The sequence below is a fragment of the Roseateles terrae genome (assembly GCF_014192155.1).
Classification (GTDB): Bacteria; Pseudomonadota; Gammaproteobacteria; order Burkholderiales; family Burkholderiaceae_C; genus Roseateles; species Roseateles terrae.
In genome coordinates this window covers 56621-287306 of record NZ_JACHXO010000007.1, presented here as the reverse complement: position 1 = coordinate 287306, position 230686 = coordinate 56621, and the positions used below count along the sequence as shown (strand labels likewise).

At 65.8% G+C, this 230686-nt stretch carries 189 protein-coding genes and 9 tRNA genes (2 of these 198 cut by a window edge); 135 read left to right on the top strand and 63 right to left on the bottom strand.

The annotated features are described in order from the left end of the window. Together FHS28_RS19110 and FHS28_RS19105 are read right to left on the bottom strand one after the other, a co-directional pair. Positions 1-1169: the 5' portion of a hypothetical protein gene (locus FHS28_RS19110; RefSeq protein ID WP_184295204.1), read on the bottom strand. 31 nt of this gene lie to the left of the window's left edge; 1169 of the gene's 1200 nt are visible here — the first part of the coding sequence; it begins with the start codon at positions 1167-1169; its stop codon lies off the left edge, out of view. Between the two features lie 253 nt (positions 1170-1422). Further along, on the bottom strand, positions 1423-2604 hold the full coding sequence (locus tag FHS28_RS19105; protein WP_088454616.1) for a GNAT family N-acetyltransferase: 1182 nt from the start codon (positions 2602-2604) through the stop codon (positions 1423-1425). Between the two features lie 72 nt (positions 2605-2676). On the opposite strand from FHS28_RS19105, the gene FHS28_RS19100 reads away from it, so the two are divergent. After that, the gene (locus tag FHS28_RS19100; RefSeq protein ID WP_088454615.1) at positions 2677-4740 is read left to right on the top strand and encodes an NAD(+) synthase; all 2064 of its coding nucleotides are present in this window, start codon (positions 2677-2679) and stop codon (positions 4738-4740) included. 109 nt (positions 4741-4849) lie between these two features. Then, on the top strand, positions 4850-5188 hold the full coding sequence (locus FHS28_RS19095; RefSeq protein ID WP_058934292.1) for a P-II family nitrogen regulator: 339 nt from the start codon (positions 4850-4852) through the stop codon (positions 5186-5188). 37 nt (positions 5189-5225) lie between these two features. Here the strand turns inward: FHS28_RS19095 and FHS28_RS19090 are convergent, their stop codons facing one another. From FHS28_RS19090 to FHS28_RS19070, 5 genes are read right to left on the bottom strand one after another with little or no spacing between them, the layout of a single operon-like run. Beyond that, complete coding sequence (locus tag FHS28_RS19090; RefSeq protein WP_088454614.1) at positions 5226-5624, bottom strand: diacylglycerol kinase; 399 nt, start codon at positions 5622-5624, stop codon at positions 5226-5228. A gap of 17 nt (positions 5625-5641) precedes the next feature. After that, positions 5642-6187 carry an RDD family protein gene (locus tag FHS28_RS19085; RefSeq protein WP_088454613.1) on the bottom strand — a complete coding sequence of 182 codons (546 nt, stop codon included), beginning with the start codon at positions 6185-6187 and terminating at the stop codon, positions 5642-5644. Positions 6188-6196: 9 nt separating this feature from the next. Beyond that, the gene (locus FHS28_RS19080; protein WP_088454612.1) at positions 6197-7123 is read right to left on the bottom strand and encodes a DUF3106 domain-containing protein; all 927 of its coding nucleotides are present in this window, start codon (positions 7121-7123) and stop codon (positions 6197-6199) included. Then, complete coding sequence (locus tag FHS28_RS19075; protein ID WP_246410358.1) at positions 7120-7620, bottom strand: DUF3619 family protein; 501 nt, start codon at positions 7618-7620, stop codon at positions 7120-7122. The genes FHS28_RS19080 and FHS28_RS19075 overlap by 4 nt, the downstream gene beginning before the upstream one ends. Beyond that, positions 7617-8183 carry an RNA polymerase sigma factor gene (locus tag FHS28_RS19070; protein WP_088454611.1) on the bottom strand — a complete coding sequence of 189 codons (567 nt, stop codon included), beginning with the start codon at positions 8181-8183 and terminating at the stop codon, positions 7617-7619. The genes FHS28_RS19075 and FHS28_RS19070 overlap by 4 nt, the downstream gene beginning before the upstream one ends. 277 nt (positions 8184-8460) lie before the next feature. On the opposite strand from FHS28_RS19070, the gene FHS28_RS19065 reads away from it, so the two are divergent. The 8 genes from FHS28_RS19065 (at position 8461) to FHS28_RS19030 (ending at position 18097) form a co-directional block, all read left to right on the top strand. After that, positions 8461-10269, top strand: coding sequence for an acetolactate synthase 3 catalytic subunit (locus tag FHS28_RS19065; RefSeq protein WP_088454610.1), 1809 nt, complete (start codon positions 8461-8463; stop codon positions 10267-10269). 171 nt (positions 10270-10440) lie between these two features. After that, entirely contained in the window at positions 10441-10932 is a 492-nt protein-coding gene (gene ilvN, locus FHS28_RS19060) for an acetolactate synthase small subunit (RefSeq protein ID WP_088454609.1), read from the top strand. A 79-nt stretch (positions 10933-11011) separates the two neighbouring features. Next, entirely contained in the window at positions 11012-12028 is a 1017-nt protein-coding gene (gene ilvC, locus FHS28_RS19055) for a ketol-acid reductoisomerase (protein ID WP_088454608.1), read from the top strand. A gap of 105 nt (positions 12029-12133) precedes the next feature. Next, positions 12134-12988, top strand: a complete 855-nt coding sequence (gene pssA, locus FHS28_RS19050; protein WP_088454607.1) for a CDP-diacylglycerol--serine O-phosphatidyltransferase — start codon at positions 12134-12136, stop codon at positions 12986-12988. Between the two features lie 251 nt (positions 12989-13239). Beyond that, complete coding sequence (leuA, locus tag FHS28_RS19045) at positions 13240-14925, top strand: 2-isopropylmalate synthase (protein WP_088454606.1); 1686 nt, start codon at positions 13240-13242, stop codon at positions 14923-14925. 68 nt (positions 14926-14993) lie between these two features. Next, positions 14994-16538, top strand: coding sequence for a 2-isopropylmalate synthase (locus FHS28_RS19040; protein ID WP_088454605.1), 1545 nt, complete (start codon positions 14994-14996; stop codon positions 16536-16538). Between the two features lie 123 nt (positions 16539-16661). Next, positions 16662-17768 carry a D-alanyl-D-alanine endopeptidase gene (gene pbpG / locus FHS28_RS19035; RefSeq protein WP_375140785.1) on the top strand — a complete coding sequence of 369 codons (1107 nt, stop codon included), beginning with the start codon at positions 16662-16664 and terminating at the stop codon, positions 17766-17768. Positions 17769-17878: 110 nt separating this feature from the next. Continuing rightward, positions 17879-18097: a hypothetical protein gene (locus FHS28_RS19030; RefSeq protein WP_088454603.1), complete on the top strand. Its 219-nt coding sequence runs from the start codon at positions 17879-17881 to the stop codon at positions 18095-18097. A gap of 99 nt (positions 18098-18196) precedes the next feature. Here the strand turns inward: FHS28_RS19030 and FHS28_RS19025 are convergent, their stop codons facing one another. The 4 genes from FHS28_RS19025 to hpnC all read right to left on the bottom strand — a co-directional run bounded on the left by FHS28_RS19025 (position 18197) and on the right by hpnC (position 22135). Further along, positions 18197-18964, bottom strand: coding sequence for an IclR family transcriptional regulator (locus FHS28_RS19025; RefSeq protein ID WP_088454602.1), 768 nt, complete (start codon positions 18962-18964; stop codon positions 18197-18199). Positions 18965-19065: 101 nt separating this feature from the next. Further along, positions 19066-20370: a hydroxysqualene dehydroxylase HpnE gene (hpnE, locus tag FHS28_RS19020; protein WP_088454601.1), complete on the bottom strand. Its 1305-nt coding sequence runs from the start codon at positions 20368-20370 to the stop codon at positions 19066-19068. A gap of 29 nt (positions 20371-20399) precedes the next feature. Continuing rightward, positions 20400-21269, bottom strand: a complete 870-nt coding sequence (gene hpnD / locus FHS28_RS19015) for a presqualene diphosphate synthase HpnD (RefSeq protein ID WP_088454600.1) — start codon at positions 21267-21269, stop codon at positions 20400-20402. Beyond that, positions 21266-22135: a squalene synthase HpnC gene (gene hpnC / locus FHS28_RS19010; protein WP_088454599.1), complete on the bottom strand. Its 870-nt coding sequence runs from the start codon at positions 22133-22135 to the stop codon at positions 21266-21268. The genes hpnD and hpnC overlap by 4 nt, the downstream gene beginning before the upstream one ends. A gap of 166 nt (positions 22136-22301) precedes the next feature. On the opposite strand from hpnC, the gene FHS28_RS19005 reads away from it, so the two are divergent. The 13 genes from FHS28_RS19005 to FHS28_RS18945 all read left to right on the top strand — a co-directional run bounded on the left by FHS28_RS19005 (position 22302) and on the right by FHS28_RS18945 (position 35675). Beyond that, a complete protein-coding gene (locus tag FHS28_RS19005) occupies positions 22302-23495 on the top strand; it encodes an efflux RND transporter periplasmic adaptor subunit (RefSeq protein ID WP_088454598.1) in 1194 nt (397 codons plus the stop codon). 13 nt (positions 23496-23508) lie between these two features. After that, positions 23509-26637: an efflux RND transporter permease subunit gene (locus tag FHS28_RS19000; RefSeq protein WP_088454597.1), complete on the top strand. Its 3129-nt coding sequence runs from the start codon at positions 23509-23511 to the stop codon at positions 26635-26637. Between the two features lie 134 nt (positions 26638-26771). Beyond that, positions 26772-26858 (top strand) — tRNA-Leu (locus FHS28_RS18995). 23 nt (positions 26859-26881) lie between these two features. Further along, positions 26882-28192, top strand: a complete 1311-nt coding sequence (gene tig, locus FHS28_RS18990; RefSeq protein WP_088454596.1) for a trigger factor — start codon at positions 26882-26884, stop codon at positions 28190-28192. 162 nt (positions 28193-28354) lie between these two features. After that, the gene (gene clpP / locus FHS28_RS18985) at positions 28355-28963 is read left to right on the top strand and encodes an ATP-dependent Clp endopeptidase proteolytic subunit ClpP (RefSeq protein ID WP_058934312.1); all 609 of its coding nucleotides are present in this window, start codon (positions 28355-28357) and stop codon (positions 28961-28963) included. 256 nt (positions 28964-29219) lie between these two features. After that, a complete protein-coding gene (gene clpX / locus FHS28_RS18980; RefSeq protein ID WP_088454595.1) occupies positions 29220-30485 on the top strand; it encodes an ATP-dependent Clp protease ATP-binding subunit ClpX in 1266 nt (421 codons plus the stop codon). A gap of 160 nt (positions 30486-30645) precedes the next feature. Beyond that, entirely contained in the window at positions 30646-33072 is a 2427-nt protein-coding gene (lon, locus tag FHS28_RS18975) for an endopeptidase La (protein ID WP_088454594.1), read from the top strand. A 328-nt stretch (positions 33073-33400) separates the two neighbouring features. Beyond that, positions 33401-33476, top strand: a tRNA-Gly gene (locus FHS28_RS18970). A 76-nt stretch (positions 33477-33552) separates the two neighbouring features. Further along, a tRNA-Cys gene (locus FHS28_RS18965) sits at positions 33553-33626 on the top strand. Positions 33627-33648: 22 nt separating this feature from the next. Continuing rightward, positions 33649-33724: transfer RNA gene (locus FHS28_RS18960), tRNA-Gly, on the top strand. 61 nt (positions 33725-33785) lie between these two features. Further along, positions 33786-33861 (top strand) — tRNA-Gly (locus FHS28_RS18955). Between the two features lie 86 nt (positions 33862-33947). Beyond that, a tRNA-Leu gene (locus FHS28_RS18950) sits at positions 33948-34034 on the top strand. A gap of 354 nt (positions 34035-34388) precedes the next feature. Further along, positions 34389-35675, top strand: coding sequence for an MFS transporter (locus FHS28_RS18945; RefSeq protein ID WP_088454593.1), 1287 nt, complete (start codon positions 34389-34391; stop codon positions 35673-35675). 122 nt (positions 35676-35797) lie between these two features. Here FHS28_RS18945 and murI read toward each other — a convergent pair whose 3' ends face one another. Then, positions 35798-36613, bottom strand: a complete 816-nt coding sequence (gene murI, locus FHS28_RS18940; protein ID WP_310736817.1) for a glutamate racemase — start codon at positions 36611-36613, stop codon at positions 35798-35800. Positions 36614-36943: 330 nt separating this feature from the next. Here murI and FHS28_RS18935 point away from each other — a divergent pair, with 330 nt between their 5' ends. The 5 genes from FHS28_RS18935 (at position 36944) to FHS28_RS18915 (ending at position 48873) form a co-directional block, all read left to right on the top strand. After that, a complete protein-coding gene (locus tag FHS28_RS18935) occupies positions 36944-37693 on the top strand; it encodes an electron transfer flavoprotein subunit beta/FixA family protein (protein WP_088454592.1) in 750 nt (249 codons plus the stop codon). A 30-nt stretch (positions 37694-37723) separates the two neighbouring features. Next, complete coding sequence (locus FHS28_RS18930; protein WP_088454591.1) at positions 37724-38653, top strand: electron transfer flavoprotein subunit alpha/FixB family protein; 930 nt, start codon at positions 37724-37726, stop codon at positions 38651-38653. A gap of 150 nt (positions 38654-38803) precedes the next feature. After that, positions 38804-40597, top strand: a complete 1794-nt coding sequence (locus tag FHS28_RS18925) for an acyl-CoA dehydrogenase (RefSeq protein WP_088454590.1) — start codon at positions 38804-38806, stop codon at positions 40595-40597. Between the two features lie 36 nt (positions 40598-40633). Beyond that, positions 40634-41596, top strand: coding sequence for an NAD(P)H-dependent flavin oxidoreductase (locus tag FHS28_RS18920; RefSeq protein WP_088454589.1), 963 nt, complete (start codon positions 40634-40636; stop codon positions 41594-41596). A 446-nt stretch (positions 41597-42042) separates the two neighbouring features. Then, positions 42043-48873: an Ig-like domain-containing protein gene (locus FHS28_RS18915; RefSeq protein ID WP_184295198.1), complete on the top strand. Its 6831-nt coding sequence runs from the start codon at positions 42043-42045 to the stop codon at positions 48871-48873. A gap of 99 nt (positions 48874-48972) precedes the next feature. Here the strand turns inward: FHS28_RS18915 and FHS28_RS18910 are convergent, their stop codons facing one another. Together FHS28_RS18910 and FHS28_RS18905 are read right to left on the bottom strand one after the other, a co-directional pair. Next, positions 48973-50637, bottom strand: coding sequence for an ABC transporter substrate-binding protein (locus FHS28_RS18910; protein WP_088454172.1), 1665 nt, complete (start codon positions 50635-50637; stop codon positions 48973-48975). 646 nt (positions 50638-51283) lie between these two features. Further along, positions 51284-52126 (bottom strand): 2OG-Fe(II) oxygenase family protein, encoded by an 843-nt coding sequence (locus tag FHS28_RS18905; protein ID WP_088454173.1) that lies wholly within the window; start codon positions 52124-52126, stop codon positions 51284-51286. 595 nt (positions 52127-52721) lie between these two features. On the opposite strand from FHS28_RS18905, the gene FHS28_RS18900 reads away from it, so the two are divergent. From FHS28_RS18900 to FHS28_RS18880, 5 genes are all read left to right on the top strand, one after another. Beyond that, complete coding sequence (locus FHS28_RS18900; protein WP_088454174.1) at positions 52722-55574, top strand: 2-oxoglutarate dehydrogenase E1 component; 2853 nt, start codon at positions 52722-52724, stop codon at positions 55572-55574. A gap of 138 nt (positions 55575-55712) precedes the next feature. Then, positions 55713-56978, top strand: a complete 1266-nt coding sequence (gene odhB, locus FHS28_RS18895; protein ID WP_088454175.1) for a 2-oxoglutarate dehydrogenase complex dihydrolipoyllysine-residue succinyltransferase — start codon at positions 55713-55715, stop codon at positions 56976-56978. An 18-nt stretch (positions 56979-56996) separates the two neighbouring features. Next, positions 56997-58424 carry a dihydrolipoyl dehydrogenase gene (gene lpdA / locus FHS28_RS18890; protein WP_088454176.1) on the top strand — a complete coding sequence of 476 codons (1428 nt, stop codon included), beginning with the start codon at positions 56997-56999 and terminating at the stop codon, positions 58422-58424. Between the two features lie 96 nt (positions 58425-58520). Continuing rightward, the gene (gene zapE / locus FHS28_RS18885) at positions 58521-59621 is read left to right on the top strand and encodes a cell division protein ZapE (protein ID WP_088454177.1); all 1101 of its coding nucleotides are present in this window, start codon (positions 58521-58523) and stop codon (positions 59619-59621) included. A gap of 15 nt (positions 59622-59636) precedes the next feature. Next, the gene (locus tag FHS28_RS18880; RefSeq protein ID WP_088454178.1) at positions 59637-60395 is read left to right on the top strand and encodes a hypothetical protein; all 759 of its coding nucleotides are present in this window, start codon (positions 59637-59639) and stop codon (positions 60393-60395) included. 8 nt (positions 60396-60403) lie between these two features. On the opposite strand, the gene FHS28_RS18875 is transcribed toward FHS28_RS18880, so the two are convergent. Then, the gene (locus FHS28_RS18875; RefSeq protein ID WP_088454179.1) at positions 60404-61171 is read right to left on the bottom strand and encodes a PP2C family protein-serine/threonine phosphatase; all 768 of its coding nucleotides are present in this window, start codon (positions 61169-61171) and stop codon (positions 60404-60406) included. Between the two features lie 53 nt (positions 61172-61224). Here FHS28_RS18875 and FHS28_RS18870 point away from each other — a divergent pair, with 53 nt between their 5' ends. Both FHS28_RS18870 and yoaA read left to right on the top strand, forming a co-directional pair. Further along, positions 61225-61428 (top strand): YdcH family protein, encoded by a 204-nt coding sequence (locus FHS28_RS18870; protein WP_088454180.1) that lies wholly within the window; start codon positions 61225-61227, stop codon positions 61426-61428. A gap of 166 nt (positions 61429-61594) precedes the next feature. Next, positions 61595-63568, top strand: a complete 1974-nt coding sequence (gene yoaA, locus FHS28_RS18865) for a DNA repair helicase YoaA (protein WP_088454181.1) — start codon at positions 61595-61597, stop codon at positions 63566-63568. 125 nt (positions 63569-63693) lie between these two features. Here yoaA and FHS28_RS18860 read toward each other — a convergent pair whose 3' ends face one another. Continuing rightward, a complete protein-coding gene (locus FHS28_RS18860) occupies positions 63694-64506 on the bottom strand; it encodes an outer membrane protein assembly factor BamD (RefSeq protein WP_088454343.1) in 813 nt (270 codons plus the stop codon). A gap of 74 nt (positions 64507-64580) precedes the next feature. Here FHS28_RS18860 and FHS28_RS18855 point away from each other — a divergent pair, with 74 nt between their 5' ends. From FHS28_RS18855 to FHS28_RS18760, 20 genes are all read left to right on the top strand, one after another. Then, the gene (locus FHS28_RS18855) at positions 64581-65639 is read left to right on the top strand and encodes an RluA family pseudouridine synthase (RefSeq protein WP_088454182.1); all 1059 of its coding nucleotides are present in this window, start codon (positions 64581-64583) and stop codon (positions 65637-65639) included. A gap of 278 nt (positions 65640-65917) precedes the next feature. Continuing rightward, on the top strand, positions 65918-67150 hold the full coding sequence (gene scpB, locus FHS28_RS18850) for an SMC-Scp complex subunit ScpB (RefSeq protein WP_088454183.1): 1233 nt from the start codon (positions 65918-65920) through the stop codon (positions 67148-67150). Positions 67151-67188: 38 nt separating this feature from the next. Continuing rightward, positions 67189-69477 carry a pseudouridine synthase gene (locus FHS28_RS18845; RefSeq protein ID WP_088454184.1) on the top strand — a complete coding sequence of 763 codons (2289 nt, stop codon included), beginning with the start codon at positions 67189-67191 and terminating at the stop codon, positions 69475-69477. Between the two features lie 151 nt (positions 69478-69628). Continuing rightward, the gene (gene ndk, locus FHS28_RS18840; RefSeq protein ID WP_088454185.1) at positions 69629-70054 is read left to right on the top strand and encodes a nucleoside-diphosphate kinase; all 426 of its coding nucleotides are present in this window, start codon (positions 69629-69631) and stop codon (positions 70052-70054) included. 57 nt (positions 70055-70111) lie between these two features. Further along, complete coding sequence (rlmN, locus tag FHS28_RS18835; RefSeq protein WP_088454186.1) at positions 70112-71302, top strand: dual-specificity RNA methyltransferase RlmN; 1191 nt, start codon at positions 70112-70114, stop codon at positions 71300-71302. Beyond that, the gene (pilW, locus tag FHS28_RS18830) at positions 71299-72120 is read left to right on the top strand and encodes a type IV pilus biogenesis/stability protein PilW (RefSeq protein WP_088454187.1); all 822 of its coding nucleotides are present in this window, start codon (positions 71299-71301) and stop codon (positions 72118-72120) included. The genes rlmN and pilW overlap by 4 nt, the downstream gene beginning before the upstream one ends. Positions 72121-72130: 10 nt before the next feature. Continuing rightward, positions 72131-73249, top strand: coding sequence for a RodZ domain-containing protein (locus FHS28_RS18825; RefSeq protein WP_184295195.1), 1119 nt, complete (start codon positions 72131-72133; stop codon positions 73247-73249). Positions 73250-73302: 53 nt separating this feature from the next. Then, positions 73303-74601, top strand: coding sequence for a flavodoxin-dependent (E)-4-hydroxy-3-methylbut-2-enyl-diphosphate synthase (gene ispG / locus FHS28_RS18820; RefSeq protein ID WP_088454189.1), 1299 nt, complete (start codon positions 73303-73305; stop codon positions 74599-74601). Between the two features lie 13 nt (positions 74602-74614). Continuing rightward, entirely contained in the window at positions 74615-75925 is a 1311-nt protein-coding gene (gene hisS / locus FHS28_RS18815; RefSeq protein WP_088454190.1) for a histidine--tRNA ligase, read from the top strand. 38 nt (positions 75926-75963) lie between these two features. Further along, on the top strand, positions 75964-76629 hold the full coding sequence (locus tag FHS28_RS18810) for a YfgM family protein (RefSeq protein WP_088454191.1): 666 nt from the start codon (positions 75964-75966) through the stop codon (positions 76627-76629). Further along, the gene (gene bamB / locus FHS28_RS18805) at positions 76626-77765 is read left to right on the top strand and encodes an outer membrane protein assembly factor BamB (RefSeq protein WP_088454192.1); all 1140 of its coding nucleotides are present in this window, start codon (positions 76626-76628) and stop codon (positions 77763-77765) included. Before FHS28_RS18810 ends, bamB begins: the two co-directional genes overlap by 4 nt. A gap of 7 nt (positions 77766-77772) precedes the next feature. Next, on the top strand, positions 77773-79116 hold the full coding sequence (der, locus tag FHS28_RS18800) for a ribosome biogenesis GTPase Der (RefSeq protein WP_088454193.1): 1344 nt from the start codon (positions 77773-77775) through the stop codon (positions 79114-79116). A gap of 85 nt (positions 79117-79201) precedes the next feature. Next, positions 79202-79444, top strand: a complete 243-nt coding sequence (gene hfq, locus FHS28_RS18795; protein WP_058934340.1) for an RNA chaperone Hfq — start codon at positions 79202-79204, stop codon at positions 79442-79444. Between the two features lie 132 nt (positions 79445-79576). Beyond that, entirely contained in the window at positions 79577-80860 is a 1284-nt protein-coding gene (gene hflX, locus FHS28_RS18790) for a GTPase HflX (RefSeq protein WP_221194075.1), read from the top strand. Between the two features lie 145 nt (positions 80861-81005). After that, positions 81006-82202, top strand: coding sequence for an FtsH protease activity modulator HflK (hflK, locus tag FHS28_RS18785; RefSeq protein ID WP_375140784.1), 1197 nt, complete (start codon positions 81006-81008; stop codon positions 82200-82202). Between the two features lie 20 nt (positions 82203-82222). Beyond that, positions 82223-83122 (top strand): protease modulator HflC, encoded by a 900-nt coding sequence (gene hflC / locus FHS28_RS18780; RefSeq protein ID WP_088454195.1) that lies wholly within the window; start codon positions 82223-82225, stop codon positions 83120-83122. A gap of 39 nt (positions 83123-83161) precedes the next feature. Continuing rightward, entirely contained in the window at positions 83162-83353 is a 192-nt protein-coding gene (locus FHS28_RS18775) for a DUF2065 domain-containing protein (RefSeq protein WP_088454196.1), read from the top strand. Positions 83354-83496: 143 nt separating this feature from the next. Continuing rightward, complete coding sequence (locus FHS28_RS18770) at positions 83497-84660, top strand: ATP phosphoribosyltransferase regulatory subunit (RefSeq protein WP_088454197.1); 1164 nt, start codon at positions 83497-83499, stop codon at positions 84658-84660. A 32-nt stretch (positions 84661-84692) separates the two neighbouring features. Beyond that, entirely contained in the window at positions 84693-86039 is a 1347-nt protein-coding gene (locus tag FHS28_RS18765; RefSeq protein WP_375140783.1) for an adenylosuccinate synthase, read from the top strand. A gap of 49 nt (positions 86040-86088) precedes the next feature. After that, a complete protein-coding gene (locus tag FHS28_RS18760) occupies positions 86089-86610 on the top strand; it encodes a phosphoribosyltransferase (RefSeq protein ID WP_088454198.1) in 522 nt (173 codons plus the stop codon). A 445-nt stretch (positions 86611-87055) separates the two neighbouring features. Here FHS28_RS18760 and FHS28_RS18755 read toward each other — a convergent pair. Further along, positions 87056-87140: transfer RNA gene (locus tag FHS28_RS18755), tRNA-Leu, on the bottom strand. Between the two features lie 299 nt (positions 87141-87439). Here FHS28_RS18755 and rnr point away from each other — a divergent pair. Further along, positions 87440-89803 (top strand): ribonuclease R, encoded by a 2364-nt coding sequence (gene rnr, locus FHS28_RS18750; RefSeq protein WP_246410356.1) that lies wholly within the window; start codon positions 87440-87442, stop codon positions 89801-89803. A gap of 71 nt (positions 89804-89874) precedes the next feature. Here the strand turns inward: rnr and FHS28_RS18745 are convergent, their stop codons facing one another. After that, positions 89875-91590 carry an NAD(P)H-hydrate dehydratase gene (locus FHS28_RS18745; RefSeq protein ID WP_088454199.1) on the bottom strand — a complete coding sequence of 572 codons (1716 nt, stop codon included), beginning with the start codon at positions 91588-91590 and terminating at the stop codon, positions 89875-89877. Between the two features lie 9 nt (positions 91591-91599). Then, positions 91600-92811 (bottom strand): FAD-dependent oxidoreductase, encoded by a 1212-nt coding sequence (locus tag FHS28_RS18740; RefSeq protein WP_088454200.1) that lies wholly within the window; start codon positions 92809-92811, stop codon positions 91600-91602. 778 nt (positions 92812-93589) lie between these two features. On the opposite strand from FHS28_RS18740, the gene rpsB reads away from it, so the two are divergent. The 16 genes from rpsB to FHS28_RS18660 all read left to right on the top strand — a co-directional run bounded on the left by rpsB (position 93590) and on the right by FHS28_RS18660 (position 108845). Beyond that, positions 93590-94336 carry a 30S ribosomal protein S2 gene (gene rpsB, locus FHS28_RS18735; RefSeq protein ID WP_088454201.1) on the top strand — a complete coding sequence of 249 codons (747 nt, stop codon included), beginning with the start codon at positions 93590-93592 and terminating at the stop codon, positions 94334-94336. Between the two features lie 132 nt (positions 94337-94468). Beyond that, positions 94469-95368 (top strand): translation elongation factor Ts, encoded by a 900-nt coding sequence (gene tsf / locus FHS28_RS18730; RefSeq protein ID WP_088454202.1) that lies wholly within the window; start codon positions 94469-94471, stop codon positions 95366-95368. A 117-nt stretch (positions 95369-95485) separates the two neighbouring features. Next, the gene (gene pyrH / locus FHS28_RS18725) at positions 95486-96196 is read left to right on the top strand and encodes a UMP kinase (RefSeq protein WP_088454203.1); all 711 of its coding nucleotides are present in this window, start codon (positions 95486-95488) and stop codon (positions 96194-96196) included. 75 nt (positions 96197-96271) lie between these two features. Continuing rightward, a complete protein-coding gene (frr, locus tag FHS28_RS18720; RefSeq protein ID WP_058934354.1) occupies positions 96272-96832 on the top strand; it encodes a ribosome recycling factor in 561 nt (186 codons plus the stop codon). Between the two features lie 11 nt (positions 96833-96843). Further along, positions 96844-97584, top strand: coding sequence for a polyprenyl diphosphate synthase (uppS, locus tag FHS28_RS18715; RefSeq protein ID WP_088454204.1), 741 nt, complete (start codon positions 96844-96846; stop codon positions 97582-97584). A gap of 25 nt (positions 97585-97609) precedes the next feature. Next, complete coding sequence (locus FHS28_RS18710) at positions 97610-98443, top strand: phosphatidate cytidylyltransferase (protein WP_088454205.1); 834 nt, start codon at positions 97610-97612, stop codon at positions 98441-98443. 8 nt (positions 98444-98451) lie between these two features. Continuing rightward, entirely contained in the window at positions 98452-99660 is a 1209-nt protein-coding gene (gene ispC, locus FHS28_RS18705) for a 1-deoxy-D-xylulose-5-phosphate reductoisomerase (protein WP_088454347.1), read from the top strand. After that, on the top strand, positions 99660-101075 hold the full coding sequence (rseP, locus tag FHS28_RS18700) for an RIP metalloprotease RseP (protein WP_088454206.1): 1416 nt from the start codon (positions 99660-99662) through the stop codon (positions 101073-101075). The genes ispC and rseP overlap by 1 nt, the downstream gene beginning before the upstream one ends. Next, on the top strand, positions 101036-103339 hold the full coding sequence (bamA, locus tag FHS28_RS18695) for an outer membrane protein assembly factor BamA (protein WP_375140779.1): 2304 nt from the start codon (positions 101036-101038) through the stop codon (positions 103337-103339). The genes rseP and bamA overlap by 40 nt, the downstream gene beginning before the upstream one ends. Continuing rightward, on the top strand, positions 103339-103851 hold the full coding sequence (locus FHS28_RS18690; RefSeq protein ID WP_088454208.1) for an OmpH/Skp family outer membrane protein: 513 nt from the start codon (positions 103339-103341) through the stop codon (positions 103849-103851). The genes bamA and FHS28_RS18690 overlap by 1 nt, the downstream gene beginning before the upstream one ends. Positions 103852-103872: 21 nt before the next feature. Continuing rightward, the gene (lpxD, locus tag FHS28_RS18685) at positions 103873-104934 is read left to right on the top strand and encodes a UDP-3-O-(3-hydroxymyristoyl)glucosamine N-acyltransferase (RefSeq protein ID WP_088454209.1); all 1062 of its coding nucleotides are present in this window, start codon (positions 103873-103875) and stop codon (positions 104932-104934) included. Next, the gene (fabZ, locus tag FHS28_RS18680; RefSeq protein ID WP_058934361.1) at positions 104931-105389 is read left to right on the top strand and encodes a 3-hydroxyacyl-ACP dehydratase FabZ; all 459 of its coding nucleotides are present in this window, start codon (positions 104931-104933) and stop codon (positions 105387-105389) included. Before lpxD ends, fabZ begins: the two co-directional genes overlap by 4 nt. A gap of 11 nt (positions 105390-105400) precedes the next feature. After that, on the top strand, positions 105401-106198 hold the full coding sequence (lpxA, locus tag FHS28_RS18675; RefSeq protein WP_088454348.1) for an acyl-ACP--UDP-N-acetylglucosamine O-acyltransferase: 798 nt from the start codon (positions 105401-105403) through the stop codon (positions 106196-106198). 1 nt (position 106199) lies between these two features. After that, a complete protein-coding gene (gene lpxB / locus FHS28_RS18670; protein ID WP_088454210.1) occupies positions 106200-107348 on the top strand; it encodes a lipid-A-disaccharide synthase in 1149 nt (382 codons plus the stop codon). Then, entirely contained in the window at positions 107320-108057 is a 738-nt protein-coding gene (rnhB, locus tag FHS28_RS18665) for a ribonuclease HII (protein WP_088454211.1), read from the top strand. The genes lpxB and rnhB overlap by 29 nt, the downstream gene beginning before the upstream one ends. Next, positions 108054-108845 carry a TrmH family RNA methyltransferase gene (locus FHS28_RS18660; protein WP_088454212.1) on the top strand — a complete coding sequence of 264 codons (792 nt, stop codon included), beginning with the start codon at positions 108054-108056 and terminating at the stop codon, positions 108843-108845. The genes rnhB and FHS28_RS18660 overlap by 4 nt, the downstream gene beginning before the upstream one ends. A gap of 4 nt (positions 108846-108849) precedes the next feature. On the opposite strand, the gene ppsR is transcribed toward FHS28_RS18660, so the two are convergent. After that, complete coding sequence (gene ppsR / locus FHS28_RS18655; RefSeq protein ID WP_088454213.1) at positions 108850-109671, bottom strand: posphoenolpyruvate synthetase regulatory kinase/phosphorylase PpsR; 822 nt, start codon at positions 109669-109671, stop codon at positions 108850-108852. 350 nt (positions 109672-110021) lie between these two features. On the opposite strand from ppsR, the gene ppsA reads away from it, so the two are divergent. The 17 genes from ppsA to FHS28_RS18565 all read left to right on the top strand — a co-directional run bounded on the left by ppsA (position 110022) and on the right by FHS28_RS18565 (position 129597). After that, positions 110022-112433, top strand: a complete 2412-nt coding sequence (ppsA, locus tag FHS28_RS18650; RefSeq protein ID WP_088454214.1) for a phosphoenolpyruvate synthase — start codon at positions 110022-110024, stop codon at positions 112431-112433. Between the two features lie 231 nt (positions 112434-112664). Further along, complete coding sequence (locus tag FHS28_RS18645) at positions 112665-114752, top strand: sodium:solute symporter family protein (RefSeq protein ID WP_088454215.1); 2088 nt, start codon at positions 112665-112667, stop codon at positions 114750-114752. A 152-nt stretch (positions 114753-114904) separates the two neighbouring features. Further along, the gene (gene rpsF / locus FHS28_RS18640) at positions 114905-115267 is read left to right on the top strand and encodes a 30S ribosomal protein S6 (RefSeq protein WP_058934368.1); all 363 of its coding nucleotides are present in this window, start codon (positions 114905-114907) and stop codon (positions 115265-115267) included. 91 nt (positions 115268-115358) lie between these two features. Further along, complete coding sequence (gene priB, locus FHS28_RS18635; RefSeq protein WP_088454216.1) at positions 115359-115643, top strand: primosomal replication protein N; 285 nt, start codon at positions 115359-115361, stop codon at positions 115641-115643. Positions 115644-115715: 72 nt separating this feature from the next. Beyond that, on the top strand, positions 115716-116006 hold the full coding sequence (gene rpsR / locus FHS28_RS18630) for a 30S ribosomal protein S18 (RefSeq protein WP_058934370.1): 291 nt from the start codon (positions 115716-115718) through the stop codon (positions 116004-116006). Positions 116007-116016: 10 nt separating this feature from the next. After that, positions 116017-116469 (top strand): 50S ribosomal protein L9, encoded by a 453-nt coding sequence (gene rplI / locus FHS28_RS18625; protein ID WP_088454217.1) that lies wholly within the window; start codon positions 116017-116019, stop codon positions 116467-116469. 199 nt (positions 116470-116668) lie between these two features. Further along, complete coding sequence (gene dnaB, locus FHS28_RS18620) at positions 116669-118096, top strand: replicative DNA helicase (protein ID WP_088454218.1); 1428 nt, start codon at positions 116669-116671, stop codon at positions 118094-118096. 25 nt (positions 118097-118121) lie between these two features. Beyond that, complete coding sequence (locus FHS28_RS23895) at positions 118122-119474, top strand: BaiN/RdsA family NAD(P)/FAD-dependent oxidoreductase (protein ID WP_221194073.1); 1353 nt, start codon at positions 118122-118124, stop codon at positions 119472-119474. A gap of 392 nt (positions 119475-119866) precedes the next feature. Further along, the gene (locus tag FHS28_RS18605) at positions 119867-121141 is read left to right on the top strand and encodes an ABC transporter substrate-binding protein (protein ID WP_088454349.1); all 1275 of its coding nucleotides are present in this window, start codon (positions 119867-119869) and stop codon (positions 121139-121141) included. A 194-nt stretch (positions 121142-121335) separates the two neighbouring features. Next, positions 121336-122196, top strand: coding sequence for a carbohydrate ABC transporter permease (locus FHS28_RS18600; RefSeq protein WP_088454219.1), 861 nt, complete (start codon positions 121336-121338; stop codon positions 122194-122196). A 12-nt stretch (positions 122197-122208) separates the two neighbouring features. Continuing rightward, a complete protein-coding gene (locus FHS28_RS18595; protein ID WP_088454220.1) occupies positions 122209-123045 on the top strand; it encodes a carbohydrate ABC transporter permease in 837 nt (278 codons plus the stop codon). A gap of 59 nt (positions 123046-123104) precedes the next feature. Then, positions 123105-124148, top strand: coding sequence for an ABC transporter ATP-binding protein (locus FHS28_RS18590; RefSeq protein WP_088454221.1), 1044 nt, complete (start codon positions 123105-123107; stop codon positions 124146-124148). Between the two features lie 43 nt (positions 124149-124191). Continuing rightward, complete coding sequence (gene dalD / locus FHS28_RS18585) at positions 124192-125619, top strand: D-arabinitol 4-dehydrogenase (protein WP_088454350.1); 1428 nt, start codon at positions 124192-124194, stop codon at positions 125617-125619. 169 nt (positions 125620-125788) lie between these two features. Then, positions 125789-126718 carry a helix-turn-helix domain-containing protein gene (locus tag FHS28_RS18580; RefSeq protein WP_088454222.1) on the top strand — a complete coding sequence of 310 codons (930 nt, stop codon included), beginning with the start codon at positions 125789-125791 and terminating at the stop codon, positions 126716-126718. Between the two features lie 151 nt (positions 126719-126869). Beyond that, a complete protein-coding gene (locus FHS28_RS18575; protein ID WP_088454223.1) occupies positions 126870-127922 on the top strand; it encodes a PfkB family carbohydrate kinase in 1053 nt (350 codons plus the stop codon). Positions 127923-127994: 72 nt separating this feature from the next. Continuing rightward, entirely contained in the window at positions 127995-128336 is a 342-nt protein-coding gene (locus FHS28_RS18570) for a helix-turn-helix domain-containing protein (protein ID WP_088454224.1), read from the top strand. Next, on the top strand, positions 128326-129597 hold the full coding sequence (locus tag FHS28_RS18565) for a type II toxin-antitoxin system HipA family toxin (RefSeq protein ID WP_088454225.1): 1272 nt from the start codon (positions 128326-128328) through the stop codon (positions 129595-129597). Before FHS28_RS18570 ends, FHS28_RS18565 begins: the two co-directional genes overlap by 11 nt. A 10-nt stretch (positions 129598-129607) precedes the next feature. Here FHS28_RS18565 and maiA read toward each other — a convergent pair whose 3' ends face one another. Then, entirely contained in the window at positions 129608-130249 is a 642-nt protein-coding gene (gene maiA / locus FHS28_RS18560; protein ID WP_221194071.1) for a maleylacetoacetate isomerase, read from the bottom strand. Next, the gene (locus FHS28_RS18555) at positions 130243-131151 is read right to left on the bottom strand and encodes an IclR family transcriptional regulator (RefSeq protein WP_246410354.1); all 909 of its coding nucleotides are present in this window, start codon (positions 131149-131151) and stop codon (positions 130243-130245) included. The genes maiA and FHS28_RS18555 overlap by 7 nt, the downstream gene beginning before the upstream one ends. A 124-nt stretch (positions 131152-131275) precedes the next feature. On the opposite strand from FHS28_RS18555, the gene FHS28_RS18550 reads away from it, so the two are divergent. The 5 genes from FHS28_RS18550 (at position 131276) to fahA (ending at position 137309) form a co-directional block, all read left to right on the top strand. After that, positions 131276-132229 carry an MBL fold metallo-hydrolase gene (locus tag FHS28_RS18550; protein ID WP_088454226.1) on the top strand — a complete coding sequence of 318 codons (954 nt, stop codon included), beginning with the start codon at positions 131276-131278 and terminating at the stop codon, positions 132227-132229. A gap of 85 nt (positions 132230-132314) precedes the next feature. After that, complete coding sequence (locus tag FHS28_RS18545) at positions 132315-134375, top strand: FAD-dependent oxidoreductase (RefSeq protein ID WP_088454227.1); 2061 nt, start codon at positions 132315-132317, stop codon at positions 134373-134375. Next, positions 134366-134602 (top strand): DUF2783 domain-containing protein, encoded by a 237-nt coding sequence (locus FHS28_RS18540; RefSeq protein WP_088454228.1) that lies wholly within the window; start codon positions 134366-134368, stop codon positions 134600-134602. Before FHS28_RS18545 ends, FHS28_RS18540 begins: the two co-directional genes overlap by 10 nt. Further along, the gene (gene hmgA, locus FHS28_RS18535; protein ID WP_088454229.1) at positions 134599-135963 is read left to right on the top strand and encodes a homogentisate 1,2-dioxygenase; all 1365 of its coding nucleotides are present in this window, start codon (positions 134599-134601) and stop codon (positions 135961-135963) included. The genes FHS28_RS18540 and hmgA overlap by 4 nt, the downstream gene beginning before the upstream one ends. Before the next feature lie 2 nt (positions 135964-135965). Continuing rightward, positions 135966-137309 carry a fumarylacetoacetase gene (gene fahA / locus FHS28_RS18530; RefSeq protein ID WP_088454353.1) on the top strand — a complete coding sequence of 448 codons (1344 nt, stop codon included), beginning with the start codon at positions 135966-135968 and terminating at the stop codon, positions 137307-137309. Positions 137310-137311: 2 nt separating this feature from the next. Here fahA and FHS28_RS18525 read toward each other — a convergent pair whose 3' ends face one another. Continuing rightward, the gene (locus tag FHS28_RS18525; protein ID WP_088454230.1) at positions 137312-137764 is read right to left on the bottom strand and encodes a hypothetical protein; all 453 of its coding nucleotides are present in this window, start codon (positions 137762-137764) and stop codon (positions 137312-137314) included. 294 nt (positions 137765-138058) lie between these two features. On the opposite strand from FHS28_RS18525, the gene FHS28_RS18520 reads away from it, so the two are divergent. The 7 genes from FHS28_RS18520 to FHS28_RS18490 all read left to right on the top strand — a co-directional run bounded on the left by FHS28_RS18520 (position 138059) and on the right by FHS28_RS18490 (position 147136). Continuing rightward, positions 138059-139177, top strand: coding sequence for a PA0069 family radical SAM protein (locus tag FHS28_RS18520; protein WP_088454231.1), 1119 nt, complete (start codon positions 138059-138061; stop codon positions 139175-139177). 69 nt (positions 139178-139246) lie between these two features. Continuing rightward, on the top strand, positions 139247-139612 hold the full coding sequence (locus FHS28_RS18515) for a hypothetical protein (RefSeq protein WP_088454232.1): 366 nt from the start codon (positions 139247-139249) through the stop codon (positions 139610-139612). Between the two features lie 128 nt (positions 139613-139740). Continuing rightward, entirely contained in the window at positions 139741-142320 is a 2580-nt protein-coding gene (locus tag FHS28_RS18510; RefSeq protein WP_088454233.1) for a cation-translocating P-type ATPase, read from the top strand. Between the two features lie 137 nt (positions 142321-142457). Then, the gene (locus FHS28_RS18505; RefSeq protein WP_184295189.1) at positions 142458-142628 is read left to right on the top strand and encodes a hypothetical protein; all 171 of its coding nucleotides are present in this window, start codon (positions 142458-142460) and stop codon (positions 142626-142628) included. Positions 142629-142781: 153 nt separating this feature from the next. After that, positions 142782-143264, top strand: coding sequence for a GreA/GreB family elongation factor (locus FHS28_RS18500; protein WP_088454234.1), 483 nt, complete (start codon positions 142782-142784; stop codon positions 143262-143264). A 94-nt stretch (positions 143265-143358) separates the two neighbouring features. Then, positions 143359-144021, top strand: a complete 663-nt coding sequence (locus FHS28_RS18495) for a glutathione S-transferase (protein WP_088454235.1) — start codon at positions 143359-143361, stop codon at positions 144019-144021. 307 nt (positions 144022-144328) lie between these two features. After that, positions 144329-147136: a TonB-dependent receptor domain-containing protein gene (locus FHS28_RS18490; RefSeq protein ID WP_246410351.1), complete on the top strand. Its 2808-nt coding sequence runs from the start codon at positions 144329-144331 to the stop codon at positions 147134-147136. A 96-nt stretch (positions 147137-147232) separates the two neighbouring features. Here the strand turns inward: FHS28_RS18490 and FHS28_RS18485 are convergent, their stop codons facing one another. The 7 genes from FHS28_RS18485 to FHS28_RS18455 form a co-directional block, all read right to left on the bottom strand. Continuing rightward, positions 147233-148714 carry a SulP family inorganic anion transporter gene (locus FHS28_RS18485; protein ID WP_088454237.1) on the bottom strand — a complete coding sequence of 494 codons (1482 nt, stop codon included), beginning with the start codon at positions 148712-148714 and terminating at the stop codon, positions 147233-147235. A 387-nt stretch (positions 148715-149101) separates the two neighbouring features. Beyond that, on the bottom strand, positions 149102-149674 hold the full coding sequence (locus FHS28_RS18480; RefSeq protein ID WP_184295186.1) for a DUF2878 domain-containing protein: 573 nt from the start codon (positions 149672-149674) through the stop codon (positions 149102-149104). A 114-nt stretch (positions 149675-149788) separates the two neighbouring features. Then, a complete protein-coding gene (locus tag FHS28_RS18475) occupies positions 149789-150739 on the bottom strand; it encodes a fasciclin domain-containing protein (RefSeq protein ID WP_246410350.1) in 951 nt (316 codons plus the stop codon). A gap of 91 nt (positions 150740-150830) precedes the next feature. Next, positions 150831-152447 (bottom strand): cryptochrome/photolyase family protein, encoded by a 1617-nt coding sequence (locus tag FHS28_RS18470; RefSeq protein WP_088454239.1) that lies wholly within the window; start codon positions 152445-152447, stop codon positions 150831-150833. Beyond that, positions 152444-152629, bottom strand: a complete 186-nt coding sequence (locus FHS28_RS18465) for a DUF2256 domain-containing protein (RefSeq protein WP_088454355.1) — start codon at positions 152627-152629, stop codon at positions 152444-152446. The genes FHS28_RS18470 and FHS28_RS18465 overlap by 4 nt, the downstream gene beginning before the upstream one ends. A 41-nt stretch (positions 152630-152670) precedes the next feature. After that, complete coding sequence (locus FHS28_RS18460) at positions 152671-153309, bottom strand: lipocalin family protein (RefSeq protein WP_246410348.1); 639 nt, start codon at positions 153307-153309, stop codon at positions 152671-152673. 125 nt (positions 153310-153434) lie between these two features. Then, positions 153435-156134, bottom strand: coding sequence for a TonB-dependent receptor (locus FHS28_RS18455; RefSeq protein ID WP_088454240.1), 2700 nt, complete (start codon positions 156132-156134; stop codon positions 153435-153437). A 365-nt stretch (positions 156135-156499) separates the two neighbouring features. Between FHS28_RS18455 and FHS28_RS18450 the strand changes: the two genes are divergently transcribed. The 7 genes from FHS28_RS18450 to FHS28_RS18420 all read left to right on the top strand — a co-directional run bounded on the left by FHS28_RS18450 (position 156500) and on the right by FHS28_RS18420 (position 164131). Next, on the top strand, positions 156500-157726 hold the full coding sequence (locus tag FHS28_RS18450) for a cyanophycinase (protein WP_184295183.1): 1227 nt from the start codon (positions 156500-156502) through the stop codon (positions 157724-157726). A gap of 2 nt (positions 157727-157728) precedes the next feature. Next, the gene (locus FHS28_RS18445; RefSeq protein ID WP_088454242.1) at positions 157729-158847 is read left to right on the top strand and encodes a succinylglutamate desuccinylase/aspartoacylase family protein; all 1119 of its coding nucleotides are present in this window, start codon (positions 157729-157731) and stop codon (positions 158845-158847) included. Positions 158848-158856: 9 nt separating this feature from the next. Next, complete coding sequence (locus FHS28_RS18440; protein WP_088454243.1) at positions 158857-160353, top strand: YfcC family protein; 1497 nt, start codon at positions 158857-158859, stop codon at positions 160351-160353. Positions 160354-160395: 42 nt separating this feature from the next. Beyond that, complete coding sequence (locus FHS28_RS18435) at positions 160396-161541, top strand: GlxA family transcriptional regulator (protein ID WP_246410346.1); 1146 nt, start codon at positions 160396-160398, stop codon at positions 161539-161541. After that, positions 161538-162617, top strand: coding sequence for an arginine N-succinyltransferase (gene astA, locus FHS28_RS18430; RefSeq protein ID WP_088454244.1), 1080 nt, complete (start codon positions 161538-161540; stop codon positions 162615-162617). The genes FHS28_RS18435 and astA overlap by 4 nt, the downstream gene beginning before the upstream one ends. Then, positions 162607-163440 (top strand): arginine N-succinyltransferase, encoded by an 834-nt coding sequence (locus FHS28_RS18425; protein ID WP_184295180.1) that lies wholly within the window; start codon positions 162607-162609, stop codon positions 163438-163440. The genes astA and FHS28_RS18425 overlap by 11 nt, the downstream gene beginning before the upstream one ends. A 130-nt stretch (positions 163441-163570) precedes the next feature. Further along, positions 163571-164131, top strand: coding sequence for a VOC family protein (locus FHS28_RS18420; protein WP_088454246.1), 561 nt, complete (start codon positions 163571-163573; stop codon positions 164129-164131). A 72-nt stretch (positions 164132-164203) separates the two neighbouring features. On the opposite strand, the gene FHS28_RS18415 is transcribed toward FHS28_RS18420, so the two are convergent. The 8 genes from FHS28_RS18415 to FHS28_RS18380 form a co-directional block, all read right to left on the bottom strand. Next, on the bottom strand, positions 164204-164953 hold the full coding sequence (locus FHS28_RS18415; RefSeq protein ID WP_184295177.1) for a GAF domain-containing protein: 750 nt from the start codon (positions 164951-164953) through the stop codon (positions 164204-164206). 49 nt (positions 164954-165002) lie between these two features. Then, the gene (locus FHS28_RS18410; RefSeq protein ID WP_088454247.1) at positions 165003-165437 is read right to left on the bottom strand and encodes a response regulator; all 435 of its coding nucleotides are present in this window, start codon (positions 165435-165437) and stop codon (positions 165003-165005) included. Positions 165438-165481: 44 nt separating this feature from the next. Beyond that, positions 165482-167152 carry a phosphoethanolamine transferase gene (locus FHS28_RS18405; protein ID WP_088454248.1) on the bottom strand — a complete coding sequence of 557 codons (1671 nt, stop codon included), beginning with the start codon at positions 167150-167152 and terminating at the stop codon, positions 165482-165484. Positions 167153-167249: 97 nt separating this feature from the next. Further along, a complete protein-coding gene (locus FHS28_RS18400; RefSeq protein WP_088454249.1) occupies positions 167250-168869 on the bottom strand; it encodes a response regulator in 1620 nt (539 codons plus the stop codon). A 276-nt stretch (positions 168870-169145) separates the two neighbouring features. Beyond that, positions 169146-170300, bottom strand: coding sequence for a molecular chaperone DnaJ (gene dnaJ, locus FHS28_RS18395; protein ID WP_088454250.1), 1155 nt, complete (start codon positions 170298-170300; stop codon positions 169146-169148). Between the two features lie 110 nt (positions 170301-170410). Further along, the gene (gene dnaK, locus FHS28_RS18390; RefSeq protein WP_088454251.1) at positions 170411-172393 is read right to left on the bottom strand and encodes a molecular chaperone DnaK; all 1983 of its coding nucleotides are present in this window, start codon (positions 172391-172393) and stop codon (positions 170411-170413) included. A 174-nt stretch (positions 172394-172567) separates the two neighbouring features. Next, complete coding sequence (gene grpE, locus FHS28_RS18385; RefSeq protein ID WP_088454252.1) at positions 172568-173080, bottom strand: nucleotide exchange factor GrpE; 513 nt, start codon at positions 173078-173080, stop codon at positions 172568-172570. Between the two features lie 149 nt (positions 173081-173229). Further along, entirely contained in the window at positions 173230-173676 is a 447-nt protein-coding gene (locus tag FHS28_RS18380; protein ID WP_088454358.1) for an Hsp15 family ribosome-associated heat shock protein, read from the bottom strand. 371 nt (positions 173677-174047) lie between these two features. Here FHS28_RS18380 and FHS28_RS18375 point away from each other — a divergent pair, with 371 nt between their 5' ends. The 3 genes from FHS28_RS18375 (at position 174048) to FHS28_RS18365 (ending at position 177140) form a co-directional block, all read left to right on the top strand. Further along, a complete protein-coding gene (locus tag FHS28_RS18375; RefSeq protein WP_088454253.1) occupies positions 174048-175010 on the top strand; it encodes a tripartite tricarboxylate transporter substrate binding protein in 963 nt (320 codons plus the stop codon). Beyond that, positions 175007-175555, top strand: a complete 549-nt coding sequence (locus tag FHS28_RS18370; protein ID WP_088454254.1) for a tripartite tricarboxylate transporter TctB family protein — start codon at positions 175007-175009, stop codon at positions 175553-175555. Before FHS28_RS18375 ends, FHS28_RS18370 begins: the two co-directional genes overlap by 4 nt. 64 nt (positions 175556-175619) lie before the next feature. Further along, complete coding sequence (locus FHS28_RS18365) at positions 175620-177140, top strand: tripartite tricarboxylate transporter permease (protein WP_088454359.1); 1521 nt, start codon at positions 175620-175622, stop codon at positions 177138-177140. 42 nt (positions 177141-177182) lie between these two features. Here the strand turns inward: FHS28_RS18365 and hemH are convergent, their stop codons facing one another. From hemH to argA, 7 genes are all read right to left on the bottom strand, one after another. After that, complete coding sequence (gene hemH, locus FHS28_RS18360; RefSeq protein ID WP_088454255.1) at positions 177183-178274, bottom strand: ferrochelatase; 1092 nt, start codon at positions 178272-178274, stop codon at positions 177183-177185. A 94-nt stretch (positions 178275-178368) separates the two neighbouring features. Continuing rightward, a complete protein-coding gene (locus tag FHS28_RS18355; RefSeq protein ID WP_088454256.1) occupies positions 178369-179310 on the bottom strand; it encodes an adenylate/guanylate cyclase domain-containing protein in 942 nt (313 codons plus the stop codon). 263 nt (positions 179311-179573) lie between these two features. After that, entirely contained in the window at positions 179574-181790 is a 2217-nt protein-coding gene (gene rpoD, locus FHS28_RS18350; RefSeq protein ID WP_088454257.1) for an RNA polymerase sigma factor RpoD, read from the bottom strand. Positions 181791-182128: 338 nt separating this feature from the next. After that, complete coding sequence (gene dnaG / locus FHS28_RS18345) at positions 182129-184342, bottom strand: DNA primase (protein ID WP_445677841.1); 2214 nt, start codon at positions 184340-184342, stop codon at positions 182129-182131. Between the two features lie 169 nt (positions 184343-184511). Beyond that, positions 184512-184814: an H-NS histone family protein gene (locus FHS28_RS18340; protein WP_088454259.1), complete on the bottom strand. Its 303-nt coding sequence runs from the start codon at positions 184812-184814 to the stop codon at positions 184512-184514. 177 nt (positions 184815-184991) lie between these two features. Beyond that, the gene (locus FHS28_RS18335; RefSeq protein WP_088454260.1) at positions 184992-185264 is read right to left on the bottom strand and encodes an oxidative damage protection protein; all 273 of its coding nucleotides are present in this window, start codon (positions 185262-185264) and stop codon (positions 184992-184994) included. A 117-nt stretch (positions 185265-185381) separates the two neighbouring features. Further along, positions 185382-186722 carry an amino-acid N-acetyltransferase gene (gene argA / locus FHS28_RS18330; protein WP_088454261.1) on the bottom strand — a complete coding sequence of 447 codons (1341 nt, stop codon included), beginning with the start codon at positions 186720-186722 and terminating at the stop codon, positions 185382-185384. Positions 186723-186834: 112 nt separating this feature from the next. On the opposite strand from argA, the gene FHS28_RS18325 reads away from it, so the two are divergent. The 5 genes from FHS28_RS18325 (at position 186835) to FHS28_RS18305 (ending at position 196486) form a co-directional block, all read left to right on the top strand. Further along, a complete protein-coding gene (locus FHS28_RS18325; protein WP_088454262.1) occupies positions 186835-187233 on the top strand; it encodes a VOC family protein in 399 nt (132 codons plus the stop codon). A gap of 91 nt (positions 187234-187324) precedes the next feature. Next, a complete protein-coding gene (gene hrpA / locus FHS28_RS18320) occupies positions 187325-191698 on the top strand; it encodes an ATP-dependent RNA helicase HrpA (RefSeq protein ID WP_375140777.1) in 4374 nt (1457 codons plus the stop codon). A 109-nt stretch (positions 191699-191807) separates the two neighbouring features. Beyond that, a complete protein-coding gene (locus tag FHS28_RS18315; RefSeq protein ID WP_184295170.1) occupies positions 191808-193625 on the top strand; it encodes a serine/threonine protein kinase in 1818 nt (605 codons plus the stop codon). Then, complete coding sequence (locus FHS28_RS18310; RefSeq protein ID WP_088454264.1) at positions 193622-196021, top strand: serine/threonine protein kinase; 2400 nt, start codon at positions 193622-193624, stop codon at positions 196019-196021. The genes FHS28_RS18315 and FHS28_RS18310 overlap by 4 nt, the downstream gene beginning before the upstream one ends. Before the next feature lie 219 nt (positions 196022-196240). Beyond that, entirely contained in the window at positions 196241-196486 is a 246-nt protein-coding gene (locus FHS28_RS18305; protein WP_088454265.1) for a YXWGXW repeat-containing protein, read from the top strand. Between the two features lie 31 nt (positions 196487-196517). On the opposite strand, the gene FHS28_RS18300 is transcribed toward FHS28_RS18305, so the two are convergent. Further along, on the bottom strand, positions 196518-197120 hold the full coding sequence (locus FHS28_RS18300; protein ID WP_088454266.1) for a 2-hydroxychromene-2-carboxylate isomerase: 603 nt from the start codon (positions 197118-197120) through the stop codon (positions 196518-196520). Between the two features lie 240 nt (positions 197121-197360). On the opposite strand from FHS28_RS18300, the gene FHS28_RS18295 reads away from it, so the two are divergent. Beyond that, on the top strand, positions 197361-197837 hold the full coding sequence (locus tag FHS28_RS18295; RefSeq protein WP_184295167.1) for a hypothetical protein: 477 nt from the start codon (positions 197361-197363) through the stop codon (positions 197835-197837). Between the two features lie 89 nt (positions 197838-197926). On the opposite strand, the gene FHS28_RS18290 is transcribed toward FHS28_RS18295, so the two are convergent. Then, a tRNA-Ser gene (locus FHS28_RS18290) sits at positions 197927-198016 on the bottom strand. 48 nt (positions 198017-198064) lie between these two features. Continuing rightward, complete coding sequence (locus FHS28_RS18285) at positions 198065-198895, bottom strand: symmetrical bis(5'-nucleosyl)-tetraphosphatase (RefSeq protein WP_088454268.1); 831 nt, start codon at positions 198893-198895, stop codon at positions 198065-198067. A gap of 99 nt (positions 198896-198994) precedes the next feature. On the opposite strand from FHS28_RS18285, the gene FHS28_RS18280 reads away from it, so the two are divergent. The 4 genes from FHS28_RS18280 (at position 198995) to FHS28_RS18265 (ending at position 203832) form a co-directional block, all read left to right on the top strand. Further along, the gene (locus tag FHS28_RS18280) at positions 198995-200296 is read left to right on the top strand and encodes a hemolysin family protein (RefSeq protein ID WP_088454269.1); all 1302 of its coding nucleotides are present in this window, start codon (positions 198995-198997) and stop codon (positions 200294-200296) included. Then, positions 200293-201033, top strand: a complete 741-nt coding sequence (locus tag FHS28_RS18275; RefSeq protein ID WP_088454270.1) for a SapC family protein — start codon at positions 200293-200295, stop codon at positions 201031-201033. Before FHS28_RS18280 ends, FHS28_RS18275 begins: the two co-directional genes overlap by 4 nt. Before the next feature lie 218 nt (positions 201034-201251). Then, positions 201252-202631, top strand: a complete 1380-nt coding sequence (locus FHS28_RS18270; RefSeq protein ID WP_088454271.1) for a lyase family protein — start codon at positions 201252-201254, stop codon at positions 202629-202631. A gap of 439 nt (positions 202632-203070) precedes the next feature. Next, on the top strand, positions 203071-203832 hold the full coding sequence (locus FHS28_RS18265) for an N-acyl amino acid synthase FeeM domain-containing protein (RefSeq protein ID WP_088454272.1): 762 nt from the start codon (positions 203071-203073) through the stop codon (positions 203830-203832). Here FHS28_RS18265 and egtD read toward each other — a convergent pair whose 3' ends face one another. Beyond that, positions 203833-204747, bottom strand: a complete 915-nt coding sequence (gene egtD / locus FHS28_RS18260) for an L-histidine N(alpha)-methyltransferase (RefSeq protein WP_088454273.1) — start codon at positions 204745-204747, stop codon at positions 203833-203835. It lies immediately after the preceding gene. After that, positions 204744-206042: an ergothioneine biosynthesis protein EgtB gene (egtB, locus tag FHS28_RS18255; RefSeq protein WP_088454274.1), complete on the bottom strand. Its 1299-nt coding sequence runs from the start codon at positions 206040-206042 to the stop codon at positions 204744-204746. The genes egtD and egtB overlap by 4 nt, the downstream gene beginning before the upstream one ends. A gap of 253 nt (positions 206043-206295) precedes the next feature. Here egtB and FHS28_RS18250 point away from each other — a divergent pair, with 253 nt between their 5' ends. Continuing rightward, entirely contained in the window at positions 206296-207132 is an 837-nt protein-coding gene (locus tag FHS28_RS18250; RefSeq protein ID WP_088454275.1) for a helix-turn-helix transcriptional regulator, read from the top strand. A 33-nt stretch (positions 207133-207165) separates the two neighbouring features. Here FHS28_RS18250 and FHS28_RS18245 read toward each other — a convergent pair whose 3' ends face one another. Continuing rightward, on the bottom strand, positions 207166-207681 hold the full coding sequence (locus tag FHS28_RS18245) for a VanZ family protein (RefSeq protein WP_246410344.1): 516 nt from the start codon (positions 207679-207681) through the stop codon (positions 207166-207168). Between the two features lie 95 nt (positions 207682-207776). Next, a complete protein-coding gene (locus FHS28_RS18240) occupies positions 207777-208583 on the bottom strand; it encodes a siderophore-interacting protein (protein ID WP_088454277.1) in 807 nt (268 codons plus the stop codon). 57 nt (positions 208584-208640) lie between these two features. On the opposite strand from FHS28_RS18240, the gene FHS28_RS18235 reads away from it, so the two are divergent. Continuing rightward, entirely contained in the window at positions 208641-209108 is a 468-nt protein-coding gene (locus tag FHS28_RS18235) for a MarR family winged helix-turn-helix transcriptional regulator (RefSeq protein WP_088454278.1), read from the top strand. A 55-nt stretch (positions 209109-209163) separates the two neighbouring features. On the opposite strand, the gene FHS28_RS18230 is transcribed toward FHS28_RS18235, so the two are convergent. Next, positions 209164-210084, bottom strand: a complete 921-nt coding sequence (locus FHS28_RS18230) for a LysR family transcriptional regulator (RefSeq protein ID WP_088454279.1) — start codon at positions 210082-210084, stop codon at positions 209164-209166. Positions 210085-210237: 153 nt separating this feature from the next. Between FHS28_RS18230 and FHS28_RS18225 the strand changes: the two genes are divergently transcribed. From FHS28_RS18225 to FHS28_RS18215, 3 genes are all read left to right on the top strand, one after another. Continuing rightward, positions 210238-210909 (top strand): SDR family oxidoreductase, encoded by a 672-nt coding sequence (locus tag FHS28_RS18225; protein ID WP_088454280.1) that lies wholly within the window; start codon positions 210238-210240, stop codon positions 210907-210909. Between the two features lie 61 nt (positions 210910-210970). Beyond that, a complete protein-coding gene (locus tag FHS28_RS18220) occupies positions 210971-212074 on the top strand; it encodes an alkene reductase (protein ID WP_088454281.1) in 1104 nt (367 codons plus the stop codon). 243 nt (positions 212075-212317) lie between these two features. Further along, positions 212318-212393 (top strand) — tRNA-Thr (locus FHS28_RS18215). Positions 212394-212551: 158 nt separating this feature from the next. Here FHS28_RS18215 and FHS28_RS18210 read toward each other — a convergent pair. From FHS28_RS18210 to prfB, 3 genes are all read right to left on the bottom strand, one after another. After that, positions 212552-213568 (bottom strand): class 1 fructose-bisphosphatase, encoded by a 1017-nt coding sequence (locus FHS28_RS18210; protein WP_088454282.1) that lies wholly within the window; start codon positions 213566-213568, stop codon positions 212552-212554. Positions 213569-213656: 88 nt separating this feature from the next. Continuing rightward, on the bottom strand, positions 213657-216542 hold the full coding sequence (gene pepN, locus FHS28_RS18205) for an aminopeptidase N (RefSeq protein ID WP_184295164.1): 2886 nt from the start codon (positions 216540-216542) through the stop codon (positions 213657-213659). A 68-nt stretch (positions 216543-216610) separates the two neighbouring features. Beyond that, a protein-coding gene (gene prfB / locus FHS28_RS18200; RefSeq protein ID WP_184295159.1) for a peptide chain release factor 2 occupies positions 216611-217715 on the bottom strand; the annotation gives its coding sequence in 2 pieces (ribosomal slippage) (positions 216611-217633 and positions 217635-217715; 1104 coding nt in all). 303 nt (positions 217716-218018) lie between these two features. On the opposite strand from prfB, the gene FHS28_RS24305 reads away from it, so the two are divergent. Further along, positions 218019-218258 (top strand): DUF4212 domain-containing protein, encoded by a 240-nt coding sequence (locus FHS28_RS24305; protein WP_375140782.1) that lies wholly within the window; start codon positions 218019-218021, stop codon positions 218256-218258. Between the two features lie 27 nt (positions 218259-218285). Here FHS28_RS24305 and FHS28_RS18190 read toward each other — a convergent pair whose 3' ends face one another. Then, positions 218286-219176 carry a ParB N-terminal domain-containing protein gene (locus tag FHS28_RS18190; protein WP_088454285.1) on the bottom strand — a complete coding sequence of 297 codons (891 nt, stop codon included), beginning with the start codon at positions 219174-219176 and terminating at the stop codon, positions 218286-218288. A gap of 295 nt (positions 219177-219471) precedes the next feature. Between FHS28_RS18190 and FHS28_RS18185 the strand changes: the two genes are divergently transcribed. Next, entirely contained in the window at positions 219472-220101 is a 630-nt protein-coding gene (locus FHS28_RS18185; protein WP_184295156.1) for an acyl-CoA thioesterase, read from the top strand. Here the strand turns inward: FHS28_RS18185 and FHS28_RS18180 are convergent. Then, entirely contained in the window at positions 220041-221150 is a 1110-nt protein-coding gene (locus FHS28_RS18180) for an alpha/beta fold hydrolase (protein ID WP_088454286.1), read from the bottom strand. The two genes, FHS28_RS18185 and FHS28_RS18180, sit on opposite strands and share 61 nt — an antisense overlap. 57 nt (positions 221151-221207) lie before the next feature. Between FHS28_RS18180 and FHS28_RS18175 the strand changes: the two genes are divergently transcribed. The 4 genes from FHS28_RS18175 to FHS28_RS18160 all read left to right on the top strand — a co-directional run bounded on the left by FHS28_RS18175 (position 221208) and on the right by FHS28_RS18160 (position 224488). Then, on the top strand, positions 221208-221696 hold the full coding sequence (locus tag FHS28_RS18175) for a GNAT family N-acetyltransferase (protein WP_088454287.1): 489 nt from the start codon (positions 221208-221210) through the stop codon (positions 221694-221696). A gap of 225 nt (positions 221697-221921) precedes the next feature. Further along, positions 221922-223610, top strand: coding sequence for an acetate--CoA ligase (locus tag FHS28_RS18170; RefSeq protein WP_088454288.1), 1689 nt, complete (start codon positions 221922-221924; stop codon positions 223608-223610). 59 nt (positions 223611-223669) lie between these two features. Further along, entirely contained in the window at positions 223670-224086 is a 417-nt protein-coding gene (locus FHS28_RS18165) for a PilZ domain-containing protein (RefSeq protein WP_088454289.1), read from the top strand. A gap of 84 nt (positions 224087-224170) precedes the next feature. Further along, a complete protein-coding gene (locus FHS28_RS18160) occupies positions 224171-224488 on the top strand; it encodes a DMT family transporter (protein ID WP_088454290.1) in 318 nt (105 codons plus the stop codon). Between the two features lie 57 nt (positions 224489-224545). On the opposite strand, the gene FHS28_RS18155 is transcribed toward FHS28_RS18160, so the two are convergent. Then, positions 224546-225217 (bottom strand): hypothetical protein, encoded by a 672-nt coding sequence (locus FHS28_RS18155; RefSeq protein WP_088454291.1) that lies wholly within the window; start codon positions 225215-225217, stop codon positions 224546-224548. Positions 225218-225615: 398 nt separating this feature from the next. Then, positions 225616-226731 carry a DNA alkylation repair protein gene (locus FHS28_RS18150; protein WP_088454293.1) on the bottom strand — a complete coding sequence of 372 codons (1116 nt, stop codon included), beginning with the start codon at positions 226729-226731 and terminating at the stop codon, positions 225616-225618. Positions 226732-226833: 102 nt separating this feature from the next. Between FHS28_RS18150 and FHS28_RS18145 the strand changes: the two genes are divergently transcribed. From FHS28_RS18145 to FHS28_RS18135, 3 genes are read left to right on the top strand one after another with little or no spacing between them, the layout of a single operon-like run. After that, positions 226834-227337 carry an aminoacyl-tRNA deacylase gene (locus FHS28_RS18145; RefSeq protein WP_088454294.1) on the top strand — a complete coding sequence of 168 codons (504 nt, stop codon included), beginning with the start codon at positions 226834-226836 and terminating at the stop codon, positions 227335-227337. Between the two features lie 6 nt (positions 227338-227343). Next, positions 227344-228042 carry a glycerol-3-phosphate 1-O-acyltransferase PlsY gene (gene plsY, locus FHS28_RS18140; protein ID WP_088454295.1) on the top strand — a complete coding sequence of 233 codons (699 nt, stop codon included), beginning with the start codon at positions 227344-227346 and terminating at the stop codon, positions 228040-228042. After that, entirely contained in the window at positions 228039-228389 is a 351-nt protein-coding gene (locus tag FHS28_RS18135; RefSeq protein WP_088454296.1) for a RidA family protein, read from the top strand. Before plsY ends, FHS28_RS18135 begins: the two co-directional genes overlap by 4 nt. Positions 228390-228455: 66 nt before the next feature. On the opposite strand, the gene FHS28_RS18130 is transcribed toward FHS28_RS18135, so the two are convergent. The 3 genes from FHS28_RS18130 to FHS28_RS18120 all read right to left on the bottom strand — a co-directional run. Beyond that, complete coding sequence (locus tag FHS28_RS18130; RefSeq protein ID WP_088454297.1) at positions 228456-229097, bottom strand: L-threonylcarbamoyladenylate synthase; 642 nt, start codon at positions 229095-229097, stop codon at positions 228456-228458. A gap of 69 nt (positions 229098-229166) precedes the next feature. Further along, on the bottom strand, positions 229167-230051 hold the full coding sequence (locus FHS28_RS18125) for a 3',5'-nucleoside bisphosphate phosphatase (protein WP_375140776.1): 885 nt from the start codon (positions 230049-230051) through the stop codon (positions 229167-229169). After that, a protein-coding gene (locus FHS28_RS18120; RefSeq protein ID WP_088454298.1) for a bifunctional diguanylate cyclase/phosphodiesterase crosses the window boundary here: on the bottom strand, positions 230048-230686 show its end. The gene runs 1206 nt beyond the window's last position; 639 of the gene's 1845 nt are visible here — the last part of the coding sequence; its start codon lies off the right edge, out of view — the gene reads right to left on this strand; the stop codon is at positions 230048-230050. The genes FHS28_RS18125 and FHS28_RS18120 overlap by 4 nt, the downstream gene beginning before the upstream one ends.

Genomic DNA, 230686 nt, shown 5'->3' with positions numbered 1-230686 from the left:
AATGGCCCTTGCGACGTTTGGCGGTCTTCTGTTGGCGTTGCGGTCAGGGTCCCGACGAACTCTTCCCTTCGGAGTAAGAGCATAGCGAGAAGATTCAGGAACGGCCCTGCGAGAGGCGCAAACAATGTTGCACCATTATCGGCAAGTAGGCCAATGGCGCTGCTTTGCAGAACTAATACCGCCAAAGGGTGGGCCGCACGGCCTGACGCTCCCTCGTCGCTCCCTACCCCGGACAGCGTGAGGTCCATCACAGGAAGCGTCGCAAAGCTCCTGATCGAGCGTCCAGTGCCCTCGACAAAGTAACGTTGGATCGTACCCACGTGTGTTCTGTCCAGTGACGACTCTTTCAATCGTGCCAGGAAGTCGTCGATCGTGGCGAAGCTGTCGAACGTGCCCTTGACATAGGAAGTGGCTGCGCCAGGAATGAGGCTGGATCGAGTCCGGCCGAGATCAGCATCGAAGTAGTCCATGCCCTCCGCAGGAATGGGAAGATGGATCGTGACCAATGCTGCGTCAATCTCGCCTCGAGCGGTCAGGCTGGTCGATAGTTCGACGACCGTCTCAAGTGCCCCTGCGTATTCGAGATGCTGAGACGAAATTGTCGGAAGGCCCAACGAGTCGCTGACGAGGCTGCGCATCTCCCTGGGACGAAACAACATGAGATGGGCACGATAGACAGCGTCGTCCTCGCCGCCGTCGAAATCTCGGGCCGTATCCGCCAAAGCGGCCAAGACAGCTCGAATCGCCGCATCAACTTGTGCTGCACGAACCTCAGGAGAGGCGATGGCCAAAACCGCAACGGCGAAGGCCTCCCCATAGCTGTCCTGGAACGACGGCAAAAATGCCTCGTTCGGCAACGTGTTCAAGCGCCTCACAGCCGTATCCAGCTTCTTCAAGGAGTTATCTAGGTCGGCTCGTTCCTGGAGGGATGTACGCCTGAGAATCACCTGGTTCACCAAAAGCGCTCCCACGGCGACGATCGACAAGGACCAAAATAACCAGGCTCCGAGCGCACTGGTGCCATCCGGAATTGGCATGGGACTGTGAGACCGGATGCCTTCTGTAAAGAGCGAAGCGGCAGCGCCTGCCATCACCACCAGAAGCGTTACGACTGCGGCAAATGCCGGTGAACCGATTACCCAGGCCCAACCACGCGACGGTTCGGCCATCCATGTCGGCCGCCCGGAGCCAGTTCTATCCCGGCTGACCGAGCCCCCGGACATTGATGCTCGATCGTGAGGTTGATGCTTCGAACTCATGAGCGTTCTCACGGTCTTTGGCCTGCTGGTCGCACAAAACCTTCCGCTTTCACCTAGCCCTCAGGGACTCCGGTGAACGGTGTAGTCGCACTACGCAATGCTGCAGTTCCGCAGCATGCTCGCAAGCGCCAGTGAATGACTGCTAAGTGGCTCGTCCAGGCCCCTACGCTGTCCCAGCGCCACCCGCCTTGAACGGCTGATGCCGCTCCAGCTCGTCGATGTATTCCCCCATCGCATCGCCCTCCTGCGCCAGAAACTCCGCCACCGCCTCGCGGAACTGTGGGTGCGCCAGCCAGTGGGACGAGTGGGTAGACACCGGCAGCAGCCCCCGTGCCATCTTGTGCTCCCCTTGCGCGCCCCCTTCAAACCGCTGCCAGCCGTTCGCCAGGCACCAGGCCAGCGGCTGGTAGTAACACGCATCGAAATGCAGATTCGGGATGTAGCGCGTCGCGCCCCAGTAGCGCCCGTACGCGGCCCGCTGGCCTTCATCGATGGCCACGAGTGATGCAGCGACCCGCTCGCCCTGCTCGTCGCGCGCCACAAACATCAGCCACTGCTCCGGCAGGTCCGCGGCCATGCGGGCGAAGAAGTCGCGCTTCAGATAGGGCTTGTTGCGATGCGCCAGGTAGGTCAGCGTGTAGCACTCGTAGAAGAAGTCCCAGTCCTCCTGGGTGATGGCTCGGCCCCGCAGTGCCTCGAAGCGGATGCCCGCCTCCGCCACCTTGCGCTGCTCCTGCTGGATCTTCTTGCGCTTCTCCCGCTGCAGCGTCTGCAGATAGTCGGCAAAGCTGCGCGGCGTGCCGTCCCCGGTCCAGTGGAACTGCACCTGCTGGCGCGGCAGCCAGCCGTCCTCCGCCAGCGCGGCCTGATCCTTCGGGTCGCCGAACAGCACATGCACCGATGAGAGCTCCAGCCGCTGCGTCAGCGCGCGCAGCCCCTTCACCAGCCATGCCCGCGCCTCGTCATTCCGCGCCAGCAACCGGCTGCCGGGCACCGGCGTGAAAGGCACCGCCACCAGCAGCTTGGGGTAGTAGTCCAGGCCATGCCGCTGGTAGGCATCCGCCCAGGCCCAATCGAACACATATTCGCCGTAGGAGTGGCTCTTCAGGTAGGCCGGGCAGGCCGCGAGCAGCTCCTCGCCTTCCCACACGCTCAGGAACTGGGCTTGCCACCCCGTTTTGGCGACTGCCGACCCGGACGCCTGCATCGCCCGCAGATATTCCAGACGCATGAACGGGGAGGGCAGCGGCGAAGACGCCAGCAGGCCGTTCCAGGCCTCCTGCGGCAGCGCGGACAGGTCGTCATCGACGCGGATCAGGGGAGCGGCGGTGGAGGTGGTGGTCATGCAGCCAAGGTGAGTGTCCGGAAATCTTAGGGCCAACCCAAAACCCCGCGCTTTGATGGCAGGATGTGAATCATGCAAGCGACGTCTTCTTCCAGTTTCGACAACCTCTACCTGCACGATTTCGCCCGGCTCGCCGTAGGGGTCCCCGTCTGCCGCGTGGCAGACCCGGCCTACAACGCCGAGCAGACGGCCCAGCTCCTGATCCAGGCCGCGCAGGAAGGCGCCGCCCTGGTGGCCTTCCCCGAACTGGGCCTGGCCGCCTACACCAGCGACGACCTCTTCCATCAGCGCGCCCTGCTCGATGGCTGCGAGGCCGCCCTGGCGCATCTGCTGGCCGTCTCGCGGGATTTGCCCACCATCGCCATCGTCGGGGTGCCCCTGCGGGTGGAACACCGCCTGTTCAACTGCGCCGTCGCCCTGCATCGCGGCCGTCTGCTGGCCGTCTGGCCCAAGACCTATCTGCCCAACTACGGCGAGTTCTATGAAGCCCGCCAGTTCAACGCCGCCGACGAAGCGCTGAGCACCGAGATCGAGCTGCTCGGCCAGCAGGTGCCGTTCGGCACGCGGTTGGTGGTGCAGGCGCAGGACCTGCCATTGCTGCGGGTGCATGTGGAAATCTGCGAGGACGTGTGGACACCCATCCCGCCGTCTTCCTACGCCGCCATGGCTGGCGCCACCGTGCTGGTGAACCTCTCGGCCTCGAATGTGACGGTGGGCAAGGCCGGGTATCGCCATCAGCTGGTGTCGCAGCAATCGGCCCGCTGCCTCGCGGCCTATGTCTACACCTCGGCCGGGGCCGGCGAGTCCAGCACCGATCTGGCCTGGGACGGCCAGGCCCTGATCTACGAAAACGGCAGCCTGCTGAGCGAAGCCGAACGCTTCGTGCGCCGCGCCCAATTGCTGACCGCCGATGTCGACCTGGAGCGCCTCTCCCGCGAACGCATGCGGCAGACCAGCTTTGGCGATTCCGTCCGCCATCACGCGCCGCTGCTGAAGGAATTCCGCACGGTGCGGACCGCACTGGGCCTGGACCTGTCGGAGCCCTTGCCGCTGCGCCGTCGCATCGAGCGATTCCCCTATGTGCCGTCCGACCGCACCCGCCGCGACGAACGCTGCAACGAGGTCTTCAACATCCAGGTGCAGGCGCTGGTGCAGCGGCTGGTGTCCAGCGGCATCCACAAGCTGGTGCTGGGGATCTCCGGCGGGCTGGACTCCACCCATGCGCTGCTGGTGGCAGCCCGTGCCATGGACCTGATGGGTTGGCCTCGCACCAACATCCTGGGCGTGACCATGCCCGGCTTTGCCACCAGCACTCGCACCCGCGACCAGGCCATGCGCCTGATGGCCGCCATGGGCTGCGAAGCCCGCGAAATCGACATCCGCCCGAGCTGCACCCAGATGCTGGCGGATCTCGGTCACCCCTATGCCAAGGGGGAGGCGGTTTATGACGTGACCTTCGAGAATGTGCAGGCCGGCGAGCGCACCAGCCATCTGTTCCGATTGGCCAACCACACCGGCGCGCTGGTGCTGGGCACCGGTGACCTGAGTGAGCTGGCCCTGGGCTGGTGCACCTACGGGGTAGGGGACCACATGTCCCACTACAACGTGAATGCGTCGGTGCCCAAGACATTGATCCAGTATCTGGTGCGCTGGGTGGCGGAGACGGAGCAGCTCGGCGCCCAGGGCAAAACGGTGCTGCTGGACATCCTGGGCACCGAAATCAGCCCCGAACTGGTGCCGCAAGACGGCAAGAGTACCAGCGGTCTGCAAAGCACCGAATCGGCCATCGGCCCCTACGAGCTGCAGGACTTCAATCTTTTCTACACCATCCGCCAGGGCTGCTCGCCCGCCAAGATCGCCTTCCTGGCCCGCCATGCCTGGGGCGACCGCGAAATGGGCGACTGGCCGGACGGTGAGCATGTCCGGCGCAATGAATATTCCCTGGCGGAGATCAAGCGGGTGCTGCGCATCTTTGTGCAGCGCTTCTTCAAAGGCAGCCAGTTCAAGCGAAGCTGCGTGCCCAATGCACCGAAGGTCGGTAGCGGCGGCTCGCTGTCGCCGCGCGGGGACTGGCGGGCGCCCAGCGATTCGGAAGCCAGCGTCTGGCTGGCCGATCTCGACCGGATTCCTGACTGAAGCCGGGTGGCCTTTCGGTGTGCCGCCCCCGCACGGCAGACGGGGGATGGTTTCGCCGGGGTTCCGTGCTTAAATCACAGACAGTTCTTCCCCTCTCTCGGAGTTCGCGATGAAACAGATCACCGCCATCATCAAACCGTTCAAGCTCGACGAAGTGCGCGAAGCCCTGGCTGAGGTGGGCGCCTCGGGCCTCACCGTCACCGAAGTCAAGGGTTTCGGCCGTCAGAAGGGCCACACCGAGCTGTACCGCGGCGCGGAATACGTCGTGGACTTCCTGCCCAAAGTGAAGGTCGAAGTCGTGGTGAAGGACGAGGACGTCGAGCGCAGCATCGATGCCATCCTCAAGGCCGCCAAGACCGGCAAGATCGGCGACGGCAAGATCTTCGTAACCCCGGTGGAGCAGGTCATCCGCATCCGCACGGGTGAAGAGGACGAAGCGGCCGTCTAATCGCCGCGATCACAGCGCCGCGATCACAGCGCCGCGCTTACACCTGCGCCCGCACCAGCGGCGCCAGGTGTTGCCACACCGCGGCCACCCAGATGCCGCCACACAGCAGCAGGGCCAGCAGCACCGCCGCGCTGGCAATGTCCTTGGCGCGCTTGGACAGCTCATGCAGCTCGAAGGAGACGCGGTCGATGGCCGCTTCCACTGCTGAATTGAGCAGCTCCACAATCAGCACCAGCACCAGCGACCCCAGCAGCAGGGCCACCTGCACCCAGTCCCGTCCCAGCCAGAAGGCCAGCGGCGTGGCCACGATCGTCAGCCAGATTTCCTGCCGGAAGGCGCTTTCGCCCAGGTAAGCCGCGCGCAGGCCGGCCCAGGAATAACCAGCCGCATGCAGGATGCGGTCCAGGCCGGTACGGCCTTTGTGAGGATTGCTCATGTCGGTCGGGGAAGGGGTCAGGACGGGTCGCCGACCGGGGTGGCCCCCGGCTTTTGCTTGGGCACCGGTCGTTGGGTGATGATCTGCGTGCCGGCCAGCACGTCATGCAGGAACTGCCGGCGCGGATGCAGCCGGGCGATGAGCAGGCAGGCCAGGATGTTGCCGAGAAGCGCGGTCCAGATGGCACCGGCGCTGTGCGTCCAGCCCATCACGCCAGTGGTGAGCAACGCCGGCAGGAACCACAGCCAGGCCAGCAGGTAACGCATCACCGCGCGCATCGGACTGACCGGCGCGCCGTTCAGGTCCACCAGCCGCAGATGCCAGGTCTTCTGCGCCAGCGTCTGACCGCCGCGGCACCAGAACCAGATGAAATACAGCCCGATGACCACGAAGCAGGCCGCTTGCAGCCCGTGCTGCCCCTTGAGGGCATGGCGCTGATTGGTCAGGGGGGAATAGATGAGCGCCGTGAGCACCACGACCCCAAACAGCAGCACGCCTTCATAGAGGAAGGCGGCCATTCGCCGCCTCAGGCTGGGCGGAGCGGAGTCTTGCGGCTGCGTCATCCGGCCAGTTTAGCGGCTGGCGTCGCCCGCTTCGCTGCTGCGCGCGGGCTGCGGCAGCAAGGTTTGCGGATTCAGATGTCCTTCGCGCGGCGAGCGCAGCGGGCGCACCGAGCCGGCCCCCTCATCGCTTCGTCCGCGGATGCCGGGCAGCGGCGACTGCAGGCGCTGGGTCAGCAGCACCGTGCTGGTGCCAGGTCGCGCCAGCATGACGGTGGGGCCGCTGTTGCTCAGCGTGAGCGGCGGCGGCAGGCCGGCGCCGGTCGCGGGCGCAATCAGGGCGGACAGGTTGCCTGGATGAGCCTCCGCCTTGCGAGCGCCGTCCTTGCCGGGGCGCTGTTCCGATGCCTTCTCAGCCGCACGCTCCGCCAGACGCTGACGGGTCTCGGGGGAGAGGGCCTGATAGGCCTCCCACTTGGCCTGCAGGCGCGAGGCCTGTTCTTCAGACCGCAAGTCGCCCGCGTACTGATAGCCGATCCGGGCTTTTTGGCGCTCGGCCGGGCTCATGCGGGTCCAGGCCACCATGCGCTCACGCAGGCGCTGCTGATGTTCGGGGGACAGCTTGGGATAACGCGCGGCGATTTCCAGCCATTTGCCCTTGAGCGCGCTGTCCAGGCGGTCCCACTCCGGCTGCAGCGGTGCCAGGCACTCTTTCTGCGCGGATGTCAGCGAGGCCCAGCTGGGGCTCAGGAGGCTGGAGCTGCCGGCGGTCACGCCGGCGCTGCTGCTGGCGGCCTTCAAGGTTTGACTGGCCGCACGAGCGGGCGCCGATGCAGCCGCAGGCGCGGACGTGGTACCCAGGGGGGCCAACTCAGCCGCCCCGGAGGCGGCCATTGCCGGCGGGGTCTGCGCCTGGGCAGCACCTGCCAGCGTCAGCGCGGACAGCGACAGCGCCGCGGCCAGCGCCAGCGGCGCCAGATCCAGGGGAAGCGCCCTCACTCTTTGGTCTCTTCGGCGTTGGGGTCGCTCGGATTGTTGGGATCCGCCTGGTTTTCGTTGAGGTATTCACGGAAACCCGGATCGCTGTAAGCCGCCGGGGGCAGCGGCTTGGACAGCAGGTCAGTGTCCAGCTCGGCCGCACTGCGGATCTGCTCATACCACTGGCTGTGCTGGATCAGCAGCAGACCGCCCACCAGCAGGGCGATGGGTAGCAGGGCCGCCGCCTTCAGCCAGCGCGGGGTGCGGTCGCCGCCGCCCAGGGCGAGGGTGCCGCCACCGGTGGCCTGGACCGAAGTGGCCGCCGCAGCGGGTTGGGCCGCGCGGGCCGCGATGGCTTTGGCGAGTGCTTGCTCACGCGCAAAGCGAAGCCGTTCCTGGATGTCACCGGAGAGGGTTTCGCTATGTTCAGTCAGGCCGGCTGACACCCGCAGGCCAAAACGGGCCATGCGAGCGTCCAGCTCCTGTGGGAGCGGCGTCGTTGGCGAGGTCTTGTTCATAGCGTAATTCCCTTGGCTTTCAGCGTTTTGGCCAGCGCATGCACAGCACGGGAGCAGTGTGTTTTCACACTGCCCTCCGAGCAGCCCATGACCGCGGCCGTTTCCGCAACATCGAGTTCTTCCCAGTAACGCAGCAAAAAGGCTTCCCGTTGACGCGCGGGCAGCGCTGATACTTCTTCGTCGATCAAAGCCAGGGTCTGGCCTCGTGAGACTTCGTCCGCCGCGGAGAGTGCCCCCATGGCGCCATCCCGCGTTTCGAGGGTTTCCAGCAGGTCGAAGTCGTCCGACGGGTCGGCGCCTTCGAAGTCCGAAAGGTTGCTGAACACCGCATTGCGGGTTTTTTGGCGGCGGAACCAGTCCATCGTCGCATTCGACAGGATGCGCTGGAAAAGCATCGGCAATTCCTCCGCCGGCCGGTCGAAATACTTTTCGGCCAGCCTGATCATGGCGTCCTGGACGATGTCCAGTGCCGCATCCTCATCCCGTACGAGATAGACCGTGCGTTTGAAGGCACGTTTGTCTACCGTCTTCAGAAATTCGTTGAGTTCTTTGTCTGTGGCCAAGGGCTGTCGCCACGCGGTGGCGGTCGGGCTGGCAAAACGCCGGCGATTATTGCATTGACGACATCGGTGCGTGGAGAGTGAGCCTTCGGCTCCCGCAAAGGCTCCTCTGGGGGTTTCCATGCATAATCGACGCTCGTACCACGCAGTATGGGTCTCAAGCTGGTTGCCCGACCCGGGCCCCCTGGTTTTTGACCGCGCCGTTCCGAGTCCGCTTCACAAGAGTGAGAGGAGGAGCACCGATGGTTTTTCGTCAGAGAAAATCTCAGAGGTTCGACATATGGAAATGTCTGCCGCGGACACCAAACGTGCAGCGATCTCGGAAGCTCGCTCACAGCCGCATTCTTCTTCCGGCCCACAATCCAGTTCCGGCTCGAACGAGCTGAACGGATCCGAAATCCTGGTTCAAAGCCTTCAAGCCGAAGGCGTGAAGTTCCTTTGGGGCTATCCAGGTGGCGCCGTCCTCTACATCTACGACGCGCTCTACAAGCAGGACGCCATCCAGCATGTGCTGGTCCGTCATGAGCAGGCCGCCGTGCATGCCGCTGACGGCTACGCCCGCGCCACCGGCGAGGTGGGCGTCGCGCTGGTCACGTCCGGTCCCGGGGTCACCAATGCCATCACCGGCATTGCAACGGCCTACATGGATTCCATCCCGATGGTGATCATCACCGGACAGGTGCCCACGCCGGCCATCGGCCTGGACGCCTTCCAGGAATGCGACACCGTCGGCATCACCCGGCCCATCGTCAAGCACAACTTCCTGGTCAAGGATGTGCGTGACCTGGCGGTGACGCTCAAGAAGGCCTTCCACATCGCCCGCACCGGTCGCCCCGGTCCGGTGGTGGTGGACATCCCCAAGGATGTCTCGGTGGCCCGCACCGCCTTCAGCTACCCCGACCGTGTGGAGATGCGCTCCTACAACCCGGTCAAGAAGGGGCATAGCGGCCAGATCCGCAAGGCGGTTCAGCTGCTGATGACGGCCAAGCGGCCCTATATCTATACCGGCGGCGGCGTCATCCTGGGCGAAGCCACGTCCGAGCTGCGTCAGCTGGTCGATCTGGTCGGCTTCCCCTGCACCAACACCCTGATGGGTCTGGGCGCGATGCCCGGCACCGATCCGCGCTTCCTCGGCATGCCCGGCATGCACGGCACCTACGAAGCCAACATGACCATGCAGCACTGCGACGTGCTGCTGGCCGTGGGCGCCCGCTTCGATGACCGGGTGATCGGCAATCCCAAACACTTCGCTTCGGTCGATCGCAAGATCATCCATGTGGACATCGACCCGTCCTCCATCTCCAAGCGGGTGCGGGTGGACATCCCCATCGTCGGCGATGTGAAGGACGTGCTGCAGGAGCTGATCGCCCAGATCCGGGAGGGCCAGGCCCGTCCGGACGCGGAAGCGCTGAACGCCTGGTGGAACCAGATCAACGACTGGCGCAAGCGCGACTGCCTGGCCTACAAGCAGTCCAGCGAAGTCATCAAGCCGCAGTTTGTGCTGGAGACGCTCTGGAACCTGACCCGCGAGCGGGACACCTACATCACCTCCGATGTGGGCCAGCACCAGATGTGGGCCGCCCAGTTCTACCGTTTTGACGAGCCGCGTCGCTGGATCAATTCCGGCGGCCTGGGCACGATGGGCGTGGGCCTGCCCTACGCCATGGGCATCAAGCTGGCCAAGCCGGAGTCGGATGTGTTTTGCATCACCGGCGAAGGCTCCATCCAGATGTGCATCCAGGAGCTGTCCACCTGCCAGCAGTACAAGACGCCTGTGAAGGTGGTCTCGCTGAACAACCGCTACCTCGGCATGGTGCGGCAATGGCAGGAGCTGGACTACGGGAAGCGTTATTCCCACAGCTACATGGATGCACTGCCCGACTTCGTCAAGCTGGCCGAAGCCTACGGGCATGTGGGCCTGCTGGTGGAGAAGCCCTCGGATGTGGAAGGCGCCCTGCGGGAAGCCATCCGCCTGAAGGACCGCACCGTCTTCCTGGACGTGCGGACCGACCCGACGGAAAACGTCTGGCCGATGGTGCAGGCAGGCAAGGGCCTGTCGGAAATGCTGCTCGGATCGGAAGACCTCTGACGCGGCGGTGGCCGCAGGCGCCTGGCGCCGGACACGTTACCGCGTGACCGGCGACCGGCGACCCAAGCCACCAACGCCCGGAATGATCCCCCGAGCTCCCTGTCTTTGACCCCCGTGGCCAAGGGCCGTCGGTTACCGCCGTCGGTCTGAAGAGCGCGAAGGACAAACGTCATGAAACACATCATTGCATTGCTCATCGAGAACGAGCCGGGCGCGCTGTCGCGCGTGGTCGCCTTGTTCTCCGCCCGTGGCTACAACATCGAAAGCCTGACGGTGGCCGCCACGGAAGACGCGTCGCTCTCCCGGATGACCATCGTCACCAGCGGCAGCGACGACGTGATCGAGCAGATCACCAAGCATCTGAACCGCCTGATCGAAGTGGTCAAGGTGGTGGATCTCACCGAAGGTCGCTACATCGAGCGTGAGCTGATGCTGATCAAGGTGAGGGCGGTCGGCAAGGAGCGCGAAGAAATGAAGCGCACCGCCGACATCTTCCGCGGCCACATCATTGATGTGACCGAGAAGACCTACACCATCGAGCTGACCGGCGACGCCTCGAAGCTGGATGCCTTCATCGATGCGATCGACCGCGCGTCCATTCTGGAAACGGTCCGCACCGGCACCAGCGGCATCGGCCGCGGTGAGCGGATCCTGCGCGTCTGAGCGCAGCCGCCCGTCTCTCATCCCCATTTTTTGATTTTTTGCCCCGGCCAACAGCCGCAGAACCCCTGGAGAACCCACCATGAACGTCTACTACGACAAGGACGCTGACCTGAGCCTGATCAAGGGCAAGAACGTCACCATCATCGGTTATGGCTCACAAGGCCACGCCCATGCCCAGAACCTGAACGAGAGCGGTGTGAAGGTCACCGTGGGCCTGCGTCGGGGCGGCGCTTCCTGGTCCAAGGCGGAAGGCGCCGGCCTGAAGGTCGCCGAGATCGCCGATGCGGTGAAGTCGGCCGACGTGGTCATGATCCTGTTGCCGGACGAGCAGATCGCCGATGTCTACAAGAAGGACGTCGAGCCCCACATCAAGGCCGGCGCGTCGCTGGCGTTTGCCCACGGCTTCAACGTGCACTACGGCCAGGTGCAGCCGCGTGAAGACCTGGACGTGTGGATGGTGGCGCCCAAGGCCCCCGGCCACACCGTGCGCAACACCTACAAGCAGGGCGGCGGCGTGCCGCACCTGATCGCCGTCTATGCGGACAAGACCGGCAAGGCGCGTGACCTGGCCCTGAGCTATGCCGCAGCCAATGGCGGCGGCAAGGCCGGCATCATCCAGACCAGCTTCCGCGAAGAAACCGAAACCGACCTGTTCGGCGAACAGGCGGTGCTGTGCGGCGGTGCGGTCGAGCTGATCAAGGCCGGTTTCGAGACGCTGACGGAAGCCGGCTACGCGCCGGAGATGGCCTACTTCGAGTGCCTGCACGAACTGAAGCTGATCGTGGACCTGATCTACGAAGGCGGCATCGGCAACATGAACTACTCCATCTCCAACAATGCGGAGTATGGCGAGTACGTGACCGGCCCGCGTGTGGTGACCTCGGCCACCAAGGAAGCGATGCGCCAGTGCCTGAAGGACATCCAGACCGGTGAATACGCCAAGAGCTTCATCCTGGAAAACAAGGCCGGCGCGCCGACCCTCATCAGCCGCCGCCGCCTGACCGCTGAACACCCGATCGAGCAGGTCGGCGAACAGCTGCGCGCCATGATGCCCTGGATCAAGGCCAACAAGCTGGTCGACAAGAGCAAGAACTAAACCCCGGCTTCCGGGTGTTTCCGGGGTGTAACCTCGGTCAAAAGCCGCGCAGGGCTGGCCCTGGCGCGGCTTTTCCTTTGGGGGGCTGAGTTATCCTTCGGGCCCATGAATGCATCCCAAAACAACAAGGTGGATCTGCTGGACGAGGAGGAGGAGGCGGATGCCGAGGCCCTCGATCTGCCGCGCCGCCGTCGCAAGGGCATCTACATCCTGCCCAACCTGTTTACCCTGGCCGCGCTCTTCAGCGGTTTCTACGCCATCGTGATGGCGATCAGCGGCCGCTTCGAACAGTCTGCCTACGGCATCTTTGCCGCCATGGTGCTGGACAGCCTCGATGGCCGCGTGGCCCGGATGACCAACACCCAGAGCACCTTCGGCGAGCAGATGGACAGCCTGTCCGACATGGTCTCCTTCGGCGCTGCGCCGGCGCTGATCATGTATTCGTGGGCGCTGCAGGGCCTGGGCAAGTGGGGCTGGTTCGCCGCCTTTGTCTACATCGCCGGGGCCGCGCTGCGCCTGGCCCGCTTCAACACGAATCTGGCCGTGGTGGATCGCCGCTTCTTCCAGGGCGTGCCCAGTCCCGCCGCTGCCGCGCTGGTGGTCGGTTTCATCTGGGTGATGGACGATGCGGGCTACAAGCTGGTCTACCAGGACCCGGTGCTGGCCTGGGTGGCCTTCGGCTTCACCGTGTATGCGGGCCTGACCATGGTGACCAATGCGCCGTTCTACAGCTTCAAGGATGTGAGCTTCAAGCGCTCGGTGCCGTTCATCGTGATCGTGGCGATTGCGCTGGCCATTGCGGTGATCAACATCCATCCGCCATCGGTGCTGTTTGCGGTGTTCTGCCTCTATGGCATCTCGGGGTATGTGGTCTACGCCGTCAAGCGGGCCAAGGGCAAGCCGGTGAGCGTGATCGCCACCTCCACCGATGAGCCCGATGAAGCCGGCCTTCATCGCTGACGAAGGGTGGCAAGGCCGCCAAGCCGAATCCGGCGTTGACGCCAGTCGGGCGGCGCCTCTATATTCAGTGCCCATGACGTTCTCTGCACACATTGCGCTGCTACTACGAGGCGACCTCCGGGTTCGCTAGATCGCGCACGTCCCTGCACCACAGACGTCTTCCCCAGATCAACGGCCCGAATGCAACCCGCAGCGGGCCGTTGTTCATTTCCAAAGGCTGCGAGTTGCGACCCTGAACCCCAGGAACGCTCATGCTCAAGCAACCGCACCTCAAGTACCGCGCCTTTGCCCCCATTCAACTTCCGGATCGCCGCTGGCCCAGCGTGCAGATCACGAAGGCGCCGCTGTGGCTGAGCACCGACCTGCGGGACGGCAACCAGGCCCTGATCGAGCCGATGGATCCGGAGCGCAAGCTGCGCATGTTCCAGATGCTGGTGCGCATCGGCTTCAAGGAGATCGAGGTCGGTTTCCCGTCGGCCTCGCAGACGGACTTTGACTTCGTGCGCCTGCTGATCGAGCAGGGCCACATCCCCGATGACGTCACCATCCAGGTGCTGACGCAGGCGCGTCAGCCGCTGATCGAGCGCACTTTTGAATCCCTCAAGGGGGCCAGGCGGGCGGTGGTGCACCTCTACAACGCAGTGGCGCCAGTGATGCGCCGGGTGGTGCTGGGCATGGACGAAGATCAGATCGTGGATCTGGCTGTCACCCACACCCGGATGATCCGCGAACTGGTGGACGCGAATCCCGAGACCGAATTCGGCTACGAATACTCGCCGGAGATGTTCTCCAACACCGAGCTGGCATTCTCCAAGCGGGTGGTGGACGCCGTCACCGAAGCCTGGGGCGCGACGCCGGAGCGCAAGGTGATCATCAACCTGCCGACCACCGTCGAGAACGCGACGCCCAACTGCTTCGCCGACATGATCGAGTGGATGGTCCGCCACATCGAGCGACGCGACAGCGTGATTCTGTCGGTGCATCCGCACAACGACCGCGGCACCGGCACCGCCGCGGCCGAACTGGCCCTGATGGCCGGCGCGGACCGGGTGGAAGGTTGCCTCTTCGGCAACGGCGAGCGCACCGGCAATCTCGACCTGGTGAATGTGGCGCTGAACCTCTACACCCAGGGCGTGCACCCGAATCTCGATTTTTCGGACATCGACGACATCCGCCGCTGCGTCGAGCATTGCAATCAGCTGCCGGTGCATCCGCGACATCCGTATGTGGGTGAGCTGGTCTACACCTCCTTCTCCGGCTCGCATCAGGATGCCATCAAGAAGGCCTTCTCCGTCCGCAAGGAAGGTGATGTCTGGGAGATCCCCTACCTGCCGATCGATCCCAAGGACCTGGGCCGCAGCTACGAGGCGGTCATCCGCGTGAACAGCCAGTCCGGCAAGGGCGGCATCTCGTATCTGCTCGAGGCGGAATACGGCATTGAGCTGCCGCGCCGTCTGCAGATCGAGTTCAGCCAGATCGTCCAGCAGGTGATGGATACCAACGGCAAGGAACTGGGCGCTGCGGACCTCTGGCAGATCTTCGACCGCGAATACGGCGTCAAGCAGGCCCCGGCGCTGCAGCCGCAGATCGGCATCACCGAAGACGGCCAGACCCAGGTGACCGCGCAGGCCGACCTGTGTGTGCGCATGGTCAAGGTGCAAGGCCAGGGCAAGGGCCCGATCGACGCCTTTGTCGAGGGCCTGAACCGCGTCCTGCAGACCCAGGTGCGAGTGCTGGACTACCATGAGCATGCCTTGGGCAGCGGTGCCGATGCACAGGCCGTCGCCTACCTGGAACTGCGGGTCGGCGAGCACACGCTGTTTGGCGTGGGCATGGATGGCAACATTGCATCGGCCTCGCTCAAGGCGATCGTCTCCGGACTGCGCCGGGCGGCGCAGCGCGGCCAGCTCAAGCTGGTGCGCCTCCAGGCCGCCTGATCGCGGCCTGATCGCGGTCTCATCGCCGCCCCACCCGAGCAGCAAGCCAGGAAGCCAGGAAGCCCGACATGTCCACATCGCAACTGATCATCTTCGACACCACCCTGCGCGACGGTGAACAATCGCCCGGAGCGTCCATGACCAAGGACGAAAAGCTGCGTATCGCGCGGCAACTCGAGCGGTTGAAGGTGGACGTGATCGAGGCCGGCTTTGCGGCGGCCAGCCAGGGCGACTTCGAGGCGGTGCGCGCCATCGCCGACACCATCCGCGAGAGCACCGTCTGCTCGCTGGCCCGGGCGAATGACCGGGACATCAGCCGGGCGGCGGAAGCGCTCAAGGGCGCGGCCCGGTCGCGCATCCACACCTTCATCGCCACCAGCGAACTCCATATGGAGAAGAAGCTGCGCATGACGCGGGAGCAGGTGCTGGAGCAGGCGATCCAGGCGGTGCGCTTCGCCCGCAACCTGACGGATGACATCGAGTTCTCCCCCGAGGACGGCTACCGTTCCGACCCGGTCTTCCTGGCTCAGGTGGTGGAAGCAGTGATCCGCGAGGGCGCCCGCACCATCAACATTCCGGACACCGTCGGCTACGCCATCCCGGAGCTCTACGGCAACTTCATCCGCGAACTGCGGGAGCGGGTGCCCAATTCCGACCAGGCGATCTGGAGCGTGCACTGCCACAACGACCTGGGCATGGCGGTGGCCAATTCGCTGGCCGGTGTGAAGATCGGCGGCGCCCGGCAGGTGGAATGCACCATCAACGGCCTGGGCGAGCGGGCGGGCAACTGCTCGCTGGAAGAGGTGGTGATGGCGGTGAAGACCCGCCGCGACTACTTCGGCCTGGACGTGCGGGTGGACCCCTCACAGATCGTGCCGGCCTCCCGCATGGTGTCGCAGACCACCGGTTTCGTGGTGCAGCCCAACAAGGCGGTGGTCGGAGCCAATGCCTTCGCCCATGCCTCGGGCATCCACCAGGACGGTGTGCTCAAGGCGCGGGACACTTACGAAATCATGCGGGCCGAAGACGTGGGCTGGTCCGCCAACAAGATCGTGCTGGGCAAGCTCTCCGGTCGCAACGCCTTCAAGCAGCGGCTGCAGGAGCTGGGCGTGCAACTGGGCTCCGAGGCCGAAATCAACGCCGCCTTCCAGCGCTTCAAGGACCTGGCCGACCGCAAGGCGGAGATCTTCGACGAGGACATCCTCGCCCTGGTGATGGACGAATCCGCCGCGCATGAGCAGGAGCGCTACCGCCTCGTCGCCCTGGCGCAGCGGTCGGAAACGGGCGAGCGGCCCCATGCGCAGGTCGTGTTCTCCGACGCCGACCAGGAAGTGCGCACCGAGAGCGAAGGCAATGGTCCGGTCGACGCGGTTCTCAGAGCGATCGAGACCAAAGTGCAAAGTGGTGCCGAATTGCTGCTGTATTCGGTGAACGCCATCACCAGCGGAAGCACAGAATCGCAGGGTGAAGTCACGGTGCGTTTGCAGCATGCCGGGCGAGTGGTGAACGGGGTCGGGGCAGATCCTGATATCGTCGTCGCTTCCGCCAAAGCATATTTGAGTGCGTTGAACAAGTTGCAAAGCAGGACGGAACGGGTCGCGGCCCAGGGCTGAAACAGTCGAGGATTCTTCACTTTAAGAGCGTGAAGTAAGTCCTTGATCTTGCCGGTCTTTCTGCGATCCTCTACACTCTGCCCGACTGATCTGGGGACCGGATTGAAGACCATAGCGACATTGCTGTCTGGTGCCGCGCTGAGCGGAGTGCTACTGCTGGCGGGTACTGGCGTGCTGCTGCTGCCTGTTCAGGCGGCAGAGGCGGCGACGTCCTCCAAGGCCGGCACCAAGACCTCCAAGACTTCCAGCAAGACCACAGCCACGCGCACGGCCAAGCCGGCGCCGCGTTCGCCCCGCAAGGTCGCCGCTCGTGCGGCCGCCCGCGAAGTGGCGGTGGTGGTGCCTCCCAAACCTTCGTTCGGCCAGATGTACGGCCTGCATGACACGGAAGATCCGCTGGATCTGAAATCCAGTGTCGCGCTGGTGCTGGATCAGGACACCAACGAAGTCCTGTTCTCCAAGAATCCGCAGGCCGTGCTGCCCATCGCCTCCATCACCAAGTTGATGACGGCGCTGCTGGTGGTCGAAGCCAAGCAGGACCTGGACGAAAAGATCACCATCACCGACGACGACAAGGACACCGAGAAGTTCACCAGCTCGCGTCTGGCGGTCGGCACCACGCTCACCCGCGGCGAGCTGCTGCATCTGGCGCTGATGTCCTCGGAAAACCGGGCGGCCCATGCACTGGGGCGCAACTATCCCGGGGGTCTGGAGACCTTCGTGGCGGCGATGAACACCAAGGCCCAGCTGCTGGGCATGGGCGACACGCACTATGTGGAGCCCACCGGGCTCTCCAGCCGCAACCAGTCCAGCGCGCGTGACCTGGCGGTGCTGGTCAAGACGGCGCATCAGTTTCCGCTGATCCGCGAACTGTCCACGTCGCCGGAATACACCGTGGCCCTGGGCCGCCGTCAGGTGCGCTTTGGCACCACCAACGGCCTGGTGCGCAAGTCTGATTGGGACATCGGCCTGCAAAAGACCGGCTTCATCAACGAAGCAGGTCAATGTCTGGTGATGCAGGCCCAGATGGCCGGTCGCAAGCTGATCATGGTGTTCCTGGATTCCGCCGGCAAGTATTCCCGGATTGGCGACGCCGAACGGGTGCGCAAGTGGCTGCTCGGCACCACCTCGCCGATTGGCGGTCCCGCTTCGGCCCTGACCGCAGCGACCGCCGCCACGGCAGTGCCCACGCCCACGGCGGCGGTGGCGCTCACCCCGGCGGTCAAATAAGACGCGCGAGCTGCGGATTCATCCGCATACAGCAGACGGCGGGCTTCGGCCCGCTTTGTTTTTTGTCGGGCATGATGCTTGCACAACCCGGCCCAGACACAGGAGCTCCCATGAAAACAATCGATGAAATGCTGAGTCTGGACCTGCTGACGGCCGAGCAACATCAGCAGATCGGCCTATGGATTGCGGAGGCGGATTCGCCGGAAGCGATTCTTCAGATGCCCAGCGAGCTCTGGCAGGCGGTGGAGCGCGCCAGCGAGATCATGGGGGTGGATGCCGACCTGCTTCGGCCCCCGGCGCTCGATGCGGGTGGGGTCGTCACGGGCTGAGCGCCCTTTCCGCTGCAGTCAGGCACCGCGGTGGATGCGCCGCGGTACGGCTGCGCGGCGGTCCGGCAGCTGAGCCGCGGCCCCTCGCCATGGCGAGGTTCAGCCGCGAAAACCCAGCGCTGCGGAGATCCTCGACGCCGTTTCCTTGAGCTTGGGCATCCAGGCCTCTTCCAGCCGGTCCGCGGGCGCGGAGATGGACAGACCCGCGACCAGCTTGCCCTGGTCGTCGTAGATGCCGGCGGCCATGCAGCGCACGCCCAGTTCCAGTTCTTCGTCGTCCCGTGCCACGCCGCGCTGGCGCACCAGGGCCATTTCGCGCTCCAGCAGCGCCACATCGGTCAGGCTGTTGCGGGTATGGCCGCTCAGGCCGGTGCGGGTCGCATAGGCGCGCACCCGCTGCGGATCGTCGCTGGCCAGAAAGAGCTTGCCCACCGAGGTGAGGTGCAGCGGCGCACGCCCGCCCACCGCGCGCACGACCTGCATGCCGGAGCGCTCGCTGTAGGTGCGCTCGATGTAGACGATCTCGTCGCCCTGGCGCACTGACAGGTTGACCGGTTGATGGGTCAGCTTGTGCAGCTCGCGCATCGGGCCGATGGCGGCCTCACGCACATCCAGCCGGGCCTTGACCAGGTTGCCCAGCTCCAGCAGGCGCATGCCCAGCCGGTAGCTGCCGGCCTCCGGACGGTCCACGAAGCGGCCCAGGGCGAGGTCATTCAGGATGCGGTGCGCGGTGGAAGGATGAAGACCGGTGGTCTCGCTGATGACTTTCAGCGAGACGGGATCCTGATGCTGGGCCAGCACGTCCAGCAGGGAGAACATCCGCTCCATCACCTGGATGGCGGGGGTCTGCAGCTCCTTGGATTTCATGCGGCCATTGTGAAGGATTTCCCTCCGGTTGCGCATGGCGAAAACTAGGGCCCCGCATCCAGCGTCGTTTCCGCCCATCAGTGGGGCGGAGGCCCGTTGGGTTATCGCATGACGGAACGGGCGGCGGCCAGGCCGCTCATCACCGCCCCTTCGAGCGTCGCGGGGTAGGGACCGTCCAGGTAATCCCCCGCCGCGACCAAACCCGGCAGCAGGGCGGCTGGCGGACGTTGCAGGCCGGGCGTGCAGGCGAAGGTGGCCCGCTTTTCACTGAGCACGCGGTGCAGCCGCGGCGGCGAGTGCCAGGTCAACACCCGGCGGGCCTGCGCCAGGGTGGCCTCGGCAGCGGCGTCCAGTCCACGGTCCACCCAGGGGGCGGCGCCGCTGATGACAAAGCTGAAGAGGCCCGGGCGCTGCGCCAGCTGGCCCAGGTCGAAGGCGAATTGCGCGGGCTCATCGCTCGATTCATGCAGGGCGACCATGGGCGCGGGCAGATGGGATCCCGGACTCTCGATGTAGACGGTGATGATCGGCTGGAACTCGAAGGCCGCCGTGCGTGCACTCCAGTCCGGGCACAGCGTCTGGGTCAGGCGGGCGGCTTCCACCGAGCTGGTGGCCAGGACCACGGCATCGGCGGTCAGCGGGGTGTCGCTGCCGGTCTGAAGCGTCCAGCCGCTGGGCGAGCGGCGCAGGGCCTGGACCCGCGCGTGATGGACGTCGGCGCCTCGGGCCAGCAGATAGGCCCGCGCCGGTTCGGGCAGCAGGGCACTCAGACCCTGGCTGGGCAACAGCAGATCTGCGCTGCCGGGGCCGCTGAAAAGCGCGTCCTTGAGCACCCGCAAAAAGACCTGGGCGCTGGCCTGGGCCGCAGGTGTATTGAGAGCCGCGACGCACAGCGGATCAATCAGATCCTCGCGGACCCGCCGGGGCAGGGCAGCGGTAAGGGCCGCAACACTCAAGGAAGGATCGCAGCGAAAGCCGGTGGCCATCCAGCGGCTGCTGTGCATCAGGAAACCCAGCCGGTCGGCCCAGGACCAGGCGCTGCAGGCCAGCACGCCACGGGTGAAGGCGAGCCACGGCGGACCGCCGGGCAGCGTCAGCGTCTCGCGATCCGGATACCGCAGACGCAAGCGCGTGCGCAGCAGCGCCTGCGACGGATCGACGCCCACCCGGCGCATCAGTCCCAGGCTGTGGGTGTAGGCACCGATGAGGATGTGCTGGCCGTTGTCCAGCGCGTCGGCACCGTCGCCCAGGCTCCGCGCGCGGCCGCCCAGGCGCGGCGCCATCTCGATCAGCGTGACCCGGGCGCCGAGGTCGCTGGCTTCCACGGCTGCCGCCAGGCCCGCCCAGCCGCCGCCAATGACAGCGACGTGTCGGGCGAGCGCGGCCGACCCTGCCGAAGCGGCCACCCCCGCAGCCCTCGGCGCTGCGCCCCCGCTCACCGGCCGCGCCAGTTGGTCCGCATCGCGATCCAGAGCTTGCGCACCGGCGTCAGCGAGATCCGCTGATGCAGCACCTGGAAGTTTTCCGCCTCGATCTCGCGCAGCAGCGTGCGGTAGATGTTGGCCATCATCAGCCCAGGCTTCTGGGCCTTGCGGTCCTCGTCGGCCAGCAGGCTGAACGCTTCGTCATAGAGCGCATGGGCGCGGTCCGCCTGGAACTTCATCAGCGCGGTGAAACGGTCGCTGTAGCCCCAGGGCGCCTCGCGCTTGAGGATCTCGTGCGCCTTCACATCGAACTGCTGCAGCTCCGACACCGGCAGGTAGATGCGGCCGCGGCGAGCGTCATCGCCCACATCGCGAATGATGTTGGTCAGCTGCATTGCCAGACCCAGCTTGTGGGCATAGTCCACCGTGCGGGCGGCGCGGCGGCCGAAGATGCCCGACGCCACTTCCCCCACCACGCCAGCCACCAGATGGCAATAGCGCTGCAGGCCGGCGAAGTCGAGGTAGCGGGTCTGGTCCAGGTCCATCTGGCAGCCGTCGATCACCGCCAGGCAGTGTTCGGCCCGGATGTCGTAGTCGGCGCAGTGCGGCATCAGGGCCTTCATCGCCGGATGCTGCGGCTGCCCGGCAAAGGCGCCCATCACTTCCTTGCGCCACCAGGCCAGCTTGGTCGCGGCGACGCCAGGGTCGGAGACCTCGTCCACCACATCGTCCACTTCGCGGCAGAAGGCGTAGAAGGCGGTGATGGCCGCGCGGCGGGGAGGGGGCAGGAACAGAAAGGCGTAATAAAAGCTCGAGCCGCTCTGGGCGGCTTTCTGTTGCACGTACTGTTCGGGCGTGGACGGGGCAGTGGGCGCGTTCATGGGGTGATCTCCGGATGCCGCGAACGTGCCTGCGGCTCAGGGGCTCGCATGCGCAGGGCCGCCCACAGCAGCGCCGGCGCGTCCGAAGCGCGCAGGCGGGGGCGTTGCACCAGGGCAGCAAAGTGCATGGCTTCCAGTTTCTGAAGAATTCGCAGGCCGCCTTGTACCACCAAGCGCAGCTCCCAGCCGGCACGTCCGGGCAGCTGGAACACCAGCGGCGCGCCTTCCAGCATCAGGGCGCGGGCCCAGCCGCACAGATCGGCAATCAAGGCGCGGGCCGCCGGGCTGTCTTGCAGCGCCAACAGTTGCTGTCCCTGGAGGCCATGACGCTGCAGATCGGTCTCGGGGGCATACACCCGGCCGCGGGGACCGTCGATGGTGAAGTCCTGCCAGAAGTTGATCAGCTGCAGGGCGCTGCAGATGGCGTCCGACCGGGCCAGGGCCACCGGATCGTTCAGGCCGTACAGATGCAGCAGCAGGCGTCCCACCGGATTGGCGGAGCGGCGGCAGTAGTCCAGCAGTTCGGCCCGGTCGGCATAGGACTGCTTGACCAGGTCCTGTTCGAAGGCGTCCAGCAGATCTTCCAGCAAGGCCACGGGCAGCCGGTGTTCGACCAGCGCCACACCCAGCGCACGGAACACTGTACGCTCCCAGCGCGGCGACGGCGCCTGACCGGCCGCCACGGCACGCAGGTCAGCCCGAAAGGCCGCCAGATCCGCCAGCCGTTCGGCGGCGGTCGCGTTGCCTTCGTCGGCCAGATCATCCGCCGTGCGGGCGAAGTGGTAGATGGCGGTGATCGGCGGCCGCAACGCGGGCGGACACAGCCAGGAGGCCACCGGAAAGTTTTCGTAGTGCTCTATGCTCACGGGCCGGATTGTCCGCGACCCTGGCGGGTCCGGCAGCACCGGAGAGGGGCAAGACCGTCTAAGGAGCAGTTTGACACTTGGATACCCTCTGAATACATTACTGACCGGTCAGTCAGTTACTGCTTGCGGCGGCTCCTTGGGCGCCGCTTTCACGTCGAGGTGCTTCATGCCCCATCAGTTTCTTGTGTCGTCGGGTTCGCGGCTGCTCAGCCGGGTGTTGCTGTCCCTGCCCGTGGTGGCGCTGGTCGCCTGCGGTCAGCATGAACAGCCGCCGGAACCCGATCGCTATGTGCGCACCCAGGTGCTGACCGCGCAGTCGGCCGGCATGCAGCGCGAATATGCGGCGGAAGTGCGGGCCCGCCTGGAATCGCGTTTGTCGTTCCGCGTTGGCGGCAAGCTGCTCGAGCGCAAGGTGGACCTGGGCACGGTGGTCAAGCCCGGGCAGGTGCTGGCGCGTCTGGACAGCCAGGATCTGATGCTGGCGCAGGAGGCGGCGAAGGCCTCGGTGCTGGCCGCCAAGGTCAACCGCGACCAGCTCGGTGCCGACTACCGGCGTTATATCGACCTGCATCGCCAGGGTTTCATCAGCGCCGCTGAACTCGACCGTCGGGATGCCGCCTTCAAGGCCGCGCAGGCGCAATACGAACAGGCCCGCGCCCAGTCCGACGTCCAGCGTAACCAGTCCCAGTATTCCTCGCTGGTGGCCGATGCCGCCGGCGTCGTGACCGGGGTGGATGCCGAACCCGGCATGGTGGTGGCCGCCGGCACGCCGATCGTGCGCGTGGCCAACGACGGCCCGCGGGACATCGTGTTCTCCGTCCCCGAAGACCAGGTGCCGCTGGTGCGCGCCGCCGCCGCCCAGCCGGGCGGCCTGAGTGTGCGTCTGTGGACCGACGCCAAGGACACACCGCGCCCGATCGAACTGCGTGAACTGGCGGCGTCGGCCGACCCGGTGACCCGCACCTTCCTGGCCAAGGCGGAACTCAAGGGCGCCGATGTGCGCCTGGGCCAGACGGCCACGGTGGTGCTCACCGGCACCCAGTCCGACCAGGCCATCAAGCTGCCGCTGAGCGCGGTTGCCGAGATTCAGGGCCGCAGCGCCGTGCTGCTGCTGGACGGCAAGACCATGACGGTGCAGCCGCGTCCGGTGCAGGTGGTCGGCGCCGAAGGCAACGACCTGATCGTCCAGGGCCTGACGCCCGGCATGGAAGTGGTGACCGCCGGTGCCCATGTGCTGACCCCGGGCCAGAAGGTGAAGCGTTTCCGTCCGCCCGGCCCGCCGGCGGAAGGCACGTCGCCGACGGCTGCCGCGCCCACCGCTTCGGCGGTGCCTGTGGCCGGCGCCTCGTCGCAGCGCTGATCGGAGCGGTCCCATGAGCAACCCGAGCCGCGCCGGATTCAACCTCTCGCGCTGGGCGCTGGAGCATGCCCCCCTGACGCGCTACCTGATGGTGGTGCTGATGATCCTGGGCTTTGCCGCCTACTTCCAGCTGGGGCAGGATGAAGATCCGCCCTTCACCTTCCGCGCCATGGTGGTGCAGGCCTACTGGCCGGGCGCCACGCCGCAGCAGATGGCCGAGCAGGTGACCGACAAGATCGAACGCACCCTGCAGGAAGTGCCGCATGCGGACAAGATCCGCAGCTACACCAAACCCGGCGAATCGCTGACCATCTTCCAGGTGAAGGACAGCACCTCTCCAGGCGAGGTGCCCAACCTCTGGTACACCGTCCGCAAGAAGATCGGCGACATGCGGGCCACGCTGCCGCAGGGGGTGCTCGGCCCGTTCTTCAACGATGAATTCGGGGATGTCTACGGCTCCATCTTCGCGCTGAATTCCGACGGCGGCTTCAGCATGGAAGAGCTGCGCCAGCAGGCGGAAGCGGTGCGCTCCGAACTGCTGCGCCTGCCGGACGTCGCCAAGGTCGATCTGTTCGGCGTGCAGGCGGAAAAGCTGTACGTCGAGATTTCTCAGAAGCGGCTCGCCGAGCTGGGCCTGGACTTCAACCAGGTCGTGGCGCAGCTCAATGCGCAAAATGCGGTGGAGAGCGCCGGCGTGATGGATGCCGGCACCAGCAAGGTCGAGATCCGTGTCGAAGGCCAGCTCAATTCGGTGCAGGCGCTGAATGAGTTCCCCATCCGCGGCGTCAACACCACCACGGGTGTGGCCAGCAGCCTGCGTCTGGGAGATATCGCCACGGTGCGCCGCGGCTTTGTCGACCCGGCCTCCACCATGGTCCGCTATCAGGGCCACCAGGTGGTGGCGATGGGCGTGTCCATGGGCAAGGGCGGCGACATCATCGCCCTGGGCAAGGCCTTGAGGAAGGCCACCGAACGCATCCAGAAGACGCTGCCCGCCGGCATGTCGCTGGCGCAGATCCAGGACCAGCCGCAGGCGGTGAAGACCTCGGTGGGCGAGTTTGTGCACGTGCTGATCGAAGCCGTGGTCGTGGTGCTGGGCGTGAGCTTCATCAGCCTGGGCCTGCACACCAAGCCGCTGCGCATCGACGTGTGGCCAGGGCTGGTGGTGGGCATCACGATTCCGCTGGTGCTGGCCATCACCTTCGTCGTGATGTATTACGCCGGCGTGGGGCTGCACAAGATCTCGCTGGGCTCGCTGATCATCGCGCTGGGCCTGCTGGTGGACGACGCCATCATTGCGGTGGAAATGATGGTCCGCAAGCTGGAAGAGGGCTACGACAAGATGCATGCGGCCACGTATGCCTATGACGTGACCGCCAAGCCGATGCTGACCGGCACTTTGATCACCGCCGTGGGGTTCCTGCCCATCGGCCTGGCCAAGTCCACGGTGGGTGAATACACCTTCGCCATCTTTGCGGTGACCGCCGCGGCGCTGGTGATCTCGTGGTTCGTCTCGGTGTACTTCGTGCCTTATCTGGGCGCGCTGCTGCTCAAGACCCGCGCCGGGCACGAGGGTGAATCGCACGAGGTCTTCGACACGCCGTTCTACACCCGGTTCCGCCGTCTGGTGGCCTGGTGTGTGCATCACCGCTGGAAGACCATCGCGACGACCATTCTGGTGTTCGTGCTGGGTCTGGTCGGCATGGGCAAGGTGCAGCAGCAGTTCTTCCCCGACTCGAGCCGCCCGGAAATCCTGGTGGACCTGTGGCTGCCGGAAGGCGCCACCATCGAGGAAAGCCATGCGGTGGCCAAGCGCTTTGAAGCCCGCATGATGAAGGACCCGCTGGTCGGCAGCATCACCACCTGGGTGGGCTCCGGCGTGCCGCGCTTCTATCTGCCGCTGGACCAGATCCTGCCCAACTCCAATGTGAGCCAGGCCATCATCCTGCCCAGGTCCCTGGCCGACCGGGAGGTGCTGCGCAAGCGCCTGCCGACGCTGCTGGCGTCGGAGTTCTCCGAGGTGCGCGGCCGTGTGAAGCTGCTGCCCAATGGGCCGCCGGTGCCGTATCCGGTGCAGTTCCGCATCGCGGGGGATGATCCGGCGCTGCTGCGCCAGGCGGCGGACAAGGCCAAGGAGGTCATGCGCGGCAATCCCAACATGCTGGGCGTGAATGACGACTGGAACGAGGCCATCAAGGTGCTGCACCTGGATGTGGACCAGGACAAGGCACGCGCCCTGGGCGTGACCAGCCAGGGCATCTCCCAGGCGGTGCGCCTGCTGCTGACCGGCAACACCGTCGGCCAGTACCGCGAAGCGGACCGGCTCATCGACATCGTGCTGCGCCAGCCAGTGGCCGAGCGTGACACGCTGACCAAGCTGGCCAATGCCTACGTCACCACCGCCTCCGGCCGAGCGGTCCCGCTGACCCAGGTGGCCAAGCCGCGCCTGAGCTGGGAGCCGGGGGTGATGCACCGGGAAGGGCGCCAGTACGCCATCACCGTGCAGGGCGACGTCATCGAAGGCCTGCAGGGCGCGACGGTGACCGACCAGGTCTGGCCCAAGATCCGTGACATCGGCAAGGAACTGCCGCCCGGCTACAACATCACCATCGCCGGTGCGGTGGAGGAAAGCAGCAAGGGCACCGGCTCGATCGCCGCCGGCGTGCCGATCATGCTGTTCATCACCTTCACCCTGCTGATGCTGCAGCTGCACAGCTTCTCCCGCGCCATGCTGGCCTTCCTGACCGGCTTCCTCGGCATCGCCGGCGTCTCCGCCGCGCTGCTGCTGCTGAACCGGCCGTTCGGTTTCGTGGCGCTGCTGGGGGTCATCGCGCTGATGGGCATGATCCAGCGGAACTCGGTGATCCTGATCGACCAGATCGAGCAGGACCGCAGCCGCGGCGTGCCGCCGGCGCAGGCCATCGTCGAGTCCGCCGTGCGTCGTCTGCGCCCGATCGCGCTGACCGCGGCCGCCGCGGTGCTGGCCATGGTGCCGCTGTCGCGCAGCGTGTTCTGGGGCCCGATGGCCGTGGCCATCATGGGCGGCCTGATCGTGGCCACCGTGCTCACGCTGCTGGCCCTGCCGGCGATGTATGCAGCCTGGTTCCGGATTGAGCGGGACCCCTCCGTCGGTCGCGCCTGACCCCACCCCCGGGCTTACCCGCCCCCCGGGGCGCGGAAACCGCGCTTCTAACGGCTACAATCGCCGGTTTCCCGGATTCAACGCCGGATCATTACCAAGGGGCAGCCGGGGCGCTGCGCTGCCCTTGTTACCCAGCGCGGGTGGCGAAATTGGTAGACGCACCAGGTTTAGGTCCTGACGCCTTCACGGGCGTGCCGGTTCGAGTCCGGCCCCGCGCACCACTCCAACTGTTTCCGAGTCCACTATGGCTGTCACCGTCGAAACTCTCGAAAAGCTCGAACGCCGCATCACGCTCACGCTGGCGGCCGCTGACATCAACAGCGAGGTCGAGGCCCGTCTGAAGAAGCTGGCCCGCACCGTCAAGGCTGACGGCTTCCGTCCCGGCAAGGTGCCGATGTCCTTCGTCGCCCAGCGCTACGGCGCCTCGGTGCAGTACGAAGTGGTCAACGACAAGCTGGGCCAGGCCTTCAGCCAGGCGGCCAATGAGGCCAAGCTGCGCGTGGCCGGCATGCCCCGCATCGAACAGAAGGATGGCGCTGCCGAAGGCGATCTGGCCTTCGACGCCACCTTCGAGGTCTATCCCGAAGTGAAGCTGGGCGATCTGGCCGAGGCCACCGTCGAGCGCGTCTCCGCTGAAGTCACCGAAGAAGCCATCGACAAGACCGTCGAGATCCTGCGCAAGCAGCGTCGCAGCTTCGCCCAGCGCGGTGCCGCCGATGTGGCCGCCGATGGCGACCGCGTCACCATCGACTTCGAAGGCAAGATCGACGGCGAACCCTTTGCCGGCGGCAAGGCCGATGGCTTCCAGTTCCTGCTGGGCGAGGGCCAGATGCTCGAAGCCTTCGAAAAGGCCGTGCGCGGCATGAAGTCGGGTGAATCCAAGACCTTCCCGCTGGCCTTCCCCGAGGACTACCACGGCAAGGAAGTGGCCGGCAAGGAAGCCGACTTCCTGGTGACGGTCAAGAAGATCGAAGCCCAGCACCTGCCGGAAGTGAACGAATCGTTCGCCAAGGCCCTGGGCATCAAGGAAGGCACCGTCGAAGCCCTGCGCGCCGACATCAAGAAGAACCTCGAGCGTGAAGTGAAGTTCCGCGTGCTGGCCCGCAACAAGGCTGCCGCCATGGACGCACTGGTCGCCAAGGCCGAGCTGGATGTGCCCAACGCCCTCGTCGAAGGCGAAGCCGAGCGCATGGTCGGCAATGCCCGCGAAGACCTGAAGAAGCGTGGTGTGAAGGACGCCGACAAGGCCCCGATCCCCGCCGAACTGTTCAAGGACCAGGCTGAAAAGCGTGTCCGCCTGGGCCTGGTCGTGGCCGAGCTGGTGCGTTCGAACAACCTGCAGGCCAAGCCTGAGCAGCTGCAGGCGCATATCGAAGAAATCTCGCAGAGCTACGAGAAGCCGGCGGAAGTGGTGCGCTGGTACCTGTCGGACCGCGAGCGCATGGCTGAAGTCGAAGCCGTCGTCATCGAAAACAACGTCACCGATTTCGTCCTGGGCAAGGCCAAGGTCGAAGACAAGCAGGTGCCGTTTGACGAGCTGATGGCCAACGCCTGATCGCCGTTTCGGGTCCTCCCGCCTGAAGGCGCCGCGCCGCGAGGCCGGCGCCTTTGTTTTTCGCGGAGTCACCCCCATGTAGGTCAGTCCTGCGCCTCAGGGCAGGGACTTGCATCGCGGGACATAATGAGTCACGTGACGCCAACCACAACAGAGGATTTCATGAGCGCTCTGGAAACTAGCAACCTGGGCATGGTGCCCATCGTCATCGAACAGTCGGGCCGCGGCGAACGCGCCTACGACATCTACAGCCGGCTGCTGCGCGAGCGCATCGTCTTCCTGGTGGGCCCCGTCAACGACGCCGTGGCCAACCTCGTGGTGGCTCAGCTGCTGTTCCTGGAGAGCGAGAACCCGGACAAGGAAATCTCGCTGTACATCAATTCCCCGGGCGGTAGCGTCTCGGCCGGCATGTCGATTTACGACACCATGCAGTTCATCAAGCCGCAGGTCTCCACCCTGTGCATGGGCATGGCTGCCAGCATGGGCGCCTTCCTGCTGGCTGCAGGGGCCAAGGGCAAGCGCTTCTCGCTGCCCAATGCCAAGATCATGATTCACCAGCCGCTGGGCGGTGCGCAGGGCCAGGCCACGGACATCGAGATCCACGCCCGTGAGATCCTCAAGACCCGTGAGCAGCTCAACCGCATCCTGGCAGAGCGCACCGGTCAGCCGCTGGAAAAGATCCAGGCCGACACCGAGCGCGACTACTTCATGTCCGCCCCGGAAGCCCAGACCTACGGCCTGGTGGACCAGGTCATCGAAAAGCGCGGCTGACACCCGCGCAGCCGCCGGGGGTGGCGGGTCAGCGGACGGAGGGCGAACCTGCTTCGCGCTGCGCTGACTCACCCCCCGCGGCTGGCCTTTCCAGGCCCTGCCAGGGCCTGGCCGGGTGCTCCCAGGCCCGCCCGGCACCACGGATTGCCCAGGATCGTAACTAAGCCACCTTAGGGGCTTTTATCCCCACGCAGACGGTCCCGGCAATTGAACTATCATCAATGCAGGCACAACGCCTGTATCTAGCAGCACTCCCATGGCCGAGAAAAAAGGCAACTCCAGCGAAAAAGTCTTGTATTGCTCCTTCTGCGGCAAGAGCCAGCATGAGGTCAAGAAGCTGATCGCGGGTCCGTCCGTGTTCATCTGCGACGAGTGCATCGAGCTGTGCAACGACATCATCCGCGATGAAGTGCCGGCCGAAGCCGCACCCGGTCGCGCGAGCAAGTCGGACCTGCCGGTGCCCAGCGAGATCAAGACGACGCTGGACCAGTACGTCATCGGCCAGGACGTGGCCAAGCGGACGCTGTCCGTGGCCGTCTACAACCATTACAAGCGCCTGCGGCATGCGGCCGACACCAAGGACGGCGTGGAGCTGTCCAAGAGCAACATCCTGCTGATCGGCCCCACCGGCTCCGGCAAGACGCTGCTGGCCCAGACGCTGGCCCGTGTCCTGAACGTGCCGTTCGTGATTGCCGACGCCACCACCCTGACTGAAGCCGGTTATGTGGGGGAAGACGTCGAAAACATCATCCAGAAGCTGCTGCAGAACTGCAATTACGACGTCGAGCGGGCGCAGCGCGGCATCGTCTACATCGACGAGATCGACAAGATCAGCCGGAAGGCGGACAACCCCTCCATCACCCGCGATGTGTCGGGCGAGGGCGTCCAGCAGGCGCTGCTGAAGCTGGTGGAAGGCACGATGGCCTCGGTGCCCCCGCAGGGCGGCCGCAAGCATCCCAACCAGGACTTCCTGCAGATCGACACGACCAACATCCTGTTCATCTGCGGCGGCGCCTTCGACGGCCTGGAAAAGGTCATCCAGAACCGCTCCGAGAAGTCGGGCATCGGTTTTGGCGCGGCGGTGAAAAGCAAGAGCGAAAAGAAGGTCGGCGAGCTGTTCCGCGAGGTGGAGCCGGGTGACCTGATCAAGTTCGGCCTGATCCCTGAACTGGTCGGCCGTCTGCCGGTCATCGCCACCCTGGGTGAGCTGACCGAAGACGCCCTGGTGCAGATCCTGACCGAACCGCGCAATGCGCTGGTCAAGCAGTATCAACAGCTGTTCTCGATGGACGGTGTCGAGCTGGAAGTGCGTCCTTCCGCGTTGAATGCGGTGGCGCGCAAGGCACTGGCCCGCAAGACGGGGGCCCGCGGCCTGCGTTCCATCGTCGAGCATGCGCTGATCGACACCATGTTCGAGCTGCCCTCGCTGGACGGCGTGGCGAAGGTGGTGCTGGACGAGCACAACATTGACGAAGATTCCAAGCCCCTGCTGGTGTATCGCGAGGCCAAGGCCAGCGCTTGACCTCAGTCAAGCCTGTGATGCGGTGTACAGCCAGGATGTTCAACGGTTCCGCCCTGGCCATACGACCTGCTTCAAGCCCTGCTTCAAGCAAGGTTCGCAGATAGGTTAGCTTGTATTTGGCTCCTCAGACCCCAGATGGGTCTGAGAAAGAGAGGTTTTCATGTCCGGTCATCCGATCCTTCCCGCGGAACCCATCACCCTCCCGCTGCTGCCGCTGCGGGATGTCGTGGTGTTCCCGCACATGGTGATCCCGCTGTTTGTGGGTCGCCCCAAGTCCATCAAGGCGCTGGAAGCCGCGATGGAAGCCGGGCGGCAGATCATGCTGGTGGCGCAGAAAGCGGCCGGCAAGGACGAACCCAAACCCGACGACATGTTCGAGATGGGCTGCGTGTCCAGCATCCTGCAGATGCTGAAGCTGCCCGATGGCACCGTGAAGGTGCTGGTGGAAGGCCTGCAGCGCGCCACCACCCAGGCCATCCATGACGGCGAAGAGCACTTCACCGCCGACGTCATGCCCATCCCGCCCGAAGCGGATGAGCAGCCGGAAGTGGAGGCCCTGCGTCGCGCCGTCACGCAGCAGTTTGACCAGTACGTCAAGCTGAACAAGAAGATTCCGCCCGAGATCCTCACCTCGATCGCCGGTATCGATGACGCGGGCCGTCTGGCCGACACCATCGCCGCGCATCTGCCGCTCAAGCTCGACGCCAAGCAGTCGGTGCTGGACCTGTCCGAAGTGGGCAAGCGTCTGGAGAAACTGCTGGACCTGCTGGAGCATGAGGTCGACATCCTGCAGGTGGAAAAGCGCATCCGGGGCCGCGTCAAGCGCCAGATGGAGAAGAGCCAGCGCGAGTACTACCTGAACGAGCAGGTCAAGGCCATCCAGAAGGAACTGGGCGACGGCGAAGAAGGTGCCGACCTGGAAGAGCTGGAAAAGAAGATCCAGGCCGCCCGCATGCCCAAGGAGGCACGCAAGAAGGCCGAGGCCGAGCTGAAGAAGCTCAAGCTGATGTCGCCGATGTCCGCCGAAGCCACGGTGGTGCGCAATTACATCGACACCCTGGTCAACCTGCCCTGGAGCAAGAAGACCAAGATCAAGCACGACCTGGCCAATGCCGAAGCCGTCCTAAACGAGGACCACTACGGCCTGGACAAGGTCAAGGAACGCATCCTCGAATACCTCGCGGTGCAGCAGCGTGTGGACAAGGTCAAGGCGCCCATCCTGTGCCTGGTTGGCCCTCCGGGTGTCGGCAAGACCTCGCTGGGGCAGTCGGTGGCCCGTGCCACGGGCCGCAAGTTCGTTCGCATGGCCCTGGGCGGCGTGCGGGACGAAGCCGAGATCCGCGGTCACCGCCGCACCTACATCGGCTCCATGCCGGGCAAGGTGCTGCAGAGCCTGTCCAAGGTGGGCACGCGGAATCCGCTGTTCCTGCTGGACGAGATCGACAAGCTGGGCATGGACTTCCGGGGTGACCCGTCGTCCGCGCTGCTGGAGGTGCTGGATCCCGAGCAGAACCACACCTTCGCCGACCATTACATCGAAGTCGATTACGACCTGTCCGATGTGATGTTCGTCGCGACGTCGAACTCGCTGAACATTCCGCCGGCCCTGCTGGACCGAATGGAAGTGATCCGCCTGTCCGGCTACACCGAGGACGAGAAGGTCAACATCGCCCAGCGTTACCTGCTGCCCAAGCAGCGCGGCAACAACGGCGTCAAGGATGAAGAGCTGGACGTCACTGAAGCGGCCATCCGCGGCGTGATCCGCTACTACACCCGTGAAGCCGGTGTGCGCTCGCTGGAACGCGAGATCTCCAAGATCTGCCGCAAGGTGGTCAAGGGCCTGCAGCTCAAGACCTACCAGGGTCGCGTGGTCGTGGACGAGGACAACCTGAACGAGTTCCTGGGCGTTCGCAAGTACGACTTCGGTCGTGCCGAGAAGAAGAACCAGGTGGGTCAGGTGGTCGGTCTGGCGTGGACGGAAGTGGGCGGCGATCTGCTGACCATTGAAGCCACGTCAATGCCGGGCAAGGGCAACATCATCCGCACCGGCTCGCTGGGCGACGTGATGAAGGAATCGGTGGAAGCGGCTCGCACGGTGGTGCGGTCGCGGGCTCGCCGCCTGGGCATCAAGGACGAGGCCTTCGAGAAGCGCGACGTGCACATCCACGTGCCCGATGGCGCAACGCCGAAGGACGGTCCCAGCGCCGGTATCGCGATGACCACGGCGTTCGTCTCCGCGCTGACCGGCATTCCGGTGCGTGCGGATGTGGCGATGACCGGTGAGATCACGCTGCGCGGCGAAGTGACGGCCATTGGCGGCTTGAAGGAAAAGCTGCTGGCGGCCCACCGCGGTGGCATCAAGACGGTGATGATTCCGGAAGAGAACGTCAAGGATCTGCAGGACATTCCTGAGAACGTGAAGAACCAGCTGGAGATCGTTCCGGTCCGCTGGATCGACCGTGTGCTGGAAGTGGCACTAGAGACCGTGCCGCAGCCGATCCCGGAAGAAGAAGTGGCTGCAGCGCCACCGGCCGAGAAGGTGGCGGAAGCCAAGCCGGACGCTGGCGGTGATTCGCTGAAGCACTGAGTGCATCGGTCGGCGTATGCCGGCTGGCCTTGACCTGAATGCCCGCGGCCTCGGCTGCGGGCATTTGTCTTTCTGGGCTGGGTGACCACGAGAGGAGTGGTGGCTGTGCGATACGTGCACCTTCAGGCGACTTCTTCTCCCAACTCTTGCGCGGCCTCGAAAAATCGTTCTATACTCTCGGCTTCAGCGCAAACGGTGCTGCAGACGAATCGAAGAACAAGACGTCAGTTGAGTTCAAGAGACGTCAAACACTGCGATTAAAAGCAGTGCAGCAGCAAGCAGTGCGTTGAAGTTCGACGAAAGTTGAGTTCAACGAAAGTTGAAATACGCGGGAATAGCTCAGTTGGTAGAGCGCAACCTTGCCAAGGTTGAGGTCGCGAGTTCGAGCCTCGTTTCCCGCTCCAGGTTCTGAAAAGGATGGAAGCCTTGGCTTCCATTTTTTATCGAAGCTGAGGACACCAAACTTCAGTTTCGATCAGGGGCGCGATAGCAAAGCGGTTATGCCCCGGATTGCAAATCCGGTTAGTCCGGTTCGACTCCGGATCGCGCCTCCAAATGGATTTTTGCGGATAGTTTGCGGGAATAGCTCAGTTGGTAGAGCGCAACCTTGCCAAGGTTGAGGTCGCGAGTTCGAGCCTCGTTTCCCGCTCCACTTCAAGTGTTGAAGGTGGGGTTTGATGTTCACTTCGGTGGGCGTCGGTTCCTCCTGCGATGCGGGAATAGCTCAGTTGGTAGAGCGCAACCTTGCCAAGGTTGAGGTCGCGAGTTCGAGCCTCGTTTCCCGCTCCAAATTCCAAAAAGGGAAGTCATTGAGACTTCCCTTTTTTCATTGGCGCGCCGCAGGATAATGCGAGCCAAGCCAAGCTTTGCACGCGGCCTGGGTGGTGAAATCGGTAGCCACAGCAGACTTAAAATCTGCCGCTGTCACAAGCGTACGGGTTCGAGTCCCGTCCCAGGTACCAGCTCTGCAGGGGTATCCCGCCCATGTCCGAGCCAGTGGCTCCCTCAGCCCAGTCAGCCTCTTCCTGCAGGCCCAAGCCGACCTTGATCGAATCGAGCCTCTTGCGCTCGATTTGACCTGGCTCAAGCGCCTAATTCCGGCAATGTCACGCTCGCCACCCTGCAGGGTGCGGCGGCAGTGGTTGGGCGGCGCGTGCAGGTCGCGCTCGTCTGACGGTGCCGACTCGGCTGAATCCGGCGGTCCAGTCAAGGGTCCCGGGTCCACCTGCTGCCAACTGTGCGCATGCGCGTCCCGAGGGAAGTTCCCGGCACCCGTCGCGTCTCGAGGAGCAGCCGGTGCTCTTACACTTGGCCGCATGTTCGGTCAGGACCTGTTGAACCCAGGCGTGCGTCGCCGGGAAGTGTTGGGGTGGTCGATGTACGACTTCGCCAACTCCGGCTACACGACGGTGGTGCTGACTGCCGTCTACAACGCCTACTTCGTTGCCGAGGTCGCCAAGGGGCAGCCGTCCGCCACCCTTTTGTGGACCGTGCTCATTGCCCTCTCCAGCCTGATCGTCATGATCACCATGCCGGGGCTCGGCGCCTGGGCCGATGCGCACGGCGCCAAGAAGCGACTCCTGGCGCTGTGCACGGCTGGCTGCGTCATCACGACCGCAGCACTGGCGCTTTTCGGGCCGAATGCGATGTGGTGGGCGGCCGCGGCGGTGGTGCTGTCCAACGTCTTTTTCTCGTACGGCGAATCGCTGATCGCCGCCTTCCTGCCTGAACTCGCCCGTCGCAATGCGCTGGGTCGGGTGTCCGGCTGGGGCTGGGCGTTCGGCTATCTTGGCGGCATGCTCTCGCTGGGCATCTGCCTCGCCTACGTGCTGCAGGCGCAGGCGCAAGGGCAGGCGGCCAGTGACTTCGTCCCCGTCACGATGGGCATCACCGCAGGGCTGTACCTGCTGGCCGCCATTCCCACCTTCCTGCTGTTGCGCGAGCGCGCCGATCCGTGTTCCACGCGTCGAGCCGCGCGCCGCCGATCCGGCATGGCGGAGCTGGTGGCGTCGTGGCGGCGGGCGAAGGCGTATCCCGATTTCCTGCGGCTGCTGGCCTGCGGCACGGCCTATCAAGCCGGCATCGCCGTCGTGATCGCCCTGGCAGCGGTCTATGCGGACCAGGCGCTTGGTTTCAGCCAGGCCCAGACCATGGCGCTGGTCTTCCTCGTCAACATCGCCTCCGCGGTCGGTGCGTTTGGGTTCGGCTACTACGAGGATCGCATCGGTCACCAGCCGGCGCTGGCGGTCACCCTGGTGGGCTGGATGCTGATGACGGTCCTGGCCTTTGTCGCCACCAGCGACTGGCTGTTCTGGGTGGCCGCGCTGATCGCCGGTCTCTGCATGGGGTCCAGCCAGTCCTGTGGACGCGCACTGGCCGGCGCCTTGGCGCCGCATGACCGGCTGGCTGAATTCTTCGGCCTATGGACCTTCGCCACCCGTCTGGCGGCCATCATTGGCCCGCTGACCTATGGCGCGGTGACGGTGCTGACCGCGGGCAATCACCGCCTGGCGATTCTGTCGACGGGCGTGTTTTTCGTCGTGGGCTATGCGCTGTTGAGGCGGGTGGACATGACGCGGGGCATGGCGCGCGCACTGGTCTGAAGGCGTGCGGTCGGCGGGGTGCGCCGCGGCTGGGGATGGCGTCCATTTGAAACCATCACGCCTGGGTCACAGCCTTGGGTCACCCGCTGCGCAGCCGCCCCGCATCCGCGTCCAGACGTCACTCACACGTCGATATGGGACGCCACCGCATCCCGCCAACCCAGCGCGACGCGCGCCAGATGCTGCAGCGGTTCCGGATCGCCGGTGCTCTGCAAGACCAGCGGTGCGTCCGGCTGTGCAGGCAGGTGCAGGGATTCCCACAGGCGCTGGGCCTGACGTGCCACCGCGTCCTCGATGTTGAGCAACTGCACGCCATTTCCCAACGCCGCCTGGATGCGGCCCTGCACCAGTGGATAGTGCGTGCAGCCCAGCAGCACGGTATCGACGCCGGCCGCCTTCAGAGGTTCACAGTACCGGTCAATCAAGGCGCCGAGTTCCGGATTGTCGAGGTGCCCCTGTTCAATCAGCGTGACAAGCCCCGGACACGGCTGGCTCACCAGTGAGACATCCGCCGCATGGGCGGCCACCAGCGCTTCGTATCGGCGGCTGGCGATGGTGGCGGTCGTCGCCATCACGCCGATGCGCCCATTGCGCGTCGCTGCGACCGCCGGCTTCACGCCCGGCTCGATGCCCACCACCGGCCAGTCCGGCCAGCGCTCACGCATGGCGTTCACCGCATGCGCCGTGGCGGTGTTGCAGGCCACCACCACCATGTGGGCGCCTGCAGCGCGCAGGTGCTCCGCCACACGCAGGCTGCGCTCCCGGATGTACTCGCTGCTGCGGTCCCCATACGGCGCGTGACCGGCATCGGCCACATAGTGCAGCGCCACCTCAGGCATCCGAGCGCGCAGCGCCTGCAGCACCGTCAGCCCGCCGACCCCGGAGTCAAACACCCCCAGGGTGGGTCGCGCAGACAGATCGGTCGGCAGGCCATGCACGGGACTGGAAGCTGGCGACGAGGGCGTTGAGACAGGCATCACTGGGGCAAGAGACAAATGGAAGATGGGGCGAACGCCGCGACAGCCACGACGCGCCATTGCCGCCGCATCAGGGTGAGCAGTCTAGAAGATTCCCGGACTTTCACTTGGCAGCGCAGATCTGATGGCTAGAATAGAACGATCGTTCGTTTTATTTTCCGATCTTCGTCCCGGGATCGGACCGCATCGGCCCCGAGGCCCTTCGGTCTTGATGGATCGGTGACACGGGGACGGCGCAGGCCTCCCATAGAATCGAATTAACGTTAACGTCAATACGCCTGGAGTGCTTCGATGAAGGTATTGGTCCCCGTCAAACGAGTCGTCGATTACAACGTCAAGGTGCGCGTCAAGAGTGACGGCACTGGGGTCGACATCGCCAATGTGAAGATGTCGATGAACCCGTTTGACGAAATCGCGGTCGAAGAAGCCGTGCGCCTGAAGGAAAAGGGCGTCGTCACCGAAGTGATCGCCGTGTCCTGCGGCGTCACGCAGTGCCAGGAAACCCTGCGCACCGCCATGGCCATTGGCGCGGACCGCGCCATCCTGGTCGAGACCGACGCTGAACTGCAGCCGCTGGCCGTGGCCAAGCTGCTGAAGGCCCTGGTCGACAAGGAGCAGCCGCAACTGGTCATCCTGGGCAAGCAGGCCATCGATGACGATTGCAACCAGACCGGCCAGATGCTGGCCGCGCTGACCGGTCTGCCGCAAGGCACCTTCGCCTCCAAGGTCGAAGTGGCCGACGGCAAGGTGGCCGTCACCCGTGAAGTCGACGGCGGCCTGGAAACGGTCAGCCTCACGCTGCCGGCGGTGGTCACCACCGACCTGCGTCTGAACGAGCCGCGCTACGTCACGCTGCCCAACATCATGAAGGCCAAGAAGAAGCCGCTGGAAACGGTCAAGCCGGCGGACCTGGGGGTGGACGTCACGCCGCGCATCAAGACGCTGTCGGTGGCCGAGCCGGCCAAGCGCGGTGCTGGCGTGAAGGTGCCGGACGTCGCGACGCTGGTCACCAAGCTGAAGACCGAAGCCAAGGTCATCTGATCCCCCACAGCTGTCTGAATGGAGCCAAGAATGACCATCCTCGTCATTGCTGAACACGACAATGCCTCGCTGAAGGGGGCTACCCACAACACCGTGAGCGCTGCCACTGCCATCGGCGGTGATGTGCACGTGCTGATCGTCGGCGCCAATGCTTCGGGTGCTGCCCAGGCCGCCGCGAAGATCAGCGGCGTGTCCAAGGTGCTGCACGCCGATGGCGCCCAGTTCGCCGACGGCCTGGCCGAGAACGTGGCCGCCCAGGTGATCGCCATCGCCAAGGACTACAGCCACCTGCTGTTCCCCGCCACCGCCGCCGGCAAGAACGTGGCGCCGCGCGTCGCGGCCCTGCTGGATGTGGGCCAGCTGAGCGACGTCACCAAGGTGATCAGCGCCGACACCTTCGAGCGCCCGATCTATGCCGGCAACGCCATCGCGACCGTGCAGTCCACCGATGCGATCAAGGTTCTGACGGTGCGCACCACTGGTTTTGACCCTGCAGCCGAAGGCGGCAGCGCCGCGGTGGAAAGCATCAGCGCCGTGGCCGACAGCGGCAAGAGCAGCTTTGTGGGTCGTGAAGTGACCAAGAGCGACCGCCCCGAGCTGACCGCTGCCAAGATCATCGTGTCCGGCGGCCGTGCCCTGGGCAGCAGCGACAAGTTCAACGAAGTGCTGACGCCGCTGGCGGACAAGCTCAACGCCGCCCTGGGTGCCTCGCGCGCTGCGGTCGATGCGGGTTATGCCCCCAACGACTGGCAGGTGGGTCAGACCGGCAAGATCGTCGCGCCGCAGCTCTACATCGCGGCGGGCATCTCCGGCGCCATCCAGCATCTGGCCGGCATGAAGGATTCCAAGGTGATCGTGGCGATCAACAAGGATCCGGAAGCGCCGATCTTCTCGGTGGCTGACTACGGCCTGGAAGCTGACCTGTTCACCGCCGTTCCCGAACTGGTCAAGGCGCTGTAAGCGCGCCTTGCCGCATCGCGCAGCCCGCGATGCGGCCACGGCCACCGCGAGGCCGCCCGCCCGCACTGCGGACTGCAGCTGCCTCGCCGACCGATCCAGGGCGCCCCGTTGTTCATACGCGGCGCTCTTTTTTCATCCGGAGACAAGACCATGACATACCGCGCCCCGATCAAGGACATGCTGTTTGACATGCAGGCCCTGGCCGGCCTGCAGACGCTCGCCGAGCAGATCCCCGCTTTTGCCGACCACGGCCTGGACACCGCGCAGGCGGTGCTGGAAGAAGCGGCCAAGCTCAATGAGGATGTCATTGCACCGCTGAACGTCGAGGGCGACCGGAATCCGTCATCCTGGAAGGACGGTCAGGTCTTCGCCACCCCGGGGTTCAAGGACGCCTTCCGCCAGTACGCCGAGGGCGGCTGGCAGGGGCTGCAGCATCCGCAGGCCTATGGCGGCCAGGGGCTGCCCAAGACCATCGGGACCGGCTGCGCGGAAATGGTCCAGGCGGCCAACGTCAGCTTTGCGCTGTGCCCGCTGCTGACCGATGGCGCGGTGGAAGCGCTGCTGGTGGCCGGTACCGAGCAGCAAAAGCAGCTGTTCATTCCGCGCCTGCTCTCGGGCGACTGGACCGGCACGATGAACCTCACCGAGCCGCAGGCCGGCTCGGACCTGGCGCTGGTGCGCAGCCGCGCGGAGCCGCAGGGCGACGGCACCTACAAGATCTTCGGCACCAAGATCTACATCACCTGGGGCGAGCACGACATGACGGACAACATCGTCCATCTGGTGCTGGCCCGTGTGCCGGGCGCGCCGGAGGGCGTGAAGGGCATCAGCCTGTTCCTGGTGCCGAAGTTCCTGGTGAATGACGATGGCTCCCTGGGCGCTCGCAACGACGTGCACTGCGTCTCCATCGAGCACAAGCTGGGCATCAAGGCCAGCCCGACGGCCGTGCTGCAGTTTGGCGATCACGGCGGCGCCATCGGCACGCTGATCGGCGAAGAGAACCGCGGCCTGGAGTACATGTTCATCATGATGAACGCCGCCCGCTTCGGCGTGGGCGTGCAGGGCCTGGCGGTGGCGGACCGCGCCTATCAGAAGGCAGTGGCCTACGCGAAGGACCGGGTGCAGTCGCGCCCGGTGGATGGCTCGTCGTCAGCGCCGGTGGCCATCATTCATCACCCCGACGTGCGCCGCATGCTGATGACGCAGCGGGCCCTGGTGGAAGGCTGCCGCGCGATGGCCATCGATGCCGCCGCGGCCTATGACATCGCTCATCACCACAGCGATGCCGAGGCCCGCAAGGAAGCGCAGAGCTTCTATGAGTTCATGGTGCCACTGGTCAAGGGCTACAGCACCGAGATGAGCCTGGAAGTCACCTCGCTGGGCGTGCAGGTGCACGGCGGCATGGGCTTCATCGAAGAGACCGGCGCGGCGCAGTATTACCGTGACGCCCGCATCCTGCCGATCTACGAAGGCACCACCGCCATCCAGGCCAACGACCTGGTGGGTCGCAAGACGATGCGCGACGGCGGCGCCTTTGCGCGCAGCCTGGCGGCTCAGATCGAAGAGACGGAAGGCGCGTTGGCTGCCAACGGCAGCGAGGCCGCGCTGGCCGTGCGTCAGTCTCTGGCGCAGGCGCGTGCGTCGTTCGTGCAGGTGGTGGACTTTGTCGCCGCGCACGGCAAGGCCAAGCCCAATGCGGCGTTCGCCGGCTCGGTGCCTTACCTGATGCTGGCGGGCAACCTGGTGGCGGGCTGGCAGCTGGCGCGTTCGCTGCTGGCGGCGCAGGAGCTGCTGGCGGCCGGCGAAGACGTCGATTTCATGCAGGCCAAGATCACGACGGCGCGCTTTTACGCCGAGCACATCCTGCCGCGTTGCCAGTCGCTGCGCGATGCGGTGGTCCAAGGCGCCGACAGCGTCATGGCCCTGCCCATCGACGCTTTCTGATCAACCCCAACTTCCATCACCACGAGGAGACACGAGGTGGCACTTCCCCCGCTGTTCAACAAGCTGCGTCTGCCGGTCATCGGCTCGCCGCTGTTCATCATCAGCAACCCGAAGCTGGTCATTGCGCAATGCAAGGCCGGCATCGTGGGCTCCATGCCGGCGCTCAATGCGCGTCCGGCGGAGCAGCTGGAGGATTGGCTGGCTGAGATCACCGAGACCCTGGCGGCGCACGACCGTGCCCATCCCGAGTCTCCGGCAGCGCCTTTCGCCATCAACCAGATCGTGCACAAGAGTAATGACCGGCTCGAGCACGACATGGAGATGTGCGCCAAGTACAAGGTGCCCATCATCATCACCTCGCTGGGGGCCCGTGAGGACGTGAATGCGGCGGTGCATGCCTGGGGCGGCATCGTGCTGCACGACATCATCAACAACAAGTTTGCCCACAAGGCGGTGGAGAAGGGCGCGGATGGCCTGATCGCCGTGGCGGCCGGTGCGGGCGGCCATGCGGGCGTGAAGAGCCCGTTTGCGCTGATTCAGGAGATCCGGGAATGGTTTGACGGCCCGCTGGCGCTGTCCGGCTCGATCGCCAGTGGGGACGCCATCCTGGCGGCACAGGCGGCGGGTGCGGATCTGGCCTACATCGGCTCGGCCTTCATCGCCACCGAAGAGGCGCGTGCCAGCGACGACTACAAGCAGATGATCGTCGACAGCAACAGCGACGACATTGTCTACAGCAACCTGTTCACCGGCGTGCACGGCAACTATCTGAAGGGCTCGATCGTCAAGGCGGGCCTGGATCCGGACCACCTGCCGGAGAGCGATCCGACCAAGATGAACTTCGGCGGTGGCGCTGCCGCCAAGGCCTGGAAGGACATCTGGGGCAGCGGGCAGGGCATTGGTGCCATTCGCGAAGTGCTGCCGGCGGGTGAGCTGGTGGCGCGCTTTGGGCGCGAGTATCAGGCGGCGCGTCAGCGATTGGGGCTGGCGGCGGCTTGAGGCTGGCCAAGTGCTGAACAAGAGGCTCCTTCGGGAGCCTTTTTTCATGTCGCTCTGAGGTCATGGAGCGATGCGCAGAAGTGGCAGGAAAGGTGGGCGCCAGTAGCATTTGTGAGCTTGCGATTTGCTGCAACGGCAAGGCGTTTAGTTGACGAATGACAATGGATTCGGCGTTGTCATGTGAGGCTTGCTGTCGACTAGCAAAAGGTTGCTAGTCACGCCGGTGCTGCTCACATCTTCGTGCTATTCGATTCATCGAAGGGGATTTTTAGACTGCTCAGGAGCTTTCCAAGGGAAGGCCTAGCCGTCACAAAGGACCCGTCATGAACAAGCATCCCCGCCCCCAAACGACTCCTGCCAACCAACAAAATCTTGCAGCGCAAGCGCAACCCTCTCAGGCCTCGAACCGCCTGGCTCGTCGGGTCCGTCCCGATGAGGAAGAGCTGATGACGCAAGAAGCTCAGGCAGAGACCGTTTCGGCTGAACAAGCAGAACTGCAGGCATCGCAGGAAGTCACGAGCGCCGCGGAGGCTGAATCGACCGCAACCGCGTCCAGCGCAGCAGAAGCCGGTCAGGCCGCACAGGCTGCCGGACAAGTGGCCGGCGCAGCGCCGTCGATGTCGGGCGCGGCCGCCTCTGTGATGAGCGCGTTCACGCTGCCCAGCGCCACGCTGCTGGCCGGTCTTGCTGGTGCAGTGGCTGTGGCCGCTGCCGCGGCTGGCGGCGGCTCGTCGTCCTCTGACTCGTCGTCCCAAGCTTCCGGCAGTGACAAGCCGGTGACGCCGCCTGCCCCGCCGGTGATCGTGCCGGGCAATGGCAACACCGCAGGCGATGGAACTGGCCCTGTCACCAACGGCTCAGGTACGCACGAAGATCCGATCGTGGTGGGTCAGGACGGCCATATCAACGTGGGCGTTGCCCCTGACACTCAGTGGAGCTTCAGCACGGATGGTGGCGTGACCTGGAAACCGGGCAAGCCGGAAGGCATCGCGTCTGGCGATCTGGCGGAAGGCAACAACACGATCCAGATCGTTCAAATCGACAAGGACGGGAACAAGAGCGAGCCCACCATCATCGAAGTGGTGAAGGACACGACGGCTCCCGCGGCGCCCGAGATCAAGCTGCCCGAACCCGGCGCTGGTTCCGGTGATGGCACGGGCACGAGCGGCCCGGTGGGCACCGGCACCAAGGAAGATCCGATCGTGGTGGCCGCGGACGGCAAGGTCGAGATCAAGGTCGATGCCGACACCGAATGGCGCTTCAGCACCGACAACGGCCTGACCTGGCAGCAGGGCACGCCCGAAGGGATCCCGTCGGCCAATCTGACCGAAGGAAACAACACCGTCCAGATCGTCCAGGTGGACAAGGCCGGCAATATCAGCCCGCCGAAGCAAATTGAGATCGTGAAGGACACCGTGGCGCCTGAGGCCCCGGTCCTGGATGTGGCCAACTCCACCACGGGCACCCAAGGGACGCCGGTCGTGGGCACCGGCACCAAGGAAGATCCGATTGTTGTGTCCGCGGACGGCAAGATCGACATCAAGGTCGATGCCGACACCGAATGGCGCTTCAGCACCGACAACGGCCTGACCTGGCAGCAGGGCACGCCTGAAGGGATCCCGTCGGCCAATCTGACCGAAGGAAACAACACCGTCCAAATCGTCCAGGTGGACAAGGCTGGCAACATCAGCCCGCCGAAGCAAATTGAGATCGTGAAGGACACCGTGGCGCCTGAGGCCCCGGTCCTGGATGTGGCAAACTCCACCACGGGCACCCAAGGGACGCCGGTCGTGGGCACCGGCACCAAGGAAGATCCGATCGTGGTGGCCGCGGACGGCAAGGTCGAGATCAAGGTCGATGCCGACACCGAATGGCGCTTCAGCACCGACAACGGCCTGACCTGGCAGCAGGGCACGCCTGAGGGTATTCCGTCGGCCGGTCTGGTCGAGGGCAACAACACCATTCAGATCGTCCAGGTGGACAAGGCTGGCAATGTCAGCCCGCCGAAGCAAATCGAGATCGTCAAGGACACCGTGGCACCGCAGGCGCCCGAGATCAAGCTGCCCGAACCCGGCGCTGGTTCCGGTGATGGCACGGGCACGAGCGGCCCGGTGGGTACCGGCACCAAGGAAGATCCGATCGTGGTGGCCGCGGACGGCAAGGTCGAGATCAAGGTCGATGCCGACGCCGAGTGGCGGTTCAGCACCGACAACGGCCTGACCTGGCAGCAGGGCACGCCCGAAGGCATTCCTTCGGCCAACCTGACCGAAGGCAACAACACCGTCCAGATCGTCCAGGTGGACAAGGCCGGCAATATCAGCCCGCCGAAGCAAATCGAGATCGTCAAGGACACCGTGGCGCCTGAGGCACCGGTCCTGGACGTGGCCAACTCCACCACGGGCACCCAAGGGACGCCGGTCGTGGGCACCGGCACCAAGGAAGATCCGATTGTGGTGTCCGCGGACGGCAAGGTCGAGATCAAGGTCGATGCCGACACCGAGTGGCGCTTCAGCACCGACAACGGCCTGACCTGGCAGCAGGGTACGCCCGAAGGCATTCCTTCGGCCAACCTGACCGAAGGCAACAACACCGTCCAGATCGTCCAGGTGGACAAGGCCGGCAACATCAGCCCGCCGAAGCAAATCGAGATCGTCAAGGACACCGTGGCGCCTGAGGCACCGGTCCTGGACGTGGCCAACTCCACCACGGGCACCCAAGGGACGCCGGTCGTGGGCACCGGCACCAAGGAAGATCCGATTGTTGTGTCCGCGGACGGCAAGATCGACATCAAGGTCGATGCCGACACCGAGTGGCGCTTCAGCACCGACAACGGCCTGACCTGGCAGCAGGGTACGCCCGAAGGCATTCCTTCGGCCAACCTGACCGAAGGCAACAACACCGTCCAGATCGTCCAGGTGGACAAGGCCGGCAACATCAGCCCGCCGAAGCAAATCGAGATCGTCAAGGACACCGTGGCACCGGAAGCACCGGTCCTGAACGTGGCCAACTCCAGCACGGGCACCTCGACTGGCACGGTCGTGGGCACCGGCACCAAGGAAGATCCGATCGTGGTGGCTGCGGACGGCAAGATCGAGATCAAGGTTGATGCCGACACCGAGTGGCGTTACTCCGTTGATGGAGGCCTGAACTGGGTGCAAGGCACGCCCGAAGGTATCCCGTCGGCCAACCTGGCCGAGGGCAACAACACCATCCAGATCGTCCAAGTGGACAAAGCTGGCAATATCAGCCCGCCGAAGCAAATCGAGATCGTCAAGGACACCGTGGCACCGGAAGCACCGGTCCTGGATGTGGCCAACTCCACCACGGGCACCCAAGGGACGCCGGTCGTGGGCACCGGCACCAAGGAAGATCCGATCGTGGTGGCTGCGGACGGCAAGGTCGAGATCAAGGTCGATGCCGACACCGAGTGGCGTTACTCCGTTGATGGAGGCCTGAACTGGGTGCAAGGCACGCCCGAAGGTATCCCGTCGGCCAACCTGGCCGAGGGCAACAACACCATCCAGATCGTCCAAGTGGACAAAGCTGGCAACATCAGCCCGCCGAAGCAAATCGAGATCGTCAAGGACACCGTGGCACCGGAAGCACCGGTCCTGAACGTGGCCAACTCCAGCACGGGCGCCTCGACTGGCACGGTCGTGGGCACCGGCACCAAGGAAGATCCGATCGTGGTGGCTGCGGACGGCAAGATCGAGATCAAGGTTGATGCCGACACCGAGTGGCGTTACTCCGTTGATGGAGGCCTGAACTGGGTGCAAGGCACGCCCGAAGGTATCCCGTCGGCCAACCTGGCCGAGGGCAACAACACCATCCAGATCGTCCAAGTGGACAAAGCTGGCAATATCAGCCCGCCGAAGCAAATCGAGATCGTCAAGGACACCGTGGCACCGGAAGCACCGGTCCTGGATGTGGCCAATTCCAGCACGGGCACCTCGACTGGCACGGTCGTGGGCACCGGCACCAAGGAAGATCCGATCGTGGTGGCTGCGGACGGCAAGATCGACATCAAGGTCGATGCCGACACCGAATGGCGTTACTCCGTCGATGGCGGTCTGAACTGGGTGCAAGGCACGCCGGACGGTATCCCGTCGGCCAACCTGGCCGAGGGCAACAACACCATCCAGATCGTCCAAGTGGACAAAGCTGGCAACATCAGCCCGCCGAAGCAAATCGAGATCGTCAAGGACACCGTGGCACCGGAAGCACCGGTCCTGGATGTGGCCAATTCCAGCACGGGCACCTCGACTGGCACGGTCGTGGGCACCGGCACCAAGGAAGATCCGATCGTGGTGGCTGCCAACGGCAACGTCAACATCGCAACGGACATCGACGGCGAATGGCGCTACAGCACCGATGGCGGCCAGACCTGGAAGCCGGGCGCGGCAGCGGGCATTTCCGCCAAGGATCTGGTGGAAGGCGACAACACCATTCTGATCGTGCAGGTGGACAAGGCTGGCAACGCCAGTGCGCCCACCAGCATCACGGTCGTCAAGGACACGGTGGCTCCCGAAGTGCCTGTGCTGGATCTGACGGGCTCTGTCACGGGTGATCACATTGGCGCTGTTGTGGGCACCGGCACGCCGGAAGATCCGATCCTGCTCGGCGCCACTGGCAACCTGAGCTTTGCGACCGACCCGGACTCCTCGTGGAACTACAGCACCGATGGAGGCCAGACCTGGAAGTCGGGATCGGCGGCCGGCATCTCGGCCGACGACCTCGCCGAAGGCAACAACAGCATCCAGATCGTCCAGGTGGACCGCGCAGGCAATATGAGCGATCCCACCACCATTGAAGTAGTCAAGGATACCGTTGCTCCGACGGCCCCCGTGACTCAGGTCACGGCGGTCTCAGGGACCGGCACCGAGTCCGATCCCATCCGGATGACGGCCAATGGCTCCATCAGCATCGGGACCGATGCCGACGCTCAATGGCTCTACAGCAAGGACAACGGTCAAACCTGGTTGAAGGGGTCCGGCACCAGCCTCACGGCCGCTCAACTGTCTGAAGGCAGCAACTCGCTGCAGATCATTCAGTTGGACAGCGCAGGTAATGCCAGCGACCCAGTGAACCTGACGGTGGTGAAGGATACGACTGCCGCGAAACTCGCGGTGACGTTCACCCAGGTCCTTGGCTATGACAGCGGTAATCGCCCGGTGGTGGAACCCGGGGGCACGCTCACGTTTGGCAATCTCGAGCCAGGTGCAAAAGTCCAGATATGGGGAAATGGCTACGCGGTGGACTACACCACCGATAGCAGTATCGTCGTGGGTTCGAAGTTCAGCTATGGCTATCATGGCATGGAGTTCCGACAAGTCGATGCCTTGGGCAACGCGAGCGGTTGGACGTCCATCGCCTTTGTCATGGGTTGGAGCGGTGTCGTGACACCGATTGTGACGGTTCAGGTCGATACGAATCCGGCCGGAGATTGCGTCGGCCAGGGGACGACAGACGACCCCTACTATGTGGCCACTGGCGGTCTGATCGAAGTCGGCCAAGCTACGATTTCGTCGTATCGGTACAGCATCGACGGTGGTAGCACCTGGAAGCAGGGCCCCGCTGGGGGGATCCAGGCCACCGAACTGGCAGAAGGCAAGAACACGTTGCAACTTGTCCAGACCGACAGTAAAGGCAATGTCAGCGCGCCTGTCACGATCACGGTGGTGAAGGACACCATTGCCCAAGACCTGACCGTTTCGCTGACCCAAGTCGCTGGTTACGACGCCTCAGGTCAACCGGTGGTGGCTGAAGGCTCAGGCGCCGAACTGAAATTCGGCAACCTGGAGAACGGCGGCAAAGTCCAGTACAGCCTCTCGGCCACCGGGCCCTGGATCGACGTGGGTTCATCGGATTCGCAAAGCCTGGATGCGCTGTTGTCTCAACATGGCGCCACCCAGTTGTATTTCCGTCAGTTGGATGTCTTCGGCAATGTGGGCAATGAGACCCAGTTGAACCTGGACTACGTTGCGACAGGGACTGCGGCGGATTACGTGACAAGCGACTTGCTGTCCATCCACGTCACCGCGACCTCGACTGGCAACACTGTGGGCACGGGAACGCAAGCAGATCCGTACTACATGGGTAACGGTGGCTTGATCGAAATCGGCCACGGGACAGCCTCTGGCTTCCTGTTCAGTACCGACGGCGGGCAGACTTGGACGCAAGGTACCGGCACCGGCATCACGGCCAGCGCCCTGGCGGAAGGCAGCAATACGTTGCAAGTCATCCAGATTGACAGCAATGGTAATGCCAGCCAGCCCGGCACCATCACGGTGGTGAAGGACAGCACGGCCGCCGCGTTGCAGGTGAGTCTGACGCAGGTCGCCGGGTATGACGAAAATTTCCTGGCGGTGGTGGTCGATGGAGACGGGAGCGTGTTCAAGTTCGGCAACCTGGAGGCAGGTGCCAAGGTGCAGTACAGCTGGTATAACCAGGCCCCCTGGTACGACCTGCCTACAACGGACGGCATCGGCGCTGGTGACCTCGGCAGTGGCGGTGGCCTGAAGCACTACTATTTCCGGCAGGTGGACCAGTTTGGGAACGCAAGCGAGGGGACGGAAATTGTTTTCCAGCTCGAGCGGTCCTGGACTGACCAGACCTATGTGACCTATCCTTCGCTTGCGATCGACGTCACGACCAATGCCCAGGGTGATGTCTTGGGCACGGGCACCGAATCCAATCCCTACTACGTCGCCGGCAGCGGTGCCATCGACATTGGGCAAGGTGGTTTCGCGGCAGGGTATCTGTACAGCCTGGACAATGGTCAAACCTGGGTGCAAGGGACCGGAAGCGTCATTCACGCGGATGCTCTGGTGGAAGGTACAAATACGCTGCAGATCATTCAGATCGACAACAATGGCTCCACCAGCAAACCTGAGACCATCACGGTGATCAAGGACACGATGGCTGAGAAGCTGTCAGTGACGTTGACGGGCCTGGCGGGCTTTGATGCCGATGGTGTGCCGATCTTCGACCTGGCGAATGCTGGCGGACAGTTCCACTTCAACAATCTCGAAGCGGGTGCGCACATTGAGCTCAGCAACGGAGACCAGTCCGCGTGGATGAATCTGGGGACGTCCGAGACGATCGACATTGCCTCCTTCCCCTGGAGCAATTTCGGCAAGGACGATGTTCTCCTGCGCCAGGTGGACGCCAGCGGGAACGTGGGTGAGACGATTCACTTCACGTTCTGGGTGGACAACAGTGGGACGAACACCACTGTTGTGACGCCGGGTACGACCTACAGCCCGTTGGGCATCTAACGGCGGTTCAATTGCTATCAGCAGTTTCGCGCGACTCGCCGGGTCGCGCGACGCCGCGGCCTTCACTGAAAAGGGCCTGTCTCACGACAGGCCCTTTTTTCATTTGATCGTCGTAAACCTCGCCTCCGGCCGATCATTCGACCGATGCAGCGTCTCCACCGTCGTCTTCATCGCCCACGGCCGCACCTGGTGATGCAGTGGAATGAACAGCGCCTGATCCCGCACCAGCATCAGCGCTTCACGGATCAGCGCATTGCGCTTGCCCACATCCATTTCGCTCTTCATCGCATCGATCAGTTTGTCCAGTGCCGGATCGCTGACCTTCGAGAAGTTGAAGCTGCCATCCGCGCCGCCACTGCGGGTGCGCGCCAGGGCCTGCAGCGTGTAGAGCGCATCGTTGGTCGACACGCCCCAGCCCAGCATGTACAGCGGGGACTCAAACCGCTGGAACTGCTGGCTGTGCTGCGACATCGGCTGCGCGGTCAATCGCGCGGTGATGCCAATCTTGGCCCACATCGAGACGACGGCCAGACACACTTCCTCATCATTGATGTAGCGGTTGTTGGGGCAGTTCAGCGGGATTTCGAAGCCATTGGGGTAGCCGGCATCGGCCAGCAGCTTCTTGGCCTTCGCCAGGTCGGGCGGCTGCGGCCTGTCCAGCTCGGTGGAATAGCCGTTCACACCGGGCGGCACGATCAGCGCTGCGGGCACGGACATGCCGCGCATGATGCTGCGCTTGATCGCTTCCCGGTCGATGGCGATGCTCAGCGCCTGCCGCACGCGCACGTCCTTGAACGGATTCTTGCCCTTGACCGACGAGCCGCGCAGTTCCTCGCTGCCCAGATCGGGCGCAAAGAAGATGGTGCGGGTCTCCGGCCCTTCGATGACCTTGAGCTTGCCGTCGTTTTTCAGGCGTGCCACGTCCTGGGTGGGCAGGTCAGTGAGCAGGTCCACTTCGCCGGACACCAGCGCGGCCACACGGGTGGGATCGGACTTGATCGGCAGGTAGGTGATCTCGGTGATGTTGCCCTTGGGCTTGTCCCACCAATCCTTGTTGGCCACCATGGTGATGCGCTGATCGGGCTGCCAGCCGGTGATGCGGAAGGCGCCGGTGCCGATCGCATTGCGGCTGGCGTAGTTCTCGTCCTTGGACTTGTAGTCCGCGAGCTGGGTCGCCTTGTTCTTCTCCGCCCAGGTCTTGCTCATGATGCGGAAGTCGATGAGATTGCGCAGCAGGATCGGCTGTGGCGAATCGAGCACCACGTCGATGGTGTAGTCATCGATCTTCTTGATCTCCTTGATGCCGGTCACATAGATCTGCATCGTGCCCTGTGGCTGGCGGATGCGCTGGTAGCTGAAGATGACGTCGTCGGCGGTGAAGGGCGAACCGTCCTGAAACTTGACGCCTTTGCGCAGTTCAAACCGCCACAGGGTGGGGTTCACCGTCGTCCATTTGGTGGCGAGGCAGGGCTCGACCTCCCACTGCTCGTTGTAGCGCGTCAGGCCTTCATAGCTGTGCTGCAGGATGGCGCTGGTGGTGCTGTGGTCCTGCGAGTGCGGGTCCAGGGTCAGGATGTCGTTCTGGGCGGCCCAGCGCAGGGCGGCGGCGCGCGTCGGGCTGGCCAGCGCCAGCAGGATCGCGGCGGCCGCGGCGCTACCGGCGGCGGAGGCTTTCAGGGTGTGGGTCCAGGCGTGCAGCGGCTTCGCGCTGGACAGCAAGGACCGGGCAGGCCGGGAAGCACTGGCGAAAAAGACCAAGGGCATGACGACTCCTGAGCAGGTTCTGGTGGATGCACCGGGCGGTGCAGGCAGAGGTGCAAGTCGAAGGCCATGCTAGTGGCTGTGGCCGGGGTGGGCGCTTAGCGATTCTCCTTAGAGGGCGCGGATGGCGCAGCGGAGGGCGCAGAAGGACACGCAGAGGGAGGCGCGGCCATTGGCGCAGAAGGTGGCGTCGCGAGAGGCGCAGACCACGCGGGCGCAGAAGGGGCAGGGGATGTGGTCACATCCAGCTCCGCGTCGCAGCCGATGCCGGCGGCAATCATGCGGGCGGACCAGCGGCGCAGAACGCGGTTCAAGAGCGACGTGGGGGGCAGTCGCTGCAGACCCAGGAAGCCAAGAATGCGGGGCAGACCGAGGTGACGGGTGGGATGCGTGAGCATCCCGCACTCATATCGGGCTGCTGCTGCCGACCATTCGAGTGCCGCGCATGCGCCTGTGGTGCGACGCGTCACCAGGACGCCGATGGGACAGGGCTCGGAAAGGCAGCAGAGGCCACAGCCGTTGCAAGGGGCGCCCACAGCGGGCTTGCTGGGTGCTTCCGGATGGATCCAGACGATGCGCGAGGGCATGGGTGGACTTTACGCGCCTCGGGCAGCAGGTTGGGGCCACAGCAGCGCCCCCCCCAACGACATTACTTCTTGACGCCCAGCTCCCGCAGGCGTTCTTCCAGATAGTCGTGCGCGGTATATCGGTCCGACAGCACCACATCTTCCCGCGGATGCAGGAACAGCGGCAGCGACACACGGCTCTTCTTGGCGCCTTCCCCTGTCGGGTTGACCACCCGGTGCTGGGTTGACGGGTAGTAGCCCTGCGACGCTTCCTGCAGCATGTCACCGATATTGATGATGAGCATGCCGAAGTCGCTGGGTACGTCCACCCAGCTGCCGTCCTTGGCCTGGACCTGCAGGCCAGGCTCGTTGGCCGCCGGCAGGATGGTCAGCAGGTTGATATCCCCGTGCGGTGCCGCACGCAGCGACCCGTCAGGCTCGTTGCCGGTCAGCGGCGGATAACGCAGCACCCGCAGCAAGGTCAGGCGGCTGTCCTTGATCATGTGGGACAGCGGCTCGCGGTAGTTGCGCGCGATGTCCGCTGGTGTATGACGCTCCACCCAGGACAGCAGTTCCGCCGCCAGATCGTTGGCAATCTCGTAATACCGCAACGCATCCGCTTTCAGCGGCTCGGGAATCCGGCCCCACGGATAAATGTGGAAGTACTCCTTGATGTCCTTTTGCTGATGACCCTTGGCCGTCTCGGAAATCTCGGTCGAGAAATAACCGTCCTGGGTCTGCGCAGAAAAGGCGAAGTCGTTTTTGCTGGCCCCGTTGAAAAATCCCAGCCAGTCGCTATAGATCTTTTCGACCAGACTTTGGGGGAGGGGATGGTTCACCAGCACACCAAAACCAGTCTCGTGCAGGGAACGTGTGAACTGCTCAGCCGCATCCGCAGCCTGATAGTCGACGACTCGAACTTGCATTGGGATCTCCTGTGTCCCGGCGGCCCACCATTCAATCGCGGGGCGGAACCGCGGGCGCAAGTCTAGAGGATGGTCCTGGGGGTCGCAATCGTTTGAGCCCCCAGCCTGTGGTGCTCCTGGGCGCTCTGGTGTATTGGATTTGACCGAGTGGGTCACCCCGCTCGCAGCAGGGCCTCCGCAGGCCGGTTGGTGTGTTTTGTGTCACCGCCGTACTCGACGCGTACCGGGATGTACCCGTGTGCGGTTGGCAACCACTGCGCCGGCCGGCTTGTCCGCAACCCCTGGGCGGCCAACGTTGTAGCGGTTAGCCGCCAAAGCCGTTCAATACCTGCTCGATGAGCGGGGTGGTCCGTCGTTTTGCGGCCACGACCTTCCGCCACATGGGCTAGAGTTTTCAGTGAAAAGTGGACGCCTTCAGTAACGCGCCGGAATTGCCGAAGTGCTACAGTGCGGCGCTTGTGACTTGAGGTCCTTCCCGTCCCCTTTTCTGGCAACAGTGAAGGCGGGTCGCAATCCGCCAACCGGTCAAGCCGTGTCGCGGAAGGTTTATCAACCAGCCGATCGCCCTGGAAGCCGGGGCAAAAGGTGAGCGAAGATGATGCAGCAATACAGGTCGAATTCCTACCTGTTCGGGGGCAATGCCCCTTACGTCGAGGAAATGTACGAACAGTACCTCGACAACCCTGGCGCAGTGCCCGACAACTGGCGCGCCTATTTCGACGCCCTGCAGCATGTGCCTGCAGTGGACGGCACCGACAAGCGCGACGTCGCTCACGCCCCGGTCATCGAGTCCTTCGCGCAGCGCGCCAAGGCCAACGCCTTCAACACCAAGGTTTCCAGCAACGAGCTGGCCGTCGCCGGCAAGCAGGTGCATGTGCAATCGCTGATTGCCGCCTACCGCTTCCTGGGTTCGCGCTGGGCTGATCTGGACCCCCTCAAGCGCACCGAACGCCCCCAGATCCCTGAGCTGGAACCGGCGTCGTATGGCCTGACCGAAGCTGACATGGACATCAGCTTCAGCGCCACGAACACCTATTTCACCAAGGCCGAGAACATGACCCTGCGCGAGATCGTGCAGGCCTTGCGTGAAACCTACTGCGGCAGCATCGGTGCCGAGTTCATGCACATCAGCGATCCGGTCGAGAAGCGCTGGTGGCAAGAACGCCTGGAAGCGCCCCGGAGCAAGGCGAACTATCCCGCCGACAAGAAGAAGCACATCCTCGACCGCCTGACCGCGGCCGAAGGCCTGGAACGCTACCTGCACACCAAGTACGTCGGCCAGAAGCGCTTCTCCCTGGAAGGCGGCGAAAGCTTCATCGTCTCCATGGACGAACTGGTGCAGAGCGCCGGCGCCAAGGGCGTGCAGGAAATCGTGATCGGCATGGCCCACCGCGGCCGCCTGAACGTGCTGGTGAACACCCTGGGCAAGATGCCCCGTGACCTGTTCGCCGAGTTCGATCACACTGCCCCTGAAGACCTGCCCTCGGGTGACGTGAAGTACCACCAGGGCTTCTCCAGCGACGTGACCACCGCCGGCGGCCCCGTCCACCTGAGCCTGGCCTTCAACCCCTCCCACCTGGAAATCGTGAACCCGGTGGTCGAAGGCTCGGTCAAGGCTCGCATGGACCGTCGCGGCGACAAGACCGGCGAGCAGGTGCTCCCGGTGCTGGTGCACGGCGATGCTGCCTTCGCCGGCCAGGGCGTCGTGATGGAAACCCTGGCGCTGGCCCAGACCCGCGGTTACTACACCGGCGGCACGGTCCACATCGTCATCAACAACCAGATCGGCTTCACCACCAGCGACCCGCGCGACATCCGCTCGACGCTGTACTGCTCCGACGTCGTCAAGATGGTCGAAGCCCCGGTGCTGCACGTCAACGGTGACGATCCGGAAGCGGTGGTGTTCTCCACCCAGCTCGCCCTGGAATACCGTCAGCAGTTCAAGAAGGATGTGGTGGTGGACATCGTCTGCTTCCGCAAGCTGGGCCACAACGAGCAGGACACCCCCGCGCTCACCCAGCCGCTGATGTACAAGAAGATCGCGGCCCACCCCGGCACCCGCAAGCTCTATGGCGACAAGCTGATCGCCCAGGGCGTGCTGCCGGCCGACGGCGCCGACACCATGGTCAAGGCCTTCCGCGCCGCCATGGACGAAGGTCGCCACACCGTTGATCCGGTGCTGACCAACTACAAGAGCAAGTACGCCACCGACTGGACCCCGTTCCTCGGCAAGAAGTGGACCGACAGCTGCGACACCGCACTGCCGGTGGCCGAATGGAAGCGCCTGGCCGAGAAGATCACCACCCTGCCGGCCGACTTCAAGGCCCACCCGCTGGTGGAAAAGGTCGTCGCCGACCGCGCCGCCATGGGCCGTGGCGACATCAACGTCGACTGGGGCATGGGCGAGCACATGGCCTTCGCTTCGCTGGTGGCCTCCGGTTATCCGGTGCGCCTGTCCGGTGAAGACTGCGGCCGTGGCACCTTCACCCACCGCCATGCTGTCCTGCACGACCAGAACCGCGAGCGCTTCGACACCGGCACCTACATTCCGCTGCAGAACGTCGCGGAAGGCCAGGCACCGTTCGTTGTCATCGACTCGATCCTGTCGGAAGAAGCGGTGCTGGGCTTCGAATACGGCTATGCCGCCGCCGAACCCAACACGCTGACCATCTGGGAAGCGCAGTTCGGTGACTTCGCCAACGGCGCGCAGGTCGTCATCGACCAGTTCATCGCCTCCGGTGAAGTGAAGTGGGGCCGCGCCAACGGCCTGACCCTGATGCTGCCGCACGGCTATGAAGGCCAGGGCCCCGAGCACAGCTCGGCCCGCCTGGAGCGCTTCATGCAGCTGGCCGCGGACAACAACATGCAGATCGTTCAGCCGACGACCGCCTCGCAGATCTTCCATCTGCTGCGCCGTCAGATGCTGCGCATGTTCCGCAAGCCGCTGGTCATCATGACGCCCAAGTCGCTGCTGCGCGCCAAGGACGCCACCTCGCCGGTCAGCGAATTCACCAAGGGTGAGTTCCGCACGGTCATCGCCGAGCTGAACGCCGAGATCGACGCCAGCAAGGTCAAGCGCATCATCGCCTGCTCGGGCAAGGTGTACTACGACCTGGTCAAGGCCCGTGGCGACAAGAAGGACGTGGCCATCATCCGCGTGGAACAGCTGTATCCGTTCCCGCACAAGGCCTTCTCGACCGAAATCAAGAAGTACCCGAACGCCACCGAAATCGTCTGGTGCCAGGACGAGCCCCAGAACCAGGGCGCCTGGTTCTTCGTTCAGCACTACATCCACGAAAACATGCTGGATGGTCAGAAGCTGGGTTACGCCGGCCGCCCGGCCTCGGCATCGCCCGCCGTTGGCTATTCCCACCTGCACCAGGAGCAACTCAAGTCGCTGCTGGAACAGGCCTACGGCAAGCTGAAGGGCTTCGTGCTGACGAAGTGAGTTATTGCGGACGCTGAGCGCCGCAATAACACCGGCTGCACGCGCATGACCTCCCCGGGAACTCCCTCCCGGGTCATGCGGCGGCAGCCGGACAGGCGCAAAGCTCCGGTTGACTGAAAAACCGAGAGAACAAACATCATGGCAATCGTTGAAGTCAAAGTCCCCCAGCTGTCCGAGTCGGTCGCTGAAGCGACCCTCCTGCAGTGGAAGAAGAAGCCCGGTGAAGCCGTGGCCGTGGACGAAATCCTGATCGAAGTCGAGACCGACAAGGTCGTGCTGGAAGTGCCGGCCCCTTCCGCCGGCGTGCTGACCGAGCTGGTGGCCGGTGACGGCGCCACCGTGACCTCCGACCAGGTCATCGCCCGCATCGACACCGAAGCCAAGGCCGCCGCTGGGGCTGCCGCGCCCGCCGCCGCTGCTCCCGCACCCGCTGCAGCCCCCGCGGCTGCCGCTGCATCGAGCGACTCCGCCTCCAAGGCCGGCGTGGCCATGCCCGCCGCCGCCAAGCTGATGGCCGACAACAACCTGGCCGCCGGTTCCGTGCCGGGCACCGGCAAGGACGGCCGCGTCACCAAGGGTGATGTGCTGGGCGCCATCGAAGGCGGCGCCAAGCCTGCCGTGGCCGCTCCGGTGGCTGCACCGACCGCACCGGCCGCCAAGCCGCTGCCGGCCGTGGCCGCTCCGGTGTCCGCCAACCTGGGCGACCGTCCGGAGCAGCGCGTGCCGATGAGCCGCCTGCGTGCCCGGATCGCCGAGCGTCTGCTGCAATCGCAGTCGACCAACGCCATCCTGACCACCTTCAACGAAGTGAACATGGCCCCGGTCATGGAGCTGCGCAAGAAGTTCCAGGACAGCTTCACCAAGGAACACGGCACCAAGCTGGGTTTCATGAGCTTCTTCGTAAAGGCTGCCGTGCACGCCCTGAAGAAGTACCCGGTGCTGAACGCCTCGGTCGATGGCAATGACATCGTCTACCACGGCTACTTCGACATCGGTATCGCCGTCGGTTCCCCGCGCGGCCTGGTGGTGCCCATCCTGCGCAATGCGGACCAGATGAGCTTCGCCGACATCGAAAAGAAGATCGCCGAATACGGCAAGAAGGCCCAGGAAGGCAAGCTTGGCATCGAAGAGATGACCGGCGGCACCTTCTCCATCTCCAACGGTGGCACCTTCGGCTCGATGCTGTCGACCCCGATCATCAACCCGCCCCAGTCGGCCATCCTGGGCGTTCACGCCACCAAGGACCGCGCCGTCGTGGAGAACGGCCAGATCGTGATCCGTCCGATCAACTACCTGGCCATGTCCTACGACCACCGCATCATCGACGGCCGCGAAGCCGTGCTGGGTCTGGTGGCCATGAAGGACGCGCTGGAAGATCCGGCCCGCCTGCTGTTCGACCTGTAAGCCAAGGACACAGCGACCATGAGCAAACAATTCGACGTCGTTGTCATCGGCGGCGGCCCCGGTGGCTACATCGCGGCCATCCGCGCGGCGCAGCTGGGTTTCAACACCGCCTGCATCGACGAGTGGAAGAACGACAAGGGCGGTCCCGCTCCCGGCGGCACCTGCACCAACGTCGGCTGCATCCCGTCCAAGGCCCTGCTGCAGTCCAGCGAGCACTTCGAGCATGCCGGCCACGGCTTTGCCGACCACGGCATCTCGATGTCTGACCTGAAGATCGACATCGCCAAGATGATCGGCCGCAAGGACAGCGTCGTGAAGCAGAACAACGACGGCATCCTCTACCTGTTCAAGAAGAACAAGGTGACGTTCTTCCACGGCCGCGGCTCGTTCGTGGCGGCGAAGGACGGCGGCTACGAGCTGAAGGTGGCCGGCGCCGCGGAAGAAACGATCACGGCCAAGCATGTGATCGTGGCGACCGGCTCCAACGCCCGTCAGCTGCCGGGTGCACCTTTCGACGAGGTGAACATCCTCTCCAACGACGGTGCCCTGCGCATCCCTGCTGTGCCGAAGAAGCTGGGTGTGATCGGCTCCGGCGTGATCGGCCTGGAAATGGGTTCGGTGTGGCGCCGTCTGGGCGCCGAGGTGACCATTCTGGAAGCGCTGCCCGCCTTCCTGGGTGCCGCCGACGAATCCGTCGCCAAGGAAGCCGCCAAGGTCTTCAAGAAGCAGGGCCTGAACATCGAGCTGGGCGTGAAGATCTCGTCCGTCGAGAACGGCGCGTCAAGCGTGACGGTGAAGTACACGGATGCCAAGGGCGCTGAACAGGCCCTGGCGGTGGACAAGCTGATCGTCTCGATCGGCCGTGTGGCCAACACCATCGGTCTGAACCCCGACGCCGTCGGCCTGAAGCTCGACGAGCGCGGCGCCGTGGTGGTGGACGACGAGTGCCGCACCAACCTGCCCAACGTCTGGGCGGTCGGTGATGTGGTGCGTGGCCCGATGCTGGCCCACAAGGCGGAAGAAGAAGGCGTGGCCGTGGCCGAGCGTATTGCCGGCCAGCATGGTCACGTCAACTTCAACACCATCCCCTGGGTCATCTACACCAGCCCGGAAATCGCCTGGGTGGGCAAGACCGAGCAGGCCCTCAAGGCCGAAGGCGTGGCCTACAAGGCGGGTCAGTTCCCGTTCCTGGCCAACGGCCGTGCCCGTGCCCTGGGTGACACCACCGGCTTCGTCAAGTTCCTGGCCGATGCCAAGACCGACGAAATCCTGGGCGTGCACATCATCGGCCCGATGGCCTCGGAGCTGATCTCCGAAGCCGTGGTGGCGATGGAGTTCAAGGCCTCGGCGGAAGACATCGCCCGCATCTGCCACGCGCATCCCTCGCTGAGCGAGGCGACCAAGGAAGCGGCCCTGGCCGTGGACAAGCGCACGCTGAACTTCTGAGGCCCGCCTCGGACGCAGTGACAGGGGCGGCGATGAGTCGCCCCTTTTCTTTTTCGGCTCCGCCTGCAGACCCTCCGACCCTGGACCCTTTCCTGCATGACCACCGTCACCGAGCTCTACAACCAGACCCTGGCCGAACGCGGCTACACCGCGGACCCGGCGCAGCTGCGCGCCGTGGCGGCGCTGCAGCGCTGCCAGGATGAATGGGCCGCCTACAAGGCCCGGCGCTCCAATGCCTTCAGCAAGCTGCTGGTGCGGCCGCCGCTGCCGCGCGGCGTCTACATGTTCGGCGGCGTCGGGCGCGGCAAGAGCTTCCTCATGGACTGCTTTTTCCAGGCCGTGCCGCTGACCCGCAAGACGCGGCTGCACTTCCACGAGTTCATGCGGGAAGTGCACCGCGAACTGCAGGAACTCAAGGGCATCCAGGATCCGCTGGAGGAGCTGGGCAAGCGCATCGCGCGCCGCTTCCGGCTGATCTGCTTCGATGAATTCCACGTGGCCGATGTGACCGACGCGATGATCCTGCACCGGTTGCTGGATTCGATGTTCCGCAATCGTGTCTCCATCGTCACCACCTCCAACTTCCATCCGGACGGGTTGTATCCGAACGGCCTGCATCGGGACCGCATCCTGCCGGCCATCGAGCTGCTCAAGACCCATCTGGAGGTGATCAATGTCGACAACGGCACGGACTACCGCCAGCGCTCCCTGGAGCATGTGCAGCTGTACCACACGCCGCTGGGCCCGCAGGCGGAGCAAGCGCTGACCTCCGCCTTTGAATCGCTCGCCGAGGCCCGTGAGCAGGACGCCACCCTCTACATCGAACACCGGGAACTGCATGCCCGCCGGCGCGCCGGGGGCGTGGTCTGGTTCGATTTCAAGGAGCTGTGCGGCGGACCCCGTTCGCAGAACGACTACCTGGAGTTGGCCACCCAGTTCCACACGGTCATCCTCTCCAATGTGCCGGAGATGCCGCCCAAGCTGGCCAGCGAAGCCCGTCGCTTCACCTGGCTCGTCGACGTGCTCTATGACCGGCGCTGCAAGCTGGTGATTTCAGCGGCGGTGCCGCCGGAGGCGCTCTACACCGAAGGGCCGCTGGCGCACGAGTTCCCGCGTACCGTGTCAAGACTCCAGGAGATGCAGTCGCAGGAGTATTTGTCATTGGAGCGCCGGGACGTGGATACTTCACTGACCTGAACTTCCTGAGTGCTCATGACGTCCGTGCTGATGTTGCTTCCTTCGGCGGGTCGGTGCTCCGCCGGGGCCCGGTCCCGGACGGGTGCGGCTGCCACGCTTGCAGCGCTCCCCGCGCTGGTCCTGGGCGCCGGGCTGCTGCTGGCCGGCGCCTGTGCCCACGCGGCGAACGTCGAGGAGGCGCAGGACGCGGCCAACCGGCAGACCCGCGCCGAGATCAACGCGAAGCGGTCCGCCGTGCAGAAGGCCTACGAGGAGAAGGTGAAGGACTGCCGCACCCGCTTCGTGGTGACGGGCTGCCTGGAGGACGCCCACAGCTGGCGGATCGAGGCGCTGCGGCCCCTCCAGCAGCAGGAGATCGAGGTCAATGCGCGGGAGCGCCAGCAGCGGGCCGCCGCGCAGCGCGAACGGGTGATGGCCAAGGACGAGGAAGCGCGGGAAGCCGCGTCGGGGGCGCAGGGGGCGCGTGGGGCGTCAGCGGTCAAGGCCGCGCAGCGCCCGGCCTCCGCGCCGCCGCTGCCGCCCACTCGCCAGCGGCGCGCCAATCCTGAAGCGCATCAGCAGCAGGTGCAGCGGGAGCAGCAGGCGGCCGAGCGCAAGGCGGCGGAACGCCGTCAGGCGGCCGCGAGCCGCGAGGCCAAGCAGCAGGAGCTGCAGCGTCGCGCCAAGGCTTTGGAAGAGAAGCGGGCCGCCAAGCCGGCCGACCCGAAGAAACCGGCGCCGGCGCATCTGCCGACGCCGTCAGCGTCCGATATCCAGTCGCTGCCGTCGCGCTGAAGCCGCGCTCAGTCCAGCGGATCGACCCGCACCACCGCGATCGACAGGTTGTCGCCGGTGCCCTTGGCCCGCTGGCGCGCCTTGCTGACCAGCAATTCGCAGCCGTCCCGCGGGGGCAGGCTGTGCAGCACGGTGCCCAGCTCGGCCGGGGTGAAGTAGTGCCACAGGCCGTCGCTGCAGCACATCAGGCTGTCGCCCACTTCCAGCCGTTCAATCGTCTTCTCGACCGGGGTTGGCTCCTGCACCGTGCCCAGGCACGCCGTCAGCAGGTTGGACTGCGGATGCACCTGGGCTTCTTCCTCGGTGATCTGCCCTTCATCCACCAGCCGCTGCACATAGGACTGGTCAAACGACCGCGTCACCATGTTGGGGCCGCGGAAGTGATAAATGCGGGAGTCGCCGGTGTGGATCCAGAAGCAGCGGCGGGCGCCGGTGATCATGAAGGCGGCCAGCGTGCTGTGCGGCTCTTCTTCCGCCGAAATGGCGGTCAGGCGGATCATCAGGTGGGATTCCGACACGATCTGGCGCAGCAGATCGATCTCGTCTTCCTCATCCGGCACGAAGCGCTCGAAGAGTTGCTGGGCGGTGAGGATGACCTGGTCGGCGGCCTTGCGGCCCCCGCTCTTGCCGCCCATGCCGTCGGCGACGATGCCCAGCACCCAGCCGCTCTGTCGCGGATGGGCGAAAACCTGGACCTGGTCTTGCTGATAAAGGCGGTCGCCTCGGTGGATGCCTGTGGCGGCGCTGAGGCGATAGCCCGGTGGTGTGCGGCTCATATCCCAAAACTATAATCCGTGCGCTTGGCCTTCCGGTCGAGTGGTTCCCCGGCATGGATGAACAACTTCACTCTCCAGCAAGACTTCTGATCGAACTGCGCATGGAACATGCGGAGCTCAATGGCCGCATTGACGTGCTGGCAGCAGCCGCGCCTGTGGACGAATTGAGCCTGCGGCGTCTCAAGAAGAGACGTCTGGCGCTGCGGGACCAGATTGCGGCGCTGGAGCTGGCGACGGATCCGGACGAGCCGGCCTGAGCGCCTTCATGGCGTCATCGAAGCTTCTGTCGGCCCTGTCGTGACCGAGCCTTGATTCAAGGTCCTGCCGCCCCGATCTGCCCCTTTTCCTCTCACTGCTGCCCCCGCCTTGGACGCTGCCGACACTCTCCCGCACAACGACGTGACGCCCGCAAAGCCCGATGAAATGCGGCCTGGCGAGCTGGAGCAGGCCGTGGTGGCAGCCTTTGATACCGGCGGTCCGCTGGCCCGCGCCAGTGGTGGTTATGCGCCCCGCGAACCGCAGCAGCGCATGGCGCTGGCGGTGGCGCAGGCCATCGCTGCACGGGACACGCTGGTGGTGGAAGCCGGCACCGGTGTGGGCAAGACCTTCGCCTATCTGGTGCCTGCACTGCTGTCCGGCGGACGCACCCTGGTGAGCACCGCCACCAAGAGCCTGCAGGATCAGCTGTTCATGCGTGACCTGCCGCGGCTGCTCGAGACCTTCTCCCTGCCGCTGCGCACCGCGTTGCTGAAGGGGCGCGGAAGTTACCTCTGCTTGCACCGGATGCAGCAGGCACGCCACAGTGGCGAACTGCCGGACCGGCGGGCGGTGGCGCAGCTCGCACGCATTGAACGCTGGGCCTTGCAGACGACCTCCGGCGACTTCTCCGAGATCGACGGGCTGGACGAGCGCTCGCCCATCATTCCGCTGGTCAGCTCCACCCGGGACAACTGCCTGGGCACCGACTGCCCGTCCTATCGCGACTGCCATGTGGTGCGCGCCCGGCGTGAGGCGATGGAGGCGGACCTGCTGGTGGTGAACCACCATCTGTTCTTCGCTGACATGGTGCTGCGCGACAGCGGCGTGGCGGAACTGCTGCCCGGCGTGGAAGTGGCCATCTTCGACGAAGCGCACCAGCTGCCGGAGGCCGGTCTCAACTTCCTGGGCCGCAGCCTGGGCAGTGCGCAGCTCTTTGATTTCGCGCGGGACATGGTCGCGCAGGGCATTCAGCACGCGCGCGGACTGCAGGAGTGGCAGGAGATTGCGGGCGGCGTCGAGAAGGCGGCCCGCACGCTGCGACTGGCCTGCGCCGGTGACCGGGAACTGCGCGGCGTCCTGAAGCTGCGGTGGCAGGAGGTGTCCGGGCGCGAGCCGCTGGCCGCCGCGCTCGCCCAGACCGGTGCGGCGCTGGAGCTGTCGGTGGATGCGATGGCGTCCGTGATGGAGATGGATCCGGATCTGGCCCGCCTGCACGAACGCTCGGTGGAGCTCTACAAGGCCACGCAGCTCTTCGCTCGTGATCCGGACCCTTCCGCCGTCCGCTGGGTGGATGTCGGCATGCAGCATGTGCGGCTGGTGGAGTCGCCGCTGGACATCCGCGAGGCGATGCAGGAACAGCTGGAAGGGCCGCCGCGGGCCTGGATCTTTGCGTCCGCCACCCTGGGGGAAGACGAGTCCCTGCGCTGGTTCACCGAACCGGCCGGCCTGCATGAGGCGCGCACGCTGCGGGTGGGCAGTCCGTTTGACTATGCGTCGAATGCGCGGCTGTATGTGCCGCGGCATTTCCCCAAACCCTCGGAGCCGGACCATGGCGAATCGGTGGGTCTGCTGGGGGCGCGACTCGCGGCCCGGCTCGGCGGGCGGACCTTCATTCTGACGACCACGCTGCGGCAGCTGCACACGGTGGCGGATGTGCTGCGCGAGCGTTTTGAAGCCAACGGACAGGCGATCGAGGTGCTGGTGCAGGGCTCGGCACCGAAGCGCCAGCTGCTTCAGCAGTTCATCGACCAGCCGGCGTCGGTGCTGGTCGGCTCCGCGAGTTTCTGGGAAGGCATCGACGTGCCGGGCGAAGCGCTGCAGTGCGTGGTGATCGACAAGCTGCCGTTTCCCCCGCCGAACGATCCGCTGGTCGAGGCACGCGTGCAGCGGCTGGAAGCGGAAGGGCGCAATGCTTTCACCGAGTACTTCGTCGCCGAAGCCGCGATTGCGCTCAAGCAGGGCGCCGGGCGCCTGATCCGCACTGAATCCGACCGGGGGCTGCTGGTGGTGTGTGATCCGCGCCTGGCCGGCAGCCAATACGGGCGGCGCCTGCGGGAAGCGCTGCCGCCGATGACGCAGGTGGCCGATGAGGCCGAGGCGCAGGCCTGGCTCGCTGTGCTGGCGCAGGATCACGGCTGATCACTGCGGGGCCGTCGCAGGCGGCCGACCTGCCGCATGGGCTTTCACGGGGAAGGGTGCTCCAGGAAGGGCGCCCAATGACAAAGACGGCCACGAGGGCCGTCTTTGCATTCATCGTGGATCGCTCACCACATCTGCCACCACGGCTTGTCCTTGCGCAGGTTGCCGGTGAGGTAAGCGCTCTCGGGGAAGCTCTGCTTGAGCACCCGTTCCGAGTCGTCACGCAGCTGGGTCAGGCCCAGCTTGTCGTAGCTGCGGACCATCAGGTACAGCGCTTCTTCCAGTGCCGGGGCGTACTGGAATTCCAGCAGCGCGGCCTGGGCACGGTTGGCGGCCGCCAGGTAGGCGCCGCGGTTGTAGTAATAACGGGCCACATGCACCTCATAGGCCGCGAGGCTGTTGGTGATGTAGTCGATGCGGGTGCGGGCGTCCGGGCTGTATTTGGAGTCGGGGAACTGCTCCACCAGCTGCTTGAACGACTGCATGGAGTCCCGCGCGGCCTGCTGGTCCCGTTCGCTGATGTCCTGGCGGGCGATGCGGCCGAACAGGCCCAGGTCGTCATTGAAGTTGACCAGGCCCTTCATGTAGAGCGCGTAGTCCAGCGCGGCGCTGGACGGGTTCAGCTTGATGAAGCGGTCCAGCACGGCCACGGCCTGCACCCGCTCACCACTCTTGTAGTTGGCCCAGGCCAGATCCAGCTGCGCCTGCTGGCCCAGCGTCGTGCCTGCGGCCCGGCCTTCAATGCGTTCGAGGGTCTTGATGGCGCGGTCGTAGCTGCCACTGGACATGTCCTCCTTGGCCTCCTCGTACAATTTCTGGAGGTTGGCCTGGGAGTTGGGATCGTCCTTCGGTGTGTTGGAGCAGGCGGCCAGGCCCAGCGCGGCGGATACTGCTGAAGCCAGTGCCAGTGCACGCCAGGAGGTGCGCAGGGAGCGCATCACCGAAATTTCCATCATGGGTCCCGAGGGCTGGCGCGAACGCCGCCCCTATCTGAATTTGGAGCAATGATTATATGGTTCAGGCTGGCCCGACCCCGGCGCCTGGGGAGCTGCTTTACCGGGCAGGGAGAACCCCAGGGTCCCTGCTGCCGGAATCCCCCGAAGACCCCCAGGATGTGGGGGCCGAAGCGCCTGAGCGGCGTGAGGCCGAAGCCGGCCCGCAGGAGATCGGCCAGCGGCTGGACAAGTGGCTGGTGCAACTGGCGCCGGAGTTCTCCCGCAGCCACCTGCAGACCTTGATCGATCGTGGCTGCGTCACGCTCGATGGCGCGGTGGTCAGCCAGGCCTCGCGCAAGCCGCGGCTGGGTCAGCATCTGGTGCTGGAGCTGCAGCCCACTGAAGAAGCGCTGGCCTTCCGTCCGGAGGCGATGGCGCTGGACATCGTCTTCGAGGACGAGCATCTGCTGGTGGTCAACAAACCGGCCGGCCTGGTGGTGCATCCGGCGGCGGGCAACTGGTCCGGCACCCTGATGAACGGGCTGCTGGCCCACCATCCCGGCGCGGCCACGCTGCCGCGGGCCGGCATCGTCCACCGGCTGGACAAGGACACCTCCGGCCTCATGGTGGTGGGCAAGACACTGGCGGCGGTGACGGCGCTGGTGCGCATGATCGCCGCGCGGGACGTTCACCGCGAGTATCTGGCGCTGGCCCACGGCCGCACGCCCGACAGCTGGACGGTGGATGCGCCCATCGGTCGTGATCCGCAGTCCCGCACCCGCATGGCGGTGGTGGGCAGCGGCAAGCCGGCCCGCACCGATTTCCACCGCCTGGCCGAGGCACAGTGGCAGGACGAGCGAGGCCTGTCCCGCACGATCTCCGCGCTGCACTGCGTGCTGCACAGTGGCCGCACCCATCAGATCCGGGTGCATGCGGTGCATCAGGGGCATGCGCTGGTGTCGGACGCGCTGTATGGCGGTGCGCCCGCGCTGGGCCTGGCGCGCCAGGCGCTGCATGCGGCGCGGCTGGGCTTTGACCACCCCATCACCGGCGAGCCGCTGCAGTTTCAGGCGCCGCTGGCGTGCGAAATGGCCGATGCCTGGGCGGTCGCGGGTTTGCCCGAGCCGGTGTTTTGAGGCAGGGTCCCAGACTGGCGCTACAATGAGCTCAGAATTTGCGCCAGAACGCCACGGGCTTGAAGTTGTATCCCGGGCGCAGCGCCAGGCGAAGCATGTCACCGGGCCCGTCCCCGCTCACCGCTTCGCCCACCGTTCCGCCTGACCCGGCGGTACCCCAGATCCCAAGCACAAGCAGATCGAACTGGTTCGGCACGGCTGTTGCCGCTGCCGACGCCCAAGATGGCGAACGACACAGACCTGACCGGCTCCCGGGCCGGCTGCATGACTGGCTGCACATGAACACGCTGGAGGCCAAGCGCGTCCTCGAGACGGCGTTGTTGTGTGCGCAGGCACCGCTGACGCTGCGAGACATGCGCTCGCTGTTCGCGGACGAGCTCAATGCCGACAGCATTCGCCTGCTGCTGGACGAGCTGCTGCGCGAGTGGGAAGGGCGCGGGGTGGAACTGGTGGCACTGGCCTCGGGCTGGCGTTTCCAGAGCCGCCCGGAACTGCGGGAGCATCTGGACCGGCTTCATCCCGAGAAGCCGCCCAAATATTCCCGCGCGGTGCTGGAGACGCTGGCGATCATCGCCTACCGTCAACCGGTGACGCGGGGCGACATTGAAGACATTCGGGGTGTGGTGGTGGCCACGCCCATCATCAAGCAGTTGGAAGATCGCAACTGGATTGAAGTGATCGGCCACCGGGAAGCGCCGGGGCGACCCGCGCTGTATGCCACGACGCGGCAGTTCCTGGACGATCTGGGGCTGACGAGTCTGGAGCAGTTGCCCGCGCTGATCCAGGCGGGGGATCCAACACCGATCGCCGGCAGCGTCCAGGGATCGCTGCTGGAAGAGACGCCGGCGGTGGTCGAGCTTGAGCCGGACGATGCCACGGCGGAAGGTGCTGCGGCAGCGGCAGCGGCCGAAGCGGTCGTGGCGGCTGCGGCTGGAGTCGAAACGGCGGCCGTGGCTGAAGCCGGGGCGCAAACGAAAACGGCAGCTGCGGCCGACGCGGACACCTTGTCTGCTGGGGACGCGGACGCCGCGGTGGCTGTTGAGGGTGACAATGCAGCGGTGGCCGCCCACGAAGGGGACACTACTGACACCGGGGTCGGGGAGCTGAAGCCGCCCCCTGACGCCCCGGCAGCGGAAGAGCCCTTGCCAATTGCAGCGGCGCCTGCGGCCAAGCGCGCAGGATCGTCGCCTGCCAAGGCAGTGCCGCCCGCATCACCGCCGCCGATGGGTGGTCTGTCGGCGGCAGCTTTTGCGGCATTTGCCGCATCGGTGGCGGCTTCGGTGGATGACGGCAGTGCCGACAGGACCGAAGACGCGACTGACAGGTCGAACGAAGCATCCGCCGACGAATCGATCGACGAAGACGAAGATGAAGACGCCGGCGCCCCGGGCCAGAACCCGGGTGCTGCCGACGACAACAAACCCCAGGACGGGGCTCTCGCCCACAGCGAGGCGACCGAAGAACAACCGCCCGGGACGGTCAACCCCGTGGCTGACAAGAGTGCCCCGTGAGGGGCCGTGTCCACCGCTGACAAGGTGCAAGCCGACACATGAATTCAAACGATATTGATGACTCCAAGCCCGACGCGCTGAACGCAGCTGCGACGGATGCGCCCCTGGACGCGCCGGCCAAGCCCAAGCGCACCCGCAAGACGGCGGCTGCGCCTGCCACGGACGACGCCGCTCCCGCGGCAGCGGCCGCGACCGAAGAGGCACCCAAGCCGCGCACACGCCGCAAGGCGGCTGCGCCGGTGGACGCCGAAGCGGCGGCCCCCGTTGTGGCAGCGGACGCACCGGCTGCGGAAGAAGAAGCCGCCGCCAAGCCCAAGCGTCGCACCCGCGCCAAGCCGGCTGCGGCCGATGAGGCGGCTCCAGCCGTGTCGATCGACGCGGCGGTCACGCCTGCCGCCGAAACGCCGCCGCTGGCCCGCACCGATGTGGCCGTTGCGGCTGCGCCGGAAGCACCGGCCGTGGCCGCTGTGTCGGCGCTTGCATCGTCCGGCCCGCGCTTCACGCTGGGCGAGGAAGTGGTGGCGGAATCCAGTGAAGGCGGTGATGCCGCTTCTGCCTCGGAAGACGGTGACGGCGACGATCGCGGTGCGCGTCAGGGTCGCAATCGCCGTGGCCGTGGTCGCAACCGCGACGGCCGTGAAGCCCGCGAGGGCGAAGACGCAGCACCGGCGTCGGCCGAACGTGCGAATGCCCAGGCCGATGCGCCCGCGGCGGACACCGCCGAGCTGCAAGCCGAGGCCCAGGCCCGCTTCAACGACCTGCTCTCCGGCGCCTTCGATGATGACGTGGAGGGCGCTGCCAATGCGGACGCCGCCGACGGCGAGGACGACGAAGATCTGGATCTGGCCGACGACCAGGACGGCGACGGCGAGGCGGATGCCCCCGCCAAGCGCGTGCTGGCGCCGGAACCCGATGCCCCGAAGCTGCAGAAGGTGCTGGCGCAAGCCGGCGTCGGCTCGCGTCGCGACATTGAAGACATGATCGCCAAGGGCCAGATCACCGTGAACGGTGAAGTGGCTCATGTCGGCCAGCGCATCTCCTACGGCGACCGCGTGGCGGTGGCCGGCAAGCCCATCAAGGTGCGCATTGCTCCCGCAGCGCCGCGCATCCTGGCCTATCACAAGCCGGTCGGCGAGGTCGTGACCTTCAACGATCCGGAAGGCCGTCCGACGGTGTTCCGCAACCTGCCGCGCCTGCCCCAGGGCAAGTGGCAGTCGGTGGGTCGTCTCGACCTGAACACCGAAGGTCTGCTGCTGTTCACCAATTCCGGTGAACTGGCCAACCAGCTGATGCACCCGCGCTTTGGCGTTGAACGTGAGTACGCGGTGCGCGTGCTGGGCTCGCTCAGCAACGAGCAGAAGAACACGCTGCTGACCGGTGTCGATGTGGATGGCCAGCAGGCCAGCTTCAAGAGCATCGTCGATGGTGGCGGTGAAGGCGTGAACCGCTGGTATCGCGTGGTGATCACCGAAGGCCGCAACCGCGAAGTCCGCAAGCTCTTCGAAACCGTGGGCCTGGCGGTCAGCCGCCTGATCCGCATCCGTTACGGCACCGTGGTGCTGCCGCGCGGCCTGCGCCGCGGCGTGTATGTGGAACTCGGCGATGCCGACGTCCGCATCATCCGCCAGCTGGCCGGCCATGTGCAGCAGGAACGTTCCGACCGCGGCGACCGGGGTGATCGCGGCGACCGGGGTGACCGGGGTGACCGCAATGCCAAGCGCCGTCGCGGCGGCGGCACGGGCGGACCGCGTCCGAGCCGTCCGGAAGCCCGCATGGAGCGTCCGGACCGCCCGATGGAGCGCATGGAGCGCCCGGAACGCGGCGACCGGCCCGACCGTGGCGATCGCAACGATCGCGGCGACCGCAATGACCGCTTCGACCGGGGCGATCGCCCCGAGCGCGCCGACCGTCCGGACCGTGGTGACCGCCAGCAGGACCCGCGCGCCCAGCAGCCGCAGCGTCCGCAGCAGGACCGGGAGCGTGACCGCGACCGTCCGCGCCGCGAAGAGGATGATGATGACTTCATCCCGCGCCACATCAATCCGCTGGAGCAGACGTTCGATCGTCGTTTTGCCACCAGCGGCAAGCGCGGCATCCCGGCCGGTTTCGGTCGCGGTGGCAGCGATCCGCAGCACAACGCAGGCGGCCGGGGCGGCAATTCCCGCGGCCCGAGCGGTGAGCGCCAGCCGGATCCGATGAAGACATCGATTGGCTATATCGGCGCTGACGCTTTCATTAACCGAAACAATCGCGGTGGTCGCCGTGGCGGCGGCGGCGGTGGTGGCGGTGGCGGCGGTGGTGGCGGCGGCGGACGCGGTCGTCGCTGATCCGGCCCGGTCTCGCGCTCTGTCCCGATCTCTGGAGCGGATGGTCCCTGAAGCATCCGCTCACCCCGATGACACCTGATGTCATCGGGGGCTTGACTTCACGCATTACAATCCCGGGCTTTGCCAAGTCCACGATTTCAAGGAAAAACATATGGCCATCGAACGCACCCTGTCCATCATCAAGCCCGATGCCGTGGCGAAGAACGTCATCGGCCAGATCTACGCCCGCTTCGAAGGCGCTGGTCTGAAGATTGTGGCCGCCAAGATGGTGCATCTGTCGCGTGGCGAGGCTGAGGCCTTCTACGCCGTGCACAAGGCACGTCCCTTCTTCAACGACCTGGTGAACTTCATGATCTCCGGCCCGGTGATGATCCAGGCGCTGGAAGGCGAAAACGCCATCCTGAAGCACCGCGACCTGATGGGTGCCACCGACCCGAAGAAGGCCGAGAAGGGCACCATCCGTGCTGACTTCGCCGACAGCATCGACGCCAACGCCGTGCACGGCTCCGACGCTGCGGAAACCGCCGCTCAGGAAGTGGCGTTCTTCTTCCCCGGCATGAACGTTTACAGCCGTTAATGGCAATTGCCTCTGGACTCTGGGCCAGGAGGCCTTAGAGAGAAAGAGGTCACCACCATGGACGCGGTCAACCTGCTCGGATTCGATCTGCAAGGCCTGGCCGCGTACTGCGATCAGCTGGGGGAAAAGCGTTTCCGCGCCACCCAGCTCTTCCGGTGGATTCACCAAAAGGGCGCCTCGGACTTCTCGCAGATGTCCGACCTGGCCAAGTCCCTCCGGGACAAGCTGGCCGGGCGCGCCCTCATCACCGGCCTGCCGGTGATCTCCGAACACGTCTCGGCCGACGGCACCATCAAGTGGTTGTTCGACGTCGGCCAGGGCAATGCGGTGGAAGCGGTCTACATCCCTGAGGACGACCGCGCCACCCTGTGCATCTCCAGCCAGGCCGGTTGCGCCGTGGGCTGCCGTTTCTGCTCCACCGGCCATCAGGGCTTCAGTCGCAATCTGGAGACCTGGGAAATCCTGGCCCAGCTCTGGCATGCCGAGCACAGCCTGCGCCGCCGCCTGAACAAGGACGAGCGCATCATCTCCAACGTGGTGATGATGGGCATGGGCGAGCCGCTGCAGAACTATGGCGCCCTGGTGCCCGCGCTGAAGGTCATGCTGGACGACCATGGCTACGGCCTGTCGCGCCGCCGCGTGACGGTCTCGACCTCGGGCGTGGTCCCGATGATCGACCGCCTGCGGGAAGACGCTCCGGTGGCGCTGGCCGTGTCCCTGCACGCCCCCACCGATCCGCTGCGCGACCAGCTCGTGCCGCTGAACCGCAAATACCCGATTGCCGAGCTGCTGGACAGCTGCAATCGTTATCTCGACGCCGCGCCGCGCGACTTCATCACCTTCGAGTACTGCATGCTCGACCATGTGAATGACTCGCCGGAGCAGGCGCGTGAGCTGATCCAGCTGCTCAAGGGCAAGGTCCCTTGCAAGATCAACCTCATTCCCTTCAATCCCTTCCCCGCGTCCGGCCTCAAGCGCAGCAGCAATGATCGGGTCAAGGCCTTTGCCGACCTGCTCATTCAGTCGGGCATCGTCACCACCGTGCGCAAGACGCGTGGCGACGATATCGACGCTGCATGCGGTCAGCTCGCGGGTGAAGTTCAGGACCGCACCCGAGCCCATCTGCGGATGGTGCGGGCGCCGGTGGTGGTGCATCGTGGCGCGGCAGGATCCGCCACGGGAGCTGCCTCGGCCCCGGGTGCGGCGCCCGGTCCTGGCTCTCAACCCCCCACCATTCCCCGCACATGACCACACTGACGCCCGGTTTCCTGCACGCCCGCCGCACGGCCCGCATTCTGTCCGTCGCGCTGATGGTGGGCGCGTTGTTGCCGGGTTGTGGCACGCCGACGGCGAACCGTCAGGAGCCCAAGACGGCCAGTGATGCGACCGATGCCGACCGCCGTGCCGCTGTGCGGATGGAACTGGCGTCCGCCTACCTGGGTCGGGGCCAGTATGAAACCGCGCTGGACGAGCTGAAGCAGGCCCAGGCGATCAAGCCGGACGTGGCCGGCGCCGTCAGCCTTCGCGCGCTGATCTACGCCGCCATGGGCGACTTCGAAGCCGCCGAGGATGTTTTCAAGAAGGGCATGAACGCCGCCCGTCCCGACGCCGACCTGATCCACAACTACGGCTGGTTCCTCTGCCAGCGTCAGCGGTACGACGAAGCCGCTCGCCAGTTCGAGGCGGCATTGGCCGTTCCGCAGTACCGCACGCCGGGCCGCACGCTGCTGGCCTGGGGCGTCTGTGATGGACGGGCCCGCAAGCTGGAGCAGGCGCAGCAGCACCTGATGAAGGCCTTCGAATACGAACCGGGCAACCCCACCGTGGCGGTGAACCTGGGCGAAGTGCTCTACCGCCAGGGCGACTTCGAACGTGCCCGTTTCTACGCCCGTCGCGTCAACAACAATCCGGAGCAGGCCAATGCTTCCAGCCTGTGGCTGGAACTGCGCATCGAGCGCAAGGCCGGCAATTCGGCGAATATGGAAGATCTGGCGAAGCAGATGCGGAACAAATATCCGCAGGCGCCGGAGACACAGGCCTTGAACAATGGTCGATTCGATGAATGAGGGACATCGCATGACATCCACGGCGGCCGACGCGGCGCCCGCGGCGCTGGACGCCGCCATCCAGTCCGAGGTGACCGCCGGTGCGGCCCTGCGCCGGGCCCGGGAAGCCCGCGGACTGCACATTGCCGCCCTGGCGGCCACGCTGAAGGTGCCGCAGTCCAAGCTGGAGGCGCTGGAGGGCGACCGCTACAAGGAGCTGCCGGACGCCACCTTCGCGCGGGCGCTGGCCCGCTCGGTGTGCCGGGCGCTGAAGATCGAGGCGGAACCGGTGCTGGCCATGCTGCCGCGCGGCGGCGGCGAAGCCTCGCTGGACCGGGTGACCCCGGGCCTGAACCAGCCTTTCCGTGAACGGGCGGCGAGCCAGGAGCCGATGGTCTCCCTGGCACTGCTCAAGAACCCGGTGCTGCTGGGCGGCGCGGCCTTGCTGGTCGCCGCCCTGGCGGTGTACCTGGTGCCGGCCAGCGTGGTGGACGACCTGACGCATCGCTTCCAGCGGGATCGCGAGAGCGCCAGCACGACCGGCACGCCCGCCAGCCCGGCCGGCACGACGACCGAGCCGGTGCAGGTGGAAGCGCCGACGGTGACCGGCACCGCGCCCGTGACGGCGGACGCCGCTTCGGCCACCCTCCCGGCCGCGGGGTCGACCACCCCTCCGGCGGCTGCGACCGCGCAGACCTCGCCCCTGACGGGCAACGCAGCCGGCACGACCTCGGGGACCTCTTTGACCACGCCGGCGACGACGACGCCCGCAGCGACTGCCACCACCCCGGCCACCAGCACGCCGACGACTCCAGCCCCGACGGTCACCACGACCGCCCCGGCCACGACCGCCACGACACCGGTCCCCAATGCGACCACCCCAGCGGCCGCCGCGAGCGCTACGCCCGCAGGCGCTGGCCTGCTGCGCGTGCGCGCCACCGGTGACACCTGGGTGGAGGTGGTGGACAGCCGCGGCCAGACGCTGTTGTCGCGCCTGCTGCGCAATGGCGAGCAGGTCGACCTGAACGGCACCGCACCTTTGAAACTGCGCGTGGGCAATGTTTCCGGCACTGAGCTGGTGTTCCGCGGCAAGTCCGTGGACCTCGCCGCTCGTGCCCGCGACAACGTGGCACGACTGGAATTGAACTGATGAGGGTGGGGGAGGGCGCTCCGCCTGCCACCCTCCAACCTGACTGCACGACCATGGACCAAGTTCGCATCGACCCTTCCCAGGACCTCAACGCCGCCGCGCCGGACGATCTGATCGTTGCGGCCGCGCCGGCAGCACGCCGCAGCCGTCAGGCCCGGGTGCGCTGGGGCGACCACGAGGTGACGATCGGTGGCGACGCGCCGGTGCGGGTGCAGTCGATGACCAACACCGACACGGTGGATGTCATCGAAACCGCCATCCAGATCAAGGAACTGGCGGTGGCCGGCTCCGAGCTGGTGCGCATCACCGTCAACACCCCCGAAGCCGCCGATGCGGTGCCCCACATCCGCGATCAGCTGGACCGCATGGGCATCCACGTCCCGCTGGTGGGTGACTTCCACTACAACGGCCACCGCCTGCTCACCGAGCATCCGGCCATGGCGCAGGCGCTCAGCAAGTACCGGATCAACCCCGGCAATGTGGGCAAGGGCGACAAGAAGGACCGTCAGTTCGCCCAGATGATCGAAGCGGCGGTGAAGTACGACAAGGTCGTGCGCATCGGCGTGAACTGGGGCAGCCTGGACCAGGAACTGCTGGCCCAGATGATGGACGACAACGCCCGCCGTGCCGACCCCTGGGACGGCAAGCAGGTGATGTACCAGGCGCTGATCCAGTCGGCGCTGAGCTCCGCCACCTATGCCCGCGAGCTGGGCATGAATCCGGACAACATCATCATCAGCTGCAAGGTCAGCGGCGTGCAGGACCTGATCTCGGTCTACCGCGCCCTGTCCCGCCGCTGCGACTACGCGCTGCACCTGGGCCTGACCGAGGCCGGCATGGGCACCAAGGGCACGGTGGCCTCCGCCGCCGCGCTGTCGGTGCTGCTGCAAGAGGGCATCGGAGACACCATCCGCGTGTCGCTGACGCCGCAGCCGGGAGAGTCCCGCACCCAGGAAGTGGTGGTGGCGCTGGAGATCCTGCAGTCGCTGGGCCTGCGCGCCTTCAACCCGAGCGTCACCGCATGCCCGGGCTGTGGTCGCACCACCAGCACCACCTTCCAGGAACTGGCCAAGCAGATCGACGACTTCCTGCGCGCCCAGATGCCCATCTGGCGCGGCAAGTATCCGGGTGTCGAGAACATGAAGGTCGCGGTGATGGGCTGCATCGTCAACGGCCCCGGCGAGAGCAAGCATGCCGACATCGGCATCAGCCTGCCGGGCACCGGCGAAGCCCCGGCCGCGCCGGTCTTCATCGACGGCCAGAAGGCGCTCACCCTGCGCGGTGAGAACATCGCCAGCGAATTCCACGCCCTGGTCGAAAACTACATCGAAAAACGTTTCGGCGGCCAGTGAGGCCGCGCCCGCAATGACAGACGTGAAGAAGCTCCCGCCCCTGCAAGCCGTCAAGGGCATGAATGACATCCTGCCGCCGGAATCGGCGCGCTGGGAATGGCTGGAAGGCCTGATGCGCGGCGTGCTGCAGCGTTATGGCTACCAGAACGTGCGCACCCCCATCGTCGAGCCGACCGCCCTGTTCGTGCGCGGCATCGGGGAGGTGACCGACATCGTCGAGAAGGAGATGTATGCCTTCGAAGACCGTGCGGACAAGAACGGCCAGGCCGAGCATCTGGCCCTGCGCCCCGAGATGACCGCGGGCGTCGTGCGCGCCATGATGGAGCACTCCTTCCTGCGCGACTCCGGTCGGCGTCTGTACTACTTTGGCCCGATGTTCCGCCGGGAGAAGCCGCAGAAGGGCCGGTACCGCCAGTTCCACCAGATGGGCGTGGAAGCGCTCGGTTTCTCCGGCCCCGACGTGGACGCCGAAGTCATCCTCATGGGCAGCCGCCTGTTGCGCGAGCTGGGCCTGAAGCAGGGCGATCACTTCGAGCTGGAGCTGAACTGCCTGGGCCAGCCGGACGAGCGCCGCGCCCACCGCGAAGCGCTGATCCAGTATCTGCAGCAGCATGAAGACCTGCTGGATGAAGACGGCAAGCGCCGCCTGCACACCAATCCGCTGCGGGTGCTGGACACGAAGAATCCGGCACTTCAGGACATGGCCAACAACGCGCCGCGTCTGCTGGACTTCCTGGGCGAAGCGTCGCTGGCTCACTTCAATGGCGTCAAGGCCATCCTGGACGCCGCCGGCGTGAGCTACCGCATCAATCCCCGCCTGGTGCGCGGCCTGGACTACTACAACCTGACCGTCTTCGAATGGGTCACCACCCGCCTCGGCTCGCAAGGCACCATCTGCGGCGGCGGCCGGTATGACTACCTGATCGAGCAGCTGGGCGGCAAGCCGTCCCCGGCGGTCGGCTTCGGCATGGGCATGGAGCGGATGCTGCTGCTGCTGGAAGAAGTCGGCACGCTGCCGGCCTCGCCTGCGCCGGACGCCTACGCCGTCATCCCGTCTGCGGACGGATTGCCCCAGGTCATGGTGGCCCTGGAAGCGCTGCGCGCCGCCGGTGTGTCCGTCGTGATGCACCCGGGGCAGGGCAGCATGAAGTCCCAGTTCAAGAAGGCGGACGGCTCCGGCGCCCGCTTCGCGCTGATCTTCGGCCAGGACGAGCTCGCCCGCGGCGAAGTGGCGGTCAAGCCGCTGCGCGCCGAAGGCGGCGAACAGGTCACCCGGTCGCTTTACCAAATCGCTGACTGGGCTGGCGAACTCCGCACCGCATAATCGCGGCTCTTGCACACTCAACCGACCCCCTCTCTCTCATGGCGTCTCATCTCGATCTCGAAGAACAGGAACAGTTGGAGCAGCTCAAGGCGTTCTGGCAGCGCTGGGGCAATCCCATTGTGTGGGTGCTGACCGTGTGCCTGCTGGGCTACGCCGGCTGGACGGGCTGGAACCTCTGGCAGCGCAACAAGGCGGCCGAGGCGTCGGTGCTGTTCACCCAGCTGGAGCAGGCGGTGAAGACGGGTGACCTCAACGCGGGTCAGGGTCTGTGGGTGCAACTGCAGAAGAATTATTCGTCCACCGCCTATGCCGCGCAGGGCGCCCTGCTGACGGCCAAGCTGCAGCTGGACAAGGGCAAGACCGATGAAGCCAGGGCCTCGCTGAACTGGGCCGCCGCCAACGCCAGCGATGAAGCCTATGCCGACGTCGCCCGCCTGCGCCTGGCCGCCATGCAGATGGACGCCAAGCAGCTGGACGAAGCGCTGAAGACGCTGGAGTCCGTCAAGGGTGCCGACTTCGCGCCGCTGGTGGCCGACCGCCGCGGCGACATCGCCCTGCTGCAGAGCAAGCCTGACCAGGCCAAGACCGAATTCAAGAAGGCCTATGACGGCATGGACAAGCAGCTGGATTACCGCCGCATGGTGGAAATGAAGCTGGCCAGCCTGGGTGTGGCCGTGGATGCCGACAAGGAGGCTGCTCAATGAGCCGCCGACTCCTTTCGCTGACCCGCGTGGCCGTGGTCATCGGCACCGCGGCGGTGCTGGGGGCCTGCTCGCTGTTCAGCAGCTCCAAGGAAGCCAAGCCGGCCCCGCTGGAAACCTTCACTCCCGCGCTGAACGTGCGGGTGGGCTGGGAAGCACGGGTCGACAGCGTCAAGTTCCCGCTCTCGATCACCGCCGTGAACAACCAGTTCGTGGTGGGTGACTCCGACGGCGTCGTGACCGCGCTGGCCGCGGACACCGGCAATGTGCTGTGGCGGGTCGAGATCGGCAAGGGCATGAATGCCGGCGTCGGCAGTGACGGCCGCTTTGCTGCTGCGGTCAACCGCGACAACGAACTCGTGGTCAACGAAGGCAGCAAGATCCTGTGGCGCAAGACCCTGACCGTGCCGGTCATCACCGCGCCATTCGTGGCCGGTGAGCGGGTGTTTGTGCTCACCCTGGACCGCATGGTGCAGGCCTATGACGCGCTGGACGGCCGCAAGCTTTGGGAATTGCGCCGCCCCGGCGAGCCGCTGACGCTGCAGCAACCAGGCGTGCTGGGCGCCTATCAGAACACGCTGCTGGTGGGGCAGGGCCCGCGCCTGGCCGGTGTCGATCCGCTGCGCGGCACGCTGCAGTGGGAAGCCACCGTCTCCAACCCACGCGGCACCAATGAGGTCGAGCGCCTGGCCGACCTGGTCGGTCCGATGGGGCGTGACAACGCCACCTTCTGCGCCCGTGCCTTCCAGTCGGCCGTCGGCTGTATCAATGCCGACCGCGGCAATGCCCTGTGGACCCGCACCGTCGGCGGCACCCGTGGCGTCAGCACCGATGCGGTGATGACCGTCGCCGCCGATGGCTCCGACCGCATCTCCGCCTGGGGCACCCCCACCGGCGATGTGATCTGGACGTCCGACCAATTCCTGAATCGCAAGCTCAGCGCGCCGCTGGTGACCGACAAAGCGGTCCTCTTCGGCGACAGCGAAGGCTATGTGCACTTCCTCTCCCGCGACAAGGGCCAGACGATTCAGCGTCTGTCCACCGACAGCTCCGGCGTGGCGGCAGCGCCCGTGCGCCTGGGCAATGTCGTGCTGATCGCCACCCGCAACGGCAAACTGTTTGCGTTGCGCCTCGATTGATTGATTGATGAAACCAGTGATTGCCCTGGTGGGCCGCCCCAATGTGGGCAAGTCCACGCTGTTCAACCGGCTGACCAAGAGCCGTGACGCCATCGTCGCGGACTTTGCCGGCCTCACCCGCGACCGCCACTACGGCGACGGCCGCCTGGGCGATCGCGATTACATCGTCGTCGATACCGGCGGCTTCGAGCCGGACAGCTCGACCGGCATCGTCAAGGAAATGGCGAAGCAGACGCGCCAGGCCGTGGCCGAGGCGGATACCGTCATCTTCGTGCTGGACGTGCGCAACGGCCTGTCCGGCCAGGACCAGGACATCGCCCGCTACCTGCGCCAGTGCAACAAGCGGGTGCTGGTGGCGGTGAACAAGGCCGAAGGCATGGCGGACTCGCCCCTGCTGGCCGAGTTCCATGAACTCGGCATGGGCGAACCCCACCCGATCTCCGCGGCGCACGGCCAGGGCATCCGCAGTCTGCTGGAAGCCGCGCTCGAAGGCTTCGAGCCGGAAGAAGAAGATCCTTTCGATGCGGAAGAGGCGGACAAGCCGCAGGTCATCCGCCTGGCGGTAGCCGGCCGTCCCAACGTCGGCAAGAGCACGCTGATCAACACCTGGCTGGGGGAAGAGCGCCTCGTGGCGTTCGACATGCCCGGCACCACGCGGGACGCCATCAGCGTCGACTTCGAGCGCAACGGCCAGAAGTTCAAGCTGATCGACACCGCCGGCCTGCGTCGCAAGGGCCGTGTCTTTGAAGCCATCGAGAAGTTCTCGGTGGTCAAGACGCTGCAGGCGATTGCCGATGCCAACGTCGTGTTGCTGCTGATCGATGCCACCCAGGGGGTGTCCGACCAGGACGCCCATATCGCCGGCTACATCCTCGAAAGCGGACGGGCGGTGGTGGTGGCCATCAACAAATGGGATGCGGTGGACAGCTATCAGCGTGAGACGCTGGAGCGGCAGATCCAGACCCGTCTGGGCTTTTTGCGCTTCGCGCCCATCCTGCACATCTCGGCGCTCAAGCGCCAGGGCCTGGGCCCGCTGTGGAAGGCGCTGGCGGACGCCTACTCATCGGCCTACCGCAAGATGACCACGCCGGTGCTGACCCGTCTCGTGCACGAGGCCGTCGAGCATCAGCAACCCAAGCGGTCGGGCACCTTCCGTCCGAAGCTGCGTTATGCCCACCAAGGGGGCATGAACCCCCCGATCGTGGTGATCCACGGCAATTCGCTGGAGCATGTCAGCGACGTCTACAAACGCTATCTCGAAGGCCGCATCCGCGATCACTACAAGCTGGTCGGGACACCGATGCGCATCGAAATGCGCTCCTCCAAGAACCCGTTTGCAGACGAAACCTGATTCACCGCCGGTCCGGGGAAACCCGGGGCTGTGATAAGGTCCGGGTTCCAACACCTTCTCCCCCTCTCACAACACGGAGCATATCGTGAGTAACAAAGGACAACTCTTGCAAGACCCCTTCCTGAACCTGCTGCGCAAGGAGCATGTGCCGGTGTCCATCTATCTGGTCAACGGCATCAAGCTGCAAGGCCATATTGAGTCCTTTGACCAATACGTGGTGCTGCTGCGCAATACGGTCACGCAGATGGTCTACAAGCATGCCATCTCGACGGTGGTGCCCGGCCGTGCCGTGAACTTCCACGCCGGCGACGGCGGCGAAGCCAACTAATTCAGGCGGCCTTCGGGCCAGTCTGATGCGGGCCTTGATTGGACGTCGTCCGCCCCCATGTAGGGTGAACATGCATCAATCGTTGCATGGGTTTTTGAACGCCGTCCGGACGAGGCCCCCCACACATCCATCTTGAACAGCCAAGATCCAACTCATCAGTCGCCGCCCCCCGAGGCGGCGCGCGCCATTTTGGTGGGCGTCGACCTGGGCCGCGGTGAGCCCTTCGATCCGACCCTCGACGAACTCGCCCTGCTGGCCGAATCCGCCGGCGACACGCCCGTGGCCCGCATCGTGGCCAAACGCAAGGCGCCTGACGCGGCGCTTTTTGTCGGGTCCGGCAAAGCCGACGAAATCAAGCTGATGGTGCAGGCGCACGGCGCCCACACCGTCCTCTTCGACCAGGCCATTTCCCCCGCCCAGCAACGCAATCTGGAGCGCCATCTGGGCGTGCCGGTGGCGGACCGCACCGCGCTCATCCTGGAAATCTTCGCCGCACGGGCGCAGAGCTTCGAGGGCAAGCTGCAGGTGGAGCTGGCGCGTCTGCAATACCTGGCCACCCGCCTGGTGCGGCGCTGGAGCCACCTGGAGCGTCAGAGCGGCGGCATTGGCATGCGCGGCGGCCCTGGCGAGCGTCAGATCGAGCTGGACCGTCGGATGATCGACGACCGGATCAAGACCATCAAGGAGCGGCTGAAGAAGGTCGAGCGCCAGCGCAGCACCCAGCGCCGCGCCCGCGCCCGCAATGGCGTGTTCCGCGTCTCGCTGGTGGGCTACACCAACGCGGGCAAGAGCACGCTCTTCAATGCGCTGACCAAGGCCCGCACCTACGCCGCCAACCAGCTCTTCGCCACGCTGGACACCACGACCCGTTCGCTCTACCTCGAAGAGGCGGGCAGCAGCGTCTCCCTGTCCGACACCGTGGGCTTCATCCGCGATCTGCCGCACAAGCTGGTGGAGGCTTTCAAGGCCACGCTGCAGGAAGCCGCCGATGCCGATCTGCTGCTGCATGTGGTGGACGCGGCCAGCCCGGTGCTGACCGAGCAGATGGAAGAAGTGGAGCGGGTGCTGGCCGAAATCGGCGCGCAGCACATTCCGCAGATCCTGGTCTACAACAAGCTGGATCTGCTGGAACCGACCCAGCGTCCGCGCGAGCTGCAGGACTGGCTGCCCCGCCTGGGCGGCGAGCATGGGGGGCAGCGTCTGCCCCGCATCTTCGTCAGCGCCGCGGGCGGCGAAGGGCTGGACCTGCTGCGTGCGCGAATCGCTTCGCTGATGCAGGCGGCCCCCGTGGCCGAGCGCGATCCTTCCGTACCCGAAAACTGGGATGCCGATTTCAAGAGCGACGAGCTTCCGCAAGACCTGACCCAGGATCTCCCCGCACCGAAGGACGCTTCAGGGCATGATCCAGGGGAATGACGGCTGGGATGCCCGATACTTGCAACAAGACTTCCTCACCAGGATGCGTATGAACCAACACAACAGCATGCCCGCCGGCCACGGCCGGACGCCCCAGGGAGGCTCCCGCATCGGAGGGCGCCTGCGCCAGTGGGTGGGGCTGTGGATGAGCAACGGCCGCAATGAAGGCCCGCCGGATCTGGACGAGCTGTGGCGCGACTTCAACCGCAAGCTCTCCCGCCTGTTCGGCGGCCGCGGCGGCAATGACGGCAACAACGGCAACAGCGGCGGCGGTGGCAACAACCTGCAGCCGGACATGCGCGGTGCCGGCATCGGCGTTGGCCTGGTGATCGGTGTGGTGCTGCTCGGCTGGCTGGCCAGCGGCGTCTTCATCGTCCAGGAAGGTCAGCAGGGCGTGATCACCTCGTTCGGCAAGTACAGCCGCACGGTGGACGCCGGCATCCAGTACCGCCTGCCGTATCCGTTCCAGGCGCATGAGGTGGTGTCCTTCACCCAGCTGCAGTCGAAGGAAATCGGCCACAGCCAGGGCACGTCCGGCGGCTTGAAGGACTCGTCCATGCTGACGCAGGACGAGAACATCGTGGACATCCGCTTCACGGTGCAATACCGCCTGAAGGATTCGCGCGAGTTCCTCTTCGAGAACGTGGACGCCGACCAGGCGGTGGTGCAGGCCTCCGAGTCCGCCGTGCGGGAGATCGTCGGCCGCAGCAGCATGGATTCAGTGCTGTACGAGCAGCGCGACGCCATCGCGGTGGACCTGAGCAAGTCCATCCAGGCGCAGCTGGACCGTCTGAAGACCGGCATCCAGATCGTCAGCGTCAACGTCAACGGCGTGCAACCGCCGGAGCCGGTGCAGGCCGCCTTCGACGATGCCTTCCGCGCCAATTCGGACCGCGAGCGCCTGAAGAACGAAGGCGAAGCCTACGCCAACAAGGTCATCCCGACGGCCCAGGGCCAGGCGGCCCGCGTGCGTGAAGAAGCCGAAGCCTATCGGGCCAAGGTGGTCTCCACCGCCGAGGGTGATGCCGATCGTTTCCGCAGCGTGCTGACCGAATACCAGAAGGCCCCGGGCGTGACCCGCGACCGTCTCTATATCGACGCCATGCGCGACATCTACTCCAACGTCACCAAGGTGATGGTGGACAGCCGCAACAACTCCAACCTGCTGTATTTGCCGCTGGACAAGCTGGTCCAGCAGCAGGGCGCGGGGAACTCCAGCGTCACCAGCAGCGCGCCGAGCGCGGTGACCCCGCAGGATCCGACCACCAGTGGCAGCACCATGCTCACGCCGGACAACCGCTCGCGGGACAACCTGCGCAGCCGTGACCGCGACAGCCGCTGATCGAAGGGGAGACTCAGACAATGAACCGCATCGTTTCCGTCGTCCTCGGCCTGCTGATCCTCTTCATGGTGGCCAGTTCCACCCTGTTCGTGGTGGATCAGCGTCAGTTTGCCGTCGTCTATTCGCTGGGTGAGATCAAGGAAGTGGTCACCGAGCCGGGCCTGAAGTTCAAGCTGCCGCCCCCGCTGCAGAACGTGATCTTCCTGGACCGCCGCATCCAGACCCTGGACAGCCCCGACACCCGTCCCATCTTCACCGCTGAAAAGAAGAGCCTGGTCATCGACTGGCTGGTGAAGTGGCGCATCGTGGATGCCAAGCAGTTCATCCGCAACAGCGGCACCTCCATGCGCAACCTGGACAACCGGCTCAGCCCGATCGTGCAGGCCGCGCTGAACGAGGAAGTGACCCGCCGCACCGTCCGGGCCGTCCTGGCCACCGAGCGCGAAAAGGTCATGACCGATGTGCGCAAGCGCCTGGAAGAAGAAGCCCGGCAGTTCGGCATCGAAATCGTGGACGTGCGCGTCAAGCGCGTGGACTTCTCGCCGACCATCACCGAAGCCGTCTACAACCGCATGAAGTCGGAACGCATCCGCGTGGCCAATGAACTGCGTGCCACCGGCGGTGCCGAAGGCGAAAAGATCAAGGCGGATGCTGACAAGCAGCAGGACATCATCCTGGCCGAGGCCTATCGCGACGCGCAGAAGATCATGGGTGAAGGTGATGCCAAGGCGTCGGCCCTGTATGCCGAGGCCTTCGGCAGGGACCCCAACTTCGCCCAGTTCTATCGGTCGCTGGAGGCCTACCGCGCGTCGTTCCGCAAGAAGAGCGACATGATCGTGGTGGACCCCTCGTCTGACTTCTTCAAGGCGATGCGGGGCGCCGGCGGCGGCAACGCCCCGGCCGCTTCCCCCAAGAAATAAGCAGCACACACAGGCGCCGAAAGGCGCCTGTCTCGTTTCATGGACGGCTCGACCTGGTTGGCGGCGGTGGCCCTGCTCCTGGTGGCAGAAGGGCTGATGCCTTTGCTCCATCCTTCCGCCTGGCGGGAGATGTTCACCCGCCTGCTGGCGATGAGCGACGGTCAATTGCGCTTCATCGGTCTCGCGAGCGTCGGATGCGGACTGGTGCTGCTGGCCTGGGCGGCCAGCTAGGCACCGCCACGGCCCCAAACGTGGCGAATTACCGCCGTCGGCATACCGGCCGACGGGGTGGGGGACCCTTGCTCGTGCGTTCAGCAGCGCCGGCGACGCGCGACCCCGGTACAATGCCGTTTTTAACCCCTCCCTGAACGTCCATGGCCTCTGCTTGGCTGCTGCCCGAGCACATTGCTGACGTCCTGCCCTCCCAGGCCCGCCGCATCGAAGAACTGCGTCGCGACCTGCTGGATATGGCCCGGACCTACGGTTGCGAGCTGGTGATGCCTCCCATGTTGGAGCACCTGGACTCGCTGCTGTCGGGTACCGGCCAGGCACTGGACCTGATGACCTTCAAGCTGGTGGACCAGCTCTCCGGCCGTAGTCTCGGCCTGCGGGCGGACACCACGCCGCAGGTGGCACGCATCGATGCCCATCTGCTGAACCGCGAAGGCGTGACCCGGCTGTGCTACTGCGGCCCGGTGCTGCACACCCGCGCGGAAGGTCTCACCGCCACCCGTGAACCGCTGCAGTTCGGCGTCGAGATCTACGGCCATGCCGGCCTGGAAGCCGACCTGGAAGTGCAGGAGCTCGCGCTGGATGCGCTGCATCGTGCCGGCCTGACCGACTTCACCCTGGACCTGGGCGACGCCCGCCTCGTGCGCGGCGTGCTGGGCGACCATCGCCTGAGCGAGGAACGCCTCGCGGTCCTGGTCGAGGCGATGGGGGCCAAGGATGCCGGCGGTGTCGCCTCCTTCGCCGGGGAACTGCCGGCGTCGGTGATCGACGGCCTGCAGACCCTGCTGGGTCTGTATGGCGACGTCGGGCTGCTGGCCCAGGCTCGCGAACGCCTGCCCCGTCACCCGCTCATCACCGCGGCGCTCGACGATCTGGACTGGCTGGTGCGCCACCTGCGCGCCACCCATCCGGAACTGCGCATCGGCCTGGACCTGGCCGACCTGCCCGGATATGCCTACTACAGCGGCGTGCGTTTCGCGCTGTACGCCCAGGGCTGCAGCGATGCCGTCCTGCGGGGCGGCCGTTATGACGAAGTGGGGGCCGTCTTCGGCCGTCGTCGTCCGGCGGTCGGCTTCAGTCTGGACCTCAAGACCCTCGTGGGCCTGATTCCCGCCACCCAGCTCCGGGCGGCGGTGCGGGCGCCCTGGGGCGTGGCGCCGGACCTGCGCGCCGCGGTGCGCCGCCTGCGGGAGCAGGGCGAGACCGTGGTGTGTGTGCTGCCCGGCCACGAGCACGAAAACGACGAATTCGAATGCGACCGCGAGCTGGTGAACACCAGCGGTCAATGGGTGCTGCGAGCGCTGTAAGCCTCGCCCCCGCCAACAACCTCTTTGATCGGATGAACAACATGCAAAGCACTGAGATCGCGCGCGGCCGCAACGTGGTGGTCGTCGGCACCCAGTGGGGTGACGAGGGCAAGGGCAAGGTCGTGGACTGGCTGACCGATCACGCCGAAGGCGTGGTGCGTTTCCAGGGCGGCCACAACGCCGGCCACACGCTGGTGATCAAGGGCGTGAAGACGGCGCTGCAGCTGATCCCCTCGGGCATCATGCGCGACGGCGTCGCCTGCTATATCGGCAACGGTGTGGTGCTGGACCCGACCCACCTGCTGTCTGAGATCGAGCGCCTGGAAAAGGCCGGTGTCGAAGTGCGTTCGCGCCTGTTCATCAGCGAGTCCTGCCCGCTGATCCTGCCCTTCCACGTCGAAGTGGACCGTGCCCGTGAAGCGCTGCGTGAAAGCAGCGGCAGCGGCAAGATCGGCACCACCGGCAAGGGCATCGGCCCCGCGTATGAAGACAAGGTGGCCCGCCGTGCCCTGCGCGTGCAGGACCTGAAGCATCCGGAGCGTTTCGCCAAGAAGCTGAAAGAACTGCTGGACCTGCACAACGTGGCGCTGTCCGGTTATCTGAATTCGAAGCCGCTGGACTTCCAGCCGATCTTCGACCACGCCATGTCCCTGGCGCCGCAGATCAAGCCGATGATGGCGGACGTGGGCTACATGCTCCACAAGGCGCATCAGGCCGGCCACAACATCCTGTTCGAAGGTGCACAAGGCACGCTGCTGGACATCGACCACGGCACCTATCCGTATGTCACCTCCAGCAACTGCGTGGCTGGCAATGCCGCCGCTGGTGCGGGGGTGGGTCCGCAGATGCTGCATTACATGCTGGGCATCACCAAGGCCTATGCCACCCGCGTGGGTTCGGGTCCGTTCCCGACCGAGCTGGACTGGGAGAACCCGGGCACCGTCGGCCACCACCTGTCCACCGTCGGTCAGGAGCGCGGCACCGTCACCGGCCGTGCCCGTCGCTGCGGCTGGCTGGATGCGGCTGCGCTCAAGCGCTCCATCATCATCAACGGCATCACGGGCCTGTGCCTGACCAAGCTGGATGTGCTGGACGGCCTGAAGGAAGTGAACATGTGCGTGGGCTACGAGCTGCACGGCGAGCGCATCGACATCCTGCCGCTGGATGCCGACGACATCCTGGCCTGCAAGCCCATCTATGAAGTGTTCCCGGGCTGGACCGAGAGCACCTTCGGCGTGACCTCCTGGGATGCGCTGCCGGCCAATGCCCGCTCCTACCTGAAGCGTGTGGAAGAGGTGATCGGTGCGCCGATCGCCATGGTGTCCACCGGTCCGGATCGGGACCACACCATCCTGCTGCAGCACCCGTTCAAGGCCTGATGGCCGTTTTGTTGACCCCTACCTGTTTCTTTCCTGAGGAGCCTTCCCCATGTTGACCGACGACGGCAAGCATCTGTATGTGTCGTGGGATGAATACCACTTGCTGATCGAACGCCTGGCATTGAAGGTGCACGCCTCGGGCTGGGAATTCGATCAGATCCTGTGTCTGGCCCGTGGCGGCATGCGTCCGGGCGATGTGCTGTCGCGCGTGTTCGACAAGCCGCTGGGCATCATGTCCACCAGCTCGTACCGCGCGGAAGCCGGGACGATCCAGGGGCGCCTGGATATTGCCAAGTACATCACCATGCCCAAGGGCGAGCTGGCAGGCCGTGTGCTGCTGGTGGATGATCTGGCGGATTCGGGTGTGACGCTGAAGGCGGTGGTGGAGCGTCTGCGCGGCATGCCGGCGATTCAGGAACTGCGCTCGGCAGTGATCTGGACGAAGAATGTGTCGACGTATACGCCGGACTATTACGTTGAACTGCTGACCACGAGCCCGTGGATTCATCAGCCGTTCGAGGACTACGATTCGCTGCGTCCGGACGCCTTGGCCAAGAAATTCGCGATTTAAGGCTCCGCCCCCTACCGGCTGACGCCGGCCCCCGGGGTTGGCTCCTCCCCCTACCGGCTGACGCCGGCCCCCCCACCGGGGGGCGAGCGTGGCGGACTGGCAAAGCCAGATCCGCGCGCTCCGCTGGAAGGGCGGCGGCGCTGCGCGCGCCTAAAGATGGGGCGCGGTGCAGTGATTCGCTGCGTATGCCGTCGAGTTGATGCGCTTTGCTGGCGCCGCATGGAGGCGGGCACGCGAACGAAGAAAAGCGACCTGTGGGTCGCTTTTTTGTTGGGCGGGCTAAAAGGGTGGGTGAGGCAAGCGGAGAGGACTCGGTCACGCAAGCGCGACGCCGGTTTTGGCCGTGCGGTCAAAACCATTCGGGTCCTCCCGTGAAGTCCACGGGACTTCACTTGCTGGGCGCAAAATGAAAAAAGGGTCAGCGCATGCTGACCCTTTTTGAATTTGGTGCCCAGGAGAGGACTCGAACCTCCACGGAGTTACCCGCTAGTACCTGAAACTAGTGCGTCTACCAATTCCGCCACCTGGGCAAGGTCCCCACCTCAGTAACACCGTCCATCTCAGTCGAGTCGATCTAATCTCAATCGACTCATCAACAGATGAACCCGCACCGGGTCAGGCATCAAAAGCACAATCTCATTCAAAAGCCTGCTGCACTCTAGAACGGACCTCAGTCATGAATCAGTCATGGCCAACTCGTGGCGTCATGCTTGAACCTAAGGTATCCTAGTCACCAAGCTCTCGAGAAGCGCTTTTGCGTTTCAGGAAAGACAAGGATCATACTATCAAAAACTTCAAGAACGCAAGCTCGCAATCGCCAAATCAATTGATGGGCGAAGTCGAAGGGACAGTACAAGGCCATCGCGATGGCCACGGGTTCCTGATGCCGGATGACGGCCAGCCCGATGTCTACCTGTCCTCCCAGGAAATGCATGCCGTGATGCACGGCGACCGACTGCGCGTGCGCGTGGTGCGCTTCGACAAGCGCAACCGCCCCGAAGGCCGCGTGCTCGAAATCCTGGAGCGTCGCAAGAAGCCCATCATCGGCCGCCTCCTGCTGGAGTCCGGCATCTGGCTCGTCGCCCCGGAAGACAAACGCTACGGGCAGGACATCCTCGTCCCCAAAAACGCGATTGCCAACGCCACCGCCGGCCAGATCGTCGCCGTCGAACTGACCGAACCACCGTCCCTCTACTCCCAACCCGTCGGTCGCGTGACCGAGGTGCTGGGCGAGATCGACGACCCCGGCATGGAAATCGAGATCGCGGTCCGCAAGTACGAGGTGCCCCACGCCTTCAGCGCCGACACGCTCGCCCAGGCCGCCAAGCTGCCCGACAAGGTCCGGGCCGTCGACATGAAGAATCGCGTCGACCTGCGCGACGTGGCCCTGGTCACCATCGACGGGGAAGACGCCCGCGACTTCGACGACGCCGTCTACTGCGAACCCCACAAGCAAGGCCGCGGCAAGAATGCCTTCAAGGGCTGGCGCCTGCTGGTCGCCATCGCCGACGTGAGCCACTACGTGAAGCCCGGCGAAGCGCTGGACCGCGACGCCTACGAACGCGCCACCTCCGTCTACTTCCCCCGCCGCGTCATCCCGATGCTGCCGGAGAAGCTCTCCAACGGCCTGTGCTCGCTCAATCCGGACCAGGACCGCCTGTCCATGGTCTGCGACATGCTCGTGGATGAAGCCGGTGAGGTGCAGGCCTACCAGTTCTTCCCCGCAGTCATCAATTCCCATGCACGGCTGACCTATACCGAGGTCGCCGCCATCCTGGGCAATACCCACGGTCCCGAAGCCGCCAAGCGCAGCGACCTGGTGCCGCATCTGCTGCATCTGCATGAGGTCTACCGCGCACTGCTGTCCCAGCGCGCCAAGCGCGGCGCGGTGGATTTCGAGACCACCGAAACCCAGATCGTCTGCGACGACAACGGCCGCATCGAGAAGATCGTGCCGCGCACCCGCAACGAAGCGCACCGCCTGATCGAAGAAGCCATGCTGGCCGCCAACGTCTGCGCCGCCGACTTCATCGCCGGTGGCAAGCATTCGTCGCTGTTCCGCGTGCACGAAGGCCCGACCCCCGAGAAGCGCACCGCCCTGCAGGCCTACCTGCGGGCACTGGGCATCGGCATGGGCATCAGCGACGATCCAGCCCCCGGCGAATACCAGGCCATCGCCCAGGCGACCAAGGAACGTCCGGACGCAACGCAGATCCACACCATGCTGCTTCGCTCGATGCAGCAGGCGATCTACACGCCCGCCAACTCCGGCCACTTCGGGCTGGCCTATCAGGCCTACACCCACTTCACCAGCCCGATCCGCCGCTACCCGGATCTGCTGGTGCACCGGGTGATCAAGGCGCTGCTGGCCAACAAGAAGTACACGCTGGACGCGCACAAGATGGAAGCGGCCAAGCCGCTGCCCAAGCGCCCCGGCCGGCCGACCAAGACCCTCAACCCCGCCACCGCCTCGACCGAGGCCGAACGCTGGGAAATCGTCGGCGCCCATTGCAGCGCCAACGAACGCCGGGCAGACGAAGCCTCGCGCGATGTGGAAGCCTGGCTGAAGTGCCGCTTCATGCGCGACCACCTGGGCGAAGAGTTCAGCGGTACGGTCAGCGCGGTGACGACCTTCGGCCTCTTTGTGCAGCTCGATGCGCTGTATGTGGAAGGACTGGTCCACATCACCGAACTGGGCGGCGAATACTTCAAGTTCGACGAAGTGCGGCAGGAGCTGCGCGGCGAACGCACCGGCATCCGCTACGCCACCGGTGCGCGGGTGCAGGTGCAGGTCAGCCGCGTGGATCTGGACGGTCGCAAGATCGATTTCCGCCTGGTGCGCGAGCAGGACGAAGCCAGGCTGCTGCAGCGCGCGATGCGCGACAAGCACGGCGACAACCGGCGGCAGGATCGCCGCAGCGGCAAGCGCGGTGCGCCCAAGCCGCTGCCTGAGGTCGTGAGCGCGCCGGAAGTCGGCTCGGAGACGATGTCGGCGGTGGAGCAGCTCGAACGCATCGAGAAGGTCGATCGTGCACTGAAGGCAGAGCGCCGGACGGCGGAGCGTGCTGCCAAAACGGTGGCGGCGCATCCGGTCAAGGCGGCGAAGCGGACGGCCCGCGGCGCGAAGCGTCCAGCGGCCAAGGTGGCGAATGCGTCCGCTCCCACGAAGGCGCCGCGGAAGACGCGGACCTGACGAGCTTGAGCTGAACTGGCGGATGACGTCCACCTCAGGCGCGCCTGAGGTGCTGCAACAAGCCGGCCCCTTCAATCCCGATGCAGTGCTGCCATGGCCTCGATGAGGTCGCCCGCGCGCAGCGGGCCTTTGTGATGCTGCGCCGCTGCGCCGTGCCACAGCACGGCGGTACGCGCCACCTCGTGCGGATCGGCGTCGCGGGCTTGCGCCCAGAGGCCTCCCGTCCAGCCGGCCAGCACGTCACCTGTGCCTGCAGTGGCGAGCGCGGCTGAGCCGGTGCTGTTGATGTCGGGCAAGTGGCCCGGCGACGCGATCACGCTGCCGGAGCCCTTGAGCACCACGGTGCAGTCAAATTTTTCCGCGAGGGCGCGGGCGGAGGCCAGGCGATCCGCCTGCACCGCCGCCACGCCCGACAGGCCCAGCAGGCGCGACGCCTCCAAGGGATGGGGCGTGAGCACCGTTTGCAGGCCATGGGACCGGCGCGCGGCAAGGCGCCGTGACAAACCTTCATCCTGGGCCACCAGATTGAGTCCATCGGCATCCAGCACCAGATGCCGCGCATCGTGCAGCACCGCATCCAGCCAGGGCAGCAGGGCCGTCCCGCCGCCGCAGCCCGCCACCACGACCGGCTCGCGCCAGGCATGAGGCTCGTGCCATCGATCCTTCGGCCAATGCATCAGCTCCGGTCGCGCCGGCCAGGGTTGTCCGTCGTCCTCGGGCAGCGCGGCATACACGCGGCCTGCGCCGGCGCTCAGTGCGGCGGTGGCGGCCAGCCACGCAGCGCCGCGCATGCCCGGCGCGCCGCCGAGCACCGCCACATCGCCTTGCCGCCCCTTGTGGCTGGTGGTGCCGCGCGGGTGGGCGCGATGCCAGTGGGTCAGTGCGTCGAGGCCGATGAAGCGGGCCGCCAGGCGTGCAGCCGCGCTGGCAGGAGAGTGGTCGGCTCGGTCGGTGGGGGCGGTGGGGTGAGGCGTGGTGGGGCCGCTGGCGTCCGCAGAGGCAACGCCAAGATCGTCGAACCAAATTCGGCCGGCGTAGGCGCGACCTTCCCCGGTCAGCAGGCCCGGCTTGAGCGTGAGCAGCGTGAGCGTGTGGTCCGCGCGGATGGTGTCGTCGCCGCAAGCCTGTCCGGTGTCGCCGTGCAGTCCGCTGGGCAGGTCGATCGAGAGGGTGGGGGCCGGATGCGCATTGGCGATGCGGATCGCCGTGGCGATGTCGCCTTCAGGCGGGCGGTGGGCACCCAGCCCGAGCAGACCGTCGATCCAGAGATCAATCGGCGTGGATGCGGACGCCAGGGTCACAGCCGACGTCGTATTGAATGCCGCCGCTGCTGACGAGGTGGGGCTTGATTCGGAAGTGCCTTCTTTCGCAGGCGCAGTGTCCTGCTTTGAGGGCAACCCTGACGCGGGCCGCGCTCGAGTGACCGCCGGCGGCGGTCCGGCATGCACCGTCAGCCCCGCATCCAGGGCGGACTGCAGCGCGTGCGCTGCATCGCTGCCTTCGGGCGGTGCCGACCCGATCCGATAGATCTGCAGCGTCCACCCCCGCGCTGCCAGCCAGCGGGCCGCGATCAGCGCATCGCCCCCGTTGTTCCCCGGCCCGGCCAGCACCACGGCATGACGTCCATGGGGCACCAGCGCCAGCGCCAGTCGGGCCACCGCCGCGCCGGCCTGCTCGATCAGCTGATGGGCCGGGCGTTGCCTCAAGGCGTCTTGCTCCAGGGCGCGGCTGGCCGCAATGTCGTGGACCGGCCAACTGGCCTCTTGGGGGGGAAGCAAGGCGCGCATGCGCCGACTCTAGCGCAGGCGGCTCGCCTCCAGTGCCGACGGATCCACGCCGCCATCGCGCCCGGCCAGACGCTCGCCCAGCCACTGCGCGGCGCCGCCGGACAGCGCCCATCCCGATTCGCCGTGACCGACGTTCAGCCAGACCCCTGGCAGGCCGCTGGCGCCGATCACCGGCAGCTCATCCGGCAGCAGCAGGCGGGAGGCCTTCCAGCGCTGCTGTCCGCCGGCCTGCAGGGCGCCCGGGAACCAGTCGTGCGCGGCCTGATGCAGCGCGCTCATCGACGGCGCGCCCGGCTGTCCGGCGGTGCCGCCCAGTTCCTGCCCGCCGCCGATGCGCACCCGTTGGCCGAGCTGCGTCATGCTGACGCCCAGCGCCATGTCGATCACCGTATGGCTCGGGCCGAGGTCCGGATGCGCTTCCAGCTGGCGCAGCGGTGCCGTGAGGGTGTGCGTGTGCACCGTGCCCCATGGCATCCGCAGCCCCAGCGGCGACAGCAATGCCGGTGCGCCCTTGCCGGCGCAGACGATCACGGCGTCCACCCGCTGGGCTGGGCCGGTGGCCAGATGGAGCGACGGCTGCTGCCCCGGCTCAATCTTCAGCACGTCCGCATTGAACTGCCAACGGGCCCCCAGGCGCTGCGCTTCCAGCTTCAACGCCTGGCTGAATTGCCGGGCGTTGGCCGATTCGTCCTGGGGCAGATGCAAACCGCCGTGCAGCCGGGTGTCGGGATTGAGGCCGGGCTCCAGCGCGAGACAGGCCGCTGCATCCAGTTCCCGATAAGGCAGCTGAGCCGCCTGCAGTCGGGCGATCAGGGTCGCGGCCTGCTTGTAGTCCTTGGCGGTACGCCACAGCAGCGTCACACCGCTGCGCTGTTCCACCTCCAGCTGCAGCGCCTGACGCCAGTCGGCCATGAGCGCCTGGCCCTGGGTGGCCAGTTGCAGGACGGCGGCAGGGACGGGCAGGGCGTGCCTGTCGCTGGCGCGGCGTGCGCGCCAGTGCGCCCATCGCCAGCCGAGTTGCCGTGGCGCGCCCCGCCAGGCCATGCGGGCGGGCGGACGGGCGGCGAGCAGGGCCGGGGCGATCAGGCCGGGCGGGGCAAAGCTGGCCCCGGTGGCCACGCTGGTGTCCTTCTCAAAGACCTGCACCTCGTGGCCCTGGCGCGCCAGTTCGTAGGCGGTGGTGACGCCGGCCAGGCCGGCCCCGATGATGGCGACCCGCATCTCAGTGGCCCTCCTGCCGGCAGGGCGATCCGCCGCATTGGGGGCGGTGCGGGGAGGCGTGCGCCAGGACAGAGCCCTGGTGCGTCAGCAAGGCGTCCAGCGCCCATCGGAGGGGCGGGGGAGGGGGCGGAACCAGGCCAGCAAGGGCGTGCGTCATGTTGTTCTTGTCAGGGAAAGCCTCGGGGAAAATCAGGGTTGCGCAGCGGGCTGTCTTACGCGCGGCGCTCATGGTGCCAGGGCGCGGACAGGTCGCCGCCAATCTTGGTGGGTCAATGTTGCACTTCAGTCACGTCTGATACATCAAGTTCCCAAGTGCCCCAACGGCGGTCTTTCGATGTTGTCCTGCCGGGTGGAGCCCGGGCTGCGCCCTGCGCTCGAAAGAGGCCGGATTCCGGGTTATACTCTTCGGGTTTTTGCCAAGGTCACCTCCTGAGAGCGCGAAGCCTTCATGGGGCGGCTGGCCGATGCAGCTTGCTGAAATGCAGGCTGAAGCTTGCTGAAAGGCGAGCTGACACGCCCGGCAAAAACGCGGTGGCGACGCTGAATGCACAGAAATGGGTTCTGCGCGACACGTCACATCGCAAATTCGCGAATCCGGCAGTTGCTGGCTCATTCGAGGGTGCTTCTCTACAGCGCATCCAGGGTGAACGTCAGTGATGACAGGCAGCGTCAGCGCTCAATCGTCCATCGCTTGAGGTGCTGGTGCCGTCCACGAGGTGTTGCAGGTCTTGTCCTGCGATTCGTGCCGGGTTCCAGAAACAACCTTCGGAGTTACTTCATGTCCGTCACGATGCGCGAGATGCTGGAAGCAGGCGTCCACTTTGGTCACCAAACCCGCTTCTGGAACCCCAAGATGGCCCCGTATATCTACGGCCATCGCAACAAGATCCACATCATCAACCTCGAAAAGACGCTGCCCGCGTTCGAGGAAGCCCTGAAGTTCGTGCGCCAGCTGTCGTCCAAGCGCGGCACCATCCTGATGGTGGGCACCAAGCGCCAGGCGCGCGACATCGTCGCTGAAGAAGCCGCACGCGCTGGCGTGCCGAGCGTGAACCAGCGTTGGCTGGGCGGCACGCTGACCAACTTCAAGACGGTCAAGACCTCGCTGAAGAAGCTGAAGGACATGCAGACTCAGGTGGATGCCGGCACCCAGCCTTCCATCAAGAAGGAAGCCCTGATGTTCCAGCGCGACATCACCAAGCTGGAAAAGAACATCGGCGGCATCCAGGACATGGTTGCTCTGCCGGACGCGCTGTTCGTGATCGACGTGGGTTACCACAAGATTGCCGTGGCTGAAGCCAAGAAGCTGGGCATTCCCGTCATCGGCGTGGTGGACACCAACCACTCCCCCGAAGGCATCGACTACGTCATCCCCGGTAACGATGACTCCGCCAAGGCGGTGGCCCTGTACGCCAAGGCCGTGGCCGACGCTGTGCTGGAAGGCCGTGCCAACTCGACGCAAGAGCTGGTCCAGGCTGTCGCCGCTGAAGGCGACGAATTCGTCGAAGTGAACGAAGGCGCTTGATCGCCGCGTCCCCGCAAGGGTTCGACCAGGGGGCTGATTCAGCCCCTTTTTTCTAAGCGATTTTCCAAGCAAGATTTCGCAGGTGCCCGAGCTTCCCCTGAAGGGCGGGGCCTGCCACACACGGAGATTGAAATGGCAGCAATTACCGCAAGCATGGTCGCCGAGCTGCGCGCCCGTACCGACGCTCCCATGATGGAGTGCAAGAAGGCCCTGACGGAAGCCGACGGCGACCTGGGCCGCGCGGAAGAAATCCTGCGTGTCAAGCTGGGCAACAAGGCTGGCAAGGCCGCATCCCGCATCACCGCTGAAGGCGTGGTCGCCGCAGCTGTGGTGGGTGGCGCCGGTGCCGTGATCGAAGTCAACTGCGAAACCGACTTCGTCTCCAAGAACGACGCCTTCCTGGCCTTCGTGAACGCCCTGGCCGGTCTGGTGGCTGAGAAGAACCCCGCGGATGTGGACGCCCTGTCCGCCCTGCCGCTGTCGCAGGAAGGCTTTGGCCCGACGGTGGAAGATGTTCGCAAGGGCCTGATCGGCAAGATCGGCGAGAACATGACCATCCGCCGCTTCAAGCGTTACGCTTCCGGCGCCAAGCTGACCTCCTACCTGCACGGCACCCGCATCGGCGTGATGGTCGAGTTCGACGGTGATGAAGTCGCCGCCAAAGACGTCGCCATGCACGTGGCCGCCATGAAGCCGGCCGCCCTGTCGTCGGCCGAAGTGCCGGCCGAGCTGGTCGAGAAGGAACGCAAGATCGCCACCGAAAAGGCGGCTGAATCGGGCAAGCCGGCCGAGATCGTCACCAAGATGGTGGAAGGTTCGGTCCAGAAGTTCCTGAAGGAAGTCTCGCTGCTGGACCAGGTCTTCGTGAAGGCCGCCGACGGCAAGCAGACCGTCGCTCAGATGCTCAAGGAAAAGAACACCACGGTGAAGTCCTTCACCCTGTACGTGGTGGGCGAAGGCATCGAGAAGAAGGTGGACGACTTCGCCGCCGAAGTGGCTGCCCAGGTGGCCGCCGCCAGCAAGGGGCAATAAGCTCCGGAAACAAAAGGGCGCCCCCGGGCGCCCTTTACACTTGTGCCTGCGCCAGGCGGATGGTGCCTGTGCGCGCGCAACTTCATTGCCTTCAGTGGCTGTATTGACGAGGTAACAATGCCCGCGCACAAACGCATCCTGCTCAAGCTCTCCGGTGAAGCCCTGATGGGGGACGACGCCTACGGTATCAATCGCGCCACCATCGTGCGCATGGTCCAGGAGATCCAGGACGTCACCCGTCTGGGCGTGGAAGTCGCCGTCGTGATCGGTGGCGGCAACATCTTCCGCGGCGTTGCGGGCGGCTCGGTCGGCATGGACCGCGCCACGGCCGACTACATGGGCATGCTGGCCACGGTGATGAACTCCCTGGCCCTGGCCGACACGATGCGCCAGGAAGGCATGACCGCCCGTGTCATGTCCGCCATCGCCATCGAACAGGTGGTCGAGCCCTACGTGCGCCCCAAGGCGCTGCAATATCTGGAAGAAGGCAAGGTGGTGGTCTTTGCGGCCGGCACCGGCAATCCCTTCTTCACCACCGACACCGCCGCTGCGCTGCGTGGCGCCGAAGTCGGCGCTGAAATCATGCTGAAGGCCACCAAGGTCGACGGCGTCTACACCGCCGATCCCAAGAAGGATCCGACGGCCACCCGTTACAGCCGCATCAGCTTTGATGAGGCCATCAGCAAGAACCTGCAGGTGCTGGATGCGACCGCGTTCGCCCTGTGCCGGGACCAGAAGCTGCCCATCCGGGTGTTCTCCATCTTCAAGCCGGGCGCGCTCAAGCGCGTGGTGCAGGGTGAGGACGAAGGCACGCTGGTGCACGTCTGAGCGGGTCGGCGCGTTAACTGATCCAGGGCGCCCGTCAGGGGCGCCCCGCCGTCCCCATTGATCGAGGAAAAGAACATGAGCATCGCCGACATCAAGAAGAACGCCGAGGCCAAGATGGCCAAGTCCGTCGAGGCGTTCAAGAACGAACTGCAGAAGATCCGTACCGGTCGCGCCCACCCGGGCATCCTGGACCAGGTCCATGTGGACTACTACGGCTCGCCGGTGCCGATCTCCCAGGTGGCCAACGTCAGCCTGCTGGACGCCCGCACCCTGAGCGTGCAGCCCTGGGAAAAGGGCATGGGCCAGAAGATCGAGAAGGCCATCCGTGAATCGGACCTGGGCCTGAACCCCTCCAGCCAGGGCGATCTGATCCGCGTGCCGATGCCCCCGCTGTCGGAAGAGCGCCGCCGCGACCTGACCAAGGTCGTCAAGGGTGCTGCCGAAGACGCCAAGGTCGCTGTCCGGAACCTGCGCCGCGATGCGAACGAGCAGGCCAAGAAGATGACGAAGGACAAGACGATCACCGAAGACGACGAGCGTCGCAGCCAGGACGAAGTCCAGAAGCTGACCGACCGCGTCATCGCCGAGATCGACAAGCTGGTGTCGGCGAAGGAAGCCGAAATCATGGCGGTCTGAGCCCACACGACGTGAGTGCAGACAAGAAGGCGGGTGTCCCCCGCCACGTCGCCATCGTGATGGATGGCAATGGACGCTGGGCCAAGAAGCGCTTCCTTCCGCGCTTCTTCGGCCACAAGCAGGGGGTGGACGCGCTGGTGCGCGTGGTGCAGGCCTGCATCGATCGTGAGATCGAGTACCTGACCGTCTTCGCCTTCTCCAGCGAGAACTGGAAGCGCCCCAGCGACGAAGTCTCCGGACTGATGGGGCTGGTGCTGGCCGCGGTGTCGCGCTATCTGGCCCGCATGGGTGCCATGGGCGTGCGCATCCGCATCGTCGGGGACCGGGAAGCGGTGTCCGACAAGCTGCGTGCCGCCTGGGCCGAGGCCGAGAACAGCACTGCGCACAACAGCAAACTGACGCTGAACGTGGCCTTCAATTACGGTGGCCGCTGGGACATCGTCCAGGCCTGCCGCAAGGCCATCGAGGCGGGTGTGCCGGCGCAGGAGCTGACTGAAGCCAAGCTGTCCGAGTACATGGCGATGAGTTACGCGCCCGACCCGGACCTGTTCATCCGCACGGGTGGCGAGCTGCGCATCAGCAACTTCATGCTGTGGCAGACCGCCTATACCGAGTTCGTGTTCTCCGACTGCCTCTGGCCGGAATTTGGCGAGGCGCAGCTGGATGAGGCGATTGCGGCCTTCCAGGCGCGCGACCGTCGTTTCGGCGGTGTCAATGTGCCTGGCGTCGCAGGCGCCGTCCAGGAAGCCTGAGTCCTCACCGGAAAGGTCCGCGCCCATGCTGTTGCCCCGCATCCTCACAGCCCTTGTGCTGCTTGCCGTTCTGCTGCCGGCGCTGTTTGCGTCCACGCCGCTGCCGTTTGCCCTGCTGACCCTGGTGATGATCGCCGCGGGCGGCTGGGAATGGTCCCGCCTGAATGGCCGTCCCGGCGTGCCGGCGCTGGCCTTTGGTGCGGCACTGGCGGCCGTCTGCGGCGTCTGCCTGTGGACGGTGGGCTTTGCGCTGCCGGCCTGGTGCTGGTGGCTGGCGGGCGGGCTGTGGGTGCTGGGCGGTGCACAGGCGCTGAAGACCGGCGTGGCCGGTTGGCCGCAGCTCCCGGTGGCGCTGCGGCTGGTGCTCGGTGCGGTGCTGCTGTGGGCCGCCTGGCTGGCGCTGATCAGCGCCCGTGCCCGCGGCATCAACTTCCTGCTCTCGGCCATGTGCCTCGTGTGGATGGCCGACATCGCCGCCTATGTCTTCGGTAAGCTCTTCGGTCGTCGCAAGTTGGCGCCGGCCATCAGCCCTGGCAAAAGCTGGGAAGGGGCCTTGGGCGGTCTGTTCGGCGTGGTGGTGATGGCGGTCCTGTGGGTGCATGTCATCGACGTTCACCTGCCGGTGGACAGCCCCAGCCTCTATCAGATCCTGGTGAAGCGCCTGGGCTGGCTGTCGCTGCTGGCGGTGGTCTTCCTGACCGCGATGAGCGTGGTGGGCGACCTGTTTGAGTCGCTGGTCAAGCGCGCGGCCGGTGCCAAGGACAGCAGCCAGCTGCTGCCGGGCCATGGCGGGGTGCTGGACCGTGTGGATGCCCTGCTGCCGGTGCTGCCGCTGGCGATGGCCCTGAGTTCCCTGTGATGGTTGTGATGACTGCTTCTTCCAATGCTCCGCAGCAGGTGTGCGTGCTGGGATCCACCGGATCCATCGGCACCAACACCCTCGATGTCATCGCCCGCCATCCGGACCGCTACCGCGTCTTCGCCTTGTCGGCCATGAGCCGGGTCGATGAACTGCTGGCCCAGTGCCTGACGCATCAGCCCCGTTTTGCGGTGCTGCCCGACGCCCGCCTGGCCGCCGATCTGCGGCATCGCCTGGCCGACGCCGGCAGCCGCACCGAGGTGATGGACGGCCTGCAGGCCCTGTCGGACATCGCGGCGCATCCGGAGGTGGATGCGGTGATGGCCGCCATCGTCGGCGCGGCCGGTCTGGCGCCGGCCATGGCCGCGGCCCGTGCCGGCAAGCGGCTGCTGCTGGCCAACAAGGAGGCGATCGTGCTGGGTGGCGCGCTGTTCATGCGCGCGGTGGAGCAGGGCGGCGCCACGCTGCTGCCCATCGACTCCGAGCATTCCGCCATCTTCCAGTGCCTGCCGGAAGATCGCAGCACCTGGCATGCGCGCATCGATCACATCGTGCTGACGGCCTCCGGCGGTCCGTTCCGTCAGCGCGACCCGGCGTCGCTGGCCGATGTCACGCCCGAGCAGGCCTGTGCCCATCCCAACTGGGTGATGGGCCGCAAGATTTCGGTGGATTCGGCCACCATGATGAACAAGGCGCTCGAGGTCATCGAAGCCCGCTGGCTGTTCAATCTGCAGCCGGAGCAGGTGAAGGTGCTCATCCATCCGCAGAGCATCATCCATTCGATGGTGGTCTGCCGCGACCACTCGGTGCTGGCCCAGCTCGGCACCCCGGACATGCGTGTGCCCATCGCCTACGGCCTGTCCTTCCCCGAGCGCATCACGTCGGGAGCCAGCCGGCTGGACCTGCTCACGACGCAGGGCCTGAGCTTCGAAGAAGCGGACGAGCGACGGTTCCCCGGCCTGCACCTGTCCTGGCGCGCGCTGCGTTCGGCGGAAGGCAGCACGGCGGTGCTCAATGCGGCCAATGAAGAAGCGGTGGCCGCGTTCCTGAATCGGGGCCTGCGCTTCGATCAGATCTGCCGGGTCAACCGCGAAACGCTCGATGCCGTCGCGCCGCAGGCGGGCGAGGTCGATAGTGTCGAAGGCCTGCTGGCCCTGGACGCGCGGGCCCGGCGTCACGCCCAGAGCCAGATCCAGCGACTCTCGAGTCCCGCCTGATGTCCACATTGCTCGCTTTCGTGGTCACCCTCGGGGTGCTGATCATCTTCCACGAATGGGGCCATTACCGGATGGCCCGTGCGTGCGGGGTCAAGGTGCTGCGGTTTTCGCTCGGCTTCGGTCCGGTGCTGGGGCGCTGGAAGCGCGGACCGGACGGCACCGAATTCGTCCTGAGCCTGCTGCCGCTGGGCGGCTACGTCCGACTGCTGGATGACCGCTTTGATGCGGTCCCGCCGGATCGGCTCCATGAGTCCCTGAACCAGAAATCGCTCTGGCAGCGCTCGGCCATCGTGCTGGCGGGTCCAGTCGCGAATCTGGTGCTGGCGGTGCTGCTCTTTGCGGCCTCCGGCATGGTGGGGCAGGAAGAACCGAAGGCGCAACTGGGTTCCCCACAGACCGGCAGTCTCGCCGAGGCGGCCGGCCTGCGCGCCGGCGACACGGTGCAGGCCTGGTCCGACGACGGCCAGGACTGGCAGGATGTGCGCGGCATGTCCGATCTCTCCTGGCAGCTGGCCCGTGCCGTTGGCGACCGCCGTCCGCTCTACCTGAGCGTGAGCAGCGGCGAAGGTCACAGCAGCCGCCAGATCATGCTGGAGACCCAGACCCTGGGCAGCCGCGACCTGGATGCGGACAACCTCCGCCGCATCGGTCTTGGCGGCGTGTGGATGGAACCGGTGCTCGGTGCCATCCAGCCGGACAGCCCGGCCCAGGCTGCGGGTCTGCGCGCCGGCGACCGGGTGTTGTCGGTCAATGACCGGCCGGTGCCGGACCTCTCCGCCTTCCAGCAGTCGGTGCGGCAGTCCCTGGTGGACGGCTGCGTGCAGTCGATGCGGCTGCAGGTGCAGCGCGGCGGCGACGTGATCGACACCGTCGTGACCCCCCGTCTGGAGGGGGTGAACGGTCAGTTCATTCCGCGTGTGGGGGTGGGCTTCGCCGGGCGTCCCGGCATGGTCACGGTGCACTACGGTCCGGTCGAGGCGGTGCAGCAAGGCCTGACCCGAACCTGGCAATTCAGCACTCACTCGCTCAAGACCCTGTGGCGCATGCTCACGGGTGAAGCGTCGGTAAAGAATCTCAGCAGCTTCATCACCATCGCCGACTATGCGGGCCAGTCCGCTCGCCTGGGAGCCGCGGCCTTCCTGGGCTTTCTGGCGAGTGTCAGCGTCAGCCTCGGTGTACTGAACCTGCTGCCGGTGCCGATGCTCGATGGCGGACACCTGATGTATTATCTTTTCGAGGGTCTGAGTGGCCGCCCAGTCTCCGAGCGGTGGCGCAGGTTGCTGGAACGCGTGGGTATCACCGTCCTGCTGCTGATGATGAGTCTGGCCCTTTTCAACGATCTGACCCGTCAGCGGGTCCGCACTGAAACTTCCGCATGTCCCGATTCCTGCCTGAGCCAATGCGCCCCCAAGTGATCCAACTGGCGGTGCTGGCCGCCGCGATGCACGCGGGTGCCGCCTGGGCCGTCGAGCCCTTCGTCCTCAAGGACATCCGCGTTGAAGGCCTGCAACGGACCGACCCGGGTACGGTGTTCGCGGCGCTGCCCTTCCGCATCGGCGACACCTACAACGACGAAAAGGGTGCCGCCGCACTGCGCGCCCTGTTTGCCACCGGCCTCTTCAAGGACGTGCGGATCAACATCGACACCGACGCGGTGGTGGTGGTGATCGAAGAACGTCCGATCATTGCCAACGTCAATTTCGTCGGCCTGAAGGAATTCGACACCGAAGCGCTGACCAAGTCGCTCAAGGACGTCGGCATCGGCGAAGGCAAGCCCTTCGACAAGGCCCTGGCCGACCGCGCCGAGCAGGAACTCAAGCGTCAGTACCTCACCCGCAGTCTCTATGGCGCGGAAGTGACCACCACCATCACCCCGATCGAGCGCAACCGCGTCAACGTGAGCTTCCAGGTGACGGAAGGCGAGCCGGCCAAGATCGCGGAGATCCGCATCCTGGGCAGCAAGGTCTTCAGCGAAAGCACGCTGCTGGGCCTGCTGGAGCAGACCACCAGCGGCTGGCTGACCTGGTACACCAAGACCGACCGTTATTCGCGCGCCAAGCTGAATGCGGACCTGGAAACCATCCGCAGCTACTACCTGAACCGTGGCTACCTCGAGTTCAACGTCGAGTCCACCCAGGTCACCATCTCGCCGGACAAGCAAAGCATCAGCATTGCCATCACCGTCAGCGAAGGCCAGCCCTACACCGTCAGCGCCATCAAGATGGAAGGCGAGTTCCTCGGCCGTGACGAGGAGTTCAAGCGCCTGATCGCGCTCAAGGCCGGCCAGCCCTATCAAGGCGAAGCGGTGGCCCAGACCACCCGCAACTTCCAGGATCTGTATGGCACCTTCGGTTACGCCTTCGCGCGGGTCGAGAGCCGTCCCGAAATTGATCGCGCCACCGGCCAGGTGGTGGTGACCTTTGTCGGCGAGCCGCAGCGCCGTGTGTATGTGCGCCGTGTGCTGGTCTCCGGCAACACCCGCACCCGTGACGAAGTCATCCGCCGCGAATTCCGCCAGTTCGAATCGTCCTGGTATGACGGTGCCCGCATCAAGGCCTCGCGCGACCGCGTCGAGCGTCTGGGCTACTTCAAGGATGTCACCGTTGACACCTCGGAAGTGCCCGGGTCGCCGGACCAGGTCGACGTCACCCTGACGGTGACCGAGCGCCCCACCGGCAACATCCAGATCGGTGCCGGCTACTCCAGCGCCAGCAAGCTGTCGCTGTCCGGCTCGATCTCGCAGGAAAACGTCTTCGGCTCCGGCAACTACCTGGGCATCCAGCTGAACACGGCCAGCACCGGCCGCTCGCTGGGCGTCTCGACGGTGGACCCGTATTTCACCGTGGACGGCATCTCCCGCGCGGTGGATGTGTTCTACCGCACCGTCAAGCCGATCAACAACCTGGGCGAGCAGTACGAACTGGCGTCCTATGGCGGCTCGGTCAAGTTCGGTGTGCCGTTCTCGGAAGAAGACACCGTCTTCTTCGGCATCGGCGCGGAAAACACCCGCATCACCACGTCCAAGGGTCTGCCCAACAGCTATCTGCTGTTCCAGCAGGCGTTTGGCGGCTCGGCCCTGTCCATCCCGCTGACCATCGGCTGGAAGTCGGACAACCGGGACAGCGTGCTGACCCCGACCGCGGGTTCGATGAAGCGGGTGAACCTGGAAACCTCGGTGGTGGGGGATTCCCGCTACGCGATCGCCAACATGCAGTACCAGCAGTTCATTCCGCTGGGCCGCAAGTTCTCGCTGATGGTCAACGGTGAAGTGGCCTGGGGCCGCGGCCTGCTGGGCCGTCCGTACCCGATCTTCAAGAACTTCTACGGCGGCGGTCTGGGTTCGGTGCGGGTGTTCGAATCCGGAACGCTGGGTCCGGTGGACATCACCGGCTCCTACACCGGCGGCAACCGCAAGTTCAACCTGAACTCCGAGCTGTATGTGCCGGTGCCCGGATCGGGCAACGACAAGAGCTTCCGTCTCTTCGGCTTCTTTGACGTGGGGAACGTCTGGGGGGTGGATGAGAAGCTGAATTTCAGCCAGACGCGTGCGGCGGCTGGTGTGGGTATCAGCTGGCTGTCTCCGATGGGTCCGCTGCGCCTGAGTTACGGCACGCCGATCCGCAAGCAGTCCACGGATAGAATCGAGCGATTCCAATTCCAGATCGGGACGTCATTCTGATGAAGAGCATGCTGTTGAAGATGGTGGCCGCTGTCGCCGTGACAGCAGCCACGGCTTTGGCTGCCCAGGCCCAGGAACTGAAGATCGGCTACGTCAACAGTGAGCGGATCCTTCGGGAGACCAATCTGGCCAAGGCGTCCGAAGCCAAGCTGCAGGCGGAATTCAGCCGTCGCGAGAAGGCCCTGCTGGACCAGGAAGGCAAGCTGCGCTCGGCCGCCGAGAAGCTGGACAAGGACGGCCCGGCCCTGACGGAGACCGAACGCGGTCGCCGCCAACGGGAACTCATCGAGCAGGACCGTGACCTGCAGCGCAAGCGTCGAGAGTTCAACGAAGACGTCGCCCAGCGAAAGAACGAAGAGCTGTCTGCCGTGATCGAGAAGGCCAACAAGGTCATCAAGCAGATCTACGAGCAGGAGAAATACGACCTGATCGTGCAGGACGCGGTTCATGCCAGCGCGCGAGTGGACATCACCAAGAAGGTGATCGACACGCTGAATGCGCAAAAACCTTGAACCCTCCATGAGGTCAGCAGCATGACATCGGTCTCGGTCTCGGACCTGATCGCCGCCTTGGGCGGCGTTTCTGTTGGTGCATCGGACACCGCCATCCAGCGCATTGCGCCGCTGGACGAAGCGGGTCCTGACGCCATTGCCTTTCTCTCCAATCCCAAATACGCGGCCCAGCTGAGCAGCACGCAGGCGGGCTGCGTCATCGTGTCGCCGGCCGCTCAGGAAGCGGCGGCGGCGCGTCGCGGTGATGGTCAGCCGGCCTGCTGCATCGTCACGCCGAACCCCTATCTTTATTTCGCGCGCCTGACGCAATGGTGGGTGCAGCACATGCGCCCGCAGCGGCCGGCGCCGTCGGTGCATCCGACCGCCAGCGTGGCCCCGGATGCGGTGCTGGGCACCGGCGTGGACATCGGCCCCTTTGCCGTCATCGAATCCGGCGCCCGCATTGGCGACGGCGCCCGCATTGGTGCGCACACCGTGGTGGAACATCATGCGGTGGTGGGCGAAGGCGCCCGTCTCGAGCCGCGGGTGGTGCTGGGTTTTGACTGCAGCGTGGGTGCGCGCTCGCTCATCCACAGTGGCGTGGTGATCGGGGCGGACGGCTTCGGCTTCGCGCCGACGAAGGGCGAGTCCGGCATGCGCTGGGTGAAGATCGAGCAGCTGGGGGCGGTGCGCATCGGAGACGATGTCGAGATCGGCGCCAACACCTGCATCGACCGTGGCGCGCTGGGCGACACCGTCATTGCCGACGGCGCCATCATCGACAACCTGGTGCAGATCGCTCACAACGTGAAGATCGGCAAGGGCACCGCCATTGCGGGCGCAGTGGCGATTGCCGGCAGCGCGGAGATTGGCGCGAATTGCATCGTGGCCGGCGCAGCCCGGATCAACGGTCACATCAAGATCACCGACGGCGTGCAGATCGGCCCCACGGCCAACATCAGCAACAGCATCGACAAGCCCGGCGCCTATGCCGGCATGTGGCCCTTCGAGGATGCCGCATCCTGGCAGAAGAATGCCGCCGCACTGCGCGGGCTCTACGAGCTGCGTCAGCGCGTGCGAGCCCTTGAGAAGAAGACGACATGAACGAGAGCAGCAAAATCGACATCCACGGCATCCTGGCCAAGCTGCCGCATCGCTATCCCATCCTGCTGGTGGATCGCGTGCTGGAAGTGGAGAAGGGCGTGCGCATCCGCGCGCTGAAGAACGTCAGCATCAATGAGCCGTTCTTCCAGGGCCACTTCCCGCACCGTCCGGTGATGCCGGGCGTGCTCATCCTGGAAGCGCTGGCGCAGGCCGCCACGCTGCTGGCGGTGCAGAGCTACGACTTCTCGCTGGACGAGAACCATGTCGTGTACTTTGCCGGCATCGATGGTGCGCGCTTCAAGCGTCCGGTCGAGCCGGGCGACCAGTTGCTGCTGGACGTCACGCTGGAACGCGCCAAGGCCGGCATCTACAAGTTTGGTGCGAAGGCCCTGGTGGGCCAGGACATCGTGGCCGAAGCCGGCCTGATGTGCACCATGCGCCGTCTGGACTGCTGATCTCCCGCACCATGGCCAAGATTCACGCCACAGCGCTGGTGGACCCCCAGGCCCAGATCGACGAAGGGGTCGAGATCGGCCCGTATGCGGTGATCGGTCCGGAGGTGCGCATCGGCGCCGGCACGCGCATTGGTCCGCATACGGTCGTGGAGGGTCGCACCACCATTGGCCGGGACAACCAGATTTTCCAGTTCGCCTCCATCGGCGCCATGCCGCAGGACATGAGCCATGGCGGTGAGGTGACCGAGCTGGTCATCGGCGACCGCAACACCATCCGCGAGTTCTGCACCTTCAACACCGGCACCTTCAAGGAGCAGGGGGTGACGCGGGTCGGCTCGGACAACTGGATCATGGCCTATGTGCATCTGGCCCATGACGTGGTGGTGGGTGACCACTGCGTGCTGGCCAACAATGCCACGCTGGCCGGGCATGTGCATGTGGGCGACTGGGCAACCATCGGCGGCCTGACCGGGGTGCATCAGTTCGTGCACATCGGCGCGCACGCGATGATCGGCTTCCAGGGCCATGTGGCGCAGGATGTGGCGCCCTACATGACGGTGGACGGCAATCCGCTCACCGTGCGTGCAGTCAACCTGACCGGGCTGCGCCGGCGCGGCTTCAGCAATGAGCGCATCGGCACCATCCGTCAGATGCACAAGCTGCTGTTCCGGGATGCGCTGACGCTGGAGCAGTCGGTGCAGCAGATCGAAGCGCTCAAGGCCGAGGCCGGTCAGAACACCGACACCGTGGGCGACATCCAGCTGATGCTGGACTTCCTCGCAGCGGCCAAGCGCGGGCTCGTACGCTGACATGAGCAGGATCACGGACCCTCGACTGGGCCTGGTGGCCGGCGAGGCCTCCGGGGATCTGCTGGCCAGCCTGCTGCTGCAGGCCTTGCAGGCGCGCTGGCCGGGACTGACCAGTGCGGGCATTGGCGGCCCGAAGATGCAGGCCCTGGGTTTTGACGCCTGGTGGCCCAGCCACAAGCTGTCGATCTTCGGCTATTGGGACGCGTTGAAGAACATCCGGGAACTGCTGGCCATCCGGCGTCAGCTTGGCGACCGGCTGATCCAGGAGCGTCCGTCCGTCTTTGTGGGCGTGGACGCTCCGGACTTCAACTTCGGTCTGGAGCAGCGGCTGCGCGAAGCTGGCATCAAGACCGTTCATTTTGTCTGCCCGTCCATCTGGGCGTGGCGGGCGGAGCGGGTGCACACCATCAAGCGCAGCGCCGACCATGTGCTGTGCCTCTTTCCGTTTGAGCCCGAGCTGCTGCAGCGGCACGGCATTGGCGCCACCTATGTGGGCCATCCGCTGGCAGACAAGATTCCGATGGAGCCACCGCGTACCGAAGCGCGCAACCTGCTGGGCTTGCCGCAAGACGCCACGGTGGTCGCGGTGCTGCCGGGCAGCCGTCGCAGTGAGCTGAACTACATCTTCCCGCCGCTGCTTGATGCCGCGCGACGCATGCTGGCGCAGCGACCCGGTCTTCGCTTTGTGGTGCCGGTGGCGCCGGGCGTGCGGGAGCTGGCCGAAGCGCTGGTGCGCGAGCATGGTCAGGGTCTGGATCTGATGCTGCTGGACGGCCAGGCGCATGACGCGCTGGCCGCCTGCGACCTCACCCTGGTGGCCAGCGGCACTGCCACGCTGGAAGCGGCGCTGTTCAAGCGGCCGATGGTGATTGCCTACAAGCTGCACTGGTTCAATGCCTGGCGCATGAAGGGCAAGGCGCTGCTGCCGTGGGTAGGCTTGCCCAATGTGCTGGCGCGTGAAACGGTGGTGCCGGAGTGTCTGCAGGAGCAGTGCACGGGCGAAGTCATCGCACGTGAAGGCCTGGCCTGGCTGGATGATGCGCCGCGACGTGAGCGGCTGCATCAGCGCTTCACCGAGATTCATGAGACGCTGCGCTGCAATACCGCGCAAAGGGCGGGCGATGCGATCGCGCAAATCCTCGGCGCCTGAGCAGCTCGGCCTGGACTGGCAGCGTGAAGGGCTGCTGGCCGGGGTGGATGAAGCGGGCCGCGGGCCACTGGCGGGGCCGGTGGTGGCGGCGGCCGTCATCCTGGACGACATGAACCCCATCAAGGGGTTGAACGACTCCAAGGTGCTCAGCGAGAAGAAGCGCGAGCAGCTCTACGACGAGATCCGGGCCAAGGCGCTGAGTTTCTGCATTGCGGAAGCCTCGGTGGAGGAGATCGACCGCATCAACATCCTGCAGGCGACCCTGCTCGCCATGCGGCGCGCGGTCGAAGGCCTGCGGCTGACGCCTGCGCAGGTGAAGGTGGACGGCAACCGGCTGCCGGTGCTGCGCATTCCGGCGGAGGCGATCGTCAAGGGTGACGCGCTGGTGCCGGCCATTTCCGCCGCCAGCATCCTTGCCAAGGTCCATCGCGACCGGATGTGCCTGCAGATGCATCAGGCGCATCCGCAATACGGCTTTGACAACCACAAGGGCTACGGCACGCCCGAGCATCTGGAAGCGCTGCGCCTGCATGGCGCGAGTCCCTGGCACCGCACCAGCTTTGCGCCAGTGCGCATGTGCCTGGACACCGTCTCGGTGAGCACCACCACGGTGGTCACGCACGGGCGTGAGGGGATGCCTTCGCTGCACAGCGCCACCGTCATCCGCAGCACCAGCACCACTTTCACCTCCGTGGTGGACTTCGAATGAACACCGGCCCCACCTGGCATCCCATCACCGCCCGCGACAACCCGCAACTGCAGCGCCTGCGCAAGCTGGCGCAGGACGCCACGGCCTATCGCAAGATGGGGGGCGTCTGGCTGGAGGGCGATCATCTGGCGCGTGCGGCGCTGCAGCGGGGCTTGCGTCCGGCACTGGCGCTGATCACCGATGCCGCGGCGAACGATGAGTCGCTGCGCGCGCTGGCGGATCAGGCGATGAAGGTGCTGGTAGTGTCTCCAGCCTTGTTCAAGACCGTTTCGGGTCTGGAGTCACCGGCGCAGATCGGCTTTGACCTGCAACTGCCGCCGCCGCTGCGCATCGAACCGCAGGCCGACTCGGTGGTGCTCGACCGACTGCAGGATGCTGGCAATGTTGGCACCATCTTGCGCAGCGCTGCGGCGCTGGGATTCCGTCAGGTGCTGGCGCTCAAGGGCACGGCGGCCCTGTGGTCGCCCAAGGTGCTGCGCGCCGGCATGGGCGCGCACTTCGGGCTGCGCCTGGTGGAAGGCCTGAGCGTGTCGGACCTGGATGGGCTGAAAGTGCCGCTGCTGGCCACCAGCTCGCACACCGATGCGATGCTGCATGAAGCCGAGCTGCCCTCGCCCTGCGCCTGGGTGATGGGGCATGAAGGGCAGGGCGTGGATGATGCGCTGATGGCGCGCTGCGCCTTGCGCATCGGCATTCCTCAGCCGGGCGGCGAGGAATCGCTGAACGTGGCGAGTGCCGCGTCGATCTGCCTGTACGAATCCGCGCGGCGCCGGCTGGTCCGGGGCTGACGCCTCAGTACATCAACCGATCCGGCCGGATGTCCCGCAGGATGGTGGTGGCGATTTCTTCGATCGACTTGTGGGTCGAGGACAGCCACGAGATGCCGGCCTTCTTCATCATCGTCTCGGCCTCACGCACCTCATAGTGGCAGTTCATCAGGTCCGCATACTTGCTGCCGGGCCGGCGCTCATTGCGCACCTGGGCCAGGCGCTCCGGATCGATGGTCAGGCCGAAGCACTTCTTCTTGTGGGGCACCAGCAGCGAGGGCAGGGCGCCGCGCTCGAAGTCTTCCGGGATCAGCGGATAGTTGGCGGCCTTGATGCCGTGCTGCATGGCCAGATAGAGCGAGGTCGGCGTCTTGCCGCAGCGGCTCACGCCCACCAGGATCACATCGGCCGAATCCAGATTGCGGGCGGACTGGCCGTCGTCATGGGCCAGTGAGAAGTTGATGGCTTCGATCCGGTCGTGATATTCCTGGCTCTTGGCCACATCCGAGAAGCGGCCGACGCGGTGATTGGATTTCACCCGGAACTCGTCTTCCAGCGGTGCGATAAAGGTGCCGAACATGTCCAGCACCAGGCCTTCGCAGTGCTGACGCACCACATTGAGGACCTCGCGGTTCACCAGCGTGGCGAACACCACCGGCCGCTGGCCTTCGCGCACGCCGGTCTCGTTGATCTCCTTCACCAGCTGCTGCGCTTTTTCGGCGTTGTCCACGAAGGGACGCCGCACGTGACGCGCTTTGACCGAAAACTGGGCCAGGATCGAGTTACCGAAGGTTTCGGCGGTGATGCCGGTGCCATCCGAGACGAAATAGACGGTGTGCTGGGTCATGGCGTGCCTGTTGGGCCGAGCGGGGGCCGCAAATTTTGGGGTGGGAACGAGGGGGGCGGAGGTGCCAGCCGGGCACGACACATGCCCACAAGCTGCGGACCGGACGCGCCCAGTCCCCGAACCGGGGTTTACATCATAGAGGCGCGAACCCGTAGAATCATCCGCAACTTGCCCCTGCCCATCATGAACGCCCCGCTGCGCCGCCCACAAGAATCGACAAAAGCTGTCGCGCGCGCCGTTCTGTCTGCCCGCTGTTCCGCCCGCGCCCGCGTCCATGCGAACGCCGCCGTCGGGTGGGATCAGCTTCCTGGCGCTGGGGCCCCGGTTTCTCAACATCACGGAGTTTTCCCATGTCTGATGCACGCTTCGAGGCGACCGCCCTGGTTGTACCCTTCGAGAAACTGAGGATGACCGACGTCGAGTCGGTGGGCGGCAAGAACGCCTCGCTCGGCGAGATGATTTCGCAACTGGCGGATGCTGGTGTGCGCGTGCCTGGCGGCTTTGCCACCACGGCTCACGCCTTCCGCGAGTTCCTCAAGTACGAAGGCCTGGATGCCCGCATCCAGAAGCGCCTGGCCGACCTGAACACTGACGACGTTCGTGCTCTGGCGGAAGCCGGCGCGCAGATTCGCGGCTGGGTCGAAGCGCAACCCTTCCCGCAGGACCTGGAAGCGGCCATCCGCGCGGAATTCGCCCGCGTGACCGAAGGCCAGCCGGAGGCCTCCTTTGCCGTGCGTTCGTCCGCCACTGCCGAAGATCTGCCGGATGCTTCCTTCGCTGGTCAGCAGGAAACCTTCCTGAACGTGGTGGGCATTGAAGACGTGCTGCACAAGATGAAGGAGGTCTTTGCCTCCCTCTACAACGACCGCGCCATCAGCTACCGTGTCCACAAGGGCTTTGCCCACAGCGATGTGGCGCTGTCGGCGGGTGTGCAGCGCATGGTTCGTTCGGACCTGGGTGCTGCTGGCGTGATGTTCACCATCGACACCGAATCCGGCTTCAAGGACGTGGTCTTCATCACCTCCAGCTACGGCCTGGGCGAGACGGTGGTGCAGGGCGCCGTCAACCCGGATGAGTTCTATGTGCACAAGCCGGCGCTGACCCGCGGCAAGTTCCCCATCATCCGCCGCAACCTGGGTTCCAAGCTGATCCAGATGACCTTCTCCACGCCGGAAGAAAAGGCTGCGTCGGGCAAGCTCGTCAAGACGGTGGATGTGGAAGTCGAGCAGCGCAACCGTTATTCGCTGACCGATGAAGACGTCATCCAGCTGTCCCGTTATGCGCTGATCATCGAGCAGCACTATGGCCGCCCGATGGACATCGAGTGGGGCAAGGACGGCCAGGACGGCCAGCTCTACATCCTCCAGGCCCGTCCGGAAACGGTGAAGAGCCAGGCCGAAGGCCAGGTCGAGCAGCGCTACAAGCTCAAGGGCCAGGGCACCGTGCTGGTGGAAGGCCGGGCGATTGGCCAGAAGATCGGCACCGGCCCGGTCCGCCTCGTGGAGAGCGTGGCGGAAATGGAGCGTGTGCAGCCCGGCGACGTGCTGGTGACGGACATGACCGATCCCAACTGGGAGCCGGTGATGAAGCGTGCCAGCGCCATCATCACCAACCGTGGGGGGCGCACCTGCCACGCCGCCATCATTGCGCGTGAACTGGGCATCCCGGCCGTGGTCGGTTGCGGTGACGCCACCGACAAGCTCAAGGACGGTCAACTGGTGACGGTGGCCTGCTCCGAGGGCGATACCGGCTTCATCTATGACGGCCTGCTGGAAACGGAAGTCAGCGAAGTGCATCGCGGCGAGCTGCCGTATTGCCAGGTCAAGATCATGATGAACGTCGGCAATCCGCAGCTGGCTTTCAACTTTGCGCAGATGCCCAATAGCGGCGTGGGTCTGGCCCGCCTCGAGTTCATCATCAACAACAACATTGGTGTGCACCCGAAGGCCATCCTGGACTATCCGAATGTCGACAGCGACCTGAAGAAGGCGGTTGAGTCGGTGGCCCGGGGCCATGCTTCGCCGCGCGCCTTCTATGTGGACAAGCTGGCGGAAGGCATTGCGACCATTGCGGCGGCCTTCTGGCCGCAGCCGGTGATCGTGCGACTGTCCGACTTCAAGAGCAACGAATACCGCAAGCTCATCGGCGGTAGCCGTTACGAGCCGGACGAAGAGAACCCGATGCTGGGCTTCCGCGGTGCTTCGCGCTACATCAGCGGCGAGTTCTCGGATGCCTTTGCCATGGAGTGCGAGGCGCTCAAGCGGGTGCGCCACGACATGGGCCTGACCAACGTCGAGATCATGGTGCCCTTCGTGCGCACGGTGACGCAGGCGGAGAAGGTGGTGGCGATGCTGGCGGAGCGTGGTCTCAAGCGGGCGGCGGCTGGTGGCAAGGATGATCTGCGCGTCATCATGATGTGCGAGGTGCCGAGCAACGCCATCCTGGCCGAGAAGTTCCTGGAGCATTTTGACGGCATGTCGATCGGCTCCAACGACCTGACGCAGCTGACGCTGGGCCTGGACCGTGACTCGGGCCTGGAACTGCTGTCGGGCGACTTTGACGAGCGTGATCCGGCCGTCAAGGCTCTGATCTCGCGCGCCATTGCCGCCTGCCGCGCGACCGGCAAGTATGTGGGCATCTGCGGCCAGGGGCCCAGCGACCACCCGGACTTTGCCGACTGGCTGGCGGAGGAGGGCATTGTGTCGATCTCGCTGAATCCGGACAGCGTCATTGAGACCTGGACGCGCCTCGCGAAGAAGTAAGGGCGTCTCCGGACCTCCAGAAAAAGGGCAGCATGGCTGCCCTTTTTTCATGGGCGTTTTGTCGCCGCGATGGGGTCCTGCCGCGGATGCATGGTCTTGATGGTGGAAGGTGGGGCATGCCTCACCTGACTGCTCCGTCCTCCGCAGTCAGCGCGCCCCCGCCTCCCACCCCCCACGCTGCAGGAAACAACCGATGCGCGCTCTTCAGCGATTCGCGAAGATGGTTGCGCGATGTCCCCCTCTCCAGCCCAAACAACGCCGCCGAACGCCGCCTTCCGCCGCCGCCTGAACCGCAACTATGCCGCCTACACGGTCGGCGTGGTGATGCTGGTGATGGTGCTGGGCGTGCTGGAGCGTCTGGGCATGTCCAAGCAGTGGTTGGGCTTCAGCTTTCTGCTGCTGACCGTGTTGGTCTACGCGGGCATTGGCGTGCTGAGCCGCACCACCGACCCGGTGGAGTACTACGTTGCAGGCCGAAGGGTCCCGGCGTTTTACAACGGCATGGCGGCAGGTGCCGACTGGATGAGTGCGGCGTCTTTTCTGGGCATGGCGGGGAGTCTTTACCTTTCCGGCTATGGCGGACTTGCGTTCGTGCTCGGCTGGACGGGCGGGTTCTGTCTTGTCGCGTTGTTGCTGGCGCCGTACCTGCGCCGCTTCGGGCGCTTCACCGTCCCTGATTTCCTGGCAGAGCGATTCGACAGCCGGGGGCTGCGGGTGATGGGTGCGTCCGCTGCCGTGCTGGTGTCGTTCATCTATCTGGTGGCACAGATCTACGCGGTGGGTCTCATCACCACCCGCCTCACTGGCCTGACCTTTGAGATTGGTGTCTTCGTCGGCCTCGGCGGCGTGCTCGTCTGCAGCTTTCTTGGCGGCATGCGCGCGGTCACCTGGACCCAGGTCGCGCAGTACATCATCATGATTCTGGCGTATGTGCTGCCGGTCATGTGGCTGTCGGTGCAGCAGACGGGTGGCCCGCTCCCTCAGCTCACGGCCGGGCGACAACTCCAGCAGATCACCGCCCGCGAGCAGGCTCTGCTGAATGATCCCAAAGAGCTTGAAGTCCGTGCCCTTTACGAGCGCAGCGCCCGCGACTATGAGCGGATGATCGATGAGCTGCCGCAATCCCTCGATCTGGAGCGTCAGGCGGCCTCCCAGCGCATCGCCCGCCTGAAAGCTGAGGATGCGCCCCTTGCGCAGATCCAGGCCGCCGAAAAACAGCGCGCTGCATTGCCTCGAACGGACATCCAGGCACGGGAACAATGGGCCTGGGCGGCCCACCAGCAACACCAGCGCGCTCAGCCGCTCGCCGGCATGCCGCCCCATGCGCGACCCTTCGCCGGCAACCCGGCGGGCACGCCTGAAGAGCGCGAAACCTTCGAACGCTCCCGCCGCAATTTTGTGGCGCTCGTGCTCGTCCTCATGGTCGGCACCGCCGGCCTGCCGCACATCCTGACGCGCTACTACACCACGCCCAGCGTGGCCGAGGCTCGCACCTCGGTCGCCTGGTCGCTGTTCTTCATCGCGCTGCTCTACCTCAGTGCGCCCGCGCTGGCAGTGCTGCTCAAGCATGAGGTGTTCAACCACCTGGTCGGCATGCCCATCGCCGAGCTGCCTTCCTGGGTGAGACAGTGGATGCGCATCGACCCCGGTCTGCTCAATATTCAGGATGTGAACCAGGACGGCATTCTCCAACTGGCCGAACTGCGCCTGGGGGGGGACGTCATCATGCTCATCACGCCGGAACTGGCGGGACTGCCGTATGTGCTCTCCGCCATGGTCGCGGCCGGGGCGCTGGCCGCAGCGCTTTCCACGGCGGACGGCCTGCTGCTCACCATCTCCAGCGCCTTGTCCCACGACATCTACTACCGCGTCCTGCACCCCGCCGCATCCGCCACCCAGCGCGTCACCGTGTCCAAGGCCTTGCTGCTGGCCACCGCGCTCACGGCCGCAGCCGTCGCCACCCAGAAGCCGGCGGACATCCTGCTGCTGGTCTCCGCCGCTTTCTCCCTGGCCGGGGCCACGCTGGTACCGGTGCTGGTGGGCGGCATCTTCTGGCGACGCGCCAACAAACACGGAGCCGCCGCGGCCATGCTCACCGGCCTGGGGGTCACCCTCTACTACATGATCAGCGCCCATGCCGGCTTGCGGCAGGCGCTGGGCCTGTCCGGCGACCCGCAGCTGTGGTGGGGCATCCAGCCCGTCGCGGCCGCGCTGTTCGGCCTTCCCGCCGGCATCTGCGCCCTGATGGTGGTGAGCCTGCTCACCCCAGCCCCGCCGGCGCCCGCCCAGGCCGTGCAGCGCCGCCTCCACGAGATCTGACGGCCCGCCGCCCAGGCATTTCCACACGCCCGGCAACGCCGGGTGGACGCTTCCCCCCGATTTGCACTAGAATCGCGGGCTTCCCTTGCCGGACCCAGGAATTGACGCTGGGGTTCGGCTTTCAGACCCTCTGAAACCCGCAAGGAGTATTTATGCGTCATTACGAGATCGTTCTGCTGATCCATCCGGATCAAAGCGAACAAGTTCCGGCCATGCTGGAGCGCTACAAGGGCCTGGTCACCAACGGTGGTGGCAAGGTGCATCGCGTGGAAGACTGGGGCCGCCGTCAACTGGCCTACATGATCCAGAAGCTGGCCAAGGCACATTACCTGTGCCTGAACATCGAGGCATCCAAGGAAATCCTGGGTGAGCTCGAGACCGGTTTCCGCTTCAACGACGCCGTGCTGCGTCACCTGACCGTTGCCAAGGACAAGGCGGAGACCGCCCCCTCGGTGATGATGAAGGCTGTTGAGCGCGAAGAAGCCCGCAAGGCTCCCCAAGAAGCGTCCGCCTGAACTGGCCGTCGCGATTCCTGAAGTCGTTTGAGTTTGAATCAGCCGCTCGTTGAGCGCAGGTTCGTGAAGACTGCAGCGTAGACCACCTGGCATGAACCATCTGGTTTTGAACGCAAGAATTCTCGAGCTCGCCGCGATCCGCTATACCCCCGCCGGCCTTCCGGCCCTGGACTTGATGCTCACGCATGAGTCCCAGGTCGAAGAAGCCGGGGCCCGCCGCAAGGTGGCCCTGGAAATCAAGGCGGTGGCCGTGGGTGAGATCGTCAAACGGGTGCAGGCCCTGGGCCTGACGGACAACGCGGTGTTCACCGGGTTTCTGTCGGCACAGCGCCAAGGTCGAGGGACGGTGTTTCACATCACCGGCCTGGAACGCTGAAACAGCCGAGCACTTCATTCCAAAGGCATCGCGTCCATCGTTTTATCTGGATAGATTCGTCAAGAGGTCAATATGCCCCCGCCACGTGGTAAAGGTCGGTTCTCGAAGGACCGCAAGCCCAAGCGCAACCAACAATCGCTGCTGTTCCGCCGTAAGCGTTTCTGCCGCTTCACCGTCGCCGGTGTTGAGCAGATCGACTACAAGGATGTCGACGTTCTGCGCGACTTCATCAGCGAAAACGGCAAGATCGTGCCCGCACGCCTGACCGGCACGCGCGCCTTCTACCAGCGTCAGCTGTCGGTCGCCATCAAGCGCGCCCGCTTCCTGGCTCTGCTGCCGTACAGCGATCAGCACAAGGTCTGAGGAGTACACCATGCAAGTGATCCTGCTTGAAAAGGTGGCCAACCTCGGCAACCTGGGTGACGTCGTCAAGGTCAAGGACGGCTACGCTCGCAACTTCCTGATCCCGACCCGCCGCGCTCGTCGCGCCACGGAATCGGCCATCAAGGAATTCGAAGCCAAGCGCGTTGAACTGGAAAAGGCTGCGGCTGAAAAGCTGTCGGCTGCCCAGGCTGTTGGCGAACAACTGAACGGCAAGACCGTCACCATCAGCCAGAAGGCTGGCGTGGACGGCCGTCTGTTCGGCTCCGTGACCAACGCCGACATCGCCGAAGCCCTGACCAAGTCGGGCATCGCCGTGTCGAAGTCGCAAGTGCGTCTGCCCAACGGTCCGCTGAAGACCGTCGGCGAGTTCGCTGTGACCGTGGCGCCGCACACCGATGTGGTGTCCGACGTGACGGTGCAGATCGTCGCCGAAGCCGAGTAATTGGCACTGATGCAGCGGTGGCTGGTCCACCGCTCGCATTCCCTGGGTTGGCAGCGCCGCAAGGCACTGTCACCATAGGTCAAACGAAAGCCGACAGCTGAAAAGCCGTCGGCTTTCGGCTTTTTGGGGTCGCGGGTTGTCCACTGGATGTCCCGGGCTCTCCAGAGCTTACCCAACGCTTTCCCACAGAGTTGTCCACATGTCTGCGATCTTCTCCGCCAACCCGCCCGGTTCCGGCGCCCGGGACGACGATGTCGCCCGCCTGCGTGTGCCGCCCAACTCTGTCGAGGCTGAACAAAGCGTCCTGGGGGGCTTGCTGATTGACAACACCGCCTGGGACAAGGCGGCTGACACGCTCAGCGACACCGATTTTTATCGCTTCGAACACAAGCAGATCTACGCCGCCATCGGCAAGCTGGTGAACGCCGGCAAGCCCGCCGACGTGGTGACCGTGTTCGAAGAACTGACCTCCCTCGGCAAGGCCGAGGAATGCGGCGGTCTGGCCTATCTGAATGCGCTGGCGCAGGGCGTGCCGAGCGCGGCCAACTTGCGCCGGTATGCGGAAATCGTCCGCGAGCGGGCCATCCTGCGCAAACTGGTGGCCACCTCCGACGAGATCGCCACGGCCGCGCTGAATCCCCAAGGCCGCCCGGTCAACGAGATCCTGGACGAAGCTGAAGGCAAGATCTTCCGCATCAACGAAGAAGGCTCCCGCGGCGGCCAGGGCTTCCAGAGCATGGACCGGCTGATGGTCGAGCTGATGGACCGGGTCAATGAACTCGCGGAGCAGGGCGCCGAAGATGTCACCGGCGTGCGCACCGGCTTCTTCGACCTGGACCGCATGACCGCCGGCCTGCAAAAGGGCGACCTGATCATCCTGGCGGCCCGTCCTTCCATGGGCAAGACGGCGTTCGCCATCAACATCGGCGAGGCCGTGGCCATCAACGAAGGCCTGCCGGTCGTCATCTACTCGATGGAAATGGGCGCCGCGCAGCTGGCCTTGCGGATGGTGGGCTCCATCGGCCGCATCGACCAGAGCCACCTGCGCACCGGCCGTCTGCAGGACGATGAATGGGGCCGCCTGGCCGAAGCCGTCGACAAGCTCGGCAATGCGCCGATCTTCATCGACGAAAGCCCGGGCCTCTCCCCCAGCGAAGTGCGCGCCCGTGCCCGCCGCCAGGCCCGCATCTGCGGACAGCTCGGCCTGATCATCATCGACTATTTGCAGCTGATGAGCGGCAACGGCGGCGCCAGCGAAGAAAACCGCGCCACTGTGGTGGGTGAAATCTCGCGGGGCCTGAAGGCCCTGGCCAAGGAACTGCGCTGCCCGGTGATTGCGCTTTCGCAGCTCAACCGCTCGGTGGAAACGCGTCCGGACAAGCGCCCGATGATGTCGGACTTGCGTGAGTCGGGCGCCATTGAGCAGGATGCGGACATCATCATGTTCATCTACCGCGACGAGTACTACACCAAGGACGAGTGCAAGGAACCCGGCGTGGCGGAGATCATCATCGCCAAGCAGCGTAACGGCCCGGTGGGCACGGTGAAGCTGGCCTTCCAGCGCCAGAACACCAAGTTTGAGAACCTCGCACCGGGGTATGTCAGCCCGGGCGGCGACGAGTACTGATCAGGGCCCTGGGAGGCTGGCGGAGATGGCGGTGGTCGAGACGGATGTGGTGGTGATCGGCGCGGGCGCCGCGGGCTTGATGTGCGCCGCGCATGCGGGCGCGCGGGGCAGACGGGTGCTGGTGCTGGACCATGCCAACAAGGCGGGCAAGAAGATCCTGATGTCCGGCGGCGGCAACTGCAACTTCACTAACCTGTATACCGAGCCGGCCAACTTCCTCTCCGAGAACGCCCACTTCTGCAAGTCGGCCCTGGCCCGCTATACGCAGTGGGACTTCATTGCGCTGGTCAACAAGCATCGGGTGCCGTATCACGAGAAGAAGCTGGGCCAGCTCTTCTGCGACAACAGATCGATCGACATCCTGAAGATGCTGCTGGCCGAGTGTGAGGCGGTTGGGGCGACGGTGCAGCTCAACACCAGCGTCGAGAAGATCGAATGCATTGCGCTGGAGGCGTCTCCCAGCGCGGAGGGCGGGCAGGTCGCTGAAGGCGGCGCTGCATTGGCGGCCATCGGTGGCGACCCTCCAGTCGAGAGCGCCGAGTCCACCAACCGCTCCAAAGCGGCCAAGGCTGACAAACGCGCCAAAGCCGCTGCGCCGGCCGCCCCGCCCAACGACGGCTACCTCCTGCAGACGTCCACCGGCCCGGTGCGCTGCAAGTCCCTGGTGATCGCGACCGGCGGTCTGTCGATTCCCACCATGGGTGCCACCGGCTTCGGTTATGAAGTCGCGCGCCAGTTTGGCCACCGGCTGCTGCCCACCCGCGCGGGCCTGGTGCCGTTCACCATCACTGACCAGCTCAAGGAACTCTGCACCGAGCTTTCCGGCACTTCCGTGGACTGCCTGGTGAGCTGCAACGGCAAGAGCTTCCGCGAGAACATCCTCTTCACCCACCGCGGCCTGAGCGGCCCGGCCATTTTGCAGATCTCCTCCTACTGGCACCCCGGCCAGGCGGTCGAGATCAACCTGCTGCCAGACCGCTCGGTGCCCGACTGGCTGGCCCAGCAGCGCCAGGACCGGCCCAATGCGGAGCTCAAGACCATTCTGGGTGAGGTCTTCACCAAAAAGATGGCGCAACTGCTTTGCGAGCAGTGGTTCGAGTCCAAGCCCATCAAGCAATACACCCATGCGGAGCTGGAGTCGATCGCCGACAAGCTCTCCGCCTGGCAACTCGTGCCGGCCGGCACCGAGGGCTACCGGACGGCCGAGGTGACGCTGGGCGGTGTGGACACCCGGGAGGTGTCCTCCAAGACGATGGAATCGCTCAAATCGCCCGGTCTGTATTTCATCGGCGAGGTGCTGGACGTGACCGGCCACCTCGGTGGCTTCAACTTCCAATGGGCCTGGGCGTCCGCCTACGCGGCGGCGCAATTTGTCTGAGCCTCTGAGCGCCTGAGGGTCTCGGCGTTCGAAGCGATGCCGCGCTGATGGCAGCAGGGGGACACGCCGGCCCTCTCCACTCGTGTCTGCCCGACGACAAAGCGCCCGCGTGGGCCGCTCTTTGCATCTCCTGTTTCCAAAAACGAGCCACTGGGGGCGATCTCTGTACTTGGTTTCACCAGGTCAGTAATAACCCTCATCACTTGATGCAAGTAAGTATCTTCTGATGGGCCACGGGGTACCACTCCGGCATGTCCGGATCGGTATCGTTCATGGCGTCGGCGCGGTCCTCTTGCGCCGGACATGAATACCAACAAACAGGAGACTCCCCGATGCACGCTTCCTTTCGAGTTGCGCGTGCCGCCCGTGTGACGGCGGCCGCTGCGGCGGTGATGTGGGCCTTCGCCGGTGCGGCGCAGGCGCAGACCGAGCTGGTGATTGCGACCGTGAACAACGGTCACATGATCGAAATGCAAAAGCTCAGCAAGCATTTCGAACAGGCCAATCCCGACATCAAGCTCAAGTGGGTCACGCTGGAAGAAGGGGTGCTGCGTCAGCGCGTCACCACCGACATCGCCACCAAGGGCGGCCAGTTCGACGTGATGACCATCGGCCTGTACGAAGCGCCCATCTGGGGCAAGAAGGGCTGGCTGCAGGAGCTCAAGCCGGACGCCGCCTATGACGTGGACGATCTGCTGCCGGCGGTGCGCGCCGGCCTGTCGGTGGACGGCAAGCTCTTCGCGGCGCCGTTCTATGCGGAAAGCTCGATGCTGATGTACCGCAAGGACCTCGCCGACAAGGTGGGGGTGCAGGTGCCGGAGCGTCCGACCTGGCCGCAGATCAAGGACCTGGCGGCGAAGATCCATGATCCGAAGAACGGCATCTACGGCATCTGCCTGCGCGGCAAGCCGGGCTGGGGCGACAACATGGCGCTCATCACCACGATGGCCAACACGTTTGGCGGTCAGTGGTTCGACATGCAATGGAAGCCGCAGCTGGAATCGAAGCCCTGGAAGGAAGCGGTCAACTTCTATGTGGACCTGCTGAAGAACTACGGCCCGCCCGGATCGTCGGCCAACAGCTTCAATGAAATTCTGGCGCTGACCAGCTCCGGCAAATGCGGCATGTGGGTGGACGCCACCATCGCAGCGTCGTTTGTGTCGGATCCGAAGCAGTCGAAGGTGGCCGCTCAGATGGCTTTTGCCCAGGCGCCGACGATGAACACGCCCAAGGGCGCCAACTGGCTGTGGTCGTGGAACCTGGCGATTCCGGCGGGCTCCAAGAAGGTGGCGGCAGCGCGGAAGTTCATCACCTGGTCGACCAGCAAGGACTACATCCAGCTGGTGGCCAAGACCAATGGCTGGGCGAATGTGCCAACCGGTACCCGCAAGAGCACCTATGCGAGCGCGGAGTTCCAGAAGGCGGCCCGATTCGCTGCGGCGGAGAAGACGGCGATTGACTCGGCCAATCCGACCGACGCCACGCTGCCCAAGAGCCCGTATGTCGGCGTGCAATTCGCCGCCATTCCGGAGTTCCAGGCGATTGGCATTGCCGTGGGCCAGCAGATGAGCGCAGCGCTGGCCGGTCGCACCTCGGTGGATGACGCACTGAAGGCCAGCCAGGTGACCGCCGACCGCGAGATGCGCAAAGCCGGCTACTACAAGTGAACCAGTAGCCGTCAGGCTACTGCGCGGTCCGATCTGCCGGTGGTGTTCCTCGCCGTACGGGAGTACGGCTCCGGTACAGCACCGGCACCTCGGACCGCTCGCGACGCCTGCCAGCCACTGGTTCCCTCCATGGCGACGCTGCTGAATACCGCCTCGGTGGGTGAGGGCGGGCCATCCCCATTTCGAAGACCATCATGAAACGACTGCTTCCGCGTTTGCTGCTGGCGCCAGCCATGGGGACGCTGTTCCTGTGGATGATCGTGCCGCTGGGCATGACCATCTACTTCTCGCTGATCCGCTACAACCTGATGCAGCCGGATCAGACCGGCTTCGCCGGCATGGAGAACTTCGAGTTCTTCATCACCGACCCCTCCTTCGGCCCCGCCGTCATCAACACACTGCTGCTGCTGGGCAGCGTGATCCTCGCCACCGCCGTCTTCGGCGTGCTGATCGCCCTGCTGGTGAACAGTCCGTTCCCCGGCCGCGGCATCGTGCGAGTGCTGCTGATCTCGCCGTTCTTTGTCATGCCCACCGTCAACGCGCTGATGTGGAAGAACATGATGATGAACCCCATCTACGGCGTGCTCGCCCAGGTGTGGATCTTCTTCGGCACCCAGCCCGTCGATTGGCTCACCGACCATCCGCTGTTCTCAGTGATCGTCATGGTCTCCTGGCAGTGGCTGCCCTTCGCCACCCTCATCTTCATGACTGCGCTGCAGAGCATGGACCAGGAACAGCTGGAGGCCGCCCGCATGGATGGCGCCACCTACCTGCAACAGCTGCGCTACCTCTACCTGCCGCATCTGGGCCGCTCCATCGCCGTGGTGGTGATGATCGAGCTCATCTTCCTGCTGAGCGTCTTCGCCGAGATCTACACCACCACCAGTGGCGGCCCCGGCGATGCCAGTACCAACGTCACCTTCCTGATCTTCAAGCAGGCCCTGCTGAACTTCGATGCCGGTGTGGCATCAGCCGGCGCGCTGTTTGCGGTCGTGCTGGCCAACATCGCAGCGGTGTTCCTCATCCGCCTCGTTGGCAAGAATCTGGACAAGTAAGGAGCACCCCCGATGTCTTCCCGTCGTCGTGCCGCCTTCCCGCTGGCACTCGCTCTTCGCACCCTCGGCGCCTGGGCCGTGGCCCTGCTGCTGTTCTTTCCGCTGGGCTGGCTGTTTCTCACCGCCTTCAAAACCGAGCTGCAGGCGATCGCCGTGCCCCCGCTGCTGTTCTTCTCCCCCACGCTGGAAAACTTCCACGAGGTGCAGGCCCGCAGCGACTATCTGCTCTACGCCAAGAACTCGGTCATCACCAGCGTGCTGTCCACCGTCCTGGGCCTGCTGCTCGCCGCGCCGGCGGCCTACGCCATGGCCTTCTTCCGCGGCAAATACACCCGCGACATCCTGATGTGGATGCTCTCCACCAAGATGATGCCGGCCGTCGGCGCCCTCGTGCCCATCTACGTGCTGGCGCAGAAGAGCCATCTGCTCGACACCCAGCTGGCGCTGATCATCGTCTTTGCGCTGTCCAACCTGCCCATCATGGTCTGGATGCTGTATTCGCACTTCAAGGACATCCCGCCGGAGATCCTGGAAGCCGCGCGCATGGACGGCACCACGCTGTGGCAGGAAGTGCGGCTGGTGCTGCTGCCGCTGGGCATGGGCGGCATCGCCTCCACCGGGCTGCTGTGCCTGGTGCTGTCCTGGAATGAAGCGTTCTGGAGCCTGAACCTCAGTGCCGCCAAGGCCGGCACCCTGGCCACGCTCATCGCCTCGTACTCCAGCCCCGAAGGCCTGTTCTGGGCCAAGCTCTCCGCGGCGTCGCTGATGGCCATTGCGCCCATCGTTGTCTTCGGCTGGTTCAGCCAGAAGCAACTGGTGCAGGGCCTGACCTTCGGCGCCGTCAAGTAAGCCCTCCCGTCAGCCACTCTCTCCGATTGTCTGCAGTCCCGATTTCAGGAACCTCCGTCATGGCCTACCTCCAACTGCGCGGTGTCGAGAAATTCTTTGGTCGTCATCGCGCCATCAAGGGCATCGACCTCACCATCAACAAGGGCGAGTTCATCGTCTTCGTCGGGCCTTCCGGCTGCGGCAAGTCGACGCTGCTGCGACTGATCGCCGGCCTGGAAGGCATCGACGGCGGCACGCTGGAACTCGACGGCCGGGACATCACCGACCTGCCGTCCAGCAAACGCGACCTCGCGATGGTCTTCCAGAGCTATGCGCTCTATCCCCATATGAGCGTCTACGAGAACATGAGCTTCGCGCTCAAGCTCGCCAAGGTCGATCCGGCGGTGATCCGCGAGAAAGTGCAGCGCGCGGCCACCACGCTCAACCTGACCGGCTATCTGGAACGCACGCCGAAGGAGCTCTCCGGCGGTCAGCGCCAGCGGGTGGCCATCGGCCGCGCCATCGTGCGGGCGCCCAAGGTCTTTCTCTTCGACGAGCCACTGTCCAACCTGGATGCCGCCCTGCGCGGACAGACCCGGGTGGAGATTGCCAAGCTGCATCGTGAGCTCGGCGCCACCACCATCTACGTGACCCACGACCAGGTGGAAGCCATGACCCTGGCCGACCGCGTGGTGGTGCTGCGCGACGGCCTCATCGAACAGGTCGGCACGCCGCTGGAGCTGTACGACCGCCCCGCCAATCAGTTTGTTGCGCAGTTCATCGGCACGCCGCAGATGAATGTGGTGCCCGCCGGCCAGTTGCCGCCGCAGATGCGTCAGCAGGGCCCACAGTCGGCCGCGGACGGCGCGATCGGCCTGCGGCCCGAAGCCGTGAGCGTGCTGCCGAAGGGTCAGGGCTCGGTAAGCGGCCGCATCGAGCTCGTGGAAGCCCTGGGCGCCGAGACGCTGCTCTACGTGCGCACCGCCGAGGGCGCACAACTGGTGGCCCGGCAGAGCGAACGCACGCAACTGCAGGCGGGTGACGATGTCTCGCTGAACGTTGCGACCGACCAGGCCCATTGGTTCGACAGCGCCGGCCGCGTGGTGCAGGCCGCCGCTCAATGACCCTTCATCGCTGACTGCCCTGATGACTGCCCTGACGATTGCCATGACGACTGCCACAACCACTGCCACAACCGCTGCCCCAGACACGCTCACCCTCCTGCATCTCGGGCTGGGCTCCTTCCATCGCGCCCACCAGGCGGTCTATCTGCATCAATTGCATCAGCTCGGGGATACGCGCTGGGTGCTGGCCGGTGGCAACCTGAGGCCAGACATGCAGGAGACGATCGACGCGCTGGTGGCCCAGGGCGGCGCCTACACGCTGGAGACTGTCACCGCCCAGGGCGAGCGCAGCTACACCTGGATCGATGCCATCCGCACCGTGGTGCCGTGGACGCCCGACCTGGCCGGGCTCGTGGCGCTCGCGTGCCAGCCGTCCACCCGCATCCTCTCCTTCACCGTCACCGAGGCGGGCTACTACCTCAACAGCCAGCATCAGCTCGATTGGGACAGTGCCCCGGACCTCAAGGCCGACCTGCAGGCCCTGCGGGAAGGCCGCGCCGGCAGCACCCTCTACGGCGCCCTGACCACGCTGCTGCGCGCGCGCATGGCGGCGGGCGCGGGCGACCTCACGCTGCTGAACTGCGACAACCTGCGCCACAACGGCGAACGCTCTCGCCACGGCCTGCTGCAGTTCGTGCGGGCGCTCGGAGACGATGCGCTGGCGCAGTGGATCGAGACCCACACCACCAGCCCCAATGCGATGGTGGACCGCATCACGCCGCGTCCCACCCCGGAGGTCGCTGCGCGTGTGCAGGCCGCCACCGGTCGTCAGGACCGGGCTGCGCTGATGGGCGAGAGCTTCATCCAGTGGGTGATCGAAGACCGCTTCATCAACGGCCGGCCCGACTGGGCGCGGGTGGGCGTCGAGCTGGTGGATTCGGTCGCGCCTTATGAGGAGGCCAAGATCCGTCTGCTCAATGCGACGCACAGCTGCATCGCCTGGGCCGGCACGCTGGTCGGCTACACCTACATCCACGAAGGTACGCACGACGCCGCCATCCGTCAGCTCGCCTACGATTACGTGACGAACGACGCCATCCCGGTGCTGCAACCCAACCCGCTGGACTTGGCCGCCTATCGCGACGTGGTGCTGGAGCGCTTCGGCAATCCGGCCATCGCGGACACCAATCAGCGGGTGGCGATGGACGGCTTCAGCAAGATCCCCGGCTTCATCGCGCCAACGGTGCGGGAGCGGCTGGCGCGAGGCGACAGCATTGCCAGCGTGGCGGTGCTGCCAGCGCTGTTCCTGGCGTATCTGAAGCGCTGGCATGTCGGCCAGATTCCCTATACCTATCAGGACCAGGCGATGGACCCGGCGGTGGCGCATGCCATCTGCGGCTCGGTCGATCCGGTGGCGGCCTTTGCCGCCGACCCGGTGCTATGGGGTGAACTGGCAGGCGATGCCCGCCTGACGCAGGCCTTGCGCGTGGCAGCGGATCAGGTGGACCGCTTTGTGGCCGGTCATGCGTGACGGTATGGGTGACGGCATGCGTGACGGCATGCGTGACGTGATGCCCACGCCGCATCCGTCGCCGCTGCGATGATCGGGCCTTGCCCACCAGCGCGCTGCTTCATCACCTTCACCACCTTCGGCACTTTCGCCACCGCTCAACGCCTTTGCCACCTCGCCAGGAGCCCACATGTCCTCGCTTCATGCCTTGCCGCGCCAGACCAAGCCCGAGCTCGAGCATGCGTTTTCGCGTTCGCCCGAGCTGGGCTACGAGCCGCCGGAAACTGCCGGCTTCATCCGATGCCTCTCCCACGGCTTTCCGACGCCGCTGGCCCGCTGGCACTATCACGATGAATACGAGCTGCACCTGATCACCGCGTCGTCCGGCAAGGTGTTCGTCGGCGACTGGATCGGGCAGTTTCAGCCTGGACAGCTGGTGCTCACCGGTCCCCGCCTGCCGCACAACTGGATCAGCATGGACGTGCCCGAGTCGGGGTATCCGCAGCGGGATCTGGTGGTGCAGTTTCCGCATCAGCCCCTGGCCACCGCGGCGGAGGGCATCGCCGAACTGCGGGAGATCCTGCCGCTGCTGGAGCGTGCGCGTCACGGCATTGAATTCTTCGGCATGCAGGACAAGGCTGAGGAGCACTGGCATCGCATCAAGGCCAGCCAGGGTCTGGCGCGGTTTGCGGCCTTCTGCGACTGGATGAGCGAGCTGGCCCGCTGCACCGATTTCCGGCTGCTCTCCAGCGCGCAATTGCAAAGCGAAGACAGCGACACGCAACTGGCGCAGATCAATGCGGTGGTCAGCCGCATTACCGACAACCTGGCGGCGCCGGTCTCCGCGTCGGACCTGGCGCGGGAGCTGGGCATGACCGAGAGCCGCTTCTCGCGCTTCTTCCGCCGCGCCACCGGCAACACCTTCACCGACTTCGTCAACCTGATCCGGGTGAACCGGGCCTGTCAGCTGCTGCAGGAGTCGGAGCGCTACATCACCCACATCGCCTACGAGGTGGGCTTCAACAACATGGCCAACTTCAACCGCCGCTTCCTGGACATCAAGGGCATGACGCCCACCGAGTACCGCAGGCAGGCGGCCGGTCGGTTTGGCGGGCGTTGATCACCGCGCTCATCACGGACTGCGCCCTGACCGCCATTTGTACGATCAACTGTGCCGTCACCCGCATATTCACTTGCGTACTTATCCCCGCCAACCCGCTGCCAATCCGCTACCTACCCGCGCGACAACCCCGTTCCCCGCTCGCCCCGACATGACTTCACATCACACCGAGCCCGCTGCTGCACGCACTCGCGCCGACATCCAGGTCGCGGTTGCCGGCGAGGCCCTGATCGACCTGATCCGCCGCGACGACGGCAGCTATCTGCCTTGCCTGGGCGGTGCCCTCTACAACCTGAGCCGTGCGCTGTCGCGCCAGGGGGTGGGCCTCGAGTATCTGAACCCGCTGTCCCGCGACCGCTTCGGACGGGAACTGAAGGCCCAGCTGGTGGCCGACGGGGTGCATTTGGCGGTGCCGGAGGCGGTGCAACAGGTCACTTCGCTGGCGGTGGTCAACCTCGATGCCCAGGGGCATCCGGACTATGCGTTCTACCGGGACGGCGTGGCGGACCGTGCCGTCACGGCGCAGGGCCTCACCGCGGCATGTGCCGACCTGCCGCACCTGCAGATCGTCTGCAGCGGCGCGCTGGCGCTGGATGCGCGGGACACCGCCGTCTATCTGCCGTGGCTGGAAGCGCAGCGCCAGGCGGGACGCTGCGTGGTGGTGGATGCCAATCTGCGTCCGTCGGTCATGCCGGACCTGCCGTCCTACCGTGCGGCGGTGCATGCGGCGTTGTCGCTGGCGCATGTCATCAAGGTGAGCGATGAAGACCTGACGCACCTGGGCGTGCGCGGCACCGATGTGCTGGATCAGGCCCGAGGCCTGATGGCGCAGCATCCGGGCTGTGAGCTGCTGGCGTTGACGGTGGGGGCGGGCGGGGCCTGGCTGATGCAGCGCAGCGGCGCGACCTGTTATGCGAAGGAAGCGGCGCCGCTGGACGTGGTGGATACCGTTGGCGCTGGCGACAGCTTCCTGGCGGGGCTGCTGGCCTTTTTGCTGCGGCAGGTGCCGGGCAGCCACGGCCAGGGCGCGCGGTTTGTGGATGTTCTGGCCTCGCTGCCCGCCGCGACCTGCGAGCAGGCGCTGCGACACGCGCTGGCCAGCGCCAGCCTGTGTGTGCAGGAACAGGGCTGTGTGCCGCCGGACTGGGAGGCGGCCCACCGCTGGGCGGCGGAGCGGCCGGCGCTGGGCACCGGGATGCGGTGAGTCCCTCCGGTCGTCGATGGCTCGAGTCGCTCACGCCTTCCATGGAAGGCATTAAGTGCTATATTGCCTTCTATGAAAGGTTCAGCTGCTCCGATTCCGTTGGTTCCAGAACCTGTGATCCGTCGCGCAGCGGAACTCGGTCGACGTGTTCGTGCGGCGCGCATCCGTCGCAAATGGCGGCGGGAAGATCTGGGGTCCAGATCCGGCCTGAGCCGCACTGCGGTTGAGGCCGTCGAAAACGGCAAGCTGACCACGGGTCTGGGCACCTACCTGCAGGTGCTCTGGGCTCTGGGCCTGGACCGGGAGGTCGAGCTGATCGCGGATCCGGGTCTGGATCGCGACGGTCTGGCACTGGAACTCAACGCGCAAACCAAGCGCGTGCGGGTGCAACGGAAGCTCGACAATGACTTCTGATGCATCGGATCGGGTGTTTGTCTGGGTGTTTCTGCCCGGAGATGCGCATCCCACTCTGTGTGGCGCCTTCGATCATTCGATGTCCGCCGCAGGTGTCGCCGTGGGCACGTTCGTGTATGGCCGCTCCTATCTGCGCCAGCCGTTCAACCTGCCCATTGACCCGGTGGCGTTGCCGCTGCGTGAGCAGCGGTTTGAACTGGCCGGCGGCAGTCGGCAGGGCGTGTTCGGTGTCATTGCAGATGCATGCCCCGACGATTGGGGCCGCTATGTGATTGACAGGCGCTTTGGCGCACAGCGTTTCCCCATTGGTTATCTGCTGCACTCGCAGGAAGATCGCGTGGGGCATTTGTGCTTCAGCACCAGCGCGACTGAGCCGCCCCAACTTCCGGACCCCGCGCCCCGCGCCTGGCTGCAGGATGCATGGACGGTCATCAACGGCCTCGAAGCCGGGCGCTCCATTCCAGAAGGTTTGGCCGAGAAAGTGAAAGTCAACACCGCGCTGGGTGGCGCACGTCCAAAATTGACGGTGGCGGACGAACGGACCCAGTGGCTCGCCAAGTTCCCGACGCGGCATGACGATCCCCGGCTGTCGCTCCCACTCGTCGAGGCAGCGATGCTGGACCTGGCTCGCTCCGTCGGAATTACAGCAGCAGAGGCCGTCATCGAGACTGTGGCGGGGGCGTGCGACACACCCGCCGCGCACATTCTGCTGGTCAAGCGGTTTGACCGGAGCCCCCACGCCGCTGGGGGATGGTGCCGTGAGGCTTATGCCAGCGCTCGGACGCTCTTCCAGTCCGATGGATTGGATGACTACAGTTATTCAAGCTCGTACGCCCGACTTGCCGGTCATCTTCGGTTGTGGAGCAGCCGCCCCGCGGCGGATCGGGTGGAGCTGTTCCGCCGAATGGTGTTCAACTGCTGCATCTCCAACACGGACGACCATGACCGCAATCACGGATTTCTTGCCAGTGAGGAGAATGCCGGTTTTCGCCTATCGCCGGCCTTCGACATGGTGCCGCGCCTTCATGCCACCCGACGTCGCTACCAGGCGATGAACATCGGTGAGGACGGCGCGGAGACGACGGTGCAGAACATCCTCAGCAGCGCGTCAGCGTTCGGACTTGCTCACGAGGACGCAAAGGCGCTGTTCCACGATGTTCAGTGCAAAGTCCTTGCCCATTGGAAGGATTGTCTGGCGCAAAAGGCGGTCCCGCAGGCGGCGATCGCGCTGCTGGCGCCTTGTTTTGAGCCGCTGCGCTGAGCCCCGGCCTTTACTCGGCATCCGCCTGCCGGGCCGGTGATGCCGCCTCGAATGCCGGCAACCGCGTGCAGTGATTCCACACCCGCTCAATGCGCGGATACGCCTCCAGCGTCACCCCGAATCGCAGCGCATTGAACACCTGGGGAATCAGCACCACATCCGCCAGCGTGGCTTGATCGCCCACGCAGAAATCAGCGGAGTGCCCCTGCAGCCGCTGCTCAATGGCTGCGAATCCCAGCCGCACCCAATGCTGCACCCAGTCCCGCCGCTGCGCGTCTGTCGCAACGAATGTGGCGCTGAGGTGCTGCTGCACGCGAAGGTTGTTGACCGGATGGATCTCGCAGGCCACATCCATCGCCAGGCTGCGGATGAAGGCTCGTTCCTCCGGCGTTCCGGGCAGCAATGACGGCTGCGGATACCGCTCCTCCAGGTACTCCAGGATGCTGAGCGATTGCGTGAGCACATGGCCCTCGGTCTCCAGCACCGGCAGCAGCGCGGCCGGATTCAGCGCCTTGAACGCCGCCTGGTGATGCTGCCCGCCGTCCCGCACCAGATGCACCGGGACACTCTCATAACTCAGCCCCTTGAGGTTCAGCGCAATGCGCACCCGGTAGGCGGCGGAACTGCGGAAGTAGGTGTGCAAGGTCAGCATGGTGTTCTCCCGCCCATCTGGCGCATGAGGTCCTGCGCGGCGGCGCGCAGGCGTGTGGCAATGTCGCCCTCCCAGGACGCATCAAAGGCGCCGGACGGCCCGATGGCCGTCAGCGCCAGCGCCAACGAACCGTCACTGTCAAAGACCGGCACCGCCAGGGCACTGACGCCTTCAACGATGCTGTTGACCGATCGATGCATCCCGCGTGCGCGCACCTCCGCCATCAGCGCCACGAACTGGTCCCAGGTCGGCGCGGGATTCGACGCGGCGGCGGCGGGGGCCGGTGCAGACGTCCCCCCGGTGGCAGACGTGCCGGCAGCGGCGCTGCCCGCGCCCGCTGCGCGGCTGCCCGCGCGTCGGGTGAGGTCCATGTCCCCCAGCCGCTGGAAATCGGCCCACAGGGCGCGCACTTCATCTTCCGGCCGGTACGCCGCGAACAGTGGCCCGGATGCGGTGTTCCACAGCGACACGACGGTGCCGTGCCGCATGGTCACGTGGATCGGTGCCGGGGAGGCTGCCGTGCGCACGATGGTGGCGCCGTGAGAGCCCCAGACCGCAATCGCGACGGTGTGGCCGAGGTCCGTCGCCAAGGTGTCCAGCTGAGCCGTCGCCAGCCGGATCGGGTCCACCTGCTGGATGCCGATCAGCCCCATCTCCATCGCCAGCGGGCCGAGGCCGTAATAGCCGGTGACCGGGTCCTGGCTCATCAACCCCAGCTTGCAGAAGCTCACCAGGTAGGGATGCGCCTTGGCCGGGCTCATCTCGGCCGCCTGGGACAAGGTCTTGAGCGGCAACGGATGCCCCTGCGCGGCGGCGGCTTTCAGCAGCCGGCCGCCCACTTCGATGCTCTGGATGCCGCGGCGGTCATCGCCGCGGTCGTCGGTCTGATCTTCCATGTTCATTCGATGCGGGATCCGGGACGCGGATCCAGAGGCCCTGTTTTCAACATTGTTGAATAGATTTGCCGCCGTGGGCTATATTCGCCATTATGTAATGCGTTGTCTTAAGATGAATGGAGACCCCTTGATGAGCAAGCAGTTCGCCAGCCACGCCGACCTGGAAGAGAAGCGGGTGTCGTTCGTCAAACTCAGCGACAACGCCTACGCCTATACCGCGGAAGGCGACCCCAACACCGGCGTGATCATTGGGGACGAGTCGGTGATGGTCATCGACACGCAAGCCACCCCCGCCATGGCGCAGGACGTGATCCGCCGCATCCGCGAGGTGACGGACAAACCGATCGAATACGTGGTGCTGAGCCACTATCACGCGGTGCGGGTGCTGGGGGCCTCGGCCTACGCGCCGCGGCACATCATCGCCAGCCGCGATACCTATGACCTGATCGTCGAACGCGGCGAGCAGGACAAGGCGAGCGAGATCGGCCGCTTCCCGCGCCTCTTCCGCAATGTTGAGTCGGTGCCTGCCGGGCTCACCTGGCCGACCCTCACCTTCCAGGGCGCGATGAGCGTCTGGCTCGGCACGCTGGAGGTCCAGCTGCTGCAACTCGGGCGCGGGCACACCAAGGGCGACACCGTCGCCTGGCTGCCCCAGCAGAAGATTCTCTTCAGCGGAGACCTGGTGGAATTCGACGCCACGCCCTATGCCGGTGATGCCTACTTTGGTGACTGGCCGCAGACGCTGGACCGCCTGGCGGCGCTCGATCCGGTGGCGCTTGTACCCGGCCGTGGCGCCGCGCTGACGACGCCGCATGCGGTGGCCCAGGGCCTCTCCGGTACCCGTGCATTCATTGCCGATCTGCACAGCGCCGTGAAAGCCGGTGTGGCCGCCGGCAAGGACCTCACCGCCGTGTATCGCGACACCTATGCATCGATGAAGTCGAAGTACGGCCATTGGGTCATCTTTGACCACTGCATGCCCTTTGACGTCACCCGCTGCTATGACGAGGTGACCGCCCATCCGCATCCCCGCATCTGGACCGCCGAGCGCGACATCGAGATGTGGAAGGCGCTGGAAGGCTGACAGCGCCAGCGCCGAACGGGGAGGCCTCACAGACGATGGACTCGAGTCCGCACCCTCTGGCCGGCGTTGAACGAGGAGACCGGGCATGACCGTGCATCCCACCCGTGCAGTGAACACCGGCGTCGCGAAGGCGGCCGGTCTCGCTGAGGCGCGCGAGGGCGCTGGCGCTGACGCCGGTGCCACTGCATCCACCTGTGCGACTGCAGCAGACTTCGGCTACCGCCGCCATCCCGACCAGGACGCCGCAACGCCGCGACGCAAGCCGGTGGTGGTGGTCGGCGCCGGTCCGGTGGGCCTGGCGCTGGCGATCGACCTGGCGCTGCAACAGGTGCCCGTTGTGCTGCTCAATGACGACGGCCGGCTGTCGGTGGGCTCGCGCGCCCTGTGTTTTGCCAAGCGCACGCTGGACATCTTCGACCGTCTCGGCTGCGGCGAGCCGATCGTCGCCCAGGGCGTGTCCTGGCATGTTGGCCGGGTGTTCTTCCGGGATGAGCAGGTCTACCAGTTCGACCTGCTGCCGGAGGCGGGCCATCGCCGTCCGGCCTTCATCAATCTCTCGCAGCATGATCTGGAAGCGCATCTGGTGGCGCGTGCCGCGCAGCTGCCGATGCTGGACCTGCGCTGGCATCACGCCGTGGTCGGTCTGACGCAGGGGGAGGGGGGTGAGAACGGCCACCCGGGCAGCCCCGCCACGCTGACGGTGCGCACGCCGGAGGGCGAGTATGTGCTCGAAGCGGACCACGTGATCGCCTGTGACGGTTCACGCTCCACCCTGCGGCGCCTGCTGGGCCTGGACACGCAAGGCCGCCGCTTCAAGGACCGATTCCTGATCGCCGATGTACGCATGCGCGCACCATTCCCCGCGGAGCGCTGGTTCTGGTTTGACCCGCCTTTCCATCCCGGCCAGAGCGTCTTGCTGCATCGGCAACCCGAAGGCGTCTGGCGCATCGACTTCCAGCTGGGCTGGGACGCCGATCCGGAACAGGAGAAGCGACCCGAGAACATCCTGCCGCGGGTGCAGGCACTGATGGCGCAGGCGTCACGAGCCGCGGGCGGTGACGGCGCCATTCCAGAGATGGAGCTGGTGTGGGCGTCGGTCTACACCTTCGCCTGCCTGCGGATGGAGCGCTTCCGCCACGGACGCGTGATCTTTGCGGGCGATGCGGCGCACGGCGTGTCGCCCTTCGGGGCGCGGGGGGCCAACTCCGGGATCCAGGATGCGGAGAACCTGGCCTGGAAGCTGGCCTGGGTCGTTCAGGGCCATGCGGGTGAGGCGCTGCTGGACACCTACGCCAGGGAGCGCGAAGTGGCCGCGGACGACAACATCCGTCACTCCACACGCTCCACCGACTTCATCACACCGAAGAGTGCGGTGAGCCGGCTCTTCCGCACGGCCGTGCTGGATCTGGCGAAGCAGCATGAGTTCGCGCGGAAGCTGGTGAACAGCGGGCGCCTCTCCCTGCCGACGACGCTGACGGGCTCGTCCCTCAGCACGCCCGATGGGGATGCGTTTGAAGGGGCTTTGGCACTGGGCGCGCCGATGGTGGACGCGCCGGTTGCCTCACTCGCAGAAGTTTTTGAGCCATCAGATGGCGCCGGACACAATCCCGACGCGGTGGCGAGGGCGGCCGCGAGTGTCAGTGCGAGAGCGAGTGTCGGTGCGAGTGCGGATGTGGGTGCGGGTACGTGGCTGCTCAGCCATTTGCGCACCGGGCGATTCAGCGTGCTGCTGTTTCTCGATGCGGTCCCCGGCGCGGGACCGGATGAGGCGCTGCCCGGAGCCATCGGACTCCATGTTCACCACAGGCATCTCCTGGACTCGATCCGCCTGGCGTTTGAAGGACTGCCGGCACCGACGATTCTCTTCATCACGCGGACCCCGCCTGCCATGACGTTGCCAGGCGCTATCGCTGGCGCGGATGACTTCGCGGTCCGCATGCTTTACGACGTCGAAGGTCTCGTGCACAGCCGCTGCGATGCACGCCCGGGTACGGTGCTGATGCTGCGTCCTGATCAGCATCTGTGCGCGCGGTGGCGGCACCTGCGTCCGGTCGAGATCCGCAGCGCCGTCCTGCGTGCCACAGGCGCGCTCCACGCCGTTGCTCAACCGGCACCGCACAGCGATCAGGAGCCCGTATGCCACTGATCACCACGGCGCACCTCGAAGCGCCCGACGATTTCTATCAAGCCTTGTTGAACGCCCACCAGGGCCTCAGCGACGCCGACAGCCACGCCTTCAACGCACGGTTGGTGCTGCTGCTGGCCAACCATATTGGCCGGCATGACGTGCTGATCGCCGCGCTGGCTGCGGCCGCCTCAACGTCCTCAACGTCTCCCCCGTCCTCCACGACTTCACCTCAGGGACTGCCATGAACGCTCCCCAGACCTCTGAACGCCTCAGTCCGACCGACGAGGCGGCCAATGCCGCCCACAGCGGCTCGCCCAACACGCTGCGCTACCAAAGCGGCTTCGGCAACCAGTTCGAGACTGAAGCCATCCCCGGCGCGCTGCCCAAAGGCCGCAACAGCCCGCAGCGCGCGCCGATGGATCTTTATCCGGAGCTGCTGTCCGGCTCCGCCTTCACTGCCCCGCGGGTGGAAAACCGACGCACCTGGCTCTACCGCCGTCAGCCGTCGGTCGTCACGAGTCCGTTCCAGCCCTTCGAGGCGCCGCTGTGGACCAGCGGCGCTGCCGGCGGTGTCGCCGTGCCGCCGGACCCGCTGCGCTGGCATCCGTTCCCCATGCCCGAGGGCGACCAGCCATGGGATTTTGTCGAGGGCATCCGCACCCTCGTCGCCAACGGGGACCCGGACGCGCAGACCGGCATGGCCTCGCTCATCTACCTGTGCAACCGCTCCATGCAGCAACGCGCGCTGATGAATGCCGATGGCGAAATGCTCATCGTGCCGCAGCAAGGCGGCTTGCGGCTGGTGACCGAGATGGGGCTGATGGACGTGGTCCCCGGCGAGATCGCCTTGATCCCGCGCGGCGTCACCTTCCGCGTTGAATTGCACGAGGCGCAGGCGCGCGGCTACATCTGCGAAAACTACGGCGCCCCGTTCCGCCTGCCGGAGCTGGGCCCCATCGGCAGCAACGGCCTGGCCAATCCGCGCGACTTCCTCGCGCCGGTCGCGGCCCACGAGCCGCAGCAATCGTATGAAGTGATCCGCAAGCTGGGCGGTGAGTTCTGGCACAACCGTCAGGACGTGACGCCCTTCAATGTCGTGGCCTGGCATGGCAACCTGACGCCGATGAAGTACGACACGGCGCACTTCATGACCATCGGCTCCATCAGCTTCGACCATCCGGATCCGTCCATCTTCACCGTGCTCACCTCGCCGAGCGACACCGCCGGCACGGCCAACTGCGACTTTGTCATCTTCCCGCCGCGCTGGCTGGTGCAGGAGGACACCTTCCGTCCGCCCTGGTACCACCGCAACGTGATGAGCGAATTCATGGGCCTCATCTACGGCCAGTACGATGCCAAGCCGGAAGGCTTCCGCCCCGGCGGTGCCAGCCTGCACAACAGCCATGTGCCGCATGGCCCCGACACCGACGCCTTCAGCGCCGCCAGCACCCGAACGCTGGCGCCGCAGAAGCTCGACCACACGCTGGCTTTCATGTTCGAGAGCCGCTGGAGATTCCGTCCCACCCGCTATGCGATGCAGGGCGGGGCGCTGGACACGCAATACGCCGCCTGCTGGGCAGGCCTTCAGGATCAATTCAAGGGCTGATGATGACTTCGCTGAGTTCCCTTTCCATCGACCACACCCACGACCCGGCGCTGCGCAGCTGGGTGGCGGGCGCCAACGAGGAGAGCACCGAGTTTCCCCTGCAGAACCTGCCGCTGGGCATGGCCCGCGTGGCGGGCAGCACCGGGGCCTTCCGGCCCTTCACCGCGGTGGGTGACCAGGCGCTGGACCTCATCCTGGCGGCCGACCTGGGTGTGTTCTCCGCGGCACTGACGGACGTGCTCCGCGCCTGCGAGGGGCAGGGCCTGAATCCACTGATGGCCGCCGGATCGGCACTTCGTCGTGAGTGCCGACATGCGCTGGTCGCGGTGCTGGACGAGCGCGCCGATGCCGAATGGCCTGGCAAGCTGGCAGGAGCGCTGGTGCCGCAGTCGTCGCTCCAATTCACGCTGCCTTGCCGCATCGGCGACTACACCGACTTCTATGCCGGCATCCATCACGCCACGGCCGTCGGCAAGCTGTTCCGTCCAGACAACCCGCTGCTGCCCAATTACCAGTGGGTGCCGATTGGATATCACGGACGGGCTTCATCGATCGGGGTGAGTGGTCAGCAATTCCGTCGCCCGATGGGGCAGAGCAAGGCGCCGGATGCAGAAGCGCCCAGCTTCGGCCCGTGCAAGCGGCTGGACTATGAACTGGAAGTGGGCGCGCTGGTGGGGCGTGGCAATGCGCTGGGAGAGCCGGTCGGTATCGACGAGGCGGAAGACCAGCTCTTTGGGCTGGTGCTGCTGAACGACTGGTCCGCGCGGGACATTCAGGCCTGGGAATACCAGCCGCTGGGGCCGTTTCTCTCCAAGAGCTTCGCAACGACGATTTCGCCGTGGGTGGTCACGATGGAGGCGCTGGCGCCGTTCCGCCGTGCGTTCCAACGTCCCGAGGGCGATCCGCAGCCGCTGCCGTACCTGCAAGGGGAGACGCACCTGGCAAGCGGTGCGGTGAGTATCCAGCTGGAAGTGCATCTGCAGACCGCGCGCATGCGTGAGACGGGTGCCGCGCCGCATCGTCTGATGCGGTCGGACTTCGCCGATTGCTACTGGACCTTCGCGCAGATGCTGACCCATCACACCAGCAACGGCTGCAACCTGCAGCCGGGAGATCTCTTCGGCTCAGGCACGCAGTCGGGGCCGGGTCCGGATCAGGGCGGCTCGCTGCTGGAACTGACCCAAGGCGGCAAACAGGCGCTGACCCTGCCCAGCGGTGAGCAGCGCACCTTCCTGCAGGACGGGGACAGCGTGGCCCTGGTCGGCTTTTGCGAAGCACCCGGGCGTCGGCGGATTGGCTTCGGACCCTGCGTGGGCACCGTGCTGCCGGCCGCCAGCGCGGCCTGAACTCACAAGGGATCGGGCGGATCCACCTGGGTCGGCTCGAAGCCTGCGTCTTCCTGATCGGCGCGGGCGATGGCCGGCTGACGGCGCTGGTCGTTGCGGGTGAGCATCTGCGCCACTTCCTGCGCACTGGCGCGCGGCTGTGCGGGCGGTGCTGGAGCTGCGGGCGCCGTGGCCCCTGCCGGGGTGGCTGCGGCCTGTTCGGCCAACTGCGTCAGCTTGCGGCGGGCGCGCTCGGCAAACAGACGCAGCTCTGCCAGCTCGGTCTGCAATTGCTCCACCTGGCGGCGAGCCTGGGTGTTCTGCTGGTCCAGCAGATTGCGAGAGGCGGCGAGATGGTCACTGAGGCGCTGCACCGTATTGAGCTTGCGGACCCAATGCCAGCTGGCACCCGCCACGCCCAGCCCCACACCGGCCACCAGACCGGCGACGGCGACCCACGCTTGCACCTGACTCATCCTCACCACTCCCGATACGACAGTTCGCGTTTTTGTTGATTGGCCGTTGACGGCGGCCCCGGGGAGCGATGCTTCCCGGCAGCTTACGCTGTAAGCGAAGGCAATGTAGCGGGGCGGCGTGCGGCCGCCTATCGGGATCGTCCTCTAAACGATGCTGTAACCGCATGCAACGTGAAATTGGAACGGGGGATTCCTGCGGCAGCCCTCACGCACCCGTGACGCATCACCGCCGCGATGACCGCACTGGGAGATCGGACACTGGAAATCGATCCAAATACTGGATAGATTAACAGTATGTCGAGCCCCACCCAGATCGCCGCGCCAGAGTTGTACCTGCAGCCCGATGCCCTCAAGGGGCGGGGCAGCGCCTGGGCCATTGCGCACCGGTTCGAGCGCGAGGCGCGCGAGCAATATGACGACGGTTGGGGCACGCTGGATCAGGAAGCAGACGTGGAGCATCTGCCGCCTCGCACCGAGGTGATGGAAGAGCATGCGAAGAAGATCCTCAGTTCCAACCAGTCGCCGGACATTGGTTTCGACTACTCCATCAATCCCTACCGCGGTTGCGAACATGGCTGCATCTACTGCTTTGCGCGGCCGACTCACAGCTATCTGAATCTGTCCCCTGGCCTGGACTTCGAGACGCGGCTGGTCGCGAAGGTGAATGCGGCGCAGCGTCTGCGGGAGACCCTGGCGTCACCCAGCTATCAGCCGTCTTACCTGTGCATTGGCACCGCCACCGATGCCTATCAGCCGATTGAGCGCAAGCTGGGCATCACACGCCAGATCATTGAAGTGCTGGCCGAGGCGCAGCATCCGTTTTCGCTGGTGACCAAGTCCAGCGGCGTGGAACGCGACCTGGACCTGCTGGCACCGATGGCGCAGCGCCACCAAGTCTCGGTATATGTGTCTGTCACGACACTGGATTCGGAGCTGGCGCGGACGCTCGAACCGCGGGCCGCGGCACCGCATCGGCGATTGCAGACCATTCGTGCCTTGGCGGAAGCGGGCGTGCCGGTGGGTGTGAGTGTGTCGCCCCTGATTCCGTTCCTCAATGAGCCGGAACTGGAACGCATCCTTGAGGCCGCTGCCGACGCAGGCGCACAGCGTGCATTCAGCATTCCACTGCGACTGCCTTGGGAAGTGAATCCGCTGTTCCAGGACTGGCTGCAGCAGCACCAGCCGGCCAAAGCGGCGCGCATCATGGCGCGGCTGAGGGACATGCGCGGCGGCAAAGACAACGACGCACGATTTGGCACCCGCATGAAAGGCGAAGGCATCTGGGCCGACCTGATGCATCAACGCATGCGCAAGGCCTGTGAGCGCTTCGGCCTGGGACGGCAACGACATGAGCTGGATTTCAGCCAGTTCCGGGCGCCGGCGGTGCAGGAGGGGCAGCAGTCGCTGTTCTAAAGGGGGCGGGCGGCGATACCGCTCTGGCCGGAGGCGCCAGGTTGCGCTTGCGCCCGTGCACTCGACTCGATGCGCTGCTGGACCTGCGGGTACGAGGGCCACTCCGTGTCACTGGCAGCCGAGCCGCAGCGCGCTGCGGACCATGCATCTCATGCCGCAGAGCAATTTTTCAATGAGGTGAAAGTGCTGCATGGCATTGCAGTCATCGCGCAGGATGGCCAATTGACAACGGGTGATGGTGCACGCCTCGCGAAGGCGACCGTGGTGATTCGGACGACCGGTCAGATGGCGGCTGGCGCCCATGCATCAGAGGTGATGCGCACGAGGACGGCCGATGTGCCGGGCCCCATCGGCAGGGAGATCGCAGCCATCGCCATGGAAAAGAGTGCGCAGTCGGCATCAAAGCCCAGCGAGGCGGGCGTCACTGGCACTTGACGGCGCTGTTCTCAAAGCCCAAAGGATCAAGCCAAACGCTCCAGGAGGTAGTGCGTGTGAGCGTTGGGACCGAAAGACCGTCGCGCGGGTGCGATCATCGAGCCGTCGGCACTTCGGACCGAATCACGATGACTGCCCCTGGACTGAGCACCCGGGAAGCCGAATCACGGCTGCGGCGCGATGGCCCGAACGAGCTTCCCGCACCCTCCCGGTCCGGTGCGTTTCAGCTCTTGGCGGAGGTCGTGCGAGAGCCGATGTTTCTGCTGCTCGTGGCTTGTGGCGCCCTCTACCTGATCCTCGGTGACCGCCAGGACGCCTTGATGCTGCTGGGCTTCGTCGCGGTGGTCATCGTGATGACCTTCGCGCAGAAGCGCCGCAGCCAGGCCGCACTGGATGCTTTGCGCGACCTGTCGAGCCCGCGCGCCTTGGCCTTGCGAGACGGTGAAGCGGTGCGTGTCCCGTCCAGGAGCCTGGTGGTGGGTGACGTGGTCCTGCTGGCGGAGGGAGACCGGGTGCCAGCGGATGTCGAGCTGCTGGCGGCCACCTACGTCACCGTGGACGAGTCTTTGCTGACGGGCGAATCCCAGCCGGTCATGAAGCAGGCCCGCCCAGACACGGGCCCAACGGACAGCCATCGCGCCACTGCCCCCACCGCCACCACCGCCACGCCCCAATCCCTCTGCTTCTCCGGAACACTCATCACCCAGGGCACGGCGCAAGGCCGCGTCGTCGCTACAGGCCCCCGCAGTGCGCTGGGCAGGATCGGCGCATCCCTCGCCAGCGTCGCCATGGACGAGACGCCCATTCAGCGGGAAACCGCACAGATCGTCCGGGGCGTGGCGCTGGCCGGCGGGGTGGTCGCCTTGTTGCTGGCACTGGGCTGGGGCCTGAGCCGCGGCGACTGGTTGGCGGGGCTGCTGGCGGGCCTCACGCTGGCGATGGCCTTGCTGCCGGAAGAGCTGCCGGTGGTGCTGACCATCTTCCTGGGCCTCGGCGCCTGGCGCCTGTCTCGCGAAAGGGTGCTCACCCGGCGAATCCCTGCGGTGGAGCTGCTCGGCGCCACAACGGTTCTCTGCGTCGATAAAACCGGCACGCTGACCCGCAACCAGATGGAGGTGCGCCGCCTGTGGGTGGCGGGGGCAGGCTTCGAACTGGGCGCGCAGCCCATCGCTGCGATGGCGCATGCCTTTCATCCCGTGCTGGAGTACGCCGTGTTGTCCAGCCACCGCCGCGCGTTTGATCCGATGGAGGCCGCCATCAGCACCGCCGGCCAGGACTGGCTGCAGGGCTCGGAACATCTTCATGGCGACTGGACGCTGGTGTCCGACTACCCGCTCTCGCGCGAGTTGCTGGCGATGTCGCGGGTCTGGTGTTCGCCGGATCAGCGCGGATTGCTGGTGGCGGCCAAGGGTGCGCCCGAGGCCATTGTGGATTTGTGCCACCTGCCGGCCTTGCAGCGCCGGGAGATCGCCACTCAGGTGGCCGCACTGGCCGCCGATGGCTTGCGCGTGCTGGGCGTGGCACGCGCCGTGTTCACTGCCGAGTCGCTGCCGCCCCTGCAGCATGACTTCGATTTCGAGTTTGTCGGACTGATCGCGCTGGAGGATCCCGTGCGGGCCGACGTGCCGGCAGCCATTGCGGAATGTCGCGCTGCAGGCATCCGGGTGGCCATGATCACCGGGGACCATCCGGCCACGGCGGTGGCCATCGCCAAACAGGCCGGGTTGAATGTCGAGGGCGGACTTCTCACCGGCGCGGAACTGGAAGCGCTGGATGAGACAGCGCTGGCCGACCGACTCCCCCACACGCAGGTGTTCTGCCGCGTGCGGCCCGAGCAGAAGCTGCGTCTGGTGCAGGCCTTGCGCGCACGCGGGGATGTGGTGGCCATGACCGGTGACGGCGTGAACGATGCCCCCGCGCTCAAGGCCGCCGACATCGGCGTGGCCATGGGTGGACGTGGCACCGACGTGGCCCGGGAAGCGGCGGACCTGGTGCTGCTCAATGATGACTTTGCCTCCCTCGTCACCACCATCCGCTATGGACGGCGGGTGTTCGCCAATCTGCGCAAGGCCATCACCTTCCTGGTGGCGGCGCATCTGCCCATCATTGGCCTGGCCGTCGCACCGCTCCTGATGGGCTGGCCGCTGATCCTGATGCCGGCACACATCCTGTTCCTGCAGCTTGTCATCGATCCGGCGTGCTCCGTGGTCTTTGAGGCCGAGGCGCTGGAGCCCGGGGCGATGCAACAACCGCCCAGGCGCCCGGAAGCCCGCTTGTTTGACGCGGCGCTCGTCCGGCTGGGGCTGCTCCAAGGCCTCGGGCTGCTCCTGGCCGTGCTCACCGGATATCTGCTGGGGCAGCATCTGAGCGACGACACGGATGCAGGACGCACGGTTGCATTCACCGCTCTGGTGCTGGGCAACCTGGGATTGATCCAGGCCAACCGGTCGTGGGCCGCGGCCTCGTCCTCCTCCGGCAACGAGCCGCGGACGATCAATGCCGCGTTCCGGTGGATCGTCGTTGGCACCGCTGCGTTGCTGGTGCTCGCGCTCGGCGTTCCGTCGATCGCCGTTTTGTTCAAGTTCACCGCGCCGTCGGCGTCGCTGATGATGTGCGCCGCTGTGCTGGCCTTCACCGCCTGGGCCTGGTGCAAGGCAGTGGTCGCTCGGCTGCAAGGTCGCAAGCGCGCTGAATCCTCATCGTCGTGATGCCAAAGCTGGTGCGGCAGCCGGGCCGTGGCGGTGATGAACGACGGTCAACAGACGTTCTTCTGCCAAAGCCATGGTGTCGGCATTCTCCGGTCTCATTAAGTTCTACGAAAAGTGGAAGCGCTTCGACGAAGGTCATGTACCAGCAGCAGATTGCCTACGAACCGCAAACGGCGTGGCTGTATGGAAACTATGGCGCCTTCCTGCTGTGCAGGAAGGACGATTTTAAAGGCGCGGTCGTTCAGTTCAGGCACACACTCATCGCGGATGAACTACGGGATGGCACGCAGCGGATCGTGGCGGAATGACGGTGAAGCGGATGCTGGAGGCCGCTGATCCGAAAGAGGTGCCTGCGCGATAAGTGCCTGTGGCGGTTGGCCTCTGAAGGCCCGCGCGCGGATGGGCACCGAGTGGGCGGGATAATCGGATTCCCTTCCGTTCTGCCGTCGCCTCTCGCCCTCATGGACAAACACTCGCTTCAGCAACAGGTGCTGGACCGGCTCGCTGAAGATCTGCTTCGGGTGGAGACGGCCGCGCGCGTGGCGCATGAGACGGCGACGCACGAAGAGAACATCGCCGAGAACAAGTACGACACGTTGGGTCTGGAAGCCGCCTATCTGGCCACTGGCCAGGCGCGTCGGGCCGAGGCCATTCGTCAAGCGATCAGCCGGTGGCGGCAATTCCGGCCAGGCGTTTACGACGCTGGCAAAGGCATCCAGGTCGGGGCCCTGGTCACTCTGATCGATGTGGACGACAAGCAGCAGCGCCTGTTCATCGGTCCCGACGGCGGAAGCATGCAGGTGACCAGCGACGGGCTGCTTGTGCAGGTCGTCAGCAGTGAGGCGCCGCTGTGCCGTGCCATGCTGGGCAAAGCGGAAGGCGACGAGGTGTCACTTCAGATCGCCGCCACGCGTCAGCAATTCGAAGTGCTGTCCGTCGAGTAGAGCCGGCCCAGCGCCTGCCAAAAAGTTTGCCGTCGAGATCCTGACCGTGACCGCAACGCCGCCAACGTCATCAACGCCGCCACCGCACTCCGCCATGATCCCTCTGCCAGAGCCGCAGCTGCCCCGTCTCTACACCTTCCGCCGCTGCCCTTACGCCATGCGCGCCCGCATGGCATTGCTTGAGGCCCGGTGCGAGTTTGAAGCGTTAGAGGTCAGCCTGCGGGACAAACCGGCCAGCCTGCTGGCGCTCTCACCCAAAGCCACGGTGCCCGTCCTGCATCTCCCGGGTGGCAGGGTGATCGAAGAAAGCTGGGACATCATGCGCTGGGCCTTGTCGGGCAGCGATGCCGAGGGCCGCTGGTCGCGCGCGCAATCACCAGAGAACCTGGACCTGCTGGCACGCAATGACGGTGAATTCAAGCGGCATCTGGACCGCTGGAAATACCCGCAGCGATATCCCGCGGAGACCCTCGCACCGGAGGCACACCGGGACCGCGCGGTCGAAGTGCTGCTCCAACCGATGGATGCGCGATTGAGCCTGACACCCTTCCTGGGCGGGGAGCAACCCTGCGCGACGGACTGGGCCGTGTTCCCGTTCATCCGCCAGTTTGCTGCGGTCGATCCTGAATGGTTCGACGCTCTGCATCTGCCGTCCCTGCATGCCTGGCTCAAGGCGTGGCTGATTCATCCGCTGTTCAATGCCTGCATGCACAAGTTGCCGGCCGATGGGGTGCGTCTCTTCCCATGCATGGACTAACCGGCCGGTTGCGCTTTCCGGCCAGCGGCCTTCGCAAACGACCTTGACCCATGGTCCAAAGGCCGGCATGTGCGAATGGCGCCGCGCACTGTTGTGCCCGCGCCAACCCTTGACGCCTGATTGCATCCGCAAGCCCCGTCCCCACGGCCTTCTGCATCCAGCCGATATATAAATCAGAAACGGTTCTTTCACCGGAAGGACACGGATTTCTAGAGTGCGACGCTCCTGGCATACGCACCGCATGCCTCGGGAATTTCAATCGGCCGCGCCCCTGTGAGCGCAGTCGTTTCGCACCAAAGGAATGCTCTTGAATCCGACCGTTGACTTCGCGCTTCGTGCAAGCGCGCTGGCCGCTCTGCTCGCCTGCCTGACACCCTCGCTGACCTGGGCCCAAACCGCAGTGCCCAGCGCGCCCACGGCACCGCCTGCGACGACACCCGCAGCCCCGGCCACCGCTGCCTCCGCCGCCACTCCAGCCCGCGCGGCCAGCGCACCCGATGGCGCACCGCCCACCGCCGAACGCACGCTGTCCACCGTCACCGTCACCGGGTCGCGCATCTCCCGCATCGGCTCCGAAGGCCCCAGCCCGGTCACCGTGCTCAAGGGGGAAGACCTGGACCGCCGCGGCTATCGCAACGTGGCTGATGCGCTCTCCAGCCTCACCGAAAACACCGGCTTCACCCAGGGCGAGGACTTCGGCAACACCTTCACGCCGGCCGCCAATGCGATCAGCCTGCGCGGCCTCGGTCCCAATCACACCCTGGTGCTCGTCAATGGACGACGTGTCGCGGACTACCCCAGCCCCTACAACGGCTCGGTCAACTTCGTGAACATCGCCAACATTCCGTCGGCGCTGATCGACCGCATCGAAGTGCTCAGCGGCGGCGCGTCCGCCGTCTATGGCTCGGACGCCATCGCCGGCGTTGTCAACATCGTGCTGAAGCGGCAGGTCGACGGCACCACCGTCAACCTGCGCGCCGGTGCCACCCAGCGTGGCGGCGGCGAGAACGCGCGCGCCCAGGTGACCAGCGGCTTCGAGGCCGGCAGGCTCAGCGGCGTTTTCGGGCTGGAGCTCAGCGCCCGTCAGCCAATCTGGAGCCGCCAGCGCGACTTCATGTCCACCACCACGGCGCAGGGCGCCGCGCCCGGCGTCGTGATCGGGCGCAAGGACGCCAGCACCGGCCGCTATCTTGCCCCGCTGGATGGCTGCGATGCCAGCAAGGGGTTGTTCCAGGGCTCCACCACGCCCTACAGTGCCCGCACCGGCGTGTATTGCGGCAGCGGTCAGACGTCTCCCAGTTTCTGGACCATTCAGACCGGCAATCGGACTGCGCAAGCTGCGGGTGCGTTGTACTACGACCTCGGCAACGGCATCGAGCTGTTTGCAGAAGGTCAGTTCGGTTGGGCCCACACCGAGAACAACACCCGCGGACCGAGCTGGACCTCGCAAGCGGCCGGCGCGGGTTACTTCCGCAATGCCAACACGGGGTTGCTCGAGACCTGGAGCCGCCGCTTTTCGCCCGAGGAAATCGGTGACATCGACCGCTACAACCGCATCTGGCAGGACGCGACCCACAACGTCACCGTCGGCGCCCGTGGCGATCTCACCGGCACCTGGACCTTCGAGGTGGCCGCCTCCAGTTCCTACTACCTGAACAAGACCACCACGCCGCGCCTGCTTGCCAGCGTCGAGTCGCTGCTGCTCGGGCCGCAACTGGGCACCGATGCCGACGGCGTCGCCCTCTTCGCTGCCGACCCCGCGCGCCTGTACGCCCCGTTGACCACGGCGGAATTCAACAGCGTGTTGGGCCAGAGCCGCGGACGCAACAACAGCTGGAATCAGCAGGTGAGCGCCAGTGCCAACGGCGAGTGGCTGCAGCTGCCGGCGGGACCGCTGCGGGCGGCCGTGATTGCGGAAGCGGGCAAGCAGGGATTCAGCAATGTCACCGATCCGCGCCTGGGCACGGGCGTGTTCTACAACACCACCGAAGGCACGGACATCCGCGGCACGCGCGATCGATTCGCCGTGGGCGCCGAGCTGAATGCGCCCATCACTCAACGCCTGACCGCGACGCTGGCCGGTCGCTATGACCTCTACCGATTCGGTGGCCGCCAGGACGGCAGCACCACCTACAACGCCGGCCTCCAGTTCCGCCCCATCGACTCGCTGCTGCTGCGCGCCCAGCACGCCACCAGCTTCCGTGCGCCGGACATGAACTACGTCTTCGCCGCACAGACCCGCGGCTATTACTCTTCTTCCACTGACTACTACCGCTGCCAGAAGGCCGGCATTCCGCTGGCGCAATGCGATTTCGCGGACGAGTCGCCGGGTTTCAACTTCCTTCGCACCGGCTCGACGGATCTGAAGTCCGAGCGCGGCCGGTCCTGGGGCCTGGGGGCCGTCTGGCAACCCAGCAGCAGCTTCGACGCCTCGCTGGACGTCTGGAAGATCCGCATCAGTGACCTGGTCACCGATCTTGATGCCGACCAGGTGCTGCGCAATGAAGCCGATTGCCGGCTGGGTGGACTGGACGCCGCATCGCCGCTGTGTGTGGACGCCATCAGCCGGGTGACGCGCAATCCGGACACTGCGCTGGTGAGACCCGGCGAAGTGACGTTGGTGCGGGTCAATCCGATCAATGCCGCGCGTGAATCCACCTGGGGCTTCGACCTGGGCGCCCGCTACAGCTGGAGCTGGCAGGACTGGGGCCGCTGGACGCTGGACATGAAGTACACCGAGGTCCGTGACTACCGCTATCAGCAATCCAGCGGCGACCGCAACTACAACCAGGTGGGGACCACCGACTTCGGCGACTGGCCCAACAAGTTCAATGCCAGCCTGACCTGGAAGACCGGCACCTGGACCCACACGCTGGTGGCGGAGCGCAATGGCAAGATCGCCAATGAAAGCCAGGAAGGCTTCCTGCCCGCCTACTGGAACTTCAATGGCAGTACGCAGTGGCAGGTGACCCCCGCCACCCGGGTGAGCCTGACGATCAACAACCTGCTCAACAAGATCCGCAAGGATCCGACCGCCACCTGGCCGTTCTACCCGGTCGGGCACTACTTCCCGTACGGCCGACAGGGCTGGATCGAGCTGGAACACCGGTTCTGACGGACGCAGCGCCGGCGTCGGCGTCCGCGCCAGCATCAGCGCTAACGCCAGTCCGGGTCGTCGACATGGCGGACAAAGGGCAACGCTGGAGGGGCCTCAATGCCCCGACAGCATCCTCTCCGCTTCCGCTTTGTCATGGACGCCGAATCGGTCCACCAAGGTGGCGCTGGCCTCATTCATCCCGCGCACCTCGACGCGCGCACCCTTGCGGCGCCACTTGAGCACCACCTTGTCCAGGGCGCTCACGGCGGTGATGTCCCAAAAGTGCGCGCGTGTCAGGTCGATGATCACCACGTCGGGCGCGGTGTCGAAGTCAAAGGCGGCGACAAAGCGCTCAGCCGAGGCAAAGAACAGCTGCCCCGCAATCTCATGGACCTGCGTCCGGCCCTCGTCCTCCGACCGGGTCTCGATCAGCAGCAACTGTGAGATCTTCTGGGCAAAGAAGAAGCCGGACAGCAGCACGCCCGTGAGCACGCCCCGCGCCAGATCGTGGGTGTAGACCGTGACCGCCACGGTCGCCAGCATGACGATGCTGGAGCTTTTCGGATGCTCGCGCAGATTGCGGAACGACGCCCAGTGGAAGGTGCCGATGGACACCATGATCATCACCGCCACCAGCGCCGCCATCGGGATCTGCTTCACCCAGTCTCCCAGGAACACCACCAGCACCAGCAGCACCACGCCCGCAATCAGCGTGGACAGCCGCCCCCGCCCGCCCGACTTCACGTTGATCACTGACTGCCCGATCATGGCGCAGCCCGCCATGCCGCCGATGAATCCGGTGGCGATATTGGCCATCCCCTGACCGACGCATTCGCGGTTCTTGTCGCTGCGGGTGTCGGTCATGTCGTCCACGATGGTGGCCGTCATCAGCGATTCCAGCAGGCCCACCACCATCAGTGTCAGCGAATAGGGCAGGATGATGCGCAGCGTCTCCCAGTTCAGCGGCACATCCGGCAGCAGGAAGGTGGGCAGGCTGCTGGGCAGCTCGCCCATGTCGCCCACCTTGCGGATGTCCAGCCCGAGGGCCATGGACACAGCGGTCAGCACGACGATGGTGACCAGCGGCGAGGGCACGGCGCGCGTCAGGTAGGGCAGGCCGTAGATGATGATCAGGCCGGCTGCGGTCATGAGGTAGACGGTGCCCGGCACGTGGGTCAGTTCCGGCAACTGCGCCATGAAGATCAGCAGGGCCAGCGCATTGACGAATCCCGTCACCACCGAACGTGAGACGAAGCGCATCAGGGCGCCGAGCCGCATCCAGCCGGCCAGCATTTGCAGCAGGCCGGTGAGCACGGTGGCGGCCAGCAGGTATTGCAGGCCATGCGCCTTCACCAGCGAGGCGATCACCAGCGCCATGGCGCCCGTGGCGGCCGAGATCATCGCGGGGCGGCCCCCGGCAAAGGCAATGATCGTGGCCATCGAGAACGACGCGTACAGGCCGACCTTGGGGTCCACGCCCGCGATGATCGAGAACGCAATCGCTTCCGGAATCAGGGCCAGGGCCACCACGAGACCGGACAGCACATCGTTGCGGACATTGGAGAACCAGTCCGTCTTCAGAGATTGGAATGACATGGGCAACGCCGGGCGCGCAGAGGCGCGACCGGACAGCAGGAAGGAGAGGGAGGGCGGGCGGAGGAAACGTCGCAGGCATCGCCTGGCCGGTCAACCACAAAGCACGGGTGGCATCGCACCAGTCACGGCGCCACGTCAGCGCCACGAGTCAGCAACGCCTCGGCGACGTCAGGGAGGCGTCACTGAGCAGAAATAGCCGCGCGGCAGGGCAGCGCCTCGGTAGTGCACCGAGTGGCGAAGTTGGGGAAGCAGGGCGCGCGGCATCTGAGCATTCTAACGAGGCATGAGATCACCCTTGGCCGCGAAGGGAACGCCCAGGCAGTCAATCGTCTGGACGCTTGCGATGAACCGGCGGTCTCCGCCGTTCGGGCAAGCGAAGCCATGCCCTTATTGCAACGTCGCCACCGGCTTGTCGCTCTGCCTGCGAGTGGGCAGCCAGCGCGCCATTTCCGTCAGCATCGGCGTCATCACCGCCCACCCCGCCGCCAGCACGATCATCGACTGCGTAGTGTCCGGGAACCGACCCGCCCCCAGGCGCACCGCCGCCAGATACGACAGTGGGCCGCCCACGGCTCCCATCACCGCAGCCAGCAGAGGCCGCCCATGCAGCCAGGACAGCGGGCCGCGGACCAGCGTCGCAAACAGCGCCCACAGGGCCAGGATCCACACCGGCGCCCACATCGCCACCGGACCGGGGGACGCATAGTCCACCCATCCGGCGCGCAGCATCCAGGTGTCCCACACCAGGCCCATCAGCACGGCCTGACCGGCCAGCACCACATCGACCCAGCGCTGCGGGCTCAGCCCCCAGCTGATGGCCACCCACACCAGCACCGCCAGCACACCCCAGGCCACCTGCCCATGGGCCGCGCTCAGGATGCAGGCGAACCAGGCGCCCTGGAACAGACAGAACTCAACAAGACCTCTCACGATCTTGGTCAGGGCGGGATGTCGGGCCATGGGGTGCTGTCGGCGTGATGAAACGGTTGAACAAAAACAATGGCGGAGAGCCGCAGGACTCACCGCCATTGTTGTGAATCCCGCGGCGCCCGTCACCAGACGCCGCCCTGGGGCTTACAGCGGATTGGGGATCAGCACCTTGTCCACCACATGGATCACGCCATTGCTGGCCAGCACGTCGGTAGCGACGATCTTGGCGGCGGTGGCGGTGGAATCGGTGATGGTCGGCGGGGTGCCGGCATTGAGGGTGATGGTCTGACCCAGCACCGTCGTCACCGGTGTGCCGAACGGAATGTTGGCGGCCAGCACCTGGCTCGGCAGCACGTGGTAGGTCAGCACATTCGTCAGCTGCTGGGTGGTCAGGCTGCTCACGGTCGAGGCAATGGCGGCAAAGGCGTCATTGGTCGGCGCGAAGACGGTGAACGGACCGGCGCCGCTCAGCGTGCCCTGCAGGTTGGCACTGACCACTGCACTCACCAGGGTGGAGAAGGTCGGATTCACCTGGGCCATCTGCACGATGTTCAGCAGGCCGGGAGGCACCAGCACCTTGTCCACCACGTGGATCACGCCGTTGCTGGCGGGCACGTCGGCGGTGGTCACCTTGGCGGTGGTCAGCGCGGCATCCTGGATGTTCACGCCGCCGGTGAAGTTCAGCGTCAGCGAGACGGTGTTGCCATTGAGCTTGTAGAGCGTCGCCTGGCTGGTGCCACCGGCGGTCAACGCGGCTGCGTCCTTCTTGCTGGCCAGCACGTGATATTGCAGGATGCTGGCGAGGGTGGGGGCGGGCAGGGCGGTCACCATGGCATCGGCGCTGGCAAAGCCCAGCTGCGTGGCCAGTTTGGTGAAGGCGTCATTGGTCGGAGCAAACACCGTCAGCGAGGCCGATGTGTCCGAGAGTGCCGAGGTGAGGCCGGCCTTGTTGGCGGCGGCGACGAGCGCGGTGAAGCCGCGGTCCTGCGCCGCCTGCGCAATCGTCGGGTCGGTGTGGTCGTCATCGCCACCGCATGCGGTCAGCATCATCGACACGGCCGCGGCTCCGAGGAACCATTTGAACAAGCGCAACATGCTGGAGTCTCCTGTGTTGAAGTGGTGGGACCGGCCCGGCCTATCCGGACACCGGATCGCTGGCTTCATACGTGGAAGACTTCACACCGGATCAAAGAATTTCGTGCTTGTTACTTTGGGTGCGATGCCGCACATCCTCGATGAACACGGGCTTAACGTCCCCTCCTTGCTTCAAGGCCTCCGCTTGGGACGTGATCGCGGAAACCTCTTCATTCGAGAGTCGGTCCAGGTTCCGGACCTGCGCACCCAGGCGCGGATGACGGGCGAACCGGGCGCGATGGCGGATCAGGAAGTCCCAATACAGCGTCGTGTAGGGACAGGCCCTGGGGCCCACGCGCTGGTCGGGCCGATACGCGCAGTCGGCACAATATTTGCCGCTGCTCATGCGTTCGATGTACTTGCCGCTCGCGACGTACGGCTTGCTGGTGATGGCGCCGCCATCGGCGAACTGGCTCATGCTGAGCGTGTTGGGCATCTCCACCCATTCCACCGCATCCACATAGACCGACAAATACCATTCGTGCACTTCAGTGGGCCGAACGCCCAGCAGCAGTGCGTACAGACCGGTGATCATCAATCGCTGGATGTGATGGGCGTAGCCCAGCTGCAGCGTGTGCTTGAGCGCGTCGGCCAGGCAGCGCATCTCCGTATCGCCCGTCCAGTAGAACGGGGGCAGCGGCTGCTGTGCGTCCAGCGCATTGGCCTGGGCCAGTGCAGGCATGCGCGTCCAGTAGACGCCCCGCACATATTCGCGCCAGCCCAGCACCTGGCGGACAAACCCCTCCACGCTGGCTAAAGGCGCCCGGCCGTCCCGCCAGGCCTGCTCCGCCTGTGACACCACTTCCTTCGGGCCGATCAGCTTGAGATTCAGCGCCGCCGAGAGGTGTGCATGCCAGAGCCACGGCGTGTCCGGCCAGAGGGCGTCCTGCCATTGGCCGAAATCACACAGCCGCTCCTCGATGAAGCGTTCGAGGGCATGCAGCGCCTGCTCGCGGGTGACGGGCCAGTCAAACGCCTCGAGTGAACCGGGGTGCTCCGGGAACTCGCGGGCCACCATTGCGATCACTTCCTGCGTGATGGCATCTGGCGCAAAGCCTACCCGCTCCGGCAGGAAGCCCGGGCCTTCCGGGCCGAACGGCTGCTGGTTCTCCGCATCGAAGTTCCACCGGTCCCCGGCAGGCTCGTCGCCATTCATCAGCACCCGATGCTGCTTGCGCATCATCCGGTAGAAGGTCTCCATGCGAAGGCCCTTGCGCTCGTTGGCGAAGGCGGCGAATTCACGGACGGTGCAGAAGAAATGGCGGTCGTCACGCACCTCCAGAGTCAGACCGGCCTGGCGAGTGGCCTCTCGCAGGGACTGCAGCACCCGCCAGTCCCCCGGGGCCGTCATCACCACCTGCTGCGGCTGATGGCGTTGCAGCGCCCGGGCCAATTCACCGGCAAGGCTGCCGGTATTGGCGGCGTCGTCCAGAGTCACATAGTCCAGCGGGCGGCCCAGGCTCGCCAGCTGATTCGCGAAATGCCGCATGGCGGACAGGAACAGCGCAATGCGGATGCGGCTGGACCACACATGGGTGGACTCCTCCCGCACCTCGGCCATCCAGACCTGATCGGTCGCCGGATCGAATCCGTCGAAAGCGCTGGCGTCGGCGTCCAGCTGGTCGCCGAGAACGATGATGAGCGCGCGCACGTGACGGGCGGACGTCATGACGTGGGACTCGCAGGAGCGCCGCGCCTGCGGCAGGCGTCTGAGCACCAGCGCACATCGTCCCAGTTCCGGGCCCAGGCCTTGCGCCAGGTCATCGCTCGGCCGCAGGCAGCGCAGGGCTTGCTGGGCAGGAACGACTTGTTCCCCTTGAAGTCACTGGTGTCACCTGATCGACGGCCCATCAGGATCTCCTCGCCCTTCATTCGTTGAGCCGTGCAGCCGCTCAGCGAGCGGCGGCGGGGGCCCCCTGGGGCGTCACCGCTGGCAGCGGCTGGGTCTGCGGCGTGGCCACAAAGGCGGAAGCCTCAAAGCCCAGCGTCTGCGCCCGCTGCAGCAGCGCATCCACGCGCTCCTGCGGCATCGTCGGGGTGCGGGAGAGCACCCACGCATACTTGCGGTCCGGCGCGCCCACCAACACCTCGCGGTAGTCCGGGTCCAGCGCCAGTACCCAGTAGTCGCCGTAGAAGGGCCAGAAGAAGGTGACCTTCAGCTTGGAATTGCCGCTGTCCGGCACCACCTTGGCCCGGCCCTTGATGTCGTCGATCTTGCCGTCCTCGGTCCGGCAGCGGTTGATCACCCGCACCGTCTCGCCGTCCAGCCGGTACTCCGCCTGGGTGTCGGCGACGCACTGTTTCTGGAACCGGTTGGGCAGCTTGGTGATTTCATACCAGCTGCCGGCATAGCGGGCCAGGTCGACCGACGCCACGGTGGGCAGCGGCGCATCGTCCGCCCGTACCTGTTCGGCCGGCAGGACCATCAACGCCGCGGACAGGCAGGCCACGGACGCCAGCGACATCAGCCGACCCACGCCCGCACCGGACGCCGAGCTGCTGGGGGAGACACGGAAAGCAGGGACACGCATAAGCAGCCGCAGACGACACGGGACCCGTCCCGGGCCCCGTGCCTTCTGTTGGAGAAGGTTGAACTGCTCCTTCTACGCGTGGCCATGCTGCACGGATCACCCCGCGCGGCACGGCGGCGTCGGCTTTACTTGAACGACAGGTTCACGCTGGCGTAGAAGGTGCGGCCGCGCGGGTCGGTGTAGGTCGGGTCGTAGGTGGAGAGGAAGTAATAGCTCTGGTTGGAGAAGGGCGGCGCCGTGTTGAAGAGGTTTTGTACACCGGCCCGCACGCGCAGCATCGAATTGATGCGCCAGGCGCCGGACATGTCCCACAGCGAATAGGCCTTCACCCGGCGGGGCGCCGTGTCGGGCAGGTAGCTGTCGTCCTGGTAGCTGCTGTAGAAGGTGTTGCCCAGGGTCACATTCACATCGCCGATCTCCCAATCCAGCGACGCACGATGGCGCCAGCGCTGGATGACCTGGTCGTTCAGGAAGCGGCCCAGGTTGCTGACGTACGGCTCCAGCGGCCCAAACTGGCGCTTGTATTCCAGCACGTAGGTGCCGCTCAGGTTCAGGCCGAAGCGGCCGTAGGGTGTGGCGCTGCTGCGCAGGTTGGCTTCCAGATCCAGGCCGGAGGTCTTCAGGCGGCCCTGGTTTTCCTTGCGCAGGATGATCGTCGGTTCGTCGAATTCATCGCGTTCGATGTAGGCGGCGTAACGCTCGGGATTCTCCAGAATCGTCTTGCCGTTCAGGTCGCTGATGACGTCACGCTTCTTGATCAGCCAGTAGTCCACACTGACGCTCATGTCGCGGGCCGGCTCGAAGACCACGCCGGCCGAGAACTGCTGCGAGCGCTCCGGCTTCAGATTGGGATTCGACTCCTTGCGGGTGGCCCACTGGTCGAAGGTATCCAGCACCGCGTCGTAGATGAACGCGGGGCTCGAGCCATAGCTGGTGGGCCGATACAGCTCGCTGAAGGACGGCGCCCGGAAGCCGGTGCCGGCCGATGCGCGCAGCAGCAGCTGGCGGCTGGGCTGGTAGCGCAGCCCCAGCTTGGGGTTGGTGGTGTTGCCCACGCCCTGGTAGTGGTCGAAGCGCAGGGCCGCCTGGACTTCCAGCTCCTTGAGCAGCGGGGCGCTCAGCTCGGTGTAGGCCGAGGCGATGTTGCGGCGGTTGCTGGTGGCCTGGAGCGAGGTGTCGGCCTCACCAGCGGCGAGCGAGCTGTCGCGGTCGCCGCCGATGTTGTTGGAGATCAGCAGGGCCGAGGGGGTGAAGGACTGCGTCTCGCGCCGCAGCTCGGCGCCCACCGCCATGCCCAGCGGGCCGCCGGCCAGCTCCATCAGCGAGCCGGTCAGCTTGGCATCCAGGCCCTGAGTGGTGCCGCTGGACTTGCGGGCCACATCGTTGACGCGGATGCTGTCGATCAGCGCCTTGCCGGCCGCGGACGACGGGCCGAAGGGATTCACATCGCCAGACTTGACCGCGGCATCCAGCTGGTCGAAGAGGAAGTAGCCGTTGACGTATTGGTCCTGCGACCGGTTCTTCGCATAGCTGGCCGCCAGCGAATAGTCCCAGTCGTTGGCGAAGGTGCCGGTGACGCCGGCCACATAACGCTCGGCATCGCTGGTCACTTCATTGGAGCGGTTGCCCAGCTCGCTGGCGCGCATCCGCACATCCACCGTGCCGCTGTAGTTGATGGCGGTGGGCAGATTGCGGTTGAGTGCCGCCACGCTCACGCCGGTGAAGTTGGTCGGGTTGGGTGACAGCACGTAGGTCGTCTCGGCCCGGCTGCGCAGTACCTCCAGAAAGGCCTGGCTGTGATCGTTGATCTTCAGCACGCCGCGGCCGAGGAAGCTGGTCTTGGTCGCGTCGGGATAGATCTCGGTATCGGCCATGTAGTCATAGCCGCAGGTCTGCGTGCCGGGGGTGAAGACGCTCGCCGGCGGGTTGCAGTCCGGTGCAAAGAGGTTGATGTTGCGGTCGGTGAACGGTTGGCCGTTGATGCGGTAGCCCGCCGCATTGATGGCCGCCAGCTGCGCCGCACGGGTGCTGGCCGAGCCGGACAGGCGCAGGTTGGCCGGATAGGGCCGGGTGGACATGTAGTAGGGCAGCAGCTCGGACAGCGGCCGCTCGCGCAGGAAGTCGCGCTGCGTGGAGCGCAGGGCGTCGAGCTTTTGCACATCCAGCACGCCAAACACATTGAAGCCCGAGGCGACCAGATCGCCCAGGCCGCCGGCCACCGAAGCGGCCCGCTTGCCCGCGCCACCTTCCTGTGTACCGGAGGCGTAGACATTCAGATCCACGCCGCGGTAGTCCTTGCGGGTGATGAAGTTGATGACGCCGCCGATGGCGTCGGTGCCGTAGATCGCCGAGGCGCCATCCTTCAGGATTTCCACGCGTTCGATGGCGCCGGCGGGAATGTTGTTCAGGTCCACACCGGCGCTGTCACCGGGCGAAGCGAAGTTGGCCAGGCGGCGGCCGTTGAGCAGCACCAGGGTGCTGGAGACACCGATGCCGCGCAGGTTCGCGCCGTTGAAGCCACGCTGGCCACCGTTGTTGTCGCTGATGCTGGCGCCGTCGGTCAGACCGGCGGCATTGCCACTGATGTTGCGCAGCAGCTCAGCGGCGGTGGTCACGCCGGTCTTGGCGATGTCTTCGCGGCGCACCGTCTGCACCGGCAGGGCGGTTTCGCCTTCGAGGCGCTTGATGCTGGAGCCGGTGATTTCCACGCGTTCCAGTGTCTGGCTGCTGCCGTCCTGGGCAAACGCAGGGGTGATCGAGGACAGCAGGAGCAGGGCGGTGGCCTGGGCGATGGCGTGCGGACGCAAAACCTTGGTGGTGACCATGACAAACTCGGTAGTTGGGGGAGGCTCAGGTCGGCGCCGGGCCGTCCTTGTGCTGCACTCTAGAAGTCGGTGTCCACCGCACGACATCGGGTTTTGGCGAGGCCGTCGCTCCAATGCAAGACGGCGTCGCTTCGCTGCAAGCCGTGTGTCGACGGGGCAGTTGCGTGCACCACGGGCTTGCAGCATTGCGACAAAGCCTTGCAAGCAAACCACCACTCAGGTGCAACCCTGTCTGCAGCCCGGCGCCGTGACGGCACCATCACGGCATGCATTCGACTTGCCCTCCTTCCTGCTCTCCGTTCCGTGCGCCGCGTCGGCGGATCTCACCTGCCATACGCCTCGGTCTCAGCCTTGGCTTGAGCGGGATGCTGATGCTCGCGGGCGCTGCGGCCCAGGCGCAGACCGCCGTGGTCATCGGCGGCGCGCTCAGGTTTGACAATGACAAGGTCTGGCAGCGCATCGTGGACGAAGCCGGCGGGCCGCAGGCGCGCTTGGTGGTGTTTGGCACCGCAGCCGCCAATCCGACGCGGGCGGCGTCGCAGATCGTCGAGGCGCTGAACCGCCGGGGCGCGCGCGCCGAAGCGGTGCCCATCTCACCGCAATTGCCGGCTGACAAGCTCGCCGCCGCCCTGCGGGATCCGGTCCTGCTGGCGAAGGTGAGCCAGGCGCGCGGCGTGTTCTTCTCCGGCGGCGCGCAGGAATACATCACCGGCACGCTGCAACCCAAGGGCCAGCCGACGCCGATGCTGGAAGCCATCTGGTCGGTCTACCGCCGGGGCGGTGTGGTGGCGGGCACCAGTGCCGGGGCGGCCATCATGAGCCGGGTGATGTTCCGCGATGCGCAGGATGTGATGGACGTATTGAACGGCCAGCTTCGCCCCGGTCTGGAAATCGACCAGGGCCTGGGATTCGTCGGACCGGACCTGTTCATCGACCAGCATTTCCTCAAGCGGGGCCGCATTGGCCGCATGCTGCCGCTGATGGTGGCACAAGGCTACCGCATCGGCCTGGGCGTGGAGGAGAACAGCGCTGCCGTCATCAAGGCGGATCAGGCGGAGATCATCGGTGCGCGCGGCGCGCTGTATGTCGATCTGCGGCAGGCGAGCAGTGACGCCACCCTCGGTGCCTTCAATCTGCAGAACGCGCGGCTGAGTTACCTGGAGCGCGGCGACCGCATCGATCTCAAGACCGGCGCCGTGACGGCCGCCGAGGCCAAGCGCAGCAGCAGCCCCATCGATCCATCGGCCTCCGACTTCAAGCCGTATTTCAAGGACGAGCCGTTCTATCCGGACATCCTTGGCGACAACACCATCGCGCATGCGATGGCACAGCTGCTGGACAGTCCGGCGCAGGAACTGCGCGGACTGGCCGCGCGTCTCGGGCCCTCGGGCGAGGTGCGCAGCCAGCCCGGTTTCGAATTCCGGCTCTACAAGGGGCCGGACACGCGAGGCTGGTTCACCGGGGCGTTCGGCGGTGAGGACTACACGGTGGTGAATGTGCACCTGGACGTCACGCCGGTACGCGTGGCGAGTCCGCTCTACACCCGGGTCACCGCGCCCACGCCGGCCTCCGCACCCAGCCCGAGGCCCTGAGCATGGAAGTCCGTGAACATGACATCGCGGGATCGTCGCGAGGCACGCGGCGCGTGGTCACCAGCCTGCACTTCGGTCAGCGGCTGAGCGGACGGAAGGTCTATCTGCAGGCCTCGCTGCATGCGGACGAAGTCCCGGCGATGCTGGTGGCGCATCATCTGCAGGGGCTGCTGCAGGACCTGGAAGACAGCGGCGCCATCGCCGGAGAAATCGTGCTGGTGCCGATGGCCAACCCGATTGGTCTGTCGCAGTCGCTGCATGGCACCCACCATGGGCGCTTCGATCAGGCCTCCGGCATCAACTTCAACCGGCAGTTCCAGCACCTGACCGCGCGCATCGCCGAACGGGTCGAGCCGCTGCTGGGGCCGGACGCCGCCGCCAACACGGCGCATGTGCGGGACGCCGCGCGGCGACTGCTGGCGGAGATGGACCCCCAGACCGACACCGACGCGCTGAAGCAGCTGCTGCAGTCACTGGCCATCGATGCTGACATCGCGCTGGACCTGCATTGCGATCATCAAGCCTGTCTGCATGTCTACGCCGGCACGCCGCAGGCGTCCACCGCCCGGCTGCTGGCGCAGCGGCTCGGTGCGCAGGCGCTGCTGCTGTGTGAATGCTCAGGGGACGATCCCTTCGATGAATCGCTGTCCCGCCACTGGTGGGAGCTGGCAGACCGCTGGGGCTCGCAGCATCCGCTGACGACCGGCTGCTTTGCCGCGACGGTCGAGCTGCGGGGCGAGACCGATGTGGACGACGCGCTGGCGGTGCATGACGCGCGCGGACTGATCGAGTTCCTGCAGGACACCGGCCACATTGCCGGTCCGCCGCCGACCCTGCCGGCCACCCGATGCGTCGCCACGCCGCTGGCCGGTGTGCAGCCGCTGGTGGCGCCGGACAGTGGTGTGCTCGTCTTCTTGCGCCAGCTGGGCGAGCGGGTCAGCACGGGCGACTGCATCGCCGAAATCGTCGACCCGGCCAGTCGCCTGCGGGTGCCGGTGCGGGCCGAGGTGGACGGCGTGCTGTTCGCCCGCATCTCCCGCCGCTGGGTCACCCGCGGCATGCGGCTGGCCAAGGTCGCCGGCCCGGTGCCTTATCGCGCCGGTCCTTTGCTGTCTCCCTGAGAGTTCCCCATGAGCATCACGTCCTTGCCGCCCGCGCCGGCCCATGCAGCCCAGGCGGCCCATGCAGCCCCAGCGGCCGAGGTGGCCGAAGTCGCCGCTTCCCCCCGCTTTCGGCTGAAGCTGCCCAACACCTTCGTGCTGATCTTCGGCCTGCTGGTGCTGATCGCCGTGCTCACCTGGTTCGTGCCGGGCGGCAAGTACGCCACGGTGATGGTGGAGGGCAAACCGGTGATCGACCCCACGTCCTATCAGCCAGTGCCGAGCCATCCGCAGGGGCCGGCTGCGGTGCTGATGGCACCGATCAAAGGCTTCGTCGAGGCCGGACTGATCATCGGCTTTGTGCTGATCGTCGGCGGCGCCTTTGCGGTGCTGCAGGCCACGCAGGCGATCGATGCGCTGATCAAATCGGTGGCCAAGGCGCATGAGCGGTCGGCGCTGGTGCGCACGCTCCTGATTCCCGGCTTTGTGCTGCTGTTCTCGCTGGGCGGCGCGACCTTCGGGATGGCGGAGGAGGCGATTCCCTTTGTGCTGATCTTTGTGCCGCTGGCCCTGGCACTGCGTTATGACACCTTCATCGGCGTGGCGATTCCGTTTGTGGGCTCCCAGGTCGGTTTTGCCACCGCCTTCCTCAATCCCTTCAACGTCGGGGTGGCCCAGGGCCTGGCCGGGCTGCCGCTGTTCTCGGGCCTGGGCTACCGCTTCGTCTGCTGGCTGGTGTTCACGGCGGTGACCATTGCCTTTCTGATGTGGCATGCGGCCCGCATCCGTCGGCAACCCGAAATCAGCGCCTGTTTCCAAGACGATCAACGCCGCCGCGCCGACCTGGACCTCGCCGCCATGCGGGAGTTCACCGGCATCCAGACCCGTCAGCGTCTGGTGCTGCTGGCCTTTGCCGGCACGCTGGTGACGATGATGGTGGGCGTGGTGAAGTACGGCTGGTACATCGAAGAGATCGCCGCCGTCTTCCTGGCGATGGCGATTCTGGTGGGCGTGCTGGCGCGCATGGGCGCCGGGTTATGGGTGCAGCACTTTCTGGCGGGCGCCAAGGACCTGGCCGGCACGGCATTGATCATCGCGCTGGCCAAGGGCACGGTGGTGCTGATGCGGGACGCGCAGATCATCGACAGCCTGCTGCACAGCCTGGCACCGCTGGTGGCGTCCGAGCATGCCACGCTGGCGCTCTACAAGATGTTTGGCATCCAGTCGGTCATCAACTTCTTCATCCACAGCGGCACCGGACAGGCGGCGCTGACGATGCCGGTGATGGCACCGCTGAGCGATCTGGTGAATGTCAGTCGCCAGAGCGCCATCCTGGCCTTCCAGTTCGGCGAACTGACCACGCCCATCATTCCGACCTCGGGCATCACCGTCGGCGTGCTCAGCCTGGCCCGCATTCCATTTGGCCGCTGGGTGCGCTGGATGCTGCCCCTGCAGGTGGCGTTTGTGGTGCTGGCGCTGGTGATGCTCGCCATTCCGGTGCTGGCACCGCAATGGGTGGGGTGGTGACGGTGGAGCCGCGCTACAGTGCGGCGATTCCTGCCGCTGCCCATGAGTGACACCCGCTATGCCCCGACCGGTGCCCTGGCCTTGCCAGGGTTTTCGGCATTGGCGCTGGGCGCTGCGGTGTCCACCCTGCAGGCGGTGGCCGATCTGCTGGACCAGCCGTATCTGCTCGCACCGCGCGTGGTGTCCTTGACCGGCGGGCCGGTCAGCGGCAGCGCGGGCCTGCGGGTGGAGACCCAGGTCCTCCGGCCGGAGCAGCCTTGGGGCCTGATGGTGCTGGTGGGGCAGGAGGCTCACATCGACATCGGTTTCGATGGCGCTGACCTGGCCTCTGAGCAGAACGGCCCCGTCATCGATGCGTTGCGCTCACTGGTGCGCAGCGGCTGCAGCCTGTGCGCCAGCGGCAGTGCGGTCGGACTGCTGGCGCAGGCCGGGCTGCTGAACGGCCTTCGCGCCGCGAGCCCGTGGAGCAGCGTGGAGGCGTTGCAGGCCGAATACCCGGACGTGCTGTGGACCACCCAGCTGTGGACCAGTGCGAGCGTTGCGCCGTCCGGTGGCGACACGGGCCCGAACCTGCGTGTCGGCGATTCGCTCCATCTTCGCAGTGGTGTGTCTGTGGCCTCGTCGGTGGTGACCCCCCTGGTGGCCGCCAGCCCGGGCGGCACGATCTTCACGGCCACCAGCGGCACCGCGCTGCTCGACGCGCTGCTCGCATGGATCGGCGAGCATCACGGCGACCACCTGCTGCCCGACCTGGCCCCGCTGCTGGGTCTCACCCAGGGCCGCCCCGGGGACGATCCCCAGCCGCGTCCCAATCGCCTCAGCCAGACGGCGAGCCCGAAGCTGCGGGAGGCGCTGGCTCTGATGGAAGCCAATCTCGGCGAGCCCCTGCCGACCGAAGATGTGGCCCGGCTGTGCGGCGTCTCCCGGCGACAGCTGGAGCGCCTCTTCAAGCGCCATCTCGACACGCTGCCGTCCCGCCACTACCTGGAGCTTCGGCTGCAGCGCGCACGCCGGTTGCTGCTGCAGAGCGGCCAGTCCATCCTGCAGGTGGGACTGAGCTGCGGCTTCTCGTCGGGACCGCATTTTTCCAATGCCTACAAGGCCCGTTTCGGCCGCACGCCGCGCGAGGAACGCTCGCCCACCGGCCCGTCCGAAGCCTCCCCCCGTGATCCAGGAGAGGGTTCATGAATCCGCAAGACCTGTTGCTGCGCCCGGCGGGCGTGGCGGACCTGCCCGCGCTGGAGCGGATTGCCGCCTCCAGCGTGCATGGCATCGGCTCGCTGCCGAAGAACCCGGAGCGATTGCTGCGACGGCTGGAACTGGCCGAGCAGTCCTTCCTGTCGGAGGACGTGGCCAGTGGCGAAGAGTCCTATCTCTTCCTGCTGGAGTGGCAGGGACGGGTGATCGGCTGCAGCGGGATCGCGGCGAGTGCGGGCTTCCGGGAGCGGTTCTACAGCTATCGCAACGAGTTCATGGCGCACGCCTCCAAGGGCCTGCAGGTGAACCGGCGGATGCACACGCTGCATCTGTGCCATGACCTCACCGGTTCAACGCTGCTGACCTCCTTTTTCATCGAGCCGGAGTTTGAAGACACGGTGGCGCCGGAGCTGCTGTCGCGGGCGCGGCTGTTGTTCATCCGGCGCTTTGCCGACCGCTTTCCCGGCGCGCGCGTCGCGGCGGAGATGCCGGGGATGTCTGATTCCCAGGGGCATTCGCCGTTCTGGTCGGCGGTGGGGGAGCGATTCTTCAAGATGGGCTATCCGGAGGCGGAGCGGATCAGTGAGGGCCGCAGTCGTTCGCTGATAGCGGACCTGATGCCGCGCACACCGGTCTATGTGGGCCTCTTGCCGCCAACGGCGCAGATGAGCATCGGCCAGCTGCATCCGGTGGGGCAACTGCCCTTCGAGATCCTGTTCCGTGAGGGATTTGAGGCGGACATCTACGTCGATGTGTTTGATGCCGGCCCGACCGTGGTGGCGCATCTGGATCAGATCGGGACGGTGCGGGCGGCGCGGAGTCTGGTGACACAGGGCGCAGGTCCTGGCAGCGCCGTGCGCGATGAAGCGCATGGCGCCTGGCACCTGATGGTGGCGGGTGATCGCGGGCGGTTTCGCGCCTGCCTGGGGCGTGTGGCCTCTGACGGTGCGTCGCTGTCGGTGGACCACGAGGCCGCACGGCGATTGGCAGTCCATGCGGGCGACCGGATCGATGTGGCGCCGCTGCGCCTGGACCGTGGTGGACAGGAGGACGGTGATGAGGCTTGAACGCGTGGACAGCCTGGCGGCCTGGCCGTCGTCCTGGCGGGCCGTGATGGCGGAGTGGATGAACCAGCTGGGCGAGCCAGTGGTCCCGGCCCTGCCGCCGGGGCATTCGCTGCGGGTGCTGCTGGATACGGCACAGGACCGGCCGCTGGCCTGTGCGCGCATCGTGCCGCCGCTACCGTCGGACACACTGCCGCCCGCGCAGGCCGGCGCCGCGAGTGATGCCCTGCGTTTTCACTTCCGTGTCGGCAAGCTGGTGCACGTCAGCGATGAGTTGCCGCTCTACAACCCGCAGCAGATCCTGCTGATGGGCAACGACCTGTGTGATGCGATCGAGATCACCGACCTGGCGGTGGACCCGCAGGCGCAGGAGGGGGCGCTGAAACTGGCGCATCTGCTGAAGGCAATCGTGGCGGAGCAGGCATCGGTCGTGAGCGGCGCCGCGGAAGGCGGCGACGCGGCGACTGGTGCGGGCGCGGGCGTGGGCACGCGCACGTCAGCGCCTTCCCGCCCATTGTTTGTGGAACTGCAGGGCTACCGGGACGCCCAGGGCCGATCGCCGTTCTGGCGCGGGCTGGGGGGACGTTTTCTGCCGGAGCGGGGTGATGCCCCGGGCGTCGGCCCGACATGGCGTCGCGATCTGGCCGACCTGCTGCCCGCCTTGCCGCTGTACGCCTCACTGATGGACGACGAGTCCCGGAGCTGCATGGGTCGCACAGGTCCGGCGGCTGCGATGGCGCTGGAGGCCCTGAAGGGCGCAGGGTTCCGGCCGAGTGACTACGTGAAGATCGACGACGCGGGGCCGTGCTGGCAGCTGGCGTTGTGAGCGGGCCAGACCCGGGGACAGACGCTCCGCGAGCCGGCGCCTAGGATCTCGGCATTCGGGGGCGCCCAGGCACCTGCGGATGCTCATTGGCCGGACGGCTCGGCCTCGTACAACGATTCAGGAGACCGACATGCCCCGTTCCAACGCTTTCAACACTTCCAACGCTTCCAACGCCGCACCTGCCCGTCCCACACCGGGATCGAAAGCAACCCCGGTGGCCAAGAACACCATCTGTCTCTGGTACGACGGCGCCGCCCAGGACGCCGCCGAGTTCTACGCCCGCACCTTCCCGGACAGCCGGGTCGATGCGGTCTTTCACGCGCCAGCCGACTATCCCGCCGGCAAGGCGGGTGACGTGCTGACGGTGTCCTTCACCGTCTGCGGCATTCCCTGCATCGGCATCAACGGGGGGCCCGCGTTCCCGCACAGCGAGGCGTTTTCCTTCCAGATCGCCACCGACGATCAGGCGGAAACCGACCGCCTCTGGAACGCCATCATCGAGAACGGCGGCAGCCCCAGTGCCTGCGGCTGGTGCAAGGACCGCTGGGGACTGAACTGGCAGATCACGCCGCGGGTACTCACGCAGGCCATCGCGGATCCGGACCCGTCCGTCGGACGCCGGGCCTTCGAGGCCATGATGACGATGGAGAAGATTGATATCGCCGCGATCGAGGCAGCGATTCAGGCGTGAACCTGGCGCCCTGTTGCGCAGCCCTGCTGCGCGGCCATCGCAGGCGGGTCGCCTGCCTGTCGCAAGGCCCCATCAAACCGTCGCCGCGGCCGCCTTCGTCATCGCCAACACGCTGTCTCCCGACAGATGCGCCGCCACGGCCACCACCAGCGCGAGCTCGTCGCCGTGGAAGAAACCGGTGTCGAACGCTTCCGAGTCCAGAATGCCGATCACCTCACCGGCCGCATTGAACAGCGGCAGGCAGGCCTCGGCCTTCACCTTCGGATCGCAGGTGTAGTAGCCGCCACCTTCGGCCACAAAGGCCGCCACGTCATTGATGATCCGGCCCTGGCCAGACAGACCAACGGCGCTGTTGTTGCTGCCTTGGGCGAAGGCCTCCGTCAGCGGGAATTCGGCGCGGCTCTCTGCCCCGAAATACGCCAGCTTCACCAGCACCGGCTCCCCGGCGGTGTTGGGCCGCGCCTGATAGATGCCGAACCAGTGGCTGCGGCTGTGCTGCTGGTAATAGGCCGTTACCGCGGTGGCGGTTGCCAGCAAGGCCTGGCTCTGCGGTGTGCGGCCGCCCAGGATGCGGCTCAGGTCATAGGGCTCGGCCGCCAGTTGGCCAAACAGGGAGCAGGCGCCGCCTTCGCCCAGCTCCGGCACCTGGAACTGCCAGGTCACCGGCAGGTCGGCCAGCGCCTGGGGCTGCGTACGCTCGGCCAGCGCGGCCTGATGGCGGCGCACCTGGGCGGCGAATGCCGCCGAACCGGTCGCCCCATCCGTCAGCGCTTCAAATTGCGCGGCCACGCCGCAACGGTCCCAATAGGTCTCAAACTGCATCTGATTCTTTCCTGTCGCGTCGCCCGGCGTCCTGCCGCGGCGAAGGTGCTCATTCCACCAGAATGTTGCGGTGCTTGAGGGCGAGGTGGATCTTGTCCCCGATGGTGTCCTTGTTGAAGGGCTTCACCACATAGCCGGTGGCGCCGAGCTGGGCGGCACGCAGGATGTCTTCCTTGCGCCCTTCGGCGGTCACCAGCAGGACAGGCACTTTCTGCAGCGGATCGCCCTCCGGGCGGGTGCGCAGCGATTCCAGCATCTGGAAGCCATTCATCACCGGCATGTTGACGTCGCTCAGCACGAAATGCACCGGCTCCCCGGCGCCTTGGGCACCTTCCAGCACGCGCAGGGCCACCTTGCCGTCTTCCGCTTCGAGAATCTTCTTGAAGCCCAGTTCCCGCAGCAGCCCCGAGATGATCCGGCGCATGGTGGCGAAGTCATCCACCACCAGAAAACAGAAGTCCTCGCGCTTGATCGTTGTCACCATGATCGGCTCTCCTCTGGCGGCATGCTAGCGCGATCCGGCGGGCGTCAACGGCGGCAGGCAGCCACCCAGTCCCAATCCTTGCGATAGATTGCCGTTTGCACGCCAGACAGGCTGAGCACGGTGTGATACAGACCGTCGTGCGACATCGGCGTGTCACGGCGGGCGCTCAGGCAGTCGCTGTCCAGATGCTGGGCCGCCCGCGTGCCCGACGGCAGCCACACAATCAGCGGGACATGCTTTTGCTGTTTCGGCGCCAGGGCGTAAGGCATGCCGTGCAGGAACAGATTGTTCTCGCCCAGCGATTCGCCGTGGTCGGACACGTACAGCAGGCTCGGGTCAAAACGCCCCTGCTGGCCGTCCAGCCAGCGGATGGCCTGGGCCAGCACATGGTCGGTGTAGGCAATGGAGTTGTCATAGCCATTGCGCACCTCTTCCAGCGGGCATTGCTGCAAGGCACTGCTGCGGCATTCGGGCTGGAAAGGCTTGCGATCCGCCGGCGTGCGCTTGAAATAGGCCGGGCCGTGGCTCCCCATCTGGTGCATCACCAGCACCACACCCCTGGCCACGCGCTGCGGGTCCAGTGCAGCGATGCGGGCGTCCAGGTCGTGCAGCATGGCTTCGTCGAAGCATTCGCCGTCCGCCCCGCACAGACCCTGCGGCAGCGGGTGGTCGGCACGGGCCGGGTTGATGGCCTGCACATTGGGCACGCGATCACACACGCCCTTGCAGCCGGACTGGTTGTCGATCCACAGCACCGCAAGGCCCGCGCGCTGGAGCACGTCCAGCAGGGTTTCCTGATGGGTGGGGCGGTCCACATACACCTCGCGACCCAGATGCGAAAACATGCAGGGCAGGGAAGCGGCGGTGCTGGTGCCGCAGGAAGCCACTTCGCGGTAGCTCAGCACCGGCAACTGGGCGAGCTCCGGGTTGGTTGGCTTGGCATAGCCGTTGAGGGAGAAGTTCTCCGACCGGGCGGTCTCACCCACCACCAGCATCACCAGCGGCGGCTTGGCGCCGGCCGGACGCGCGGACAGGGTGGCATCGGCGCCAACGACTTCCGGCGGCCCCTTGGGCGCCTTCTGCTTCTGCACGCCCAGCGCCGCCGTCGCCCAGATCGCATTGACCGGGCTCACCATCTTGGTCAGCACCTTGTGATTGCGCAGGGTGGAGGCCAGGTCCGCGGTGCGCAGAGCGCCGAGGCCGGTCCCCAGCACCAGGGCCAGCACCAGCGACAGCAGATTCCAACCGAGGCGCTGGAGCCACGGCTTGTTCCCCAGCCGCTGGCGCCAAAGCCACAGCAGCGGCAGCACCGTCAGCACCAGGATGTTGATCAGCAGCCCCCAGCCCATCAGGTCGCGGGTCTCCCGCAGATCGGTCTGCAGGGCGTTGGTGATCATGGTGCTGTCGATCACCACCCCGTAGCTGCCGATGAAGTAGGCCAGCGGCGCGGTGAGGATCAGCATCAGCGACATCAGCGGCTTCACCGCGACGCGCCAGGCCATCAGGCTGAACAGGGCGCCCAGCACCATCACCACCATGCCGGCGAACAGGCCAATGAACAGGCGCCCGCCGGTGCCGGCAAAGTCCGGCATGCCCAGCATGCGTTGCCACAGCGGCCAGTTGCCCAACAGTCCGATCCAGATCGCGGTGGCCCAGGCCAGCGTGAGAGGGGATCGCTCGACGTTCACGCGGCGGGACAAGGAATCAGCAAGCATTGACTAAGACGAACTTCTGGGCGATTAATGTTTGTAATTAAACCACCTGAAGGGTGACTGAAGTGCCAGGGCGTCCCCCCGGAAACCCCGGAGTTGATTAGCCGCGCAAGGCCATGCCACCGGCGGCGCGGGCGGCCTTCAGACCCTGGGTGCTCGTGCGCGCATAGCGGTCCTGCAATTGCAGGATACGGGGCTCCAGCACGTCCGGATCGTCGATGCGATCCCGGTAGCGGCGCAGCACCAGCGCGGCCATGTCGATGAGCTTGGCATTCATCGTCTGCGCGCCCTGGTCCAGCAGCAGCATCACACCCAGGCGGGCGTCTCCGCGCATCGCATGGCGCATGGCCGTCTCGGACACCGCAAACACCCGGGCATGGGCGTCGCGCAGCAGTTGTGTCGTGGGCTCGTGACCTTCCGACATGCTGGTCATCACTTCGGTGGCCGACTTGGAGCTGCAAAAGCGCAGGCCCAGGCGCTGGGCCATGCTGGCCATCTCTTCCAGTTCGATGTCCTGCCGGCTCATCCGCACCCACAGGGCCAGCAGCAGACTGGCGGACTCCAGGTCGAAGTCTTCGTCCGGCAGCATGGCCGCGAAACGCCGGGCCAGTGCCAGCGCATCGGCCAGACGCCGGTCCATCAGCAGCCGCAGACCCTGCATCAACAGGTCGAAGCGCTGCAGGCGGCGGTCATGAGGGGCCCGGTCCATGCCCAACATCAGGGCGTCCTGGGTGTACTTCAGGCCTTTGCTGTCCTTGGCATCAAAGCGCATGAGCGCAATGAGGGCGACGCTGTGGAAGTCGAACAGTTTCGACTTGAGGCCCTGGGCGACGCTTCGCTCCAGCATCTTCAGCGCCTCGGCCCGTTCGCCGGCATAAAAGGCGAGGGTGCCGCAGTGTTGCTGGCGGGACAGGCATCCCGGCGTCAGGTTGGCGGCCGTCCGGTAGGTGGCCAGCGCGGCGCTGATCTCGCCCTGGTCCATCTGGACACGGCCCATCAGGTCGTAGGAGTCGGCCTGGTCGGGCATCTCACCGATGAGGGTCTGCAGCGTGCGCCGGGCGGCACTCAGGTTGCCGGAGGCCACTTCCGTGCGGGCCACGCCGAGCCGCGCCCAGGGCACGGTGCGCGCGGCGATGATGGCCTCGTAGAGTTCACGCGCCTGATCGTGCCGCTCCAGGCGCAGCAGCAGTTCGGCGCCAATGCGGGCCGCATAGAGCCAGTAGGCAGCGCGGCTCTCAAACCGGGCCAGGCACAGGTCGGCGGCCTTGCCGAAGTCCTTGGCGTCGATGGCCTCGAAGATGTCCTTGAGCTCATGCTTGCGATGGCGGGCGCTGGCGAGGCGGTCAGCGAGCGCGGCGCTGGTGTAGGGCTTGACCAGATAGGCGTCCAGCGCCGCTTCGGCGGCTTCGGCCACCTTGGCGTAGGAGGCCTCGCCGGTCACCATCACAAAGACGGTGGAGTAAGGCAGCAGCTGCTCGCGGCGCAGCTCGTCCAGCAAGTCCTGGCCGGAGGTTTCGGAACCGTCGAAGTAGTAGTCGCACAGCACGATGTCGTAGGGCTGTGTTTCGAGGATGACGCGGGCGTCGCGGGTGCGGGTGGCCTGGCGTACGTGGCCCACGCCCAGCTCCCGCAGCTGGGCCGTCATCAGGCTGCGCGAGGTGGCATTGCTGTCGATCACCAGCGCCTGGGTCTTGGCGAAGGCTCCGTTGGCGTAGCTCATGGCGCTGCGGTGCCCGCCGTCTCGTGAACCCCCGGCGCGCGCACAAAAAAGCCCACCGTGTCCGAGACTGGACGGGGTGGGCTGTGGCGCCGTGAGCAGGCAAGGCTGCTGGGCGGCTGACCGGAATGCAGGGTGAACATCACCGCTGCATTGTGGTCCTGATCCCCAGGCTTGTTAGCCCGGGTTTGCGGGGATCGGGCGGTCGGAGCGTGCGCTGTTGACGAATTCGTCGGCGATCAGGGCCGTCATGGCGTGACGTTCGACCACCCGGCCGCCTTACTTGAACAGGTCCTTGACGCGGTCGGTCCAGGACTTGGCATTGGGCGAGTGCCGGTCGCCGCCCTCGCGGAAGCTCTTGTCCAGCTCCTTGAGCAGCTTGCGCTGATGCTCGGTGAGCTTGACCGGCGTCTCCACGCTGATGTGGCAGTACAGGTCGCCCGGGTAGCTCGAACGCACGCCTTTGATGCCCTTGCCGCGCAGGCGGAAGGTCTTGCCGTGCTGGGAGCCTTCCGGCAGTTCGATCTCGGCCTTGCCACCCAGGGTGGGGACCTCGATGGTGCCGCCCAGCGCCGCCGTCGTCATCGACACCGGCATGGTGCAGTGCAGGTCGTCGCCGTCCCGCTCGAAGATGTCATGCTGCTTGATGCGGATCTCGATGTAGAGATCCCCGGACGGTCCGCCATTGACTCCCGGCTCGCCATTGCCGGCGGAGCGGATGCGCATGCCTTCGTTGATGCCGGCCGGAATCTTGACCTCCAGCGTCTTGGTCTTCTTGATCTTGCCGGCGCCGTTGCAGGTGGTGCAGGGCTCGGGAATGATCTTGCCGGTGCCGTGGCAGTGCGGGCAGGTCTGCTGGATGCTGAAGAACCCCTGGCGCATGTGCACCGTGCCGGAGCCACTGCAGGCGCCGCAGGTCTTGGCGCTGGTGCCAGGCTTGGCGCCGGAGCCGCTGCAGGTCTCGCAGCTTTCCCAGGACGGGATGCGGATCTGGGTTTCCTTGCCACGGGCCGCTTCTTCCAGCGTGATCTCCATGGCGTAGCTCAGGTCGCTGCCGCGGTAGACCTGCTGGCCGCCACCGCGACGCGCACCGCCGCCGCCGGCAGCGCCGCCGAAGAGGTCGCCGAAGATATCGCCGAAAGCCTCGGCAAAGCCGCCGAAGCCTTCCGCGCCCGGGCCGCCGCGGAAGCCGCCGGCATTGGGATCGACGCCGGCATGGCCGTACTGGTCATAGGCGGCGCGTTTCTGGCCGTCGGAGAGCATCTCGTAGGCCTCTTTGGCCTCCTTGAATTTCTCTTCGGCTTCCTTCGAGCCTTCCCCCTGATTGCGGTCAGGGTGGTACTTCATCGCAAGTTTGCGATATGCCTTTTTGATGTCGTCTTCGCTGGCGTTCTTGGCGACGCCTAGGACTTCGTAATAGTCACGCTTTGCCATGGGATTTCCTGGGCCTGCTGTTCATCCAGCTTGAAACCAAAACGCCGCGCGAGGCATGCAGCTCTCGCGCGGCGGGCTGTCACGCCGACGGGAGGGTCGGCCAACAACGATTACTTGGTGTCCTTGACTTCCTTGAACTCGGCATCCACCACGTTGTCGTCGGCCGGCTTCGAAGCGCCCTGGCCCGCACCCGGACCGGCTTCTGCGAAGTCTGCGCCGGCGGCGCCCGCGGCACCTGCCGCGCCGGCTGCCCCTGCGGCGGCCTGCGATTCAGCATAGATCTTCTCGCCGAGCTTCTGGCTGGCGGTCATCAGGGCTTCGGACTTGGCGTCGATGTCGTCCTTGTCCTCGCCCTTGATGGCTTCTTCCAGCGCCGTTGCGGCGGCTTCGATCTTTTCCTTCTCGCCGGCGTCCAGCTTGTCGCCGTGCTCGGTCAGCGACTTGCGCACCGAGTGGACCAGACCATCGGCCTGGTTCTTGGCGGTCACCAGCTCGACCTTCTTCTTGTCTTCCGCAGCGTTGGCTTCGGCGTCCTTCACCATCTTCTCAATCTCGGCTTCCGACAGGCCGGAGTTCGCCTTGATGGTGATCTTGTTTTCCTTGCCGGTGCCCTTGTCCTTCGCGCCGACGTGCAGGATGCCGTTGGCGTCGATGTCGAAGCTCACCTCGATCTGCGGCACGCCGCGCGGGGCCGGCGGGATGCCTTCCAGGTTGAACTCGCCCAGGCTCTTGTTGGCCTGTGCCAGTTCACGCTCGCCCTGGTAGACTTTGATGGTCACGGCGGGCTGGCTGTCTTCGGCGGTCGAGAAGGTCTGGCTGAACTTGGTCGGGATGGTCGTGTTCTTCTTGATCATCTTCGTCATCACGCCGCCCAGGGTCTCGATGCCCAGGCTCAGCGGGGTGACGTCCAGCAGCAGCACGTCGGTCCGTTCGCCGCCCAGGACCTGGCCCTGGATGGCGGCGCCCACGGCGACGGCTTCGTCCGGGTTGACGTCCTTGCGGGGATCCTTGCCGAAGAACTCCTTGACCTTCTCCTGCACCTTGGGCATGCGGCTCATGCCGCCGACCAGGATGACGTCGTCGATCTCGTTCACCGACACGCCGGCGTCCTTGATGGCGGTGCGGCAGGGAGCGATGGTGCGCTCGATCAGCTCTTCCACCAGCGACTCCAGCTTGGCGCGGGTCAGCTTGATGTTCAGGTGCTTCGGACCGGTGGCATCTGCCGTGATGTAGGGCAGGTTGACGTCGGTCTGCGAGCTGTTGGAGAGCTCGATCTTGGCCTTTTCAGCGGCTTCCTTCAGGCGCTGCAGGGCCAGCACGTCCTTGGTCAGGTCAACGCCTTGTTCCTTCTTGAACTCGGAGATGATGTAGTCAATGATGCGCTGGTCGAAGTCTTCACCGCCCAGGAAGGTGTCACCGTTGGTGGACAGCACTTCGAACTGCTTTTCACCGTCGACGTCCGCGATCTCGATGATGGAGATGTCGAACGTGCCGCCGCCCAGGTCGAACACGGCGATCTTGCGGTCACCGGCGCCGTGCTTGTCCAGGCCAAAGGCGAGGGCGGCGGCGGTCGGTTCGTTGATGATGCGCTTGACGTCCAGACCGGCGATGCGGCCGGCGTCCTTGGTGGCCTGACGCTGGGCGTCGTTGAAGTAGGCCGGCACCGTGATCACGGCTTCGGTCACTTCTTCACCGAGGTAGTCCTCGGCGGTCTTCTTCATCTTGCGCAGCACTTCGGCGGAGACCTGCGGCGGGGCCAGCTTCTTGCCGCGCACTTCCACCCAGGCGTCGCCGTTGTCGGCGGCAGCGATGGTGTAGGGCATCAGGTCGATGTCCTTCTGCACTTCCTTCTCGGCGAACTTGCGGCCGATCAGGCGCTTGACCGCATACAGCGTGTTGCGCGGGTTGGTCACTGCCTGGCGTTTGGCCGAGGCGCCGACCAGCACTTCGCCATCTTCCTGGTAGGCAATGATGGAAGGGGTGGTGCGGGCGCCTTCCGCGTTTTCGATCACGCGGGTGGTGTTGCCTTCCATGACCGCGACGCACGAGTTGGTGGTGCCGAGGTCAATGCCGATGATTTTTGTCTTTGCCATGTGAGGACTCCTGAATTCTGGGATTGGTGTGATCCGGATGACTCTGATCTGTGGATAACTCCGTCGGTTTTCAAGAGCGCCGCAGCGGAAATTGCAGCGAAAAGCTTAAAAAACCGGGGTTTCGAGGATCGATCGAGGTGTTTTTCGTGGGTTTTGGGGATCCGGACCGATGAATCACTTGGGGGCGGCCACGGTCACCAGGGCGGGGCGCAGCACGCGATCGTAGATGGAGTAGCCCTTCTGGAGGACGGTCACGACGGTATTGGCTTCCTGGTCGGCGGGGACCACGGAGATGGCCTGGTGCTGATGGGGATCGAACTTCGTGCCGGCGGTCGGGTTGATCTCCAGCACCTTGTTGCGTTCCAGCGCGGCGGCCAGTTGGCGACGGGTGGCGTGGACGCCTTCGAGGACCTGTTCCACCGTGGCGTCGGGGCGGCCAATGGCGGCTTCCATCGAGTCCATCACTGGCAGCATGGCGTCGGCGAAGCCTTCGACGGCGAACTTCCGGGCCTTGGCCACGTCTTCCTCGGCACGGCGGCGGATGTTTTCCACCTCGGCTTTGGCGCGCAGATAGGCGTCGGACATCTCGGCCAGGCGGTGCTCGGTGTCGGCCAGCTTGGCTTGGAGATCCATGGGGGGCGTGTCTTCTGGCGACTGCGGGTCGGTGTTTTGGTTCTCAGTGGTCATGTGGATGGCCCTAAAACGAAGCCCGCGGGGGTGTGTTGCGACCCCCATACCGGGCGATGCGCGGTATTTGGGTGCGTCCCGGCGGGTTTCAAGAGGCCCCGGATTCTATGCGTGCAGATTTTTGCGATCTGGACGCCAGGAAGGGGGGCTCAGTCGATGGAGACGGACCAGCGGTCCCACTCGGCGAGGCGGCGGCGGTCCTGTTTGGTGGGGCGGCCCTGCTCGATGGTGCTGGCGGGTTCGGGGGCGAGGCGGCGAGCCTCGGCCGCGCGTTCGCGGGCGGCGATGCTGTCGGGTGTTTCTTCGTACAGCGTCTGGGCGACGGGGGCGGGCCCGCGGATGCTGCTGATGGCCACGACCTTGACCTCCCGGTCGATCTGGCCCTGCCGGAACCGGACGAGGTCGCCGGGCCGGACATCGCGGGAGGCCTTGGCAGCCTGCCCGTTGATGGTCACGCGGCCTTTGCCGATCTCCTCGACGGCGATTGACCGGGTTTTATAAAAGCGCGCAGCCCAAAGCCATTTGTCGAGCCGAAGGCTGTCGAGGTCCGACGAAGCGCGGTCGCCGGCACGGGAGGAAGAGGAAGCAGAAGACATTGCCATCGATTTTCCTACGTGCACCCCAACAAGAAAAGTGCTTCAACACAGGGCATTCCGCAATCCCGAACTGGCTACAGCCAATCGCTGCCCCAAAAGCATGACTCCCCGCCCTCGACTTCACCGCGCCTTTTCGCACCAGGTCGCGCCGGACGAGCGAAGCGATGTCCAAAGCGGCGGTGAGTGTTCGCTGGCGAGGGCCGACGCCGGGCCGCCCCAAGTCGGCCCGCAGCCCCCTCGGGGGGCGGGTATGCGCGCCCTAGGCGCGCATACCGGGGGCCCCCCATCTACGCGGTCTTGCGGATGGTGAACGCGGGTTTTTCAGGCGAGGATCGACTGGATATCCAGAGAGATAACCCGGAGAGACACGCATGCGCAGAGACGAATTCCTCAAAACCGCCGCCGCCCTGGCCGCCCTGGGCCTGCTGCCCACCGCCGCCCGTGCCGCCGCGAACCTCAAGATCATGGTGCCGGCCAACCCCGGCGGCGGCTGGGACATCACCGGCCGCGCCCTCGGCAAGGCCCTCCAGGACGCCGCCGCTGCCAGCACCGTCACTTTTGAAAACAAGGGCGGTGCCGCCGGCGCCATCGGCCTGACCCAGTTCGTCAACGCCAGCAAGGGCGACCCGAATGCGCTGATGGTCATGGGTGCCGTCATGCTCGGCGGTCTGATCACCGGCAAGCCCCCCGTCACCCTCAGCCAGGCGACCCCCATCGCCCGGCTCACCAGCGAATACAACGTCTTCGTCCTGCCTGCCAGCTCGCCCCTCAAGACGATGAAGGATGTCGTCGAGCAGATGAAGAAGGATCCTGGCAGCGTCAAGTGGGGCGGCGGCTCGCGCGGCTCCACCGAACACGTCGCCGCCGCCATGCTGGCCCGCGAGACCGGCGTGGACGCCGCCAAGATCAACTACGTCGCCTTCCGTGGCGGCGGTGAAGCCATTGCCGCCATTCTGGGCGGCAATGTCACCGTCGGCGGCAGCGGCTTCAGCGAATTCCAGCAGTACATCGAAAGCGGCAAGATGCGCCCGATCGCTGTGACCGCACCCACCCGCATCAAGGGCCTGGACGCGCCCACGATGAAGGAGCTCGGCTACAACGTCGAGATCGGCAACTGGCGCGGCGTCTACGCGCCCCCCGGCATCACCCCCGCCCAGCGTCAGGCGCTGACCGACCTGGTGGTCAAGGCCACCAAGTCCAAGGCCTGGGCCGAGGCCCTGGAGAAGAACGGATGGACCCCCGCCGTGCTCACCGGCAAGGACTTCGAAGACTTCGTCGACCGTGAGTTCGCCTCGCTGCGCGCCATCATGGTCAAGTCGGGGATGGTCGGATGAGCACGCCGCACGCCGACCGGCAGGACCCCACCACGCCGGACACCACCCCGCCGCCGCTACAGCAGACGCTGGTAGGCGGCGGCGCCTTGCTCATCGGCGCCATCATGGCGGTGGGCGCAGCGTCCATCCCCTCCGAAGCCGGCTACGGCGGCGTCGGGCCCAATGCGCTGCCCTGGCTGGTCGCGGCGGTGCTGCTGCTCTGCGGCGCCTGGCTGATCTGGGAATCCCGCACCGGCGGCTTCCGCCAGATGGAGCCACCCTCGGGCGCGCCCAGGGCGGACTGGCGGTCCGCCGCCTGGGTGATCGGCGCGGTGGTGGCCAATGCGGCGCTCATCACCACCATCGGCTTTGTGCTCGCCTGCACGCTGTGCTTTGTGCTGGCGGTCCGCGGCATCCGCCGCTCCGAAGGCAAGGTCGGCGGGGGCGTGCGGCAACTGGTGATCGACGTGGTGACCGGCGTGCTGATCGCCGCCCCGGTGTTCTGGCTGTTCAACAAACTGCTGGCGCTGAACCTGCCGGCGATCACCCCCGGCGGCTGGCTCTGACCCCCGCTGAAGTCGACGGCCGGGCCGCGAGGCCCGGCACCGTGTATTGGGAGAGGACAACAACATGACCGAACTCTGGACGCAGCTGATGGGCGGCTTCGCCACAGCGGCGACCCCCGTCAACCTGATGTGGGCCTTCGTCGGCTGCGCGCTGGGCACCGCCATCGGCGTGCTGCCGGGCCTGGGACCGGCGGTGACGGTGGCGATGCTGCTGCCGATCACCGCGCAGGTGGACCCGACCGCCTCGATGATCTTCTTTGCCGGCATCTACTACGGCGCGATGTACGGCGGCTCCACCACCTCCATCCTGCTCAACACCCCCGGTGAGACCGGCACCATGGTGACCGCGCTGGAGGGCTTCAAGATGGCCCGCAGCGGACGGGCAGGCGCCGCGCTGGCGACCGCCGCCATCGGTTCCTTCGTGGCCGGTACCGTCGCCACCGTGCTGGTGACGTTGTTTGCGCCGGTGCTGGCGGACTTCGCCGTCACGCTCGGCCCGCCGGAATACTTCTGCCTGATGTTGCTGGCCTTCACCACCGTCAGCGCGGTGCTGGGGCAGAGCACCCTGCGCGGCATGACCTCGCTCTTCATCGGCCTGGCCATGGGGCTGATCGGTCTGGACCAGATCACCGGGCAGGTGCGCTACACCGCCGGCATTCCGGAATTCATGGACGGCATCGAGACGGTGCTGGTGGCCGTGGGTCTGTTTGCCGTGGGAGAGACCTTGTATGTGGCGCTGTATGAAGGGCGGAGCGCGCAGCAGCTCAACACCATGGGCAGGGTGCACATGTCGCGCGGGGAATGGCGCCGGTCGGTGCCAGCCTGGCTGCGGGGCACGGCCCTGGGCTTCCCCTTCGGGGTCATCCCCGCCGGGGGCACCGAGATCCCGACCTTCCTGAGTTATGCCACCGAGCGGAAGCTCTCCAAGCATCAGGACGAGTTCGGCACGGTCGGCGCCATCGAAGGTGTGGCGGGGCCAGAAGCGGCCAACAACGCGGCGGTCACCGGCACGCTGGTACCGCTGCTGACGCTGGGCATTCCGACCTCGGTGACCGCGGCCATCCTGCTCTCCGCCCTGCAGAACTATGGCATCCAGGCCGGACCGCAGCTGTTCCAGACCTCGTCTGCGCTGGTCTGGGCGCTGATCGCCTCGCTCTACATCGGCAACGTGATGCTGCTGGTGCTGAACCTGCCGCTGGTGGGCCTGTGGGTGAAGCTGCTGAAGATCCCGAAGGCGCCGCTGTACGCCGGCATCCTGATCTTCGCGACCGTGGGGGTCTATGGCATGCGCCAAAGCGCCTTCGACCTCTACGTCATGCTGGCCATCGGCCTGCTGGGCGTGGTGATGCGGCGCTTTGACTTCCCCACGGCCCCGGTGGTGGTGGGCATGATCCTCGGTCCGCTGGCGGAGGCCCACCTGCGCAACGGCATCTCCATCGGCGGGGGCGACTGGCGGGTGTTTCTGGAGCGGCCGATGTCGGCGTCACTGCTGGGCGTGGTGGTGCTGATCCTGGTGATGCCGCGCGTCTGGAAGTGGTGGCGCAGCCGTCAGGCGCAACCGCTGGCCGGCGCGACGGGCGCCTGACCGCCTGCGCCTGGGGGCCTGCGCGACAAAGCCCCCGAGCGATTAACGGGAGGCGCCCAGCATCAGCGCGGCATCCCGCTGACGCGCCAGCGCCGCAGTGTCCGGCGTGGCCTGTGTCGGCCAGCCCTGCAGATGCTGCTCCACCACGGCCGTCAGCGCCCGGATGTGCTGCGGGCTGTCGTTGAGGCAGGGGATGTAGCTGAAGCGCTGGCCGCCGCTGTGCAGGAAGGCCTCGCGGGCTTCCATGTCGATTTCTTCCAGCGTCTCGATGCAGTCCGCTGCGAAGCCCGGGCAGATCAGATCGACCGACTTCAGGCCATTACCCGCCAGGCTGCGCAGCGTGGGCTCGGTGTAGGGTTCCAGCCAGCGCGCCTTGCCAAAGCGGCTCTGGAAGGTCACCTTGTACTGCGCCGGCGACAGCCCCAGCGCCTCCGCCAGCAGGCGGCCGGTCTTGAGGCATTCGCAGTGGTAGGGGTCCCCCAGTGTCAGTGAGCGGGCCGGCATGCCGTGAAAGCTCATCACCAGCATGTCGGCGCGACCTTCCTTCTGCCAGTGCTGGCGCACGCTGTCGGCCAGCGCAGCGATGTAGGCGGGATGGTCGTGATAGCGGTTGACGAAGCGCAGCTCCGGCAGATGGCGGTGAGTCAGGGCCCAGCGGGCGACATCGTCCACCACGCTGGCGGTGGTGGCGGCACAGTATTGCGGATAGGCCGGCAGCACCAGGATGCGCGTGGCCCCGGCGGCGCGCAGCGCATCGAGCTGGCTGGCGATGGACGGCTGGCCGTAGCGCATTGCATGACGCACGATCAGCTGATGTCCGCGTTCCCCCAGATAGCCCTGCAGCAGCGTCGCCTGGCGCTGGGTCCAGACCATCAGCGGCGAGCCTTCCTTCATCCAGATGCTGGCGTACTTCTTCGCCGACGCCGCCGGGCGGGTGCGCAGGATGATGCCGTGCAGGATGGGCCACCAGGCCAGCTTCGGAATCTCGATGACCCGCGGGTCGGACAGAAACTGCGCCAGATATTTGCGGGTGGCTGCCGGCGTGGGCGCCTCGGGCGTGCCCAGGTTGCACAGCAGCAGGCCGATGCGGGCGGGCGTGCCGTGGTCAAAAACAGGTTCGGGCTGGTAGCTCATGGGGGACGGGGACCTTTGGGAGGGCGCGGCGGAGAGCGGCCGCGCCGGACCGCGATGTTAGCGACCCTGCGTGATCGCAGGGCGACACAGGGGCTCAGACGCCGCGTTTCATCACCAGTGGCGAGCGGTCGGTCTCGGCATGGTGCAGCACTTCAAAGCGTACCGTGGGTGCCAGCGTGTCGGACGGCGGACCGCCCAGGCCGATGGCGCCGGCCCCATGCAAGGTGCAGGCACCGCGGCGCAGGCTCAGCGTCTGGCCGCCATGGCCGAACCGCACGAAGGTGCCGTTGTAGCTCAGATCGGTGAGGCTGAAGCTGCTGCCCTGCCAGTCGATGCGGGCATGGGAGCGGGACACCCGTACATCGGTGATGCAATAGGTGGCCTGCGTGCTGCGCCCGAGGACGATGGGCATCTGGTCGATGTCGAACACCCGGTCCAGGTCTTGCCAGACCAGCCGGATGCCATCCGGCGCGGCGGCACGGATGACCTCGCCGAACTGGGTGGCGCCGGCATCGTGCAGGCCCTGGTCCAGCACATAGACATGCACCGGTTCCACCCGGCCCCGCACGCTGATCTGGTCCAGGCTGCGGAACCGCGCCTTCTGCGTGCTGGAGAGACCGTGCACCACTTCGGCGGTCACCACCGTCTCACCGTCGCCGGCATGGTCCAGCAGCCGGGCGGCCACGTTCACCGCGTCGCCGAAGCAGTCCCCATGAATCTCCACCACCTCGCCCCGCGCCAGCGCAATCTGCAGGTGCATGTTGCGCAGGCGCTCGATGCGGTGGGCCGACTTGATCAGCAGCTCCTGCATCCGCATGGCGGATTTGATGCCGTCGCGGGGGTTGTCGAAGGCCGCCATCAGGCCGTCGCCGAGGGTCTTGATCAGATGACCGCGGCATTCCCCCACCGCCTGAGCCAGCAGGCCCACCGTCTGGGTGACCAGACCGGTGGCTTCGGCATTCCCCAGCGTCTCGAACAGCGCCGTGCTGCCACGCAAGTCGGCAAACAGAACGGTGCGCTCGCGTATCTGGGTCATTGTTGGACTTATTCGTGTGACGAATGTCTCAGTGTAGCGGTCGCTTCCACCCCTCAGCCCTGTGAATAGCCCTTGCCTTGGGGGCCAGTTGTCCGCGACGCCACACATACACCGCACGCCAGTGCGGTCTGCGGTCGACTGTCCCCCAAAAGTGGAACCGGGGGAAGAGGCGGAAGGGGGGGCTGCCCATGAAAAAAGGGCCGCACTCACGTACGGCCCTTGGGCATTGCAGGCTCCCCGGGGGGAGCATGGCGGCGCTCAGATCAGAGGTTGTCCAGATAGGTGCGCAGCTTGTCCGAACGGCTCGGGTGCTTGAGCTTGCGGATGGCCTTGGCTTCGATCTGGCGGATCCGCTCGCGGGTGACGTCGAACTGCTTGCCGACTTCTTCCAGCGTGTGGTCCGTGCTCATCTCGATACCGAAGCGCATGCGCAGCACCTTGGCTTCGCGCGGGGTCAGGCTGTCGAGGATGTCCTTCACCACTTCGCGCAGACCGGCCTGCATGGCGGCTTCGATCGGCGCGGTGTTGTTGGTGTCCTCGATGAAATCGCCCAGGTGGCTGTCGTCGTCGTCCCCGATCGGCGTTTCCATGGAGATCGGCTCTTTGGCGATCTTCATGATCTTGCGGATCTTGTCCTCCGGCATTTCCATCTTCTCGGCCAGCGTCGGGGCGTCCGGCTCGAAGCCGAATTCCTGCAGATGCTGACGCGAGATGCGGTTCATCTTGTTGATCGTTTCGATCATGTGAACCGGGATGCGAATCGTGCGGGCCTGGTCGGCAATCGAGCGGGTGATGGCCTGACGGATCCACCAGGTGGCATAGGTCGAGAACTTGTAGCCGCGGCGATATTCGAATTTGTCCACCGCCTTCATCAGGCCGATGTTGCCTTCCTGGATCAGGTCCAGGAACTGCAGACCGCGGTTGGTGTACTTCTTCGCAATCGAGATGACCAGGCGCAGGTTGGCCTCGATCATTTCCTTCTTCGCATCGCGGGAGGCCTTTTCGCCTTCGTTCATCCGCTTGTTGATCTCCTTGAGATCGTCCAGCGGCACCACGGCCCGGGCCTGCACGTCGATCAGCTTCTGCTGCAGCTCCTGGATGGCCGGCAGATTGCGCGACATCACATTGCTGTAGTTCTTGCCCGAAGCGACTTCCTTCTCGGCCCACTGCAGGTTCAGCACGTTGGGCGGGAACACCTTGATGAAGTGTTCCTGCGGCATGCCGCACTTGTCCACGACGATCTTGCGGATCTCGCGTTCATAGCGGCGCACGTCGTCCACCTGCGAGCGCAGGATGTCGCACAGCTTCTCGATGGTCTTGACGGTGAAGCGGATGGTCATCAGCTCGCTGCTGATGGCTGCCTGGGCCTTGTTGTAGTTGGCCGACTTGTAGCCGTCCTTCTCGAAAGCCTTGCGCATCTTGTCGAAGTTGACGGCCAGCGAGTCCAACTTCACCAGCGCGGCGTTTTTCAGCTCTTCCAGCTTCTTGGTCAGGGCCTTGGAGCCGCCGGCGCCGTCGTCGTCGTCTTCTTCGTCGAATTCGTCGAAGTCTTCTTCGGCCACATAGTCGTCCGCTTCGTCATCGGAGACGAAACCATCGACGGCCTCGGAAATCTGCATTTCACCGGCGCGGATCTTGGCGGCCATGGCCAGGATCTCTGCAATGGTGGTGGGCGAGGCGGAAATGGCCAGCATCATGGCCTGCAGGCCACCTTCGATGCGCTTGGCAATTTCGATTTCGCCTTCACGGGTCAGCAGTTCCACCGTGCCCATTTCGCGCATGTACATGCGGACCGGGTCGGTGGTGCGGCCGAATTCAGAGTCCACCGTCGAGAGCGCGGCTTCCGCAGCTTCTTCGGCTTCTTCTTCGGTGGCGGTGGGCGAGGTGCTGCCCTGGATCAGCAGGGTGGCGGCATCCGGCGCCTGCTCATACACGGCGATGCCCATGTCGTTCAACATGGAGACGATCGCCTCGAGGATTTCCTCGTTGATCAGCTTTTCGGGCAGGTGGTCGTTGATTTCCTGATGGGTCAGGAAACCACGGGTCTTGCCCATCTTGATCAGCGTCTTCAGTTCCTGACGACGCTTGGCCACTTCCTCTTCGGTCAGGGCGGTTTCGTCCAGACCGAATTCACGCATCAGCGCGCGCTCCTTGGCGCGGCTGACCTTCATGCGCAGCGGCTTGGCCTTGGGCTTGTCCTCGCCGACGGCTTCTTCGACGTCGGCCTCGGCCTCGACTTCCGGATCTGCTTCGGCTTCGATCTCGGCATCGACATCACCAAAATCTTCTTCTTCCTCTTCCACCTTGGCCTTGCCGGTCTTCTTGGACTCGGTCTCCGCCTTGGGCTTGCGGCCGCGCTTGGGCTTGGCTTCGTCCGTGGCAGCGGCAGCCTTGGTGGTTTTGGCAGCAGCCTTGGCAGGCTTCTTGATCTCTTCAGTCTCTGCGGCGGCAGCCTTGGAAGCGGTCTTTTTGGCGGTCATGCAGTTCCTCGGGTCGGCGAGTGATTCGGGAATTCTTTGGGGCGTGCAACGCAAACGGCCACCTGGATCGCCGGCAACCGCATCAGTGGCGGCGCGACGAGCCCAGGCGGCTCGATCTCTGCCTTGAGCCTTATGTGGGGAGTGTTCCCACCAGCTCAAGGTTGCGCGTGAAGGCTAGCGTGATCGTTTGGAGTTGCAGTCCAGGCGGTGATAGGTGGCCACTTTTTCATTGCCCAGGGTCAGTGGGGGGCCGGGGACCGGTTGGTGCTGCCGTCACTCTTGACGCGCGAAAGGGCTAGATTATCCACGAAATCGAGGGAATGGTCAAAATGCCCAAATTAAACGGCTTTCAATTCCTCGATTTGATTGCGGATTAGCTTCAATTTGCCAATGTCGGGCGATTGGCTGGTGGCAATCTGGGTCGCTTCCTGCTCCAGGCGAACAATCCAGAGTTTGCGCATGACATGACGAAATTCGTCATGGGCGGATTCGTCTGCCGGCGGGGCGGTCAGCGGACCGCCGCAGACACGCTGGGCGAGTTCGAGCTGGTCCGCCTCGACGAGGGCGATCTGCAGCACGGCCCACGGGCTTGGGCCGTGATCCATCATGAACCGCTCCAGCCAGGCAATGAGTTGACCGTGTTCGGCAGGCAGTTCATGCAGCAACTGCAGGTCCTGCTCACTGAGCACCTGCCAGAGTTCGCCGTGCAGCAGCAGCATCCGCACCGCATGGTCCATGGGCGCGGGCGGAGCCTTGCGCGGCATGCCGATGGTCGGGTCCTGGTCCCGACGCTTCCAGTCATTCCATCTGCCACCCTTGCCGCCGAACTTGCCTTTGAAGTCGCCTTTGCCTTTGAAGCCGCCGGAGGCGCTGGCGCCGGCCGCGCCGGATGGGCTGCCCTGCGCGCCGTAGCCTGGGCCATAGCGGTTCCCGTTGCCGTAGCCGCCCCCAGCACCACCGGCGCCGCCAGGTGCTCCGCCGCCCATGGCGGGGCTGGCGCCATATCCGCCATATCCACCGTGCGCATCGACCGGCGGGGCGATGTCATGCAGATCACCGTGGAAGTCGCCTTCATCTCCGTAAGCGGAGGTTGGGATGTCAGCGAAATGAGGGTGCGGGCCAGGGCCGGCGCCGTCACCGGAGGGTGCGCCAGCGGCGCGGGTGGCACGGCCCGGTGCGCCATGGCCTCCATGGCCGCCGTGAGCACCGTATGCGCCCGGTGCGCCATGGCCTGCCTGCATGGCGGGGGCATCGCCCTGGCGGTGCTCCATGCGGGGGCGCGGCGCAGTGGCCTGCCACAGGCCCAGCAGTTCCTGGTCCGGCAATTGGGCACGGCGGGCCAGTTCACCCAGCAGCTGGCGCTTGAGCAGGCCTTCGGGCAGGGCGAACCACAGCGGACGCGCGTTGGTGAGCATGCGCGCGCGCCCTTCCGGACTGCCCAGGTCGCAGCCTTCTGCGGCACTGTCCATCAGCTGGCGTGACAGCGGAATGGCCTGCTCCACGCAGCGCTCAAAGGCGTCGGCGCCCAGTTCCCGCACGTACGAGTCCGGGTCGTGCTCCGCCGGCAGGAACAGGAATTTGATCGTGCGGGTTTCGGTGGCGTGGGGCAGGGCGGCTTCCATGGCCCGGCCCGCCGCGCGGCGGCCGGCTGCGTCCCCGTCGAAGCTGAACACCACCGATTCGGTGAAGCGGAACAGCTTCTGCACATGGTCCTGGGTGCAGGCCGTGCCCAGCGTGGCCACCGCATTGCCGAAGCCGCTCTGGGCCAGGGCCACCACGTCCATGTAGCCCTCGACCACCAGTGCATAACCCCGGCGGCGCATGTCCGGCCGGGCTTCATACAGGCCGTAGAGTTCCTTGCCTTTGCTGAAGACCGGGGTTTCGGGGGAATTCAGGTATTTGGGTTCGCCCTTGTCCAGGACCCGGCCACCAAAACCGATCACGTCGCCCTGCACATTCCGGATGGGGAACATGATGCGGTCGCGGAAACGGTCGTAGCGGCGTTGTTCAGCTTCGCTCTTGCCGGGATCGTCCTGAAGAATGACGAGGCCGGTTTCCACCAGCAGCGGGTCGTCGTAGGCCGGGAAGGCGCTGGCCAGGGTGCGCCAGCCTTCGGGGCTGTAGCCGAGGCCAAACTGGGCGGCGATCTGGCCGGTGAGGCCGCGGCCTTTTAGGTAGTCGATGGCCCGGGGGCTCGATTTGAGCTGCTGGCGATAGTGCTGGCTGGCTTTGGCCAGCACCTCGGTAAGGGTGGCCTGGCGCTGCTTGACCAGCTTTTCGCGTTCGCGGTCTGCAGGACTGCGGTCGTCTTCGGGCACCTGCATGCCGGCCTGCTGGGCGAGGTCGCGCACGGCATCCACGAAGCCAATGCCGAGGTGCTCCATCAGGAAGCCCACCGCATTGCCGTGCACGCCGCAGCCGAAGCAGTGATAGGTCTGGCGGGAGGGGCTGACGATGAAGCTGGGAGACTTCTCGCCGTGGAAGGGGCACAGGCCCTTGTGGTTGATGCCGGCCTTTTTCAGATCGACGTGACGGGACACGATGTCCACGATGTCGACACGCGAAAGAAGGTCCTGAATAAAGCCCGGTGGGATCACTGGATCTATTTTAGCGCCGAAGGCGATCGCTCCCCCCTCGCGCTAGCGCCTAGGGGTTGCGATCGCCTTCGGGCGGACCGGGTGCTTACGGCCCCCTGGGTGGGGGCCGCGCGCAACGGAGAACTTACAGAACGAAATCTTCCAGCTTGGCGCCATTGGCAATGGCAGCCTTGAGCCACTTGGGCTGCAGGCCACGACCGCTCCAGCTCTCGCCGGTGGCCTGATTGCGGTACTTGGCCGCCACCTTCGAAGCCTTGGCGCCGGTCGTTTTGGCGCTGCGAGCCGTCAGGTCCGCCACATTCAGTCCATATTCGGACATCAGCGACTTCACCTTCGCGATCGCATCAGCGCGTTCACGCTCCTGGGTTTCCGCGATTTGCTGTTCCAGAGCGGCCCGCTGGGCCAACAGATCTTTGAGCGATGCCATTTATGCAATTCCTCACAAGGTTCAACAGCCAAGGCCCGAAATAGGGCATGCCCGCATTATATGCAGGCCCTTGTATATCTCCGCAAGGGGGTAATCGCCCATCCACTCAATTTGACAACGATGGGGCAGGGCCCTACCTGTCAAAGTCAGCCCAAAGCGAGGCAGGATCCACGGTAATCAGGCGGCCGGCGGCACATATCCCGCCGGCTGTTCGGCACCGTCGCCAAAGAAGAACTGCTCCATCTGGCGGGCCAGGTATTGGCGGGCACGCTGGTCGGCCAGATTCAGGCGGTTTTCGTTCACCAGCATCGTCTGATGCTTCATCCAGGCCGCCCAGGCTTCCTTGGAAACATTTTCATAGATGCGCTTGCCCAGTTCGCCGGGATAGACGGGGAAGTCCATGCCCTCGGCTTCCTTCTTCAGATAAACGCATTGGACGGTACGAGCCATATCAACCTCGATGCTCAAAGAGTGTGGGGGCAGCCGCGAGAAATCTTCGCGACTGAATGAAACAAATGTTCAACGGGCGATCAACCCCGCGAAACCCTGGCGCTGAGTGGAAAAAATTCAGGCCAGTTTCTTCACCAGCACCTGGGAACGACGGTCCCAGTTGTACTTGCGCTTGCGCTCTTCCGGCAGCCAGTTCGGATCCACCGGCTGGAAGCCGCGTTTGATGAACCAATGCATGGTGCGGGTGGTCAGCACAAAAATGCTGGTGAGGCCCAGTGCACGGGCGCGCTGCTCGATCCGCTTGAGCAGCCGCTCGCCATCGCCCTGACCCTGCACCGCGCTGGAGACCGTCAGCGCCGCCATTTCCGCGGTGCGCGCTTCCTGATATGGGTGCAGCGCGGCACAGCCGAAAATCACGCCGTCGTGCTCGATCACCGTATAGGTCTCGATGTCCCGCTCAATTTCACTGCGGTCCCGTTTCACCAGGGTGCCGTCGCGTTCAAACGGTTCAATCAGGGCGATCAGGCTGCCAATATCGTCGTGGGTGGCTTCCCTCAGACTTTCGAGTTTTTCATCCACCACCATCGTGCCGATACCGTCGTGGGTATAGACCTCCTGCAGCAGCGCGCCATCCACCGCAAACGGCAGGATGTGGCTCCGTTCCACGCCCGCTTCACAGGCTTTCACGCAGTACTGCAGATAGAAGCCCACATCGGTGGGCTGCGTTGGCGGCGGCAACTTGGCCATCAGCCGTTTGGCTTCGGCCAGCGCCAGTTCGGTATCGATGTTGCTGTCCGGATCTTCGGGGTTTTCGCGCACCCCTTCCACTTCCGTCATGAAGAGCAGCTTGTCGGCCTGCAGCGCAATCGCGGTCGCGGTGGCCACGTCTTCCATCATCAGATTGAAGGCGTCGCCGGTCGGGGAAAAACCAAATGGCGACATCAACACGATGGCGCCAATATCAATCGCCCGCTGGATGGCTGCGGCATCCACACGCCGAACAATCCCGCTGTGCTTGAAATCCACGCCGTCCACGATGCCGACGGGCCGCGCGGTCAGAAAATTGCCGGAAACCACCCGCACCGTGGAATTGGCCATCGGCGTGTTGGGCAAACCCTGCGAGAAGGCCGCTTCAATTTCAAACCGCAACTGGCCAGCGGCTTCCTGCGCGCAATCCAGCGTGATGGCGTCGGTGATGCGCATGCCGTGGCTGTAGAGCGCCGGGTGGCCCTTGGCCGCGAGCTGCTCATTCACCTGCGGGCGGAAACCATGCACCAGCACGATCTTGATGCCCATGGCATGCATGATGGCGAGATCCTGCACGAAACTGTTGAGCTTGCCGGCCGCAATCATTTCCCCGGTCATGCCGACAACGAATGTTTCGCCGCGGTAGGCATGGATATAGGGGGCCACCGCGCGAAACCACGGAACGAAGGTGTGGGGGAAGACCAGGCTCATGAACGCGAATTGTGCCGCACCCTGTCCCCCGGACGCGGGTTCAAGGCCTCTTGATGTGCACAGGGCGCCGCGAGAGCATGCAGCTTTCACACAGACACAAGGGGAGTTGCACATGGATGTCTTCAAAACCCACGGCGCCTTCAGCTGGTCCGAGCTGATCACGCCCGCGCCGGACAAGGCCGCCGAGTTCTACGGAAGCCTCTTCGGCTGGAAGCTGGAATCGATGCCGATGCCCGGGGCGGCGCCCGGCGAGATCTACCGCGTGGCGAAGGTGGGGGAGACCGCCGTGGCCGGGATGTTCAAAACCCCGGCGGACCAGCCGCTGCCGCCGCACTGGATGACCTATGTGACGGTGCAGGACGTGGACGCCACGGCGGCCAAGGCGGTGGAGCTGGGCGGCAAGATCCTGATGCCGGTGACCGACATTCCGACCGTCGGACGCATGGCCACCCTGCAGGATCCGCAAGGCGCGGTGATCAACGTCATCACCTACGCGTCGCAGATGTCCTGAGGGGCCGTAGGCCCGTGGGGCCTGGCGAACCGACGAAAGGAAGCGGGGGGCGGATAATGCGCCCCCCGTGAGTCAAAACAATTCATCCTCCGTGCCCGCCTCCCAGGCCTTGCCGAACGACCCCGCCGCTTCCGATCCCTCCGCCGCTCCGGCCGACGCCGCCGTGGACAGATCCGCGTCCGCAGGGCGGCCGCGTGATCGTGACTCAGCGTCCGACCGGCCGCGTGAGCGGCACGCAGCGTCCGACCGGCCGCGTGAGCGTGACCTGGCGTCCAGCCGCCCGCAGGACCGCGACCCAGCCGCCGGCCCGCGGGCGCCGAAGCCGCCGCGCCCCGACGGCGGACGCGGTCGCCGTGATGCGCCCCGTCGCGGCGACGCTCCGCGGGCGCAGGCGCCCGCAACTCCCATCCCGCCGATCGAATTCCCCGAATCGCTGCCCGTTTCCGGCCGTCGCGAGGAAATCATGGCGGCGCTGGCACAGCACCAGGTGGTGATCGTCTGCGGCGAAACCGGCTCCGGCAAGACCACCCAGCTGCCCAAGATCGCCCTGGCCATGGGCCGCGGCCGCGGCAATGGCGGCGGACTGATCGGCCACACCCAGCCGCGACGGATCGCCGCGTCCAGCGTGGCCAAGCGCATCGCGGAAGAACTGAAGTCGCCACTGGGCGACGTGGTCGGCTACAAGGTCCGCTTCCAGGACCGGCTCTCCCCCGGCGCCTCCGTCAAGCTGATGACCGACGGCATCCTGCTGGCCGAGACCCAGACCGATCCGCTGCTCAAGGCCTACGACACGCTGATCATCGACGAGGCCCACGAACGCAGCCTGAACATCGACTTCCTGCTGGGTTATCTGCGCGAGATCCTGCCGCGGCGACCCGACCTGAAGGTCATCGTCACCTCGGCCACCATCGACGCCGACCGCTTTGCCCAGCATTTCGCCTCGGCCAAAGGGCCGGCGCCGATCATCCTGGTGTCCGGGCGCCTGTTCCCGGTGGAGCAGCGGTATCGCCCCTTCGAGGAGTCCAGGGATCACGACCTGAGCGACGCGATCTGCGACGCCGTGGACGAACTCTGGCGCGAAGGCTCCGGCGACGTGCTGGTGTTCCTGCCCGGTGAGCGTGAGATCCGCGAAGCGGCCGAAGCCCTGCGCAAGCATCACCCGCCTGGCGTGGAGGTGCTGCCGCTGTTTGCCCGTCTGTCGCAGCAGGAACAGGACCGCGTCTTCCAGCCGCATGGACAGCCGCGCATCGTGCTGGCCACCAACGTGGCTGAAACCTCGCTGACCGTCCCCGGCATCCGCTATGTGGTGGACCCGGGCCTGGCACGGGTGAAGCGCTACAGCTACCGCAACAAGGTGGAGCAGCTGCAGATCGAGTCGATCAGCCAGGCCGCGGCCAACCAGCGGGCCGGACGATGCGGACGGGTGAGCAACGGCATCTGCGTGCGGCTGTATGACGAGAAGGACTTCCTCTCCCGTCCCCGCTTCACCGACCCCGAAATCCTGCGCAGCTCACTGGCCGGCGTGATCCTGCGGATGAAGGCGCTGCGGCTGGGCCAGGTGGAGGAGTTCCCCTTCATCGAACCACCGCCGCGCAAGGCGGTGGCCGATGGCTACCAGCTGCTGGCGGAACTCGGTGCGGTCGATGAGCGCAATGAGCTGACCCCCATCGGCGAGGAGCTCTCCCGATTGCCGCTGGACCCGCGGGTGGGCCGCATGATCCTGGAAGCCCGCCAGCGCGACGCGCTGACCGAGGTGCTGATCATCGCCAGCGCGCTGTCCGGCCAGGATGTGCGCGACCGGCCGATGGACCAGCAACAGCAGGCGGACGAAAAGCACAAGAAATTCGACGACGAGCGCTCGGAGTTCATGGGCTACCTCAAGCTCTGGAAGTGGCTGGGCGAGTCTCGCGGGAGCGCGCCGGACGAGGGCGCGGGCGGCCTCTCGACCAGCGGCCGGGCACCACGCACCCACAAGCTGAGCAACCGCCGCCACGAGCAACTGCTGCGCGACAACTTCGTCAGTCCGCGCCGGGTGCGCGAATGGCGGGACATCCACTCCCAGCTGCACACGGTGGTGGCGGAAATGGGCTGGCGCCTGAACGGCGCGGCGGCCACCTATGAGCAGGTCCACCTGTCGATGCTGGCCGGGCTGCTGGGCAACATCGGCCTCAAGGCGGACGATGACGACTGGTACCTCGGGGCCCGCGGCATCAAGTTCTGGCGGCATCCGGGTGCGCATCTGAGCAAGAAGCCGGGCCGCTGGATCGTCGCGGCCGAACTGGTGGACACCACCCGGCTGTTCGGCCGGGGCATCGCCGCAATCGAACCCCAGTGGCTGCCCGGCATCGCCGGCCATCTGATCAAGACGCAGCTGCTGGAGCCGCATTGGGAGAAAAAGGCCGCCGAGGTCATCGCGCTGGAGCGGGCAACGCTCTATGGCATCGTCATCTATAACAACCGTCGCGTGAACTTCGGGCGGGTGGATCCGGTGGCGGCCCGAGAGATCTTCATCCGTGAAGCGCTGGTCAATGGCGAGTGGGAGACCCGACTGCCCTTCCTGGCCCACAACCAGAAGCAGATTGCGAAGGTGGAGGAGCTGGAGCACAAGTCCCGCCGGCAGGACGTGCTGGTGGACGATGAGCTGATCTACGCCTATTACGACCAGCATCTGCCGGCCGAGGTCTGCTCCGGCGCGACGCTGGAGAAATGGTGGCGCGAGGCCAGCAAGGGCAACCCGCGGCTGCTCCACCTGAGCCGCGAGGAGCTGATGCGGCACGAGGCCGCCGGCGTCACCACCGATGCCTTCCCGCGCTCGGTGCGCCTGGGCGGTGTGGACTGCAGCGCCACCTACCTGCATCAGCCCGGTGATGCGCGGGACGGCGTCACCGTCACCGTGCCCATCTATGCGCTCAATCAGGTCAATGACGACCGGGTGGAATGGCTGGTGCCCGGCATGCTGGAAGCCAAGGTCCTGGCGCTGCTCAAGAGCCTTCACCAGAAACCGCGGGCGCGATTGACGCCGCTGCCGGATTACGTCCGTGAATTCGTCGAGCTGACGCCGTTCGGCCAGGGCAGCCTGCTCGAGGTCCTGCTCAAGGCGGTCAAGGAACGGACGCAACTGGCCATTCAGCGCAACGACTTCAAGCTGGAGCAGGTGCCGGTGCATCTGTTCATGAACATCCGCGTGGTGGATGAGCATGGTCGGCAGCTGGGGCAGGGGCGCAACCTGGCTGCGCTGAAGGCCGAGCTGGGCGGACAGGCGCGGTCCGCCTTCCAGGCCCTGGCGGCGCTGAAGCTGCAAGGCAGCGCAGCGGGCGAGGGCACTGACGGATCCGCCGGATCTGGCGCTGCGGGTGATGCCCGTGGTGGCCAGGATCGTGGCGACCGGGGGCGTGGGCCCGGCGCCGAGGGCGTCGGCCGCTCTGGCGACGGAGGCCAGGGCGAGCGTGCCGGGCGCAACGGCGCTGCGGGAGATCGCAACGCCCAGGGCCGCGCGGGCGGCTCCGAGGCCTCTGCCGGACCTCGCAGCGGCGGCGGCACCACCGGCGCCAGCACCGGCAATGGCGGCATTCGCGCCACCGTGGCCGCGCCACCGAAGTCCGCCGCCGACGCCACCAAGACCTACACCAGCTGGACCTTCGGCGAGCTGCCGGAGCTGATGGAGATCAAACGCGGCCCGCAGACGCTGATCGGCTTCCCGGCGCTGATCGACCGCACCACCCACGTCGAGATCGAAGTCTTCGACGAACCGGACGTGGCCGCCGCCAAGCACCGCGCTGGCCTGCGCCGCCTGATCGCCCTGCAGCTCAAGGAGCCGCTGAAGTATCTGGAAAAAAACATCCCTGACCTGCAGTCCATGGCCGTGGCCTACATGAGCCTGGGCACCAGCGAGGAGCTGCGCGACCAGATCATTGACGTCGCACTGGATCGCGCCTTCCTGGCCGACCCGCTGCCGGTGGACGAATTCAGCTTCAAGACCCGGCTGGAAGAAGGGCGGGCCCGCCTGAACCTGATCGCCCAGGAAGTGGCGCGGCTGGCCTACAGCGTGCTGCTGGAATATCAGGCGGCGCTTCGCAAGCTCAAGGACACCCGGTCGGCGCCCAAGGACGTGGTGGAAGACATCCAGGCGCAGTTCCAGCGCCTGATGCCCAATCGCTTTGTGCTGCAGACGCCCTGGGCCCAGTTGCAGCACTATCCGCGCTATCTCAAGGCCATCACCCTGCGGCTGGACAAATTCCGGGCGGATGCCGCCCGGGATGCCAAGCTGCTGACCGAGCTCAAGCCGCTGGAGCAGCGCTGGCAGCGTCGGCTGGCCGAACGCAAAGGCGCGCCGGACGCCCGGCTGGACGATTTCCGCTGGCAACTGGAAGAGCTGCGGGTGAGCCTTTTTGCACAGGAGTTGCGCACGCCGCAGCCGGTGAGCGTCAAACGCCTGGAAAAGGTGTGGGCACAGTTACAAAACTGAGAGGAAAATCCACGTTACTTCTACGTGGCAAGGACGTCGGGTTTTCTGTCCAATCCCAACCATATAAGGACAGTGGCCCCTGGATCAGGCTGGGGGTCACCACTCACGCGTGTCTGAGACAACTTCCTCCCCCTCCGCCGCTCCCCTGCGGCGCTTTGGCCGTTTTGAGCTGCGCGCACTGCTGCACAAGAGCCAGCGGAGCATGCTGTGGCTGGTGTTTGACACGCACCATGGCCAGGAGATGCTGCTCATGGTCCCGCGGGAGAAACCGTCCGGCGAGGTGGCCATGCTGCAGTGGCTCAAGGCCATGGACGCCGGCTCGCGCATTCACCACCCGAACCTGGGCCATGTGGTGGAAACCGGCCGGGTCGATCCCTGGCCCTACGTCACCTATGACCGCGCCCTGGGCGAGACGCTGGAAGAGCGCATCGCCCGCGGCGCACCGCTGCCGCTGGACGCCGCCAAATGGGTCGCCCAGGCGCTGGAAGGCCTGGCCTTCGCCCACGAAGCCGGCCACGCCCACCGGGACATCCAGCTGGCCCACCTGCTGATCGACCCCGCCGACCATGTGCGGGTGATCGGCCTGGAAGTCGCCCAGGAAACCCTGCCGGCAGATGCCGACTTCAATGCCACCCGCCGCGCCGTGCGTGAAGCGGCCGAGGAAGACGTCGTCTCCATCGGCCTGGTGCTGCACCGCCTGCTGTCCGGGCGCCCGGTGCTGGACGAGCAGGATCTGCGCAGCGTCATGCAGCGGATGCAGCCGCAAGGGCAGGAGCTGGTGCGCATGGGCTGGGAGACGCCCTATCCGATTCCTGACCCGCTGCGCGCCATCGTCAACCGGGCCACTGACCGGCAGGCGCGCCAGCGGTATCACCTGGCCCGCAGCTTCTGGCGGGCGCTGGATGGCTGGCGCCTGTCGGCCGAGCAGGATGACGGCGGCCCGATCGCCCTGCTGAAGGACAAGATGCAGCGCTTCGGCCATCTTCCCAGCACCAGCACCCGCCTCGTATCCACCGCAATGTCGTCGGCGATGGCCTCCCAACATGCCAGTGAGCTGGCAGCGCTGGCGCTGAAGGACATGGCCCTGACGCTGGAGCTGCTGCGCCGGGTCAACAATGCGCTGCGCCAGCAGGGGCATGCCAGCAGCGGCGGCACCGTGCTGAACATGCAGCGGGCCATTGCGATGATGGGCTTGAACGGGCTGGAAGACGCCGCCCGTGCGCTCAAGCCGTGGCCGGGCCCGATGAATGAAGGACAGGCCACCTTCATGCAGAGCCTGATGCGCCGGGTGCAGCGGGCCGGCCAGGTGGCGCAGGCGCTGCGGCCCGCCGGGTACGACGGCGAGGTGGTCTATCTGATCAACCTGATGCAGAACCTGGGCCGTCTGCTGGTGCAGTACCACTTCCCGGACGATGCCCAGCAGATCCGCCAGCTCATGGTGCCGCCGGAGCCCACCGAAGAGCATCCCAATCCCCGCGGTCTCACCGAGCAGAGCGCGGCCTACGCCGTGCTGGGCTGCGATCTGGAGAGCCTGGGTCTGGCCGTGGCGCGCTACTGGGGACTGGGGGACGAGTTGCAGCACATGATGCGGCGCCAGCCGCCGGACGCGCCGGTGCGGCATCCCGACGGCGACCTGGACATCCTGCGCCTGACCTGCAGCCTGGCCAATGAGCTGATCGATGCCCTGCTGCTGCCGGAGCGCAAGCGGCAGACCGGCATCGAGCTGGCCACAAGACGTTATTCGCGTGCCCTGAACCTGGGCCTGCGCGAGATCTACGACGCCCTCGGGGCGGCGCAGTCGCAAGGGGAGACCAACAGCGGCGTGAACGACCCCAGTGTCGGTGCTGCTGCAGCTGCCGTGCCCCGGTCCCGCCTGCGCGAACGCGCAGAGCAGCAGGCCACGGGGACCCGCAAGGACCCACCATGACCCCTGTGCCGCCCGCTGTCGGGCGCTTCAAGCCGCTGCGCAGTCTCGGGCGTGGCGCCCAGTCGCAGGTCTGGCTGGCGCATGATCCCCGTCTGGACCGCGAGGTCGCACTGAAGGTGCTCACCCAGGCGGTGGACCGGGCCAGTGTCGATGCATGGCTGCATGAGGCGCGCGCGGTCAGCCGATTGACCCATCCGAACATCGTGCCGGTCTTCGAGGCCGACATGGAGGGCGGGCAGGCCTACATGGCCTTTGAATATGTGGCGGGCGGGACGCTGGCGGAGCACATGCGCCAGCGCGGCCGTCTGCCGGCGCGCGATGCCGTGGGGCTGATGCTGGGGGTGCTGGACGGACTCCATGCGGCCCATGCCGCGGGCGTGGTGCATCGCGACCTGAAGCCCTCCAATGTGATGCTGGATCCGCAGGGCCGGCCCCGCGTGATGGACTTCGGCATTGCCGCCCGTCTGAGCGGCGCAGCGCCGTCGTCACAGAGCAACCGCATCGTCGGCACGCCCGGTTATCTGTCGCCCGAAGCGGCGCGCGGAGAGGCGGCGTCACCCGCGATGGACGTGTTTGCTGCGGCGGTGATGCTGACGGAGATGCTGGCCGGTCAGCGGCTGAATTACGACCCCGACCCCTGGCGCGCCGTGCGCCGCGTGGCCGAGCAGCAACTGGAGCCGCCCGCCGACCTCGGCCCGGACACCGACGATGCGCTGCGCGCCGTGCTGCTGCGCGGACTGGCGCGAGAGACAAGCCAGCGCTGGCCGAGCGCCAAGGCGTTTCATGATGCGCTGGCCGCCTGGCTGCATCCGGCGGCGGAAGCGGCCGCTTCGACGGATGGCGGCAATGCCACGCTCGAATTCCTGCTGCGCCGCATGCGACATCGCAGCGACTTCCCCGCGATGGCGGATTCGGTGGCGCGCATCCAGCGCATGACGCAGTCGGAGAACGAAAGCCTCACGACGCTCTCCAATGAAATCCTCAAGGACGTGGCGCTGACCAACAAGCTGCTGCGCCTGGTCAATACGGTGCAGTTCAGCCACGCGGGCGGCGGGCACATCAGCACCGTGTCCCGCGCGGTGGCGCTGGTGGGATTTGGCGGCATCCGCAACCTGGCCTTGTCGCTGGTGCTGCTGGAGCGAATGGAGAACAAGCAGCATGCGCAGCGGCTGAAGGAAGAGTTTCTCCGCTCGTTGATGGCGGGTTCTCTGGCGCGCGAGCTGTGCCTCGTGCCGAGGGAAAACGAAGAGTCCTTCCTCACCACCATGTTCCAGGGCCTGGGGCGGCTGCTGTCGGAGTTCTACCTGCCCGAAGAAGCGCAGCAGGTGCGGCGCCTGGTGCGTCCGGAGCGTGGCATGGGGGAACAGGCGGCTCCGCCGATCAACGAAGCGGCTGCGTCGGCCCAGGTGTTGGGGCTGAGTTATGAATCGCTCGGTCTCGGGGTGGCGCGACAGTGGGGTTTCCCGGACAGCCTGCAGCGGACGATGGTGCGGCCCGATGGCGACGCGCCGATGCGGCTGATCGAGCATTCCCCCGACCGCATGCGCTGGCTGGCCCGCGCCAGCAATGATGTGGCGGACGTGATTCTGAACAGCGAGCCGTCCGAAGCCTATGCCAAGGTGCGGGCGATGGCGCAGCGGTATGCGCGGGCGCTAGGCGTGGAAGCCAAGGCCATCGAACAGGCGGCGGATCAGGCGCGGCAGCGGTTGTCGCAATTGGCGCAGGCCATGGACATCCAGCTGCCCAAGAGTTCACCGGCCCAGCGCCTGCTGGCGCCGCTGACGCCGTCGCTGGAAGACACGCTCTCGCCGCATCAACTGCAGGCCACGATCGTGCAGGGGCCGGTGCGCACCGGCGTGATACCACCCGAGGAGGCTTCCGCCGTGCTGGCGGCAGGCATTCAGGACATCACCAATGCGATGGTGGAGAGCTTCAAGCTCAACGAAATCCTGCGGATGATTCTGGAGACGATGTATCGCGGCCTTGGCTTTCGGCGCGTGATCTTCTGCCTGCGGGATCCGAAGACGGAAACGCTGACCGGGCGCTTTGGCCTGGGCGATGGCGTGGAGTCGGTGGTGCCGCTGTTCCGGGTGCCGCTGCGGGTGATGCCGGGGCTGCAGCCGGATCTGTTCAGCGCCATCTGCATCAAGGGCGCGGACACACTGATTGCCGACGCCTCGCAGCCCCGCATCGCCGAACGGCTGCCGGCGTGGTTTTTGAGCGGGGCCAAGGCGCACAGCTTCCTGATCCTGCCGATGGCGCTGCGCGGTGCGCCGTTCGCAATGATCTATGCGGACAAGGCAGAGGCCGGCTCGGTCGTGCTGGATGAAAAGCAGCTGGCGCTGCTGCGTACCTTGCGCAATCAGGCGGTGATGGCGTTCAAGCAGGTGAGTTGAGGTGAGCGCTGGGCGGCACGTGCAGCCCCCGGGGAGGTGAGGTGAGGTGCGATCACCGTTGCAATGCCCAAGGCGACGCCGGGTGTGACACCGGAGTGGACACCGGGTTTGCAACGTCTGGTTACTGCTTGTCGGTCAGGTAATGGTCGGCCCGCGTCGTCATCGGCCGTACGTCGGCGCGCGTTGGAAGCTGCAAGGCAACAGCCTTGGAGTTGAGACATGCGAGTTGTACGTCTGATCATGGGTGCCATCGCCGCGCCGCTGCTGGCTTCGGCCCTGAGTGGCTGCATCGTGGTGCCGCCTCGGCACTATCACGGCGGCGGTGGCTACGGCTACAGCGATGGCTATCGGCCTGCCGTCGCCGGCCCCCCTGTGGTGGGCTATGTCTGGGTGGACGGCTGCTGGGAATGGCGCGAAGGGCGCCGCACCTGGGTGGACGGCCACTGGGGGCCGCCGCGCCGCTAAGTCGGTGAGGCGGTGAAGCCGCCTCGTTCCTTCAGTAAGGACCTTGCGCCAGCCACCGCTCGAGCTGCGGCAGGCGGTCATTGCCCCAGAAGCGCTCGCCTTCCACGATGAAGAAGGGCGAGCCAAACACGCCCCGAGCTTCGGCCAGGTCGATCTCGGCCTTCAGGCGGGCGCGTGTGGCGCTGTCATTGGCCAGTTGCTGCAACTGGGTCGCGTCCATGTTCTGGGCGGCACAAAGGTCCTGCAGCGTTTCCAGCTGGGCGATGTTGCGGTCTTCCACGAAATAGGCGCGGTAGACGGCATGGGCGAAGCAGCGGCCTTGCGCCGGATCACGGTCGTTGAACCAGTGAAACAGGCGCGCGGCGGTCTCGGTGTGCAGGCCGAGCGACGATGGCGTCTTGTAGTCGACGCCGGAGAAGGCGGCCAGCCGCTCGACATCGCGACGGATGTAATCACTGCGCATGACGCTGCTGGGAATGCGGATGCGTTCCAGCGACTGGAAATTGGCGTCCAGTACGATGGCATGCCAGTTCACCGAACGCCCGTGGCGGGTGGCCAGCTCATCAATGGTCTGGGACGCGATGTAGCCGTAGGGCGAGGCGAAGTCGAAGTAGAAGTCGATCGGGGCGGCCATGCGGGCTCCTGGGGTGAGAGGGGCTGCGGTCTTCGGGAGAAGGCGGCAGGCGGCGCGGATTGTAGGAGGAGGTGGGCCGCGGCTGATGCCCTGGATGGGAGGGTGCAGGCACAATCGAAAACGCGGAGCGGGAACGCCCGATGAGCGCGGGAGCGGTCAGACCGGCGTGCGAGGTGAGTCGGATGAGACGACCTTTATGCAGCGCGTGATCCCTCGAACGAGAAAGAAAGACTTCGGCACATGCTTGCTCAAAAGATTGAAGAGGCTTTTGGCCATCGAGCCAGACCCGCTTCACTCATTCAGTCGAAAGAGTTGTCTGAAGACGAGATCGCGGGGATTGATTCGGTCGCCGCTTCGGACTGGCGCCGGCTCACGGTGGACACGCTGGAGAAGCATTCCGATGCCATCACGCTGATGGCGCCGCAGGCGTTCGCCTACTTTCTGCCGGGCGTCATGTTGGCGACGTTCAACGAAGGCATTCCGAATGCGATAGCGGCTGTGTCGGTGGTGTCTCAACTGGACCGCACGCCGGATCGGGCGCTGTGGGATTCGCACTTCCTCGCGCGCTGGCCGCTGTTGAGCCTGCCGGAGCTGGAGGCCGTGGCCGAGTGGGTCTTGTGGCTGGACGGTACCGGTGAGTTCTGTCTGGACGAGCTCAGCATGATCAGAGCGCTTGCGACGCTGGATCTGCTCAAAAAGGACGTGCTGCGAGGGTAAGGGGCTGAAGGTGGCCGATACCTTCAACAACTGGCGCACCGACTTGCGTCACATCCATCGGCCGGCAATTCTTGCGGTCCCCAAGGGACTGGCGGAGACGGTGAGATTCGAACTCACGGAGGGGATAAGCCCTCGGCGGTTTTCAAGACCGCTGCCTTAAACCACTCGGCCACGTCTCCAGCGTGTGGTGCAGCCGCGCATTGTAGGGCCAAGCGCGGCTGCTTCCATCAATCTGCCCCCGGCTTCTTCGCCTGCGCGCAGGCCACCTGGATGATCTCCTGCGTCTGACCGTCCGCCACGCGTGCGGCGGTCAACTCGCCGCCCCACACGCAGCCGGTATCGAGCGCCAGCAGGTCCGCCCGCTGCACCAGCCCCAGCGTGGACCAGTGCCCAAACGCCATCGGCTGGCCGGCGGTGCGCCGGCCCGGCACCTCAAACCACGGCATGTAACCCTCAGGGGCCGTTCCAAGACCTTCCTTGGTCTTGAAGTCCAGCTTGCCCTTGGCATTGCAGAAGCGGATGCGCGTCAGCACATTGATAATGAAGCGCAGCCGCTCAACGCCCGTCAGTTCGTCGCTCCAGCGGTCTGGTTCGTTCCCGTACATCTGCGGCAGGAACTCCGCCAGCTCCGGCCCGCGCAGCAGCGCATGCACCTCTTCGGCCAGCGCCACCGTCTGCGCCGCATCCCATTGCGGCACCACGCCCGCATGCACCATCAACCAGCCCTGCGCATGAATGGCCAAACGCTGCTGACGCATCCAGGCCAGCAGGGCTTCGCGGTCCGGCGCCTGAAGAATCGGGTCGAGGGTGTCGCCCTTGTGCGGCGCACGCACGCCTGCCGCCATGGCCAGCAGGTGGAGATCGTGGTTGCCCAGCAGGCAATGCGCCGAGTCCCCCAGCGATTGCAGACGCCGCAGCGTCGTCAGTGAGTCCGGGCCCCGGTTCACCAGGTCGCCCAGCAAATAGATCCGGTCGCGGGAGGGGGAGAAGTCGATCTTCTCCAGCAGACGGGCCAGCGCGTCGCAGCAGCCCTGAAGGTCACCAATGAGGTAATGCATAGCGGGATTTTGCGGTGTCAGCCGTCATGCGGGTCTGCTACCCTTGCGGGCCTTGTGTTTTGGGCGCGACTCAGGGTTTGTACCGAGTCCGCGCTATCAATGGATACTGCCCTAGTTCTCTTCCTGATTTTTATCAACGGTTTGTTCGCCATGTCGGAGATGGCCCTGACGGCCGCCCGCAAGGCGCGTCTGCAGGTGATGGTGGAAAGCGGCGAGTCCGGCGCTCAGGCCGCCATGGACCTGCATGAAAATCCCACCAAATTCCTCTCCACCGTGCAGATCGGCATCACCTCCATCGGGGTGCTGAACGGCATCGTGGGTGAAGCCGCCTTCTCCGGCCCCCTGGCCGAAGTGCTTCGGGCCCACTTTCCCCTGAGCGACAAGGTCTCCGACATCACCGCCACCGCGCTGGTGGTGGTGGTGCTGACCTTCCTCACCATCATCTTTGGCGAACTGGTGCCCAAGCGCCTGGGCCAGATGTTCCCGGAGAACGTCGCCCGCCTTGTGGCACCGCCGATGGAGATCATCTCCCTGGTGGCCCGTCCGTTCGTCAAGCTGCTGAGCTTCTGCACCGAATTCACGCTGAAGCTGCTGGGCCTGTCCGGGCGTGCCAACCGCCTGGTGACGGAAGAGGAAATCAACGCCAGTCTCGACGAAGGCCGCGACGCCGGCGTCATCGAGGAACACGAGCACCAGATGGTGCGCAACGTGTTCCGTCTGGATGAGCGCCAGATCGGCTCGATGATGATTCCCCGCGCCGAAATCGCCTGGCTGGATGTGACCGATCGCCCCGAGCAGATCCTGCCCATCCTGCGCGCCCATGGCTTCAGCCGGTATCCGGTCTGCCGCGGCGGCCTGCATGATGTGCTGGGCGTGGTGAGTGCGCAGAACCTGCTGGCCCGCCAGCTGGCCGGAGATTCGATGGACCTCGCCGTGGGCCTGGACGCCCCGGTGTTCGTTCCCGAAACGCTCTCTGGCATGGAACTGTTGGCCCACATGCGGGGCACGGAGACACCACTGGCCTTTGTGGTGGATGAATATGGTGAAGTGCAGGGGGTGGTCGCCCTGCGCGACGTGCTCGAAGCCATTGCCGGCGAATTCAATTCGTCCGATGGTGAAGACGCCTGGGCGGTGCAGCGCGAGGACGGCAGCTGGCTGATGGACGGCCTGATTCCCGTCACCGAACTGAAGGACCGCCTGGACCTCAAGGAACTGCCCGAGGAGGACCGTGGGCGTTACAACACCCTGGCCGGCATGGTGATGCTGCTGCTGGGTCGGTTGCCGCGCACGGCCGATGTGGTGGAGTGGAACGCGTGGAGGTTTGAGGTGGTCGACCTCGACGGCAAACGTGTGGACAAGGTGCTGGTGTCAAGACTGGCCGAAGATGGAGTGAGTGAATGAGCAACCCCCCGATGTATGGCAATCTGGTCCCGCTGGACCGCACGCAGCATGCCAAGCTGAAGCTGAGCACCGACAAGTCGGCCCTGGAGCGGATCAAGGGCCTGAACTCGCTGTTCCTGGCCGTGGCCGAATTCGCCGATGCCTGCAAGGAATTCCCCGTGGTGTTCGTGCGCGTGGGCGCGGTGGTCGAAGGCCAGCGTCAGGCGATCGCACCGCTGGCGGTCTTCGGCCTGAAGCAGGGCAGCAACCTGTTCATCAAGGATGACCTCTGGACCGCGCGCTATCTGCCGGCCTATGTGCGTCGCTACCCCTTCGCCATGGCCCGCATGGATGACGGCGACAACATGGTGCTGTGCATCGACACCGCCTGGGACGGCCTGGGCGAAGCCACTGGCGCGCCGCTGTTCGACGACAAGGGCGAAGCCAGCGAGCTGCTGCTGAACGCCAAGAATTTCTGCGAAGAGTTCGAGCGCGAAGCCGACCGCACCCGTCAGGCCTGCGAGATCCTGCAAGACCTGAACCTGCTGCAGGACATGCGCTTCGAAGCCACCCTGCCCAACGGCGAAAAGCTGGATGTGGACGGCTTCATGACCATCAACGAAAAGGCGCTGGCGGAACTGCCGGACGCCAAAGTGGTGGAACTGCATCGCAATGGCCTGCTGGAGCTGATCACCATGCATCGCCTGTCGCTGGGTCACATGTCGCGTCTGGCGACGCAGTACCAAGCGCAAAACTGAAGCGACGGACTGCGCGGCGCGTGCCGCGCAGTCATCGTCCGCACGGCCGCAAGGGCCGGGTAAAACGATTCACCTTCGATGGCGGTTGCGCAAGGCCCGCCATCCCCCCCCAAACGTCGTGCGACCCTCACCCGATTCCTGGGGGAGCCGGGGTTTACATGAGGTGTTCGCCAAATCAACCTCTATAGCATCCAGAGGCCCGCAAGAGGTCATTGGAAATGTTGTTTGAGGTTTTTCTCTCCACGCCGGCCATGGAGGCGGTGTTTTCACCGGCGGCAGTGGTGCAGTCCATGATGGACGTCGAAGCGGCGCTGGTGCGCGCGCAAAGCAAGGCGGGGCTGATGCCGGCATCGGCCGCTCAGGCCATCAGCAGCCTGTGCCGCGCCGAGCTTTACGACGTGCCCTCCCTGCTCGCCGCCGCGCCTGCCGCCGGCAGCTTGGCCATGCCTACCGTGCAACGGCTGCGCGAAACCGTGGCGCTGTTCGATCCGGCAGCTTCCGTCTATGTGCATCGCAATGCCTGCGCGCAGGACATTGTGGACACCGCCATGGTGCTGTGCACCCGCGAGGCGCTGCGCATCCTGGACGACGACCTGCAAGGCTTGTGCGGCCAGCTGCTGGACCTGGCTCGCCGCCACGGCGCGGTGCCGATGCTGGGGCGCACCTTGATGCAGCCGGCGCAGGTGATCAGCCTGCGCTACAAGGTCATGAACTGGCTGATGCCGCTGGTGCGCAGCGCCGAGATGATCCGCAGCCATGCGCGGGAAGCGCTGCGTCTGCAACTCGGCGGCCCCGTGGGCACGCTGGAGAGCCTGGGCGCGGATGCCGATCCGGTGAGCCGTCTGCTGTCCGAAGACCTGGGTCTGCCGGTCGCCGAGATGTGCTGGCACACCCAGCGGGACCGCTGGATCCGTCTGGCCACCGAACTTGGCGTGCTGTGCGGCAGCATGGGCAAGCTGGCGCAGGACCTCGCCCTGCTGGCCCAGCCGGAAGTGGACGAGATCGTGGAAGAGCCGAAGGACGGCCGCGGCAGCTGCATCGCATTGCCGCATAAACACAATCCCATTGCGGCGCAGCAGGCGCTTGCCGCCACGCAGCGTGCGCCTCACCGGATTGCGGCGCTGCTGGGTTGCATGTCCCAGGCGCACGAACGGGGGCTGGGTCAGTGGCCAGCCGAGCTGGCTGAATGGAGCAGCCTGATGGGCGCGACCCATGGCGCCCTGATCGCGCTGCGGCGCGCCATGTCGACGCCCGATATCCGCACCGCGAAGATGCGCGCCAATGTGGACGCGCAGTTGGGCCTGGTGGGCAGTGAGCGCCTGGAACTGCTGCTCACCCCGCGCCTGGGCCGACAGCGCACCGACGCCATCATCCAGGAACTGATCCGCCGGGTACGCCAGGGGCAGGGATCGCTGATGCAGATGGTGCGTCAGGCAATGGACAACGGCGAACTGCCGGAGGGCTCGATGTCTGTGCGCGAACTCTCAGATGTGTTTGACATCCCCGCCATCGCGGCCTGGGCCGATAGCCGTGTCGAATTTACATTGCGCCAAGCCGGCCAGCGTCTGGAGCTTCTCGCCGGCCAGCCGTTCGTGTAACGACTCTTGCTGGCGCAAGCGCTAAATCTGACCGCACCTTGAACAATCCGGCGTGGAACGGCGGTTTTCGTTCTTATCCCGGCGAATGACCCTGTAAAGCAGTGGGTTTTATCCTACAAACAGGGACAACTTTGTTCTTGGATTTCGCCGTCCGAACGTCGTTCGGCGGTGATTTCTACGGCAGGGTTTTCACGGGAGGGGTTGCAGGCACGAATGCCCCAAAGCGAGGCGTGGCGCGGGTTTGAGCGTGGGTGGCTGCTCTGTAACTCCGTTCCCTCATTCGCGGGGGTGGGCGTCAATGGGGGATTGACCCGCCCCCTCCAGTAGCGACAGGTCCGTAAGCCAGTCGTCGCAATTGTTAACTATCGTAGCGGCCGGATCTATTACTGAGGGTGGCGCCTAGACTTTGGCTCCATAACCGATGAGTCTGGAGTTGGGAATGAGCGATGAAGCGCCTGGTTTGAGCATCGAGCTGGATGCCCCTGCAAGCCCCTTGCAGGCCTTCCAGCCGTTCTCTCGGCAAATCGCGTTCCTTCGCACGGACTCCGTCCATCTGCATTTCCGGGATACGGAGTTTGGGCGTCTGGAAATCCGCGCGCTGCTGGATGAGCAGGAAGGCCTGGATCTGATGGAACGCCGTTACGCCTCCCGCGGGTACAAGCTGACCCGCCCGGCGGACGTGACCTTTGGTGCCTATCTGGAAGGTCGCCTGGTTTCGACGGTCGGCATCCGCCGCGATGCGGGCGTCCTTGGTGCGGACCAGAGCTTCTCCGACGAACTGGGCCGCATGCGCCGTCAGGGCATGCAGCTGTGCGAATTCACCCGTCTCGCTGCCGAGCCGGACGCACCGTCCAAGCTGGTGCTGGCCAGCCTGTTCCACTTCGCCTACCTGCATGCTTTCCATCACTGGAATGCCAACCATCTGGTGATTGAAGTGAATCCGCGTCACCGGGCCTTCTACCAGCGTATGCTGGACTTCAAGGTGCACGGCGATCAGCGTCTGCACCGCGGCGTGGGTGCGCCCGCGGTGCTGATGAGCATGCGGGTGCAGGACAGCATGCAGCAGCTCAAGCGCGTGGGCGGCACGTTGAACGAGTCGGGCCGCTGCCGCTCGCTGTTCCCGTTCTTCTTCAACAAGAAGGAAGAGCCGCAGATGCTGCGCAGCCTGGCAGACGTCTACGGCTACGGTCTGAACGACTGATCAGGCCTTCAGCCAGTGCAGGCTGAACCACGCTTTGTCATCGGTCCAGCAGTGCAGCGGTTCAAACCCGGCCTCGCGGGCCACAGCCTGGAACCCCTCCACGCTGTATTTGTGTGAATTCTCGGTGTGCAGGCTCTCGCCTGGCGACAACCGATAACGGCGGCCTTGCAGCTGCAGCTCCTGGACGCCACGCGGCAGCAGGTGCATCTCGATGCGGTGCTGACGCGGCTCATAGAACGCGTAGTGATCAAAGCCCCGCGGATCAAACTCCAATCCCAGTTCGCGCTGTGCGTGATGCAGCAGGTTCAGGTTGAACCGGGCGGTGATGCCGTCGGCGTCGTTGTAGGCGGCATGCAGCACCGCCGGATCCTTGATCAGGTCCGCGCCGATCAACAAGGCGCCCCCATCCAGCTCCTTGCGCAGCATGCGCAGGAATTCCAGCGCTTCTTCCGGCGTGAAATTGCCGATGCTCGACCCTGGAAAGAATCCAATGCGCTGACCGCCTTGAGGCGCCGGAGGAAGCTGATGGTCCCGGGTGAAGTCCGCCACGACCGGGGTGATGGTCAGCGACGGGAAGTCCTGCTGCAGGCCTTTGCAGGCCTCCAGGAGGTGGGGGCCGGAGATGTCCACCGGCACAAAGCTGTGACACTGATTCAGGTGGGCCAGCAGCAGACGCACTTTCATCAGCGCGCCTGCGCCGTATTCGATCAGTTGGGCCTGCGGCCCCATCAACGCCGCAATCTCCGCCACATGGCGCTTGAGCAGGCCCACTTCGGTGCGGGTGGGGTAGTACTCCGGCAGCTCGCAGATCTGCTCAAAGAGTGCTGAGCCTTTGGCGTCGTAGAAATACTTCGGCGAAATGGAATGGTCAGGGCCCGCCAGGGCGGCGTGCAGGTCGTCGGCAAAACTGCTCATGCGGAGGTCTCCGGGCTGAGAGGGCGGGGACGGGGTGCCTGCCCGCGCTGGCTGGCATCGCGGGCCAGGCGCAGCCCGCTGAACTGCCAGCGTGCACCCGGGGGAAAGAAGTTGCGGTAGGTGGGTCGGGTGTGGCCCGGCGGGGTGGCCACGCTGCCACCGCGTAGCACCAGCTGGCCCACCATGAATTTGCCGTTGTATTCGGAAGCCACGCCCGACAGCGGCCGGAAGCCGGGGTAGGGGTGGTAAGCGGAGCGGGTCCACTGCCAGGCCTGGTCCCAGAGCTGCTCCATGCCGGGCAGGCCGATGGCGGCCTCCCACTCGGCTTCGGAGGGAAGCCGTGCGCCAGCCCATTCCGCGTAGGCGGCCGCCTCATAGAAACTCAGCTGGGTCACCGGGGCGGCGGGATCCAGCGGCTGCAGGCCCTGCAGGCCGAAGACGGACCAGCGGCCGCGCGGTGCCGTATCAACCGTGTCGGCCTCGGCTTCCCCGCTGGTGTCCACCCAGTAGGCGGGCGCCTGCCACTGCTGCGCCTGCACGGTGGCCCAGCCTTCAGACAGCCACCATTGCGGATCCTGATAACCGCCCGCTTCGATGAAGCCCAGATAGTCGCCGCAACTCACCAGGCGGTTCCCGATCTCGAAGGGCTCCAGCCACACCCGGTGGCGCGGTCCCTCGTTATCGAATGCGAAGCCGTCCCCCGCGTGGCCGATTTCCACCAGCCCGCCGGGATGCGGGCACCAGGTCATCGTCGTCTCGGCACGAGCCATCGGCGGATGCATCAGCAGAGCCGGCCGCCACGGATGGCAGGACAGCAGATGCAGCGCATCCGTCAGGATCAGTTCCTGGTGCTGCTGCTCATGCTGCAGGCCCAGTTCCAGCGTGCTGGCCAGCTCGGGCCACAGCGCCTCGCTGCATTGCTCGATGAGCTGATGCATGTGCTGCTCAACATGCAGACGGTACTGCCGCACCTGCGCCAGCGACGGACGCGTCAGCAGCCCGCGCTGCGGCCGTGGATGACGCGGCCCCAAACCTTCGTAGTAGGAGTTGAAGAGGTAGTGGTAACTCTCGTCCAGCGGCTGATAGCCCGCGAGATGCGGACGCAGCAACAGCGCTTCAAAGAACCAGGTGGTGTGGGCCTGATGCCATTTGGCCGGGCTGGCATCGGGCATGGACTGGGCGGCCTGATCTTCCGGCGACAAGGTTTCCACCAGGGCCAGGGTGTGAGCCCGCACCGCGTCGAAACGACGCGCCAGGTCATGCCGCTGCGGCAGCGGGCGAGGGACATCCGACATCAATCAACTCCTGCGGCCCGTGGGGGCGAGCCGCTTCTCTACGGTATCCGATTTGGCCGCAATCCGCCTGCCGGGCGCCACCCTCTTCAGGCCAGTGGACAGCGCAAACTGCCATTCGGTGTCAGCATGGGCAAGCGCAGTTCCCGCGGCGGCGCCCCAGCTGTCTGGGACACGGGAACGCGCATTCCCGGGCTTCATCGGCGCGTCATGCGGCCCAGGCAGTCTGCGGCGGTCACGGCTCACGCATGGACCCATGTCGCTGATTTCCTTGCCTCCGGAAAGCCCTTACGACCGCACGGCCCGGGACCGCACCGCACTGGATCGTGCGGATGCGATGACGCCTGAGTGGCTGCAGGACCGGCTGCAGGTGGAGCGGCTGATGGACGCCTTGTGGAGCGCGCGCCAGCCCACCACGCCGGCCCAGTTCTTTGTCTGGAGCCAGAGCCGGCTGCAGCCGCTGGTGCCGCATCAGGTGCTCGTGTGTTTGAGCGCGGTGCCACCTGGGGGGCGACTGGCCGCGCAGATGTTCAACCTCAAACCGGTGCCGCAGACGTTGCAAGGGCAACTGGAGTCCCCGGAGCACGGCCTGTGGCTGCATCTGATGCGCCGCTGGGCGCCCGGGCGACGACCAATGATGGTGGGCACCGACGAGTCGGCACTGTTTTCGCCCTTGCTGGAGGCGGGGCTGCGCAGCGTGCTGGTGCACGGGGTGGGGGCGGAAGGCGAGCGGCCGGACGGGCTGTTTCTGCTGGCAGGCGAGGGTTGGTCGCTGGAGCAGGTGCAGCAGCTGGAGCTGCTGACGCCAGCACTGCAGGCGGCGTGGCGGCGCTCACGCGGCGCTCACCGGGGTCAGGCGGTGACGGCCCGGGTGGCGGCGCTGGTGACGCCTCGGGAGCAGCAGATTGTGGAGGGGCTGCGGGCGGGGTTGAGCAATGAAGGCATCGCGGTGCAGCTGGGCATCAGCATGTTCACCGTCAAGAACCACGTGCGCAAGATCCTGCGCAAGCTGGGCGCGAGCAATCGGGCACAGGCTGTGGCGATTGCAATGGCGCGGCGGGATCTCAGTGAAGGCTGGGCGGGTGAGGGCTGAGAGAGCGTCCGGCGCGTCCCCACAAGGCGCGTCTCAGCGCGCCGCCGTGTCCGCCGCGTTGGCCTCGCCTGATCGAAATCCGAAGATCCGGCTGACGCCCCACAAGGCCAGCGCGTGAACAGCCAGTCCCACGAAGGCGCCGATCATGTCCGCCACCACATCCTGCGCGTCCGCATCACGGCCGGGAATCTGGGACTGCACCAGCTCAATCAGCACACCGAAGGCGAGCGCCGCGGCCAACACCCAGAGGGCGCGGCTGCCCCGTGGACGCAGGCACTGCATACCCAGAAATGCGAGCGTGCCAAAAGCGGTGAAGTGATTGGCCTTGTCCCACCCCAGGTCGGCTGCCGGCGGCGGGTTCGGTGTGAAGGCCAGCCAGCTGACAGCCACCAGCGTGACGACCGTCAGCACGCGCCAGGCCCGGCGCCAGCCGGCGCCCTGCACCACATCCGCCATCCGGGCGGACACACCGGTCGCGGCCGTGCGGTGAGTCGGCGCCGTGGGGGCTGTCGACGGCATCGAGGAAGGGGTCGGGGTCTCCGGGCGCAATCACGTCTCCTGTACTACACGGGCGCTGTCGCCACCCCCTTCCGCAGGCGATGGCGTGAGCGGAGCGCAGTGTGCCACGGCGGAACGACCTGTCCTCACCCCAGGTTCTCATGGTGGTTTGCGGCGCCGCGCTTCCAGTAGGCAGCCGCGCGGATGGCGTGGCGATCGTGGCCTTTGTCGTCCACCAGAATCTGGCGCAGGCTCGCCATGATCTGGGCCTCACCCGCGCACCAGGCGTAGCCTTCGCCGGCGGGCAGGGAGACGGCTCGTGCGGCGTCCAGAAGATCGGCCTCATTGTCCAGCCACTGCAGCGTCACGTCCGCCCGCGAGGCGAGCGGGCGCCGGTCCGCTTCCGCCACCTGCAGCAGCACGATGACCTTCGCGCCAGCCGGCAGTTCCTCCAGGCGGCGTGCAATCGCGGGCAGCGCCGTTTCGTCACCGGCGAGCAGATGCCAGTCGTAGTCGGTCGGAATGATGAACGAGCCGCGGGGACCGCCGATGCTCAGCGTGTCGCCGGGGCGTGCCGCGGCAGACCACGCCGCTGCAGGACCGTCGCCATGCTGCGCGAATTCGATGACCAGCTGGCGCTCGGCGTTGCTGAAGGCGCGTGGCGTGTAGTCCCGCATCGCCGGGGCGTCTCCCCCCGCGGGGAAGAACAGCTTGATGTGATCGTCGAAGGAGGCGCTGACGAAGTCGTCCAGCGTGTCGCCGGTCAGCGTGATGCGGCGCATGTTCGGCGTGATCGACTCGGCCTTCACCACGGTCAGCTCACGACGCTTGATCTCGTGACGGACGCGCTGCACCCGGCTGGCATGGACCGGTGCTTCGGCGTTGGCGGGGGGCCTATGGTCGTCCGGGGACAGGGCCACGGAGGCGGCAGATGGCGTGTCAGAGCGGGTCATTACGGCGTCTTGCTATATCGTTGATAATGTCATCCATCATTCCCAATTCATTTGACAATGTCAACCAACACCACCGACGGTAGGGGCAAGGGCCGGCCGGAAGACGACGTGATGGAGCTGATCCATACCGTCATGCATCAGTACCGCGCCCGTCAGTACCGCGTGCTGAAGGATGGCCCGCACGACATCACCCACATGGATGGCAAGGTGCTGGGGTTCTTCCACCGGCATCCCGGCGCGACGCAGAGCGATCTGGCTCAGCACAGCGGCCGGGACAAGGCGCAGCTGGCGCGGCTTATCAAGGGTCTGCGCGAGCGCGGCCTGCTGGCGGCCGAGGCGGACGAGCAGGACCGCCGTCAGGTGCGCTTGCAGCTGACCGACGAGGGGCGCGCGGTGCAGCAGGCGCTGCGGCGCTCGTCGCGGCACCTGTCGGCGAATGCGGTGCAGGGGCTGTCGCCGCAGGAGCAGGCGCAGCTGGTGGCGCTGCTGGGGCGGGTCAAGGCGAATCTGGATCAGGAGGAGTGAGCCGCGCGGGGAGCACGGAAGGCTTGACCGGACCTTGTCGCCGTCATCGACGACGTCATCCCTGCGCTGGTTGCTTGGGCGCCGAGGCGCCCATGTCGCCGGACAGTTCGCTGGCCATCAGATCCATCAGGGCGCGCACCCGACGAGGCTGCACCCGCGTTCCAGCGTAGACGATCTGCAAGGCGGAGCGCTCACCCGCAAAGTCTGGCAGCACTTCCACCAGCCGGCCGGCGTCGAGGTCCTCCTGCACATCCCACACGGACTTGCGGCACAGCCCGTGGCCGGCGAGGCACCATTGCCGCACCAGATCGCCGTTGTTGGCCACCCGGCGTCCTCGCACCGTCACAGCGCGGGGCTGGCCGTTGACCTGGAAGGTCCACACGCGGTCGGTATGCAGGCCAAAGCGCATGACGATGCAGTCGTGCGTGGGCAGGTCGTCCGGATGCGCGGGTGCGCCATGCGCCGCCACATACGCCGGTGATGCACACACCACGCGGCGGTTCTCGCCCAGCGGCCGCGCCTTGAGGCCGCTGTCCGGCAAAGCCCCATATCGCACCGCGAAGTCGATGCCCTGGCTGACCAGGTCCACAAAGCCGTCCGTCAGGTCCAGGTCCACCGAGACCGCCGGATGGGCCGCCAGAAACCGGTCGATCAGCGGGACGATGCGATGGTGACCCAGATCGACCGGCGCGCTCAGCCGCACGGGCCCCGAGAGCTTCTCCACCCCGAGCCGGATGCGGCTCTCCAGTTCCTCCGATTCCGCCAGCAGCCGGCGTGCGCCATCGGCGAGGGTGCGGCCCTCTTCGGTCAGGCTCAGCGAGCGGGTGGTCCGTGTGAGCAGCGTGACGCCATAGTGCGCCTCCAGCGCAGCGAGGCGTTCACTCACCGACGCCGGTGAGAGCCCGAGTTCCCGCCCGGCGGCCGACAGGCTGCCTTTTTCGAGGATGGTGAGAAAGAGCTTGAGACCGTCGAGCATGGCGCCTCGGCTGGATTGATTTTTCGCGAAAGCCGAAATATGAATTCAGTGCTTCCTGGATTATCAGCTCAGGCCGGAATATCTACAGTGGCTACTCGATGTTCCCTGCGGCGCCATCCCGGTGGAGCCGCTCATTGATTGCAGGAGTTCGCCATGAAGTTTTCCGACCGCACCGTTTCCGTTGTCATCGGGGGCCACACCGGCATCGGCCGGGCCGTGTCTCAGGCCTTGCGGGAGCGGCCGGGCCGTGTGATTGAAGCCGGGCGGCGCAGCGGTCTGGATCTGACCGACACCGCGGCCGTACAGCGCTTCTTCGACGAACTGGGCGGCGTGGACCATGTGGTGGTCACCGCCGGCTCGCAGGCCCCCAGTGGGCCGCTGCTGGACGTGCCGCTGCCCATCGCCAAGGCAGCGTTCGACACCAAGTTCTGGGGCAGCCTGGCGGTGGCGCAGTCGTCGGCACGCTGGATCCGTCCGGGCGGCAGTCTGACCTTGACCTCTGGCTTCCTCGCGCGTCGAGCCGTGCCCGGGACCTTCGTGAAGACGGCGATGAATGCAGGGCTGGAAGCCGTCGCCAAGGTGCTGGCCCGTGAACTGGCGCCGCTGCGGGTGAACGTGGTGAGCCCGGGACTGACGGATACCGAGGCCTATGCCGCGATGACGCCGGAAGCCCGTGGCGCCATGCTGGACCGTGCCTCGCAAAGCCTGCCCGTGGGGAGGGCAGGGCGCCCCGAGGATGTGGCGCAGGTGTATCTGCTGGCCATCGACAACCCGTTCATGACCGGCGCGGTCCTTGACGTGGACGGCGGAGCGTTGATCCAGTGACGACCGATGGTCCTGCCCAAACTTCACCCTGCACGCCCCCGTTCCTTCACCAGCCAACGCCATGACTTCTCCCTCACACCTGTTCAGCCCCACTCGTGTCGGCCCGCTTGATCTGTCCCATCGGGTGGTGATGGCGCCGATGACCCGCGCCCGCAGCACCCAGCCCGGCGACATCCCCCATGCCATGAACGCGGCCTACTACGCACAGCGGGCAAGCGCGGCCCTGATCGTGACCGAGGCCACGCAGATCTCGCCGCAAGGCAAGGGCTACTCGTTCACGCCCGGCATCCACAATGCCGAGCAGGTGGCCGGCTGGCGGCTCGTGACGGACGCGGTGCATGCGGCGGGCGGCCGCATCGTGCTGCAGCTCTGGCATGTGGGCCGGATGTCGCATCCGGACTTCCACGACGGCGCGCTGCCGGTGGCGCCGTCGGCGCTGCCCTTTGACGGCAGCATCTGGAAGGTGGATCCCGCAACAGGGCAGGGCGGCATGCACGCCTGCCCGACGCCACGGGCGCTGACACGTGAGGAGATCCAGTCCGTGGTGGAAGACTTCCGTCTCGCCGCGCGACGCGCGATGGAGGCGGGCTTCGACGGCGTGGAGGTGCACGGCGCCAATGGCTACCTGATCGACCAGTTCCTGCGCACCACGTCCAATGCGAGGACCGATGACTATGGCGGGTCTCGTGAGAACCGGCTGCGGTTTTTGCGGGAGGTGATGGAGGCGGTGATGGCGGAAGTCGGCGCCGACAGAGCCGGGCTGCGACTGGCGCCGTTCCTGACGGCGCGCGGGATGAACTGCCCGGACATTCTGCCGACGATTCTGGAAGCGGCGGCGTGGATGCAGTCCCGCGGGCTGGGCTATCTGCATCTGGTGGAAGCCGATTGGGACGACGCGCCCGAATTCACTGAAGAATTCCGGCAAGAAATCCGTGCGCGGTTCGCGGGCCCGATCATCGTGGCTGGCAGCTACGACATCAGCAAGGCGCAGTGGGTGCTGGAGAAGGGCTATGCGGACCTGGTGGCCTTCGGTCGGCCCTTCGTTGCGAATCCGGATCTGCCGCGGCGACTGGCGGACGGGCTGCCACTGGCTGAACTGGATGGCGCCACCCTGTTTGGTGGAGGTGCCAAGGGATATACCGACTATCCGGCGTGGCAGGGGTGAAGGGTCACGCCGCGGCCCGAGCCGGGCGGTCGCATGGGCTTTCCAGAGGAATGGAACGCCTCGTCAGCAGGCGCTGCGATGCGGGGTGACCTCGGCGGGTGTTGCATTCATGCTTTCGCCGGTATGCGGCTGAGGCTTGAATTTGCCTTCGCGACTCTGCTATAGTCGCGGTCTTCCCGAGGGACGCAGATGCTTGAAGCAAAGCGCCGAAGCGTCCAGGAGGCTCAATGCCTCAGCGGGTAGGCCGATGTAGCTCAGTTGGTAGAGCAGCGCATTCGTAATGCGAAGGTCGGGAGTTCGACTCTCTTCATCGGCACCATATTCAAAGCCGCATCAGATGTCTGATGCGGCTTTTTCTTTGGGCCCTGCGGAAGTCGGCAACACCGCTGAGGGCGCCGGGGGCGACTGCTTCGCCCCCGGAACTCCTTCGCCCGCCCTCCCGGGCGAACCATTCAAGACCCCGAGTGGAGCCCCGCTTTATTGACCGGCTTCGAGGTGGTAGCGCGTCACGCGTTCCACTTCATTCTTCGATCCCAGCACCACCGCCACCCGTTCATGCAGCTTGGTCGGCGTCAGGCCCATGATGCGTTCACGGCCGTTGGTGGCAGCGCCGCCGGCCTGCTCGATCAGGAAGGCCATCGGATTGGCTTCATACATCAGACGCAGCTTGCCGGCCTTGTTGGGCTCGCGCTTGTCCCACGGATACATGAAGACGCCGCCGCGGGTCAGGATGCGATGCACGTCCGCCACCATCGAGGCAATCCAGCGCATGTTGAAGTTCTTGCCGCGCGGCCCTTCTTCCCCGGCCAGGCATTCCTCGATGTAGCGCGTCACCGGCGCATCCCAGTGGCGCATGTTGGACATGTTGATCGCGAATTCCTTGGTGTCTTCCGGCACCTTCACGTCGTCCGCCGTCAGCACCCAGGAGCCTTGCTCGCGGTCCAGGGTGAACATCGCCACGCCATCGCCCACCGTCAGCACCAGCGTGGTCTGCGGCCCATAGACGCAATAGCCGGCCGCCACCTGCGAGGTGCCCGGCTGGTGGAAGTCTTCCTCGCTCACGCCCTGGCTGCCTTCGGGCTTCTTCAGCACTGAGAAGATGGTGCCGATGGAGACGTTCACATCGATGTTGCTGGAGCCGTCCAGCGGGTCGAACATCAGCAGGTATTCACCCTGCGGAAAACGGTTGGGCACCACATAGATGCCTTCCATTTCCTCGGACGCCATGGCGGCCAGGTGACCGCCCCATTCATTGGCCTCGATCAGCACCTCGTTGGCGATGATGTCCAGCTTCTTCTGGACTTCCCCCTGGACGTTTTCCGAACCGGCCGTGCCGAGCACGTCTCCCAGTGCGCCCTTGTTCACGCTGATGGCAATGCGCTTGCAGGCGCGTGCCACCACCTCGATCAGGAGCCGCAGCTGCGACGGAATATGACCGTGCAGCCGCTGCTGCTCCACCAGGTACTGGGTCAGGCTGACGCGAGAACTACTCATGAACTTCTCCGGATGGTTGCAAATCTGGGAGCGCCTCCGTCGCGCCCGCCAGCGGCGGTGACGGGACGGAGGCAAACGTCGGTCGTCCTCAGCCCTGGACGGCGGACGGGTCGCTGGCGGTGACGTCGATCACGGCGGCCGGCGGCAGGTCCGGGGCCGGATGGGTCGTGGCGTCGCCCGAGGCAGCCGCTGGGGCAGCAGCCGGTGTGGCAGCGGTTGGCGCAGCAGCGACTGGCACCGCGGCCGTTGCCGTAGCGGTCGCCGCTCCCGGCGCTGCATCTGCAGGCGCGGCGGCCTTGGCGTCCATTGCCAGTTGACGGTCGATGATTTCGCGCACGTCATTGGACAGCTCGGCCTTGGCCGCCACCCGGGCGATCGCCTCGCGCGCTGCACTGCGATAGGGCGTGGCCAGCGTGATCCAACGATCCATCACACGCGCCAGACGGCCGGCGACCTGCGGGTTGATCGCATCCAGCGCCAGCACCTGCTCGGCCCAGAACACATAGCCCGCCGCATCGGTGCGGTGGAAGGCGGCCGGGTTGAACATGCACAGCGAGAAGATCAGGCTGCGGGCGCGGTTCGGATTCTTCAGGGTGAAGTCCGGATGCTTGGCCAGCTGCTTCACGCGGGCGAAGGTCTTGCCATCGTGCTCCATGGCGCGGCCTTGCAGAGCGAACCACTTGTCGATGACCAGCGCCTCACCCTTGAACTGGGCGTGGAAGCGCTCCAGCGCCGGCTCGGCCAGGGCCGCATGGGCCTGGACCAGGGCCGACAGGGCGCCCATGCGGTCGGTCATGTTGGTGGCGTCCTTGAAGCGCTGGTAGGCGCGGCCCGGCCAGACACCGTCGTTCGAGCGGGTGGCATTCAGCACCAGCATCGACAGCGCCAGGTTGGTCAGCGCGCGCTTGCCGCTCTGCACCGGGTCCGGCTGGTAACCCCCGCTGACCTGATGCGCTTCGAATGCCCAGGCCCAGTCCGCAGCCAGCGCGGACGCCAGTTGCGCCTGCGCCTGCGTCACCGCGGCATGAATGGCTTGCGGGTCCACCACCGTCAGCTGCTCGGCGATGTAAGCCTCATCCGGCATTTGCAGCGCCAGGGCCTTGAACGCCGGATCCAGCTCGGGATGACGCAGCACGGCGCGCATCGCATCCAGATAGGCGGCATCCAGTTGCAGCGGCGCGCCGGTGCGCACCGACGTCAGCAGGCGCGACAGGGCCAGACGCTGACTGGCTTCCCAGCGGTTGAAGGCGTCGCTGTCGTGCTTGAGCAGCACCAGCAGTTCATCGTCGCCCAGGCCGTCGTCCAGCACCACCGGGGCCGAGAAGCCGCGCAGCAGGGACGGAACGGGCGCGCTGTCCACATGGATGAAGACGAAGGACTGCTCGGCGCTGTCCAGCACCAGCACGCGGTCGGTACCGACGGCTTCGCTCTCGCCCTGCAGTTGCAGCGGCAGCGCGGCGCCGTCGCGGCTCAGCAGGCCCAGGGCCACCGGGATCACCTGCGGCAGCTTGTCCGACTGGCCGGGGCTGGGCGGATTCACCTGCTGCAGCGACAGGGTGTAGGTGCGCGCGGCGGCGTCGTACTGGCCACGGGCCTGCAGACGCGGCGTGCCGGCCTGCGAGTACCAGCGCTTGAAGGTGTCCAGGCGCTTGGACAGTTCGGAGCCGGGGTTGGCATCGGCAATGGCCTGGGCGAAGTCATCGCAGGTCACGGCCTGGCCGTCATGGCGCTCGAAGTACAGCGCCATGCCCTTGCCGAAGCCTTCACGGCCGACCAGCGTCTGGTACATGCGGACCACTTCCGAGCCCTTTTCGTAGACGGTGGGCGTGTAGAAGTTGTTGATCTCGGCGTAGACGTCCGGACGCACCGGATGGGCCATGGCGCCGGCATCTTCCGGGAACTGCATCGAGCGCAGGGCCCGCACGTCCTGGATGCGGCAGACGGCGCGCGCGCTCGGCGTCGCGGCCATGTCCATGCTGAATTCCTGGTCGCGGAAGACGGTCAGGCCTTCCTTGAGCGACAGCTGGAACCAGTCGCGGCAGGTGACGCGGTTGCCGGTCCAGTTGTGGAAATACTCGTGCGCCACGATGGATTCGATGCGGTGGAAGTCCGCATCGGTGGCGGTGGCCGGCGAGGCCAGCAGGGCCGAGGTGTTGAAGATGTTCAGGCCCTTGTTCTCCATGGCGCCCATGTTGAAGTCGGACACGCCGACCACCATGAAGCGTTCCAGGTCCAGGGGCAGGTTGAAGCGGGCTTCGTCCCACACGACCGATGCGATCAGCGAATTCATCGCATGTTCGGTCTTCTCCAGGTCGCCGCGGCGCACATAGACCTGCAGCAGGTGGTCCTTGCCGGCGCGGGTGCGGATGCGCTGCTCGCGGGCCACCAGGTCGGCGGCCACCAGGGCGAACAGGTAGCTGGGCTTGGGGAAGGGGTCATGCCACCTGGCCATGTGGCGGCCGTTGTCCAGGTCCGCCGTTTCCAGCAGGTTGCCGTTGGACAGCAGCACCGGGAAGCGCGACTTGTCCGCGCGCATCGTCACCGTGTAGACCGCCATCACGTCCGGGCGGTCCAGGAAGTAGGTGATGCGGCGGAAGCCTTCGGCCTCGCACTGGGTGAAGAAGCCGCCGCCGGAGGTGTACAGACCGGAGAGCGAGGTGTTCTTGTCCGGGCAGCAGGTGTTGCGGATTTCCAGCTGGAAGTCCGCGTCCGGGACGTTGTCGATGATCAGCTCATGACCTTCCTGGCGGAAGGACACGCTCTCACCGTTGATCAGCACGCGCAGCAGGTTGAGCTCTTCGCCGTGCAGGCGCAGCGGACCGTGGGGCACGGCCGTGTTGCGCTCGAGTTGCATCTTGCTGGTCACCAGCGTCTTGGCCGGGTCCAGGTCGAAGGTCAGGTCGACGGTGCGGATCCAGAAGATGGGGGCCACGTAGTCTTCGCGGCGGATCAGGGTGACAGTGCCTTCACGCATGGCGGGCATCCTTCATTAAATCGGGTGGACGAAGCCACCCTTTCAGAGTCACTGGAGGGCTTGAGGGCTTAGACGCCCTGCTTGAGCGAAGCGGTGATGAACGCATCCAGGTCGCCGTCCAGCACCTTCTGAGTGTTGGAGATTTCGACGTTGGTGCGCAGGTCCTTGATGCGGCTCTGGTCCAGCACATAGCTGCGGATCTGGTGACCCCAGCCCACATCGGTCTTGCTGTCTTCCAGCTTCTGCTGTTCGGCCAGACGTTTCTTCATCTCATGGTCGTACAGGCGGGAGCGCAGACGGCGCCAGGCGACGTCACGGTTGCTGTGCTGGCTGCGGCTGTCCTGGCATTGCACCACGATGCCGGTGGGCAGGTGAGTCAGGCGCACGGCCGAGTCGGTCTTGTTGATGTGCTGGCCGCCGGCGCCGCTGGCGCGGTAGGTGTCCACCCGCACATCGGCCGGGTTGATGTCGATCTCGATCGAGTCATCGATTTCCGGATAGACGAACAGCGAAGCGAAGCTGGTGTGACGGCCGCCCGACGAGTCGAAGGGGCTCTTGCGCACCAGGCGGTGCACGCCGGACTCGGTGCGCAGCAGACCGAAGGCGTATTCACCCTCGACCTTGATGGTGGCACTCTTGATGCCTGCCACTTCGTCGTCGGTCTGCTCTTCGACTTCCGCCTTGAAGCCCTTGCGCTCGCAATACTTCAGGTATTGGCGCAGCAGCATGCCGGCCCAGTCGCAGGCCTCGGTGCCGCCAGCGCCGGCCTGGATGTCGATGAAGCAGTTGCTGGGGTCGGCCGGGTTGTTGAACATGCGGCGGAACTCCAGTTCCTCCACGCGCTCGGTCAGACGCGCAGCGTCGGCCTGGATGGTTTCCAGACCGGTGATGTCGTTCTCTTCCTTGGACATCTCGAAGAGTTCGAGGTTGTCCGCGAGGTTGCTGGTCAGGTAGTTGATCGTTTCGACCACCTGCTCCAGGGTGCGCTTTTCCTTGCCCAGTTCCTGGGCGCGCTTGGGCTCATTCCAGACGTTGGGGTTCTCCAACGCGGCATTGACCTCATTCAACCGCAGTGATTTGCGGTCGTAGTCAAAGATACCCCCTTAGCGCGTCGGTACGCGCTTGCAGATCGGTCAGGGTGTTGCCGATCGCATTGATGTGTTCGATGTCCATGATCTCTGGATCTGTGGGGACGGGCCCCGGGGAGAACTGGCCCGCAGCAGGCGCAAGCACAAATGCTCCCTGCAGCGGGTGTAGCCGGGTATTTTCTCATGCTGCCACGCCCAGGCTCCCTAAGATGTCGGGATGGACCCGACACCCCCTGTCCCCCAACGCCGCGACCGCGGCGATGGCCTGCCTTCGTCGGGGCCGGTGGCACGCGGCGGGACCGATCGCATCGGCGATGGCGATTCAGCCTTCCGACAGACGGAGGAGGGTCGTGTGGGCGCTCTGCGCCCCCGGCGGCCAGCGACCCGGGTGGTGGTGGGGCTGACGGTGTCGCTGCTGCTGGTGTGGGGCGGAGTGACCTTCGGCGTGGCCTGGTTTGCCCGCGACCTCAGCTTCGACTTCTTCGGCTGGCCGTTCAGCTTCTGGGTGGGCGCCCAGGGGGCGCTGCTGGTCTATTGCCTGATCGTCTGGCTCTATGCCCGCACGATGAACCGGCATGAGGCCGCTGTCCTGGCGGCGCCGCCCGAAGCGACGCCGTCGGAGTTCTGAGACAGGAGCGCCTGGGGCGCCAGGCGGTCAGGACGTGGCGCCATGTTTGGCAGCGGCCAGTTGCGCCTGCAGATCCGACACTTGCGCCCGCAGCTGGGTGTTCTCGTCCTGCAGGGCGCTGACCTGCGCCCGCAGCAGCGCAATGCGCGGATCCGATTCCGGCTCGCCATCGTCGTTGGTGGCCACGCCCAGCACTTCCACCGCCACATCGGCCACCGCATCGCCGGTGGACTTCTTGCCGCCCTTGGCCTCCCGCACCCGCTTGGCGGCCTGGCGCAATTCCTTCTTGCCGCCCGCTGCTGCAGCGGCCTGCTCTTCGGCCGACAGCTCCGCGATCACCGCAGCCGCGCTGATCGACACCTCACCCGCCTTGACCGCCGCCACCAGCTCCGGCGCTGCCGCCTTCTGGATCTTCTCGATCTGGCTCACCGTCGCCGCACTGATGCGCGCCGCCTTGGCAATGGCCTCACGGCTCTTGAGCGGCGGTGCCGCCGGCACTTCGGCCTCCACGACGGCCGCTGGCGTGCCTTCCCCCTCCCACGGCGCTTGCGCGGCAGCCAGCGCCTCGGCCGGCTTGTCCAGCACCGCCAGACGACGGGCTTCCAGAATCTCCTTCTTGCGCAGCGCCAGCACGCCGCGCTGGAAGTCGGACACACTGCGGCGACCCAGATGCTGGTCGATCATCCACAGGTGGACGTCTTCCATCGACTTGAAGCGGGTGTTCTGCACCGTCTGGAAGGGCAGGCCATGCTTGCTGCAGATGCTGTAGCGGTTGTGGCCGTCCACCAGGATGTCGCCCCACAGCACCAGGGCGTCGCGGCAGCCCTCGGCGAGGATGCTGCGTTCCAGGGCGGCGTATTCGTCCTCGGTCAGCGGGTCGATGTAGATGCGGAGCTCTTCTAGGACGGTGATGTTCATGACGGAATGCGAAAGCCAGACAGACAAGGGGTTCGTGACAGTGGGCAAGTCGGCAGGGCGATGGCCTGGCGCGCAGGGCGCCCGCACCGCGGCCCCACTGCCACGCGTGCGACAGCCGCGCAAGCCGCTGCCGCAGGAGAATCAAGGGGCGGCATTCTGCCCAATTTGCGGACCGACCTGCGTCAGGAGGTCACGATGGGGCTGCATCTGCAACACGCGGGGGCTCTCAACCAGCCTCGCGTCGCTCAGGCGGCACTTCGGAGGTGCCGCGGCTCGGAAGTGAATGGAGTTCGGAATGTCGGTGAATGAAAAGTCGAACAAAGCCTTAGACGCCAGGGCGACCCGGGAGGGGCACGACGCGGCGGTCCCGGAGGCGCTCGCTGTGGCGACCCAGGATTCGCAGGACGCAGCGGCCAGGGCGGCTGACCCGGCGAGTGAATCCGGCATTGACCCGTCCGGCTGGGACTACCCGCAACCCCATGTGCTGGCAGTCTCACCGCAGGCCGCCGACATTGACGGACTGGATCACACCAACAACGCCGTCTATGTGCAGTGGTGCGAACGGGTCGCCTGGTCGCATTCGGAGCATCTGGGCCTGTCGCTGGACGACTACCGCCGGCTGGACCGGGCCATGGCCATCCGGCAGGGCGTCTATGACTACCTGCTGCCGTCATTCCTGGGCGAGCCGCTGTTGCTCGGCACCTGGCTCACCGCAGGGGATGGAAAGCTCGCAATGCAGCGCAGCTTCCAGTTGCGCCGGGCCAGCGATGGCCAGACCTTGATGCGCGGACGCTGGGAGCTGGTCTGTATCGAGATCAGCACCGGCCGGCCGCGCCGGATGCCGCAGGAGTTTCTGGCGGTCTATCAGGCGGTGGTGGTCATGTCGGAAGCGTCAGGCGCGGCGAGGAACGCTTCCACCGCCTGAGCCAGCGCCTCCGGCTGGTCGTGATGCAGCATGTGCCCGGCGCCCTGCAGCGTCACCCGCTCAAGACGCGGCACCACCGACAGTCGCGATTCGAAGTCTTCCCGCGGATAGCGGTTGCCCCACCAGTGGGTCATGTCGGTCTCGCTGCCCTCCACCCACAGCGTCGGCGCCTCGATGCGTGACCAGCAGGCCAGCGCCTCGGCGCGGCGGTACAGGACCGGATTGGTCCGCTTGTGATTCGCATCCCCCAGGATGTGCCAGCGTCCGTCCTCACCCTGGCGAGACCAATGCTGCGCCAGCCAGGCGGCCTTGTCCGCGGAGACGCGCGGATTGGTCTTCATCAGCCGCTGCGCCACGCCGGCGAGCGAGTCATAGCGCTTGAGGCTCTGCGGCAGCTTGAGTTCGTCCAGCCAGTCCGACAGCCGCGCCGGGGCCATCTCCGGAATCGTCTCCGGCAAGCCGAAACCTTCCAGATTCACCAGGCGGCGGATGCGCCCCGGCCGCACGCCGGCATAACTCATCACCACGTTGCCACCCATGCTGTGGCCGAGCAGGTCCACCTGGCGGTCCGGGCTGAGGTGGTCGAGCAGGGCGTCGAGATCGCCCAGGTAATCCGGGAACCAGTAGGCGTCAGCCGGGGTGTTGTCGGTGAGGCCGAAACCGCGCCAGTCCATGGCCACCATCGGCCGTTCCTCGCGCAGCGCGTCCACCATGAACTGGAAGGATGCGCCGACATCCATCCAGCCATGCACCATCACCAGCAGCGGGCGACTGTCGGAGGGCGAGGGCGGCGGGCCCCAGTGCAGCAGGTGGTGGCGCAGCCCGCGCAGCGTCACGAACTCGCTGCGGTGCGTGCGGCGGGCACCATACACCTCGGGCTTGCCGGAGGCAGGGGCGGCGGATGCCGAGGCCGGGGCGGATGCCGAGGCCGGGGCAGAGGCGGCGGAGGGGCCCGTCGAGGGACCGGATGCGGAGGCGGACGAGGGACCGGATGCGGGGCCGGATGAGGATCCCGATGAGGGCGGCGTCGTGCGGGTGTCGGTGCTCATGCCGGGACTTTAGGCCCTGCGCGGCGGGGCCGCTTTCGCCATGGAGACAATGCAGGCATGAACGCCTCCCCCTACACCCTTCGCCCCGCCCGTCCGGACGACGTCCCGGCCCTCGTCGGCCTGATCACTGAACTGGCGGAGTTCGAGAACCTCACCCATTTGCTGTCCGTCACACCGGAGACCCTGGCGCCGCACCTCTTTGGCGACAAGCCGGTGGTCGAGTCCTGGGTCGCCGAGCATGCCTCCGGCGAAGTCGTGGCCTTTGCGCTGACCTTCATCAATTTCTCCACCTTCCTGGCCAAGCCGGGGCTGTATCTCGAAGACCTGTATGTGAAGCCGGCCCATCGCGGCGCAGGGCTGGGCCGCCAGATGCTGACCCTGCTGGCCGGCATCGCGAATGAGCGGGGCTACGGCCGCTTTGAATGGTGCGTGCTGGACTGGAACGACAACGCCATCCGCTTCTACGAAAAGATGGGCGCCTCGCTGCTGCCGGACTGGCGGCTGTGCCGGCTCTCCGGCGAAGCCTTGCATCGCTACGCGCCTTGAACCCGGGTGGCCGGGCGCCCGGCACCACAATGCGGCGGCGCGCCCCAGCCACGTGCTACGGGCTTTCCATGAAGACCGGCCGGGCGGGCGTGGCTAGCATCCTCGCTCTTGTTCGACAGGGAGAGACTCTCCATGACCGCGAGGCGTCCCGCCCGTCACCGCTCCGATGCTCCCGACGCTGCCGCCTCGTCCGCTGCGCCCGTCGAGGGCGACCTCTACCCCCACATGCATGCCCGCTTCCAGTGGCAGCTGCCGGATCAGATCAGCCTGGCGGAGCTGTGCTGCGGTCGCTGGGCGCGGGAGACGCCGGAGGCGACCGCCATCCTCTCGGACAGTGACACCGGCTGCCGCGCCCACTACAGCTACGCGCAGTTGCAGCGCGCTGCGCATCGACTCTCCAATGCCTTGCAGCGCCTCGGCGTCAAAGTCGGCGACCGTGTGGCCCTGGTCATGCCGCAGCGCTTCGAAACCGCGGTCGCCCACATTGCGCTGAACCAGCTGGGCGCGGTGGCCATGCCGCTGTCGATGCTCTTCGGTCCGGAGGCGATGGCCTATCGGTTGCAGGACAGCGGTGCGTGTCTGGCCATTGTGGAAGCCGGTGCGCTGCCCACGCTGCGCGAGGTGCGGGCCGAGTGCACCGCCTTGTCGCATGTGCTGGTCGTTGGCGGTGCCGCGCTGCAGGAAGGCGAGAGCGACTGGATGGCGGCGCTGCAGGCGGAAGACGCGCGCTTTCAGCCGCGCCTGCATGCCGCGGACGATCCCGCCATCCTCATCTACACCAGCGGCACCACCGGTGCGCCCAAGGGCGCGCTGATTCCGCAGCGGGCGCTGATGGGCAACCTGACCGGCTTTGTTGCCAGCCAGAACTGGTTCGGCTTTGATCCCCGTGATCCGTCGGTGGCGAGCGAAGCGGTGTTCTGGAGTCCGGCGGACTGGGCCTGGACCGGCGGGCTGATGGATGCCCTGCTACCGACGCTGTACTTTGGCCGTCCGATCGTGGCGTATCAGGGACGCTTCACCCCCGAGCGGGCGCTGGAGCTGATGCAGCGATATCGCGTGAGCCACACCTTCCTCTTCCCGACCGCGCTCAAGGCGATCATGAAAGCCTGTCCGCATCCCCGCAAGCATTACGACCTGCACCTGCAGGCCATCATGAGCGCCGGGGAAGCCGTGGGCGATGCGGTGTTCCACTGGGTGCAGGACGAACTGGGCCTGACCGTCAACGAGATGTTCGGGCAGACCGAGATCAACTATGTGGTGGGCAACTGCGCGCGTCTGTGGCCGGCCCGGCCGGGCAGCATGGGGCGGGCGTATCCGGGGCATCGCGTGGCGGTGATCAATGAGGACGGGGAGGTCTGCCCGCCCGGCACCATTGGCGAGATCGCGGTCCACCGGCGGGATGTGCATGGCACGCCCGACCCGGTGTTCTTCCTCGGCTACTGGAACAATGACGCCGCCACCCGCGCCAAGTTCACCGGCGACGTGGAGAACAGCTGGTGCCGCACCGGCGACCTGGCGCGCATGGATGCCCAGGGCTACCTTTGGTATGAGGGCCGGTCGGACGATAAGTTCAAGGTGGCCGGCTATCGCATCGGGCCGGGCGAGATCGAGAACTGCCTGGTCAGGCATGCGGCGGTGGCCAATGCGGCGGTGGTGCCGAAGCCGGATGCGGACCGGGGCAGCATGGTGAAGGCCTTTGTGGTGCTGTCGCCTGGCCATCAGGGGTCGGCGCAACTGGTGACCGAGCTGCAGGCCTTCGTCAAAGGGCGTCTGGCGCCCTATGAATATCCCAAGGACATCGAATTCATCGACAGCCTGCCGATGACCACCACCGGCAAAGTGCAGCGGCGGGTGCTGAAGCAGCTGGAGCTGGAGCGTGCGCAGGGTCGCCCCGGCGCATCGGTGTCCGGCTGAGGCTGGCTACACTCGTGGAAGGCTCCGCCGTCGGGGCTTGTCTGCATCGCCTGCCCGCCATGGATTCCAAACCGTTTCCGCTTGACCCTTCCGATGATTCGTCCGCTCTGGATGAGCCGCTGGATCGGCGCCGTTCGCCGCGGCAGGCCATGCCGCTGGGGCCGGCGTTCCATGCCGATCTGGTGGTGCTGGGACGTTCGCTGAGCCTGAGCCTGGAGGACCTGTCACTGGGGGGTGTGGCGCTGCGCGCCAGCAAGACCGAGTCGGGCGGGCTGCTCATGGGTCGGCGCCTGCCGCAGGTGCATCTGCGCCTGGGCGACTTTGGCGTGGTGACGGTGGCGCTGGAGGTGCGGGCGCGGCGCAGTTTCAAGTCCTTCCTGGCCGGCGAGCAGGTCTACATCGGCTGCCGGTTTGTGGACCTGCCGCCGGCGGTGCAGGAGCGGCTGCGCGTGATCATCGAGGCCTTGCAGGGCTGAGACGCTCCAGGGTCCACCGGCGCCACCCCGTCCACACTCAGCGGCGGCAGTAGCATGCAGGGTTTTCCTGTACGCACTTTCATCATGAGCTGGATCTATCTGTTCATCGCCGGCCTGCTCGAGATCGGCTGGCCCGTGGGCCTCAAACTCGCTCAGACGCAGCAATACCGCGTCCTGGGATTCCTGATGGCCGCTGCGTTCATGGGCGGCAGCGGCTTCATGCTCTACATGGCGCAGCGCACCATTCCGATGGGCACGGCCTATGCCGTGTGGACCGGTATCGGCGCCGCAGGGGCCTTCGCCGTGGGGGTGCTGGCCTATGGAGATCCGGCGACGCTGGGGCGATTCCTCGGTGTCGGCCTGATCGTGGCGGGCGTGGTGACGCTCAAGGTCATGCATTGAGCGGTCATCGCTGTCACTAGCGCCACCACCGCCACCACCGCCGACCCGGGCCGCGCCTCAGGACGGTTTGGTCTGGCGCAGCCGGATATACAGCTTGGGCTGATCGGCCGCGGGTGCCAGCAGCCGCGCGTTGTCCGGGAACTGCTCCTGACCGGTCAGCACCGCACAGGGGCGCGAGGTCTGGCCCTTCTCGGTCTCCGGCTCCCGCACCGATGCGTCCGCCGTCAGCGGCAGCACCCAGTTCTGGCCGTTCTCGGGCCAGCCCAGTTGCCAGTCCGGCCGTGCGCTGCAGACCGTCACGCCGTCGATCTGCGGCACCAGCCAGCGCACATACCAGGGCAGCAGCTCGTCACGCAGTCGCTGCCCCACCTTCACCACCCGCCGCACGGTGGCCATGTCCAGCTGGTCCGGCGGTGTGGTCAGGTCGATGCGCAGCTGGATACCGGTGGCGTCCTTGGGCAGATTGCTGCCCAGTTCCATGTCCTTGGCCTCGTCCAGCGGAAAGGTCGGCAGCTCAAACCGACCGTCAGCGGCCACCGGAATGGTGATGGTCCGCTCGTCATTCATCAGCACCAGGCGGATGTTGGGCGGCAGCGGCTGGCCCTTCTCCTTCGGCTGAAGGCGCAGGCGACTCACAAACAAGCCTTCGCCGCCCGTCTTCAAGGCCAGCAGGACCTGGTTCAGCTGCTTGTAGGGAATGAAGGTGCCGCGTTGCAGGTTGGTCTGCACGGTGGGCAGCGCCTGGGCAGCGTCCGGTGCAGCGGCAGCATCCGAAGCCGTGGAGGCCGCCGAAGCAGGGGGCGCAGAAGTCGCGGGAGTGCTTGAGGCAGAGGGAGAGGCAGGAGCCGGAGCCGGAGCCGCCACACGGCCAGGAGAGGGAGCCGTTTGCGCCGGCGCCGCCGAGGCGATCAAGGCCAGCGACAGGCAGACGAGAGTCTTCACAGGGTGCATGGGGTGCGACGTGTTCGGCGACCTCGGCGTGTTCGGCGCGGGCGAGAACATCGTTGGGTGGATGGATGAACAAGCCTCTGTGCGTTCGGCCATGGACAGTCCAGGACGGCGCACTGAGGACAGCGCCGGGAGCGTACCTGCTATGCGGCGGGTTCACATCGAGCTGTACCCCAGGGTCAGGGGGCCAACTCGGCGAGCGTCAGCGTGAACGCCCCGGAGGCCATGCGCTGACCGTTCACCATCACCTCCACCCGATGCTCCCCGGCGTAATGCACGCGGGTGGTGAAGTTGCGCAGGGCGCGCCGGATGCGGATGGGCAGCGATGCGCCGGCCGGCAGGGTGACCGTCTTGAGCTTGAAGACCTTGGGCGAGGCAGCGCCATTCTTTTTCACGTAATGGACGACGTAGTCCACCACGAGCCGCTGCTCCGACGAAGCCAGCGAGCGCAGATCAAACCGAATCTCGACTTCGCCTCCCAGCGCGACCGTCGACGGACTGATGGACAGCGACTCCACCGCCACCTCCGCGCCGTCGCTGGCGCCAATCAGACGCAGTGCCCGCGGGTCGCCCTTCTTGATCTGGCTGCGCAGCGCATGCTTGACGATCCAGGCGCAATGGGCGTGGTCCAGCTCCCAGTCGTTCACATGGGCGAAGACCCAGTCGGGATGGTCCTTGGTGATGTCGTTCAGGCTGTTGGCCACCGAGCGGCGCACGTAGAGGCTGCTGTCCTGACGCAGCGTGCGCAGCAGCGGCGCCAGCGGCGTGGGATCCGCCACCAGCGGCTCCAGGCGGAAGGACCAGGGCAGGCGGGGGCGGCATCCTTCGCTGGCCAGACGCCGCACATGCTCATTGCGGTCTTCCGCCCAGGTCCGCATCACCCGCAGCGTGCCGTCCAGGTCCTGACGCAGAAAGGGACGGACAGCAAATTCAGCGGTGCCGTAGGGCGTGAGCCGGCGCAGCGCCTTGAGAGACCTTGTCGGATCCGCCAGGCCGAAACTGGCCACGAAATCCCCCAGCGCCATGTTGAAAAAGGCGCCGCTCAGACGCGGACCGGCGTCCACCACCACCGCCAGCTGCTCCGCATAGCTGCCGGGCAGCGCCAGCGCCAGGCTCTCGGCCACCCGGTGCACCCGCTGCAGGATGGAGAGGTCGTCCAGGCCGTCGGTGGCTTTCGCCAGAAAGCGGCGGCGGTCAAAGGACGGCGTGAGGGCCTGGAAGTGTCCGGCGGCTTCCCGCAGGGCGGTCGGGTTGATCAGGTCCTTGAGCAGGGGGGCGGAAGTGTCGAGCGGCATGGCGGGTCCCGTGGAAGCCGGCAGCCTAACCGCATCCCTGTCAGAGGGTGTCAGCAATCCTGTACAAGCCGGCCGCGCACCGCTGCTTCACAATCCTGCCCCATGAGCAAGAAGGGTTCACACGTGAGCGAAACGCCGGCCACCCAGTGGCTGCGGCAACACACCATCGCCTTTGGCGAGCATGTCTACGACTATGTCGACCATGGCGGCACCGCCGAGTCGTCCCGGCAGCTGGGCGTGCCGGAACATGAGGTGGTGAAGACGCTGGTCATGCAGGATGAGAAGGCCCAGCCGCTGATCGTGCTGATGCATGGCGACTGCACCGTCAGCCTCAAGGAGCTGGCCCGGCAGATCCCCTGCAAGAAGGTGGAGCCCTGCAAGCCGGATGTGGCGCAGCGCCACAGCGGTTACATGGTCGGTGGCACCTCGCCTTTTGGCACCCGCAAGGCGATGCCGGTGTTCGTGGAGGCCGGCATCCTGGCGCTGCCCCGCATCCTGATCAATGGCGGGCGGCGCGGTTATCTGGTGAGCATCGAACCAAGGGTTTTGACGGAGTTGCTGGGCGCGCGGCCCGTCGAGTGCGCTCTGAAGTCCGGGGCAGAATAACGCCCCATGCAAGACGCTCTGTTTTCCGTTGCGGCGATCATCGCCGGTTATCTGTTTGGTTCCCTGTCCTTTGCCGTCATCATCAGCCGGATGATGGGGCTGTCGGACCCGCGCAGCTATGGCTCCGGCAATCCTGGCGCCACCAATGTGCTGCGCTCGGGCAACAAGGCGGCGGCCATCCTGACCCTGCTGTTCGATGCCCTCAAGGGCTATGTACCGGTGGTGCTGGTGCATCACTACGGCCCGGCCTACGGCATGGAAGAGGGCACGGCCGCGCTGGTGGGTCTGGCGGCCTTCATCGGCCATCTGTGGCCGGTGTTCTTCCGCTTCCAGGGCGGCAAGGGCGTGGCCACCGCGGCGGGTGTGCTGCTGGCCATCAATCCCTGGCTGGGTCTGGCCACGCTGCTGACCTGGATCATCATTGCCTACTTCTTCCGGTATTCGTCGCTCGCCTCCCTCAGTGCGGCCGTGTTCGCGCCCTTCTATCAAATGCTGATCTGGGGCGTGGGACCGGAGCTGATCGCGATTGTGCTGATGAGTCTGCTGCTGATCTGGCGCCACGAGGCCAACATCCGCAAGTTGATGGCGGGCACCGAAAGCAAGCTGGGCCAGAAGGCGGCCGGCGCGGCTCCTGCGGGTGCGGGTGCCGGCAAGGCCAAAGGCAAGGCCCATGCGCACTCTCACAACAAACCTCACAGCAAATGAGCAACATCGAACGCTTTGACGTCGGTCCCCGACTGTCCGAAATGGCCGTGCACAACGGCGTCGTGTATCTGGCCGGCCAGGTGCCGGATGACGCCACGCAAGACATTAAGGGCCAGACGGCCCAGGTGCTGGGCATGGTGGACCGGCTGCTGGCGCGTGTCGGGTCGGACAAGACCAAGATTCTGCGGGCGCAGCTCTACATCAAGGATCTGGCAGACCTGGCGGGCATGAATGAGGCGTGGGACGCCTGGGTGCCGGCCGGCCACACGCCGCCGCGGGCGACGGTGCAGGCGCACCTGGCCAAGCCCGAGTGGAAGATCGAAGTCGTCGTGACGGCAGCTGTCTAGATAAGCCCCCCAGGGGGCGCCGCCCGGCGGCCTGGCAAAGCCAGTTCCGCGGGCGTGGCTCTGTTGTTACGGGGCGTCTTGGAGTTCGAGGCCGAGCAGGGCGGGGTCACCGCTGCCCCGGCGCACCAGGACCGGTGGGTCCTCGGTCAGGTCAATCACGGTGGTGGGCTGCATCGCGCAGGCACCCGCGTTGATGATGACCTGCACCAGCTTGTCGTAGCGCTGCGTGATCTCGTCCGGGTCATTCAAGGGGTCCGTCTCGCCCGGCGGAATCAGCGTCGTGGCCAGCAGCGGCTGGCCGATCAGCGCCAGCAAGTCCTGCGTCGTGCGATGGTCCGGCACCCGCAAGCCAATCGTGCGACGGGATGGATGCGACAGCCGACGCGGCACCTCCTTCGTCGCCTCCAGAATGAAGGTGAACGGGCCCGGCGTCGCATTCTTCAGCAGGCGGTACTGCTTGTTGTCCACGCGGGCATAACCGCCCAGCTCACTGAGGTCGCGGCACAGCAGCGTCATGTGATGCTTGTCATCCACGCCGCGAATCCGCCGCAGCGCTTCCGCCGCCGATTTGTCGTCCAGGCGGCAGACCAGGGCATAGCTCGAGTCGGTCGGGATGGCGCCGATGCCGCCCTGGTCCAGAATCTGCGCCGCCTGGCGCAGGAATCGGGCCTGAGGATTGTCGGGATGGACTTCAAAGATCTGGGCCATGGTGGGCGGTGATTCCGTGAGTCTTGGTTGGATTCAATGCAGTCAAGGCACTCAGTGCGTGCCATGCATTCAATGGGCGGACGGCCAGTGGATGCGATCACCCAGCACGCTCCAGACCGGTGTGAGGCGGCCAGACAGGTGATCCTCCAGCTTGCCGAGGTCCACACGGCTTTCTGCCGGACTGTGGAAGTCCGAGCCGCGCGAAGCGAGCAGGTCAAACTCCAGCGCGGTGTCGGTGTACTGCAGCACATCCGCGGCCGTGTGGCTGCCGGTCACGACTTCAATGCCCCGGCCGCCATGCGCAATGAATTCGGTGATGAGCGCATATTCCTCGGTTGGGGTGAAGCCGTAGCGTCCCGGATGCGCAATCACCGCCAGACCGCCGGCCTCACGGATCCACCGGACGGTGTCTGCCAGCGTGGCCCACTTATGCGGCACAAAGCCCGGCTTACCCTCGGTGAGGTAACGGCGGAAGACCTCCGGCACATCGGTGCAATGGCCGGACTCAACGAGGAAGCGGGCAAAGTGGGTGCGGGAAATCAGCTCCGGATTCCCGGCGTACTTGAGCGCGCCTTCATAGGCGCCAGGGATGCCGGCGCGGGCCAGGTCATCCGACATGTCCTGCGCACGGGCGCCGCGGCCGCCACGGGTGGCCCGCAAGCCGCTTTGCAGTTGTTCGTTGGTGTGATCGAAACCGAGTCCCACGATATGCACCACCTTGCCGGCAAAGGTCACCGAGACCTCCACACCGGTGATGTAGGGCAAGCCCTGCGCCCGGGCAGCATTGATGGCACGCTGCTGGCCGCCGATCTCGTCGTGGTCCGTCAAGGCCCAGAGTTCGACGCCGTGGGCCTTGGCCCGCGCCGCCAGCAGTTCCGGCGTGAGGGTGCCGTCCGACACCACGGAGTGGCAGTGCAGGTCGGCGTTGGACAGGGCATGCAGAGGTGTGTTCACCCCACCGATTCTAGGAGCCCCATCAGGCTGGAGCGTTCGGGGCTGCCGAAGCCCCGCCTGCGGTCCACGAAATAGCGGCTGGGACCGGTGCCACACTTGGCCACGTGCTTGGGTTCGGCAAGGGCCGCGGACAGGGCCCGGACGCCGTCGAACATGCCCGGCTGCACCTGCACCACGCCTGCACTGAGCGTGGGCAGCGGATTGAAGGATTCCTGGTTCTGGCGGTTGAGGGTGATGTAGCCGCCGAGCGCGAGATGCTCCGCCGAGAAGAAGGGGCGCACCTGGCGGTCAAACTCGCGGCACACCTGCTGGAGGCGGGCGGTCCAGTCAGTGGAGCTGAGCACCATGACGAAATCATCGCCGCCGATGTGGCCGATGAAATCGAGCTCGGGGTCGGCCGCACCAATCAGGATCTGGGCGCAGAGTTTGATGATGTCGTCGCCGGCCGCGTAGCCGTACACATCGTTGAAGGGCTTGAAGTGGTCGATGTCCCAGGCGACGGCCACGAAGTCGCCGCCCTCCTGGAGCAGGGCGTCCAGGTGCAGGTCGGTGGGCACGTTGCCAGGCAGCAGGGTCAGCGGGTTGGCATAGCGGGCGCTGTGCACCTGCAGGTCGGAGACGGCCTTGAGGAGGTC

Bases quoted from the DNA above. Each gene is read 5' to 3' on its own strand.
- FHS28_RS18165 (WP_088454289.1), top strand. From the start codon at position 223,670: ATGGATTCCAAACCGTTTCCGCTTGACCCTTCCGATGATTCGTCCGCT.
- FHS28_RS18825 (WP_184295195.1), top strand. From the start codon at position 72,131: ATGACATCCACGGCGGCCGACGCGGCGCCCGCGGCGCTGGACGCCGCC.
- FHS28_RS18270 (WP_088454271.1), top strand. From the start codon at position 201,252: ATGTTGTTTGAGGTTTTTCTCTCCACGCCGGCCATGGAGGCGGTGTTT.
- FHS28_RS18590 (WP_088454221.1), top strand. From the start codon at position 123,105: ATGGCCTACCTCCAACTGCGCGGTGTCGAGAAATTCTTTGGTCGTCAT.
- FHS28_RS18420 (WP_088454246.1), top strand. From the start codon at position 163,571: ATGCCCCGTTCCAACGCTTTCAACACTTCCAACGCTTCCAACGCCGCA.
- frr (WP_058934354.1), top strand. From the start codon at position 96,272: ATGAGCATCGCCGACATCAAGAAGAACGCCGAGGCCAAGATGGCCAAG.
- FHS28_RS18660 (WP_088454212.1), top strand. From the start codon at position 108,054: ATGAACACCGGCCCCACCTGGCATCCCATCACCGCCCGCGACAACCCG.
- FHS28_RS18905 (WP_088454173.1), bottom strand. From the start codon at position 52,126: ATGCAAGTTCGAGTCGTCGACTATCAGGCTGCGGATGCGGCTGAGCAG.
- FHS28_RS18335 (WP_088454260.1), bottom strand. From the start codon at position 185,264: ATGGCTCGTACCGTCCAATGCGTTTATCTGAAGAAGGAAGCCGAGGGC.
- FHS28_RS18645 (WP_088454215.1), top strand. From the start codon at position 112,665: ATGTCCCCCTCTCCAGCCCAAACAACGCCGCCGAACGCCGCCTTCCGC.
- FHS28_RS18150 (WP_088454293.1), bottom strand. From the start codon at position 226,731: ATGCCGCTCGACACTTCCGCCCCCCTGCTCAAGGACCTGATCAACCCG.
- ispG (WP_088454189.1), top strand. From the start codon at position 73,303: ATGGACCAAGTTCGCATCGACCCTTCCCAGGACCTCAACGCCGCCGCG.
- FHS28_RS18540 (WP_088454228.1), top strand. From the start codon at position 134,366: ATGCCACTGATCACCACGGCGCACCTCGAAGCGCCCGACGATTTCTAT.
- pyrH (WP_088454203.1), top strand. From the start codon at position 95,486: ATGCCCGCGCACAAACGCATCCTGCTCAAGCTCTCCGGTGAAGCCCTG.
- FHS28_RS18495 (WP_088454235.1), top strand. From the start codon at position 143,359: ATGATCCCTCTGCCAGAGCCGCAGCTGCCCCGTCTCTACACCTTCCGC.
- FHS28_RS18250 (WP_088454275.1), top strand. From the start codon at position 206,296: ATGTCGCTGATTTCCTTGCCTCCGGAAAGCCCTTACGACCGCACGGCC.
- pilW (WP_088454187.1), top strand. From the start codon at position 71,299: ATGACCACACTGACGCCCGGTTTCCTGCACGCCCGCCGCACGGCCCGC.
- FHS28_RS18415 (WP_184295177.1), bottom strand. From the start codon at position 164,953: ATGCAGTTTGAGACCTATTGGGACCGTTGCGGCGTGGCCGCGCAATTT.
- lpxB (WP_088454210.1), top strand. From the start codon at position 106,200: ATGAGCAGGATCACGGACCCTCGACTGGGCCTGGTGGCCGGCGAGGCC.
- bamA (WP_375140779.1), top strand. From the start codon at position 101,036: ATGTCCCGATTCCTGCCTGAGCCAATGCGCCCCCAAGTGATCCAACTG.
- FHS28_RS19100 (WP_088454615.1), top strand. From the start codon at position 2,677: ATGCAAGCGACGTCTTCTTCCAGTTTCGACAACCTCTACCTGCACGAT.
- FHS28_RS18480 (WP_184295186.1), bottom strand. From the start codon at position 149,674: ATGGCCCGACATCCCGCCCTGACCAAGATCGTGAGAGGTCTTGTTGAG.
- FHS28_RS19095 (WP_058934292.1), top strand. From the start codon at position 4,850: ATGAAACAGATCACCGCCATCATCAAACCGTTCAAGCTCGACGAAGTG.
- FHS28_RS18440 (WP_088454243.1), top strand. From the start codon at position 158,857: ATGAGCATCACGTCCTTGCCGCCCGCGCCGGCCCATGCAGCCCAGGCG.
- FHS28_RS18280 (WP_088454269.1), top strand. From the start codon at position 198,995: ATGGATACTGCCCTAGTTCTCTTCCTGATTTTTATCAACGGTTTGTTC.
- egtD (WP_088454273.1), bottom strand. From the start codon at position 204,747: ATGAGCAGTTTTGCCGACGACCTGCACGCCGCCCTGGCGGGCCCTGAC.
- hflC (WP_088454195.1), top strand. From the start codon at position 82,223: ATGAACCGCATCGTTTCCGTCGTCCTCGGCCTGCTGATCCTCTTCATG.
- lon (WP_088454594.1), top strand. From the start codon at position 30,646: ATGTCCGGTCATCCGATCCTTCCCGCGGAACCCATCACCCTCCCGCTG.
- tsf (WP_088454202.1), top strand. From the start codon at position 94,469: ATGGCAGCAATTACCGCAAGCATGGTCGCCGAGCTGCGCGCCCGTACC.
- FHS28_RS18880 (WP_088454178.1), top strand. From the start codon at position 59,637: ATGACGTCCGTGCTGATGTTGCTTCCTTCGGCGGGTCGGTGCTCCGCC.
- FHS28_RS18130 (WP_088454297.1), bottom strand. From the start codon at position 229,097: ATGGCCCAGATCTTTGAAGTCCATCCCGACAATCCTCAGGCCCGATTC.
- FHS28_RS18435 (WP_246410346.1), top strand. From the start codon at position 160,396: ATGAGTGACACCCGCTATGCCCCGACCGGTGCCCTGGCCTTGCCAGGG.
- priB (WP_088454216.1), top strand. From the start codon at position 115,359: ATGAACCATCTGGTTTTGAACGCAAGAATTCTCGAGCTCGCCGCGATC.
- egtB (WP_088454274.1), bottom strand. From the start codon at position 206,042: ATGTCGGATGTCCCTCGCCCGCTGCCGCAGCGGCATGACCTGGCGCGT.
- FHS28_RS18275 (WP_088454270.1), top strand. From the start codon at position 200,293: ATGAGCAACCCCCCGATGTATGGCAATCTGGTCCCGCTGGACCGCACG.
- FHS28_RS18400 (WP_088454249.1), bottom strand. From the start codon at position 168,869: ATGAGCTACGCCAACGGAGCCTTCGCCAAGACCCAGGCGCTGGTGATC.
- rpsF (WP_058934368.1), top strand. From the start codon at position 114,905: ATGCGTCATTACGAGATCGTTCTGCTGATCCATCCGGATCAAAGCGAA.
- FHS28_RS18475 (WP_246410350.1), bottom strand. From the start codon at position 150,739: ATGTTGCGCTTGTTCAAATGGTTCCTCGGAGCCGCGGCCGTGTCGATG.
- FHS28_RS18520 (WP_088454231.1), top strand. From the start codon at position 138,059: ATGTCGAGCCCCACCCAGATCGCCGCGCCAGAGTTGTACCTGCAGCCC.
- FHS28_RS18870 (WP_088454180.1), top strand. From the start codon at position 61,225: ATGGATGAACAACTTCACTCTCCAGCAAGACTTCTGATCGAACTGCGC.
- FHS28_RS18545 (WP_088454227.1), top strand. From the start codon at position 132,315: ATGACCGTGCATCCCACCCGTGCAGTGAACACCGGCGTCGCGAAGGCG.
- FHS28_RS18605 (WP_088454349.1), top strand. From the start codon at position 119,867: ATGTGGGCCTTCGCCGGTGCGGCGCAGGCGCAGACCGAGCTGGTGATT.
- odhB (WP_088454175.1), top strand. From the start codon at position 55,713: ATGGCAATCGTTGAAGTCAAAGTCCCCCAGCTGTCCGAGTCGGTCGCT.
- FHS28_RS18510 (WP_088454233.1), top strand. From the start codon at position 139,741: ATGACTGCCCCTGGACTGAGCACCCGGGAAGCCGAATCACGGCTGCGG.
- hisS (WP_088454190.1), top strand. From the start codon at position 74,615: ATGACAGACGTGAAGAAGCTCCCGCCCCTGCAAGCCGTCAAGGGCATG.
- FHS28_RS19030 (WP_088454603.1), top strand. From the start codon at position 17,879: ATGAAAACAATCGATGAAATGCTGAGTCTGGACCTGCTGACGGCCGAG.
- FHS28_RS18405 (WP_088454248.1), bottom strand. From the start codon at position 167,152: ATGCTTGCTGATTCCTTGTCCCGCCGCGTGAACGTCGAGCGATCCCCT.
- ppsA (WP_088454214.1), top strand. From the start codon at position 110,022: ATGTCTGATGCACGCTTCGAGGCGACCGCCCTGGTTGTACCCTTCGAG.
- lpxD (WP_088454209.1), top strand. From the start codon at position 103,873: ATGACATCGGTCTCGGTCTCGGACCTGATCGCCGCCTTGGGCGGCGTT.
- FHS28_RS18555 (WP_246410354.1), bottom strand. From the start codon at position 131,151: ATGAACATGGAAGATCAGACCGACGACCGCGGCGATGACCGCCGCGGC.
- tig (WP_088454596.1), top strand. From the start codon at position 26,882: ATGGCTGTCACCGTCGAAACTCTCGAAAAGCTCGAACGCCGCATCACG.
- FHS28_RS18580 (WP_088454222.1), top strand. From the start codon at position 125,789: ATGTCCTCGCTTCATGCCTTGCCGCGCCAGACCAAGCCCGAGCTCGAG.
- grpE (WP_088454252.1), bottom strand. From the start codon at position 173,080: ATGACCACTGAGAACCAAAACACCGACCCGCAGTCGCCAGAAGACACG.
- rnr (WP_246410356.1), top strand. From the start codon at position 87,440: ATGGGCGAAGTCGAAGGGACAGTACAAGGCCATCGCGATGGCCACGGG.
- FHS28_RS18450 (WP_184295183.1), top strand. From the start codon at position 156,500: ATGCTGATGCTCGCGGGCGCTGCGGCCCAGGCGCAGACCGCCGTGGTC.
- FHS28_RS18875 (WP_088454179.1), bottom strand. From the start codon at position 61,171: ATGAGCCGCACACCACCGGGCTATCGCCTCAGCGCCGCCACAGGCATC.
- FHS28_RS18365 (WP_088454359.1), top strand. From the start codon at position 175,620: ATGACCGAACTCTGGACGCAGCTGATGGGCGGCTTCGCCACAGCGGCG.
- FHS28_RS18380 (WP_088454358.1), bottom strand. From the start codon at position 173,676: ATGTCTTCTGCTTCCTCTTCCTCCCGTGCCGGCGACCGCGCTTCGTCG.
- FHS28_RS18240 (WP_088454277.1), bottom strand. From the start codon at position 208,583: ATGACCCGCTCTGACACGCCATCTGCCGCCTCCGTGGCCCTGTCCCCG.
- FHS28_RS18860 (WP_088454343.1), bottom strand. From the start codon at position 64,506: ATGCGCTCCCTGCGCACCTCCTGGCGTGCACTGGCACTGGCTTCAGCA.
- FHS28_RS18525 (WP_088454230.1), bottom strand. From the start codon at position 137,764: ATGAGTCAGGTGCAAGCGTGGGTCGCCGTCGCCGGTCTGGTGGCCGGT.
- pssA (WP_088454607.1), top strand. From the start codon at position 12,134: ATGAATGCATCCCAAAACAACAAGGTGGATCTGCTGGACGAGGAGGAG.
- ispC (WP_088454347.1), top strand. From the start codon at position 98,452: ATGACTGCTTCTTCCAATGCTCCGCAGCAGGTGTGCGTGCTGGGATCC.
- FHS28_RS23895 (WP_221194073.1), top strand. From the start codon at position 118,122: ATGGCGGTGGTCGAGACGGATGTGGTGGTGATCGGCGCGGGCGCCGCG.
- leuA (WP_088454606.1), top strand. From the start codon at position 13,240: ATGCTCAAGCAACCGCACCTCAAGTACCGCGCCTTTGCCCCCATTCAA.
- FHS28_RS18410 (WP_088454247.1), bottom strand. From the start codon at position 165,437: ATGGTGACAACGATCAAGCGCGAGGACTTCTGTTTTCTGGTGGTGGAT.
- FHS28_RS18505 (WP_184295189.1), top strand. From the start codon at position 142,458: ATGTACCAGCAGCAGATTGCCTACGAACCGCAAACGGCGTGGCTGTAT.
- FHS28_RS18190 (WP_088454285.1), bottom strand. From the start codon at position 219,176: ATGAACATCACCGTCCTAGAAGAGCTCCGCATCTACATCGACCCGCTG.
- FHS28_RS19005 (WP_088454598.1), top strand. From the start codon at position 22,302: ATGCCCCATCAGTTTCTTGTGTCGTCGGGTTCGCGGCTGCTCAGCCGG.
- FHS28_RS18370 (WP_088454254.1), top strand. From the start codon at position 175,007: ATGAGCACGCCGCACGCCGACCGGCAGGACCCCACCACGCCGGACACC.
- rpsB (WP_088454201.1), top strand. From the start codon at position 93,590: ATGTCCGTCACGATGCGCGAGATGCTGGAAGCAGGCGTCCACTTTGGT.
- FHS28_RS18765 (WP_375140783.1), top strand. From the start codon at position 84,693: ATGAACAACATGCAAAGCACTGAGATCGCGCGCGGCCGCAACGTGGTG.
- FHS28_RS18160 (WP_088454290.1), top strand. From the start codon at position 224,171: ATGAGCTGGATCTATCTGTTCATCGCCGGCCTGCTCGAGATCGGCTGG.
- clpX (WP_088454595.1), top strand. From the start codon at position 29,220: ATGGCCGAGAAAAAAGGCAACTCCAGCGAAAAAGTCTTGTATTGCTCC.
- rlmN (WP_088454186.1), top strand. From the start codon at position 70,112: ATGGACGCGGTCAACCTGCTCGGATTCGATCTGCAAGGCCTGGCCGCG.
- FHS28_RS18305 (WP_088454265.1), top strand. From the start codon at position 196,241: ATGCGAGTTGTACGTCTGATCATGGGTGCCATCGCCGCGCCGCTGCTG.
- plsY (WP_088454295.1), top strand. From the start codon at position 227,344: ATGCAAGACGCTCTGTTTTCCGTTGCGGCGATCATCGCCGGTTATCTG.
- FHS28_RS18690 (WP_088454208.1), top strand. From the start codon at position 103,339: ATGAAGAGCATGCTGTTGAAGATGGTGGCCGCTGTCGCCGTGACAGCA.
- FHS28_RS18470 (WP_088454239.1), bottom strand. From the start codon at position 152,447: ATGACGTCCGCCCGTCACGTGCGCGCGCTCATCATCGTTCTCGGCGAC.
- argA (WP_088454261.1), bottom strand. From the start codon at position 186,722: ATGAGCCTGGTCTTCCCCCACACCTTCGTTCCGTGGTTTCGCGCGGTG.
- FHS28_RS19040 (WP_088454605.1), top strand. From the start codon at position 14,994: ATGTCCACATCGCAACTGATCATCTTCGACACCACCCTGCGCGACGGT.
- FHS28_RS18225 (WP_088454280.1), top strand. From the start codon at position 210,238: ATGAAGTTTTCCGACCGCACCGTTTCCGTTGTCATCGGGGGCCACACC.
- FHS28_RS18220 (WP_088454281.1), top strand. From the start codon at position 210,971: ATGACTTCTCCCTCACACCTGTTCAGCCCCACTCGTGTCGGCCCGCTT.
- dnaK (WP_088454251.1), bottom strand. From the start codon at position 172,393: ATGGCAAAGACAAAAATCATCGGCATTGACCTCGGCACCACCAACTCG.
- FHS28_RS18445 (WP_088454242.1), top strand. From the start codon at position 157,729: ATGGAAGTCCGTGAACATGACATCGCGGGATCGTCGCGAGGCACGCGG.
- ppsR (WP_088454213.1), bottom strand. From the start codon at position 109,671: ATGACCCAGCACACCGTCTATTTCGTCTCGGATGGCACCGGCATCACC.
- astA (WP_088454244.1), top strand. From the start codon at position 161,538: ATGAATCCGCAAGACCTGTTGCTGCGCCCGGCGGGCGTGGCGGACCTG.
- lpdA (WP_088454176.1), top strand. From the start codon at position 56,997: ATGAGCAAACAATTCGACGTCGTTGTCATCGGCGGCGGCCCCGGTGGC.
- FHS28_RS18340 (WP_088454259.1), bottom strand. From the start codon at position 184,814: ATGGCATCGCTCAAAGATCTGTTGGCCCAGCGGGCCGCTCTGGAACAG.
- FHS28_RS18565 (WP_088454225.1), top strand. From the start codon at position 128,326: ATGACTTCTGATGCATCGGATCGGGTGTTTGTCTGGGTGTTTCTGCCC.
- FHS28_RS18210 (WP_088454282.1), bottom strand. From the start codon at position 213,568: ATGAGTAGTTCTCGCGTCAGCCTGACCCAGTACCTGGTGGAGCAGCAG.
- FHS28_RS18235 (WP_088454278.1), top strand. From the start codon at position 208,641: ATGTCAACCAACACCACCGACGGTAGGGGCAAGGGCCGGCCGGAAGAC.
- FHS28_RS18900 (WP_088454174.1), top strand. From the start codon at position 52,722: ATGATGCAGCAATACAGGTCGAATTCCTACCTGTTCGGGGGCAATGCC.
- FHS28_RS18285 (WP_088454268.1), bottom strand. From the start codon at position 198,895: ATGCATTACCTCATTGGTGACCTTCAGGGCTGCTGCGACGCGCTGGCC.
- rseP (WP_088454206.1), top strand. From the start codon at position 99,660: ATGTCCACATTGCTCGCTTTCGTGGTCACCCTCGGGGTGCTGATCATC.
- FHS28_RS18600 (WP_088454219.1), top strand. From the start codon at position 121,336: ATGAAACGACTGCTTCCGCGTTTGCTGCTGGCGCCAGCCATGGGGACG.
- FHS28_RS18465 (WP_088454355.1), bottom strand. From the start codon at position 152,629: ATGGGCCGTCGATCAGGTGACACCAGTGACTTCAAGGGGAACAAGTCG.
- FHS28_RS18575 (WP_088454223.1), top strand. From the start codon at position 126,870: ATGACTTCACATCACACCGAGCCCGCTGCTGCACGCACTCGCGCCGAC.
- FHS28_RS18935 (WP_088454592.1), top strand. From the start codon at position 36,944: ATGAAGGTATTGGTCCCCGTCAAACGAGTCGTCGATTACAACGTCAAG.
- FHS28_RS18925 (WP_088454590.1), top strand. From the start codon at position 38,804: ATGACATACCGCGCCCCGATCAAGGACATGCTGTTTGACATGCAGGCC.
- FHS28_RS19075 (WP_246410358.1), bottom strand. From the start codon at position 7,620: ATGAACAAGACCTCGCCAACGACGCCGCTCCCACAGGAGCTGGACGCT.
- FHS28_RS19085 (WP_088454613.1), bottom strand. From the start codon at position 6,187: ATGACGCAGCCGCAAGACTCCGCTCCGCCCAGCCTGAGGCGGCGAATG.
- maiA (WP_221194071.1), bottom strand. From the start codon at position 130,249: ATGCTGACCTTGCACACCTACTTCCGCAGTTCCGCCGCCTACCGGGTG.
- FHS28_RS18375 (WP_088454253.1), top strand. From the start codon at position 174,048: ATGCGCAGAGACGAATTCCTCAAAACCGCCGCCGCCCTGGCCGCCCTG.
- FHS28_RS18170 (WP_088454288.1), top strand. From the start codon at position 221,922: ATGCATGCCCGCTTCCAGTGGCAGCTGCCGGATCAGATCAGCCTGGCG.
- bamB (WP_088454192.1), top strand. From the start codon at position 76,626: ATGAGCCGCCGACTCCTTTCGCTGACCCGCGTGGCCGTGGTCATCGGC.
- FHS28_RS18595 (WP_088454220.1), top strand. From the start codon at position 122,209: ATGTCTTCCCGTCGTCGTGCCGCCTTCCCGCTGGCACTCGCTCTTCGC.
- FHS28_RS18810 (WP_088454191.1), top strand. From the start codon at position 75,964: ATGGCGTCTCATCTCGATCTCGAAGAACAGGAACAGTTGGAGCAGCTC.
- FHS28_RS18570 (WP_088454224.1), top strand. From the start codon at position 127,995: ATGAAAGGTTCAGCTGCTCCGATTCCGTTGGTTCCAGAACCTGTGATC.
- der (WP_088454193.1), top strand. From the start codon at position 77,773: ATGAAACCAGTGATTGCCCTGGTGGGCCGCCCCAATGTGGGCAAGTCC.
- FHS28_RS18325 (WP_088454262.1), top strand. From the start codon at position 186,835: ATGGATGTCTTCAAAACCCACGGCGCCTTCAGCTGGTCCGAGCTGATC.
- FHS28_RS19065 (WP_088454610.1), top strand. From the start codon at position 8,461: ATGGAAATGTCTGCCGCGGACACCAAACGTGCAGCGATCTCGGAAGCT.
- FHS28_RS18135 (WP_088454296.1), top strand. From the start codon at position 228,039: ATGAGCAACATCGAACGCTTTGACGTCGGTCCCCGACTGTCCGAAATG.
- fahA (WP_088454353.1), top strand. From the start codon at position 135,966: ATGACTTCGCTGAGTTCCCTTTCCATCGACCACACCCACGACCCGGCG.
- rplI (WP_088454217.1), top strand. From the start codon at position 116,017: ATGCAAGTGATCCTGCTTGAAAAGGTGGCCAACCTCGGCAACCTGGGT.
- FHS28_RS19105 (WP_088454616.1), bottom strand. From the start codon at position 2,604: ATGACCACCACCTCCACCGCCGCTCCCCTGATCCGCGTCGATGACGAC.
- hpnD (WP_088454600.1), bottom strand. From the start codon at position 21,269: ATGAACGCGCCCACTGCCCCGTCCACGCCCGAACAGTACGTGCAACAG.
- FHS28_RS18930 (WP_088454591.1), top strand. From the start codon at position 37,724: ATGACCATCCTCGTCATTGCTGAACACGACAATGCCTCGCTGAAGGGG.
- FHS28_RS18740 (WP_088454200.1), bottom strand. From the start codon at position 92,811: ATGCGGGTCGCCATCATCGGGGCCGGCCTGGCCGGCGTCACCACCGCC.
- FHS28_RS18185 (WP_184295156.1), top strand. From the start codon at position 219,472: ATGTCGGTGAATGAAAAGTCGAACAAAGCCTTAGACGCCAGGGCGACC.
- hmgA (WP_088454229.1), top strand. From the start codon at position 134,599: ATGAACGCTCCCCAGACCTCTGAACGCCTCAGTCCGACCGACGAGGCG.
- dalD (WP_088454350.1), top strand. From the start codon at position 124,192: ATGACGACTGCCACAACCACTGCCACAACCGCTGCCCCAGACACGCTC.
- FHS28_RS18710 (WP_088454205.1), top strand. From the start codon at position 97,610: ATGCTGTTGCCCCGCATCCTCACAGCCCTTGTGCTGCTTGCCGTTCTG.
- dnaB (WP_088454218.1), top strand. From the start codon at position 116,669: ATGTCTGCGATCTTCTCCGCCAACCCGCCCGGTTCCGGCGCCCGGGAC.
- rpsR (WP_058934370.1), top strand. From the start codon at position 115,716: ATGCCCCCGCCACGTGGTAAAGGTCGGTTCTCGAAGGACCGCAAGCCC.
- pepN (WP_184295164.1), bottom strand. From the start codon at position 216,542: ATGCGTGAAGGCACTGTCACCCTGATCCGCCGCGAAGACTACGTGGCC.
- FHS28_RS18760 (WP_088454198.1), top strand. From the start codon at position 86,089: ATGTTGACCGACGACGGCAAGCATCTGTATGTGTCGTGGGATGAATAC.
- FHS28_RS18845 (WP_088454184.1), top strand. From the start codon at position 67,189: ATGAATTCAAACGATATTGATGACTCCAAGCCCGACGCGCTGAACGCA.
- FHS28_RS18300 (WP_088454266.1), bottom strand. From the start codon at position 197,120: ATGGCCGCCCCGATCGACTTCTACTTCGACTTCGCCTCGCCCTACGGC.
- lpxA (WP_088454348.1), top strand. From the start codon at position 105,401: ATGGCCAAGATTCACGCCACAGCGCTGGTGGACCCCCAGGCCCAGATC.
- ilvC (WP_088454608.1), top strand. From the start codon at position 11,012: ATGAACGTCTACTACGACAAGGACGCTGACCTGAGCCTGATCAAGGGC.
- FHS28_RS18945 (WP_088454593.1), top strand. From the start codon at position 34,389: ATGTTCGGTCAGGACCTGTTGAACCCAGGCGTGCGTCGCCGGGAAGTG.
- FHS28_RS18455 (WP_088454240.1), bottom strand. From the start codon at position 156,134: ATGGTCACCACCAAGGTTTTGCGTCCGCACGCCATCGCCCAGGCCACC.
- FHS28_RS18485 (WP_088454237.1), bottom strand. From the start codon at position 148,714: ATGTCATTCCAATCTCTGAAGACGGACTGGTTCTCCAATGTCCGCAAC.
- yoaA (WP_088454181.1), top strand. From the start codon at position 61,595: ATGCGGCCTGGCGAGCTGGAGCAGGCCGTGGTGGCAGCCTTTGATACC.
- FHS28_RS18460 (WP_246410348.1), bottom strand. From the start codon at position 153,309: ATGCGTGTCCCTGCTTTCCGTGTCTCCCCCAGCAGCTCGGCGTCCGGT.
- FHS28_RS18180 (WP_088454286.1), bottom strand. From the start codon at position 221,150: ATGAGCACCGACACCCGCACGACGCCGCCCTCATCGGGATCCTCATCC.
- FHS28_RS18230 (WP_088454279.1), bottom strand. From the start codon at position 210,084: ATGCTCGACGGTCTCAAGCTCTTTCTCACCATCCTCGAAAAAGGCAGC.
- FHS28_RS18770 (WP_088454197.1), top strand. From the start codon at position 83,497: ATGGCCTCTGCTTGGCTGCTGCCCGAGCACATTGCTGACGTCCTGCCC.
- hflK (WP_375140784.1), top strand. From the start codon at position 81,006: ATGAGCAACGGCCGCAATGAAGGCCCGCCGGATCTGGACGAGCTGTGG.
- scpB (WP_088454183.1), top strand. From the start codon at position 65,918: ATGAACACGCTGGAGGCCAAGCGCGTCCTCGAGACGGCGTTGTTGTGT.
- FHS28_RS19000 (WP_088454597.1), top strand. From the start codon at position 23,509: ATGAGCAACCCGAGCCGCGCCGGATTCAACCTCTCGCGCTGGGCGCTG.
- FHS28_RS18265 (WP_088454272.1), top strand. From the start codon at position 203,071: ATGAGCGATGAAGCGCCTGGTTTGAGCATCGAGCTGGATGCCCCTGCA.
- rpoD (WP_088454257.1), bottom strand. From the start codon at position 181,790: ATGACCGCCAAAAAGACCGCTTCCAAGGCTGCCGCCGCAGAGACTGAA.
- FHS28_RS18550 (WP_088454226.1), top strand. From the start codon at position 131,276: ATGAGCAAGCAGTTCGCCAGCCACGCCGACCTGGAAGAGAAGCGGGTG.
- FHS28_RS18175 (WP_088454287.1), top strand. From the start codon at position 221,208: ATGAACGCCTCCCCCTACACCCTTCGCCCCGCCCGTCCGGACGACGTC.
- ilvN (WP_088454609.1), top strand. From the start codon at position 10,441: ATGAAACACATCATTGCATTGCTCATCGAGAACGAGCCGGGCGCGCTG.
- fabZ (WP_058934361.1), top strand. From the start codon at position 104,931: ATGAACGAGAGCAGCAAAATCGACATCCACGGCATCCTGGCCAAGCTG.
- FHS28_RS18515 (WP_088454232.1), top strand. From the start codon at position 139,247: ATGCGCTGCTGGACCTGCGGGTACGAGGGCCACTCCGTGTCACTGGCA.
- FHS28_RS18145 (WP_088454294.1), top strand. From the start codon at position 226,834: ATGAGCAAGAAGGGTTCACACGTGAGCGAAACGCCGGCCACCCAGTGG.
- hemH (WP_088454255.1), bottom strand. From the start codon at position 178,274: ATGAGCTACCAGCCCGAACCTGTTTTTGACCACGGCACGCCCGCCCGC.
- rnhB (WP_088454211.1), top strand. From the start codon at position 107,320: ATGCGATCGCGCAAATCCTCGGCGCCTGAGCAGCTCGGCCTGGACTGG.
- FHS28_RS18910 (WP_088454172.1), bottom strand. From the start codon at position 50,637: ATGCCCTTGGTCTTTTTCGCCAGTGCTTCCCGGCCTGCCCGGTCCTTG.
- FHS28_RS18500 (WP_088454234.1), top strand. From the start codon at position 142,782: ATGGACAAACACTCGCTTCAGCAACAGGTGCTGGACCGGCTCGCTGAA.
- FHS28_RS18425 (WP_184295180.1), top strand. From the start codon at position 162,607: ATGAGGCTTGAACGCGTGGACAGCCTGGCGGCCTGGCCGTCGTCCTGG.
- FHS28_RS19090 (WP_088454614.1), bottom strand. From the start codon at position 5,624: ATGAGCAATCCTCACAAAGGCCGTACCGGCCTGGACCGCATCCTGCAT.
- FHS28_RS18775 (WP_088454196.1), top strand. From the start codon at position 83,162: ATGGACGGCTCGACCTGGTTGGCGGCGGTGGCCCTGCTCCTGGTGGCA.
- FHS28_RS19025 (WP_088454602.1), bottom strand. From the start codon at position 18,964: ATGAAATCCAAGGAGCTGCAGACCCCCGCCATCCAGGTGATGGAGCGG.
- FHS28_RS18915 (WP_184295198.1), top strand. From the start codon at position 42,043: ATGACGCAAGAAGCTCAGGCAGAGACCGTTTCGGCTGAACAAGCAGAA.
- FHS28_RS18295 (WP_184295167.1), top strand. From the start codon at position 197,361: ATGCTTGCTCAAAAGATTGAAGAGGCTTTTGGCCATCGAGCCAGACCC.
- FHS28_RS18310 (WP_088454264.1), top strand. From the start codon at position 193,622: ATGACCCCTGTGCCGCCCGCTGTCGGGCGCTTCAAGCCGCTGCGCAGT.
- FHS28_RS18855 (WP_088454182.1), top strand. From the start codon at position 64,581: ATGGTTCAGGCTGGCCCGACCCCGGCGCCTGGGGAGCTGCTTTACCGG.
- FHS28_RS18355 (WP_088454256.1), bottom strand. From the start codon at position 179,310: ATGACCCAGATACGCGAGCGCACCGTTCTGTTTGCCGACTTGCGTGGC.
- clpP (WP_058934312.1), top strand. From the start codon at position 28,355: ATGAGCGCTCTGGAAACTAGCAACCTGGGCATGGTGCCCATCGTCATC.
- FHS28_RS18745 (WP_088454199.1), bottom strand. From the start codon at position 91,590: ATGCGCGCCTTGCTTCCCCCCCAAGAGGCCAGTTGGCCGGTCCACGAC.
- dnaJ (WP_088454250.1), bottom strand. From the start codon at position 170,300: ATGGCAAAGCGTGACTATTACGAAGTCCTAGGCGTCGCCAAGAACGCC.
- ndk (WP_088454185.1), top strand. From the start codon at position 69,629: ATGGCCATCGAACGCACCCTGTCCATCATCAAGCCCGATGCCGTGGCG.
- zapE (WP_088454177.1), top strand. From the start codon at position 58,521: ATGACCACCGTCACCGAGCTCTACAACCAGACCCTGGCCGAACGCGGC.